General features: G+C 69.3%; 199 protein-coding genes and 2 pseudogenes. 92 read left to right on the forward strand and 109 right to left on the reverse strand.

All coding sequences use genetic code 11. From position 1 onward, the window contains the following. Positions 1-182: 182 nt before the first annotated feature. Positions 183-1,655 (reverse strand): Asp-tRNA(Asn)/Glu-tRNA(Gln) amidotransferase subunit GatA, encoded by a 1,473-nt coding sequence (gene gatA, locus AC07NX_RS08630; protein WP_494640896.1) that lies wholly within the window; start codon positions 1,653-1,655, stop codon positions 183-185. Next, positions 1,655-1,942 (reverse strand): Asp-tRNA(Asn)/Glu-tRNA(Gln) amidotransferase subunit GatC, encoded by a 288-nt coding sequence (gatC, locus tag AC07NX_RS08635; RefSeq protein WP_494640898.1) that lies wholly within the window; start codon positions 1,940-1,942, stop codon positions 1,655-1,657. The genes gatA and gatC overlap by 1 nt, the downstream gene beginning before the upstream one ends. Before the next feature lie 100 nt (positions 1,943-2,042). On the opposite strand from gatC, the gene ruvX reads away from it, so the two are divergent. Continuing rightward, positions 2,043-2,537, forward strand: coding sequence for a Holliday junction resolvase RuvX (gene ruvX, locus AC07NX_RS08640; RefSeq protein WP_494640900.1), 495 nt, complete (start codon positions 2,043-2,045; stop codon positions 2,535-2,537). Here the strand turns inward: ruvX and AC07NX_RS08645 are convergent. Continuing rightward, positions 2,534-2,722: a hypothetical protein gene (locus AC07NX_RS08645; RefSeq protein WP_494640902.1), complete on the reverse strand. Its 189-nt coding sequence runs from the start codon at positions 2,720-2,722 to the stop codon at positions 2,534-2,536. The genes ruvX and AC07NX_RS08645 overlap by 4 nt on opposite strands. Positions 2,723-2,888: 166 nt before the next feature. On the opposite strand from AC07NX_RS08645, the gene AC07NX_RS08650 reads away from it, so the two are divergent. From AC07NX_RS08650 to AC07NX_RS08695, 10 genes are all read left to right on the forward strand, one after another. Then, positions 2,889-3,890, forward strand: coding sequence for an aspartate carbamoyltransferase catalytic subunit (locus AC07NX_RS08650; RefSeq protein WP_494640904.1), 1,002 nt, complete (start codon positions 2,889-2,891; stop codon positions 3,888-3,890). After that, entirely contained in the window at positions 3,887-5,191 is a 1,305-nt protein-coding gene (pyrC, locus tag AC07NX_RS08655) for a dihydroorotase (RefSeq protein WP_494640906.1), read from the forward strand. Before AC07NX_RS08650 ends, pyrC begins: the two co-directional genes overlap by 4 nt. A 915-nt stretch (positions 5,192-6,106) precedes the next feature. Then, a complete protein-coding gene (locus tag AC07NX_RS08660) occupies positions 6,107-6,922 on the forward strand; it encodes an oxidoreductase (RefSeq protein ID WP_494640908.1) in 816 nt (271 codons plus the stop codon). After that, on the forward strand, positions 6,922-7,512 hold the full coding sequence (locus tag AC07NX_RS08665) for a TetR/AcrR family transcriptional regulator (RefSeq protein WP_494640910.1): 591 nt from the start codon (positions 6,922-6,924) through the stop codon (positions 7,510-7,512). The genes AC07NX_RS08660 and AC07NX_RS08665 overlap by 1 nt, the downstream gene beginning before the upstream one ends. Positions 7,513-7,714: 202 nt before the next feature. After that, positions 7,715-8,377, forward strand: coding sequence for a glycerol-3-phosphate 1-O-acyltransferase PlsY (plsY, locus tag AC07NX_RS08670; protein WP_494640912.1), 663 nt, complete (start codon positions 7,715-7,717; stop codon positions 8,375-8,377). Next, the gene (dprA, locus tag AC07NX_RS08675) at positions 8,374-9,477 is read left to right on the forward strand and encodes a DNA-processing protein DprA (RefSeq protein WP_494640914.1); all 1,104 of its coding nucleotides are present in this window, start codon (positions 8,374-8,376) and stop codon (positions 9,475-9,477) included. The genes plsY and dprA overlap by 4 nt, the downstream gene beginning before the upstream one ends. A gap of 37 nt (positions 9,478-9,514) precedes the next feature. Then, positions 9,515-9,799 (forward strand): BrnT family toxin, encoded by a 285-nt coding sequence (locus AC07NX_RS08680; protein WP_494640916.1) that lies wholly within the window; start codon positions 9,515-9,517, stop codon positions 9,797-9,799. A 40-nt stretch (positions 9,800-9,839) separates the two neighbouring features. Further along, positions 9,840-10,127: a helix-turn-helix domain-containing protein gene (locus AC07NX_RS08685; protein ID WP_494640918.1), complete on the forward strand. Its 288-nt coding sequence runs from the start codon at positions 9,840-9,842 to the stop codon at positions 10,125-10,127. Between the two features lie 171 nt (positions 10,128-10,298). After that, positions 10,299-12,977, forward strand: a complete 2,679-nt coding sequence (gene topA / locus AC07NX_RS08690; protein ID WP_494640920.1) for a type I DNA topoisomerase — start codon at positions 10,299-10,301, stop codon at positions 12,975-12,977. A gap of 31 nt (positions 12,978-13,008) precedes the next feature. Continuing rightward, positions 13,009-13,380: a hypothetical protein gene (locus tag AC07NX_RS08695; RefSeq protein ID WP_494640922.1), complete on the forward strand. Its 372-nt coding sequence runs from the start codon at positions 13,009-13,011 to the stop codon at positions 13,378-13,380. Here AC07NX_RS08695 and AC07NX_RS08700 read toward each other — a convergent pair. Continuing rightward, positions 13,377-14,189, reverse strand: coding sequence for an oxidoreductase (locus AC07NX_RS08700; protein ID WP_494640924.1), 813 nt, complete (start codon positions 14,187-14,189; stop codon positions 13,377-13,379). The two genes, AC07NX_RS08695 and AC07NX_RS08700, sit on opposite strands and share 4 nt — an antisense overlap. 83 nt (positions 14,190-14,272) lie before the next feature. Between AC07NX_RS08700 and AC07NX_RS08705 the strand changes: the two genes are divergently transcribed. Together AC07NX_RS08705 and rnr are read left to right on the forward strand one after the other, a co-directional pair. After that, the gene (locus AC07NX_RS08705) at positions 14,273-14,755 is read left to right on the forward strand and encodes a winged helix-turn-helix transcriptional regulator (protein WP_494640926.1); all 483 of its coding nucleotides are present in this window, start codon (positions 14,273-14,275) and stop codon (positions 14,753-14,755) included. 112 nt (positions 14,756-14,867) lie between these two features. Beyond that, the gene (rnr, locus tag AC07NX_RS08710) at positions 14,868-17,189 is read left to right on the forward strand and encodes a ribonuclease R (RefSeq protein ID WP_494640928.1); all 2,322 of its coding nucleotides are present in this window, start codon (positions 14,868-14,870) and stop codon (positions 17,187-17,189) included. A gap of 133 nt (positions 17,190-17,322) precedes the next feature. Here the strand turns inward: rnr and AC07NX_RS08715 are convergent, their stop codons facing one another. Together AC07NX_RS08715 and AC07NX_RS08720 are read right to left on the reverse strand one after the other, a co-directional pair. Further along, entirely contained in the window at positions 17,323-18,381 is a 1,059-nt protein-coding gene (locus AC07NX_RS08715) for an SGNH/GDSL hydrolase family protein (protein WP_494640930.1), read from the reverse strand. Positions 18,382-18,410: 29 nt separating this feature from the next. Beyond that, positions 18,411-19,706: an amidohydrolase gene (locus AC07NX_RS08720; RefSeq protein WP_494640932.1), complete on the reverse strand. Its 1,296-nt coding sequence runs from the start codon at positions 19,704-19,706 to the stop codon at positions 18,411-18,413. A 276-nt stretch (positions 19,707-19,982) separates the two neighbouring features. Between AC07NX_RS08720 and AC07NX_RS08725 the strand changes: the two genes are divergently transcribed. From AC07NX_RS08725 to AC07NX_RS08740, 4 genes are all read left to right on the forward strand, one after another. Beyond that, on the forward strand, positions 19,983-20,711 hold the full coding sequence (locus AC07NX_RS08725) for an NUDIX hydrolase (RefSeq protein WP_494640934.1): 729 nt from the start codon (positions 19,983-19,985) through the stop codon (positions 20,709-20,711). A 126-nt stretch (positions 20,712-20,837) separates the two neighbouring features. Then, entirely contained in the window at positions 20,838-21,284 is a 447-nt protein-coding gene (locus AC07NX_RS08730; RefSeq protein WP_494640936.1) for a DUF6265 family protein, read from the forward strand. An 81-nt stretch (positions 21,285-21,365) separates the two neighbouring features. Then, the gene (gene rpmG, locus AC07NX_RS08735; RefSeq protein ID WP_010920317.1) at positions 21,366-21,533 is read left to right on the forward strand and encodes a 50S ribosomal protein L33; all 168 of its coding nucleotides are present in this window, start codon (positions 21,366-21,368) and stop codon (positions 21,531-21,533) included. 103 nt (positions 21,534-21,636) lie between these two features. Then, complete coding sequence (locus AC07NX_RS08740) at positions 21,637-22,419, forward strand: glutaminyl-peptide cyclotransferase (protein WP_494640939.1); 783 nt, start codon at positions 21,637-21,639, stop codon at positions 22,417-22,419. Positions 22,420-22,580: 161 nt separating this feature from the next. Here the strand turns inward: AC07NX_RS08740 and AC07NX_RS08745 are convergent, their stop codons facing one another. Further along, positions 22,581-23,945, reverse strand: coding sequence for a PleD family two-component system response regulator (locus AC07NX_RS08745; protein ID WP_494640941.1), 1,365 nt, complete (start codon positions 23,943-23,945; stop codon positions 22,581-22,583). A gap of 4 nt (positions 23,946-23,949) precedes the next feature. Beyond that, a complete protein-coding gene (gene divK, locus AC07NX_RS08750; protein ID WP_029916211.1) occupies positions 23,950-24,318 on the reverse strand; it encodes a cell-cycle response regulator DivK in 369 nt (122 codons plus the stop codon). Positions 24,319-24,440: 122 nt separating this feature from the next. Between divK and AC07NX_RS08755 the strand changes: the two genes are divergently transcribed. Both AC07NX_RS08755 and AC07NX_RS08760 read left to right on the forward strand, forming a co-directional pair. Continuing rightward, positions 24,441-25,088 carry a hypothetical protein gene (locus tag AC07NX_RS08755; RefSeq protein ID WP_494640944.1) on the forward strand — a complete coding sequence of 216 codons (648 nt, stop codon included), beginning with the start codon at positions 24,441-24,443 and terminating at the stop codon, positions 25,086-25,088. Beyond that, the gene (locus AC07NX_RS08760; protein ID WP_494640946.1) at positions 25,085-26,341 is read left to right on the forward strand and encodes a DNA polymerase IV; all 1,257 of its coding nucleotides are present in this window, start codon (positions 25,085-25,087) and stop codon (positions 26,339-26,341) included. The genes AC07NX_RS08755 and AC07NX_RS08760 overlap by 4 nt, the downstream gene beginning before the upstream one ends. A 156-nt stretch (positions 26,342-26,497) precedes the next feature. Here the strand turns inward: AC07NX_RS08760 and rodA are convergent, their stop codons facing one another. From rodA to AC07NX_RS08790, 6 genes are all read right to left on the reverse strand, one after another. Further along, positions 26,498-27,655: a rod shape-determining protein RodA gene (gene rodA / locus AC07NX_RS08765; RefSeq protein ID WP_494640948.1), complete on the reverse strand. Its 1,158-nt coding sequence runs from the start codon at positions 27,653-27,655 to the stop codon at positions 26,498-26,500. After that, positions 27,652-29,700, reverse strand: a complete 2,049-nt coding sequence (gene mrdA, locus AC07NX_RS08770; protein WP_494640950.1) for a penicillin-binding protein 2 — start codon at positions 29,698-29,700, stop codon at positions 27,652-27,654. Before mrdA ends, rodA begins: the two co-directional genes overlap by 4 nt. Positions 29,701-29,704: 4 nt before the next feature. Then, positions 29,705-30,214, reverse strand: coding sequence for a hypothetical protein (locus tag AC07NX_RS08775; protein ID WP_494640952.1), 510 nt, complete (start codon positions 30,212-30,214; stop codon positions 29,705-29,707). Between the two features lies 1 nt (position 30,215). Beyond that, on the reverse strand, positions 30,216-31,376 hold the full coding sequence (gene mreC, locus AC07NX_RS08780) for a rod shape-determining protein MreC (RefSeq protein ID WP_494640954.1): 1,161 nt from the start codon (positions 31,374-31,376) through the stop codon (positions 30,216-30,218). 48 nt (positions 31,377-31,424) lie between these two features. Then, entirely contained in the window at positions 31,425-32,468 is a 1,044-nt protein-coding gene (locus tag AC07NX_RS08785) for a rod shape-determining protein (protein ID WP_056761599.1), read from the reverse strand. 370 nt (positions 32,469-32,838) lie between these two features. Continuing rightward, positions 32,839-33,717, reverse strand: coding sequence for a DMT family transporter (locus AC07NX_RS08790; protein ID WP_494640957.1), 879 nt, complete (start codon positions 33,715-33,717; stop codon positions 32,839-32,841). A gap of 126 nt (positions 33,718-33,843) precedes the next feature. Here AC07NX_RS08790 and AC07NX_RS08795 point away from each other — a divergent pair, with 126 nt between their 5' ends. Beyond that, entirely contained in the window at positions 33,844-34,317 is a 474-nt protein-coding gene (locus tag AC07NX_RS08795; RefSeq protein WP_494640959.1) for a hypothetical protein, read from the forward strand. A 3-nt stretch (positions 34,318-34,320) separates the two neighbouring features. Here the strand turns inward: AC07NX_RS08795 and AC07NX_RS08800 are convergent, their stop codons facing one another. Together AC07NX_RS08800 and AC07NX_RS08805 are read right to left on the reverse strand one after the other, a co-directional pair. Next, positions 34,321-35,895: a 2-isopropylmalate synthase gene (locus AC07NX_RS08800; RefSeq protein ID WP_494640961.1), complete on the reverse strand. Its 1,575-nt coding sequence runs from the start codon at positions 35,893-35,895 to the stop codon at positions 34,321-34,323. 343 nt (positions 35,896-36,238) lie between these two features. Continuing rightward, a complete protein-coding gene (locus tag AC07NX_RS08805) occupies positions 36,239-36,946 on the reverse strand; it encodes a TVP38/TMEM64 family protein (protein WP_494640963.1) in 708 nt (235 codons plus the stop codon). A 221-nt stretch (positions 36,947-37,167) separates the two neighbouring features. On the opposite strand from AC07NX_RS08805, the gene AC07NX_RS08810 reads away from it, so the two are divergent. The 3 genes from AC07NX_RS08810 to AC07NX_RS08820 all read left to right on the forward strand — a co-directional run bounded on the left by AC07NX_RS08810 (position 37,168) and on the right by AC07NX_RS08820 (position 39,274). After that, positions 37,168-37,833 (forward strand): AAA family ATPase, encoded by a 666-nt coding sequence (locus AC07NX_RS08810; protein ID WP_494640965.1) that lies wholly within the window; start codon positions 37,168-37,170, stop codon positions 37,831-37,833. A 168-nt stretch (positions 37,834-38,001) separates the two neighbouring features. Then, positions 38,002-38,673, forward strand: coding sequence for an AAA family ATPase (locus tag AC07NX_RS08815; RefSeq protein WP_494640967.1), 672 nt, complete (start codon positions 38,002-38,004; stop codon positions 38,671-38,673). Between the two features lie 61 nt (positions 38,674-38,734). Then, on the forward strand, positions 38,735-39,274 hold the full coding sequence (locus AC07NX_RS08820; protein ID WP_494640969.1) for an NADPH-dependent FMN reductase: 540 nt from the start codon (positions 38,735-38,737) through the stop codon (positions 39,272-39,274). Between the two features lie 6 nt (positions 39,275-39,280). Here AC07NX_RS08820 and AC07NX_RS08825 read toward each other — a convergent pair whose 3' ends face one another. Beyond that, positions 39,281-39,874: a hypothetical protein gene (locus tag AC07NX_RS08825; RefSeq protein WP_494640971.1), complete on the reverse strand. Its 594-nt coding sequence runs from the start codon at positions 39,872-39,874 to the stop codon at positions 39,281-39,283. Positions 39,875-40,134: 260 nt separating this feature from the next. Here AC07NX_RS08825 and AC07NX_RS08830 point away from each other — a divergent pair, with 260 nt between their 5' ends. The 5 genes from AC07NX_RS08830 (at position 40,135) to AC07NX_RS08850 (ending at position 43,778) form a co-directional block, all read left to right on the forward strand. Further along, a complete protein-coding gene (locus AC07NX_RS08830; protein ID WP_494640973.1) occupies positions 40,135-41,337 on the forward strand; it encodes a pyridoxal phosphate-dependent aminotransferase in 1,203 nt (400 codons plus the stop codon). Between the two features lie 117 nt (positions 41,338-41,454). Next, positions 41,455-41,604, forward strand: a complete 150-nt coding sequence (locus AC07NX_RS08835; protein ID WP_099052419.1) for a hypothetical protein — start codon at positions 41,455-41,457, stop codon at positions 41,602-41,604. A gap of 10 nt (positions 41,605-41,614) precedes the next feature. Next, a complete protein-coding gene (locus tag AC07NX_RS08840) occupies positions 41,615-41,875 on the forward strand; it encodes a hypothetical protein (RefSeq protein WP_035081522.1) in 261 nt (86 codons plus the stop codon). Between the two features lie 144 nt (positions 41,876-42,019). Then, positions 42,020-43,093: a sensor histidine kinase gene (locus AC07NX_RS08845; RefSeq protein WP_494640976.1), complete on the forward strand. Its 1,074-nt coding sequence runs from the start codon at positions 42,020-42,022 to the stop codon at positions 43,091-43,093. A 94-nt stretch (positions 43,094-43,187) separates the two neighbouring features. Further along, entirely contained in the window at positions 43,188-43,778 is a 591-nt protein-coding gene (locus tag AC07NX_RS08850; RefSeq protein ID WP_494640978.1) for a CAP domain-containing protein, read from the forward strand. Positions 43,779-43,781: 3 nt separating this feature from the next. On the opposite strand, the gene AC07NX_RS08855 is transcribed toward AC07NX_RS08850, so the two are convergent. After that, a complete protein-coding gene (locus AC07NX_RS08855) occupies positions 43,782-44,420 on the reverse strand; it encodes a glutathione S-transferase family protein (protein ID WP_494640980.1) in 639 nt (212 codons plus the stop codon). An 85-nt stretch (positions 44,421-44,505) separates the two neighbouring features. Further along, complete coding sequence (locus AC07NX_RS08860; RefSeq protein WP_494640982.1) at positions 44,506-44,742, reverse strand: DUF2171 domain-containing protein; 237 nt, start codon at positions 44,740-44,742, stop codon at positions 44,506-44,508. 170 nt (positions 44,743-44,912) lie between these two features. Between AC07NX_RS08860 and AC07NX_RS08865 the strand changes: the two genes are divergently transcribed. From AC07NX_RS08865 to AC07NX_RS08880, 4 genes are all read left to right on the forward strand, one after another. After that, the gene (locus AC07NX_RS08865) at positions 44,913-45,950 is read left to right on the forward strand and encodes a DUF6807 family protein (RefSeq protein WP_494640984.1); all 1,038 of its coding nucleotides are present in this window, start codon (positions 44,913-44,915) and stop codon (positions 45,948-45,950) included. Positions 45,951-45,953: 3 nt separating this feature from the next. Continuing rightward, the gene (locus AC07NX_RS08870; RefSeq protein WP_145684699.1) at positions 45,954-46,130 is read left to right on the forward strand and encodes a DUF4169 family protein; all 177 of its coding nucleotides are present in this window, start codon (positions 45,954-45,956) and stop codon (positions 46,128-46,130) included. A gap of 268 nt (positions 46,131-46,398) precedes the next feature. Further along, positions 46,399-49,590 carry a PAS domain S-box protein gene (locus tag AC07NX_RS08875; protein WP_494640986.1) on the forward strand — a complete coding sequence of 1,064 codons (3,192 nt, stop codon included), beginning with the start codon at positions 46,399-46,401 and terminating at the stop codon, positions 49,588-49,590. Then, entirely contained in the window at positions 49,580-49,999 is a 420-nt protein-coding gene (locus tag AC07NX_RS08880; RefSeq protein WP_494640989.1) for a response regulator, read from the forward strand. Before AC07NX_RS08875 ends, AC07NX_RS08880 begins: the two co-directional genes overlap by 11 nt. 156 nt (positions 50,000-50,155) lie before the next feature. Here AC07NX_RS08880 and AC07NX_RS08885 read toward each other — a convergent pair whose 3' ends face one another. Continuing rightward, entirely contained in the window at positions 50,156-50,329 is a 174-nt protein-coding gene (locus AC07NX_RS08885; RefSeq protein WP_494640991.1) for a hypothetical protein, read from the reverse strand. 92 nt (positions 50,330-50,421) lie between these two features. On the opposite strand from AC07NX_RS08885, the gene AC07NX_RS08890 reads away from it, so the two are divergent. Beyond that, a complete protein-coding gene (locus AC07NX_RS08890; protein WP_494640993.1) occupies positions 50,422-51,339 on the forward strand; it encodes a LysR substrate-binding domain-containing protein in 918 nt (305 codons plus the stop codon). Here the strand turns inward: AC07NX_RS08890 and modA are convergent, their stop codons facing one another. Then, positions 51,340-52,101 carry a molybdate ABC transporter substrate-binding protein gene (gene modA / locus AC07NX_RS08895; RefSeq protein ID WP_494640995.1) on the reverse strand — a complete coding sequence of 254 codons (762 nt, stop codon included), beginning with the start codon at positions 52,099-52,101 and terminating at the stop codon, positions 51,340-51,342. Between the two features lie 92 nt (positions 52,102-52,193). Further along, positions 52,194-52,907: a Coq4 family protein gene (locus AC07NX_RS08900; RefSeq protein ID WP_494640997.1), complete on the reverse strand. Its 714-nt coding sequence runs from the start codon at positions 52,905-52,907 to the stop codon at positions 52,194-52,196. Positions 52,908-53,086: 179 nt separating this feature from the next. Here AC07NX_RS08900 and AC07NX_RS08905 point away from each other — a divergent pair, with 179 nt between their 5' ends. After that, entirely contained in the window at positions 53,087-53,314 is a 228-nt protein-coding gene (locus AC07NX_RS08905; RefSeq protein ID WP_494640999.1) for a ribbon-helix-helix domain-containing protein, read from the forward strand. Here AC07NX_RS08905 and AC07NX_RS08910 read toward each other — a convergent pair. After that, the gene (locus AC07NX_RS08910) at positions 53,311-53,547 is read right to left on the reverse strand and encodes a hypothetical protein (protein ID WP_494641001.1); all 237 of its coding nucleotides are present in this window, start codon (positions 53,545-53,547) and stop codon (positions 53,311-53,313) included. The genes AC07NX_RS08905 and AC07NX_RS08910 overlap by 4 nt on opposite strands. Before the next feature lie 20 nt (positions 53,548-53,567). Beyond that, positions 53,568-53,771: a hypothetical protein gene (locus AC07NX_RS08915; protein ID WP_494641003.1), complete on the reverse strand. Its 204-nt coding sequence runs from the start codon at positions 53,769-53,771 to the stop codon at positions 53,568-53,570. Positions 53,772-53,895: 124 nt separating this feature from the next. On the opposite strand from AC07NX_RS08915, the gene AC07NX_RS08920 reads away from it, so the two are divergent. The 3 genes from AC07NX_RS08920 to AC07NX_RS08930 all read left to right on the forward strand — a co-directional run bounded on the left by AC07NX_RS08920 (position 53,896) and on the right by AC07NX_RS08930 (position 57,488). After that, complete coding sequence (locus tag AC07NX_RS08920) at positions 53,896-56,307, forward strand: ATP-dependent helicase (protein WP_494641005.1); 2,412 nt, start codon at positions 53,896-53,898, stop codon at positions 56,305-56,307. A gap of 59 nt (positions 56,308-56,366) precedes the next feature. Continuing rightward, entirely contained in the window at positions 56,367-57,116 is a 750-nt protein-coding gene (locus AC07NX_RS08925; protein WP_494641007.1) for a DNA polymerase III subunit epsilon, read from the forward strand. A 72-nt stretch (positions 57,117-57,188) separates the two neighbouring features. Beyond that, positions 57,189-57,488: a hypothetical protein gene (locus tag AC07NX_RS08930; RefSeq protein ID WP_494641009.1), complete on the forward strand. Its 300-nt coding sequence runs from the start codon at positions 57,189-57,191 to the stop codon at positions 57,486-57,488. Positions 57,489-57,567: 79 nt separating this feature from the next. On the opposite strand, the gene AC07NX_RS08935 is transcribed toward AC07NX_RS08930, so the two are convergent. The 4 genes from AC07NX_RS08935 to AC07NX_RS08950 form a co-directional block, all read right to left on the reverse strand. After that, positions 57,568-58,122 (reverse strand): sugar O-acetyltransferase, encoded by a 555-nt coding sequence (locus tag AC07NX_RS08935; protein ID WP_494641011.1) that lies wholly within the window; start codon positions 58,120-58,122, stop codon positions 57,568-57,570. 72 nt (positions 58,123-58,194) lie between these two features. Then, complete coding sequence (locus AC07NX_RS08940) at positions 58,195-58,461, reverse strand: helix-turn-helix domain-containing protein (RefSeq protein ID WP_494641013.1); 267 nt, start codon at positions 58,459-58,461, stop codon at positions 58,195-58,197. A 90-nt stretch (positions 58,462-58,551) separates the two neighbouring features. Then, positions 58,552-59,037, reverse strand: coding sequence for a hypothetical protein (locus AC07NX_RS08945; protein WP_494641015.1), 486 nt, complete (start codon positions 59,035-59,037; stop codon positions 58,552-58,554). Between the two features lie 71 nt (positions 59,038-59,108). Further along, positions 59,109-61,925: an ATP-dependent DNA helicase gene (locus AC07NX_RS08950; protein ID WP_494641017.1), complete on the reverse strand. Its 2,817-nt coding sequence runs from the start codon at positions 61,923-61,925 to the stop codon at positions 59,109-59,111. A gap of 104 nt (positions 61,926-62,029) precedes the next feature. Here AC07NX_RS08950 and AC07NX_RS08955 point away from each other — a divergent pair, with 104 nt between their 5' ends. Further along, positions 62,030-62,809, forward strand: a complete 780-nt coding sequence (locus tag AC07NX_RS08955) for an SIMPL domain-containing protein (protein WP_494641019.1) — start codon at positions 62,030-62,032, stop codon at positions 62,807-62,809. 1 nt (position 62,810) lies between these two features. Here the strand turns inward: AC07NX_RS08955 and AC07NX_RS08960 are convergent, their stop codons facing one another. After that, on the reverse strand, positions 62,811-63,740 hold the full coding sequence (locus AC07NX_RS08960) for a tetratricopeptide repeat protein (RefSeq protein WP_494641021.1): 930 nt from the start codon (positions 63,738-63,740) through the stop codon (positions 62,811-62,813). Positions 63,741-63,893: 153 nt separating this feature from the next. Here AC07NX_RS08960 and AC07NX_RS08965 point away from each other — a divergent pair, with 153 nt between their 5' ends. The 3 genes from AC07NX_RS08965 (at position 63,894) to AC07NX_RS08975 (ending at position 67,720) form a co-directional block, all read left to right on the forward strand. Continuing rightward, positions 63,894-66,461: a ligase-associated DNA damage response DEXH box helicase gene (locus AC07NX_RS08965; protein ID WP_494641023.1), complete on the forward strand. Its 2,568-nt coding sequence runs from the start codon at positions 63,894-63,896 to the stop codon at positions 66,459-66,461. 77 nt (positions 66,462-66,538) lie between these two features. After that, positions 66,539-67,192 (forward strand): ligase-associated DNA damage response endonuclease PdeM, encoded by a 654-nt coding sequence (gene pdeM / locus AC07NX_RS08970; protein ID WP_494641270.1) that lies wholly within the window; start codon positions 66,539-66,541, stop codon positions 67,190-67,192. Between the two features lie 60 nt (positions 67,193-67,252). Then, on the forward strand, positions 67,253-67,720 hold the full coding sequence (locus tag AC07NX_RS08975) for a hypothetical protein (RefSeq protein ID WP_494641025.1): 468 nt from the start codon (positions 67,253-67,255) through the stop codon (positions 67,718-67,720). A 7-nt stretch (positions 67,721-67,727) separates the two neighbouring features. On the opposite strand, the gene AC07NX_RS08980 is transcribed toward AC07NX_RS08975, so the two are convergent. Beyond that, positions 67,728-68,207 carry a DUF3429 domain-containing protein gene (locus AC07NX_RS08980; protein WP_051965190.1) on the reverse strand — a complete coding sequence of 160 codons (480 nt, stop codon included), beginning with the start codon at positions 68,205-68,207 and terminating at the stop codon, positions 67,728-67,730. 190 nt (positions 68,208-68,397) lie between these two features. Continuing rightward, positions 68,398-71,328, reverse strand: a complete 2,931-nt coding sequence (locus AC07NX_RS08985; RefSeq protein ID WP_494641028.1) for an SEL1-like repeat protein — start codon at positions 71,326-71,328, stop codon at positions 68,398-68,400. 297 nt (positions 71,329-71,625) lie between these two features. Here AC07NX_RS08985 and AC07NX_RS08990 point away from each other — a divergent pair, with 297 nt between their 5' ends. Then, positions 71,626-71,838, forward strand: coding sequence for a hypothetical protein (locus AC07NX_RS08990; RefSeq protein ID WP_494641030.1), 213 nt, complete (start codon positions 71,626-71,628; stop codon positions 71,836-71,838). Here AC07NX_RS08990 and AC07NX_RS08995 read toward each other — a convergent pair. Then, a complete protein-coding gene (locus AC07NX_RS08995) occupies positions 71,798-73,471 on the reverse strand; it encodes a phosphatidylglycerol lysyltransferase domain-containing protein (RefSeq protein ID WP_494641032.1) in 1,674 nt (557 codons plus the stop codon). The genes AC07NX_RS08990 and AC07NX_RS08995 overlap by 41 nt on opposite strands. 195 nt (positions 73,472-73,666) lie before the next feature. Here AC07NX_RS08995 and AC07NX_RS09000 point away from each other — a divergent pair, with 195 nt between their 5' ends. The 4 genes from AC07NX_RS09000 (at position 73,667) to AC07NX_RS09015 (ending at position 77,824) form a co-directional block, all read left to right on the forward strand. Continuing rightward, positions 73,667-74,872 carry an acyl-CoA dehydrogenase family protein gene (locus AC07NX_RS09000; RefSeq protein ID WP_494641034.1) on the forward strand — a complete coding sequence of 402 codons (1,206 nt, stop codon included), beginning with the start codon at positions 73,667-73,669 and terminating at the stop codon, positions 74,870-74,872. Between the two features lie 15 nt (positions 74,873-74,887). Next, positions 74,888-75,499, forward strand: a complete 612-nt coding sequence (locus AC07NX_RS09005; RefSeq protein ID WP_494641036.1) for a 2-hydroxychromene-2-carboxylate isomerase — start codon at positions 74,888-74,890, stop codon at positions 75,497-75,499. Between the two features lie 16 nt (positions 75,500-75,515). Next, positions 75,516-76,646: an acyl-CoA dehydrogenase family protein gene (locus tag AC07NX_RS09010; RefSeq protein ID WP_494641038.1), complete on the forward strand. Its 1,131-nt coding sequence runs from the start codon at positions 75,516-75,518 to the stop codon at positions 76,644-76,646. Between the two features lie 527 nt (positions 76,647-77,173). Further along, positions 77,174-77,824 (forward strand): Crp/Fnr family transcriptional regulator, encoded by a 651-nt coding sequence (locus tag AC07NX_RS09015; protein WP_494641040.1) that lies wholly within the window; start codon positions 77,174-77,176, stop codon positions 77,822-77,824. Positions 77,825-77,854: 30 nt separating this feature from the next. Here the strand turns inward: AC07NX_RS09015 and pyk are convergent, their stop codons facing one another. From pyk to fliL, 11 genes are all read right to left on the reverse strand, one after another. After that, a complete protein-coding gene (gene pyk / locus AC07NX_RS09020; RefSeq protein WP_494641042.1) occupies positions 77,855-79,288 on the reverse strand; it encodes a pyruvate kinase in 1,434 nt (477 codons plus the stop codon). Between the two features lie 255 nt (positions 79,289-79,543). Further along, positions 79,544-80,560 (reverse strand): LacI family DNA-binding transcriptional regulator, encoded by a 1,017-nt coding sequence (locus AC07NX_RS09025; protein WP_494641044.1) that lies wholly within the window; start codon positions 80,558-80,560, stop codon positions 79,544-79,546. Positions 80,561-80,691: 131 nt separating this feature from the next. Continuing rightward, positions 80,692-81,681: a glucokinase gene (gene glk, locus AC07NX_RS09030; RefSeq protein WP_494641046.1), complete on the reverse strand. Its 990-nt coding sequence runs from the start codon at positions 81,679-81,681 to the stop codon at positions 80,692-80,694. Between the two features lie 12 nt (positions 81,682-81,693). Further along, positions 81,694-83,505: a phosphogluconate dehydratase gene (edd, locus tag AC07NX_RS09035; RefSeq protein ID WP_494641048.1), complete on the reverse strand. Its 1,812-nt coding sequence runs from the start codon at positions 83,503-83,505 to the stop codon at positions 81,694-81,696. Positions 83,506-83,509: 4 nt separating this feature from the next. Continuing rightward, a complete protein-coding gene (pgl, locus tag AC07NX_RS09040; RefSeq protein ID WP_494641050.1) occupies positions 83,510-84,202 on the reverse strand; it encodes a 6-phosphogluconolactonase in 693 nt (230 codons plus the stop codon). A 10-nt stretch (positions 84,203-84,212) separates the two neighbouring features. Beyond that, the gene (zwf, locus tag AC07NX_RS09045) at positions 84,213-85,676 is read right to left on the reverse strand and encodes a glucose-6-phosphate dehydrogenase (RefSeq protein WP_494641053.1); all 1,464 of its coding nucleotides are present in this window, start codon (positions 85,674-85,676) and stop codon (positions 84,213-84,215) included. A 291-nt stretch (positions 85,677-85,967) separates the two neighbouring features. Continuing rightward, positions 85,968-88,841, reverse strand: a complete 2,874-nt coding sequence (locus AC07NX_RS09050) for a tetratricopeptide repeat protein (protein ID WP_494641055.1) — start codon at positions 88,839-88,841, stop codon at positions 85,968-85,970. A gap of 21 nt (positions 88,842-88,862) precedes the next feature. Beyond that, positions 88,863-89,651, reverse strand: a complete 789-nt coding sequence (locus tag AC07NX_RS09055; RefSeq protein WP_494641057.1) for a MotE family protein — start codon at positions 89,649-89,651, stop codon at positions 88,863-88,865. Then, positions 89,648-90,259 carry a DUF6468 domain-containing protein gene (locus AC07NX_RS09060; RefSeq protein ID WP_494641059.1) on the reverse strand — a complete coding sequence of 204 codons (612 nt, stop codon included), beginning with the start codon at positions 90,257-90,259 and terminating at the stop codon, positions 89,648-89,650. The genes AC07NX_RS09055 and AC07NX_RS09060 overlap by 4 nt, the downstream gene beginning before the upstream one ends. Beyond that, positions 90,256-91,392, reverse strand: a complete 1,137-nt coding sequence (fliM, locus tag AC07NX_RS09065) for a flagellar motor switch protein FliM (RefSeq protein WP_035081441.1) — start codon at positions 91,390-91,392, stop codon at positions 90,256-90,258. Before fliM ends, AC07NX_RS09060 begins: the two co-directional genes overlap by 4 nt. Positions 91,393-91,419: 27 nt before the next feature. After that, positions 91,420-92,034 carry a flagellar basal body-associated protein FliL gene (gene fliL, locus AC07NX_RS09070; protein ID WP_494641062.1) on the reverse strand — a complete coding sequence of 205 codons (615 nt, stop codon included), beginning with the start codon at positions 92,032-92,034 and terminating at the stop codon, positions 91,420-91,422. A 224-nt stretch (positions 92,035-92,258) separates the two neighbouring features. Between fliL and flgF the strand changes: the two genes are divergently transcribed. The 5 genes from flgF (at position 92,259) to AC07NX_RS09095 (ending at position 95,904) form a co-directional block, all read left to right on the forward strand. Continuing rightward, complete coding sequence (gene flgF / locus AC07NX_RS09075) at positions 92,259-92,996, forward strand: flagellar basal-body rod protein FlgF (protein WP_494641064.1); 738 nt, start codon at positions 92,259-92,261, stop codon at positions 92,994-92,996. Positions 92,997-93,008: 12 nt separating this feature from the next. Further along, positions 93,009-93,797 (forward strand): flagellar basal-body rod protein FlgG, encoded by a 789-nt coding sequence (gene flgG / locus AC07NX_RS09080; RefSeq protein ID WP_494641066.1) that lies wholly within the window; start codon positions 93,009-93,011, stop codon positions 93,795-93,797. Between the two features lie 4 nt (positions 93,798-93,801). Continuing rightward, entirely contained in the window at positions 93,802-94,545 is a 744-nt protein-coding gene (gene flgA, locus AC07NX_RS09085; protein ID WP_494641068.1) for a flagellar basal body P-ring formation chaperone FlgA, read from the forward strand. Between the two features lie 14 nt (positions 94,546-94,559). Beyond that, complete coding sequence (gene flgH / locus AC07NX_RS09090) at positions 94,560-95,276, forward strand: flagellar basal body L-ring protein FlgH (RefSeq protein ID WP_494641070.1); 717 nt, start codon at positions 94,560-94,562, stop codon at positions 95,274-95,276. A gap of 118 nt (positions 95,277-95,394) precedes the next feature. Then, positions 95,395-95,904 carry a hypothetical protein gene (locus AC07NX_RS09095; protein ID WP_494641072.1) on the forward strand — a complete coding sequence of 170 codons (510 nt, stop codon included), beginning with the start codon at positions 95,395-95,397 and terminating at the stop codon, positions 95,902-95,904. A 63-nt stretch (positions 95,905-95,967) separates the two neighbouring features. On the opposite strand, the gene manD is transcribed toward AC07NX_RS09095, so the two are convergent. Beyond that, positions 95,968-97,179 carry a D-mannonate dehydratase ManD gene (gene manD, locus AC07NX_RS09100; RefSeq protein ID WP_035093363.1) on the reverse strand — a complete coding sequence of 404 codons (1,212 nt, stop codon included), beginning with the start codon at positions 97,177-97,179 and terminating at the stop codon, positions 95,968-95,970. Between the two features lie 144 nt (positions 97,180-97,323). On the opposite strand from manD, the gene AC07NX_RS09105 reads away from it, so the two are divergent. The 3 genes from AC07NX_RS09105 to AC07NX_RS09115 all read left to right on the forward strand — a co-directional run bounded on the left by AC07NX_RS09105 (position 97,324) and on the right by AC07NX_RS09115 (position 100,110). After that, on the forward strand, positions 97,324-98,085 hold the full coding sequence (locus AC07NX_RS09105; protein WP_494641075.1) for a FadR/GntR family transcriptional regulator: 762 nt from the start codon (positions 97,324-97,326) through the stop codon (positions 98,083-98,085). A gap of 158 nt (positions 98,086-98,243) precedes the next feature. After that, positions 98,244-98,684 (forward strand): thioredoxin TrxC, encoded by a 441-nt coding sequence (trxC, locus tag AC07NX_RS09110; RefSeq protein WP_494641077.1) that lies wholly within the window; start codon positions 98,244-98,246, stop codon positions 98,682-98,684. Positions 98,685-98,760: 76 nt separating this feature from the next. Further along, positions 98,761-100,110, forward strand: a complete 1,350-nt coding sequence (locus tag AC07NX_RS09115; RefSeq protein WP_494641079.1) for a PQQ-dependent sugar dehydrogenase — start codon at positions 98,761-98,763, stop codon at positions 100,108-100,110. Here AC07NX_RS09115 and AC07NX_RS09120 read toward each other — a convergent pair. Next, entirely contained in the window at positions 100,107-101,468 is a 1,362-nt protein-coding gene (locus AC07NX_RS09120; RefSeq protein WP_494641081.1) for a dicarboxylate/amino acid:cation symporter, read from the reverse strand. The two genes, AC07NX_RS09115 and AC07NX_RS09120, sit on opposite strands and share 4 nt — an antisense overlap. Before the next feature lie 536 nt (positions 101,469-102,004). Between AC07NX_RS09120 and AC07NX_RS09125 the strand changes: the two genes are divergently transcribed. Beyond that, positions 102,005-102,262, forward strand: coding sequence for a GlsB/YeaQ/YmgE family stress response membrane protein (locus AC07NX_RS09125; RefSeq protein WP_035081411.1), 258 nt, complete (start codon positions 102,005-102,007; stop codon positions 102,260-102,262). A 67-nt stretch (positions 102,263-102,329) separates the two neighbouring features. Here AC07NX_RS09125 and AC07NX_RS09130 read toward each other — a convergent pair whose 3' ends face one another. From AC07NX_RS09130 to AC07NX_RS09155, 6 genes are all read right to left on the reverse strand, one after another. Then, complete coding sequence (locus tag AC07NX_RS09130) at positions 102,330-102,842, reverse strand: CinA family protein (protein ID WP_494641083.1); 513 nt, start codon at positions 102,840-102,842, stop codon at positions 102,330-102,332. 46 nt (positions 102,843-102,888) lie between these two features. Continuing rightward, a complete protein-coding gene (locus AC07NX_RS09135; protein WP_494641085.1) occupies positions 102,889-103,425 on the reverse strand; it encodes a hemerythrin domain-containing protein in 537 nt (178 codons plus the stop codon). A 218-nt stretch (positions 103,426-103,643) separates the two neighbouring features. Continuing rightward, complete coding sequence (locus AC07NX_RS09140; RefSeq protein WP_494641272.1) at positions 103,644-105,008, reverse strand: sugar MFS transporter; 1,365 nt, start codon at positions 105,006-105,008, stop codon at positions 103,644-103,646. Positions 105,009-105,336: 328 nt separating this feature from the next. Beyond that, the gene (locus AC07NX_RS09145) at positions 105,337-106,692 is read right to left on the reverse strand and encodes an FAD-dependent oxidoreductase (protein WP_494641087.1); all 1,356 of its coding nucleotides are present in this window, start codon (positions 106,690-106,692) and stop codon (positions 105,337-105,339) included. Positions 106,693-106,820: 128 nt separating this feature from the next. Next, entirely contained in the window at positions 106,821-109,001 is a 2,181-nt protein-coding gene (locus AC07NX_RS09150) for a xanthine dehydrogenase family protein molybdopterin-binding subunit (RefSeq protein WP_494641089.1), read from the reverse strand. A 2-nt stretch (positions 109,002-109,003) separates the two neighbouring features. Beyond that, positions 109,004-109,468, reverse strand: coding sequence for a (2Fe-2S)-binding protein (locus AC07NX_RS09155; RefSeq protein WP_494641091.1), 465 nt, complete (start codon positions 109,466-109,468; stop codon positions 109,004-109,006). Between the two features lie 197 nt (positions 109,469-109,665). On the opposite strand from AC07NX_RS09155, the gene AC07NX_RS09160 reads away from it, so the two are divergent. The 5 genes from AC07NX_RS09160 to AC07NX_RS09180 all read left to right on the forward strand — a co-directional run bounded on the left by AC07NX_RS09160 (position 109,666) and on the right by AC07NX_RS09180 (position 113,490). After that, a complete protein-coding gene (locus AC07NX_RS09160; protein ID WP_494641093.1) occupies positions 109,666-110,322 on the forward strand; it encodes a DUF47 domain-containing protein in 657 nt (218 codons plus the stop codon). Continuing rightward, positions 110,322-111,323, forward strand: coding sequence for an inorganic phosphate transporter (locus AC07NX_RS09165; protein WP_494641095.1), 1,002 nt, complete (start codon positions 110,322-110,324; stop codon positions 111,321-111,323). The genes AC07NX_RS09160 and AC07NX_RS09165 overlap by 1 nt, the downstream gene beginning before the upstream one ends. Next, positions 111,320-111,889, forward strand: coding sequence for an NUDIX hydrolase (locus AC07NX_RS09170; RefSeq protein ID WP_494641097.1), 570 nt, complete (start codon positions 111,320-111,322; stop codon positions 111,887-111,889). The genes AC07NX_RS09165 and AC07NX_RS09170 overlap by 4 nt, the downstream gene beginning before the upstream one ends. An 86-nt stretch (positions 111,890-111,975) precedes the next feature. After that, complete coding sequence (locus tag AC07NX_RS09175) at positions 111,976-112,704, forward strand: endonuclease III domain-containing protein (RefSeq protein ID WP_494641099.1); 729 nt, start codon at positions 111,976-111,978, stop codon at positions 112,702-112,704. Between the two features lie 48 nt (positions 112,705-112,752). Further along, positions 112,753-113,490, forward strand: coding sequence for a DUF72 domain-containing protein (locus AC07NX_RS09180; RefSeq protein WP_494641101.1), 738 nt, complete (start codon positions 112,753-112,755; stop codon positions 113,488-113,490). Here the strand turns inward: AC07NX_RS09180 and AC07NX_RS09185 are convergent. From AC07NX_RS09185 to AC07NX_RS09215, 7 genes are all read right to left on the reverse strand, one after another. Next, positions 113,465-114,439, reverse strand: coding sequence for a M15 family metallopeptidase (locus tag AC07NX_RS09185; RefSeq protein ID WP_494641103.1), 975 nt, complete (start codon positions 114,437-114,439; stop codon positions 113,465-113,467). The genes AC07NX_RS09180 and AC07NX_RS09185 overlap by 26 nt on opposite strands. 14 nt (positions 114,440-114,453) lie before the next feature. Beyond that, positions 114,454-114,975 carry a flavin reductase family protein gene (locus AC07NX_RS09190; protein WP_494641105.1) on the reverse strand — a complete coding sequence of 174 codons (522 nt, stop codon included), beginning with the start codon at positions 114,973-114,975 and terminating at the stop codon, positions 114,454-114,456. A 971-nt stretch (positions 114,976-115,946) separates the two neighbouring features. Next, complete coding sequence (locus AC07NX_RS09195; RefSeq protein WP_494641107.1) at positions 115,947-116,495, reverse strand: hypothetical protein; 549 nt, start codon at positions 116,493-116,495, stop codon at positions 115,947-115,949. Beyond that, the gene (locus tag AC07NX_RS09200; protein ID WP_494641109.1) at positions 116,489-117,118 is read right to left on the reverse strand and encodes an MPN domain-containing protein; all 630 of its coding nucleotides are present in this window, start codon (positions 117,116-117,118) and stop codon (positions 116,489-116,491) included. Before AC07NX_RS09200 ends, AC07NX_RS09195 begins: the two co-directional genes overlap by 7 nt. Positions 117,119-117,227: 109 nt before the next feature. Then, the gene (locus tag AC07NX_RS09205) at positions 117,228-118,388 is read right to left on the reverse strand and encodes a glutathionylspermidine synthase family protein (RefSeq protein WP_494641111.1); all 1,161 of its coding nucleotides are present in this window, start codon (positions 118,386-118,388) and stop codon (positions 117,228-117,230) included. A 196-nt stretch (positions 118,389-118,584) separates the two neighbouring features. Beyond that, positions 118,585-119,310 carry a PspA/IM30 family protein gene (locus AC07NX_RS09210; RefSeq protein WP_494641113.1) on the reverse strand — a complete coding sequence of 242 codons (726 nt, stop codon included), beginning with the start codon at positions 119,308-119,310 and terminating at the stop codon, positions 118,585-118,587. A 22-nt stretch (positions 119,311-119,332) separates the two neighbouring features. Further along, positions 119,333-119,761, reverse strand: a complete 429-nt coding sequence (locus AC07NX_RS09215) for a YjfI family protein (protein WP_494641115.1) — start codon at positions 119,759-119,761, stop codon at positions 119,333-119,335. 180 nt (positions 119,762-119,941) lie between these two features. Between AC07NX_RS09215 and AC07NX_RS09220 the strand changes: the two genes are divergently transcribed. From AC07NX_RS09220 to AC07NX_RS09245, 6 genes and pseudogenes are all read left to right on the forward strand, one after another. Next, the gene (locus AC07NX_RS09220; protein WP_494641117.1) at positions 119,942-120,583 is read left to right on the forward strand and encodes a YjfK family protein; all 642 of its coding nucleotides are present in this window, start codon (positions 119,942-119,944) and stop codon (positions 120,581-120,583) included. Positions 120,584-120,609: 26 nt separating this feature from the next. Then, positions 120,610-121,020, forward strand: coding sequence for a DUF350 domain-containing protein (locus AC07NX_RS09225; RefSeq protein WP_494641119.1), 411 nt, complete (start codon positions 120,610-120,612; stop codon positions 121,018-121,020). An 8-nt stretch (positions 121,021-121,028) separates the two neighbouring features. Beyond that, positions 121,029-121,664: a DUF1190 domain-containing protein gene (locus tag AC07NX_RS09230; protein WP_494641121.1), complete on the forward strand. Its 636-nt coding sequence runs from the start codon at positions 121,029-121,031 to the stop codon at positions 121,662-121,664. Positions 121,665-121,974: 310 nt separating this feature from the next. Then, positions 121,975-122,703: pseudogene (locus tag AC07NX_RS09235) on the forward strand (response regulator transcription factor); the annotation flags it as partial. Further along, positions 122,700-124,052, forward strand: a complete 1,353-nt coding sequence (locus AC07NX_RS09240) for a FecR family protein (protein ID WP_494641123.1) — start codon at positions 122,700-122,702, stop codon at positions 124,050-124,052. The pseudogene AC07NX_RS09235 and the gene AC07NX_RS09240, both read left to right, overlap by 4 nt. Before the next feature lie 3 nt (positions 124,053-124,055). Next, complete coding sequence (locus tag AC07NX_RS09245; RefSeq protein ID WP_494641125.1) at positions 124,056-126,380, forward strand: CHASE2 domain-containing protein; 2,325 nt, start codon at positions 124,056-124,058, stop codon at positions 126,378-126,380. A gap of 120 nt (positions 126,381-126,500) precedes the next feature. Here AC07NX_RS09245 and AC07NX_RS09250 read toward each other — a convergent pair whose 3' ends face one another. The 5 genes from AC07NX_RS09250 to AC07NX_RS09270 form a co-directional block, all read right to left on the reverse strand. After that, positions 126,501-127,271, reverse strand: coding sequence for a class I SAM-dependent methyltransferase (locus AC07NX_RS09250; protein WP_494641127.1), 771 nt, complete (start codon positions 127,269-127,271; stop codon positions 126,501-126,503). A 106-nt stretch (positions 127,272-127,377) separates the two neighbouring features. Further along, positions 127,378-127,881 (reverse strand): hypothetical protein, encoded by a 504-nt coding sequence (locus tag AC07NX_RS09255; RefSeq protein WP_494641129.1) that lies wholly within the window; start codon positions 127,879-127,881, stop codon positions 127,378-127,380. A gap of 113 nt (positions 127,882-127,994) precedes the next feature. Beyond that, positions 127,995-128,159 (reverse strand): hypothetical protein, encoded by a 165-nt coding sequence (locus AC07NX_RS09260; RefSeq protein WP_494641131.1) that lies wholly within the window; start codon positions 128,157-128,159, stop codon positions 127,995-127,997. Next, positions 128,156-128,473 (reverse strand): hypothetical protein, encoded by a 318-nt coding sequence (locus tag AC07NX_RS09265; RefSeq protein ID WP_494641133.1) that lies wholly within the window; start codon positions 128,471-128,473, stop codon positions 128,156-128,158. Before AC07NX_RS09265 ends, AC07NX_RS09260 begins: the two co-directional genes overlap by 4 nt. A 156-nt stretch (positions 128,474-128,629) precedes the next feature. Continuing rightward, entirely contained in the window at positions 128,630-130,123 is a 1,494-nt protein-coding gene (locus AC07NX_RS09270; protein WP_494641135.1) for an amino acid permease, read from the reverse strand. A 168-nt stretch (positions 130,124-130,291) separates the two neighbouring features. Between AC07NX_RS09270 and AC07NX_RS09275 the strand changes: the two genes are divergently transcribed. From AC07NX_RS09275 to AC07NX_RS09290, 4 genes are all read left to right on the forward strand, one after another. Next, complete coding sequence (locus AC07NX_RS09275; RefSeq protein ID WP_494641137.1) at positions 130,292-130,681, forward strand: VOC family protein; 390 nt, start codon at positions 130,292-130,294, stop codon at positions 130,679-130,681. 82 nt (positions 130,682-130,763) lie between these two features. After that, positions 130,764-131,339 carry a GbsR/MarR family transcriptional regulator gene (locus AC07NX_RS09280; RefSeq protein WP_494641139.1) on the forward strand — a complete coding sequence of 192 codons (576 nt, stop codon included), beginning with the start codon at positions 130,764-130,766 and terminating at the stop codon, positions 131,337-131,339. A gap of 66 nt (positions 131,340-131,405) precedes the next feature. After that, on the forward strand, positions 131,406-132,113 hold the full coding sequence (locus AC07NX_RS09285) for a DUF4166 domain-containing protein (RefSeq protein WP_494641141.1): 708 nt from the start codon (positions 131,406-131,408) through the stop codon (positions 132,111-132,113). Next, positions 132,110-133,630 carry a TIGR01777 family oxidoreductase gene (locus AC07NX_RS09290; RefSeq protein WP_494641143.1) on the forward strand — a complete coding sequence of 507 codons (1,521 nt, stop codon included), beginning with the start codon at positions 132,110-132,112 and terminating at the stop codon, positions 133,628-133,630. The genes AC07NX_RS09285 and AC07NX_RS09290 overlap by 4 nt, the downstream gene beginning before the upstream one ends. Here the strand turns inward: AC07NX_RS09290 and AC07NX_RS09295 are convergent. The 3 genes from AC07NX_RS09295 to recA form a co-directional block, all read right to left on the reverse strand. Continuing rightward, positions 133,558-136,881, reverse strand: a complete 3,324-nt coding sequence (locus AC07NX_RS09295; protein WP_494641145.1) for a DEAD/DEAH box helicase — start codon at positions 136,879-136,881, stop codon at positions 133,558-133,560. The two genes, AC07NX_RS09290 and AC07NX_RS09295, sit on opposite strands and share 73 nt — an antisense overlap. Positions 136,882-136,965: 84 nt before the next feature. After that, positions 136,966-139,614: an alanine--tRNA ligase gene (gene alaS / locus AC07NX_RS09300; protein ID WP_494641147.1), complete on the reverse strand. Its 2,649-nt coding sequence runs from the start codon at positions 139,612-139,614 to the stop codon at positions 136,966-136,968. A gap of 875 nt (positions 139,615-140,489) precedes the next feature. Then, positions 140,490-141,560 carry a recombinase RecA gene (gene recA, locus AC07NX_RS09305; protein ID WP_035073697.1) on the reverse strand — a complete coding sequence of 357 codons (1,071 nt, stop codon included), beginning with the start codon at positions 141,558-141,560 and terminating at the stop codon, positions 140,490-140,492. 273 nt (positions 141,561-141,833) lie between these two features. On the opposite strand from recA, the gene AC07NX_RS09310 reads away from it, so the two are divergent. Then, a complete protein-coding gene (locus AC07NX_RS09310) occupies positions 141,834-143,438 on the forward strand; it encodes an EAL domain-containing protein (protein ID WP_494641150.1) in 1,605 nt (534 codons plus the stop codon). 182 nt (positions 143,439-143,620) lie between these two features. Here AC07NX_RS09310 and AC07NX_RS09315 read toward each other — a convergent pair whose 3' ends face one another. Both AC07NX_RS09315 and AC07NX_RS09320 read right to left on the reverse strand, forming a co-directional pair. Further along, on the reverse strand, positions 143,621-145,450 hold the full coding sequence (locus tag AC07NX_RS09315; protein ID WP_494641152.1) for a DUF885 domain-containing protein: 1,830 nt from the start codon (positions 145,448-145,450) through the stop codon (positions 143,621-143,623). A 255-nt stretch (positions 145,451-145,705) separates the two neighbouring features. Next, entirely contained in the window at positions 145,706-146,083 is a 378-nt protein-coding gene (locus tag AC07NX_RS09320; RefSeq protein WP_494641154.1) for a YybH family protein, read from the reverse strand. A gap of 85 nt (positions 146,084-146,168) precedes the next feature. Here AC07NX_RS09320 and AC07NX_RS09325 point away from each other — a divergent pair, with 85 nt between their 5' ends. Continuing rightward, a complete protein-coding gene (locus AC07NX_RS09325; protein ID WP_494641156.1) occupies positions 146,169-146,699 on the forward strand; it encodes a GNAT family N-acetyltransferase in 531 nt (176 codons plus the stop codon). Between the two features lie 111 nt (positions 146,700-146,810). Here the strand turns inward: AC07NX_RS09325 and AC07NX_RS09330 are convergent, their stop codons facing one another. Then, on the reverse strand, positions 146,811-147,716 hold the full coding sequence (locus AC07NX_RS09330; protein WP_494641158.1) for a LysR substrate-binding domain-containing protein: 906 nt from the start codon (positions 147,714-147,716) through the stop codon (positions 146,811-146,813). A gap of 219 nt (positions 147,717-147,935) precedes the next feature. On the opposite strand from AC07NX_RS09330, the gene AC07NX_RS09335 reads away from it, so the two are divergent. Beyond that, positions 147,936-148,409, forward strand: a complete 474-nt coding sequence (locus tag AC07NX_RS09335; RefSeq protein WP_494641160.1) for a transcriptional repressor — start codon at positions 147,936-147,938, stop codon at positions 148,407-148,409. A gap of 9 nt (positions 148,410-148,418) precedes the next feature. On the opposite strand, the gene AC07NX_RS09340 is transcribed toward AC07NX_RS09335, so the two are convergent. Genes AC07NX_RS09340 through AC07NX_RS09355 form a run of 4 tightly spaced genes read right to left on the reverse strand, consistent with a single transcriptional unit; the run spans position 148,419 to position 151,958 of the window. Next, positions 148,419-149,060 carry an ABC-type transport auxiliary lipoprotein family protein gene (locus AC07NX_RS09340; protein WP_494641163.1) on the reverse strand — a complete coding sequence of 214 codons (642 nt, stop codon included), beginning with the start codon at positions 149,058-149,060 and terminating at the stop codon, positions 148,419-148,421. Then, positions 149,057-149,995, reverse strand: a complete 939-nt coding sequence (locus AC07NX_RS09345) for an MlaD family protein (protein WP_494641165.1) — start codon at positions 149,993-149,995, stop codon at positions 149,057-149,059. The genes AC07NX_RS09340 and AC07NX_RS09345 overlap by 4 nt, the downstream gene beginning before the upstream one ends. Then, positions 149,995-150,846 (reverse strand): ABC transporter ATP-binding protein, encoded by an 852-nt coding sequence (locus AC07NX_RS09350; protein WP_494641167.1) that lies wholly within the window; start codon positions 150,844-150,846, stop codon positions 149,995-149,997. Before AC07NX_RS09350 ends, AC07NX_RS09345 begins: the two co-directional genes overlap by 1 nt. After that, positions 150,843-151,958: an MlaE family ABC transporter permease gene (locus AC07NX_RS09355; RefSeq protein ID WP_035073667.1), complete on the reverse strand. Its 1,116-nt coding sequence runs from the start codon at positions 151,956-151,958 to the stop codon at positions 150,843-150,845. The genes AC07NX_RS09350 and AC07NX_RS09355 overlap by 4 nt, the downstream gene beginning before the upstream one ends. Before the next feature lie 225 nt (positions 151,959-152,183). On the opposite strand from AC07NX_RS09355, the gene AC07NX_RS09360 reads away from it, so the two are divergent. Both AC07NX_RS09360 and AC07NX_RS09365 read left to right on the forward strand, forming a co-directional pair. Then, positions 152,184-153,737, forward strand: a complete 1,554-nt coding sequence (locus AC07NX_RS09360) for a glucan biosynthesis protein G (RefSeq protein ID WP_494641169.1) — start codon at positions 152,184-152,186, stop codon at positions 153,735-153,737. A 136-nt stretch (positions 153,738-153,873) separates the two neighbouring features. After that, on the forward strand, positions 153,874-155,601 hold the full coding sequence (locus tag AC07NX_RS09365; protein WP_494641171.1) for a hypothetical protein: 1,728 nt from the start codon (positions 153,874-153,876) through the stop codon (positions 155,599-155,601). 113 nt (positions 155,602-155,714) lie between these two features. Here the strand turns inward: AC07NX_RS09365 and cckA are convergent, their stop codons facing one another. Further along, positions 155,715-157,817 carry a cell cycle histidine kinase CckA gene (gene cckA, locus AC07NX_RS09370; protein ID WP_494641173.1) on the reverse strand — a complete coding sequence of 701 codons (2,103 nt, stop codon included), beginning with the start codon at positions 157,815-157,817 and terminating at the stop codon, positions 155,715-155,717. Positions 157,818-158,003: 186 nt separating this feature from the next. Between cckA and AC07NX_RS09375 the strand changes: the two genes are divergently transcribed. Beyond that, complete coding sequence (locus AC07NX_RS09375) at positions 158,004-158,447, forward strand: DUF5063 domain-containing protein (protein ID WP_494641175.1); 444 nt, start codon at positions 158,004-158,006, stop codon at positions 158,445-158,447. A 5-nt stretch (positions 158,448-158,452) separates the two neighbouring features. Here the strand turns inward: AC07NX_RS09375 and flhB are convergent, their stop codons facing one another. The 10 genes from flhB to AC07NX_RS09425 all read right to left on the reverse strand — a co-directional run bounded on the left by flhB (position 158,453) and on the right by AC07NX_RS09425 (position 171,487). Further along, entirely contained in the window at positions 158,453-159,535 is a 1,083-nt protein-coding gene (gene flhB / locus AC07NX_RS09380) for a flagellar biosynthesis protein FlhB (protein WP_494641177.1), read from the reverse strand. 9 nt (positions 159,536-159,544) lie between these two features. Then, on the reverse strand, positions 159,545-160,300 hold the full coding sequence (gene fliR, locus AC07NX_RS09385) for a flagellar biosynthetic protein FliR (RefSeq protein ID WP_494641179.1): 756 nt from the start codon (positions 160,298-160,300) through the stop codon (positions 159,545-159,547). A gap of 12 nt (positions 160,301-160,312) precedes the next feature. Then, on the reverse strand, positions 160,313-160,576 hold the full coding sequence (gene fliQ / locus AC07NX_RS09390; protein WP_494641181.1) for a flagellar biosynthesis protein FliQ: 264 nt from the start codon (positions 160,574-160,576) through the stop codon (positions 160,313-160,315). A 291-nt stretch (positions 160,577-160,867) separates the two neighbouring features. Further along, complete coding sequence (locus AC07NX_RS09395) at positions 160,868-161,365, reverse strand: RidA family protein (protein ID WP_494641183.1); 498 nt, start codon at positions 161,363-161,365, stop codon at positions 160,868-160,870. Positions 161,366-161,434: 69 nt separating this feature from the next. Next, positions 161,435-161,839, reverse strand: coding sequence for a c-type cytochrome (locus AC07NX_RS09400; protein ID WP_494641185.1), 405 nt, complete (start codon positions 161,837-161,839; stop codon positions 161,435-161,437). Positions 161,840-161,880: 41 nt separating this feature from the next. After that, entirely contained in the window at positions 161,881-163,497 is a 1,617-nt protein-coding gene (locus tag AC07NX_RS09405; RefSeq protein WP_494641187.1) for a flavin monoamine oxidase family protein, read from the reverse strand. A gap of 298 nt (positions 163,498-163,795) precedes the next feature. Beyond that, positions 163,796-166,192, reverse strand: coding sequence for a TonB-dependent receptor plug domain-containing protein (locus tag AC07NX_RS09410; RefSeq protein ID WP_494641189.1), 2,397 nt, complete (start codon positions 166,190-166,192; stop codon positions 163,796-163,798). A 357-nt stretch (positions 166,193-166,549) separates the two neighbouring features. Further along, positions 166,550-169,129 carry a beta-N-acetylhexosaminidase gene (locus tag AC07NX_RS09415; protein ID WP_494641191.1) on the reverse strand — a complete coding sequence of 860 codons (2,580 nt, stop codon included), beginning with the start codon at positions 169,127-169,129 and terminating at the stop codon, positions 166,550-166,552. A 51-nt stretch (positions 169,130-169,180) separates the two neighbouring features. Continuing rightward, entirely contained in the window at positions 169,181-170,875 is a 1,695-nt protein-coding gene (gene phoY, locus AC07NX_RS09420; RefSeq protein ID WP_494641193.1) for an alkaline phosphatase PhoY, read from the reverse strand. A gap of 249 nt (positions 170,876-171,124) precedes the next feature. After that, entirely contained in the window at positions 171,125-171,487 is a 363-nt protein-coding gene (locus tag AC07NX_RS09425) for a VOC family protein (protein WP_494641195.1), read from the reverse strand. Positions 171,488-171,622: 135 nt separating this feature from the next. Between AC07NX_RS09425 and AC07NX_RS09430 the strand changes: the two genes are divergently transcribed. Next, entirely contained in the window at positions 171,623-172,096 is a 474-nt protein-coding gene (locus tag AC07NX_RS09430) for an Lrp/AsnC family transcriptional regulator (RefSeq protein WP_494641197.1), read from the forward strand. Between the two features lie 128 nt (positions 172,097-172,224). On the opposite strand, the gene AC07NX_RS09435 is transcribed toward AC07NX_RS09430, so the two are convergent. Together AC07NX_RS09435 and AC07NX_RS09440 are read right to left on the reverse strand one after the other, a co-directional pair. Further along, on the reverse strand, positions 172,225-173,790 hold the full coding sequence (locus tag AC07NX_RS09435; protein ID WP_494641199.1) for a glycine betaine ABC transporter substrate-binding protein: 1,566 nt from the start codon (positions 173,788-173,790) through the stop codon (positions 172,225-172,227). Continuing rightward, positions 173,783-174,547 (reverse strand): ATP-binding cassette domain-containing protein, encoded by a 765-nt coding sequence (locus tag AC07NX_RS09440; RefSeq protein WP_494641201.1) that lies wholly within the window; start codon positions 174,545-174,547, stop codon positions 173,783-173,785. Before AC07NX_RS09440 ends, AC07NX_RS09435 begins: the two co-directional genes overlap by 8 nt. 156 nt (positions 174,548-174,703) lie before the next feature. Here AC07NX_RS09440 and AC07NX_RS09445 point away from each other — a divergent pair, with 156 nt between their 5' ends. Continuing rightward, positions 174,704-174,961 (forward strand): hypothetical protein, encoded by a 258-nt coding sequence (locus AC07NX_RS09445; RefSeq protein WP_494641203.1) that lies wholly within the window; start codon positions 174,704-174,706, stop codon positions 174,959-174,961. A 1,017-nt stretch (positions 174,962-175,978) separates the two neighbouring features. Then, on the forward strand, positions 175,979-176,677 hold the full coding sequence (locus tag AC07NX_RS09450; protein ID WP_494641205.1) for a hypothetical protein: 699 nt from the start codon (positions 175,979-175,981) through the stop codon (positions 176,675-176,677). Positions 176,678-176,778: 101 nt separating this feature from the next. Here AC07NX_RS09450 and fliE read toward each other — a convergent pair whose 3' ends face one another. Genes fliE through flgB form a run of 3 tightly spaced genes read right to left on the reverse strand, consistent with a single transcriptional unit; the run spans position 176,779 to position 177,983 of the window. Beyond that, on the reverse strand, positions 176,779-177,087 hold the full coding sequence (fliE, locus tag AC07NX_RS09455) for a flagellar hook-basal body complex protein FliE (RefSeq protein WP_035073626.1): 309 nt from the start codon (positions 177,085-177,087) through the stop codon (positions 176,779-176,781). A 13-nt stretch (positions 177,088-177,100) separates the two neighbouring features. Then, complete coding sequence (gene flgC, locus AC07NX_RS09460; RefSeq protein WP_494641208.1) at positions 177,101-177,520, reverse strand: flagellar basal body rod protein FlgC; 420 nt, start codon at positions 177,518-177,520, stop codon at positions 177,101-177,103. 13 nt (positions 177,521-177,533) lie between these two features. After that, entirely contained in the window at positions 177,534-177,983 is a 450-nt protein-coding gene (gene flgB / locus AC07NX_RS09465; protein WP_494641274.1) for a flagellar basal body rod protein FlgB, read from the reverse strand. Between the two features lie 132 nt (positions 177,984-178,115). On the opposite strand from flgB, the gene AC07NX_RS09470 reads away from it, so the two are divergent. The 4 genes from AC07NX_RS09470 to galA all read left to right on the forward strand — a co-directional run bounded on the left by AC07NX_RS09470 (position 178,116) and on the right by galA (position 182,780). Continuing rightward, positions 178,116-178,430, forward strand: coding sequence for a hypothetical protein (locus AC07NX_RS09470; RefSeq protein WP_494641210.1), 315 nt, complete (start codon positions 178,116-178,118; stop codon positions 178,428-178,430). Next, a complete protein-coding gene (fliP, locus tag AC07NX_RS09475; RefSeq protein ID WP_494641212.1) occupies positions 178,430-179,230 on the forward strand; it encodes a flagellar type III secretion system pore protein FliP in 801 nt (266 codons plus the stop codon). Before AC07NX_RS09470 ends, fliP begins: the two co-directional genes overlap by 1 nt. A gap of 75 nt (positions 179,231-179,305) precedes the next feature. Further along, positions 179,306-180,217, forward strand: a complete 912-nt coding sequence (locus AC07NX_RS09480) for a ribokinase (RefSeq protein ID WP_494641214.1) — start codon at positions 179,306-179,308, stop codon at positions 180,215-180,217. A 118-nt stretch (positions 180,218-180,335) separates the two neighbouring features. Further along, positions 180,336-182,780, forward strand: coding sequence for a beta-galactosidase GalA (gene galA, locus AC07NX_RS09485; protein WP_494641216.1), 2,445 nt, complete (start codon positions 180,336-180,338; stop codon positions 182,778-182,780). Here the strand turns inward: galA and AC07NX_RS09490 are convergent. The 4 genes from AC07NX_RS09490 to mopJ form a co-directional block, all read right to left on the reverse strand. Then, positions 182,777-183,058, reverse strand: coding sequence for a DUF5985 family protein (locus AC07NX_RS09490; protein ID WP_494641218.1), 282 nt, complete (start codon positions 183,056-183,058; stop codon positions 182,777-182,779). The two genes, galA and AC07NX_RS09490, sit on opposite strands and share 4 nt — an antisense overlap. Further along, the gene (locus AC07NX_RS09495; protein WP_494641220.1) at positions 183,055-183,330 is read right to left on the reverse strand and encodes a DUF5985 family protein; all 276 of its coding nucleotides are present in this window, start codon (positions 183,328-183,330) and stop codon (positions 183,055-183,057) included. Before AC07NX_RS09495 ends, AC07NX_RS09490 begins: the two co-directional genes overlap by 4 nt. Positions 183,331-183,341: 11 nt before the next feature. Then, entirely contained in the window at positions 183,342-183,716 is a 375-nt protein-coding gene (locus AC07NX_RS09500) for a hypothetical protein (RefSeq protein ID WP_494641222.1), read from the reverse strand. A 112-nt stretch (positions 183,717-183,828) separates the two neighbouring features. Further along, a complete protein-coding gene (gene mopJ, locus AC07NX_RS09505) occupies positions 183,829-184,335 on the reverse strand; it encodes a motility/cell cycle regulatory protein MopJ (protein ID WP_156402299.1) in 507 nt (168 codons plus the stop codon). Between the two features lie 487 nt (positions 184,336-184,822). On the opposite strand from mopJ, the gene AC07NX_RS09510 reads away from it, so the two are divergent. Further along, positions 184,823-185,839 carry a 2-hydroxyacid dehydrogenase gene (locus AC07NX_RS09510; RefSeq protein ID WP_494641224.1) on the forward strand — a complete coding sequence of 339 codons (1,017 nt, stop codon included), beginning with the start codon at positions 184,823-184,825 and terminating at the stop codon, positions 185,837-185,839. On the opposite strand, the gene AC07NX_RS09515 is transcribed toward AC07NX_RS09510, so the two are convergent. From AC07NX_RS09515 to AC07NX_RS09555, 9 genes are all read right to left on the reverse strand, one after another. Beyond that, on the reverse strand, positions 185,836-186,258 hold the full coding sequence (locus AC07NX_RS09515) for a Ros/MucR family transcriptional regulator (protein WP_494641227.1): 423 nt from the start codon (positions 186,256-186,258) through the stop codon (positions 185,836-185,838). The two genes, AC07NX_RS09510 and AC07NX_RS09515, sit on opposite strands and share 4 nt — an antisense overlap. A 227-nt stretch (positions 186,259-186,485) precedes the next feature. Continuing rightward, positions 186,486-187,706, reverse strand: a complete 1,221-nt coding sequence (locus tag AC07NX_RS09520) for a DUF2336 domain-containing protein (protein ID WP_494641229.1) — start codon at positions 187,704-187,706, stop codon at positions 186,486-186,488. A 118-nt stretch (positions 187,707-187,824) separates the two neighbouring features. Next, positions 187,825-189,309, reverse strand: a complete 1,485-nt coding sequence (locus AC07NX_RS09525; protein ID WP_494641231.1) for a methyl-accepting chemotaxis protein — start codon at positions 189,307-189,309, stop codon at positions 187,825-187,827. 119 nt (positions 189,310-189,428) lie between these two features. Then, positions 189,429-190,070, reverse strand: a complete 642-nt coding sequence (locus AC07NX_RS09530; RefSeq protein ID WP_494641233.1) for a hypothetical protein — start codon at positions 190,068-190,070, stop codon at positions 189,429-189,431. 281 nt (positions 190,071-190,351) lie between these two features. Beyond that, positions 190,352-191,383, reverse strand: coding sequence for a hypothetical protein (locus AC07NX_RS09535; RefSeq protein ID WP_494641235.1), 1,032 nt, complete (start codon positions 191,381-191,383; stop codon positions 190,352-190,354). Next, the gene (locus AC07NX_RS09540) at positions 191,266-192,186 is read right to left on the reverse strand and encodes a glycosyltransferase family 2 protein (protein WP_494641237.1); all 921 of its coding nucleotides are present in this window, start codon (positions 192,184-192,186) and stop codon (positions 191,266-191,268) included. The genes AC07NX_RS09535 and AC07NX_RS09540 overlap by 118 nt, the downstream gene beginning before the upstream one ends. 25 nt (positions 192,187-192,211) lie before the next feature. Then, entirely contained in the window at positions 192,212-193,342 is a 1,131-nt protein-coding gene (locus AC07NX_RS09545) for a GNAT family N-acetyltransferase (RefSeq protein WP_494641277.1), read from the reverse strand. A gap of 89 nt (positions 193,343-193,431) precedes the next feature. Beyond that, positions 193,432-193,926 carry a GAF domain-containing protein gene (locus AC07NX_RS09550; RefSeq protein ID WP_494641239.1) on the reverse strand — a complete coding sequence of 165 codons (495 nt, stop codon included), beginning with the start codon at positions 193,924-193,926 and terminating at the stop codon, positions 193,432-193,434. Between the two features lie 60 nt (positions 193,927-193,986). Further along, complete coding sequence (locus AC07NX_RS09555) at positions 193,987-194,871, reverse strand: crotonase/enoyl-CoA hydratase family protein (RefSeq protein ID WP_494641241.1); 885 nt, start codon at positions 194,869-194,871, stop codon at positions 193,987-193,989. 152 nt (positions 194,872-195,023) lie between these two features. Between AC07NX_RS09555 and AC07NX_RS09560 the strand changes: the two genes are divergently transcribed. Beyond that, positions 195,024-195,512: a tetratricopeptide repeat protein gene (locus AC07NX_RS09560; protein ID WP_494641243.1), complete on the forward strand. Its 489-nt coding sequence runs from the start codon at positions 195,024-195,026 to the stop codon at positions 195,510-195,512. A 99-nt stretch (positions 195,513-195,611) separates the two neighbouring features. Then, complete coding sequence (locus AC07NX_RS09565; RefSeq protein ID WP_494641245.1) at positions 195,612-197,279, forward strand: GMC family oxidoreductase; 1,668 nt, start codon at positions 195,612-195,614, stop codon at positions 197,277-197,279. 5 nt (positions 197,280-197,284) lie between these two features. On the opposite strand, the gene AC07NX_RS09570 is transcribed toward AC07NX_RS09565, so the two are convergent. Beyond that, positions 197,285-197,674, reverse strand: coding sequence for a type II toxin-antitoxin system VapC family toxin (locus tag AC07NX_RS09570; RefSeq protein WP_494641247.1), 390 nt, complete (start codon positions 197,672-197,674; stop codon positions 197,285-197,287). After that, the gene (locus tag AC07NX_RS09575) at positions 197,668-197,973 is read right to left on the reverse strand and encodes a type II toxin-antitoxin system VapB family antitoxin (protein ID WP_494641249.1); all 306 of its coding nucleotides are present in this window, start codon (positions 197,971-197,973) and stop codon (positions 197,668-197,670) included. The genes AC07NX_RS09570 and AC07NX_RS09575 overlap by 7 nt, the downstream gene beginning before the upstream one ends. Before the next feature lie 65 nt (positions 197,974-198,038). Here AC07NX_RS09575 and AC07NX_RS09580 point away from each other — a divergent pair, with 65 nt between their 5' ends. Continuing rightward, positions 198,039-199,577 (forward strand): acyl-CoA synthetase, encoded by a 1,539-nt coding sequence (locus tag AC07NX_RS09580; RefSeq protein WP_494641251.1) that lies wholly within the window; start codon positions 198,039-198,041, stop codon positions 199,575-199,577. Here AC07NX_RS09580 and AC07NX_RS09585 read toward each other — a convergent pair. Beyond that, positions 199,574-200,089 carry a hypothetical protein gene (locus AC07NX_RS09585; protein WP_494641253.1) on the reverse strand — a complete coding sequence of 172 codons (516 nt, stop codon included), beginning with the start codon at positions 200,087-200,089 and terminating at the stop codon, positions 199,574-199,576. The genes AC07NX_RS09580 and AC07NX_RS09585 overlap by 4 nt on opposite strands. 82 nt (positions 200,090-200,171) lie before the next feature. Between AC07NX_RS09585 and AC07NX_RS09590 the strand changes: the two genes are divergently transcribed. Together AC07NX_RS09590 and AC07NX_RS09595 are read left to right on the forward strand one after the other, a co-directional pair. Further along, positions 200,172-201,491, forward strand: coding sequence for an Nramp family divalent metal transporter (locus tag AC07NX_RS09590; RefSeq protein WP_494641255.1), 1,320 nt, complete (start codon positions 200,172-200,174; stop codon positions 201,489-201,491). A 55-nt stretch (positions 201,492-201,546) separates the two neighbouring features. Beyond that, positions 201,547-201,993: a MaoC family dehydratase gene (locus AC07NX_RS09595; RefSeq protein WP_494641257.1), complete on the forward strand. Its 447-nt coding sequence runs from the start codon at positions 201,547-201,549 to the stop codon at positions 201,991-201,993. 101 nt (positions 201,994-202,094) lie between these two features. On the opposite strand, the pseudogene AC07NX_RS09600 reads toward AC07NX_RS09595, so the two are convergent. Next, a pseudogene (locus tag AC07NX_RS09600) lies at positions 202,095-202,276 on the reverse strand (CsbD family protein); the annotation flags it as partial. A 72-nt stretch (positions 202,277-202,348) separates the two neighbouring features. Further along, positions 202,349-203,203, reverse strand: coding sequence for a trypsin-like serine peptidase (locus AC07NX_RS09605; protein ID WP_494641259.1), 855 nt, complete (start codon positions 203,201-203,203; stop codon positions 202,349-202,351). A gap of 179 nt (positions 203,204-203,382) precedes the next feature. Here AC07NX_RS09605 and AC07NX_RS09610 point away from each other — a divergent pair, with 179 nt between their 5' ends. Beyond that, a complete protein-coding gene (locus AC07NX_RS09610) occupies positions 203,383-205,488 on the forward strand; it encodes a S9 family peptidase (RefSeq protein WP_494641261.1) in 2,106 nt (701 codons plus the stop codon). Beyond that, positions 205,485-206,036 (forward strand): GNAT family N-acetyltransferase, encoded by a 552-nt coding sequence (locus AC07NX_RS09615; protein ID WP_494641263.1) that lies wholly within the window; start codon positions 205,485-205,487, stop codon positions 206,034-206,036. Before AC07NX_RS09610 ends, AC07NX_RS09615 begins: the two co-directional genes overlap by 4 nt. A gap of 73 nt (positions 206,037-206,109) precedes the next feature. Here the strand turns inward: AC07NX_RS09615 and AC07NX_RS09620 are convergent, their stop codons facing one another. Together AC07NX_RS09620 and AC07NX_RS09625 are read right to left on the reverse strand one after the other, a co-directional pair. Next, on the reverse strand, positions 206,110-206,538 hold the full coding sequence (locus tag AC07NX_RS09620; RefSeq protein ID WP_012285398.1) for a Ros/MucR family transcriptional regulator: 429 nt from the start codon (positions 206,536-206,538) through the stop codon (positions 206,110-206,112). A gap of 651 nt (positions 206,539-207,189) precedes the next feature. Continuing rightward, complete coding sequence (locus AC07NX_RS09625; protein WP_494641266.1) at positions 207,190-208,620, reverse strand: helix-turn-helix domain-containing protein; 1,431 nt, start codon at positions 208,618-208,620, stop codon at positions 207,190-207,192. A gap of 138 nt (positions 208,621-208,758) precedes the next feature. Between AC07NX_RS09625 and AC07NX_RS09630 the strand changes: the two genes are divergently transcribed. After that, the coding region (locus tag AC07NX_RS09630; protein ID WP_494641268.1) for an acyl-CoA carboxylase subunit beta at positions 208,759-209,703 on the forward strand (945 nt) is incomplete at its 3' end.

A 209,703-nucleotide genomic window follows, 5' to 3' on the forward strand; every position in this document is an offset into this window, starting at 1 on the left:
GGCCCCGACGCCGGTGATCGCCGCGCCCGCCGCGCCGGCGCCCGCCCCCGCTCCGGCCCCGACGCCCGCCCCGGCCGCGGTCCCCGCCACGCCGGACACCCCGATGTAGTTTTCAGTGGCGTAGCGTAAAAAAGGGCGGCTCCTCGCGGGGCCGCCCTTTTCGTCGTCCTAGGGGCGGCGGATCACCACCACTTCGTCGCCTTGGCCTTGAAGCCGGCGGCCTTCTCGATCGCCCCGGCCACCGAGAACACCGTGCCCTCGTCCAGCGGCTTGCCGATGATCTGCAGGCCCAGCGGCAGGCCGTTGGCGTCCAGACCGGCGGGCAGGCTGAGGCCCGGCAGGCCCGCCAGGTTGGTGGTCACCGTGAACACGTCGTTCAGGTACATGGCGATCGGGTCGTTGCTGTTCTCGCCCAGGCCGAAGGCCGCCGACGGCGCGGTCGGGGTCAGGATGGCGTCGACCTTCTCCCAGGCGCTGTCGAAATCCTCGGCGATGCGGCGGCGCACCTTCAGGGCCTTGAGGTAGTAGGCGTCGTAATAGCCGGCCGACAGCACATAGGTGCCGATCAGGATGCGGCGCTTGACCTCGTCGCCGAAGCCCTGGGCGCGGGTGTTCTCGTAGACCTCGGTCAGGTTCGAACCCTCGGCCCGCAGGCCGTAGCGCATGCCGTCGTAGCGGGCCAGGTTCGACGAGGCCTCGGCCGGGGCCACGATGTAGTAGGCCGGCAAGGCGTACTTGGTGTGCGGCAGGCTGATCTCGACGATCTCGCAGCCGGCGTCCTTCAGCCAGGCGATGCCGTCGGCCCACAGCTTCTCGATCTCGGCCGGCATGCCGTCGACGCGATACTCCTTCGGCACGCCGATCCGCAGGCCCTTGACCGACTTGCCGACGAAGGCGGCGAAGTCGGGAACCGGCACGTCCAGGCTGGTGGAGTCCTTGGGATCGTGGCCGCTCATCGAGGTCAGCAGAATCGCCGCGTCCTCGACGGTCTTGGCGATCGGGCCGGCCTGGTCCAGCGAACTGGCGAAGGCCACCGTGCCCCAGCGCGAGCAGCGGCCGTAGGTCGGCTTGATGCCCACGGTGCCGGTGAACGACGCCGGCTGGCGGATCGAGCCGCCGGTGTCGGTGGCCGTGGCCCCCAGGCACAGGTCGGCGGCCACGGCCGCGGCGCTGCCTCCCGAACTGCCGCCCGGCGTCAGGGCCTGGTTCGAGCCGGCCTTGCGCCAGGGATTGACCACCGGGCCGTAGGCGCTGGTCTCGTTGGACGAGCCCATGGCGAACTCGTCCAGGTTCAGCTTGCCCAGCATCACCGCCCCGTCGCGCCACAGCTGGCTGGTGACGGTCGACTCGTAGGACGGGACGAACGGCTCGAGGATCTTCGAGGCGGCCGTGGTCGGCACGCCCTGCGTGCAGAACAGGTCCTTGATGCCCAGCGGGATCCCGTCCAGCGGACGGCCAGCGCCAAGAGCACGTCTTGCGTCCGAGGCGGCGGCCATCGACAGGGCCCGCTCGGGCGTCTCGACCAGGAAGGCGTTCAGGCCGCGCGCGGCCTCGACGGCCTCGATATGGGCCTGGGTCAGCTCGACCGAGGTGAAGTCCCCGGCCTCCAGCCCGTCCAGCGCGCCCTTCAGCGTGAGAGAGGTCAGCGCGCTCATTATTCGACCACCTTGGGGACCACGAAGAAGCCGCCCACCGACTTGGGGGCGTTGCTGGTGACGAGGTCGGCGTCGCCGCCCATGGTCACCACGTCGTCGCGCAGCGGCAGGCCGGCGTGCACCACGCTGGTCAGCGGCTCGACGCCGTCGGTGTCCACCTCGGCCAGCTGCTCGATCCACGTCATGATGCCGTTGAGCTCCTGGGCCAGGGCCTCGATGCGCTCTTCGGGTTCGGCGATGCGGGCGAGCCGCGCGACCTTCCGCACGGTGGCGGCGTCAATGGCCATGGGGGCCTCCTGAATTCCAAGCGCGTGGGTTAGCCGTGTGAGGGGCGCTTTGACAAGCGTTCCCTTGTCGGGAGGGCGCTTGGCCGTGATATGAGGACCCATGCCCGTCCTCGACATCGCCGACTTCGCCGCCGCCCTCCCCGACTACAGGCCGATCGTCGGCCTGGACCCCGGCGAGAAGACCATCGGCGTGGCCGTGTCCGACGTCACCCTGACCGTCGCCAGCCCCCTGGCCCTGATCAAGAAGGGCAAGTTCAGCGACGACGCCAAGACCCTGTTCCAGCTGATGGACAGCCGCAAGGCCGTGGGCATCGTCATCGGCCTGCCCATGAACATGGACGGCACCGAAGGCGTGCGCTGCCAGTCCAACCGGGCCCTGGGCCGCAACCTGCTGCGCCTGAACCCCGACCTGCCGATCACCTTCTGGGACGAGCGCCTGTCGACGGCGGCCGTGACCCGGGTGCTGATCGACGAGCACGACGTCAACCGCAAGCGCCGCGGCGAGGTGGTCGACAAGATGGCCGCCGGCTGGATCCTGCAGGGCGCGCTGGAGCGCATCCGGGGGATCAACGAGGCGGCGGGCAAGGGGTTTTAGGCCGGCTTCAGGATGATGCCCGCGACAAGGCTCCAGACTGCGTCGAAAACCTCGTTGAGTTTGTCTTTGGCGAACACAGCCAACGAAGCGATCACGATGCCTCGGAGCCATTTCCCCGCGCGCTTCAATTTGACCGACTCTGACGCCGAAATGAAATCGGCCAGATAGAAACGGTGCATCTGCATCGTCATTTCCTTCTTGGGATGGCGGACGTCGTCTCGACGCTCGCAGAAAAACAAGGGCCAGAACGACCTCTGCCTTTGGTAGGTATGTCGGCATCACCCACCCTATGGAAGCGAAAAGATCGCGCCGCCTTCCCTCCGAGTCCAAAGCCCCGTAATACGCGCACTCATGACGGCCAAGCCCCCGCCCCATGAGCCCGCCGCGCCGATCGAGACGATCCGCGCCCGCATCTTCTCGTTCCCTCGACGCCATTTCCTGTCGGCCGGCGACCTGAACGCCCTGCAGGCCACCGAGCTGCTGGACCTGGCCGACGCCTTCGTCGCCCTCAATCGCCAGACGACCAAGTCCCTCGACATCCTCAAGGGGCGGACGCTGATGAACCTGTTCTTCGAGAACAGCACCCGCACCCAGTCCAGCTTCGAGATCGCCGGCAAGCGCCTGGGCGCCGATGTGGTCAATATGAGCCCGCGCACCTCGTCGATCACCAAGGGCGAGACCCTGATCGACACCGCCGTGACCCTGAACGCCATGCGGCCCGACCTGCTGGTGGTGCGCCACGCCTCGTCCGGCGCCGCCAGCCTGCTGAGCCAGAAGGTCAGCGGCAGCGTGATCAACGCCGGCGACGGCCAGCACGAGCACCCCACCCAGGCGGTGCTGGACGCCCTGTCGATCCGCCGCGCCTTCGGCCGGGTCTCGGGCCTGACCGTGGCGATCTGCGGCGACGTGCTGCACAGCCGCGTGGCCCGCTCCAACGTCGCCCTGCTGCACACGCTGGGCGCCAGCGTCCGCCTGGTCGGCCCGCCCACCCTGATGCCGGCCCAGGCCGAGCGCTGGGGCGTCACCGTCCACCACGACATGAAGGCCGGCATCGCCGGGGCCGACGTGGTGATGATGCTGCGCCTGCAGCTGGAGCGGATGCAGGGCGCCTTCGTGCCCTCGACCCGCGAATACTTCCGCTTCTACGGCCTGGACCGCGACAAGCTGGCCAAGGCCGCGCCGAAGGCCAAGGTCATGCACCCCGGGCCGATGAACCGGGGCGTCGAGATCGATTCCGACGTCGCCGACGATCCCGAGATCAGCCTGATCCAGGACCAGGTCGAGATGGGCGTGGCGGCGCGGATGGCGGTGCTGGCCTCTCTGGCGCATCGGCTCGAGGAGCACGGCAAGTGACAAGCTCATCCCCGCCCCTCGCCCTGATCAACGCCCGGCTGGTCGATCCCGAGAGCGGCTATGACGGCCCCGGCGGCGTCATCGTCTCCGAGGGGGTGATCGCCGACGTCGCCAAGGGGCGCGAGTTCGGCAAGCTCGGCAAGGACGTCCGCGTCGTCGACTGCGGCGGGGCCATGCTGGCCCCCGGCCTGATCGACCTGCGGGTCAAGACCGGCGAGCCGGGGGCCGAGACCAAGGAGACCCTGGCCAGCGCCGCCAGGGCCGCCGCGGCCGGCGGGGTGACCAGCTTCGTCGTCCAGCCCGACACCGACCCGGCCGTCGACGACCCCAGCGTGGTCGACTTCATCCTGCGCCGCTCGCGCGACATCGACGCCGCCCGCATCCTCTGCGCCGGCGCGGCGACCAAGGGGCTGAAAGGCGAGCAGATGGCCGAGATCGGCCTGATGCGCGAAGCCGGCTGCGTCTACGTCACCGACGCCGACCGGCCGATCGTCGACAGCAAGGTGATGCAGCGCATCCTGACCTACGCCCGCGGCTTCGACACCCTGCTGGCCCACCGGCCGATGGACCCGTGGCTGGCCAAGGGCGGGGCGGCCACCGGCGGCGAGTTCGCCGGCCGCATGGGCCTGCCCTCGATCTCGCCGATGGCCGAGCGGATCATGCTGGAGCGCGACGTCGCCCTGCTGGAGGCCACGGGCGGCCGCCTGCTGGTCGACCAGGTCACCAGCGCCCAGGCCCTGGAGACCCTGGCCCGCGCCAAGGCCAGGGGCCTGCGGATCCACGCCAGCGCCTCGATCAACCACCTGTCGTTCAACGAGCTGGACATCGGCGACTATCGCAGCTTCGCCAAGGTCACCCCGCCCCTGCGCGGCGAAGACGATCGCCAGGCCCTGATCGAGGCCCTGGCCTCGGGCCTGATCGACATCGTCGTCTCGGCCCACGCCCCGGCCCCGGCCGAGGACAAGCGCCTGCCCTATGACGAGGCCGCCCCCGGCGCCGTGGGCCTGGAAACCCTGCTGCCGGCCCTGCTGAGCCTCTATCACGAGGAGCGCCTGCCGCTGGTCGACCTGATCCGCGCCGTCACCCTGGCCCCCGCCGCCCTGATCGGCCTGCAGTCGGGCCGCATCGCCCCCGGCGCCCCGGCCGACCTGGTGCTGTGCGACCTGGACGCCCCGCTGATCGTCGACGCGGCCAAGCTGCTGTCGAAGTCCAAGAACTCGCCGTTCGACGGCCGCCGGCTGCAGGGCCAGGTGCTGATGACGATCGTGGATGGACGGGTGGCGCATCGGGCAGAGGGGTAGGCTTTAGCCAGCCACCCCTTGTGGACACTCGGGACTTTGGCGCGCTGAACACCTGCCCCTCCGGCCCTTCGGGCCACCTCCCCCAGAGGGGGAGGATCTACGCCGCGATAGATGCTCCCCCTCGGGGGGAGCTGTCGGCGAAGCCGACCGAGGGGGTCTTTCACAGGCACGATCTCTCGATCTCACGCTTTTGGCTGTGAGCTGATGGAAAGGGTCGCGGAGCGCCGGACATCGTCCGGAGTGTTTTGACTATTACCGTTTCGACGAAGCCCAGATCGCTCCGCGCGGTCGTTATCCGCCAGCGTCCGGTAGGCAGCCCTGTTGAGGCTTAGCCGGACTCCGGACCCCGCCGTTTCCGACGGACTCCGGCGACGAGGGCGCGGATCTACGACACACGCGCTTGGTCCCCATCGACGCCGACGGCGGGCGGGCTTCCCAACGATGGAAGGCCCCGGACACGCTGGAGTAACCCCCTCCAGCCCAGTCCCGCTCGATCGCCCCCCGCCGCCGCATCGGTCGCTGGCCATGCGCCCTTTCCACGCGACGAGGTGGGACCAGGATAAGGGTGGTCCGAAGGGGTGAGGACAGATTGGGGTCGAGAAAGTTCAGGGCGTTGATTTTGCTGGGGTTCGTCGTGGATACGCCGGGGACGGATCCGTTTTCCCCTTACCTATGCGCAAAAGGCCTGTCATTCCCGGACAAGCGCGTAGTGCGAAGATCCGGGACCGGGGTGACTCGACGCTTGCAGCGGTCCCGGACCGGCGCTCGGGCTTCGCCAAGCTTGTCCAGGATGACAGGCGAAGCCGTGCGCCGCTCCGTAAAGTACGAACATAATTTATTCCACAGGAAGCCTTGCCCAGCGGTCGCTCGGCGCCATTATAGTATGATCATAATTCAAAACTTCAGGAGCCTGTGATGACAGCTACCCCGCAAGTCGCGCTCGTAACGGGCGCCTCCTCAGGCATCGGCAAGGCCACGGCGATCGCCTTGGCCGCCGCGGGCTTCCAGGTGATCGGAACCGGCCGCGACACCGCGCGGCTCACCGCGCCCGCCGGGGTGACCTATCTCGACCTCGACGTGACCAGCGATGACTCCGTCGCCTCGGCGGTCAGGCAGGTGATCGACCGGTTCGGGCGCATCGACGTCCTGATCAACAACGCCGGCGTCGGCACGACCGGCGCGGCCGAGGAGTTCTCGATCGCTCAGACGCGGGACATCTTCGACATCAATGTCTACGGGGTCATGCGGACGACCAAGGCGGTCCTGCCGCACATGCGCGCCCAAGGCCGCGGACGCATCATCAACGTCTCGTCCCTCAGCGGATTCGTCCCCAGTCCGTTCATGGCCCTCTACGTCTCGACCAAGCACGCGGTCGAAGGCTACTCGCAGTCGCTGGACCACGAGGTTCGCGACCAGGGCGTCCGGGTCCTGCTCGTCGAGCCTGGTCCGATCAACACGCCGTTCGCGGGCCACAGCGTGGTGGCCGACACCCCCCTGCCGCTCTACGCGGCGGGACGGCGCAACTATGACGAACTGCTGGAGCAGAACCTCCGCGGCGGCGACGACCCCGCCGTCGTGGCCAAGGTGATCGTCGCGGCGGCCATCGACCGGAACCCGAAACTACGGCGCACCGCCGGCGCGACCGCCCGGACCATCAAAGCCGTGCACCGCGTCGCCCCGGCTCGGGTCTTCGATGGCGTCATCCGCAAGTTCAACCGGATGCCGAGCTGATGGCGCGCTATACGAAGGAACACAAGCAGGAGACCAGGCGGCGGATCATCGCGACGGCCGGTCGGCGGCTCAAGCGGGATGGCATCGACGGCTCCGGAGTCGCGACGCTCATGAAGGACGCGGATCTCACCAACGGCGCCTTCTACGCCCACTTCGACTCCAAGGACAGCCTGGTCGCGGAGGCCGTCACCGACCAGCTGCACGCCCTGCACGCGAGCATCGTCGAGCTGACGGAGCCCGGCCCGGCCGGTCTCGAACAGATCATACGCTGGTACCTGTCGGCCCATCACCGCGACGACCTCGGGGACGGCTGCCCCAACGCCGCCCTGCTCGACGAGATCGGGCGCAGCGCGGACGCGATCAGGCAGGCGTACACCGACAGCGTACTGGTCGTCATCGACGGCCTGGCCGCCCGCATGGCGCCCGAAGATCCGCTCTCGGCCCGCGTGAAGGCGCTCAGCCTCCTGGGCCTCATGGCCGGGACGCTGCAACTGTCCCGCGCCCTGACCGACCGACGGCTCTCCGATGAGCTCCTCGAGCGGGGCCTCCGCAACGCCCTCGCCCTGGTGAGCGCCGAGCTGCGGGCCTGACTCTCATTTCCGCGACAAGGGGCTGGCGGGGTTCGAAGCGCCGGAATGGGGCGGCTGGACGAGCACCGCCCCCGCGAGTAACTCCGGGAAAACGGTGGAGCCCGCGCCGCAGGCTCCGCTATAAAAGTCGAAACCGGCGTTTTCGCCCTTGCCATGCGCCCGCCTCGCCGGGCAGCTTCACCACATCCATAGGTCGCAATCCGTGCAAGATCTCGCCCAAGCCGTCTACCTGTCCCTCGGCCTCACCCTGCTCGGCGGCTACCTGCTGGGCTCGATCCCCTTCGGCTTGATCGCCACGCGGCTGGGCGGGGCCGGCGACATCCGGCAGATCGGTTCGGGCAATATCGGCGCGACCAACGTGCTGCGTTCGGGCCGCAAGGACCTGGCCGCCATCACCCTGCTCGGCGACGCCGGCAAGGGCGTGGTCGCGGTGCTGCTGGCCCGCTGGCTGAGCCACGGCAACCCCTTCGTCATCGCCCTGGCCGGCGGCGCGGCCTTCACCGGCCACCTGTTCCCCGTCTGGCTGAAGTTCAAGGGCGGCAAGGGCGTGGCCACCTTCTACGGCGTGCTGCTGGCCGCCTGCTGGCCGGTCGGGCTTCTGGCCGCCGTCACCTGGCTGGCCGTGGCCGTCCTGTTCCGCATCAGCTCTCTGGCCGCCCTGGTCGCCGCCGCCTTCGCCGCCCCGTTCGCCCTGGCCACCGACCAGGACGCCGCCTTCCTGGGCCTGTCCCTGTTCATGGCCGTGCTGATCTTCATCCGCCACAAGGACAATATCGGCCGGCTGCTGAAGGGCCAGGAGCCCCGCATCGGCAAGAAGAAGACGGCCGAAGCGCCGCCTCCCCAAGACAAGACCGGCGCCGCGTGACCCCGCGCCACCTCTCGGATCAGGAGCGCCTGGCCTGGCTTCGCCTGGCGCGCACCGAGACGGTCGGCCCCGTCGCCTTCGATCATCTGCTGACCCGGTTCGGTTCCGCCGAGCGGGCCCTGGTCGCCCTGCCCGACCTGGCCCGCCGGGCCGGCCGCGCCTCGCCCCTGCGCCCGCCGCCCGAGGCCGAGGTCCTGCGGGAACTGGATTGCGGCCAGCGCCTGGGCGCACGGCTGATCTGCGCCTGCGAGCCGGACTTTCCCCCGCGCCTGGCCGCCCTGGATCCGCCGCCGCCGGTGCTGTGGGCCCTGGGTCATGCCGAACTGCTGTCCCAGCCCAGCCTGGCCATCGTCGGGGCGCGGATCGCCTCGGCCGGCGGCCAGCGCTTCGCCCGCCAGCTGGCCGCGGAACTGGGCCGGCACGGCTATGTGGTGGTGTCGGGCCTGGCGCGCGGCGTCGACGGCGCGGCCCACGAGGGCGCCCTGGCGACCGGCACGGTGGCGGTGCTGGGCGGCGGCGTCAGCGACATCTATCCGCCCGAGCACGCCGACCTGCACGCCCGCATCGCCGGCGAGGGCGGCTGCATCGTCAGCGAAAGCGCCCCCGACCGCCGGGCCCAGGCCAAGGACTTCCCCCGCCGCAACCGCATCATCTCGGGCCTGTCGCTGGGCGTGGTCGTGGTCGAGGCCGAGCTGAAGTCCGGCTCGCTGATCACCGCCCGTCTGGCCGCCGAGCAGGGCCGCGACGTGTTCGCCGTGCCCGGCTCGCCGCTGGACCCGCGCGCCAAGGGGCCCAACGACCTGATCCGCCAGGGCGCGATCCTGTGCGAGGGCGTCGAGGACGTGCTGAGGTCGCTGTCGGGCCAGGCCCACCTGCGCGAGCGCGAAAGGCCCTACGCGGCCGAGGACGAGGGCGCCGACATCGACCACGACGCCCTGCGCGAAGACATCGCCCGCCTGCTGTCGCCGACCCCGGTCTCGCGCGACGAACTGGTCCGCGCCACCCACGCCCCGACCTCGGCGGTGATGGCCGCGCTGGTCGAGCTGGCCCTGGCGGAGCGAGCCGAACTGCTGCCGGGCGGGATGGTGGCGGGGGCCTGATCACCTCACCTTGCCCCAGGTACTGGATATCCGTACTATGGACCTCACTTTCGACTGGGATATCGAGAAGGCGCGCACCAATCTCGCCAAGCATGGCGTGAGCTTCGAAGAGGCCTGTCTCGCGGTTCTGGATCCTCATCGCGTCGAGATCATCGACGATCGTTTCGACTATGACGAAGAGCGCCTGCACATCATTGGCTTGAGCTCGCAACGCCTATTGCTCGTGGTGACAGTCTCCCATGCCCAAGACCATCACAGGATCATCTCGGCCCGCACCGCCAGCCGGCGTGAAGAGAGTCACTATTTCGGGGGCGAACCCTAGATTTCCCGTCGGCGAGACCGACTGGGCGCGCCTGAGGGCGATGACCGAAGAAGAGATCGAGGCCAACGCTCTTTCCGATCCGGATAATCCGCCCCTGACGGCGGAGCAGTTGGCGCGAGCCAAGCGCGTCAACGCGGTCAAGGACATCCGGCGGCGGCTCGACATGACCCAGGCGCAGTTCGCCGAGGCCTTCCGCCTGCCCCTGTCCACGGTCCGCGACTGGGAGCAGGAACGCAGCTATCCCGACGCTCCCGCCAGAGCCCTGCTCACGGCCATCGCCCGCGATCCGCAGACGATGATGCGGCTGATCGGCGGCCAGGCGGCGTAGGGCCAAATATTCCTCTCTCTATAGAGAGAGCCCGGAGCCAAATCGTCCGTCCGCCAAGGCCGCCGTTGACAGACCCCTGGCGCCGCCCCCACTTTCCGGCCCTCGCCGCCTTAGCGCTCCCCTTGGGGTTCGCCTCGGGGACGAACCCAATTCCCAGGCACCAAGGTCCTAATGAACGTCGTCGTCGTCGAGAGCCCGGCCAAGGCCAAGACCATCAACAAGTATCTCGGGTCCGACTACAAGGTCCTGGCCTCGTACGGCCACATCCGCGACCTGCCGTCGAAGGACGGGTCGGTCGAACCGGACAACGACTTCGCCATGAGCTGGGAAGTCGACGGCAAGGCCGCCAAGCGGGTGTCCGACATCGTCGACGCCCTGAAGGGCGCCGACCGCCTGATCCTGGCCACCGACCCCGACCGCGAGGGGGAGGCCATCAGCTGGCACGTGCTGGAGGTGCTGCAGAAGAAGAAGGCGATCAAGGACAAGACCGTCCAGCGCGTCACCTTCAACGCCATCACCAAGTCGAGCGTGCTGGAGGCCATGGCCAATCCGCGCGACATCGACATGGAGCTGGTCGAGGCCTACCTCGCCCGCCGCGCCCTGGACTACCTGGTCGGCTTCACCCTGTCCCCGGTGCTGTGGCGCAAGCTCCCCGGTTCGCGCTCGGCCGGCCGGGTGCAGTCGGTCTGCCTGCGGCTGATCGTCGACCGCGAGCTGGAGATCGAGCGCTTCAAGACCCAGGAATACTGGACGGTCGAGGCCGACGTCACGGCCGGCGCCGAACCGTTCCTGGCCCGCCTAGTCAAGCATGAGAACAAGAAGCTCACCAAGTTCGACCTCAACAACGAGACCTCGGCCCTGGCGGCCCGGGCCGCGGTGCAGAAGGCCGTGTTCAAGGTCGCCGCGGTCGAGAAGAAGCCCGGCAAGCGCTCGCCCGCCCCGCCCTTCACCACCTCGACCCTGCAGCAGGAAGCCGCCCGCAAGCTGGGCTTCTCGGCCCAGCGCACCATGCAGGCCGCCCAGAAGCTGTACGAAGGCATCGACATCGGCGGCGAGACCGTCGGCCTGATCACCTACATGCGGACCGACGGCGTGTCGGTCGAGCCGGAAGGCATCGCCGAGGCGCGCAGCGTGATCGGCAACGTCTATGGCGAGACCTACGTCCCCGAGACGCCGCGCTACTACAAGGCCAAGGCCAAGAACGCCCAGGAGGCCCACGAGGCCATCCGTCCCACCAGCCTGAAGCGCAATCCGGGCTCCCTGCGCCTGGAGCCGGACCTTGGGCGCCTCTACGAGCTGATCTGGAAGCGGATGATCGCCTCGCAGATGGAGAGCGCCCGCATCGAGCGCACCACGGTCGACCTGGAGAGCGCCGACGGCCAGACCGGCCTGCGCGCCACGGGCCAGGTCGTCCTCTTCCCCGGCTACCTCGCCGTCTATGAGGAAGGCCGCGACGACGAGGGCGACGAGGACTCCGCCCGTCTGCCGATGATCGAGGAGGGCGCGGCCGCCAAGGTGCTGGACGCCCGCGCCGACCAGCACTTCACCGAGCCGCCGCCGCGCTATTCGGAAGCTAGCCTGGTCAAGAAGATGGAAGAGCTGGGCATCGGCCGCCCCTCGACCTACGCCTCGGTCCTGACCGTGCTGCGCGACCGCGCCTATGTCCGCATGGAGAAGCAGCGCTTCATCCCCGAGGACAAGGGTCGGCTGGTCACCGCCTTCCTGGAGCAGTTCTTCCGCCGCTACGTGGAGTACGACTTCACCGCCGCCCTGGAAGAGCAGCTGGACCTGGTGTCGGACGGCAAGCTGGACTGGAAGCAGTTCCTGCGCGACTTCTGGAAGGACTTCGCCGCGGCGGTCGGCGAGATCGCCGAGCTGCGCACCACCAATGTGCTCGACGCCCTCAACGAGGCCCTGGGCCCGCACATCTTCCCGGACAAGGGCGACGGCTCCAACCCGCGCACCTGCCCGACCTGCGGCACGGGACAGCTTTCCCTCAAGACCGGCAAGTTCGGGGCCTTCATCGGCTGCAGCAACTATCCCGAATGCCGCTATACGCGCCAGCTGGCCACCAGCGAGGGCGACGGCGAGGCCGAGGCCGCCGACAAGGAGCTGGGGATCAATCCGGCGACCGGCCGGGCGGTGTGGCTGAAGAACGGGCGCTTTGGCCCCTATGTCGAGGAACTGGCGGCGGCCGACAGCGGCGACAAGCCCAAGCGCTCCAGCCTGCCCAAGGGCTGGACGGCGGCGGCGGTCGACCTGGAGAAGGCCCTGCGCCTGCTGTCCCTGCCCCGCGAGGTCGGCGCCCACCCGGACGACGGCAAGACGATCACCGCCGGCCTGGGGCGCTTTGGGCCGTTCGTGCTGCACGACGGCACCTACGCCAACCTGGAGAACCCCGAAGACGTCTTCGACATCGGCCTGAACCGCGCCGTGGCCCTGCTGGCCGACAAGCGGGCCGGCGGCGGGCGTCCGCAACGCGGCCAGGCGGCCGCCCTGGCTGAACTCGGCAACCATCCCGAGGACGGCAAGCCGATCCGCGTGCTGTCGGGGCGCTTCGGCCCCTACATCAAGCACGGCGACACCAACGCCAATGTCCCCAAGGGCGCCGATCCGGCCGCCCTGACCCTGGACGAGGCCGTGGCCCTGATCGCCGAGCGGGTCGCCAAAGGCGGCGGCGGCAAGAAGCCGGCGAAGAAGGCCGCCACCAAGAAGGCGCCCGCCAAGGCGAAGGCCGCCGCGGCGACGGATGGAGCCGTCCCCGCGAAGAAGGCGCCGGCCAAGAAACCGGCGGCCAAGAAGGCCCCAGCCAAGAAACCCGCCGCGACAAAGGCCAAAGCCGAGGCGTGACGCGCCTCGGCGGTGAGATTAAGCTGGCCCCATGACGTCGCTCGAACGCCCCCTGCCCTTGCCTGTCGTGGTCGTGATCCTGTCGGCCATCAGCGTCGGCGGCTTCGCGTTCGGCCTCAAGAACGCCCTGCTGAAGACCGACCGCGAGGCGGCCTCGACGGCGCCCCTGGCCGAGGTCTCGGGCGTGCCGGTGCGCGAGGCCACGCCGACCGTCGCCGAGGTCGCGCCGCCGCCGCCGGTCGAGGCCCCCAAGCCCAAGCCGGTCGAGGTGGTCGAGGACGCCCCCGTGGTCGCCGCGCCGGTCGTCGAGACCCCGCCCGCCGCGCCGCCCCCGGTCGAGAAGAAGCCGGAAGCCCCGCCCCCCGTCCAGACCCCGCCGCAGCGGATCGAGGACCTCTATTAGGTCGAAAACCCGTAGTGTTTGCGGACGGCGTTGTCGAACGCGGCGGACGGGATAAAGCGCCGCAGGGCGCCCAGCTGGTTGGATTGCTTGCCCGCCGGGTAGCGCAGCTTGGGCTTCGCGGCGCCAGCCGCCCGCACCACCGCGTCCGCCACGACCTGCGGCGGGTCGCCCGCCTCCACCCACTGGCGCATCAGCGCCTCGCTGCGCGCGCGCGCCGTGTCGTAGACCGCGATCGGCTGATCGGCCCGGGTCAGGTTTTCCTCGAACGCCGTGCGGGTGACCCCGGGCTGCACCAGCACGACGCGGACGCCGAACTCGCGCACTTCGTGGTCCAGCGATTCCGAATAGCCTTCGATCGCATGCTTGGTCGACGCGTAGAAGGCGTTGAACGGCGACGGGATCACGCCCAGCAACGAACTCATGTTGACGATCCGGCCGCTCTTCTGGCGGCGCATGATCGGCAGGACGGCGTTGACGACCCGGGCCACGCCGAACACGTTCACGTCGAACAGACGCTGGGCCTGGGCGATCGACGATTCTTCGGCCCCGCCGAGCAGGCCGACGCCGGCGTTGTTGACCACCAGGTCGATGCGCCCGGTCTGGCCGATGATCGTCTCGACCGCCTGGTCCACCGAGGCCTGGCTGGTCACGTCGCACACCAGCATCGTCACGCCCGCGCTGTCAGGGAGGGGCTTTCGGCTGGTCCCGAACACCCGATAGCCGGCCTTGGCCAGCGACTGGGCCACCACCAGGCCGATCCCCGAAGACGCGCCCGTAACGAGCGCGACGCTGCTGTCTTTCCTAGCCATGTCTCACCTTCACGTCGGACTGGATCGCCGACGGGAAGCGAGATACTATCATTTCAGTAGTTAGTCACTATCGAAATGATACCATGTCGAATAATAGCGTTGCACGGCATTGCCCCATCGTCCGCGGCGTCAGCAGCGTGGGCGACACCTGGACCATGCTGATCCTGCGCGAGGCGCATGTCGGGGTCACGCGCTTCGACCAGTTCCGGAAAAATCTCGGCATCGCGCCCACGATGCTGACCAAGCGACTGGCCGCCCTGACCGCCGGCGGCCTGCTGGAAAAACGCCTCTATTCCGAACGCCCCCCGCGGGAGGAATATGTCCTGACGCCGGCCGGCCAGGATTTCCTGCCGGTCCTGCTGCTGTTCGGGGCCTGGGCCCAACGCAACTGCGACGGCCAGTTCGCGCGCTTCATCGACGAGACGACGGGGCGGGAGATCGACCCCGTCGGCGTCGACGCGGTGTCCGGCGCCAGGCTGGGCAGCCGGCCGATCAAGGTCAGCGTCGAGCGCCTGGACGGCGCGTCCAGCCGCCCACCATCGGCGGCCGTCCCGATGGACCGCTGACGCCGAAACGCCCTGCTCTCCCTGTCGTCGGACGCTCTTTCGGCCGAAGTTGACGCCGCGCCGGACGCTTTCCCTTGGCCAATCGCCCCCGGACCGCGTTAGACCGGAGACCATGGCCAAACCTCGCTCGCCCAAGTCGTCCAAGTTCCCCGCCGCATCAAAGGCGGCCAAGCCGCCCGCCGGCCTGCCGGATCGCGAGACCCTGCTGGCCTTCCTGCGCGACGCCGGCGAGAGCGGCAAGGCCGACATCGCCCGCCACTTCGGCCTGAAGGGCGCCGACCGCCGGGCCCTGCGCGAGATGCTGCGGGCCCTGGAGGCCGACGGCAGCCTGGGCAAGCGCGGCAGACGGGGCTTCGCGGAAGCCGGGGCGCTGCCCCCCGTGGGGGTCGTCGACGTCGTCGAACGCGACGCCGACGGCGACCTCTATGTGCGCCTGACCAAGGACTCCGAGGATACGCCCCAGGTGCGCCTGGCCCCCGGCAAGGGCGAGGCGGCCGGCGGGGCGCCGGGGATGGGCGACCGGCTGCTGGTGCGCTTCGACCGGCTGGAGAGCGGCGAGACCGAGGCCCGGCTGATCAAGCGCCTGGGCCAGAGCGCCCACAAGCTGCTGGGCGTGGTCCGCAAGCACCGGCGCGAGACCCGCGTCGAGCCGGTCGACCGCAAGTCCAAGGAAAGCCTGCTGATCGACAACCAGGCCGCCGAGGGCCTGAAGGAGGGCGACCTGGTCCTGGCCCAGGTCAGCGGGGCCGGCGCCCGCTACGGACCCAAGTTCGGCAAGATCCTGGAGGTCCTGGGCAGCGAGGACGATCCGCGCGCCGCCTCGCTGATCGCCATCCACAGCCACGGCATCCCGACCGGCTTCTCGGAAGAGGCCGAGGCCGAGGCGGGCGCGGCCCAGCCGCCGACCCTGGAGGGCCGCGACGACCTGCGCGACCTGCCGTTCGTGACCATCGACCCGGTGGACGCCCGCGACCACGACGACGCCGTCTACGCCCATCCGGATCCGGACGCCGGCAATGTCGGCGGCTGGGTCGTCTGGGTGGCCATTGCCGACGTCGCCGCCTATGTCCGCCCCGGCTCGGCCCTGGACCGCGACGCCCGCGAGAAGGGCAACAGCGTCTACTTCCCCGACCGGGTGGAGCCGATGCTGCCCGAGACCCTGTCCAACGGCCTGTGCTCGCTGCGCGAAGGCGAGAACCGCGCCACCCTGGCGGTGCGGATGGTGTTCGACGCCACGGGCCGCAAGAAGAGCCACAAGTTCGTGCGCGGCCTGATGCGCAGCGCCGCCAAGCTGTCCTACGAGCAGGCCCAGGCCGCCATCGACGGCGTCGCCCCGCCCGACGGCCAGGACGCCGACAAGGCCGGGCCGCTGCTGGACCCGATCCTGCGCCCCCTGTGGGCAGCGTTCCGCCTGATGGGCAAGGGCCGGGAGGCGCGCTCGCCCCTGGCCATCGAGAGCGACGAGCGCCGCATCGTCATCCGCGAGGGCGAGATCCAGTCGATCACCCGCCGCGCCAGCCTCGAGGCCCACAAGCTGATCGAGGAGATGATGATCCAGGCCAACGTCTCGGCGGCCGAGACCCTGGAGGCCAAGCGCCTGCCGCTGATCTACCGGGTGCACGACACGCCCAGCCAGGAAAAGGTCATGAGCCTGGTCGAGTTCCTGCAGACCCTGGAGGTCAAGTGGTCGAAGGGCGAGGCCCCGACCACGGCGCGCTTCAACAAGCTGCTGGACGACACCCGCGAGAGCCCGCACGCGGCGATCATCAACGAGGTGGTCCTGCGCACCCAGATGCAGGCCCACTATTCCAGCGACAACCTGGGCCACTTCGGCCTGAACCTGGCCCGCTACGCCCACTTCACCAGCCCGATCCGCCGCTATGCCGACCTGATCGTCCACCGGGCCCTGATCCGCGCCCTGAACCTGGGGACCGACGGCCTGACCGACCAGGACATCGCCCAGATCAAGGACACCGCCGAGGTCATCACCCACGCCGAGCGCCGGGCGATGGCCGCCGAGCGCGACGCCACCGACCGCTACATCGCCGCCTTCCTGGCCGACCGGGTGGGCGCGACCTTCACCGGCCGGATCACCGGCGTCACCCGCTTTGGCCTGTTCGTGAAGCTGGACGAGACGGGGGCCGACGGCCTGGTTCCGGTCTCGACCCTGGGCGAGGAATATTTCGTCCACGACGACCGCATGCACGCCCTGGTCGGCGAGCGCACCGGCAAGCGCTTCCCGCTGGGCCTGGCGGTCGAGGTCAAGCTGCGCGAGGCGACGCCCGTGACCGGCGGCCTGCTGTTCGAGATGCTAACCGACGCCCTGCCGGCCGATCCGAAGGCCCCGCGCCCGAGGCTTGGCGTGCGGGCGCGGACGCCCGTCAAACCGCGCGGCGGCCTGCCCAAGGGCGTGCGGCGCGGGAAGCGGCGGTAGACGCGCCCCTTCTCGTTGTCATCCCGGAAGCCTCGCAGAGGCTGTCCGGGACCCAGGGGACTGGGTAAAGGCCTTGCGGTTCACCTGGGTCCCGGACAAGCGCGCCGCGCTTTCCGGGATGACAACCAGTTTCCTACCGCGCCGAGAACGCCGGCAAAACCCGCGCCGCCGCTTCCAGCCGATCCGCCATCATCTTCTGGTCGGCGATCGACGGGTGCCAGTCGCAGGCGCCCAGGTCCATGCCGGTGATCCGCACCGGCGTCGCCAGGCCGGGCGTCTCGGCGTCGACCGTCTTGGCCACCTCCTCGACATCGGCCGCGAAGCTGTCGCCGGCGATCAGCAGGAAACGCGCCTGGGGCTGGCGGCGGGCCAGGTCGCGGATGAAGCCGGCATAGGCCTGGCGATAGTCGGCGTGCAGGGCGGCCTCGTCGGCCCAGGGCTCGCCCGGGGCGACGGGCGTGGAGAAGTCGTTGGTGCCCAGGCCGATGACGATCAGCTCGGGCCGCCAGGGCTCCGCCGGATCGACCGTGGGCGTGGCCTGGCCGGGGATCAGCCGCGGATAGAGCGCCGGCAGGGGCTGGCCCGGCGAGGCCCCCCCGTAGTTGCGCACCACGCCCCGCCCGGAGAAGGCGACGATCCGGTAGTCGGCGTCCAGCCGGCGCGACAGGATCGGGCCGAACGTCAGGCTGGTGTCGGTCAGGTCGTGGATCTCGGCCTGGGTGCAGTCGCGCTTGGTCGAGCGCACGCCGTAGCCCACCGTGTGGGAGTCGCCGATGAACTCGATCCGGTGCGGACGGCTCGTCGGCGGCAGGGCCTGGCCGCCCCCGCCGACGAAGAAACCCAGGAAGCGCGCCGAACCGGACTGGCTTTCGGTCAGCTTGTCCAGCCGCACGACGTGCTCGCCGGGCCCCAGGTCCTTGAAGGCCAGGCGAACCGCGCCCGGCTTGGCCAGTTCGGCGCGGACCTGGCCGTCGAGGCTGATCGCCAGGTGCTCCGCCCCCGGATCGACCGCCACCTCGACGGACGGACCGGTGAACCGCCCCTCGAAATAGACCCCCGGCCAGCCGAACGCCGCCGCGCCGTTCGGCAGCGGCGCGACCCGGCCGCCGACATTGGGCGTCAGAGCGGTCTGGGCCACGGCCGGGCTCGACAGCGCCAGGGCCGCGACGGCGGCCAGAAACAACGATCGCAAGCAGGTCTCCTTTGGGCGCGCGGGGCGCGCTACTTCTTGGCCAGATAATCCAGCGCCAGCAAGACCTCGGCCTTCACGCCGGTTTCGAACACCGCCTCGTCGACGTCGAAATAGGGCGAGTGGTTGGCCGGGGCCGTGGCGGCTGGCACGCTGGCCGGACGGCCGCCCAGCTGGACGAACACCGCCGGGACCTTCTCGCCATAGCGGGAGAAGTCCTCGGCGCCGGTGACCAGCGCCGCCTGGTCGTCGACCTTGCCGGGCGAGGCCTGCTCCAGCACCGGCCTGGCCCAGGCCGACAGGGCCGGGTCGTTGCGGGTGACCGGATAGGGCTGGGTGAACACCGCCTGGGCCTTGGCCCCATAGCGGTCGCCGATGGCCGCCACCGTCTTCTGGACCTTGTCGATGACGTCGGCGCGGCGCTCGGCGTTGAAGGTGCGCAGGGTGCCGGTCATGGTCAGGTCTTCGGGGATGATGTTGTTGCGCACCCCCATGTTGATGGTCGCCACGGTCAGGACGGTGGGCGAGGCGCCGACATCGACCTGGCGGGCCGACAGCTGGTTGAAGGCCTGGACGATGTCGGCCGCGACGCTGGCCATGTCGACCCCGGCCCAGGGCCGCGCCCCGTGGGTCTGCTTGCCCTTGACGGTGATCGTCAGCCGGTCGGAGCCCGCATAGAAGCCGCCGGCCCGGTAGTTCAGGGCGTGGGCGTCGCCGGGGCCGATGTGCAGGCCGAAGATGGCGTCGACCTTGGGGTGGTCCAGGGCCCCGTCGCGGATCATCAGGCCCGCCCCGCCCTCCTCGCCGGCCTGGGACCCCTCCTCGGCCGGCTGGAAGATCACCACGACCGTGCCGGGGATCTGGGCCTTCAGGCCGGCCAGCACGGTGGCCGCGCCCAAGAGCATCGCCACGTGGGTGTCGTGGCCGCAGGCGTGCATGACCGGCAGGGTCCGGCCTTCCCACTGGGCCGTGGCCTTGGAGGCGAACGGCAGGCCGGTCTTCTCCTCGACCGGCAGGGCGTCCATGTCGGCGCGCAGGGCCACCACCTTGCCGGGCTTGCCGCCTTTCAGCACGCCTACCACGCCGGTGCGGCCGACGCCCTCGCGCACCTCGAAGCCCAGGGCGCGCAGTTCCTTGGCGACCAGGGCGGCGGTGCGGACCTCCTGGTTGCCCAGTTCGGGATGCTCGTGAATGTCGCGCCGCCAGGCGACGACCTTGGGCTGGACGGCCTTGGCGGCGGCGGCGACCTGGGCGGTGGTGGGCGCGGCGAAGGCCGGCGTGGCCAGCAGCGCGGCGGCCAGAGCCAGCCCGGAAACCCTTGCGAACATGCCGTCCCTCGATTCCTGAAATCCCCGCGGCGAGCTTGGGCGGGGCGCGGGAAGGGGTCAAGGCGCGGACGCGGGCCTGTCCTGCTCAACGGTTGTCATCCCGAAAGCGCGCAGCGCTTGTTGGGGATCCAGGGGAACCGCACCGCCTTCGCCCAGTCCCCTGGATCCCGGACAGCCTCTGCGAGGCTTCCGGGATGACAACGGATTGAGAGAGCGGGGAAACAACCCGCCCTACGGATGGCTGGCGTCGCCGCGAGTCGGGTCTAAGCTCATGAAATGGACGAGCCCATCGACGCCCAGTTCGACACCCGCAACGACGGCGAGGTCCGCGACCCGACCGCCGGCGTGCTGAAGCCGCGCCACGCCGCCACCCTGATCGTGGTCCGCGACGACGGTTCCCGGCCCCGCATCCTGATGGGTCGCCGCAACCGGGGCCTGGCCTTCATGGCCGACAAGTGGGTGTTTCCCGGCGGCCGGGTCGACCGAGGCGACTACGCCGCCCCCTCGGCCAGCGAGCTGTCGCCCGAAACCACCGCGCGCCTGGCCCTCGAACCGCGTCATCCCAGCCCCGCCCGCCTGGCCCGCGCCCTGGCCCTGGCGGCGGTGCGCGAGACCTTCGAGGAGACCGGCCTGCTGCTGGCCCAGGCGGCTCCGGCGCGGCCGGGCGCCGGGGCCTGGCGGCCGTTCCTGGCCCAGGGCGCCCTGCCCGACCTGGCGCCGCTGGCCTTCGTGGCCCGGGCCATCACCCCGCCCTACCGCACCCGCCGCTTCGACGCCCGGTTCTTCATGGCCCCCGCCAGCGCCCTCTTGAGCCTGGAGCGCCAGCCCGACTGCGGCGAGCTGGACGAGATCGGCTGGTTCGACTTCGACCAGGCCCGCGCGCTGGACCTGCCCAACATCACCCGCTTCGTCGTCTCCGAGGCAGCCCAGCGCCTGGCCGACCCTGGACGACCGGCCCCGTTCATGCGCTTCCTGCGCGGGGCGCGGCGGTTGAGCTACCTGTGAGGCCCGTGGGCCCGCCCTCGTCCTTCGACAAGATCAGGATGAGGGCTATTGTAGCGCCGCGCCAACAGTCGAAATCCTCATCCTGAGCCTGTCGAAGGACGCGGATTTCGCCCCACGAGGTCACCCATGCTCCCCCTGATCCTCGCCGCCGCCCTGGCCGGTCCGCCCGCCACCATCGACCAGGTGGCCTGGCTGAAGGGCTGCTGGGTCCAGGCCAAGCCCAAGAGCGTGGTCGAGGAACTGTGGATGGCGCCGGGCGGCGGCGTGATGCTGGGCCTGGGCCGCACGGTGCGCGACGGCAAGCTGCGCGAGTACGAGTTCGTCCGCATCGTCGAGGCCGACGGCTCGCTGGCCTATGTCGCCGAGCCCTCGGGCCAGGCCAAGGCGACCTTCCCGCTGAAGAGCCTGACGGCCGGCGAAGCGGTGTTCGAGGATCCCACCCACGACTTTCCCCAACGGGTGATCTATCGCCGGGTGGGACCCGACGCCATGACCGGCCGGATCGAGGGCCAGATCGGCGGACAAACCAAGGCCATCGATTTCCCCTACAAACGATGCGCGACCGGCAATTGACTTTGCGCCGCCGGTGAGTATGTTCCGCGCCTCTTATTTCGACCGCGTAGGGACCTGCGCGACCATCGCAGGGATTCGACCATGGCCAAACCGGCTTCCATCAAGATCCGCCTGAACTCGACCGCGGACACCGGCTTCTTCTACGTGACCAAGAAGAACGCCCGCACCAAGACCGAAAAGATGGTGCTGAAGAAGTACGATCCGGTCATCCGCAAGCACGTCGAATTCCGCGAAGGCAAGATCAAGTAGGTCTGCCGACCCTTCGTGATGCGACAAGACGCCCGGCCGCGAGGTCGGGCGTTTTTCTTTGGGCCGTCTTGTTTTCGCCGCCGAGCAAAGGCCTAGCTGGGCCATGCGTCGACTCCCGCTTCCCTGCCTCTGGCTGACCGTCATCCTGCTGCTGGGCGCGGGTTCGCCGCTGGCTCGCGTCCACGCCGCCACGCCGGTCTATGGCTATGAGGTGGTCCGCGCCTACCCTCACGATCCCAACGCCTTCACCGAGGGCCTCTTCCTGCGCGACGGCTTCCTGTACGAGAGCACGGGGCTGGAGGGCGCCTCGTCGATCCGCAAGACCGTGCTGGAGACCGGCGGCGTCGAGAACGAGCGCTCGATCTCCAGCCAGTACTTCGGCGAGGGGATCATCGACTGGAAGGACCGGCTGATCCAGCTGACCTGGAAGAACCAGATCGGCTTCGTCTACGGAATCGACGACTTCGAGACCAAGGGTGAGTTCCGCTATCCCGGCGAGGGCTGGGCCCTGACCCGCGACGACAGGCGGATCATTATGAGCGACGGCACCTCGCGCCTGCGGTTCCTGGATCCGGAAACCCTGAAGGAGACCGGCGGGATCACCGTCACCGACGAGGGCCGGCCGGTGGACCAGTTGAACGAGCTGGAATGGGTCAAGGGCGAGATCTACGCCAACATCTGGCAGACCGACCGCATCGCCCGCATCGACCCGGCCACGGGCAAGGTGAAGGGCTGGATCGACCTGACGGGCCTGCTGCCCGTCGAGGACCGGGCGCGGGCCGACGTGCTGAACGGCATCGCCTACGACGCCAAGGCCGACCGGCTGATCGTCACCGGCAAGCTGTGGCCGCGGCTTTATGAGATCCGGGTGGTTGCAAGGCGCTAGGCGCCGGCGCCCCGGTTGTTGTCATCCCGGAAGGCGCGCAGCGCTTGTCCGGGACCCAGAGGGATCGCACCGCTTCTGCCCAGTCACCTGGGTCCCGGACAGCCCCTGCGGGGCTTCCGGGATGACAACGAATGGCTTGAAGAACTTGGGGAGAGCAGCGCCTAGGCCGCCTTGCCCACCACCGCGTTGCGGCCCGACTTCTTGGCCTCGTACACCGCCTCGTCGGCGCGCTTGAGCAGGGTCTCGGGGGTGTCCTCCGCCCCGCTGGTGGCCGAGACGCCGATCGAGATGGTCACGGTCAGCAGCTCGCTGCCATGGGCGACGCGGAACGGCGAGCCCGAGACGTGCATGCGGATCCGCTCGGCGATGCGCAGGGCGTCGGCCATCTGGGTATCGGGCATGATCACCGTGAACTCCTCGCCGCCATAGCGGCAAGGCAGGTCGATGGCGCGGACATTGGAGGCCAGGCGCAGGGCGAACTCGCGCAGCACCTCGTCGCCGACGTCGTGTCCGAAGCCGTCGTTGATCTTCTTGAAGTGGTCGATGTCGATCAGCAGGGCCGCGACCGGGTCGCCGCCCAGCCCCGCACGCTTGACCAGCGAGTCGAGCTGCCCGGCCATGTAGCGGCGGTTGTGCAGGCCGGTGAGCTGGTCGGTGACCGCCAGTTCCAGGCTGTGGTCGAGGTTCTGGCGCAGGTAATCTGTATAGCGCTTGCGCTGGATCTGGGTCTTGACCCGGGCGGCCAGCTCCTGCGGATCGATCGGCCGGGGCAGGATGTCGTTGATGCCGATCTCCAGCGCCTTGACGATGCGCGGGCGCTCGTCGGGATCGACCATGGCCAGGACCGGCAAATGGCGGGTGCGCTCGTCCGAGCGCAGGCTGGCGGCGAAGCGCAGGCCGTCGAAGCCCTTGGCGGCGGCGTTGATGATGACGAGATCGACCGGACCGCCGGCGCTGATCTGGGCCTTCACCGGATCGGATTCGATGACCGGGCGATGCTCGACCGCCAGCTCGGCGGCCACGCGCTGGGCCTGGCGCTCGTTGTCGTCGACGATCAGTACCCGACCGCCCAGGCCGTCCAGGCGCGAGGCGGCGCCGGCGATCACGCCCATGCGCCGGCCCGAGGCCTCGCGCTGGCGCAGTTCGTCGATCACCAGCTTGAACCGGGTCAGGCTACGCACGCGGGCGAACAGCATGACGTCGTCGATCGGCTTGGTCAGGAAGTCCGAGGCGCCGGCCTCCAGACCCTGGATGCGGTCGGCGCGGCCGTCCAGGGCCGTGACCAGCACGACGGGAATGTGGCGGGTGGCGGGGTCTTCCTTGAGCTTCCTGCAGACCGTGAAGCCGTCCATGCCGGGCATCATCACGTCCAGCAGGATGACGTCGGGCAGTTCGTCCGCCGCCAGGGCCAGGGCGGTGGGACCGTCATAGGCGACGGAGACCTGGTAATATTCGGCCGACAGCTTGGCCTCGAGCAGGCGGACATTGGCCTCGATATCGTCGACGACCAGGATGCGCGCGCTCACGGGCCTACCTCTCCAGCAACCGGCGAATGGTGTCCAGGAAGTGCGACACCGAGATGGGCTTTGAGATATAGGCTTCGCAGCCGCCTTCGCGAATCCGCTCCTCGTCGCCCTTCATGGCAAATGCCGTAACGGCGACGACGGGGATATGTGACAGATCGTCGTCCTCCTTCAGCCACTTGGTGACTTCGAGGCCGGAGATCTCGGGCAGCTGGATGTCCATCAGGATCAGGTCCGGACGGTGCTCGCGGGCGATCGACAACGCCTGCAGGCCCTCGCGGGTCTGCAGGGTCTCATAGCCCTGGGCTTCGAGCAGGTCATGAAAGAGTTTCATGTTCAGCTCGTTATCCTCGACGATGAGGACCTTCTTCGTCATCCTGACCCCGACCATTCCGGTCCGTGGCGATGCATGAGGGATTCGCGTCGCTTCTGTATTCCAGATCGCACGAATATCCTTAAGCCCGCGCTAATCGCGTTTACCTCGGCCGACCGCAGATCATGGAACTCCGTTTTTCCGACCTTCAGGCCTGCACCGTGCGCCCTGATACGCCATTGGTCATCGTCGATGTCGACGAAGTCCTCGCGCGCTTCATGCATGGCTTCGGAACGTTCATCGCGCGCCACGGATTCGAGCTGCGGGTCGACCGCTTCGCCTTGTTCCAGAACATCTATCGACCCGGCGAGACCGAGCACCTGGACCTGATCGCGGGCCGGGCCCTGTTCGACGACTTCTTCCGGGACGGGGCCGACGACCTCCTGCCGACCGAGGGCGCGGCCGACGCCCTGGCCGACCTGTCGACCCGGGCCGACGTGGTGATCCTGACCAACGCCCCCGAGCACGGCCGCCAGTCCCGCGCCCGCTGGCTGAAGACCCATGGCTTCGACTATCCGCTGGTGATCAACAGCGGCCCCAAGGGGCCGTCGGCGGCGCACCTGTCCGAGCGCACGGCCTCGCCGTCGGTGTTCATCGACGACCTGCTGCCGCAGCTTGATTCGGTGGCCGAGAGCGCGCCGTGGGTGAACCGCTTCCAGATGGTGGCCGACGAGCGCCTGCGCCCCCTCGCCCCGTCCGATCCCGAGCGGCACGCCCGGTTCGACCTGTGGCCGGACCTGAAGACGGCCATCGAGCGCAAGCTGTTCCCATGAAGGCCCTCTGCCGCGATTGCCTGGCGACGGGCGAGGCCAAGGTCTCACGTTGCCCGGCCTGCGGGTCGCCGCGCGTGGTCTTCCACGAGGAGCTGGGCCGGCTCAGCATGGCCCATATGGACTGCGACGCCTTCTACGCCTCGGTCGAGAAGCGGGACGATCCCAGCCTGCGCGACAAGCCGGTGATCGTCGGCGGCGGCAAGCGCGGCGTGGTGACGACCGCCTGCTACATCGCCCGCATGAGCGGCCCGCGCTCGGCCATGCCGATGTACAAGGCGCTGAAGCTGTGCCCCGACGCCGTGGTCATCAAGCCCAACTTCGCCAAGTACAAGCACGAGAGCCGGCGGATCATGGCCAAGCTGGAGGCCCTGACGCCCCTGGTGCAGCCCCTGTCCCTGGACGAGGCCTGGATCGACCTGTCGGGCACCGAGCGCCTGCACGGCGCCCCGCCGGCGGTGATGCTGGCCCGGGTGCAGAAGGAGATCGAGGCCGAGGTCCGGATCACCGTCTCGATCGGCCTGGCCCCCAACAAGTTCCTGGCCAAGATCGCCTCGGAGCTGGACAAGCCGCGCGGCTTCTCGGTGATCGGGGCGGTCGGGATCGCCGAGTTCCTGGCCCCCCGCCCCGTGTCGATCCTGCCCGGCGTCGGCCCCGCCACCGTCGCCGCCCTGGCCTCGGAAGGCCTGCGCACGGTCGGCGACATCGCCGGCGCCGACCTCAAGTGGCTGGTCAAGGTGCTGGGCTCGGGCGGCCTGCGGCTGCACCACCTGGCCCATGGGCGCGACACCCGCGTCGTTGATCCCGACCAGGAGCGCAAGACGATCAGCGCCGAGACCACGTTCAACGACGACCTCTACAAGGCCGAGGACCTCGAGGACGAGCTGTGGCCGCTGTGCGAGAAGGTCGCCCGCCAGGCCCGGGCCGGCGGGGTGGCGGGCCGGGTGGCGACCCTGAAGCTGCGCACCCCCGACTTCAAGATCCATACCCGGCGCCGCACCCTGGCGGTGCCGACCCAGACCGCCCGCACCCTGTTCCAGGTGGCGCGCGAGCTGCTGGCGGCCGAGCCCCGGGGCCTGCACTACCGCCTGATCGGCGCGGGCCTGACCGACTTCGTTCCCGCCGAGGGCGCGGCCGACGACTTTTTCGCCGGCGACGAGCGCAAGGCCCTGAAGAGCGAGACGGTGATCGACGGGCTGCGGGGGAAGTTCGGAGCCGGAGCGGTGGTGACCGGGCGGGCCCTGAAGGGGAAGTAGGGAACGCCCTTCCCTCCCCCTTGCGGGGAGGGTGGCGGCAAAGCCGACGGGTGGGGTTCGGTGCAGGGCGTCCCCTCGTTCAGATCATTGCAGCGGCTCCCCCACCCGACCCCTTCGGGGCCACCCTCCCCGCAAGGGGGAGGGAAAGAGACCGCTCTACATCAGCGACCCCTTGCCGCTGGTCACTTCCGTATAACGGTGCACCCGCACGGCCTGGACCAGGCCGAAACCGATCATGACGGTCAGCATGACGGTGCCGCCGTACGACAGCATCGGCATCGGCACGCCCACGACCGGGGCCATGCCCATGACCATCGCGCCGTTGATCAGCACGTAGAGGGCGAAGGTCGCCGTCACCCCGGCGGCCGACAGGCGTCCGAAGTGGCTGTGGCTGATCGAGGCGATGCGCAGGGCCATGAAGATCGCCACGCCGTACAGGAACAGCACGCTGAAGCAGCCGATGAAGCCGAACTCCTCGGCCAGGGTGGCGAAGATGAAGTCGGTCTGCTTCTCGGGCAGGAAGTTCAGCTGGCTCTGCGAGCCCAGGCCGAAGCCCTTGCCCATCAGCCCGCCCGAGCCCAGGGCGATCTTCGACTGCATGATATGGTAGCCGTTGCCCGACGGGTCGCTCTCGGGGTCCATGAAGGTCAGGATCCGGTTGCGCTGGTAGTCGTGCAGCACGAAGAAGATGAACGGCGGCAGGGCGGCCAGGCCGGTCAGGATCCCGGCGATGATCAGCCGCAGCGACAGGCCGGCCAGCACCATCACCGCCAGGCCCGGCAAGGCGATCAGCACCGCGGTGCCCAGGTCCGGCTGGTGGGCGACCAGCAGGGTCGGCGCGCCGATCAGGGCCAGGGGGACCAGCAGCTTCCAGGACAGCCTGGCGCTGTCGGCCGACAGGCCATGATAGTAGCGGGCCAGGGCCAGGACGACGCCGATCTTCATGATTTCGGACGGCTGAAAGCGCAGCGGCCCGATGGCCAGCCAGCGCTGGGCGCCCAGCGACACGTCGCCGACCGCCTCCACCGCCACCAGCAGCAGCAGGGCTACGCCGTAGATCGGATAGGCCATGGTGAACCAGACGCGCAGGTCCACCATCGCCAGGATGATCATCATCACGAAATAGATGCCGAAGCGCAGCAGGTGCTTGTCGGCCCACGGCTCCCACGAGGCGCCGGCGATGGAGAACAGCATCAGCGCCCCGGTGCCGGCGATCAGGCACAGGACCAGGCACAGGGTCCAGTCGATCTCCATGAACTTGATGATCGGCCGGTCGCGTTCGCCGGGCCGGCTGAGGCCGCCGCTGAGGGTCATCGGGGGGCTCCGGGGGCGGCGGGCGCGGAAACGGTTGGGGTCGAGGGAGTCGCCGGCGGCGCGCCCACGGTCGGATCATCGGGGGCGGCGCCCTCGACCGAACCGTCGGGGGCGGCCTCGACCGGTTCCTCGGGCAGGGGCATGGGCCGTTCGATACGAGCCCGGACCTCGGGGTCCTTGAGCAAGGCCACGCGCATCACCTCGCGGGCCCGCGGGGCGCCGGCGGTGGCGCCGCCCAGGCCGCCGTGCTCGATGATGACGGCCACGGCGTAGCGCGGGTCGTCATAGGGCGCGAAGGCCACGAACAGGTTGTGGTCCTTCAGGCGCCAGGCGACACTGTCGCTCTTGCGGCTGGCGACCTTGTCGTAGCTGCGCACCTGGGCCGTGCCGGTCTTGCCGGCCATCTTGACGTCTCCCAGGCCCAGCTGGCTCTGGCGGTAGGCGGTACCGCGCACGTCGTTGGCCACCGCCTCCATGCCGCCGCGCACATAGGCCAGGTGCTCCATCGAGAACGGCAGGTCGGGCACCGCCGCGCCGCTGGGCTGCTCGACGCCGCCCACCGACTTGATCAGGCGCGGATTGAGCGCCTTCTTGCCGTTGGCCAGGCGCGAGGTCATCACCGCCAGCTGCAGGGCGTTGACGCTGAGCGCCCCCTGCCCGATGCCGTAGCTGGGCGTTTCGCCGGGAAACCAGATCTGGTTGGCCGGATTCTTCTTGAAGGCCCGCTTCTTCCACTCGCGGTCCGGCACCAGGCCCTTCTTCTGGCCCGGAATGCCGATGTCGAACGTGCTGCCGAAACCCATGGCGCGGGCGGCGCTGGCGATCGCGTCAGGACCGATCTTCAGCGAGGTCTGGTAGAAGTAGATGTCGCACGAGTTCTTGATCGCCTCGTGCAGGTTCTGCGAGCCGTGGCCGCGTTTTTCCCAGCACCGCCAGGTCCGGCCGCCGTAGTACCAGCTGCCGCCGCAGTTCACGCGGACCTCGGGGTCGATCCCCGCGGTCAGGGCGGCCAGGCCCACCGTCGGCTTGAAGGTCGAGCCCGGCGGGAAGGTGCCGTTCAGCACCTTGTCCAGCAGCGGCTTGCGCTCGTACTCGGCCAGGGCCTTGTACTCCGGCCCGGACAGGCCCTTGACGAAGCGGTTGGCGTCGAAGCTGGGGGCCGAGACCATGGCCAGCAGGTCGCCGTTGCGGATGTCCATCACCACGATGGCGCCGCTCTCGTCGCCCATCACCTCCAGGGCCCGGTTCTGGATGTCAGCGTCCAGGGTCAGGCGCACTTCCTTGCCCGGGGTCGCCGGGATGTCGCCCTCGGGATCCAGGCGCACGACCCGGCCCTGGGCGTCGACCTCGGCCTTGGTGGCGCCGGGGCGGCCGCGCAGATCCCGGTCGAGGGACTTCTCGATGCCGGCCTTGCCGATCCGGAAGCCCGGGTGGTGCAGCAGGTCCTGGTCCTGGGTCGGGTCGTCCTTGGCCTTCTCCAGATCGCGGTCCGAGACCTTGGCCACGTAGCCGATCACGTGGGCGAAGGCTCCGCCGAACGGATAGACCCGCACCTCGCCCATGTCGGCGGTCACGCCGGGCAGTTCCGGGGCGCGGATGTTGACGCGGGAGAACTCCTCCCAGGTCATGTCCTCCATCACCGCCACCGGGGCCTTCTTGGGGGCGCGGGCGATCTCCTTGACCAGGCGGGCGCGGCGCGCGGCGTCGATCGGCACCAGCTGGGCCAGGTCGTCGAGGGTGGCCTCGACGTCGAAGTCCTTGGAATCCTTGCTCACCATCAGCCGGAAGTTCGGCCGGTTCGAAGCCAGGGACACGCCGTTGCGATCCAGGATCAGGCCGCGCGGCGGCGGGGTCAGGCGGTAGTTGAACTGGTTGCCGGCCGAGAGCTTCTGGTAGCGCTGGGCCTCGACCAGCTGCAGCTGGGCCAGGCGTCCGCCCAGGGCCAGCAGGCCGCCGCCGGCCAGGCCGCCCATCAGGAACGCGCGGCGGTGGAACACCCCCTGCCGCTCGTTCACCTCGAAGAACATGATGGACGGTTCGCTCATGGCGTCACCGGAACCGAACGTCCGCGTCCTCGAACCGGTCGATCAGCCGGTGGGCGAACGGGAACAACAGGGTCGTCACCAGGAACTGCCAGAATACGGCCAGCAGGCTGGGCATGGCCAGGCTGTCCAGCATGCTGAACAGGAAGCCGCTGGCCATGGCCACGGCGGTGACCCCGCCGAACCAAGCCCACATCATCGGCCGGCTCTGGCCGGTCATCATGCTGCGGCCGGCCAGGGCGGTGGCGTAGGCGACCAGCAGCGACAGGCCCCACAGGCCCGTCGGCCCGCCCCAGAACACGTCCAGGAACAGGCCCAGCGCCAGCAGGGCGAACGGCGCCAGGATCGAAGGCCGGATCAGCGCCCAGGCGAAGGCCGGGACCATGGCGAACACCGGCTCGGGCAGCTGCAGGCCGTAGATGCGGATCGGCGCGGCGAAGACGATGGTCGCCAGCACGCACAGCAGGGCGGGCACGCCCAGCCAGAGACCAGGGTGCAGAGGCCGCGCGCCGCCCACCCTAGATCTCCCCGCCGGCGGGCTGGGCCGCCGCCGGCCTCGACGTCGTCGGCTTGGGCGCCGCTGGTTTGGCGGCCGCGGGCCTGGGCGCCGACGCGGTGGCCGCGGGCGGCGTCGTGGCGGCCGGCTTGGGCGACGCCACGCCCGGGTTCGTTGTCGTCGTCGGGGTGGTCGGCGTCGCGCCGGAACCTGTCGGCGTCGCTCCGGCCTGGGCGGCGGGCTTGGGCGCGGTGGCGGCCGGGCCCAGGATCGAGACGTCGGGATCCTCGGTGGTGACCGGCGGCAGGCTGCGGGTCAGCAGGGCCTTCTGGTCGGCCAGCTGGGCGAAGTCCTTGAACAGTAGGATGCGGACATAGTCGATGGCCGCGTCGTCGGCGAACAGCACGACCCGCCAGCGGCCGTCCAGGCCCTTGACGGCCGCGCCCACGGGCAGGCCGCGCGGCACCACGCCGCCGTCGCCGGAGGTGACGACCCGGTCGCCTTCCTTGATCGGATCGACGCCGCGCAGATATTCCAGCTTCGGATTGGGGCCGCCGTCGCCCGTCAGGATGGCGCGGGCGTTGGTGCGATCGATCATCACCGGTGTGCGCGACGCGATGTCGGTCAGCAGCAGCACGCGGCTGGCCCCGCGGGCGACGCCGACCACGCGACCGACCAGGCCGCGCTCGTTCATCACCGGATTGCCGACCACCACGCCCTTCTCCGAACCGGCGTCGGCCAGGCGGGTGTTGGCGAACGGGCCGCGGGTGTCGGCGACCACGCGGGCGCCGGCCATCGGGATCGGCGGATCGGTGCGCAGGCCCAGCAGCGAGCGATAGCTCTGGTTCTTGTCCACCTCGGCCAGGTACATGTCGCGATAGCCGCGCATCTCCTTCAGCTCGGCCTTCAGGCGACGGTTCTCCGACGCCGTGAAGAAGTAGCTGCTGACGAAATCGACGCCCAGGCCGGTCCAGCGCCCCGGCGCCGCGATCACGCCGCTGACCGGCTTGGACACCGTGTCGACCGTCTGGCGGGTGACGCCGTAGGCCTGTTGCTGGAGGGTCTCGCGCCGATCGGCCAGCAGGAACGCGACCGCGATCACGATCGCGACGATCAACGCCACGGCCGCGGTCCAGGTAAGCGGCACTTTCAGGTCGCCGAGCGGACCTTCGCGAAAGGGCACGAACTGGTTCTCCCGACGCCCCCCGCGGCGTCCGACTAAGTTTGACGCCTAGGCGAGAGTCGATTCAAGAACGCCCTTCATCCACTTGGGATGCTCGAGCACCTTGCCGCAGCCCAGGGCCACGCACGACAGCGGATCGTCGGCCACGGTGACCGGCAGGCCGGTGTGGTCGCGGATCTCGGCGTCCAGGCCGCGCAGCAGGGCGCCGCCGCCGGTCAGCATGATGCCCTTGTCGGCGATGTCGCTGGCCAGTTCCGGCGGGGTGGCTTCCAGGGCCACCTTCACGGCCTCGACGATCTGCCCGACCGGTTCGGCCAGGGCGTCGGCGGCCTGCTTCTCGCTGATGCGGACTTCGCGCGGCACGCCCTGCATCAGGTCGCGGCCCTTGACGTCGATCGACAGGCCTTCGCCGTCGGCCGGGGCGCGGGCGGTGCCGATTTCCTTCTTGATGCGCTCGGCGGTCGTCTCGCCGATCAGCAGGTTATGGTGGCGACGCATGTAGCTGATGATCGCCTCGTCCATCTTGTCGCCGCCGACGCGGACGCTGCGCGAATAGACGATGCCCGACAGCGACAGCACGGCCACCTCGGTGGTGCCGCCGCCGATGTCGACGACCATCGAGCCGGTCGGCTCATGGATCGGCAGGCCGGCGCCGATCGCGGCGGCCATCGGCTCGTCGATCAGGCCGACGCGGCGGGCGCCGGCGTTCAGGCAGCTGTCGTTGATGGCGCGGCGCTCCACGGCGGTGGCGCCCGACGGCACGCAGACGATCACCTTCGGGTTCACGAAGCCCTTGCGGTTGTGAACCTTGCGGATGAAGTACTTGATCATCTCCTCGGCCACTTCGAAGTCGGCGATGACCCCGTCGCGCATCGGGCGGATGGCTTCCATATGGCCCGGCGTGCGGCCCAGCATCTGCTTGGCCTCGATCCCCACCGCGTGGACGATCTTGCGGCCGCCCACATTGCGCAACGCGACCACCGACGGCTCGTTCAGCACGATGCCCTTGCCCTTCTGGTAGATCAGGGTGTTGGCGGTGCCCAGGTCGATGGCGATGTCGTTGGAGATGACGCCGAAGAGGGAAGAAAACATTGAAAGCCCTGACTGAGGGATAGGGGGGCGAGGCGGCTGGGTCGTTGAAAGGAGAAGGTGACGGGTAGGCGAAACGGAGCCGTTTGCGTCGATGAACCGACGAAGGCGAAGGGGAAAGATGGCTCCTACTTCAATTCCAAACGAGGACAACATGATTCCCGCGAAATGCGGGTTTTGTCCCTTTGACGAGCGCCTGCCGCACGACGGAAGCGCTGGCCCCTGCCGCGCCGTCGTCTGACTGCCACAAAGCTGCCGACGAAGCCCGTTTGCCCTGCGAAAGCGTTGAATTCAAGGTCTATTGCAGACCCTGGCTCACCTGATTTCGCAGAACGGCGGCGCGGGGGGTTTCATCCCAGAAACATGGCGTTTTCTAGCCGAGCGCCGCCATGGCCACCCCGACCGCCGCGATCAGGCCGAAGATCATCTGCGACGGGGTCAGGCGTTCGGCGAACAGGCGGCGTCCGGCGATGGCGGCCATCGGCATCTCGACGACGCCCACCGCCCGCACCGGTCCCACTGGACTCATCGCCATGGCGGTGAACCAAAGGCCCGAGGCCGCCGCGCCGCAGAAGCCCGCCCCCAGCGACCGCCGCCAGGCCTTGGCCACCTCGACCAGGGCGTCGGGATTACGGATCGCCAGGAAGCCGCCCAGGGCCACGGCCTGGATGGCCTGGACCACCATCACCGTCACCAGGGCAGAGACCGCGGGGTGAGCGGGGTCGAACACCAGCGAGGCCTGGCGGAAGCAGTTGGCGCTCAAGGCGAAGGCCGCGCCCGAGCCCAGGCCCGCCAGCACCGCCCCGCGCTGCATCGGCGGCCCGTCGCGCGGCCAGGTCAGGGCCGCCAGGCCCAGCGTGGCGACCAGTCCGCCAATCCAGGTCGTCACCGAAACCGTGTCGCCGAACAGCAGCGCCCCCCAGACCAGGGCGAACGGCAGGCCGCTTTGCTGCAGGGCGGTGCCCAGGGCGAAGGACGAGCGGTGCATGGCGGTCAGCAGGGCGGCGGTGGCGGCGATCTGCAGCGCCGCCCCGGCCCCGCAGGCCAGCCAGAACCCAGGCGTCACGTGGGCGCTGGCCTCCGGGGTCGCCGTCCACGCGACGGCGGCGAACAAGGTGGCGAACGGCAGGCCGAACAGGAACCGCACCAGGGTCGCCCCCCACGGCCCCGCCCCGCCCATCACCGAGCGCTGGGCGGCGTTGCGCGCCACCTGGAAGGCGGCGGCGGCGATGGTGATGGGAATCCAGATCATCACTGTTCCTTACGCCGCCCTTACACAGGCGGCGATTTTCCGAATGGAGGCCTTAGGCCGCTTGGGCGCACACCCTGTTCGTTCGCCCGTCCGGTGACGGGATCCGACCAGCACGAGGTTTCGACCATGTCGTCCCATCCGTTCCGTCAGGCCGCGCAGTTCCTGCTTGGCGTTCCGACCGACGGGATCCAACGCACCCTCGGGCGCATGCTCGCCCTGGCCCAGGCCACCCCGCTGTGTTTCGTGGCGGTGACCGGGCCCGAGGCGGGCGAGGCGATGAGCGTGCTGTGGCGACGCGGCTACGACCGGGTGGAAGCCGCCCGCCGGGCCACCTGCCGCGCGGCCGACGAGCAGAGCGACGTGCTGCTGGTCGTCGGCTGCTCGACCGTGGCCGACGCCCGGGCCGCGGCGGCCTCGACGTTGAACATGCTCCGCCCGGGCGGGGCGATGGTCATCGACGCCGGCGCGTTCCTGGACCAGGAGCCGCGCCGGGCGCTGTGCGAGGATCTGCGGGCGCTGGGCCTGGAGGTCGAACCCCAGGCGCACCTGTCGGCCGAGCTGCTGGCGACGCGGCCGTTCACCAGGCGGGCGGCGGCCTAGCCGCTAGAACCCACTGGCGATCGCCGCTTCGGGCCGGCCCTTTTCCTTGCGCGCCATGAGGTTGTTCAGGGCGTTCACATAGGCCTTGGCCGAGGCGGTCAGGGTGTCGGTGTCGGCGGCCTGGCCCGTGGCGATGCGGCCGTCCTCCTCGAGGCGGACCGAGACCTGGGCCTGGGCGTCGGTGCCCTCGGTCACCGCATGCACCTGGAACAGGCGCAGGGCGGCGTTGTGCGGCACGATCTGTTGGATGGCGTTGAAGACGGCGTCCACCGGACCATCGCCCGAGGCCTCCGAGGTCTTCACCTCGCCGTCGACTTCCAGGGTCAGCTCGGCCGACTGGCCGTCGGTGCCGGCCACCACGCGCAGGCGCTGGACGCGGATGCGTTCCGAGCCGCGCGCCAGGGCGTCGTCGACCAGGGCGATGATGTCGTCGTCATAGACGTGCTTCTTGCGGTCGGCCAGGTCCTTGAAGCGACCGAAGGCCTCCTTCAGGGCGTTCTGGCCCAGCTCGTAGCCCAGGTCCTTCAGCTTGGCGCGGAAGGCGTGGCTGCCCGAGTGCTTGCCCATGACCAGGCTGGACGGCGCCTGGCCGACCGATTCCGGGGTCATGATCTCGTAGGTCTCGCGGTTCTTCAGCATCCCGTCCTGGTGGATGCCGCTTTCATGCGCGAAGGCGTTCTTGCCGACGATGGCCTTGTTGTACTGCACCGGGAAACCGGTGATGGCCGAGACGTAGCGGCTGGCGCGGGTGATGTGGGTGGTGTCGATCCTGGTCTCGTAGGGCAGCTTGTCGCCGCGCACCTTCAGGGCCATAACGACCTCTTCCAGCGCCGCGTTGCCGGCCCGCTCGCCCAGGCCGTTGATCGCGCATTCGATCTGGCGCGCCCCGCCCTGCACGCCAGCCAGGCTGTTGGCCACGGCCAGGCCCAGGTCGTTATGGCAGTGGGTCGAGAAGATCACCTTGTCGGCGCCCTCGACGTTCTGGGTCATCCAGCTGAACAGGTCGGCGTATTCGGACGGATAGGTGTAGCCCACCGTGTCGGGCAGGTTGATGGTCGTGGCGCCGGCCTTGATGGCCGTCTCGATGGCGCGGCGCAGGAACTGGCGGTCGCTGCGGGTGGCGTCCTCGGCCGACCACTCGACGTCGTCGCGCAGGTTGCGGGCGTGGCCGACCGAGCGGGCGATCACGTCGATGACGGCGTCCGGCTCCATCTGCAGCTTGTGCTTCATGTGCAGGTCGCTGGTGGCGATGACCACGTGGATGCGGCCGCGCTGCGTGCCCTTCAGGGCCTCCGCGCAACGATCGATGTCGACCTGGTGGGCGCGGCACAGGCCGGCGATGGTGCTGTTCTTGACGATCTTGGCGATCTCGCGGACCGCCTCGAAGTCGCCGTTCGAAGCGATCGGGAAGCCGGCCTCGATGACGTCGACCCCCATCTCCTCGAGGATCTTGGCCAGTTCCAGCTTTTCGTCGTGCGACATCGACGCGCCGGGCGACTGCTCGCCGTCGCGCATGGTGGTGTCGAAAATGACGACGTTGTCGCGCTTCTCAAAAGCGGCGGGCGATACGGAGCTCATGGGATCTACTCGTCGGAAGGTGTCTGCGTGGGGCCAGTTCTGACCTCGGGGCGGCGGGTTCAGTCATCCCCTGCGCGCCCGGCCACGACGAAGCGCGGCCCCTAGAGCGCCCAGGGGTTGGTAAGCCGAAGCGAAAGCAGTTGGCGCGCGACGTTCATGAGTTGCTTTCTACACAGCGGGCCAAAAGCCAGCAAGCATTTTGCGTCGATCGCGCAATTAGCCGCACGACGAGCAACTTTCGACCAAAAACACTTCTTGGTTGAGAGCAGGCGTGCGCGGAATCAGGAGATCGGCGCGTCAAAAGGCCCGCAAGGCCTTCCCAAGCGAGGCGAACCGCCCTCGCCTAGTCCGCCGTCTCGCGCTTCTTGAGCCAGGCGCGGGCGACCAGGCCGGCGGCGATCCAGACCGCCACGGCCACCACCAGCATGACGATGTGCCGCTGGCCGCCGCCCTTCAACGCCTGGACGATGGAATTGCCGGCGAAGGCGGTCAGGGCGATCTTCGGGATGATGCCGATGGCGGTGCCGGCCGCGAAGTCGAACACCTTCATCGGCGTGACGCCGGCCGCCATGTTGACCACGATGAACGGCGCGGAGGGCACCAGCCGGACGATCAGGCTGGCCAGGAAACCGTTCCTGCCGATCATCCTCATGAACTTGGCCACGCCGTCGCCGGCCAGGTCCTGCAGCAGCCGCCCGCCGAAGGTCCGTCCCAGCCAGAAGCCGACCAGGGACGAGACCAGGGTGCCGATCCAGCTGTAGGCGAAGCCGGTCCAGGGCCCGAAGGCGACCACCGCCGCGGCGATCAGCACGAACTGCGGCACGCCGATGAAAGCCAGGACCGCGAAGGCGCTGACCGCGACCGGCAGGGCCCAGGGCCCGTGGGCGGCGCTCAGCCACTGCTCGACCGTCACCTCGCCGTTCAGGCCCAGAAGCTGGGCCCCGAACAGAAAGACCACGCCCACCCCGCCGAACAGCACGAACGACACCGCGACCGTTCGCCAGGCCTTGGCGTCCATGTTGGTGAAGAAGTCGATCAGGCGACGAAGCATCCGCCTGCCTCGCCCATGCCCCCGGCGCGGTCAAGCGCGGTCTCGTCCTCCCATCGTCCAGCGGTCGCTCATTTTGTGGTCAAGCTTCCCTTCGCCTGGAGGCGAACCATGGTTAAGATTCCCCAAACACGACATTTGAGTTGCGAACCCGTCGTAACGGGCGGCTAAGTTATCCACAGGCCTTCGGTCGCGGACCGGGGGTGTTAGGGAGAGCGTCGGACGTGAAGACCCTGGCTTTGATTTCCCGCAAAGGCGGGGCCGGCAAGACGACTCTGGCCGTCAATCTGAGCCTCACCGCCCATCTGGCGGGCTGGAAGACGCTGCTGGCCGACATCGATCCGCAGCGCTCGGCTTCCGACGCCCTGCGGGCCCGCGGCCAGCCCGGCCCCAGCCTGGCCGAGATCAACGCGGGCAAGCTGTTCCAGGCCCGCTCGCAAGCCGTGCACGACGCCTATGACGTCATGCTGATCGACACGCCCGCCGCGCCGGACGCCGACGTCGCCGTGGCGGTCAATTCCGCCGACCTGTGCGTGCTGGTCTGCCGCCCCACCTTCCTGGACATCGCCTCGGTGGCGCGTTCGGCCGAAATGGTCCGTCGGCTGGGCAAGGCGGGGCTGATCGTGCTGAACCAGGCGCCGTCCAAGCGCGGCGGCTTCGAGCCCGCCAGCGTGCAGCAGGCGGTCGAGGCGCTGCGTTTCTGCGGCCTGCCGATCGCACCGGTCGGCCTGCGCTCGCGGACCATCTACCAGCAGGCGATCGCCCGGGGCCTGTCGGTCGGCGAATGGGACGCCCAGGCCCCGGCCGCCCGGGAGGTCGACCGCCTGTGGAGCCATGTGGCCGGCCTGCTTGCCCTGGACGGCCGCGGGCGCGACGCCCGCGCCGGCTGACCCGGAATTTTCCCAGGCGGCGCAACGGTTTCCGTGAATTTGGCTTCGGCGTCAAATCGTCCGGCAAGTTGAAGTTCTGTTCATACCTTGACCATAACAGTTAACCCACCTTGGGGGACCTTGCGGCTGCGGGAACCGGCCGCCGGGTCTGGGCGAAGAGTGCACGTCGTGAAGACAATTACCGTGCTTTCTCGGAAAGGCGGGTCGGGCAAGACGACCCTGGCCGTGAACCTGGCGCTGACGGCCTTCCTGCAGGGCCGCAAGGTGGTGCTGGCCGACATCGATCCGCAGCGGTCGGCCTCGGACGCCCTGAGGGCCCGCCGCGAGCCCGGCCCCGCCCTCGCCGACATCACCGCCGGCAAGTTGTTCATGACCAAGTCCAACGCGATGCGGGACGGCGTCGACTACCTGTTCATCGACACCCCGGCCATGCCCGAGGCCGACGTCGCCCAGGCGGTCAACATCGCCGATCTCTGCCTGGTGGCGGGCCGGCCGTCGTTCCTGGACCTGGCCCCGATCGCCCGCACGGCAGAAGCCGTCCGCCGCCTGGGCAAGGGCGGCATGGTGGTGCTGAACCAGGCCCACACCAGCCGGTCGGACGTCGCGCCCGTCGCCTTCCCGGAAATCCTGGACGCCCTGCGGTTCTGCGGCCTGCCGCTGGCCCCGCACGGGCTGCGCGCACGTGAGGCCTTCCAGACGGCCATGGCGCATGGGCTCTGCGTGGCCGAGCTCGAGCCGGGCGGTCCGGCCGCCCGCGACCTGGCGCGCCTGTGGGCCCATGTCGAAGCCGGGCTGGACGGTCTGGGCGAAAAGCCGATGAGGACCGCCCTCACCGCCTGATCCGGCTTTCCCCCGGCGCCGACGCCGACTAGGTTCCCCCGCTCCAGCGGCGGAGCCTTTCATGAAACTTCTCGGCGTCTCCGGCAGCCTGCGGGCCGCCTCGTTCAACACCGCCCTGCTGCGCGCCGCCCAGGACTGCGCGCCCGAGGGCGTGACGATCGAGATCTTCGGCCTGCACGACCTGCCGCTGTTCAACCAGGACATCGAGGACCAGGGCGACCCTGCGCCCGTCACCGCCTGGAAGGACGCCGTCCGCGGCGCCGACGCCCTGCTGCTGGCCTGCCCCGAATACAATGGCGGGGTCACCGGCGTGCTGAAGAACGCCATCGACTGGGCCTCGCGCGGCAGCCCCTCGGTCCTGCAGGGCAAGACCGCCTGCATCCTCGGCGCCTCGCCGGGCGTCACCGGCACGGTCCGCGCCCAGGACGCCCTGCGCCAGTCGCTGCGCAAGGTCTCGGCCGAATACTGGCCGCTGAGCGAGATGCTGGTCGGCCAGGCCCACACCAAGATCCAGAACGGCCAGGTGATCGACGACAAGACCCTGGCCTATCTGGGCAAGCACCTGGAGGCGTTCGTCCAGCACATGCGCGGGATGGGCTGAGCCGTTCTACTTGGCCATCGACGGATCGTAGTTGGGACCGAAATCCAGCACGAACAGCGGCCCCAGCACCACGGTCTGCTTGGCGCTGCCCAGGTGCACGCCGACACCCGCCGCGCCCTTCTCGGCGTCCATGCTGGCCCGCCCGCTGACGGTATAGAGCTTCCACTCGCCGCTCGTCACCGCGACGCTGCCCCCGACGATGCCGCCCCACGGCGCGGCCGTCTGCTGGACGCCCACGGAGCTGAGGTTCGCCGTGGCCGGCCCGCCATCGACCGGCTCGGCCTTGGCCCAGAAGGCGATGGTGATGACGTCGCCCTTGGTGATCTTGCCGTCCACCCCCTGGCCGGCGCTGTTTTCCCACGGCTTGTCGGGCGACGGCGTGGTGACCTGGATGCGGACGCCCGCCCCGCCGACCACCGCCTTGTCCTTGACCGGCGCGTTGGTCTGGCCTGGTCCGTAGACGCTCCAGGCCGTGGACGGCTTGTTGATCGCATACTTCATGATGCCCTGCGCAGCGGGCTCGGCGGCCTTGGCCGTCACCGGCGCGACGATGGGCAGGCTCAGCGCGGCCACGGCGGCCAGGATGGCGATCTTGGTCATGTTTCCCCCTCGTAGAGACGTCGTTGCGTCGGCCAGCCGCCGTCGGCGGCCGGTATGGTCGTTCCCTCCCGGGGCCGTCCGTCGTGCGGGCCGGCCTCTCGTCTCGATGGTGATAGCGGTACCGCGCGTCCCGCATCGACGCAAGAACCCCGCGCGACGCGGTCTTTGTTGCGTTGCACCTCGGCAAGCACGGGCGTAAGACCGCCGCAATCCTGAAACCGGTCTTTCGAGTCCACGTCCTCCCAGGGGAGTCCTGAACCATGTCGCTCGAGTCCGCCGCCCTGCGGCGCATCGCCCCGTCCGCCACCATCGCGATCAGCGCCAAGGCGCGCGCCCTGAAAGCGGCTGGCCGGGACGTGATCGCCCTCTCCGCCGGCGAACCGGACTTCGACACCCCCGACAACATCAAGGACGCCGCCATCGCCGCCATCAAGGCCGGCAAGACCAAGTACACCGATCCGGACGGCATGCCCGAGCTGAAGGCCGCCATCTGCGCCAAGTTCAAGCGCGAGAACGGCCTGGACTACAAGCCGGCCCAGATCCACGTCGCCCCGGGCGGCAAGCCGGTGATCTACAACGCCCTGGTCGCCACCCTGAATCCCGGCGACGAAGTCATCATCCCCGCCCCGTACTGGGTGTCGTATCCCGACATGACCCTGCTGGCCGGCGGCACGCCGGTGTCGGTCGAGACCACCGCGCAGAGCGGCTTCAAGATCACGCCGGAAGCCCTGGAAGCGGCGATCACGCCGAAGACCAAGTGGCTGATCATCAACAGCCCGTCCAACCCGTCGGGCGGCGCCTACACCCGCGCCGAGCTGCGGGCCATCGCCGACGTCCTGCTGCGCCATCCGCAGGTCTGGGTGCTGACCGACGACATGTACGAGCACCTGGTGTTCGACGACTTCGAGTTCACCACCATCGCCCAGGTCGAGCCCAAGCTCTACGACCGCACCCTGACGATGAACGGCGTATCCAAGGGGTATTCGATGACCGGCTGGCGCATCGGCTACGCCGGCGGGCCCGAAGCGCTGATCAAGGCCATGGGCAAGATGATCAGCCAGACGACCTCGAACCCGTGCTCGATCTCGCAATGGGCGGCGCTGGAGGCCCTGAACGGCCCGCAGGACTTCATCAAGCCGAACGCCAAGCTGTTCCAGGAGCGGCGCGACCTGGTCGTGTCGATGCTGAACCAGGCGACCGGCCTGCACTGCCCGACGCCGGAAGGCGCGTTCTACGTCTATCCTTCCTGCGCCGGCCTGATCGGCAAGACCGCGCCGTCGGGCAAGGTCATCGCGACCGACGAGGATTTCGCCGGCGAGCTGCTGGAGGCCGAGGGCGTGGCCGTGGTCCACGGCGCGGCGTTCGGCCTGTCGCCGTTCTTCCGCATCAGCTACGCCACGGCCAACGACGTGCTGGAGGACGCCTGCGCGCGCATCCAGCGTTTCTGCGCCAGCGTAAAATAGCCATTCTTCGCGGCTGCGGCCGTCATTCTCGCCCTTTTGGCGAGGATGACGGCTGTAAGTCGACCCCGAACCGCGCTAGGGCTCCTTTTCGCCGCGTCCCGCGGCCAGGAGATCGTCATGGCGCGCACCCCGAACTATTCCTTCGAACGCCAGGAACGCGAGCGCCTGAAGGCCCAGAAGGCCGCGCAGAAGGCCGCTGAAAAGGCCGCCGCCAAGCAGGCGGCCGAAGACGCCGCGCCACCCAAGCCCCCAACCGACGATCAATGAAAGACGGCGCATGCCCAGCTCGACGAGCTTCAACCACGAAACCGTGTCTTTGGACGGCGAGCACTTTTCCGATTGCGAGTTCCGCGACTGCCGCCTGACCTTCGCCGGCGGCGAAGCCCCGGTGTTCGAAAATTGCAAGGTCGTCGACTGCGACTGGAAGTTCGAGGGCGCCGCCGAGCAGACCCTGGCCCATCTGAAGGCCGTCTGGAACGCCGGTGGGAAAGCCCCGGTCCAGGCGCTGATCAAGGAAATCACGGGCGGCGGCCGCTAAAGTCCGCCGGGTTCGCGCGAGCCGGGACGCTGGCGGAGGCAAGTCGCGCGATTCCCATTTCGCGTGGCTTGCTCTAGAGTAGAGCTATCGGCGCCCATCCGTCGCCGTCCGCGATCTTGCGTCTAGGATCGGATTCCATTCGTCATGCCGCGTCCGATCCCCGGGATTGAAGACGCACAGACGCTGGCCCAGGCGATCGTGGACACCATCCACGAGCCGCTTCTGGTGCTCGATTCCGCGTTTTCCGTGCTGGCCGCCAGCCGGTCGTTCTACGAGACCTTCAAGGTCGATCCGGAGCACACCGTGGACTGCCCGCTCTTCGCCCTGGGCGACGGCCAGTGGGACATCCCCGCCCTGCGCGAGCTGCTGGAGACCATCATCCCCGAGCGCGTGACCATGAACGGCTTCGAGGTCAATCACGACTTCCCCGGCCTGGGCCGGCGGGTCATGCTGCTGAACGCCCGCAAGGTGATCTACGAGACCAGCGCCAACTCGACGATCCTGCTGGCCTTCACCGACATCACGGCGCGACGGGCGATCGAGCGCGAGAAAGAAAGCCTGCTGGCCCGCACGCGCGACCTGCTGAACCAGAAGGAGGTGCTGCTGCAGGAGATGCAGCACCGGGTCGCCAACAGCCTGCAGATCATCGCCAGCATCCTGATGCTCAAGGCCCGGGCCGTCACGTCCGACGAAATCCGTTTCCACCTGAAGGACGCCCATCAGCGGGTGATCTCGGTGGCCGAGGTGCAATCGCACCTGCACGCCTCGGGCGGCGTCGACCTGATCGAGGTCGGCCCCTATCTGACCAAGCTGTGCGCCAGCCTGGCGGCCTCGATGGTCGGCGACAGCCAGCCGATCACCCTGAAGGTGGTCGCCGACCATGCCACCATCGGTTCGGACAAGGCCGTCAGCATCGGCCTGATCGTCACCGAACTCCTGATCAACGCCGTCAAGTACGCGTTTCCGGTCTTCAAGGACGACGCCCGCGTCACGGTGACCTTCGCCAGCGATGATGAGGCGTGGACGCTGACGGTCGGCGACAACGGCGTCGGCAAGGCCGCCAAACCGCTCCAGGACAGGCCCGGCGGCCTGGGGACGGTGATCGTCGACGCCCTGGTCAAGCAGTTGGATGGCCACATGACGGTGGCCTCCGTCGGCGGCATGACGGTGATGATCCGGCACCCGCACGTCGCGACCCTGCCTCCCGTGGCGGCCTAGGACGCAGCGGCTTCGGCCGCGACATTCCGCGCGACTGCACGTTTCTCCGGAGCGTGCTAGGTCAGGCTCGGGGCGTCTGATTCTGGGAGCGCGCATGCGCATTTCCGGCCGCATGGCCTTGGCTCCGGCGTTCGCCGGCCTGCTGTTCCTCGCCCTGGCGCCCGCCGCCCGATCCGCGTCCTCGGCCGCCCGTCTCGACGACGCCGTCCTGGACGAGGTCAACTTCGCCCGCGCCCGTCCCGCCGAATACGCCGACGAACTGCGCCGTGAGCTGAACAGGAGCGATGATCCCGCCGCCGTCGAGGAGGCGATCGACTTCCTGGAGCGCCAGGCCTCTCTGCCGCCCCTGGAGCCGGATCGGCGCATCGCCGCCGCGGCCCGCCAGCATGCCCAGGCCCAGGGCCCGCGCGGCGATGTCGGCCACGGCCCGGCCGGCTCCCTGGGCAAGAGGCTGCGCGGCCAGGGCGTCTGGGCCGGCCTCTCGGCCGAGAACATCTCCTATGGGTTCGAGGATCCGCGCGACGTCGTCCGCCAACTGATCATCGACAGCGGCGTTCCCGGCCGGGGCCACCGCCGCAACATCTTCGCCGCCAGCTACCAGTTGGCCGGCGTGGCCTGCGGCCCGCACCGCGCCTATGGCTACATGTGCGTGATCGACTTCGCCGGAGCCCTGCCGCCGCGCTGAAGCCTAGCCGTCGATCCAGTCGGTCAACCCCTCGCGCGCATGGACCTCGCGCAGCGACGGCATGGCCCGCATCCTCGCCAGGTAGCGGGCGATGTTGGGCCACGCGGTGGCCTGCTTGGGCAGGTTCCTCGACCAGCGCATCAGCATGGTCGCCAGGAAGTCCACCGCCGACAGCCGCTCGCCCAGCATGCAGGGGCCCTGGGCCGCCAGCTGGGCGTCGACGCGGTCCCAGACGGCCTCGATCCGCGCCTGGGCCGCCGCCTGGGCGGCTTCGGCGCTGGTCTCGCCGGCCGGCTCGTGCGGATAGTACCAGGCGCGGAAGCCGGGCAGCAGGGCGTTGGCCAGATAGACCATCCACTGGAAATAGGCGGCGCGCTCGGGCGTCCCGGCCGCCGGCGCCAGGCCCTTGTCGGGGTGGCGCTCGGCCAGCAGCATCAGGATCGCCGTGCTCTCCAGCACCGGCGCGCCGTCGACGATCAGGGTGGGCACCACCCCGCTGGGATTGAGCTTCAGATAGTCGGGGGTCTTGTGGGCGCCGGTCGTGATGTCGGTCAGGACCAGCTCGAACGGGACGCCGATCTCGATCAGCATCCAGTGAACCGCCAGGCTGGCCGTGCTGGGGCTGTAGTGGAGCTGGTACATGCGCGATCCCTCACCTTTTGGCGGGCGAGGGATCGGTCAGCACGGCGAAGCTGTCAACCGGCGCGACGGGCCGCCGCGGCGAGGTTCAGTGCTTCTCGCGCCAGCGCGCCTTGGCGTCGTCCTGGGTCAGGTTCAGGTGCACGCCGTCGTCGTCGACATGGTCGACCCAGGTGATCGGGATCAGGTGGTGCTTGAGGCCGCCACCCAGGTCCAGCTTGGCCAGTTCGATCTCGCCGCCGACCACGTGATCCACCCGGCCGACATGACCGCCGTCCGAGCCGACCACTTCCAGGTGCTCGCGGATTTGCGAAGCGTCGATCATGGTGTTCCTCCTGTTGATGGACGTTCAGGAAGGCAACGGACAAGGTCGCGGCGCAGTTTCCAGGAGCCTTGCGGCCGGCGCGCGTTCGCTTTACGTTCTAGCCAAGGTTGCGATTTTGCCGGCGTCGGGATTCTGGCTAACACTCGGCGACCGCCGGAGGGAAAACACCGATGATCTCGCTTGCCGCCGCCCTGATCGTGCTGACCGGCGCCCAAACCTCGACGGGCGTGGCCTCGACGGGAGCGGCCTCGACCGGACCGACCGGAACGCAGGCGGAAACCGCGGCCGTCGCCCAGCCGGCCGCCGAGGCCTCGGCGGCGACGTCCGCCGCGCCTCCACCCCCCGTGCCCCTGCCCCGGGTCGATGCGGTGTTCGCCGAAGACGGCGTCACGATCACCGACGGCGGCAAGAGCGTCCTGTTCTATCGCACCGCTCCGGCCGATGCGCGCGAGGCCGGCCGCCTGAACTACGTCCACCCGATCTGGGCGCCCGACGGCGCGGTGCTGACCGAGGATCGCCCCGCCGACCACCTGCACCAGCGCGGGGCGTTCTGGAGCTGGCACCAGGTGCTGGTCGACGGCAAGGCGGTCGCCGACGGCTGGTTCATGAAGGGCCTGACCTTCCATGTCCGCGAGAAGCGCTTCAAGGGCGACAGCGCCGGCGGCGGGACCCTGGTGGTCAACGCCGACTGGATCGTCAATTCCGCGCCCGCGGTGAACCCCGAGGTGAACTATGTGGCGCGCGAGACCACCAAGGTCCGCGTCTATCCCCTGAAGGCCGGCGCGCGGCGCATCGACTTCGACACGGTGATCACCGCGCGGTCGGACACCCTGGCCCTGGGCGGCAGCGACGACGAGAAGGGTTATGGCGGCTTCTCGGTGCGGCTGGTCAAGCCCGACCGCCTGACCTTCGGCTCCGGCGGCAAGATCGTGACCCCGGCCGTCGGCCCCGTCGAGGCCGGCAAGGCCATGGGCTTCGCCTGGCTCCCCGGCGGCGGCTCGCCGGCCTGGACCGTCGGCCTGGCCTGCAAGGCCAACGGCGCGCCGATCACCCGCTGGATCCTGCGCCGGGGACTGTCGATGCAGAACTGCGTCTTTCCCGGACGGGCGCCATTCGTGCTGAAGAAGGGCCAGACCCTGCGCCTGCAGTCAACGCTGATCCTGCGGCCGGCGACGCCGCCTCCCGCTGGACCGAAGAAGAAGGGCTAGGCGATGGCCGAGATCCTCAACCTGAACCAGGCCCGCAAGGCCAAGGCCAAGACGGACGCCAAGGCCAAGGCCGCCGAGAACCGCGCCAGGTTCGGCCGCACCAAGGCCGACAAGGCCCTGGACGCGGCGCGGGCCGACAGGCTGCAACGCGACCTGGACGGCGCCAAGCGCGAGGACTGAGGGCGGGAGCGCCTATCGGCGTTGGCGCGCCGAGCCCCCCTTCGAAGCGTCGCCCTCCCCGCCTCCCGGCTTCAGCCGACGGTGAAGCGCCCCGGCGCATCAACGCGCGACGCCTCCGCCGTGTGGCGAGAAACGGCGCGATCTCGTCGGCGGTCCTGAACCCTGACGGGAGTTTCGCGAACCCTGCGCCAATCCGCCACACAAGGCGTTAGCCTTTCCGCGGCGTCTCGCTCTGTAGGATCGCGGGAACGATGGGACGGAGAGCAAGATGAGCGATCGCGAGACGCTCAGGCTGGAGGCCCTGAGGTCATTCGGCGTGCTGGATACGCAGGCGGATCCGGCGATCGACCGGTTGGCCGGCCTTGCCGGAAACCTGTTCGACGCCCCGATCGCCGTGGTTTCCCTGGTCGACGAGCAACGCCTGTGGTTCAAGGCCAGGGTGGGCGTCGAAGCCACCGAAGCCCCGCGCGACAAGGCGTTCTGCGGCTACGCCATAGATCTGGGCCCCGAGTCCGTCATGGTGGTCGAAGACGCCTCGACCGACCCGCGCTTCGTCGACAATCCGCTGGTCACGGGGCCGCCCGACCTGCGCTTCTACGCGGGCGCCACCCTGACGACGAAGGACGGCCATAACCTGGGGACGCTGTGCGTCCTCGACCACAAGCCGCGCCCGCGGCCCGACGACGCGGCGCTGGACCGGCTGAGACTGCTGGCGCGGATCGTGGTCGATGAATTCGAACTGGCCAAGGCGCATCGGGAGACCCGTGAAAAGCAGCGCCTGCTCGAGATCGCCGAGACCATGGCGGGCGTCGGCCACTGGCGCCTGGACCTCTCCACCAAGACCATCGTCTGGTCGGACGCCGTGTACGACATCTACGGGGTCGATCGGGAGACCTTCGACCCCAACATCGACGACGCCGTCGCCTTCTACCACCCCGATGATCGCGAACGGGTCCGGCGTCACCTGGCCTTGGCGGCGCGGAGACAGACAGGCTTCGACCTCCAGCTCCGGCTCATTCGCCCGGACGGCGTCCTGCGGCACGTGGTCAGTCGAGGCGTGTGCGAACGGGACGATCGGGGACGGCCGACGGCCATTTTCGGTCTGTTCCAGGACGTGACCAAGACGGTCAAGACGATCGAAACCCTTCGTCGCAGCGAACAACGCTACCGCCTCGTGACCGAACGGGCGGGTGACGTCATCACCCTTTACGACTTCTCGGGACGGGGCAAGTTCATCTCGCCGGCCGTCCAGCGGCTGCTTGGCTACACCGTGGCCGAGACCGTCGGGCTGACCGTTCCCAGCGTCCTGCACCCGGAGGATCGGGATGCGGTCATGGCGGTCTTCGGCGAGATGTCGCGAGGCCTGGACCACAAGACGATCCAGCACCGGTCGCGTCACAAGCTCGGTTACTACACCTGGGTCGAATCCAATCTTCAGCTCGTCCGGGACGAGGACGGCGCGCCCCAGGAGATCGTCAGCGTTTCTCGCGACATCTCCGACCGCAAGGCCCTGGAGCTGGAGCTGATCGCGGCGCGCGACGACGCCCGCGAACAGGCCCAGCGCGCGCTGCTCGCTGAAGACATCGGCGGTCTGGGCTATTGGCGATACGACCTGCGCACGCGCCATCTCGACGTCTCGCGCAAGATGTTCGAGATCTACGGCCTCGCCTGGGTCGAGCAGCCGGAGATCGACCTCTTCAACGACTGTCTCCATCCCGGCGACCGGGCCTGGACGCTGGCGCGGATCGCCGAGCGCCTGCGCACGGGCGAGGACGACCACAACGTGCCCACCCGCATCGTCCGCCCCGACGGCGAGGAGCGTTGCGTCTCGGGCAGCTCGATCACCGTCAAGGGCGCCGACGGCTTTCCCGCGTTCATGATGGGCACGGTGCGCGACATCACAGACGACCGCAGGGCCCAGGCCGCGCTCGCCGAGAGCGAGGCGCGCTATCGCCTGCTGGCCGACAACGCCAGCGACATGATCGCCACCTTCAATCCCGCCGGGGAGATCTGCTTCATCTCGCCGGCCTGTCGCACCATCCTGGGTCGCGAGCCGGAAGAGCTGGTCGGCCGCCGCGTCGTGGACCTGACCCACCCCGACGACCGGGAGCACATGATCAACTACTACGCGGCCCTGATCCGCCGAGGCCCTTCGGCGGTTTCGGAACCCTACGAGTTCCGCGCCCAACACAAGGATGGCCGGTGGATCTGGCTGGAAGGCCAGCCGAAGCTGTCTTTCGACGAGACCGGCGCTCTGGTCGCCGTCCAGGACGTCGCCCGCGAGATCACCGCGCGCAAGGCGATGGAGGCGGCGCTGGTGGAGGCTCGCGCGGAAGCCGAAGCCGCCGCCGCGGTCAAGTCCGAGTTCCTGTCGAACATGAGCCACGAGTTGCGCACCCCGCTGACGGCCGTGCTCGGCTTCTCGCGCCTGATTGAGGACCAGCCCGAGCTGTCGCCCGCCACCCGACGGTTCGTCGATCGGGTCGCCAACGCCGGTCAGGCCCTGATGTCGACCGTCAACGACATCCTCGACTTCTCCAAGCTCGAAGCCGGCCAGGTCGAGATCCGCGGCGCCGTCTGCGACCCGCGCCGCCTGGTCGAGGACGCGCTGGACCTCTTCGCCTGCCAGGCCCAGGAAAAGGGGATCGCGCTCGACATCGTCGGCGCCGAGGCCCTGCCCCCCGCCCTGTTCATCGCGCCCGATCGGGTGCGCCAGGTGCTGCTCAACCTGATCGGCAACGCCGTCAAGTTCACCGACCACGGCGGGATCACGGTCGAGGCCTCGTGGCGCCAGGGCCCGAGAAGGCTTCTGATCTCGGTCCGCGACACCGGCGGCGGCGTTCCAGCCGATCGGCTGGACCAGCTCTTCAAGCGCTTCTCGCAGATCGACGGCTCCTCGACACGACGACACGGCGGCACGGGCCTGGGCCTGGCGATCTGCAAGGGGCTGGTCGAGGCCATGGGCGGCGAAATCGGAGTCGAGAGCGCCCTTGGCCAGGGCAGCCGCTTCTGGTTCGAACTGCCCGCCAGCGAGGTCGCGCCGGCGGCCATGGCGAGCGCCACGACCCCGGCGGCCGATATTCCCATCGCCTGCCGCGTGCTCGTCGTCGACGACAATCCGGTCAACCGGGACCTGGTCCAGGCCGTGCTCGGCGCCCTCGGCGCCGAAACGACCGAAGTCGCCGACGGGGAAGCCGCGGTGGCCCGGGCGGGGGCCGAACCATTCGACGTCATCCTGATGGATCTGCGGATGCCGGGCATGGGCGGCGTGGCCGCGGCGCGCGCCATTCGCCAGGGCCGCCTCAACGGCAATGTCCCGATCATCGCCTTCTCCGCCGACGCGACGGAGGCGCCACCTGGCGTGTTCGACGGTGTCGTCGCCAAGCCGCTCGAGACCGAGGTCCTGATCCGCGAGATCAATCGCGCGCTCCAGTTCGACACGGTCGACGATGCCGCCTGAACCCAGACCCCGACGCATCTTCATCGCCGAGGATGACCGCAATCTCCTGGAACTGCTCACCACGAGGCTGGGCCTGGCGGGCTACGACACCGTATACGGCCGCGACGGCTGGGAGACGCTCGACGGCGTCCACAGCACGCGCCCCGCGGTCATCCTGCTGGACGTGAACATGCCGCGCCTCGACGGTTTCGGCGTGCTTCGCCACCTGAGGAAAAGCCCGCGGGTCGCGCATATTCCGGTCATGATGCTGACAGCCCGCAATGCGCCGGACGACATCAAGGAAGCCCTGGCCCTGGGCGCCAGCGACTATCTCGCCAAGCCCTTCACCGACGCCCAGCTTCTGGCCCGCCTGGCGCGGCTGCTGAGGCCAAGGCCTCCTATGGTCGCGAACGAGAGCGTCCTGATCTGACGTCGCGTGGCGAGTTCGCGGGCTAGGGTCCGCCCTCAACTGCGTGTCGGTGATACCCAAGCGAAATCAGCGCTCTAATCCGTTGTCATCCCGGAAAGCGCGTAGCGCTTGTCCGGGATGACAACTGAAAATCAACGATCCAATTGAGTCCGGACCCTAGCGGGGCGCGAGATGGCGCCTGGGCTTCGCCTCGGCCTCCCGCACCGCCCTGGCCGCCTGTTCGTGCGCCAAGCGGGCCAGCCGGGCCTTGCGCGCGGCGATCCATTCCTGGACCATCAGCACCCAGCCGAACGTGGTCTCCTTATGGGTCTTGATCGCTTCGTCCATCATGATCACCCTTCCTGGCGTTCCATGATTGGAAAATCGACTTTCAAGCCCGGGATGACAAACGCGGCTTCCTTGCGTAAGCATAAGCCCTACTTATGCCAGACATCCTCGCCAGCCTGCCGCTCAGCGCCATCCGGATCTTCGAGGCCGCCGCGCGCCTGAAGAGCTTCACCCGCGCCGCCGACGAGCTGGGCGTCAGCCAGGCCGCGGTCAGCTGGCAGGTGAAGGCCTTGGAGCAACGCCTGGACCAACCACTGTTCACCCGCCTGCCCCGCGAGGTGACCCTGACCCCGGCGGGCGAACGCCTGTCGCGGGCGGCGACCGAGGCGATGAGCGTCCTGCGCACGGCGGTGTCGGACCTGGTCGACACCGAGGAGGGCGTGCTGTCGATCACCACGGTGCAGAGCATCGGCGGTCATTGGCTGGCCCCGCGCCTGGGCGGCTTCCAGATCGCCCATCCCCGCATCGCCGTGCGGCTGGACGCCTCCAGCCGGGTGGTCGACCTGCAGCGCGAGCCGTTCGACCTGGCCCTGCGCGCCGGAGGCGGCGATTGGCCGGGGATGGAAGCGCATCTCCTGATCCCCTCCGTCCAGACGGTGCTGTGCACGCCGACCGTCCTGGCGCGATCCGGCGGCCTGACCAGCCCGGCCGACCTGTTGCGGGCGCCGCGGATCGGTTCTCCGGACTTCTGGGTGCGCTGGTTCGAGGCGGCGGGCGTCGACGCCAGCGACGATCGCGCCCCGCCCCGCCTGTCCGCCGACGCCCAGGCGCTGGAAGTGGCCACCGCCCTGGCCGACCAGGGCTTTGCCCTGGGCTCGCCGATCTTCTTCGCCCAGGAGATCGCCCAGGGACGGCTGGTCGCCCCGTTCGACATCACCGCCCATTACGGCGGCGGCTACTGGCTGGCCTATCCGGCCGAACGCCGCCGCGTGCGCAAGATCGCCGTCTTTCGCGACTGGATCCTGGATCAGGCGGCGGCCGACCCGCTGATCGCGCGCTATCGCCGAAGCTAGCTAGCGAACCTCGTAGCCGTAGCGCTTGATGATGGCGATGGCGGCCGGAGACTTCAGGAAGGTCAGGAACGCCCGGGCGGCGGGATTCTTCTCGCCTGTCCGGAGCAGCACGGCCTGCTGCTGGATCGGCGCGTGGTCCGCCGCCGGAACCAGCCAGCGCGCCCCGCCCGGCTGGTCGATCACCTGCGACAGCGCGACGAAACCCAGCTCGGCGTTTCCGGTGGCTACGTACTGATAGGCCTGGGTGATCGACGCGCCCCTGACGATCCTGGGCGCCAAGGCGTCGTAGACCTTCAGCTTGCGCATCGTCTCGACCGCCGCCTCGCCATAGGGCGCGGCCGTCGGATCGGCGATGGCCAGCTTGGCGAACCGGTCCGACTTCAGCACCGAGCCCTTGTCGTCGACCAGACCCGGCGTCCGGGAATAGAGCACCAGCCGGCCGACGGCGTAGGTGAACCGCGTGCCCGAGACGCCTAGCCCCTCCTGCTCGGCCTTCAGCGGTCGTTCCGCGTCGGCCGACAGGAATACCTCATAGGGCGCCCCATGGGCCATCTGGGTATAGAACTGGCCCGAGGAACCGAAGCTCAGGGTCGCGGTGTGGCCGGTCCTGGCCTTGAAGGCGGCGGCGATCGCCTTGGCCGGCTCGGTGAAGTTGGCGGCGACCGCCACCTGGGTGTCGGCGGCGAGGACCGGCGTCGCGGCGAGGGCGAAGATAGCCCCGAACAGGGCCAGGCCGACCAGCTTGAAGCGGCGGGTGATCATGCGGAACTCTCGAAAAGCCGACGCCGGTAGCGTTATGTAGTTGAACTACCGAACGCTGGAGAAAGGTCAAGCCGGGAGGACTTTCGGGGCGGCTAGGAACGGTCGCGGTATCGCGGCGGGATGGCCCGGTAGACGGTGTTTGGCGCGATCTTCAGCGTCCGGCGCGCCTCGTCCAGCGGCAGGGCGAACAACGCCGGATAGTCGACCGCCGGCAGCCAGGCCGCCGCCCGGCCGTTGCGCCAGGCTTCGCGCACGGCCTTGCCGTAGGGCAGGCCCGGCGCGGCCTTCTGGAGATGACGCGCGCCGGCCAGGGCGATGACCGCGAAGCCCAGGCTGCGGGTCTGGGCGTGGGAGAAGGCCACCACGCAAACCTCGCCCAGGGCGTCGGTGCCGTAGCCCGTCAGGACGTGCCAGACGTCGTGCACGTCGCGCATGCGCCGCGCGTACCACGCCAGGGGATGGGCGGCGTCGACGTCGGCCTCGGGAACCTTGCGGCTTTCCTCGGCCAGCCCCTCGGCGGACAGGCCGCGCGGGGCGATGAAGTCGCGATAGGCGGCGCCGACCGTGCCCGGGCCGAACTGCCCCAGCCACGCCGGATCCGACAGCCGCTCGGCGAACTCGTCCCGCTCGTAGGCGATGCGGCCGCCGTCGGGCGTGCTCAGCAGCCGGCGATAGCCGTTCGGGATCGCCTTGCCCGACAAGGCCCGCATGATCTCGAACACCTGGGCGGTGTCCTCCTTGTCGGCGAGCAGGCGCCGGACGGCCCGGAACGCCCGCAAAGGCTGCAGTTGGAACGTGTCGCGCATCCGCCTCATCGGTTCGCGAGGCTTTGGCCCACCGAGCACTTGCGTGGCTGCGATCATGGGGCATGCTCCTGCTGGACCCACTAAAGATGACATGGCGTCATTTTTATTCAAGAGGGTTCAGCGACCCCGATCCGGGAACCTTGGCGGACCGCCAAATGGGCAAAATGGGGACTGGCGAGATGGGCAGTTTGAAGAAGCGTTCGATCAACCTGGCCGGTCACGCGACCTCCCTGGCCCTGGAGCCCGAGTTCTGGGTGGTGCTGCAGGCGGCGGCCGGCGCCGACAAGATCAGTATCGCCGGCCTGATCCAGCGGATCGACGCCGGACGCGGCGAGCGCCCCCTGGCCTCGGCCTGCCGGGTGTTCGCCCTGCGGCGCGCCCAGGCGGGCGAGGCCGGCACGGTCTAGCCCTGCTCGACGCCCGGGCCGGGCTTGGGCAGCGGCAGGGGCGCGGGATTGGGCGACCGCTGCGGCAGCGCCGGCCTTTCCGGCAACCGCATCGACAGGTCGGCCGATCGCACGGCCAGCACGCCGGAACGCCAGCCGCCGACCACCAGGGCGGCGATCAGCAGCAGCACGCCCAGCAAGGTCAGGCCGGCCACGCCCAGGTGCTGCGGCCGAATATCGTGGTGACGCGCCATGGCGTCCTCCCTCGTTGGCCCTAGTTGGTGGGCTTGGGCGCTTCCGGAACCTTGGGCGCCTCGACGTTCGGGGCGGAGACGTTGATGTCGACCGTCTTCTTCTGCGTCATGCCGCCGGTGAAGACGAAGTAGGCGATCACCGCCACCACGACCACCAGCGCGCCTATGATGAACGCCATGCCCGTCCCGCCGCCGCCACCGCTCGTATGGGTTTCTTCAGCCACGTCCGTCTCCTGTGATGTCCGTCCCCCAAAACAAACGGGGCGTGAACATCGAAGTTCCGGCGAGGAAGGGCGACGGATCGGCGCAAGGGCTTAAGCCGGGCGATCTTTGTGCTACATATGTTCCATGTCCCAAGGCTTCGACTCGTCCCCCTCTTTCGACGGCTTCCCCGGCGATCTCCCCGTCCCCCGCATCTCCGACCTGGCCCGTGCGCGCGGGCCGGACGGCGCCCGCGAGGCGCCGAACTACCTGGAAGGGCTGAACCCCGAACAGCGGGCCGCCGTGGAAGCCACGGAGGGCCCCGTGCTGGTGCTGGCCGGCGCGGGCACGGGCAAGACCCGCGTGCTGACCACCCGCCTGGCCCACATCCTGGCGACGGGCCGAGCCCGGCCGTGGGAGCTGCTGGTCGTCACCTTCACCAACAAGGCCGCCCGCGAGATGCGCGAGCGGATCACCCACATCATTGGCGACCAGGCCGAGGGCCTGCGCTGGCTGGGCACCTTCCATTCGGTGGCCGCCCAGATCCTGCGCCGTCACGCCGAACTGGTCGGGCTGAAATCCAGCTACACGATCATCGACACCGATGACCAGGAACGGCTGCTCAAGCAACTGATCGAGGCCGCCGACATCGACGCCAAGCGCTGGACGCCCCGCGCCCTGGCCGGCCTGATCGACACCTGGAAGAACCGCGGCTGGACGCCCGACCGGGTGCCGCAAAGCGAGGCCGGCGAGTTCGCCAACGGCCGGGGGATCACCCTCTACCGCCAGTACCAGGAGCGGCTGCGCATCCTCAACGCCTGCGATTTCGGCGACCTTCTCCTGCACAACATCACGATCTTCACCAGCCATCCGGACGTGCTGGCCGACTTCCAGCGCCGTTTCCAGTACGTGATGGTCGACGAGTACCAGGACACCAACGTCGCCCAGTACCTGTGGCTGCGGCTGCTGGCCCAGGGCCGCCAGAACGTCTGCTGCGTGGGCGACGACGACCAGTCGATCTATGGCTGGCGGGGCGCGGAGGTCGACAACATCCTGCGTTTCGAGCGCGACTTCCCCGGCGCCAAGGTCATCAAGCTGGAGCGCAACTACCGCTCCACCGAGCACATCCTGGCCGCCGCCTCGGGCCTGATCGACGCCAACAAGAGCCGGCTGGGCAAGACCCTGTGGACCGAGGCGTCCGGCGGCGAGAAGGTCAAGGTCAGCGGCGTCTGGGACGGCGAGGCCGAGAGCCGGATGGTCGCCGACGAGATCGAGAAAGCCAAGCGCGCCGGCCGCAAGTACAGCCACATGGCCATCCTCGTGCGCGCCTCGTTCCAGATGCGGGCCTTCGAAGAGCGGTTCGTGATGCTGCAGATCCCCTACAAGGTGGTGGGCGGTCCGCGGTTCTTCGAACGGGCCGAGATCCGCGACGCCCACGCCTATCTGCGGCTGATCCAGTCGCCCGACGACGACCTGGCCTTCGAGCGCATCGTCAACACTCCCAAGCGCGGCATCGGCGACACCTCGGTGCAGAAGCTGCTGCAGATCGCCCGCGCCGAGGGGATCTCCACGGTCGACGCGGCCCGGGTGATCATCGGCGGCGACGACCTGCCGGCCCGCACCCGCACGGCGCTGAGCAACTTCCTGCGCGACCTGGACCGCTGGCGGGCCCTGGCCGCCAACACCCCGCACCAGCGGGTGATGGAGGCGGTGCTTGAGGAGAGCGGCTATACCGACGCCCTGCGCCTGGACAAGGGCCCGACCAGCCAGACGCGGCTGGAGAACCTGAAGGAACTGGTCCAGTCGATGGGCGCCTTCGACACCCTCGAAGGCTATCTGGAGCACGTGTCGCTGGTCATGGACCTGGACAAGGGCGCCGGCGACGACGCGGTCTGGATCATGACCCTGCACTCGGCCAAGGGCCTGGAGTTCCCGCTGGTCTTCCTGCCCGGCTGGGAGGAAGGCGTGTTCCCCAGCCAGCGCAGCATGGACGACAAGGGCGAGAAGGGCCTCGAGGAAGAGCGCCGCCTGGCCTATGTCGGCATCACCCGGGCCCGCGAGGAGGCCCGGATCAGCTTCGTGGCCAACCGCCAGGTCTATGGCCGCTGGACCAGCCAGCTGCCGTCGCGGTTCGTCGACGAACTGCCGCTGGCCCACGTCGATGCGGCGTCCGAGACCGGCTATTACGGCGGCGGTCCAGGCATGCAGCAGACGGTGTCGTCGCGCTGGGACGATCCGGGGACCAGCACCTTCACGGCCGGCAGCTACGACAGCCCAGGCTGGAAGCGGGCCCAGGAACGGACGGCGGGCTTCAGCGAGCGCGGCGCCACCTGGCGCTCCGGGGGGTCCGCCGCGCGCTCGGCCCCGATCGAGGGCGAAGGCCGGCTGGTGGCGGTCTCGGCCGGCTCGGCGGCCAGCGCCTATACGCGCGGCGACCGGGTGTTCCACGTCAAGTTCGGCTACGGCAAGGTCACGGGCGTGGAGGGCAACAAGCTATCGGTGTCGTTCGACAAGGCCGGCGACAAGAAGGTGATCGACAGCTTCGTGGAGAAGGCCTGAGGCGGGCGGCTGGACCCCGCCCCTCCCCTTGCCCCGCGACAGGGCCCATATTTCGGTGCATGGCTGCTCCCCGCGTCCGCGTGATCGATCTGGAGACCGCTGGAAACGGTCCGCATGACGTCTGCGAGATCGGCTGGCAGGACGTCACGCAGGGCCCGGACGGCCGCTGGCGCGTCGACGAGGACCGTGGATCCCGGCTGGTCAATCCCGGCCGCCCGATCACGCCGGAAACGATGGCGGTTCACCACATCATCGACGACGACGTCGCCGGCGCGCCGTTCTGGAAGGCGGTCGCGGGCGACGTGCTGAGGCCCGACGGCGGCGTCCAGGCCCTGGCCGCCCACCGGGCCGCCTTCGAACAGCGCTACTGCACGCCGAGGTTCACCGGCGGCGCGCCCTGGATCTGCACGTGGAAGTGCGCCCTGCGGCTGTGGCCGCACCTGACCAGTTTCTCCAACCAGATGCTGCGCTATCAGCGCAGGCCCGAGGGCCTGGTCCGCGAGCTGGGCCTGCCGGCCCACCGCGCCCTGCCGGACGCCTACGTCACCGCCCACCATCTGCGCGACATGCTCGACGAAGCCTCGTTGGAGCAGCTTCTGGCCTGGAGCCACGAGCCGGGCCTCCTGCCGCGCGTGCCGGCCGGCCCGGAACGCGGCAAGCCCTGGGATCGCCTCGGCCTCGAAACGCTGCGGGTGTTCGCCCAGGACCGGGACCCGAACCTCCGCTTCAGCGCCGAGACCGAACTGCGCCGTCGGGGCGAGGCCGCCGAGCCGCCGACGGTCGAGCCCGCGCAGCGGACTTTGCTCTGAGCGCAATCGCGATCAAACAGCCGCTCGAAGTCCGCGCTATCCCCGCCGCATGCTTCGTCGCGAGACCTGCTCATGACCCCCGTCGAGAAGGCCATCTGGTTCATCGAAAGCCATTTCGCCCAGCCCCTGGACCTGGACCTGGACGAAATCGTCGACGCCGGCGGGGTCTCGCGTTTCCACATGTCCCGCGCCTTCGGGGTCGCCACCAATCGCCCAGTGATCGGCTACCTGCGCGCGCGGCGACTGACGGAGGCTGCCGGAGTCGGCCTACGGGCCGGCCGACGCCCCGTTCTCGGGCGCTATGGCCCCGAGTTCGATCCCCGGACCGGCGAAGGCGGGTTGGAGGCGTGGATCCCGGTAAAGAGGAAATAGCGGCCGTTCAAGAACAGCAAACCGTTGTCATCCCGGAAGCCTCGCAGAGGCTGTCCGGGATGACAACGGTGAGAGTTTCCTAACCCCGAACCCGCGCCGGGTTGCCGACCGCCGTCGCGCCCCTGGGCACGTCGCGCGTGACCACGCTGCCCGCCCCGATGATGGCGTCGTCGCCGATCGTCACGCCCGGCAGGATGATCGATCCGCCGCCGATCCAGACGTTCTCGCCGATGCTGACCGGGCGGGCGTATTCGATGCCCGTCCGGCGCTCGACCGGGTCGCGCGGATGCTCGGCGGTATAGATCTGGACGTGCGGCCCGATCGTCGTGGCCGCGCCGATGGTCACCTTCGTGACGTCCAGGATCACGCAATTGAAGTTCAGGAACGCGCCCTCGCCGATCGCGATGTTGTAGCCGTAGTCGCAATGGAAGGGCGGCCGGATGCTGACGCGGTCGCCAACCTCGGCCAGCCGTTCGCGCAGCAGGGCGTGGCGTTCCGACGGCGGCAGGTCCAGGGCGTTGTAGCGGCCCATCCAGGCCACCGCCGCCTCATGGTCGGCCATGATCTCGGGATCGACGGGACTATAGAGGTCGCCGGCCAGCATGCGCTGTTTGTGGGTGCGGTCGTCGATCACGAGGCCAAAGCTCCTTGCTGCCCCCTCCATGCCAGACACGAGACGTGGGGACAAATGGAGGCGCCTTGGCCGCTAGAACCGCTCCAGCGCCTCGCGCACCGTGTCCGGCGCGTGGTCGATGACCCGCAGATAGGCCGTCAGGACCGCGTCCGATCGGGCCTGGCCCAGCTCCAGGGCCGCCAACTGGGCCAGCGGGATGCCGAAGGCCCGGGCGAACTCGCCCTGCGACAGCCCGCTGCGCCACCGCACGCCCTGCACCAGGGCCCGGGCCGATCGGGCATGGCCGGGGTCGGCTTGATCGTCGACGGCCATGTCGGTGGTGATCTGGGATCTGGTCATGCAACGCTCCTCGCACTTCCCCCGCGCCACGGTGTGTAGGCGCGTTCCGTTGCAGGAATTCGACCCCTTTGCGTCGGCGAGGCGACTCTATCAGGGCTTTTTGGGCGTGATCACCCTCGGCTGGCCGGCCATGGCCCGGGCCTTGGCGTCGACGGCCTCCACCCCCCTCAGCGGGTCGCCGGCCGCCTCCAGCATGCTGTTGAACACCTTCAGGTCCTTGGTGCTGATCTTCTGGATGTCCTTGTCCTTGGCCCATTCCAGGCCGATCAGCTGGCCCAGGCGGCAGGCCTTGGGCAGCAGCGCCGGCTGCTCGGCGGGACCGCCCTTGGCCAGCAGCTTGCCGACGATGTCATTCCAGTTGGGCGAGCCTGGGAAGCAGAAGGACAGGTGATCGCAGGTCCCGGTCCAGAATCGCTTGTACCAGCGCTGGTGCTCGTCGGTGTCGAAGCGGATGGAGTCGGTCGGCTTGACCACCGCCCGGCAATCGGCGCGCACGAACTCGCCGGCCCGAGCGGCCGGCGCGATCCCCAACAACGCCACGGCCGCCAGGACCGCCCAACCTCTACGCAACGCCAATGCCAACTTCCCCGAAATACGACCGGACACGTCCTTTTCGGACGCTCTACCCAAACTTGGTATCGCGCTGATTAAGAACGATCTTCCGACAAAAATGCGGCGGTCGCCTCGATCGCTTCCACCAGGCCCACCCGTTCGATGGTCACGCCCTCCGGCAGGCTGGAGAACAGGCGGGTCGGCGCGGCGGCGTCCAGCATCACGAACACCCCCCGGTCGTCGGCCCGGCGGATCAGGCGGCCGAAGGCCTGGCTGATGCGGGCGCGGGCGGTCGAGTCGTCATAGCCCTTGCCGCCAAAGCGCGCGCGCCGGGCCTTGTGCAGCACGTCGGGTCGGGGCCACGGCACGCGGTCGAAGACCAGCAGGCGCAGGGACCGGCCCGGCACGTCGATGCCGTCGCGGATCGCGTCGGTGCCCAGCAGACAGGCGTCCTCCTCGGCTCGGAAGATATCGACCAGGGCGCCGGCCTCCAGCGGGTCGACGTGCTGGGCGTAGAGGGCCAGGCCCTGGTCGGCCAGGGGCGCGGCGATCCGCTCGTGCACGGCCTTCAGCCGGCGGATGGCGGTGAACAGGCCCAGCCCGCCGCCACCGGCCGCCAGGAACAGCTCGCGCATCGCCGCCGACACCTGGCGCGGATCGTCCTTGCCGACGTCGGTGACCACGAAGGCCCGGGCGTTGTTGGCGTAGTCGAACGGCGAGACCAGGCGCAGCACCTTGGGCGACTGCGGCAGCCGCGCGGCGCCGGTGCGCATTTCGGCCAGGGCGAACGGGTCCTCAAGCGCCGGGTCGGTCAGGGTGGCGCTGGTCACCAGCACGCCGTGGGCGGGGCTGAGGACGGCGGCGCGCAGCGGTTCCGTCGGGTCCACCCAGTGGCGGCGGCAGGCGGCGTCGACGACGCGGCCGTACAGGAACGTGGCCTCGAACCAGTCGACGAACTCGGGATCGTCCTCGGCGTCCTCGTCGATGGCCTTGAGGATCGAGCGCCAGGCCGGCAGGGTCATGCGGGCCCGGCGGTCCAGTCCGCGCAGCGCGCCCTCGATCCGCGCCCGCTCGGAGGTGGGCAGGGTGTCGGCCTCCTCGTCCAGCACGTCTTCCAGGTGGCGGGCCAGGGCCAGCAGCGGGGCCTCGATGGCCGCCAGGGCCTTGGCCGCCTCGCCGGCCCGCTCGCGCACCAGGTCGATGGCCGGGCGGGCGGCGCATTGCAGGCCCTGCTCGGCCGCACCGGGCCGGTCGGTGACCCGGGCCCGAAGCTGCTCGATCACCGAGACCAGATAGGTCTCGATCGGACCGATCGGATTGACCTGGCCGTCAGGCGGCGCGATGCGGCCCGACCAGCCTTCACCGGGCAGGGCAGCGGCGGCCTGCAGGACCGCGTTCAGGGCGCCGCGGGCGCCTTCGCGCTCGCCGATGATGTCCAGCAGGCGCGCTTCCAGCCCCCTGCCCCGCCGGCCGCGTCCCTCGGGCCCGCGCAGCCAGCGCCGCAGCTCGGCCGCCTCGGCCCCGGACAGAGCGGCCGAGAAGGCGCTGTCGGCGGCGTCGAACAGGTGGTGGCCCTCGTCGAAGACGATGCGCTTGAGCGAGGTGGTCTCGTTGTCGCCCTTCAGGCCCCGGGCGGCCCGGGCCCCGTCGAACGCCGCCTGGCTCAGCACCAAGGCATGGTTGGCGATGACGATGTCGGCGCGCTTGGAGGCCCGCACGGCCTTTTCGATGAAGCAGACGCGATAGTGCTGGCAGCCGGCATGGATGCACTCGCCGCGACGGTCGACCAGATTGGCCGGGCCGGCCTGGACCGAGGGCGGGATGGCGAACAGGGTCGGCAGCCAGGCCGGAAAGTCGCCGCCGGTCATGTCGCCGTCGCGGCTGACACGCGCCCAGCGGGCGGCCAGGGCCAGGCCGATCAGGTCGCCGTTGCCCAGCTGGGCGGTGTTGACCTGCTCCTGGAAGTTCAGCAGGCAGATGTAGTTCTCGCGCCCCTTGCGGACCACCGCCTTGCGGGCCCGCACCAGCGGGTCGGGATAGATCGAATGGCTCTCGCGCTCGATCTGCCGCTGTAGGGCGCGGGTGTAGGTGCTGATCCACACCGCCGGTCCGTTGGCCTCGGCCCAGAGCGAGGCCGGCGCCAGATAGCCCAGGGTCTTGCCGACGCCGGTGCCGGCTTCGGCCAGCATCATCTGCGGCTCGCCCTCGCGTTCGCGGGGAGCAAAGGCGTAGGCGGCCTCGCGAGCGAAGGTGTCCTGGGCCTCGCGCACCTCGTCCAGGCCCGAGCGGTGCAGCAGTTCGCGCAGGCGTTCGCTGGCGCGTTCGGGATCCACGGGACGGGAACCGGACTCGCCGGGCGGGGCCTGGTCCTCCCATTCGGTCGCCCGGGCCCAGACGTCGAGGCCGGAGCTGCGGAACTGGTTGCCGACCGGGGCCGAGCGCAGGGCGCCGACCACCGCGGGCCCCCAGGCCCAGCCCGCGCGGGCCAGGGTCTCGGCGACCGCCAGGGCCTCCTCGCGCGACGGCCTCGGCGTCAGGGCCAGCTCGTGCAGCAGGGCCGCGGCGGCGTCGCGCAGGGTCTGGGCCTGGGCGGCCGCGCCTCTGGGCTCGGTCAGGCCCAGGGCGGTGGCCAGCCCCACGGCCGACGGGGCGCAGAAGGTGGCCGGGCGGGTGAAGGCGTACAGTTCCAGCACGTCGAACACGCCGCGCCCGCGCGCCGGCGCCTGCAGATTCAGCCGCTTGGCGGTCATGGAGGCATGGGCGACCAGGACGGGGCCGTATTCGAACAGGTCGCGGGCGTCGGGGGTCCGCAGCACGCGGCCTTCGCCCGAGCCATCGGCGACGCCGGCGCGCGGGCCGGGCAGAACCACCAGGGCGGGGGCGAGATCGAGGGCGGGAATCTGTGCGGTCACCCATCCGTTCTAGCGGACGGGGGCCGGAAACGGAACGAGAACATATTCAGGCTTGGCCTAATCCCGCCAGCCTGCCATTTTCACAACCTAAAATGGAGAGATTCATGCGTCCCGTCCTGCTCGCCTGCCTTTTCTCGGCTGCCTCGTCGCTTGCTCTGGCCCAGACCCCTGAATCCCCGACGCCCGCGCCGATGGTCATGGTGATCGGCAACGGCCGGGCGGAGGCGCCTGTCGATTTCGCCTGGCTGAACTTCAACCTGCGCGGCGAGGGCGCCACGTCCCCGGAAGCCATCACCGCCCTGACGACCAGCCGAGGCAAGCTGGAGGCCAGCCTGAAGGCCCTGCCCGGCAAGCCGACCCTCGATGTGCGCGGCGGAACGCTCTCCATACGAGAGGTCCGCCCGAAGGCTTGCGTGGTCAACTACGCCGCGCCCAGTCTCAGCACCGGCGAATGCGCGGTGATCGGCAGTGTCGCCACGGTCGGCTTGCAGGTGAAGGTGACGCCAGCCAAGCAGGTCGGCGACGTCGCCTCGCTGGCGGCCCAGCTCGGCGCGGCGGACGTCAGCCTCAACAGCGGCGGTCTCGCCGACGATCAAGCGCTCGAGGACGAGGCGATGCGCGAGGCCATCGCCGACGCTCAGCGCCAAGCGCGGCTGATCGCCGAGTCTTCAGGGCGGCGTCTTGGCCCGATCCTGCGGATCCAGGATTCCCAAGCCAACGCGATCAACAGCTTCCCCGCGCCGCCTCCTCCGCCTCCCCCGCAATACGAGGCACGCGAAGAGACGGCGTTCTCGGCCGCCAAGCTCGTAGCGCCCCTGGCCATGACGCCCCCGCCGATCGTGCGCAACGCGCGGGTCACCGTGACCTACAGCCTCTTGCCGTAGCTCAGGCGGTCGGCGTTTCCGAAGAACCGCTCTCCAGGCGTTCGGCGGCGTCCTCGGCGGCCGCCGCCACCTCTTCGTCATCGCTCTCGGCGGCCATGCGATACAGCTGCACCGCCTTGGCGCGGCTGGCCTTCACCCCTTCGCCGTCCTCGTACATCTGGCCCAGCTGGTAGTAGGCTGTCAGGTTGCCGGCGGTGGCGGACAGGGCGTAGAGGCGCAGGGCCTTGTCCAGATCGACCTCGACGCCCTCGCCGTTGTGGTAGGCGGCCGCGACATTGGCCAGGGCCACCGCCGAACCCCGCTGGGCCGCGTCCACGTAGAGCTGCAGCGCCCGCCCCTCGTCGGCCGGCATGCCGTAGCCTTGCAGGGCGTAGGTGCCCAGGTCGTTGATGGCGTCCACCGAGCCGGCGGCGGCGGCCTTGCGCATCCAGGCCACGGCCCGGGCTTCGTCGGCCGGCACGCCGCGCCCCAGCTGGTAGGCCAGGGCCAGCTTGTACATCCCGCCCTCGTCGCCGCCCGCGGCGGCGCGCCAGTACCAGCCCAGGGCCTGGGCCAGATCGTCGGCACGGGTCTCATAGACCAGGCCGGCGTTGTAGGCGCCCAGGGCGTCGCCCTTGGCGGCGGCGGCCTTGTACAGCGACAGCGCCTTGGCTTCGTCCTGGTTCAGGTCCTGGCCTTCGAAATAGAGATTGCCCAGGGCGATCATGCAGCCGGTGTCGCCGGCCTTGACCCCGGCGTTGAGCCAGCGCACCGCGGCCTCGACGTCGCGCTGGTCGCCCTTGGCGTTCAGATAGCTGTCGGCCAGCAGGTCGTAGGCGGCGACATCGCCGGCCTGGGCGCGGCGCAGCAGCTGGGCCCGGGCGGGCTCCGATGGCGCGGCGGACGCGGCCAGGGAGGGCCCGGCGAGCGCCAGCATCGTCGCCAAGGCCAAGCCTGCAAGGCTGTTCCGAGCCGTCCGTCCCATGTGAGTCACGCCCTCGCGATCCTGTCCTTCGGGTAGACCCGCCTACCATCCTTGTCAAAAGGCCGGACTTAGGCAGGTTGACGCATGGAAACGGAACGGGAACATGCTATAGGCCGGTCAATGGCCGAGGCGACCGCCCTACCTCCCCGCTTTCAACAGTGGTTCGCCTCGCGCGGCTGGGCGCCGCGGCCGCACCAGCTGGCCATGATCGAGAAGGGCCGCCAGGACCGCGACGCCCTGCTGATCGCCCCGACCGGCGGCGGCAAGACCCTGGCCGGCTTCCTGCCCAGCCTGATCGACCTGGCCGAACGCCCGCCACGCAACACACCGGCTGGGGTGCACACCCTCTACATCTCGCCACTCAAGGCCCTGGCGGTCGACATCGAGCGCAACCTGGCCACGCCGATCCGCGAGATGGGCTTGAATATCGTGGCCGAGAGCCGCACCGGCGACACCGGCGAGGCCCGCAAGCAGCGCCAGCGCCTGCGGCCGCCCGACATCCTGCTGACCACGCCCGAACAACTGGCCCTGTTCTGCGCCTGGGAGGGAGCGCGGACCTATTTCGCCGACCTGTCGTGCGTGATCATCGACGAGGCCCACGCCATCTGGCCGTCCAAGCGCGGCGACCTTCTGTCGCTGGGCCTGGCGCGGCTGCAGCTGTTCGCGCCCAGGATGCGGCGGGTGGGGCTGTCGGCGACGGTGGACGATCCGGATCTGGTGCGGCGCTGGCTGGGCTTCAACACCCCTCCCCCCGTGGGGGAGGTGTCGATCAAAGATCGACGAAGGGGGGAGTTGGCCGGGTCAGCAGACTCCCCCCACCGGCGCTCCGCGCCGCCTCCCCCACAGGGGGAGGTCCTACCCGCTCACGCCGTCGACCTCGTCCTCGGTTCCGGCGGCGCCCAGCCGATCGTCGAAGTCCTGGTGTCCGGCGGGCGCGTGCCCTGGGCCGGCCATACGGCCGAGCACGCCATGGCCGAGATCTACGAGATCATCAAAGGCGCCAAGACCGCCCTGGTGTTCGTCAACACCCGCTTCCAGGCGGAGTTCGCCTTCCAGGAGCTGTGGAAGCTGAACGACGACGGGCTGGCCATCGCCCTGCACCATGGCAGCCTGGCGGCCGAGCAGCGGCGCAAGGTCGAGGCGGCCATGGCGCGCGGCGAGATCCGGGCCGTGGTCTGCACCTCGACCCTGGACATGGGCATCGACTGGGGCGACGTCGACCTGGTGATCCAGCTGGCCGCCCCGAAGGGCGCCTCGCGGATGGTCCAGCGGATCGGCCGCGCCAACCACCGCCTGGACGAGCCGTCGCGCGCCATCCTGGCCCCGGCCAACCGCTTCGAATACCTGGAGTGCCGCGCCGCCGCCGACGCCATCCTGGGCGGCCACCTGGACGGCGAGCCGGCCCGGATCGGCACGCTGGACACCCTGGCCCAGCACATCATGGGCTGCGCGTGCTCCGAGCCCTTCGCCCTGACCGACCTCTATGACGAGGTCCGCACCGCGGGCCCCTATGCCGACCTGTCGTGGGAGGACTTCGAAAGCGTCGTCGATTTCGTCTCGACCGGCGGCTACGCCCTGCGCACCTACGACAGGTTCCGCCGCATCGTCCCGGGCCAGGACGGGCTCTGGCGGGCGCGCAACGCCCAGGCGGTGCTGGCCCACCGGATGAACGTCGGGGCCATCGTCTCGCCGGCCATGATCAATGTGCGCATCGGCGGCGGCAAGCGCCCGATGGGCGGCAGGAAGGTCGGCGAGGCCGAGGAAGGCTTCTTCGAGCAGATGAAGCCCGGCGACACCTTCGTGTTCGCCGGCCAGGTCTGGCGGTTCAACAGCCTGGTCGGGGCCGACGCCTTCGTCACCCCCGCGCCGGACAAGGACCCGATGATGCCCAGCTGGGGCGGATCGAAGTTCCCGCTGTCGACCTATCTGGCCGGCCGCGTGCGGGCGATGATGCACGACGAGGCCGAATGGCCCGCCCTGCCCCCCGACGTCCAGGAATGGCTGGGCTACCAGAAGGTGCGTTCGATCATTCCCGAACGCGACGAGATGCTGCTGGAGACCTTTCCGCACGGCAAGCGCTTCCACCTGGTCTGCTATCCGTTCGAAGGCCGGCTGGCCCACACCACCCTGGCCATGCTGCTGACCCGGCGGCTGGACCGGCTGGGCATCGGCCCGCTGGGCTTCGTGGCCAACGACTACGCGGTCAACATCTGGGCGCTGAAGCCGATGGACGCTCTGGACCTGGACGACCTGTTCGCCCAGGACATGCTGGGCGACGACCTGGAGGCCTGGCTGGCCGAGAGCTTCCTGATGAAGCGCGCCTTCAAGGCCTGCGCCCTGATCTCCGGCCTGATCGAGCGCCGCCATCCGGGCCAGGAGAAGTCCGGCCGGCAGGTGACCTTCTCGACCGACCTGATCTATGACGTGCTGCGCCGCCACCAGCCCGACCACCTGCTGCTGCGCTGCGCCCGCGCCGACGCCGCGACCGGCTCGCTGGACGTGGCGCGGCTGGGCGAGATGCTGGCGCGGGTCCAGGGCCGCATCCGCCATGCGGCGCTCGACCGCGTGTCGCCCATCGCCGTGCCCATTATGCTGGAGATCGGCCGCGAGCGGGCGCCGGGCGACGCGGCCGGCGAAATGATCCTGGCCGAGGCCGAGGAAGACCTGATCGCCGAGGCGATGGCTTGAATGAGAGTATATGCGGCGTGACCAGCCTGGCGTTCCAGATCGGCGATTGCGGCGGCCTGCGGCTGGAGATCGCGGGAATGCGCGCCGTGCTGCGCCATTCGGGGGCCCTATGGCTGGAAGCCGAGCGCACGATGGTCGTGGCCGACCTGCACTTCGAAAAGGGCAGCAGCTACGCCGCCCGCTTCGGCCAGATGCTGCCGCCCTACGACACCCGCGAAACCCTCGACCGGCTGGAGCGCGAGTTGGCCGCGCTATCGCCCGCGACCCTGGTCTTCCTGGGCGACAGTTTCCATGACGGAGCCGGTGAGGATCGGTTGCCGGGCGACGACCGGGCCCGCATCGCCGCCCTGGCCGTGGGTCGCCAACTGGTCTGGGCCGTGGGCAACCACGACGAGGACGGCCCCCGCGCCCTGCCCGGAGACGTGGTCGACGAGGCGGCGATCGCCGGCCTGACCTTTCGGCACGAACCCCTGCCCGGCGCCCAGCCCGGCGAGGTGGCCGGCCACCTGCATCCGGCCGCCAGGGTGACCAGCGGCCGGGCCACGATCCGCCGGCGCTGTTTCGTCACTGACGGGGCGCGCCTGGTGCTGCCGGCCTTCGGCGCGTTCACCGGCGGGCTGAACATCCTGGACCAGGCCTTCGCGCCCCTGTTCGGCGGGCCGGCCCTGGCCGCCGCCCTGGGCCCCCGACGGGTGCACGCCATCGGCTGGAAGTCCCTGCGGCCGGACTGAAACGGATCACCCTTCTTCGCCGGGCGTTCTGATCCCCGGGACGCTGGAAGGAGAACCGTCATGCGACCGATCCTGATCGGCATCGGCGCCGTTCTAGCCTTGTCGGTATCGCCGCTGGCCGCCGTGGCCGGCGAAGCCCCGGTCAAGACCGTGGCCAAGCTCGACGCCAAGGACCCAAAATACGACACCGAGGCCTGCAAGGTCCTCCGCGCCAAGGCGATCGACTATGAGGAGCCCGGCCTGGTCAAGAAGGCGCTCAAGATGGGCGGCAACGCGGTCGTGCCCTTCGCCGGCACGGTGGCCTCCGCCGCCCTGGGCATGAAGCAGGGCAGCAAGGAAGACAAGCTGAGCAGACAGGTCGCCGCGGCCTGCGTCTCCGATCCCCTCAACGAGGAAACGCCGCTGATCAACGCGCCGAAGGCCGGGACCGACGCGGCGGTGCTGGCGGTCGAGGCGCCGGCGGCCGATGTCGCCGCGGCCACGTCGCCGAACGCGGCGGCGACCGAAACGGTGGCCACCACCCAATAGTCGCCGTCTAGAGGTGGAGCGCCTGCTCCAGGGCGAAGGCCAGGGAGATGGCCGCGCCCGAGGTCAGCAGGGTGCGCAGGCGCGGGCGCCAGGCTGGCCCCTCATGATTGGTCACGTCCCACAGCCATTGCAGGATGAAGACCAGCAGAAAGCCGGACAGCTGCCAGGCCGGCTCGAACTTCAGGCCGCCCAGCAGCAGGCCGAAGCCTGCCAGGGGAAACAGCAGGGACAGGCCCAAGGTTATCCAACGCGGGCTGGCCCGCTCGATCTCAAGGCCGCAGCGTATGCCGCCCAGATACGACATCATGGCGGTCGAATAGGCCAGAAGGCTGATCAACGCCACCTGGCGCATGTCGATCGGGCCGTAGCAGAACAGCGCCGAGCAGACGACGAACGGGACCAGGGTCGCCAGGCCGCAGACCCATACGGCCAGGGGTACCGGCACGCGATCCTGCGGATGGTCGGCCGCTGCTGCTTCGAACGCCATGCCTACTCCTTCGGGCGCGAGTTCCGACGCACGCCCTTCCCCCCGGAAGGGACCGACTATTACCGAGGTCTGCCCATAGGTCCACGGACGATATTTGGCCACAAGACACATCCTTTGGACGAGCACCCTGGGATGCTCGTCCAAAAAGGTCTCGGAAATCCAGCTTCAGCGGCGAAGAGGCCGTCCTGGATCAGCGCGCCCAGGTCGACAGGCGGCTGAGAGTCTCGCCGTCCAAGGCGCCGGAGGCCTGGAGGTTCTGATCGCGCTGGTAGGCGGCGATGGCCATCTGCAGGGCCGGCGAGGTGACGCCGTCCTGCGGACCTTGGTAGTAGCCCAGCTTGGACAGGGCGCGCTGGGCCGTGGCTAGGCCGGCGCTGGGAGCAGCCGCCGAAGCAACGGCCGGCGCGGGCGCGGCGGCCTGCGAGCGGAAGCCGCTGGCCGAACGCTCGGCGATCCGCTGCCCCTCGGCGGTCAGCTGCACGCGCAGGGCCATGGCGCGGGCGCGCGAGGCGGTGTCGCCCGACCGCGCGGCGATCAGGTACCACTTGTAGGCCTCGGTCGGGTTCTGGCTGACGCCCCAACCGCCTTCGTAGAGCTGGGCCAGGTTGAACTGGCTGTCGACCAGGCCCAGGTCCGACGCCTTGCGGAACCAGCTGGCGGCCTTGGTCGAGTTCCGTTCGCCGCCCTCGCCCTTGTAGTAGTAGAGGGCCAGGTTGTGCATGGCGCGGGCTTCGCCGGCGGTGGCGGCGCGCTCGGTCCAGCGGCGGGCCTCGACCAGGTCCTTCTTCACCCCGCCCTCGCCGACCTCGTACATCTTGGCCAGGTAGAACTGGGCGCGCGGCAGGCCCAGGTTGGCGGCCTTGCGCAGGCTTTCCAGACCCGTGCGGTCCTTGGCCTCGATGCGACGCACGCCGTCATCGTAGAGGGCCTGGGCGTTTTCGCCGGGGGCCGCCGCGGCGGCGGGCGCGACTTCCGTGGAGGCCGCCTCGACAGGAACCTGCGACGTGAGGGCGACGGCGGCGCGGGCGCCGGCCGGGCTGGTGTCGACCTCGGCGGCGCGGATCTCGCCGGTGGTCTTGTTCGACGTGCCCTCGGCCACGCGCTCGGGCAACGGGCCCGAGCCTTGGGCCAGGCTCATGATGGTGCCGGCCGAGGCCACGCCGAGGCAAGCGGCGGTGGCCGAGACCATCAGGGCGGTCTTCATCGCGCCCTTCTTGGCCTTCTTCTCGGAGCCCTTGGCGCCGAAACCGGCGAACAGCGAGGTTCCGGGCTTCTTGACCTTCGCCTTGTCCTTGCCCCTGGCGTCGCCGGCGGCGGCGGCCTGGCGAGCAGCGGCCCGGGCCTGCTCGATCACTTCGCGGGTCGACAGAGGGCGCGAGGGCGCGGCCGGCTCTTCCGGGGCGGCGAAGTCGGAGGCCGCGAAGTCAGGGGCCGAGAAGTCGCCGTCGCGGTCGGCGGCCGGCTCGAACGCCGTTTCAGGCTCCAGGGCCGAGGCGAAGCCGTCGGCGGCCTCGAAATCCTCGTCGCCGAACTCCAGCGCCGGCGGCTCGCTGGCCGGGAAGGCCGGCGCCTCGAACACCGGGGCCTCGAAGACGGCGGGCGCGGCCGTGCGGGCGGGCGTCGAGGCCGGCGACGGCGCGTGGGGCGGGATGAAGGCCGTGGGCTGGTGGAAGACGTCCTCAGGAACGGCTTCACCATCGAACGAGAAGCGCTCGCCGTCATCGAACGGCGACGGGGCCGGACGCGTGGGCGGCGGAGCCGCGGCGACAGCGGCCTGCTCGGCCGCGCGGCGCTGGGCCTCGGCCAGCCTGGTGTCGATCTTTTCGCGCGCTTCCTCCAGCAGGCGCGCGGTGCGCTCCTCGCTCTGGCGGATGCGGTCGACCAGTTCCTGCGAAGTGCGCTCGTGGCGCTGGTTCAGGCGGTCGGTGACGCGGGTGACCTGGTCGCCGACATCGTCGATGGCCAGGGCGTTGCGGCGCTCGGCGTTGCTGATCCGCTCGGCCAGCTTCTCGGTGATCCGGGCGATCTCCGTGCCGAGCTTCTCCAGGGCCTGGGCCTGGACGCTGTCGGCGCGATTCAGCTTCTGGTCGATGCTGGCGGCGACCTGCTCGATGGCGGCGGTGTTGCGGGCTTCCGAGGTCTGGACGCGGCGGTTCAGGGCGTCGGCCATGCCGACCACTTCACGACCCATGCGCTCGATGGCCTGGGCCGAGCGCTGTTCGGCGGCCTGCACGTGGGCGGTCATCTCGCCCAGCTTGCGTTCCATCCGATCGAAGCGGCCGTCGGCGGATTCGCGCAGCTTGGCGGCCATCTCCATGCGGGCGGCCTCCATGCGCTGGGTCAGGCTGCCGGTCAGGTCGTCGAGGCGCTTCTGCACGCCTTCGCCGGGGTTGCTGCTCTCGACCGTCCGCAGGCGGCCGTCCAGGGCGCTGAACGAGGTGTTGAGGGCCTGCAGGGCTTCCGAGGTGCGAGCCTCGGCGGCCTCAAGGCGCTGTCCGAGACGGGCCACGACTTCTTCGACCAGCGCCGAGGGATCGCCGACGCCGGCTTGGCCAGCCTGGGCGTCCAGGCGCTGTTCCAGATGGGCGATGGTCTCGCGGGTGCGGGCCTCGCCTTCATAGAGGTGGCCGGCGACCTTGCCCAGCGCCCCTTCCAGGGCGCGCAGGGCCTCGGCCGAACGCGGGCCGGCGGCTTCGACCTCGATGCGGCGCAGCCGTTCGGCGGCGCGGGTCTGTTCGGTCTTGATCTCGTCGGCCACGCCCTCGAAGCGAGCGGCCACGGCGACCTGTTCGCGCTCGGCGGCGACTAGGCGCTGCAAGGCGCCGCGCACGGACTCGTCGATGCCGGAAATGGCCTGGGCCGAACGCTTCTCGGCCGCCTCGATGCGATCCGTCAGCCGGTCCAGGGCGACAGCCACGCGGCCGACCTCGTCGGCGGGATGCTCGCGGGCCTCGATGCGCGAGGGCGCGCCGCCGCGGGCGGTCTCATAGTAGGAAGGATTGGCGCGATCGTTGTTGACCGCCAGGGAGGGACGGCTGGGTTCGCCGAACGCTTCGAGCGATGCGGCGTCGAAGCCCTCGCCCTCGATGATCATGCGATTGAGCCATTCGCCCAACGTCATGCCGGAGCGACGCGCGAGGTCCTTGGCGACCTCCCGTGCCTTGGGGTCTATCCCCTTAACGCTCCATGGCGCCGCGGCCGTCATCCGAATCGTTCCCTCTGCACCTGGGAACCAACGCTAGTCACCGATTCCTAGCGTGTAAACGCGACCCATACCGCTACATATAGCAATGGTCTAGATTAACTGTGGATGGTTAACAGGCGCACCTTCCTAACGTGTGTACCTAAGATTCGGCTCCTTGTGGTTAATGAACGTTAACCATTTGCACGGCCGATTGTCGCAGGCCATGAGAGGCGCATGGACCTGCCCACGACCCTCGCCGTCGCCCTCGCCGCCCTGTTGTTCACCGTCTTCTGCGGTTGGCGCGGGGCGCGTCCGATCAATGTTTTAAAGGGTCCGCGGCTGATGCCGTGGCGCCCCCTGATGGTGGCCGGCGCCGTCGTGGCCCTGCTGATGGCGGCCCATGTCCTCAATCTGCTGGGGATGAAGACGGGCGACCCGCGCTACTAGGTCGCGGCCTTTTGGTCAGTCCGGAAACCCCACCTGACGACAGCAGGCCGATATCGGCGAGCAGAAAAGGGATCGCCCACTTGTGAGGCGCGGCAATGTAGCGCGGCTGCCAGACCGGATCATACTTGTCCTTGTACCGGCGAACGCCCTGGAAATTGTAGATTTCCTCGCCGCGCTCGTAGAGCAGGCGGCCCACGCGCGACATGATCGGGGCCAGCGGACGATCCTCCAGGCCGGCCAGGGGCGCGACGCCGAACTCGAACGCCTGGTAGCCCTGCTCCTTGCCCCAGCCCAGCAGCTCGACGAACAGGTAGTCCATGACGTTCTTGGGCGCGTCGTCGGAGTAGCGCATCAGGTCCATCGAGAACGAAACCTTGTTGGCCGTCGTCCACAGGGTGGCGAAGGCGACGATCCGGTCCTCGACCCGCACCAGGGCGACCGGGAATTCGGCCACGTAGCGCTCGTCGAACCCGCCCATCGAGAAGCTCTTCTCGCCGCCGGCATGGTGGGCCAGCCAGGCGTCGGAGATCGCCTTCAGCTGCGGCATGACCGTGTGGACCTGGTCGGCCGGCAAGACCTCGAAGGCCGCGCCGCCCTCCCCCGCCTTGCGCCAGTTGCGGCGCAGGACCTCGCGGCGGCGGCCGGCCAGGGAGAAGGCCTCCAGCGGCACCGCGGCGCTCTCGCCGGTCTTCTGGATGGCCAGGCCCAGATCGACGCTGTCGGGCAGGTCGGCGGGACCCAGGGCGTAGAAGCCCGCGCGGGCGGCATGGGCGTCGGCCAGTTCGCGGAACCGCCAGAACAGCTCCATGCGTTCGTCGTCCCGTCCGACCGGCGGCCCCATGGCGATCCACGAGCGACCGCGCACGCCGAACATCAGGAAACTCTCGCCCGACGCCGAGAACAGGAAGCGCTTGTCGCCCAGCAGGGCCAGGTTCGACGGTGGCTCGGCGTTCTCGGCCTTGGCCAGGATGGCGCGCACGCGGTCGAAATCGGGATCGGTGTCGTCGACCACCGGCGGGGTGGCCGGCGTCGCGACCAGCCGCCACACGCCGATCGCCATCAGCACGATGGCGGCGGCGGCCGAGGAGCGGATGGCCCGGGCCACTTCCCCGTCGCCGATCGTCTTCATCACCGACTGGTCGGCGTATTCGGTGTGGGCGAAGGTCCACCAGCCGCACAGCGCCACGCCGATCAGGGCCGCCGCGGCCGACAGCAACCAGCCGGGCGTGATCTCCATCCGCGACAGGGCCGCCTTGCGCGGAAAGGCCTCATGGAACGGCAGCATGGCCAGCATGATGGCCGTCAGGATGACGGTCTCTTCCCAGTTCAGCCCCTTGAAGAGCGCCAGGATCGCCCCGCCGGCCAGGGTGAACAGCGCCGCCCACCAGGCCGCGTCCAGGCGCGAGCGCAGGCCGAAGGCCAGCAGGATCAGCACCAGGCCCAGGATCGAGGAGACGAAGTGGCTGACCTCGATCAGCGGCCCGGGAGCCACGGCCACCCAGATCGCGAACCGGGTCGGCTCGGACGGCGTCGCGCCTGAGGCCAGCAGCAGAATCCCGGCGCAGGCCGCCAGGATGGCCGACAGCGTCGGCGCGATGGCGAGGAAGGCAGGCCTCAGTTGCGGCGCGGACATCAAGACCCCTGATCGGCGAATCCCGGCGGGACACGTCATCGCCGCCCTCTATAGCGCGGCTTGCCCGCAGCGGGCGCCCGTCGCGTGACGAACGACCGTTTGAATCAGCTTGCCCCCGCCGCTTCATGGCGTAGTCTGCCGCCGACGACGCGGGCAAGCGTCGCGGAAGATGCGAACGCGTTAGGGAGAACGGCCATGGCGGATTTCGGCGGCGGCGACCTGGAGGCTTTCCGGACCGAGACGCGGGCCTGGCTCGAGGCCAACTACCCCCCGTCGCTGAGCGCGCCGATGGGCGAGGACGACGCGCCCTGGGGCGGCAAGCGGTTCGAATGGAAGAACCCTGACGCCAAGCTGTGGCTGGACCGCATGGCCGAGCGCGGCTGGACCGCGCCGATGTGGCCCAAGGCCTATGGCGGCGGCGGCCTGTCCAAGGCGGAGAACAAGGTGTTGGAGCAGGAGCTGCGCCGCCTCAAGGCCCGGCCCGCCCTGATGAGCTTCGGCGTCTGGATGCTGGGCCCCGTGCTGCTGGAATACGCCACCGAAGAGCAGAAGCAGCGCTTCCTTCCCGAGATCGTGCGTGGCGAGACCCGCTGGTGCCAGGGCTACAGCGAGCCGGGCGCGGGCTCGGACCTGGCCGCGTTGCAGACCAAATGCGAGGACAAGGGCGACCACTGGCTGATCAACGGCCAGAAGGTGTGGACCAGCTACGCCGACCAGGCCGACTGGATCTTCTGCCTGGTGCGCACCGACACCACCAAGAAGCACGAGGGCATCTCGTTCGTGCTGTTCGACATGGCCTCGCCCGGCGTCGAGGCCCGGCCGATCAAGCTGATCAGCGGCTCCTCGCCGTTCTGCGAGACCTTCTTCGACAATGTGAAGGTCCCCAAGGACCAGCTGGTCGGCAAGGTCAACGGCGGCTGGGAGATCGCCAAGCGCCTGCTGCAGTACGAACGCCAGAACATCTCGGCCTCGGGCTTCGGCGGCGGCGGCGGGCTGGACCTGGTCGAGGCGGCCAAGAAGGAGGTCGGCGTCGACGCTTCCGGCAAGCTGGCCGACGGCGACCTGCGGGCCCGCATCGCCCACCACCGCATGGACGCCCACGCCTTCATGCTGACCGTCCGCCGCGCGGAAGCCGAGTCCAAGCAGGGCTCGGGGCCCAGCGCGGCCGTCTCGATCATCAAGTACGCCGCCGCCAAGATGAACCAGGAGCGCACCGAGCTGCTGGTCGAGGCCCTGGGCCTGCAGGGCCTGGGTTGGGAGGGCGAAGGCTTCACCCCGGACGAACTGGCCGCGCCCCGCGCCATGCTCCGCGCCAAGGGCAATTCGATCGAGGGCGGCACCAGCGAGGTCAACCTCAACGTCGTCGCCAAGCGCGTGCTAGGCTTGCTGGATCATCAGTAACGACGGCGCGAGACCATGATCGAATTCTGGTACGAGTTCGGCTCCACCTACAGCTATCCCGCCGCCATGCGCGTCGAACGGCTGGCCCAGCAGGCGGGCGTGGCCGTGGAATGGCGGCCGTTCCTGCTGGGGCCGCTGCTGCACGACCAGCAGGGCCTGACCGACAGCCCGTTCAACGCCTTTCCGGTCAAGGGCGACTACATGTGGCGCGACCTGCAGCGGGTCTGCGACCGGGAAGGCCTGCCGCTGGTCCATCCCAGCCAGTTCCCGCGCAACGGGCTGCTCGCCGCCCGCATCGCGATCGTCGGTCTGGAAGACGGCTGGACACCGGCCTTCAGTCGCGCGGTCTACCAGGCCAATTTCGTCGACGACCAGGACATCTCGAAGGCCGAGGTCCTGGCCCCGCTGATCGCCTCGGTCGGCGCGGGTCCGGATCAGGTCCTGGCCGCCGCCGCGACCGATCCCGTCAAGGCCCGCCTGAAGGACCATGTCCGCCAGGCCCGGGAGCGCGGCCTGTTCGGCGCCCCCTCCTTCGTCACCGCCGACGGCGAGCTGTTCTGGGGCAACGACCGTCTCGAACAGGCCCTCGCCTGGGCCGTCCGCCATCAAGACCCCGAAACCGCTTAACTGGAGCCAGCCTGACATGGCCGTCCTGACCGAAGAACAGACCATGCTGCGCGACGCCGCCAAAGGCTGGACGCAGGACAGCGCCCCGGTCGGCGCCCTGCGCAGGCTGCGCGAAGGCTCGAAGCAGAGCTTCGATCCGGCGACCTGGAGCGAGATGGGCGCCATGGGCTGGGCCGGGGTGATCGTGCCGGAGGAGCACGACGGCTCGGCCTTCGGCTATCTGGGCCTTGGGCTGATCCTGGAGGAGACCGGACGCAATCTGGTGGCCTCGCCCCTGCTGTCCACCGCCCTGGTCGCGGCCTCGGCCCTGGTCCTTGGCGGATCGGACGCCCAGAAGGCCGAATGGCTGCCGAAGATCGCGGCCGGCGAGGCCGTGGCGACCCTGGCCGTCGACGAAGGCTCGCACCACGCGCCGCTGAACACGGCCCTGTCGGCGGCGACATCCGGCGGCGGCTTCGTCCTCAACGGGACCAAGACCTTCGTGATCGACGGCGACTCCGCCGACCTGCTGGTCGTCGCCGCCCGCACCTCGGGCGCGGTCGGCGACAGCGACGGAATCACCCTGTTCCTGGTCCCGGGCGATGCGCCGGGCGTGACACGCACTCACCTGGCCCTGATCGACAGTCGTGGCGCGGCTCGGATCACCTTCGACGGCGTGCAGGTCGCCGCCGACGCGGTGCTGGGCGAGGTCGGCCAGGGCTGGGCGATCCTGGAACCGGTGCTGGATCGCGCCTATGCGGGCCTCGCCGCGGAGATGCTGGGCGCCGCGACCGCCGCCTTCGAGATCACCCTGGACTATATCAAGACCCGCACCCAGTTCGGCCAGGTCATCGGCACGTTCCAGGCCCTGCAACACCGCTCCGCCAAGCTGTTCACGGATCTCGAGACCACCCGTTCCTGCGTCGAGGCCGCCCTGGAGGCCGCCGACGCCGGCGGGGATACGCGCCTATTGGCCTCCCTGGCCAAGGCCAAGGCCAGCGAGGTGCTGCACCTGGCCTCCAACGAGATGGTCCAGATGCACGGCGGCATCGGCATGACCGACGCCCATGACGCCGGCCTCTACATGAAACGCGCCCGCGTGGCCGAGGCCCTGTTCGGTTCCGCCTCGTTCCATCGGGATCGATACGCACGACTGTCGGGGTTCTGAAGGTCGCCAGCCTTCCCCTCGGAAGTAGCCAAGGTCAATCTGACCGACAGTCCGCCCCACCTGGGCGACAAGGCCCGCGTCGAGCTGGGCTAGCGCTGACGGCCGTCGGCGGGCGCGACCTCAAACCTGGTCAAGCGGCGGCAGGTTGCCGCTCAGCGAAGACGGCCCGTCGAAGGCCGCGGCATCCACCGGACGCCTGTCCACCGGGTCCAGATGATTCCATCTGAACTCGGCGAACGCCAGGATAGCGAAACGACCGCACTTCAGTTGACCTGACGACACTGTACTCAGAGGAGCATGAGGTAGAGAACGGCCGCGGCTATTCCGACAATGTCGGGTATGCGACAGACTTACTTTGGGAGACTTTTTGCAGCGGCCCATTTGTGTCGACTACGCGACAGCACCGCCTCGACTTCCAATCTATAGCTTCAAATCCTTACCGCATACCGATGATCGATTCGCTCGACGGGGCCGCCGCAACCTTGAAAAATCGTCTGCTTGCCGCCTTGCCGACGGAAGATCGCGGCTTGATCGCGCCCCACCTCGTCCAGCATGAGCTGGAGAAGGGTCGTCACCTGTACGATCCCGGCGATCCGATCGAAGCCATCTATTTCCCGCACGACTGCGTCATCTCCCTGATGACCCTGATGGAAAATGGAGCGGCGATCGAGTCCGCGCCGGTCGGGCGCGAAGGCGCCCTGGGCCTGATGGCCGCGGTGGCGCCCCGCCAGTCGCTGGTGCGGGCCATCGTCCAGGCGCCGGGCCAGGCCTCGCGGATCAGCGCCTCGGCCCTGCATGACGCCTGGAGGCGCAGCCCCGCCCTGCGCGACCTTGTCGACCGCCACAACGAGGCGCTGTTCGGCCACGCGATCCAATCGGTGGCCTGCAACGCCCTGCACGGCGTCGAAGCCCGCTTCTGTCGCTGGCTGCTGTCATGCCGTGATCGCATCGACAGCGACACCATCAACCTGACCCAGGAATTTCTCGCCGACATGCTGGGCGTCCAGCGCACCACGGTCACGGCGGTGGCGGGTTCGCTGCAGGCCAAGGGCCTGATCCGCTATCGCCGCGGCGTGGTCGACATCCTCGACCGGGCCGGCCTGGAGGCCATTACCTGCGAGTGCTACGCCGCCGTGCGGCGCGGCTATGAGCGCCTGCTGCCGCTTCCGTTCGGCTGAAGCGCCTCCAGGTCCGGCGGACGATCGTCCCTATCTGCGCTTGCGCGTCGGGAACGGCGCGTGGGCCAGGCGCAGCAGGTTTGCCGCGCCTGGGGCGCCAAACGGGGTGCCGGCGACGATCAGCACGCGCTCGCCCGGGCCGACCAGGTTCAGCTCGACCGCCTTGGCGACGGCGTCCGAGGTGACCACCTCCAGGCTGTCGGGCTGGCCGCTGACGCGGGCCTCCACGCCCCAGACCAAGCACATGCGGCGGACCGCCTCGACGCGGGGCGACAGGGCCAGCACCGGCTGCAGCGGCCGTTCGCGCGACAGGCGGCGGGCGGTGGCCCCGGTGGTGGTGAAGGCCACCAGGCACTTGGTCGAGCCGGCCTTGGCGGCCTGGGCCGCGGCGACCACCAGGACGTCGGCGTCCTCGTCGTTGTGCGGCTGTTCGGCCTGCATCAGCTCGGGCCAGCGCGGATCGCGCTCCACCCGTTCGATGATGCGGCTCATCATCGTCACGGCCTCTTCCGGATAGTCGCCGGCCGCGCTCTCGGCCGACAGCATGACCGCGTCCGCGCCCTCGTAGACGGCGTTGGCCACGTCCGAGGCCTCGGCCCGGGTCGGGGTCGGCGAGCTGGTCATCGACTCCAGCATCTGGGTGGCGACGATCACCGGGATGCCGCGCTCGCGGGCGGCGCGCAGGATGACCTTCTGGGCCACCGGCACCTCTTCAGGCGCCATCTCGACGCCCAGGTCGCCACGCGCCACCATCACCCCGTCGCAGAGGTCGAGGATCGGGCCCAGCACTTCCAGGGCCTGGGGCTTTTCGATCTTGGCCAGGACGGCGGCGCGGCCCTCGACGATGCGGCGCAACTCGGCCATGTCTTCCGGCGCCTGCACGAACGACAGGGCGATCCAGTCGACGCCCAGACGCAGGGCGAAGGCCAGGTCCTCGCGATCCTTCGGCGTCAGGGGCGACATCGGGATCACGACGTCGGGCACGGCCACGCCCTTGCGCTCCGACAGCTTGCCGCCGTTGACCACGGTGGTGTTGGCATAGCCGGGGCCCGCGTCGGTCACCGTCATCCGCAGCTTGCCGTCGTCCAGCAGCAGGGTCGCGCCGGGACGCATGGCCACCAGGATCTCGGGATGCGGCAGGTGCACCCGCGTCGCGTCGCCCGGCGTGGGGTCGCTGTCGAACCGGAACGCCTGGCCGGCCTTCAGCATCACCGGCCCCTCGGCGAACTTGCCCACGCGAAGCTTCGGCCCTTGCAGGTCGGCCAGGATGCCCAGCGGCCGCCCGACCACCGCCTCCGCCGCGCGGATGGCTTCGTACGAGGCGGCGTGGTTGTCGTGGCTGCCATGGCTGAAGTTCAGGCGGAAGACGTCGGCTCCGGCCTTGGCCAGGGTGATGATCATCTCCGGCGAGCTGCTGGCCGGGCCGATGGTGGCGACAATGCGGGAGCGGCGCGCGCGGATCATGAACCTGCTCCTGAGAGGCTAGAAAATGCTGCAATGCGGCAAGAAATACCGCACAGCGGAAAGGATTTGCTTTTGGCGAACGTCATTTTCGGATTTCACGCCTGACAACGTTGTCTAGCGGTCCAAGCCTGGATTCGCCATTGCTGACTTAGCGTCAACTCCAAAGCCTTTCCACCTCCATAAGAAATATGCAGGGAGAAGGCCTGGAAATCTGAACGCGCGAACCGGGGTCCGGGTCGCGCGACGGAGCCGGGCCTAGCCGACCGGCCCGGTGGATTCACGGACCACCAACTCGAAATCCAGCAGGCGCGAAGGCGGCGGCTCGCCCTCCGTCCGGGTCGCGCCGGTCAGCAGCAGGTCGGCCGCGGCCGCGGCCATGGCCTGGATCGGCTGGCGCACGGTGGTCAGCTGCGGCCAGACGACCTTGGCGCCGGGCGTGTCGTCGAAGCCGGCCACCGACAGGGTCTGGGGCACTTCCAGACGCAGCCGATTGGCGACCGCCATCACCCCCAGGGCCATGTCGTCGTTGGAGGCGAAGATCGCCGTGGGGCGGTCGGGGCGGTCCAGCAGCCGCTCGGCCGCCTCGAAGCCCGAGCGGAACGAAAACAGGCCCTGCTCGACATGATCCGCGCGCACGGCGCGGCCGTGCTCCTTCATCGCCGCCACATAGCCCTCGTAGCGCAGGTGCGAAGCGCCGTGTTCGGGGTGGCCCTTGATGAAGCCGATGTCGGTGTGGCCCAGGGCGATCAGGTGGGCGGTCATCTCATAGGCGGCGCGCACGTCGTCCATCCGCACGTGGGCCGAGCGATCCAGATCCTGGTCGGGCGAGAGCCGCACATAGGGCACGCCCTCGGCTTCCAGCACATCCAGCACCGCCACGTTGTCGCAGACCGGCGGCGTCAGGATCACGCCGTCCATGCGCAGGGTGTGCAGCATCGGCTCCACCTGGGCGGCCACGTCGCCCGCGGAATCGAGCGGCTCGACGATCAGGTGGTAACCTTCCTCCCGGCAGCGGGCGATCGCCCCCAACTGCACGTCGGTGACGTAGGCGGGGCTGGGATTGTCGAAGAACACGCCGATCAGATAGGCCTTCGAGCCCGCCAGGCTGCGGGCCGATATGTTGGGTCGGTAGTTCAGGGCGGCGACGGCTTCCTGCACCCGGGCGCGGGTGTCGGTCTTCACGTTCGGCTCGCGGTTCAGCACCCGCGAAACGGTCTTGATCGATACGCCCGACAGGCGGGCGACCTCGTGGATCGTAACCTTGGAACTCAAGACCAGCCTCGCGAAGCGTCGGAAAGCGACAAGCGACGCAATAAAGGCATGACAACCTTGTCAAGGCGAGCCCACTTCCGGTGGAAATCTCGCCTCGCCTGATCGGAAACGGCGCCCCCGGGCGAAAAGCCCTACGAGATGGCGGCCTTGCCGTCCGGCGTCATGGCGACGGCGGCGCCGATCAGGGCGGTGTGGGGGTTCATCACCACGTGGGTCGGGATCGCCCTGGTGTAGTCGCTGAGCCGACCCTTCGATTCGAATCGCTCGCGGAACTCGCCCTTCTCCAGCAGGTCGACGATCCGCGGCGCGATGCCGCCGGCGATGAAGACCCCGCCCCGGGCGCCCAGCGCCAGGGCCAAGTCGCCGGCCGCGGCCCCCAGGATCGCGCAGAACCGGTCGATCGTGACCTTGCAGCACGCATCACCGGCCACGCCGTGCTCGGTGATCTCCTTGGCGGTCAGTTCATCGACCTTGCGGCCCTCGATCTGGCCCAGCAGGACGTGCAGGTCCTCCATGCCGGGCCCCGACAGGATGCGCTCGATCGAGCAGCGGCCGAACCGCTTGTTCAGCGCACGGAGGATCTCGATCTCGACGTCGTCGAACGGGGCGAAGGCGATGTGCCCACCCTCGGTGGTCAGGGGCGTCTCGACGCCATGCCGGCGCACCATGCCCGCCGCGCCGAAGCCGGTGCCGGGGCCGATGATCGCCAGATCGCCCTCCCCCGAGGTCTGCAAGGGACCGATCTGGCGCAGGTCCTTGGGGGCCAGGCGCGGGGCGGCCAGGGCCTGGGCGGTGAAGTCGTTGATCAGCCTGGCCGTACGGAAGCCGCCGGCCCGGCGCAGGCTGTCCTCCGACAGCTTCCAGTCGCTGTTGGTGAACTGCACCGCGCCGTGCTCGATCGGACCGGCGACGGCGACCACCGCCTGGTCCGGATGACGGACGCCCATCTTGTCCAGATAGGCTTCGACGGCGTCCTCGGCCTGGTCGTAGTCCTCGCCCTTGTACGAGGTCGGCTCGATCAGCCTGGGATCGGCGCCGTCGAAATCGACCAGGGCGAACCGCGCATTGGTTCCGCCGATATCGCCGACCAGGCCAAGCCCGATGGAGTTCAAGCCGCTCATATCCGTCACTTCCTAAGCAAACAGCACCGACGCGCCGTGGTCGGACGCGCCGACTCCCGAGCGCAGCAGACCGAAGAGTTCCCGTCCAAAGCCCGGCTTGGACGCCGGGACTTGCGCCGGCGTGCGGGCGCGCAGGGTCGCCTCGTCCACCAGGATTTGCAGCTCGCCGGTGTGGGCGTTGAGCGAGATGACGTCGCCGTCCTGGACATAGGCCAGGGCACCGCCCTTGGCGGCTTCCGGCGTGATGTGGATCGCGGCCGGGGTCTTGCCCGAGGCGCCGGACATCCGGCCGTCGGTGACCAGGGCCACCTTGAAGCCACGGTCCAGCAGCACCGAGATCGACGGCGACAGGTTGTGCAGTTCGGGCATGCCGTTGGCCGACGGCCCCTGGAAGCGGACCACGACGACGACGTCGCGGTCCAACTCGCCGCGCTTGAAGGCGGCGATGAAGTCTTCCTGCTCCTGGAACACGGCCGCCGGGGCGGTGATCACCTGGTGCTCGGGCTTCACCGCCGAGACCTTGATCACCCCGCGACCCAGGTTGCCGGTCAGCAGGCGCAGGCCGCCTTCCGGGCTGAAAGGGTCAGAGGCCGGGCGCAGGATGTTGAGATCCAGCGATTCCTCGGCGCCCTCGCGCCAGGCCAGTTCGCCGTCGATCAGCACCGGCTCCTGGGTGTAGCGCGACAGGCCGGGGCCGGCCACGGTCAGGACGTCCTCGTGGGCCAGACCCGCCTTCAGCAGTTCCTTGACCACGAAATGGATGCCGCCAGCGGCGTGGAACTGGTTCACGTCGGCCGACCCGTTCGGATAGACCTTGGCCAGCAGGGGCGTGGCCTTGGAGATGTCGTCCAGGTCTTCCAGGGTCAGGATGATCCCGGCCGCATGGGCCATGGCCACCAGGTGCAGGGCCAGGTTGGTCGAACCGCCGGTGGCCATCAGGCCGACGACGCCGTTGACCACGGCCTTCTCGTCTATCACTCGGCCAACCGGGATCCAGTCGTTGCCCTTGTGGGTGATGGCGGCCACCCGCTTGGCGGCCTCCTTGACCAGGGCCGTGCGCAGCGGGGTGTGCGGATGGACGAAGGCCGAGCCCGGCAGGTGCAGGCCCATCAGCTCCATCAGCATCTGGTTGGTGTTGGCCGTGCCGTAGAAGGTGCAGGTGCCCGGGCCGTGATAGCTGGCGCTCTCGGCGGCCAGCAGTTCCTCGCGACCGACCTTGCCCTCGGCGTAGAGGGCGCGGATGCGGGCCTTCTCCGAATTGGGCAGGCCGGAGGTCATCGGCCCCGCCGGCACGAACATCGCCGGCAGGTGGCTGAAGGTCAGGGCGCCGATCAGCAGGCCCGGCACGATCTTGTCGCAGACGCCCAGGTACAGCGCGCCGTCGAAAGCGTCGTGGGTCAGGGCGATGCCCGTGGCCATGGCGATCACGTCGCGCGAGAACAGCGACAGCTCCATGCCCGGGCGACCCTGGGTGACCCCGTCGCACATGGCCGGCACGCCGCCGGCGAACTGGGCGGTGGCCCCGACCTCGCGCGCCGCGTCCTTGATCAGCGCCGGGTATTCCTCCAGCGGCTGGTGGGCCGACAGCATGTCGTTATAGGCCGAGACGATGCCCAGGTTGGGGGCGTTGACGTCCAGGGCGCGGACCTTGTCCACGGCCGGCGAGGCGGCGAAGGCGTGGGCCCAGTTGGCGCAGCTCAGCTTGGCCCGGCCCGGCTGGGCGGCCGCGGCGGCGTCCAGATTGGCCAGGTAGGTGGCGCGGCTGTCGCGGCTGCGTTCGATGATCCGCGCGGTGACGGCGGCGATCACGGGGTTCAAGGCCATGGGACTACTCCGCCCAGAGAATACGGACCGGGGCGCGGTCCTGGTTCAGAATCGCGGCGATCGGCAAGCTTTGATCGACCGGACCTTCGAGCAACGTCTTCTTGGCGCCGCCGGTGATCAGCAGGACGATCAGCGACGACTGGATCAACGCCTGGAAGGTCAAGCTGATCCGGGGCAGGTCCGGCGCCGGCCGGCCAGGCGGCACGGCGATCACGGCGCGCTCGGACCTGGGGTCCAGGCCTTCCGCCAGTTTCGGGTTGCCGGGGAACAGCGAGGCGAAGTGGCCGTCGGGGCCGACGCCCAGCAGGGTCACGCCGAACGGCAGCGCGCCGGCGACGCCGGCCTCGGCCTTGGCCGGGACCTCGTCCTGGGACACGCCGTCGAAATAGAGCGGCGCGAAGTCCGCCTTGGCCGCCTCCCCCGTCAGCAGATGCCGGCGAACCAGGCCTTCGTTGCTGCTGGGGTCGGACGGCGGCACGAAGCGCTCGTCGGTCAGGGTGACCACGACCTTGTCCCAGGGGACGGTCATCGTCGACAGGCGGTCATAGACCGGCGCCGGGGTCGAGCCGCCGGTGGCGGCGAACCCGGCCTGGCCGCGCTTGGCCACGGCGTCGGCCAGGGCCGAGGCCACGACCGAGGCGGCGGCGTCGTACAGCGCTTCGCGCGTGGCGAACGCCTCGATCTTGGGGAGGGTCATGGTCGCCACGCTATTCGTTCCACCCCCGGCCCTGGGGCGAGATCAGCGCCGTGGCGCTGTGCGGCCCCCAGGTGCCGGCGGCGTAGGGCGCGGGCTCGATCTTGGCCTCGGCCCAGGCGGCCGAGACGCCGTCCACGAACTTCCAGGCCTGCTCGACCTCGTCGCGGCGCACGAACAGGGTGCGGTCGCCGCGGAACACGTCCAGCAGCAGCTTCTCATAGGCGATGCGACGGCGGCTGCCGGCCGCGCTCATGGCCAGCGACAGCGGCAGGGACTGCAGGCGCATGCCCTCCTCCGACAGGCCCGGGCGCTTGGTCATCACGGTCAGCGAGATGTCCTCGTCCGGCTGCAGGTCGATCACCAGGCGGTTGGCCTTGGTCTCGGCCTGGGCGGCGGCGCCGAAGATGTTGTGCGGCACGGGCTTGAACTGCACGACGATCTGGGTGCGGCGGTCGGGCAGGTTCTTGCCGGTGCGCAGGAAGAACGGCACGCCGGCCCAGCGCCAGTTGTCGATATCGACCTTCATGGCCACGAAGGTCTCGGTCTTGGAGGCCTTGCCAACCTCTTCCAGATAGCCTTCCCGCGCCGTACCCTCGACCACGCCGGCCACGTACTGGCCGCGCACGGTGTCGTGGGCGACATTGGCCTTGGTGAACGGGCGCAGGGACCGCAGGACCTTGACTTTCTCGTCGCGGACCGCGTCCGGGTCGAAGCCCGACGGGGCCTCCATGGCCACCAGGCACAGCAACTGCAGCAGATGGTTCTGCAGCATGTCGCGCAGCGCGCCGTACTCGTCGTAATAGGGCCAGCGCTCGCCGACCTTCTCGGTCTCGGCGATGGTGATCTGCACATGGTCGATGTGCTTGTTGTCCCACAGGGGCTCGAACAGCACGTTGCCGAAGCGCAGGGCGGTCAGGTTCTGGACCGTCTCCTTGCCCAGATAGTGGTCGATGCGGAAGATCTGGCTTTCGTCGACCACCGCGCCGACCGCGCCGTTGATCACGCACGAGCTGGCGAAATCCTTGCCGATCGGCTTTTCCAGCACCAGGCGCGTCTTCGGGCCGGTCAGGCCGGCCGACTGCAGGGCGGTGCAGACCGAGCCGTACAGGCTGGGCGACAGGGCGAAATAGACGACGAGGTCGCCGTGCGCGCCGACCTTGTCGGCCAGGGCCTTGGCGCCCTCTTCCTTGGTGATGTCGACCGACAGGTAGTCCAGGCGGGCGGCCAGGCGATTCCATGCCGATTCCTCGACGGTGGCCCGCTTGCCCAATTGCTCGCGCACCAGCTTGCGATAGCTGTCGGGCGTATGATCGTGACGGGCCAGACCGATGATCCGCAGGTCGTGCGGCAGGAGGCGGTCGACCTCGAGAAAGTACAGCGAAGGCAACAACATGCGCAGCGCGAGATCGCCCGCGCCACCCAGCAGAACCAGCACTTCGCGACCGGTCTGGTCGACGTTTGTTTCTTTGGCCAAAGCTTCCACCCTATGACAACGTTGTCATGCCACGCCCTCTCGAGCAATGCAAGCGGGCCCATGACGTCAGGGGCCGATGTCCCGTGTCGACGTCCCGACAGGACCGCGTGCGCGGCGTCTAACTAAGGGGTTTGCGTCGGCGCCGCCAGCAGACCAATCGCTTTTCGCGCGCGAAGGTTCACCGCCTGGGCAGGCAAAAACGCGACCGCCCCGCAAATGGCGACCGTGCGGGCAAGGTTGGAAGAAAAATTCGACCCGGCGAGGCGAGTCGCGCCGACCGGCCGAAACGGCCTAGCCGCCCGCCTGGGCGCGGAAGCGGTCCTTCATCTTGGCCACCCAGCCGTTGAAGGCCTCGTTGTCGGCGGTGACCTTGCTGAAGTCGGTGCTGGACAGGCTGCCCGGATCGGCGCCGGCCAGGGCCACGCGCAGGCCGTCCGGATTGCGCGCGCCCTCGACGAACCCGCCATAGCGCTGGCGCAGGCGGCCCAGCGAAGCGTCGTCGTCGGCCAGGCTGAAGGCCACGGCCGAGCGCAGCAGCTTGGACTCGTCGGCCGGGTTGAGGATCCCCGGCGTCTTCCAGCGATCGGCCAGGGACCGTTCGTACAGCGCCCCGGCCTGAGGCCAGGCGTGCTGCTTCCAGGCGATCTCGGCGCGGACATCCTCGGCGTCGCGCCCCTTGTCGCTCTCGATCACTTCCAGGGCGGCGTCATGGCGGCCCAGCCCCATCAGGGCGCGGGCCGTGGCCAGGCGGCGCTCGATGTTCAGGGCCGGCGGCAGGATCGTGGTGCGGGTGGCGTTGATGGTGTCCAGCGCGCTCTCGGGCTTGCGGTCCATCAGGTAGATCCAGGCCAGGTCGGTGGCCACCTGGGCCTTGGGCACGCCGTTCAGGCGATTGTCGACCTGGTACTTCAGCAGCTTGGCCGCCTCGTCCAGCAGGTCGACGTCGACCAGGCGACGCACCAGGTTGCGGACCATCTGGTCGCCGTCGGCGCCGATCGGGGTCAGGTCCTGGAAGTCGTAGAACAGGCCCACCGCCTGGATCGGCTGCATCCCATCAGCCAGGCCGTCGAGGAACAGGCTGCGGAAGGCGGTGTTGAGGTCGTTGCGCAGGGCGACGGCCTGGGGCAGGTCGGACTGCACGTTGCTGGCCGAGTGCAGCACCTCCAGCGCTTCGCGATAGCGGCCCTGCTTGATCTGCAGCTGGCCCAGCGCCCGGATGGTGTCCAGCTCGACCCCGTCGCCGCGCCAGCGGAAGCGCAAGGCGTCCAGCCCCTTGGTGGCGATGTCGGCGCTGATCTGGTTCTTGGCCAGGCGCAGCTGGATGGCGCGCAGGGTTGCCGGCGCGGCCAGGCGGTCGATGCCGCACTTCGAGATCGCCTGGAACACCGGCAGGGCGCGGACGTCGTTCTTGGCCTCGAAGGCCTTGGCCAGGGTCAGGCGCAGCTCCAGCTGGTCCTCGACCGGGATGTTGGGCAGCTTCAGGGCCTGGTTGACCAGGCGAATGGCGGTGTCAGGCGCGCCAACGCCGACCGACGCCTCGGCCTGGGCCCCCAGGAAGCGGGCCTGCCAAAGGGCCGGGAACATGTTGAGCGCCCGGGCGCCCTCGGCGAACCGCTGGTTGGCGTCGACCCATTGGCCGGTCTTGCTGGCGACATAGCCGCGCCACATCGCGGCCGAGGAGTCGTCGGACAGGACCGGCGAGGCGAAGTCGGTCTCGGCCTCGGCGTAGCGGCGCGCCAGCACCTTGGCCACGCCGCGCAGGCCGCGGAACTCGCCATCGCCCATCAGGGTCTGGTGGGCGCGACCGGCGGCGTTGAGCACGCCGATCGCCTCGAACGACAGGTTGGACCCCACCAGGAAACGGGCCAGGGCCATGCGGGCCGCCGTGTCGTCGCCCTTGCCGTCGGCGCCGCCGGCCGCGGGGATCGCTCCAAGCAGGGCGTCGTAGCGGGCCATGAAGCCGCCCGAGCCGGTCTTGGCCCAGCGCTCGGGATCGATCAGGGCCGGCATGGCCAGGGCCTGGGGCGCGCCGGCCCCGGCGTCGGCCTGGGCCTGGCCGCTGGACGACGAGGACAGCTGCAGGCCCTTGGGCCGGCCGATGCGGACGATGTCGCCGTCGACCGCGACCAGCAGGTCGCCGGAATAGGTTTCGACCGCCAGGCCGTTGGCCGACTGCAGCAGGGCCATCTCGACATAGTCGCGGCGCGACGGCAGTCCCTTGGACGGCGCCAGGGCCGTGGCGACGGCGATGCGGTCGCCCACCGCCGGGTCGGTGACCCAGGCGATCCTGGTCGCGCCGGCCACGTTGGCGGTCAGGGTGGCGGGGCTGGCGGTGTCGTCGCGGGCCACGCGGATCAGGTCCGGGGAGTCCTGGGTCCCCGCGCCCAAGGCGATCGTCCAGTTCGAGCCGACGCCGTCGGCGTAGAACGGCGCGCCCTGCGGCGTGCTGATGCGCAGCGCGGCATAGTCGGCGCCCTTGAAGGCCTGGATGCTGCGATATTGCGGCGTGCTGACGGGCAGCTTGCCGATGTCCAGCCGGGCCGGGGCATCGAACACTACCCAGACGGCCTCGCCCCGCCGGAACACAGCGGCGCCGGCCGGATTGGCCCAGTCGAAGCTGAGCTGGACCTGGCCGGCGACCTTGGAGAACCTGACCGGCACGACGCCATTGGCCGGCATCGGGTTGGGTCGCCGCGCCGCCACGGCGGCGGCCGGCGTCGGGGCCGCAGCCGCCTCGACGCGCGCGAACAGGTTGATGAAGTCGTCGCCGTCGGCGTTGCCGGCCCGGAAGTCGGCGTCGTCGCTCAGGGCGACCACGATCTCGACCACGCCGCCCACATGACGCGCCTGGGCGCCCTTGACCCAGCGCGGCGGGCCGACATTGAGGGGCGAGAGATTGGGATTGGCGTCGTGGGGAAAGCGCAGGACCACGGCCGTCCCCTCGCGACGGGCCTGCATGCCGCGCGAGCCGGGGAATTCCAGGCGCGTGAAGTCCGGAGCCTGGGCGACGCGGACCTGCAGGCCGCGCGAAACGGCCGAGGCGGCCTTGCGGGTTCCGGGCCGGGCGGCGTGAGTCTGCGCGGCGGAGACCGACATCGACGGGGCCGCGACCCCAAAGATGCAGATCGCCGCGACGGTCGATCTCAGAGTCGCCCCCAGCTTCATGCCCCCGCTTTCGCTCCCGTCCTAGCCGGCCTTCTTGCCGCCGCCCTTGCCGGCCACCGGACCCGCGCCGGCCAGCGGCGCGGCCGCCTCCGCCTGGGCGGAAGGATCGGCGGCAGGCTTGTCGGCGGCGGCCAGGGCGGCCCGCTGCTTGGCGATGGCCTCGGACGACAGGCGGTTGGCCAGGCGCTCGGTCAGGATCTTGGCGTCGCCGGGCGACATGTTGGCCAGGATCATCGAGAGCGTGCGCTCCTTCATCTTGGCGGCGATGGGCAGGCGGACGGAGTCGTCCAGCACGCTCATGCGGGCGGCGGCGTCCTTGGGCTTCATGGCAGAATAGACCGTGACCATGCGCATGGCCTCGGCTTCCTTCTGGGCGTCGGCCTGGCCCAGCAGGCCCTGGATTTCGCCCTTCATGCCGTTCAGCGCCTTCATCTTGGCGTCGAGCTTGGATTCGGCGGCGGCCAGCAGCTGCAGCTGGACGTCAATGTCCTGCTCACGCTGGTCCAGTTGGCCGCGGCGCTGGCCCAGGCTCTGCAGCACGCGCAACTCGGCCGGCGACAGACCGGCTTCCTTGGCGAGCTCGCTGGACGACGGCGCGCAGACCAGCGGCGGCGCCTTGGCGGCGGCGTCCTTGCCGGCGTCGGCGGCCGAGGCGGCCTTTTCGGCGTCAGGCTTGGCCACGCCCTCGGCGAAGGCCTTCGCGCCGCTCAGCAGGTCCGGAACCGACTTGGCGCCGGCCAGGGCGTTGACGGCGAGCACGCCGACCACGGTGACCCCGATGATCGGCAGGATGCGCGGAACGTTTTTCATCGGCGGCCTCTAAAGGTCGAACCGGGGCGCGGCGGATCTTCCGGCCCCTCGAACAGGTCATCATCTATCCGCGCCCGTGAACGCGGGGTTTCCTTTGGCGCCGAAGGCCGCGCGGCGGAAGGCGGCGGGGCGTCGCGGGGGATGCGGGCCTCGCGGTCCAGCAGCTTCTCGAAGTCTTCGGCCCGCAGGCGGCGCGGGGTTTCCGGCGGAAGCTCCGGCTCGGGTGCGCGCATCGGACGCGGGGCGGCGCGGGGTTCGGCCGCGCGCGGCTCCACGGCGGGACGCGCGCCTGGCTCCCTCGAAGAAGACATCGGCGGCGGGGTCACGATCGGCCGGTTCAGCCGCTCGTCCAGCTGGGTGGCCAGCGCCTGGGCCTTGGAAATGCGGTCGGCCAGGGTGTCGGCGGCCTCGTCCGTCGCGGCGCGCAGGTCGGCCAGGCCCTGCTCGGCGCGCATGGCGGCGCGGTCGAGATCGGCCACCGCCTTGGCGAAGCCCTCGTGGCTGTCGCGCAGGGCCTTCAGCCGGCGCTCGAGGCGCACGCCGAAGGCCAGGGCGATCAGCAGCAGGATCGCCAGCAGACCGTTGAGGGCGATCGCCGTCATGCTCATTTCAGCTTCTGAACCGCCTTCTTGGCCGCCAGGCTCAGGGGGGCGTCGGCCCGCACGGCGATCGAGTGGTTGCGGCGGCCCATGCGCCCACGGGTCAGGGGGATGGAGCCGGCGCGCAGCTCGACCGGGCTGTCGGGCGTGGCGTTCAGCATCAGGGTGTCGCCCACCTGCAGGTTCAGCACCTTGCTGAGCGGCAGTTGCTGCTCGTCGAGCACGGCGCGCACCTCCATCTGGGTGGTCCAGAGTTCGGTTGCCAAGTGGCCTTCCCAGATGTTGTCGCGGCCGAACTTCTCGCCCATGAACTGCTGCAGCAGCATCTTGCGGATGGGTTCGAGGGTCGCATAGGGCAGCAGAAGCTCGATTCTGCCGCCGCGGTCTTCCATGTCGATCCGAAGCTTCACCAGGATGGCGGCGTTGGCCGGCCGGGCGATGGCGGCGAAGCGCGGGTTGGTCTCCAGGCGATCCAGGCTGAACGACACCGGATGCAGGGGCTCGAACGCCGCCTTGGCGTCGTGCAGCACCACCTCGACCATCCGCTGGACCAGCACCCGCTCGATGGTGGTGTAGGGACGCCCCTCGATGCGCATGGCCGCCGTGCCGCGACGGCCGCCCAGCAGCACGTCGACGATCGAATAGATCAGGTTGGAGTCGACCGTCAGCAGGCCGTAATTGTCCAGCTCCTCGGCCCGGAACACCGCCAGGATGGCCGGCAGCGGGATCGAGTTCAGATAGTCGCCGAAGCGGATCGAGCTGATGTTGTCGAGGCTGACCTCGACGTTGTCGGAGGTAAAATTGCGCAGGGAGGTCGTCATCAACCGCACCAGGCGGTCAAAGACGATTTCCAGCATCGGCAGGCGCTCGTACGAGACCAGGGCCGAGTTGATGATCGCGCGGATGCCGGTGCGGTCGTCGTTGCCGTCGCCGGACATGTCGAAGCCCAGCAGGCTGTCGATCTCGTCCTGGTTCAGGATGCGCTCGGCGCCCATGCCGTCGCCGCCGCCGTCGTCCCAGCCGCCCATGCCGCCGCTGAAGTCGCCAAACTCGTTGGCGCCGGCCTCGCCGCCGAACTCGTTCGGCGGGTTCTCGGAGGCCCACTGGGCCATCGCGGCCTGATCGTCGATTTCTTCCGCCATGTCGGTTCGCCTCAGCCAGCCCGGGGGCTAGTTGATCAGCATCTCCTCGATCAGCACCGCGTTCACCTTGGAGGGCGCGGCGACCAGATTAACGCGACGCAGCAGCTCGGCGCGCAGCTGATAGCTGCCCTGGCTGCCATTGAGGTCTTCCGGACGCAGTTCGCGCAGGAAGGTCTGGAACATGTCCTGCAGACGCGGGAGGTTCGGCGTCAGGTGCTCGGCCGTCTCCTCGTCGGGCAGTTCGAAGGTCAGCTTCAGCTTCAGGAAGGTCGACTTGCCGTCGGCGGCCTGCATGTTCACGACGATGTCCGGCAGGGTGTAGAACACCACGCCGTCGGGGCCTTCCTTGATCACCGGCGCGCCGGCCGCGGGCGCGCCGCCTTCGCCGCCGCCGCCATGGCCGCCCTTCTCTTCCTTCTTCTTCTCTTTCTTCTTCGGCTTTTCGTGGCCCGCTTCGCCGTGGGCTTCGGGCTTGGGCTTCAAGAGCAGGAACGTGGTCACGCCGCCGCCGACCAGCACCACGGCCGCCGCGGCCGCGATGATGATCATCATCGGCGGCTTCTTCTTAGCCGGAGCTTCGCCCTCGGCGGCGCCCTCTTCGCCTTCCGGGGCGGGAGCGTCCTTGGGGGGTTTGTTGGCCACGCGCGCGGTTCCTTGGAATCTATGGATCTACTCATGCGTGGAGCATGGTTAACGATGTCTTTTGAAGGCCATTTCGCCGCAGGCTGAATCTGCCCGGCAAACTCCGCATCGGGAGCCGCATTAACCTTTCTCTTCTTTGAAATTACTGACTTTTTCGAGTTGGCACGAGGGTTGCTTGCGAACTTGCGGCGCATTTGTCGCGCCAGCCGTTTCGGTAACCGGTCATGGACAACGCACTGTATGTGGGACTTTCGCGGCAGATGACCCTGCGCCGCGAACTCGACATCGTGGCCAACAACATCGCCAACGCGAACACGACCGGCTTCAAGGTCGAGGAGCTGATGGTCCGCACGGAACCCGCGAAGCCCGCCAGGACGGCCGGCGGCGCGAACCCCGTGAAGTTCGTGCTCGACGACGGCGTGGCCCGTGACTTCGGCCAGGGCGCCCTGACCCAGACCGGCGGCGACTTCGACCTGGCCCTGGAGGGCCAGGGCTTCTTCAAGGTCTCCACCGTCGGCGGCGAGCGCTACACCCGCGACGGCCGCTTCACGATGAACCCTGACGGCAAGCTGGTCACCCAGAACGGCCAGCCCGTGCTGGACGAGGGCGGCGGCGAGATCCTGCTGGACCCGCTGAAGGGCCCGGTCACCATCGCCCGCGACGGCACGGTCAGCCAGGGCGCCGAGCGCGCCGGCAAGATCGCCGTGGTGCGCCCCACCGACCTGGCGAGCTTCCGCAAGGACGGCGACAACCTCTATCGCAACACCACCAACGACACCCCTCAGGCCGCCCCGGACGCCGCGATCCACCAGGGCATGCTGGAAGCCTCCAACGTCCAGTCGATCACCCAGATCACCAAGCTGATCGAGGTCAGCCGCGCCTATGAGAGCGTGGCCAAGATGATGGACCAAACCTCGGAGCTGTCCCGGAGCGCCGTCGAGCGCCTGGGCAAGCCGCAGTAAGGATAGACAACGATGCAAGCGCTTCGCACCGCCGCGACCGGCATGTCGGCCCAACAGCTGAACGTCGAGGTCATCTCCAACAACATCGCCAACATGAACACCGTGGGCTTCAAGCGCCAACGGGCCGAGTTCCAGGACCTGATCTACCAGACGATCGAGCGGGCCGGCTCGCAGTCGTCGGGCGATGGCAATGTCGTGCCGACCGGCGTGCAGATCGGCGGCGGCGTGAAGGCCGGCTCGGTCTACCGCATCCACGAGCAGGGCACCCCGACCATGACGAACAACGAGTTCGACGTGGCCATCCAGGGCAAGGGCTTCCTGCAGATCCTGCTGCCCTCGGGCGAGACCGCCTACACCCGCGCCGGCAACTTCTCGACCAACGACCAGGGCCAGATCGTCACCGAGGACGGCTACACCGTCCAGCCGGGCATCACGATCCCGCAGAACGCCGTCTCGACCACCATCGGCAAGACCGGCCTGGTGCAGGTCAAGCTGGATGGCGATCCGACCCCGCAGACGGTCGGCCAGATCGAACTGGCCAACTTCATGAACGAAGGCGGCCTGGAAGCCATCGGCGACAACATGTTCATGGAAACCGCGGCCTCGGGCGCGGCCAACATCGCCGCCCCCGGCCAGCCCGGCTTCGGCACCCTGCTGCAGAACTACACCGAGGCCAGTAACGTCGACTCGGTCAGCGAAATCACCGCCCTGATCGTCGCCCAGCGCGCCTACGAGATGAACTCCAAGGTCATCACCACGGCCGACCAGATGCTCCAAGCCACGTCGAACCTGAGGTCGTAAGCCGATGAAAGCGTTCGTTCCCGCCCTCGCCGCCCTGCTGATCGCCACCCCGGCCCTGGCCGGCCAGGCCGTCTCCCTGCGATCCGACACCACCGACGCCGACGGCCGGATCACCCTGGGCGAGCTGTTCGACGGGGCCGGCGCGGCCTCGGACGTCGTCGCCGCCACCCGCGTGGGTTCCTCGGCCGTGCTGGACGCCGGCGCGGTGCAGATCGCCGCCCGCCGGGCGGGCCTGGACTGGTCCAACGCCACCGGCGTGCGCCGGATCATCGTTCGCCAGGGCTCAGACAACGGTCTTGCCGGCGCCTCGCGCGGCAATGTGGAAGTTCTTGCCTACGCCCGCAGCCTGGCGACCGGCGAAATGGTCCAGCCCGAGGATCTGGTCTGGATCAGGGCCGCGGCCGGCCCCTCCGACGCCCCGCGCGACGCCGACGACCTGATCGGCATGACGGTCAAACGCCCGCTGCGCCAGGGCGCGGCCGCCAGCCTGCGTGACGTCTCGACCCCGCAGGTGATCAAGGCGGGCGATATTGTCGCAGTCACCTACGAGGACGACGGCGTGGCGCTGACCTTGCAAGGCAAGGCCATGGCGGCGGGGGCGGTCGGCGAAAGCCTGATGGTCCAGAACACCGCCAGCAAGAAGATCATCGAGACCGTGGTCACCGGACCCGGCTCGACCGCCGTCGGCCCGCAGGCGCTGCGCCTGAAGGCCAACCGTAACAACACGCTGCGCTACGCCGCTCGCTGAGAAGGTCACACCCGATGCGCCCCGCCCTCGCCGCCCTCCTGTTGCTCGCCCCGCTCGCCGCCTGCTCCACCGTCAAGGAAGCGGTGAAGGGTCCGGAACTGGCGCCCGTCGGCTATCCGGCCCAGTTGGCGCCGATGACCCAGCAATATGCCGCCATGCCCCAGCCCGCCTCGGCCAACTCGCTGTGGCGCACCGGCGCGCGCACCTTCTTCAACGACCAGCGCGCCAGCAAGGTCGGCGACATCCTGACCGTCAACATCGACATCGACGACAGCGCCACCACCAAGAACCAGACCGCGACCTCGCGCGCCTCCAACAGCTCGCTGGGCGTGCCGAACTTCCTGGGCCTGGAATCGAGCCTGGGCAAGGTCCTGCCGGGCGGCTTCGACCCGTCCAACATGATCAACACCAAGTCGGGCACGTCCAACGCCGGGGCCGGTTCGGTGAACCGCTCGGAAAAGATCAGCCTGACCATCGCCGCCGTCGTCTCGGGCGTGATGCCCAACGGCAACCTGGTGATCCAGGGCACCCAGGAAGTGCGCACCAACGCCGAGGTGCGCCAGCTGACCGTGGCCGGCATCGTGCGGCCGGAAGACATCTCCTCGGCCAACACCATCAAGCACACCCAGATCGCCGAGGCCCGCATCAGCTACGGCGGCCGCGGCGACATCAGCCGCGTCCAGAAGACCCCGGGCGGCCAGGCCCTGGTCGAGAAGTTCTCGCCGTTCTAGGGACTTGGCTCCAGGACGATCGAGGCGCGCGCCTTGATCGGGCGGGCGCCCGGGGCCAGATTACCTGGCGTCACAGCGTTCGCCCGGACTCGTCGGGCCTGATCCAGGAGCCGACCCCATGAGCAAGACCGCTCGCGCCCTGCCCGCCCTGGTCGGCGCCGCCCTGCTGGCCGTCGCCCTGCCCGTCGTCGCCAACGCCCAGCCGTTCAGCGGTCCGATGGGCGTGACCGGGCGCTGGGCGATCGACCTGCCACGCTCGAAGTTCAACTCGACCCTGACCGGCCCGCCGCCGCTGAGCGGCGAGCTTGATGTCACGATCGACGACGGCAAGGCCCTGGCCTGGACCCTGGTCGAGGTGGACGAGGCCGGCGTCGCCGCCCTGCAGTTCGCCCACGCCATGCTCGACGGTCCGCCGACCCAGGCCGTGGTCAATCTGAACCTGGTGAAAATCAGCGTCCAGCGCGTCGGCCAGAGCGCGGTGACCGTCACCACCCACGGCGAACAGGGCTCGCGCCATCAGTCGATGAAGGTCACCCGCACCGACCCCGACACCCTGCTGGTCGAGCAGGACATCGATGGCCGGCCCGGCCCACCGGACCAGACCCTGATCCTGACTAGGGTAAAGTAGTCTCTTCCTCCGCCCCTTTGCCGGGGCCTCCGCGCCGCCGCGAGACGGCGCGGAGGAAACAGGTCACCAGTTGAACATGGTCCCGTCCTCCAGCCGGTTCACCGGCAGGTAGGCGCGCTTGTAGGGATATTGCTCGGCCAGGGCCTCGTCGATATCGACGCCCAAGCCCGGCTTGTCGCCCGGATGCAGCATGCCATCGTTGAAGGTGTAGGCGTGTGGGAAGACCGCGTCGGTCTCGGGCGTATGGCGCATGTATTCCTGCAGGCCGAAGTTCGGGATCGACATGTCGAAATGCAGGGCCGCGGCCATGGTCACCGGCGACAGGTCGGTCGCGCCGTGGCAGCCGGTCTTGACGTGGTGCAGGTCGGCGAAGGCGGCGATCTTCTTCAGGTTGGTGATGCCGCCGGCGTGCAGCACCGTGGCCCGCAGATAGTCGATCAGCTGTTCCTGGATCAGGATGTTGGCGTCCCAGACGTGGCTGAAGATCTCGCCCACGGCCAGTGGCGTGGTGGTGTGCTGGCGCATCAGGCGGAAGCCGGCCTGGTTCTCGGCGGGCACCGCGTCCTCCAGCCAGAACAGGCGGTACGGCTCCAGGTCCTTGCCCAGGCGCGCCGCTTCGATCGGCGTCAGGCGGTGGTGGACGTCATGCAGCAGGTGGACGTCCCAGCCCAGAACCTCGCGAGCCTTTTCGAACAGCTTGGGCGCGTGATTGAGATACTTGGCCGTCGACCAGACGTTCTCGGTGGGCAGGTCGGCGTCGGCCGGCTCATAGAACATCTTGTCGCCCGACACCCCGTAGGTGCTGGCCAGGCCCGGCACGCCGGTCTGCAGGCGAATGGCCTTGTAGCCCAGTCCCTTGTACTTCACCGCCTCGGCGATCGTGTCCTCGATGGTCTCGCCGTTGGCGTGGCCGTAGACGGTGACGCCCTCGCGGCAGGCGCCGCCCAGCAGCTGATAGACCGGCAGGCCGGCGACCTTGCCCTTGATGTCCCACAGCGCCATGTCGACCGCGGCCAGGGCGGTCATGGCGACATTGCCGCCGCGCCAGTACGAGCCGCGATAGAAGAACTGCCAGATGTCCTCGATCCGATGAGCGTCGCGGCCGATCAGGCAGGGAATCATGTGGTCGCGCAGATAGCTGACCACCGCCAGTTCACGCCCGTTCAGCGTGGCGTCGCCGACGCCGGTGACCCCGTCCGAGGTGGTGATCTTCAGGGTGATGAAGTTGCGGCCAGGGCAGGTGACGATCACCTTGGCGTCGACAATCTTGAGCATGGAGTGTTGGTCTACCTTATCGCTTAAGTGGCCTGACCAATCCATAAGCCAGATATTGCGAATGCGCTAGAGCGCCGTGGCGTCTTTCGCCGCCATGCTCTAGGCTGTCGGTGGCCCGGCGATGCGCGCGGGCGGGAAAGTCGCATGACCACGTCGACCGCAGAAACTCGCAAGCTCTACCAGCAAGTCGCCAATACGATCGCCGAATCGATCCGCGAGGGCGCCTTCCAGCCCGGGCATCGCCTGCCCTCCGAACGTGACCTGGCCGAAGAATACAGGGTCAGCCGCCCCACGGTGCGCGAGGCGATGATCGCGCTGGAGATTCGCGGCCTGGTCGAGGCTCGCCATGGCTCGGGCGTCTATGTCACCGAAGCCGCGCCCGCCGAGGCTCCCGCGCCCGAGCTGGACATCGGCGCCTTCGAGTTGACCGAGGCCCGCCGCCTGATCGAGGGCGAATCCTGCGCCCTGGCCGCCACCACCATCACCGACCAGGAACTGGTCGACCTGGAGAAGATCCTCGACGACATGGTCGAGGAGAACGAGCACGACGTGCGCGGCGACCTGGCCGACCGCCGGTTCCACGTCACCATCGCCCGGGCCACGCGCAACAGCGCCCTGGTCACCGTGGTCGAGAACCTGTGGGACCTGCGCTACAAGTCGCCGCTGTGCCGGGCGATGCTGGAGCGAGCCCGCCAGGTGGGGGTGCGGCCGCTAATCGACGACCACCAGGAAATCCTCAGCGCCCTGAAGGCTCGCGACCCGAAGATCGCCCGCAACGCCATGCGCGAACACCTCGGTCGGGTGATCGACAACCTGCTGACCGCCACCGAGATCGACGCGATGCAGCAGGCCCGCAGCGAGGTCGCCGCCCGCCGCAGCGAACTGGCGCGCCGCTCCCTGATCTGACCGGTTCGAGGCTTGTGGGCGGGCAATTGGCCTGACCACAACGCTCGCGAGATAGGGCTTGGCTGGGTCCTTCAATCGGGAAAGCGCCCAGATCCCGGCCGCCTTGGAGGCCCGGGCGCGATAGAACCGAACGCCCGCCGCTTCGTTGAGACACCGCCATGGCCGAGACCGTCAACATCGTCTGCCCCCACTGCGACGCCACCAATCGTCTGCCGGCCGAGCGCGACGCCAAGGCGGCCAAGTGCGGCCGCTGCGCCAAGCTGCTGTTCACGGGCCAACCGGTGGACCTGACCACGCCCCGCTTCCGCAAGCATGTGGCCAACAGCCAGATCCCGATCGTCGCCGACTTCTGGGCGGCCTGGTGCGGCCCCTGCAAGGCCATCGCCCCGGTCTTCGTCCGCTCGGCCGCCGCGTTGGAGCCTCGCGCCCGCTTCGTGAAGGTCGATGTCGACGCCGAGCCCGCCCTGGCCGAGGCCTATGGGGTGCGCGGCATCCCGGCCCTTTTCCTGTTCAAGGACGGCAAGGTCGCCGCGAACCAGGCCGGCCTGCCCGATCCCGGCTTCTTCCACCGCTGGCTGGACGAGCACGCGCCGGCCTGAGAACGACTTGGCCAAGCCGGAGCCCGCCATCCCGTCCCGCGTTGAGTCCTGAGCAACGAAGGGAGGGAGACCGGCCATGCCCAAAGCCCATCATGCCTTGCTGCTCGCGGGTTCCGCCGCCTCGCTGCTGGCGGCCTGCGGCGGCGGCACGGCCCTGCCGCCCGAACAGGGCTACGGTCCCAACCCCGTCCTGCCCGCCGCCAAGAAGCAGATGATCCCGGTGATGAAGATCGCCCCGGCGGTCGGATGGGCCGACGGCCAGACGCCAGACGCCGCGGCCGGCTTCGTCGCCACCGCCCTGGTCCGCGGGCTGGACCATCCTCGCTGGCTCTATGTGCTGCCCAATGGCGACGTGCTGATCGCCGAAACCAACGCCCCGCCCAAGCCCGAGGACGGCAAGGGCCTCCGGGGCTGGTTCCAGAAGATCATCATGAAGCGGGCCGGCGCGACCCCGCCCTCGGCCAACCGCATCACCCTGGTGCGCGACGCCGACAATGACGGAACGCTGGAAGCGCGCACGACCTTCCTGTCGAATCTGCATTCGCCGTTCGGCATGGCCCTGGTCGGCGACACCTTCTATGTCGCCGACAGCGACGCCCTGCTGGCCTTCCCCTACCAGACCGGCCAGACCCGGATCACCGCCGCCCCGCGCAAGGTCGCCGACCTGCCCGCCGGGCCGATCAACCACCACTGGACCAAGAACGTCATCGCCAGCCCGGATGGCGCCAAACTGTACGTGACCGTCGGCTCCAACAGCAATGTCGGCGAGAACGGCATGGCCGCCGAGGAACGCCGGGCGGCGATCCTGGAGATTGATCCGGCCACCGGCGCCAGCCGCGTCTTCGCCTCGGGCCTGCGCAATCCCAACGGCATGGGCTGGCAACCGCAAAGCGGCGCCCTGTGGACCAGCGTCAACGAACGCGACGAGATCGGCAACGACCTGGTCCCCGACTACATGACCTCGGTCAAGGACGGCGGCTTCTACGGCTGGCCCTACAGCTATTACGGCCGGACGGTGGACACGCGCGTGAAACCCCAGCGGCCCGACCTGGTGGCCAAGGCGATCAAGCCGGACTACGCCCTGGGCGCCCATACCGCCTCGCTGGGCCTGACCTTCTACGACGCCGACGCCTTTCCGCCGCGCTACAAGGGCGGCGCCTTCATCGGCCAGCACGGCTCGTGGAACCGCAAGCCGGTCAGCGGCTATCGCGTGGTCTTCGTGCCGTTCTCGAACGGCAAACCGTCCGGCCCCGCCGAGCCCTTCCTGACCGGCTTCCTCGACGCCAAGGGCCAGGCTCTGGGACGGCCCGTCGGCGTGGCCATCGACAAGTTCGGCGCGCTGCTGGTGGCCGACGATGTCGGCAACGCCGTATGGCGGGTCGCGGCCAACAGGCCGCCGCCCGCGCCGGCCAAGCCCGCCTCCTAGGCCGGCACGGCCTCGTCGGTCCCCACTTCACGCGGCGGGGCGTTGTAGATCGCCTCGTCCAGGATCCCCTCGCGCTTGGCGACGATGGTCGGCACCAGGGCCTGACCGGCGACATTGACCGCCGTCCGCCCCATGTCGAGGATCGGGTCGATGGCCAGCAGCAAGCCGACGCCTTCCAGCGGCAGGCCCAGGGTCGACAGGGTCAGGGTTAGCATGACCACCGCCCCGGTCAGGCCGGCCGTCGCGGCGGAGCCCAGCACCGAGACGAAGACGATCAGGCCATAGTCGGTCAGCTGCAGCGGCAGGTGGTAAAACTGGGCGATGAAGATCGCCGCCACGGCGGGATAGATCGCCGCGCAGCCGTCCATCTTGGTGGTCGCGCCCAGGGGCACGGCGAAGGCGGCGTAGGCGCGCGGCACGCCCAGGCGGGTCTCGGTCAGGGCCTCGGTCACCGGCAGGGTCCCGATCGACGAGCGCGACACGAAGCCCAGCTGGATGGCCGGCCAGGCGCCGGCGAAGAACCGCAGCGGATTCAGCCCGTTCAGCGCCAGGATCGTCGGATAGACCACCAGCAGCACCAGGGCCAGGCCCAGATAGATCGCGCCTGCGAAGGCGCCCAACTGGCCCAGGGTCGCCCAGCCGTACTGGGCCACGGCGTTGCCCAGCAGGCCGATGGTGCCGATCGGCGTCAGGCGGATCACCCACCACAGCACCTTGCGCACGACCGCCAGGGCCGAGGCGTTGAAGGCCAGGAAGCCCTCGCCGGCCGGCCCGACCTTGATCGCCGCGATCCCGGCCACCAGGGCCAGGACCAGGATCTGCAGCACGTTGAACGAGGCCGTCGTGGTGGCCGCGCCGTCGACGATCTTGGTCGAAGCCTGCAGGCCCAGGATGTTGGAGGGAACCAGGCCCGTCAGGAAGTCGAGCCACGAGCCGGTGGTGCGCGGGGCGTGGGCGGTCGCCAGATCGACCACGGCGTGGTCGCCGGGCCGCAGGACCAGGCCCAGGACGATGCCGATGGCCACGGCGATCAGGGCCGTGATCGCGAACCACAGCAGGGTGCGCCAGACCAGCCGCGCGGCGTTCTGCAGCTCGCGCAGGTTGGCGATGCTGGCGACGATGGCCGTGAACACCAGGGGCGGCACCAGCACCCGCAGCAGCTGGACGAAGATCGCGCCCACCTGGTGCAGGGCTTCGGCCAGGCCGTAGCCGGGCTGACCTTCAGCCGGTCCCAGCGACCGGGCCAGCAACCCCAGCCCCAGGCCGACGATCATCGCCGCCAGCACCTGCACGCCGAAGCCGCCGATGAAGCGTCCGGCTTTCGCCCTGGAGGGCGAGGGCGGAGAAGTCTGGACCATCTGATGCTCCCGAAGGCCCGATCCTCGGGCTCTGCAGCCTAACGTCACAAGGCCCGCCAGGATCATACCGCGCGGGCCGTCTTGCCCCGGTTTTGGCGCCGCCGGGTGGAAACGCCCAACCAGAATTCATCGACACCGGCTCAATGCATCTGGATCGACCGGATCGCGCAAGACGGCGCCCGGCGTCGGCATGTCACATGGTCAACGCCCGGCCCCCTCCCTAGAAAAGGGTCGGTCGCAGCTTCCAGTATCCCGGGGATCTCCATGAGCCTGTCCTTTGCTATCGGCGCCATCATCGGCTCCGGCGCCTTCATCCTCCTGGGCCGCGCGCCGGCCCAGAAGCTGGTCGAGGCCGTCCAGGCCCGCATCGGCAAGCCACGCTGAACGCGGTCGCAAGCAACGCCTGAACGGGCCGAAAGTTTTCGCGACGTTTCCGCATCCGAACACGCAAGCGTGTCGGAACGAAAGTCTTGGCGAACGCCTTTATTTGGCATCGGCGCGCGGTTCGCACGCCCTTTGATGCCAAGGAGGCGTTCATGTCTATTCTTGCGTGGATCGTGCTCGGCCTCGTGGCCGGGTTTATCGCCAGCAAGCTCGTCAGCCGCAGCGGCGGCAGCCTGGTGGTGGACCTGGTGCTCGGGATCGTCGGCGCCGTGGTGGGTGGGTTCCTGTTCAACCAGTTCGGCTCCGCCGGCGTAACAGGCCTGAACCTCTACAGCCTGCTGGTCGCCGTCATCGGCGCGGTCGTCGTCCTGGCGATCTACCACGCCTTCACCGGCCGCCGAGCGCTCTAGCCTCAAGCGTCCGAGATCGGAAAAGCGCCTTCGGCCCGGCCGGAGGCGCTTTTTTCATGGCCGCGGGTCAGAGCGTCACGGCCTGCTGCAGCATCTTCAGCGCCACGCGCAGGCATTCAATCCGCAGCGGTCCGCGACCGATGTCCCCGAACTGGGCCTGGCGATGATGGGTGTAGCCGCCGCGACGCGCGCAGGCGAAGTGAACCAGTCCGCCGGGCCGTTGCGGATCACCGACCTCCTCGGCCCAGCCGGTGATCGACACCGCCACGTCCGCGTTCGAACGCCTGATCGCCCCTTCGGCCATCGCGATCGCCGTCGGCTGCGAAACCGCGCCGCCGTGCGGCAGGAACGACGGCGGCACGCCCAGAAGCGCGATCTTGGCGTCATCGGTATAGACCACGAAACCCCGGTCGAAGGCGTGCGAGCATCCCGGCACGTCGGTCAGCAGCGACGCCAGCAGACCGCCGGTGCAGCTCTCCGCCGTCGCCAGGGTTAGCTCGCGCGCGCAGGCGGCCTCCAGGACCGCCTGCGTCAGTTCGTCGATGTCCGGCGGCAGGATCGGATCAAGCGCCTCGGCCATGAGCACTCCGAAGGTGGGGGAAGGCCTGGCGACCCTCCCCGTGACATCAGTTCGCCTGTTTTCCACCCAGCTCGGCCATCAGCTCTTCCTTGCGGACCTTCAGGCGCTCGCCCATGGCCTGGAGATCCTCATCGCCCTTCTTGGCCTGGGCGAAGATCCCGCCGGGCTGCTCCTCCTCCTTGACGTGGTGCTTGATGTACTCGCCCAGCACCTTGACCTTGGCGTCGTAGAATTCGTCGCTGGGCTGCATCGCCTCGATCTCGGCGATCAGCTTCTTGGCCCCGTCGTGCTCGACATAGGCCTCGTCCAGCAGGTCGTCCTCGACCTCGCCGCGTTCCTCCGGATAGAAGATCTCCTCCTCGATCCGGGTGTGGACCTTGAGAGCCAGCGCGATCTTGTTGAAGAGCGCCAGCTTCTCGGCCTCTTCCTCCAGTTGCTCGTATTCGTCGAACCAGCCTTCGACCTCGCGGTGGTCCTTCTTCAGAAGGGTGATGGCCAGCGGGTCGCGACGACCGGTGCGGCGCGTGCGACGAGGCTTGGCGGACTTGGCCTTGGTCGATGAGCTCTTGGCGGTGGTCGCCATGGTGTCTCTCCCTGAATGCTTGGTCGCCGAAGTCGGCGGATCACAAACACTTCGATCCGGGCGGCGTTCCCGTTGCGGCGCCTTTCCATGCAAGTAATGCGCGTTAGGTCGACTGTCCGACGCTAGTAGTTACAAATAATTCTCATTCTTACAGTCGTGGCATGAAAAAGCCCGGGCGCGAAACGCCCGGGCTCCTTCGATCTTGGTCTGGCCCCGGCCTAGTGCGCCGCGACCACCTCCTCCTGAATCTCGTGAACCTTGGCGCCGCGCGCCGCGAACGAGAACCACAGGACGTACAGGTAGCAGACCAGCGGCGCGACGAAGGCCAGTGACTTCGATCCGGTCATCTCCTCGATCTTGGCGAAGATCAGCGGCAGGAAGGCGCCGCCCACGATGGCCATGCACAGCAGGCCCGAAGTCGCCGAGGTCGGCGCCGAGGACCGTTGCAGGGTCAGGGTGAAGATCGTCGGGAACATGATCGAGTTGAACAGGCCGATCAGCAAGGCCGCGAAGGCCGGGATCAGGCCGCTGGTCATCGGGGCCTGGGCAAGGATCAGGTTCAACGTGCCGGCGTGCGCGGTGGGGGTCATGTCCTTGGTGAGGATCACCACCACGCAGAGCGCGATGGCCCCCAGGGCGACGAGCATCAGCAGTACGTAGTCCTTGATCGACTTCAGCAGGGCCGAGCCGGCGAAACGGCCGATCATCGCGAACACCATGTAGAAGGTGGTCAGCTTGCCAGCCTGCTCGGCCGGGATGTTCAGGACGTGGCTCTGCTCGATGAACAGCAGCAGGTTCAGCGAGATCGCGACCTCCGCGCCGACATAGAGGAAGATGCCGATCGCGCCGAGATTGGCCCACTTCGACGCCAAGGCCGAGAACGGGCTGACCAGGTGACCGGTCTTGGGCGCGGCTTCGGTGATCTTGTGACGGACCATGAAGATCGCGGCGATGAACAGCGCCAGGCCGACGCCGATCGCCAGGTAGACGTTGGAGACGAAGCCCAGGGCCTGCTCGCGCAGGGCCGGCGTAATCTCGATACCAGGCTTGAAGATATCGCCCTTGAGCAGGAAATTGGCGCCGAACCACAGACCGCAGGCCGCGCCCAGCGAGTTGAAGGCCTGGGACAGGTTCAGGCGGAAGGACGCGCCTTCCGGCTTGCCCATCGAGGCGATCAGCGGATTGGCGGCCACTTGCAGCAGCGTGACGCCCGAGGCCATCACGAACAATCCGACCAGGAAGACGCCAAAGACGTGCAGCTTGGCCGCCGCGATGGCGACGAAGCAGCCGGCGACGATGCCGCTCAGGCCCACGATCACCGATCTGGCGTAGCCGAACTTCGACAGGAAGGCCGCCGACGGCATCGACATGACGCCATAGGCGATGAAGAAGGCGAAGCCGGTCAGGTTCGCCTCGACCGGGCTCAGGGTGAAGACCGTCTTCATCGTCTTCAGCAGAGGGTCGAGCAGATTGGTGACCAGCGCCCAGATGAAGAAGAGCGCCGTCACATAGACGACGGCCAGGACCAGACTGCTCCCCGCCTTGGGCCCGGGCCCCGAAATCGGCGTCTGCGACGCCCCCATACCAGCCATGTTTATTTCACTCCCTGTCCGACGTTGCGGGACGCGTCATCCACCTCAACAGTGACAACGTTGTCAAGCGTTGAGGCCGACCACGCGCCGCGAAGATCCCGTCAGGGAACCGATTTTCCCGATTCGACGGTCAAATCGAAAACTCCGACAAATCCCCGCCGTTGGGAAGAGCGTGATGTCGATGATCGCCATTCTTGCGCCCGTCGAGCCGGGTGATCACCATCGCTTGTGGTGGTTCGAACGATCGATGCACGCGTCGGCTGTGCGGGCGCGTTCCGGAACCGGCGCGCTGTTGCCCGTCTGGAGCCAGCGGTTGCTCTCAGGCGGCCCGGCGGCCCGCCGCCGGCGAGGTCGGGACATCCCACACGTCGTGAGCGACTTCGCCCGCCAGGATGTTCTCGGCGGTCAGCAGGCCGCTGAGCGTGGCCTGGTCGCGTCCGCCCTCCCGGTGCAGGCCGTTGCGGCCGGCCAGGTGCAGGCTGGGAAACTGCATCTTCAGGTCCAGGCGGATCATCGCCCGGTGCTCGGCGCACTCCTCGTCCTCGATCGGCAACACCTTGCGCTGGCGCACGACGCGGGCGTCACTGACGGCGGTCGGGTCCATCAGCCCCATCACCGCGGCCTCGCGCCAGGCCAGGGCCACGAGGTCGGCGTCGCTGGCCGTCCACAGGCCGTCGCCCTCGAAGCAGAAATAGTCCAGGCCCAGACAGCTGGCCGCCTCGCCCTCCGGCGCCATGGCCGGCGACCACGCACGGTAGTTCTGCACCCGGCCGACCTGCAGGTCGGTGTCGTGGACGTCGATCGCGGCCTCGCGCAGCGGGTTGCGCGTGCGCCCCACCAGGGCGACCGTGATCTGGTCGCGATACATCAGCTCGCCAGCGTGGAACAGGCTGATCGGCGCCGGGCGCAGCATGGCCATCAGCTCGCGCAACGGCGCGGTCGAGACCACGTGGTCGGCGGTGCGTACCTCGTGCGCGCCGTCCTCGCGCAGGATCGTCACGGTCCACAGCCTGGCGACCGGGTCGAACTTCAGGGTCTCGACGCGCCGACCCAGGGCGACTTCACCGCCGCAAGCGGCGATCCCGTCGGCGCAGGCCCGCCACATCGCGCCGGCGCCCTGGCGCGGATAGCGCAGGAGGGCAGCCGGCCTGGCGGGTCCGGCGCGGCCGGCCGGCATCTGGTCGCGGATCAGGCCCGACACCTTTTCGGCGAAGGGCAGGAACAGCATCGACGACAGCCGGGCGCCGAAGCGGTTGCGGATCTCGTCGCCGAAGGTCCTGGGCGTCTTGATCGGCCGGATCTTGGCCACGCCGAACGACGCCAGGCAAGCCGCCGCGCCGCGCAGCCCCAGGAGGGCCAGGGCCTCCAGGGTCTTCAGCGGATAGGCGTAGGATCGCTCGCGGTGATAGATCCGCGCCGTCCGGGGTTGCTCGACGAAGCCGTCCGGCAGCAGTTCGGCCCACAGCGCCAGCACGTCGGGGGAGGACGAGGCGTAGGCCCCGCCGTTCAGGTCGATCTTGAAGCCGTGATGGTCGATCGTGCGGCTGGAGCCGCCGACCTCACGGGGATCCATTTCCAGGACGGCGACGTCGCGCCCCGCCTTGGCCAGGACATAGGCGGCGGTCAGGCCGGCCGGCCCGGCCCCGATCACCAAGGTTTCGACGTGCTGCCCCATGACGCGCTAGTCCTCGTTCGAGGACCATCCTGGCCGGAGAAGGTTAAGGACCATCCCGCCCGACAGGGCGAAACGAGCTCGAACTTGACCATGGGACGCTATGCCGCGCCCCGGGAAAGCGCGGGAACCTAGGCCAGCTGATCACCGATCGGCAGGGTTCGGATGCGCTTGCCGGTCGCGGCGAAGATGGCGTTGACCAAAGCGGCCGGAGCCGGTGGCAGGGCCGGCTCGCCCAGGCCGGTCGGCGGATTGTCGCTGGTCACGAAATGCACCTCCACGTCCGGCGCGTCGGCCAGGCGCAGCATCGGGAAGTCGCCGAAATTGCTCTGGGCCACCGCGCCGTTCTCGATGGTGATCGCCTGGCCCAGCGTGCTGCCGATTCCGTCGAGGACCGAGCCCTGCACCTGCTGCTCGGCGCCGTTCGGATTGACGATCTGGCGGCCGACATCGACCGCCGCCCATGCCTTGCGGACCGTCAGGCTTCCGTCGGTCACGGCCACTTCCACCACCACCGCCACATAGCCTCGGTGGCTGTAGTGGCAGGCCACGCCGAGACCGACGCCCTTGGGGGTCTCGCGGCCCCAGCCGGACGCCTCGGCGGCCCGGTCGAGCACGGCGCGCATGCGGCCGGTATGGAAGCTGTCGCCCTTGCCCGGCTCGCCGATCAGCCGCGGCGCGCCCAGCAGTTTGCGACGGAACTCCACCGGGTCGGCGCCCGCCGCATGAGCCACCTCGTCGGTGAAGCCCTGCAGCACGAAGCCATAGGCGTTGTTGCCAGGGGCCCGCAGCCAGCCGGTCGGAACACCCAGCGGCATCACCGAGACGTCCAGGGCGTAGTTCTCGACCGCGCCGAACGGAAACTGCGTACCGGCCATGTTGGCGGCGCGGGCGAACTTCTGGCCCTCGCCAAAGGTCACGAAGTGGTTGCGCCAGGCGGTCAGCCCGCCCTGGGCGTCCAGCCCCGCCGTCAGCCGATGGAAGCCGGCGGGGCGATAGAAGTCGTGCTGGATGTCGTCCTCGCGAGTCCACAGCAGCTTGACCGGCGCGCCGACCATCTTGGAGATCCAGGCCGCCTCGACCATGAAGTCGTTCATCAGCCGCCGGCCGAAGCCGCCGCCGCTGCGGGTGAAGTGGATGGTGATGTCCTCGGGCCGGATCCCCAGGGTCTTGGCCACCAGCTCGCGGCCGTCCTCGGGGTTCTGGGCTGGGGCCCAGATCTCGACCTTGCCGTCCTTGAAGCTGGCCGTGCAGTTCTGCGGCTCCAGCGTGGCGTGGGCGTTGAACGGATAGCTGTAGTCGGCCCGGACCACCTTGGCCGCGCCCTTGAGGGCGGCGTCGACGTCGCCGACCGTCTTGAGATTGCGGTGCGGCGGCTGGCCATGCAGCTCGGCGGCCTTGGCGATGAAGCCGGCGCTGCTCTGGGCGCTGGTCGGATGGTCGGCCCAGGTCACTTCCAGCGCGTTGCGGCCCTTGCGCGCCGCCCACCAGCTGTCGGCCACCACCACCACGCCGCCCAGCAGGCCTTCCAGCTCGGTTCCGCCGTCGACCACGAAGGCGTGGCGCACGCCCTTGACCGCCCTGGCCGGCGCCAGGTCGACCTTGGCCACCTTGGCGGCGAACACCGGGGCCTTCAGGAAGGTGGCGTACAGCATGCCCGGCACGCGCACGTCGATCCCGAACAGCGGCTTGCCCACGACTATGGCGGCCGTATCGGACTGGGGATGCGGCTTGCCGATGATGCGATAGGCTTTGGGATCCTTCAGGGCCAGGGTCTTGGGATCGGGCGCGGCCAAGCCGGCCGCGGCCTGGGCCAGCTCGCCGTAGGACAGGCGGCGCTGGCCGGCCTTGTCGACCACGAAGCCGGGCTCGGTCGCCAGGCCGGCGGCCGGGACGCCCCAGCGCTGGGCGGCGGCCTGGATCAGCAGGGCGCGGCCCACCGCCCCGACCTGGCGCATGGGCTCCCAGTCGTCCGGGGTGGAGGTGCTGCCGCCGGCCGACTGCTCGCCGAACACCTTGGCGTCGACCGGGGCCTGCTCGATGCGCACGGCCGACCAGTCGACGTCCAGCTCCTCGGCGATCAGCATCGGCATCGAGGTCTTGATCCCCTGCCCGATCTCCGGCCGCTTGGCGGCGATGGTCACCACGCCGTCGGGCGCGATGCGGACGAAGGCGCTGAACGGGTTGGCGGTCGCTTCGCCCTGCGCCCGGACCAGGCCCGGCAGGCTGAACGACAGCAGCAGGCCGCCGCCGGCCGCCGCGCCGGTCTTGAGGAACAGGCGGCGGGCGGGGTTCTCCAGGGTCGCGGTCATGCTCACGCCTCCACCTGGCCGGACGCCGCCTTGATGGCCTTACGAATGCGGATGTAGGTGGCGCAGCGGCAGAGGTTGCCGTTCATCGCCGCGTCGATCTCGTCGTCGGTCGGCTTGGGCGCGGCCGCTAGCAGGGCCGTGGCCGACATGATTTGGCCGGCCTGGCAGTAGCCGCACTGCGGCACGTCGATCGTCTTCCACGCTTCCTGCACCTTGGCCCCGACGGGACTGGCCCCGACGCCCTCGATGGTGGTCACCGCCTTGGCGCCCACCCGGGCCAGAGACGTGACGCACGAGCGCATGGCCACGCCGTCGATGTGCACCGTGCAGGCGCCGCACTGGGCCACGCCGCAGCCGTACTTGGTCCCGACCAGGCCCAGCTCGTCGCGCAGCACCCACAGCAGGGGCGTGTCCGGCTCGGCCTCCACCGTGCGAACCTGGCCGTTCACCTTGAGACTGATCGACATGCGGCTACTCCCGGACTGACGCGGGCGCACAGTGCCAAAGGGTTGGAACGCCGACCAGAGGGCGCGACTGTCATAAAACCGTCATTGAGAGCTTGAACGCGGCCGGCTTCCGTGGTTCCGCTCCGCCGCGTCGGGCGTTGTTCAGTACCAGGATCGTCCGACGGATCTCCACGCTTCGAACAGAGGATGAAGCGACCATGCTGGGCTTGTTCCGGGCCGTCATGCCCAAGGAAGACCGCTTCTTCGAGCTGTTCGCGCAGCACGCCGCCACCCTGGTGGCAGGGGCCAAGGCGTTGCAGGACCTGATGGAGGGCGGCGACGGCGTCGAAGCCGCCAGCGCCCGCGTCTACCAGCACGAGGAAGAGGCCGACGAGATCACCCGGCAGGTGATGGGCGCGGTCCGCCGCAGCTTCATCACCCCGTTCGACCGCAGCGACATCCAGGACCTGACGACCTCGCTGGACGACGCCATCGACCAGATGCGCAAGACCGCCAAGGTCGTCAGCCTGTTCGAGGTCAAAACCTTCGAACCGCAGATGCGCGAGATGGCCCGGATCATCGTCGAAGCCGCCGAATTGACCGTCCAGGCCGTGGCGCTGCTGCCCGACATGCGCAAGAACGCCCAACGCCTGACCGAGCTAGCCGTCCGCGTCACCCAGATCGAGGAACAGGCCGACCAGATGTACGACCAGGGCCGCAAGGCGCTGTTCCTGGCGCATCGCGAGATTGGTCCCTCTGGCGACCCGATGGCCTTCATCGTCGGGGTCGACATCTACAGCCACCTGGAAAAGGTGGTCGATCGCTTCGAGGACGTCGCCAACCGCATCAGCGGCATCGTGGTCGAGCAGGTCTAGTGGACCCGACCTTCCTGATCCTGGTCGTGCTGATCGTCGTCGCCTTGGGCTTTGACTTCCTCAACGGCCTGCACGACGCGGCCAACTCGATCGCCACCATCGTCTCGACTCGCGTGCTGTCGGCGAAGTGGGCGGTGCTGTGGGCGGCGTTCTTCAACTTCATCGCCTTCGCGGTGTTCGGCACCAGCGTCGCCAAGATGGTCGGGGCCGGCATCGTCGATCCGCACATCATCAGCGACCGGCTGATCTTCGGAGCCCTGATGGGCGCGATCAGCTGGAACCTGATCACCTGGTGGGCCGGCATTCCCTCCTCCAGCTCGCACGCCCTGATCGGCGGGCTGGTCGGCGCCTCGATCGCCAAGGTCGGCGGCCTGGGCGCGGTGCAGTGGGCGGGGCTGGGCAAGACCGCCGCGGCGATCGTGGTCTCCCCGACCCTGGGCTTCCTGCTGGCCCTGCTGCTGGTGCTGGTCGTCTCCTGGACCTTCCTGAAGAGTTCGCCCTTCTTCGCCGACCGGATCTTCCGCAAGGCGCAGTTCGTCTCGGCCGCCCTCTATTCCCTCGGCCATGGCGGCAACGACGCCCAGAAGACCATGGGCATCATCGCCGCCCTGCTGTTCGCCCACGGCATGAGCAACCAGCCGGGCCACATCCCGTTCTGGGTGGTGATCTCGTGCCAGACCGCCATGGCGCTCGGCACCCTGTTCGGCGGCTGGCGGATCGTCCACACGATGGGTAGCAAGATCACCCGCCTGACGCCGATGCAGGGCTTCTGCGCGGAAACCGGCGGCGCCATTACGTTGTTCTTCTTCACGCACCTGGGCGTTCCTGTCTCGACGACTCACACGATCACGGGCGCTATTGTCGGCGTCGGCGCTTCGCGTCGGGTTTCGGCCGTCCGCTGGGGCGTGGCCAAGAGCATCGTGACCGCCTGGATCGTCACCTTGCCCGCGGCCGGCCTCGTCGCCGCGGCGTTCTATTATCTCGGGTTCTGGATGAAGTGAGCGACACGGCGGGCGGCAAGCAGACGGTACGAAAGTCCGGGACACGGCGTCGTCAGGTCGCCGCGCTGCCCTGGCGCGCCGACGCGGTCGCGGGCCTGCAGGTCCTGCTGGTCTCATCACGCGAGACCCGCCGCTGGGTGATCCCCAAGGGCTGGCCGATGAAAGGCAAGACCGATCCGCAGGCCGCCGCCCAGGAAGCCTATGAGGAAGCGGGGCTGGACGGCCGCATCGCGGAAAAGGCGATCGGCGACTATCCCTATCTGAAACGCCTCAAGAGTGGCGCGGCCCGCCCTGTCACGGTCGACGTCTATCCGATGGAAGTCACCGGCGAGCACGCGACCTGGCCGGAGAAGGGCCAGCGGACACTGCGATGGATGTCGCCGGTCGAAGCCGCCCTGGCCGTGCAGGAGCCGGAGCTGCGCGACCTGATCGCCCGGTTCGCCCAGGTCGAGCTACCGGCGGAGGAGCGGCCCGCCCCGGTTCCGGCCCCGACGCCGGTGCGCGTGGCCCTGACGCGGCTGCGCCGGCGGATCACCGTGCTCTGGGGCCGTCGGCGCCATTCCTGAGCGCGCCCTGAGGACAAGCTGGGGATAACTCGACAAGTCGCTTCGCGTTCACTATGTTCTCGTTACGTTCCCGAACGAGAATCGCCATGCAGCTGTCCCTCGACCTTTCGACCTCGCCGCTCGAAGCCTTGCGCGACGGGCTGCTCGAGACCTTCGGGCCGCAGCGGCCGACCAAGCGGCTGGATCCCGTGTCACAGCTGGTCAAGTCGTCGATCAGCGGCCGGACCAAGGACGCGACCTCGTGGGCCGTCTATCACCGCCTGAAGGAACGCTTCGCCACCTGGGAAGAACTGGCGGAGACGCCCGACGCCGAGGTCCAGGCGCTGATCAAGGACGTCACCTTTCCCGAGGAGAAGGCCCGTCACCTGCCCCACGCCCTGCGGCTGATCCAGGTGCGCAGCGGCTGGACGCTGTCGCTGGACCACCTGGCCGAGCTGGAACTGGACAGCGCCCGGTGGTGGCTGCAGGGCCTGCCCGGCGTGGGGGTCAAGGTCGCCGCCTCGGTGCTGAACTTCAGTCCACTGAACATGCGGGCCCTGGTGGTCGACACCCACGTCCACCGCGTCGCCGCCCGCCACGGCCTGATCCCCGCCAGCTATGACACCGCCCATGCCTATCGCGCCTTGATGGACCTGGTCCCCGACAGCTGGACGGCCGAGGACCTGTACGAGCTGCACTGGCTGATGAAGGGCCTGGGCCAGCTGCTGTGTTCGCATCATGCCCCACGCTGCGGGGCGTGTCCGCTGAAGGCCACGTGCTCGCGGACGGGGGTGGAGCGCAGCGCCGACATCCTGGCCTGGCGGCCACGCGCCTGAAGCCTGCGGGAGCGGTGAACCGCTTCCGTCCCCGCACGCTCCCTCCGCATGGCTCACGACATTCGCATCGGCACGGCCGGCTGGAGCTTTCCGCGAACGCTCGACGTCTTTCCGGCCGAGGGCTCCGGCCTGGAGCGCTACGCCGCCGTGTTCAACGGCGTCGAGATCAACTCGTCCTTCTACCGACCTCACCAGCGCAAGACCTACGCGCGCTGGGCGGCCTCGACGCCGGCCAGGTTCCGGTTCGCGGTGAAGGTTCCCCGCACCATCACCCACGAGCGCCGGCTGGTCGACTGCGGCGCGCTGACCGCGCGGTTCCTCGACGAGTGCGGCGGCCTGGGCGAGAAGCCCGGGCCGCTGCTGATCCAGTTGCCGCCCAGCCTGGTGTTCGACGCCGGGACCGCCGAACGCTTCCTCGCCGCCTGGCGCAAGGCGACGGCCGCCGCGACCGTGCTGGAACCGCGCCATCCGACCTGGTTCGCGGCGCCGGCCGAAGCCGTGTTGCGAGCCTTCGAGATCGCCCGCGTCGCCGCCGATCCCGCCGTGGTCCCCGCCGCGGCCGAGCCGGGCGGCTGGCCCGGCCTGGTCTATCGCCGCCTGCACGGCTCGCCCGCCATGTACGCGACCTCGTATGACGACGGCCGGTTGGAACCCTTGGCCGAGCGGACCGCCGGCGAGGCCGCAACCGTCGAAAGCTGGTGCGTGTTCGACAACACCCAGTTCGGCGCGGCGACGACCGACGCCCTGAAGCTGATGGCCCTCACCGCGCCTTCGCCAGTTCGCTGAAGGTCCGCGTCCCGATGCCGTAGTGACGCCAGTCCTTGTAGTCGAAGTGCCACCATTCCTCGGGATAGATCTCGAAGCCCTGGGCGACCATGGCCTCGCGCAGCAGCGACCGCATGGCCCGCTGCCTGGTCGTGCCGCCGATGAAGTCGGCGTAGGAGCGGCCCGACATCTCGTCGTAGCGGCTGGGCATCTGGACCGGCTTGCCGGTCTTCAGGTCGTAGAGCGTCAGGTCGACGGCGCAGCCGCGGTTGTGGCGCGAGCCCTGGGCGGGATCGGCCACGAACATGTGGTCCTCGGGCGGGGTCGCTTCCCAGAACATCCAGGTCACGAACCAGGGCCGGTAGGCGTCGTGGATCAAGAGGCCGTAGCCCTTGGCCTTCAGCGCCTGGGCGGCGCGGGCCAGGGCCAGGGCGGCGGGGCGCTGCATGTAGGCGGCGGCGCGCTCGTACAGCGGCAGGCCCATGAAGTTGTCGGACCCGGCGTAGCGGATGTCGAAGCGGATGGTCGGGTCCAGGGTCGACAGGTCGACTAGGTCGGCCGGCCGGTGCTCCGCCGTCTCGACCGGCGGCTGGGCGGCCAGGGCCCGGGCGCGAAGGGCGGCGGGGTCGGCGCGGACCGCCGCGCGTATGCCGGCCTCGACCTCGGCCCCGAAGTCGTGGCGCGGCAGGCGGGTCCCGTCCAGGCGCACGGCGGCCGGCTCCAGCACCAGTTCGCCGCCGCCCTCGACGCCGTAGCGGCTGCGCCCCAGCGGCGTCAGCCGGGCGTCCCGGCGACCCTGGCCGTCGACCCGCAGAACGCCGGCCCGCTCGAACACGGTCAGCGGCGCCGCCCGCTGGCCGTACTGGCCGACGGCGGCCATTTCGGCGGCGTCCAGGGGCTGGGCGAAGGTTCCGGGGCTCAGGGCAAGTCCGATCAGCAAGGGGGCGACCAGGGCGAAGGCTCGAACCATAACCCGCACGGCCCCTAGGCTTCCACGTGCACGCGGCGGAACCGGCCCTGCAGATAGACCAGCGGCTCGTGGTCCGGATCGTAGCGCAGCTTGACCACCCGCCCGACATAGACCCGGTGGTCGCCGGCGTCGAAGACCTGGTGGGTCAAGCATTCGAAATTGGCCATGCAGTCGGGCAGGATCGGCACGCCGGTGCCCCAGGTCTCGGTGTCGATGCCGGCGAACCGGTCACCGTCCTTCTGCACGAACTGGCGGGCCATGGCCTGCTGGTCGGCGTGCAGCACATTGACCGTGAACCGCCCGGCCGCGTCCAGGATCGGCAGGCTGCGCGACGTCAGGTCGACGCAGACCAGGGCCAGGGGCGGATCCAGCGACACCGAGGTGAAGGAATTGGCGGTCAGCCCGACGCGGCGACCGTCCTCGCAGACCGTCGTGATCACCGTCACCCCCGTCGTGAAGCATCCGAAGGCGTGGCGCAGCGCCCGGGCGTCGTGCGCGCCGCCCTCGCCCAGTTCGATCGTGACCGGCTGACTCATGGAGTCAACCTGTGAGGCAAAGCGCGATTGCGGGCAAGGGTTTGGGCGTTCCGCTCCGGCCCTCCGGGAGCGAGGGGATGGCTTGCGGCGCGCGCCGCGCGGCCCCCTCCGGCCCTTCGCCCCCCCAGAGCCAGAGGGGGAGGATCTACGCGGTTCAGATGCTCCCCCTCTGGGGGAGCTGTCGGCGAAGCCGACTGGGGGGTCTTTCGCGGGCACGGCTTCTCATTCTCACGCTTCTAGCTGTGAGTGGATGGAAAGGGTCGCGGAGCGCCGGACATCGTCCGGAGTGTTTGAGTAGTAACCGTTTCGACGAAGCCACCGCTCCGCGCGGTCGTTATCCGCCAGCGTCCGGTAGGCAGCCCTGTTGAGGCTTAGCCGGACCCGGTCTCGATCCCTTTCGGGAGAAACCGGACGACGGGGGCGCGGGCCGCCGGGCAATCACGCGCTTGGTCCCCATCGACGCCGACGGCGGGCGGGGCCTGCAACGCCAGGCTCCCCGGACACGCTGGAGTAACCCCCTCCAGCCCAGTCCCGCTCGATCGCCCCCCGCCGCCGCATCGGTCGCTGGCCATGCGCCCTTTCCACGCGACGAGGTGAGGTCAGGATAAGGGTGGTTTCGGCGCCGAGGACCGGTGACGCTCGCTTTTTCGCAGGACGTTGGAAGAGTTGGAGTTTTTCTCGGAGCCGACGGGGATCCACGCGGCCCAATCCCCCTACAGCCGTCATTCCCGCCCTTGTGGCGGGAACCCCTGGCTCAACCGACGGTGAGACGCCTTGGCGCGCCAGCGCGCCACACCGCTGCACCTGCGACGGACAAAGGGGTTCCCGCCACAAGGGCGGGAATGACGGTTCTAAAGGAGCGAAAGGCCTTTGCCGCTTCCGCCATCCGCCGACGGCGAGGCCGCGCCTCGGAATTTTGATGGCGAGCCTGCTCTGGCGTCTGCCCCATCCGGAACGGATGCGGCGCTTGGCTATTTCGAGGTCTTCTCCGTCCAGCACCTGGACAACCTCTCCTCGGTCGCTTGGCCCCACCGCTCTAGATCGCCCGAATTGGAAGACCATTCGACGGTGATCACCGAGCCGTCGGGCTGCGCGCCGCCGGAACTCCAGACAGTCTGGATCACGCCGTCGGCCATGTACAAATGCGGCGGGGTGTAGGGCGACATGCCCAGAACCTCCAGGCGCTGAGGAGCCAAACGCTCCAGGAGCGCCAGGCTGGTCACCAGTTCGGGGCACGTTGCCGCGTCCGTCCAGCTTGGGACGGCCATGTCGTTGGCGACCCTCCTGGCGACCCAACGGCCGCGTGGCGACTGAGGCCCTTGGACATAGATGGAGACCACGCTCCACGATCCCGTCAGGCTATCGGATCGGGTAAACCCCGCCGTCGGCCCCGCGCCGTCAAGTCTCTCGCTCCGGGCGTTGGCGGCCTGCTGCTCGAATTCGGTCCCGGCGGCCGCGGCCGAGCCGCAGGCCAGGACCGCACTCATCGCGAGTCCGGAGCAGGCCGATAGCTTCAACATGGCTCGCCCGCAGGATTGACTTCGGGTCCCATCACCGCCTCCGTTCGGTTGCGCTGATCATAAACAAAGATGCGCCAAGTGGGCGTCGGCCCGCCAGGAGGATAGGTCGCGCCAATCACATACATCAATAATTTGCTGCCATCTCCGCCCGCTGCGGTGATATCGAGGGCCATCTTGTCATAGACCGAAGTCCAGTCGGCTGCGGACGGCAATAACGTTCCACCAGGATGGTTATGGATGATTCCAACTACATCTTTCATGCTGATGCCGGCAAAGTCGTAAGGTGCGGAACCTGTCCCTATAGGCCCAAACCCAATGGTGCCGACTACGACGCCCGTCCCAGATTTATAGAGAACTGCTGTTTGCTCTCTATGCCCCAACTGCTCACCGCGGCTTTGGGCCGCCAGCTCAAATCGCCGTTTCGCCTCGGCCGCAGCCGCATCCGTGTCCCACTCCCGTCGCCTATCTCCTTCTTCACAAGGATTGTGGAGAACGGGCTGTTGACCTTGCTTGGGCGGGCTGACGGGCTGCGACGCGGGGTGATAAGGAAATGCGGCTGTGGTGCTTGTACGTCGTTGGCCCACAACGGTGATTGGCTCAACTTCTGTCGTATCGTCCGGCATACGTCCTTCCCTCTGAAAAACGACAGAAGAAACGCTACCTAAAGATGTTCGCAACGCAAGATGGAATACCTCTTTGCGGGACGGCGGAAGCCGATCGACCGCTAACCCCCTACCCCTCGATCACGTGCGGCACGAACCGCGCCAGGTTCTTGGTCACCACGCTGTCGTCCTCGCGGACGCCGACGCCGGCCGGTTCGTTGCCGACCATCCAGGCGCCGACCACCGGGCGCTTGCCGTCGAAGTCCGGCGGCGGGTGGTAGGCCTGGACGATCGCCCCTTCCTGGCCATAGCCCTGGTCGAGCACCGGCTCGTCGGCGCCGCCGACCACCTCGACATTGGCCCCCTCGCGCGAGAACAGCGGCTTGCGCACGAACCGCCCGCCCAGGGCCGAGGCCGCCGGATCGCCCTCGAAATAGGCCTCCAGCAGGTTGGGATGGCCGCGATGGCGCTCCCACAGCAGCGGCAGGATGCCCTTGTTGGACAGGATCGCCTTCCACGGCGGCTCGATCCAGCGCACCTGGGCGGTGTTCAGGTGGGCGGCGTAGGGTTCGCGCAGCATGAACTCCCAGGGATAGAGCTTGAACGCCGCCTGCAGGACGAAGCCCTCCAGGTCGACGAACTGGCCCTCCTCGTTCAGGCCGATGTTGTCCATGGCCACGAACTTGGGCTCAAGGCCGGCCTGCACGGCCAGGTCCTCCAGGAAGCGCACGGTCTGGCGGTCCTCGACCGCGTCCTCGTCGCTGGCGAAGTGCACGAAGCCGCCGGTCGGGAACAGGACCTTGAACCGGTCGCGCAGGGCCTCGAACAGGCTGTTGAACTGGTCGGCGTTGGCGGGAAAGGTCCCGTTGGCGATCAGTTCCTCCAGCCACAGCCACTGGAAGGTGGCGGCCTCGAACACGCTGGTCGGGGTGTCGGCGTTGTATTCGTAGAGCTTGGGCTTGGACTTGCCGTCATAGCCGAAGTCGAAGCGGCCGTAGAGCGACGGCGACTTGGCGCGCCAGGAGGCGGCCACGAAGTCGCGATGCTCGGGCGGGATCGCCAGCCGCTCCATCAGCTCCTGGCTGCCGGCGACCTCGTCGACCAGGTCCAGGCACAGGTCGTGGAGCTCGGCCGCGGCCGGCTCCAGGTCCTGTTCCACCTGCGCCAGGGAGAAGGCGTAGGCGACGCCCTCGTCCCAATAGGCCTGGCCTTCGGTGTGGTGGTAGACGAACCCGACCGCCTCGGCCTTGGCCTGCCAGTCGGGACGCGGGGTCAGCTTCAGGCGGCGCATTGGGCTTCAATCCAGTTCAGGGCTGTGGTCGACACCGCTATGCGCCTTACGTCAGCGCCCTTATTGGGTTGTCATCCCGGAAGCCTCGAAGAGGCTGTCCGGGACCCTGGGACTGGGCGGAAGCGGTGCGGTTCACCTGGGTCCCGGACAGCGCTACGCGCTTCCGGGATGACAACCATTGGGGTGGGCGACGAACCTAGGCCTCGCCGTTCGGCTTCTGCTCGATCTGCAGCGTCGGCTGGGCCGGGGCCAGGCGGGCCAGGACGTCGTCGGCGCTGGACTGGCCGGGCAGGATGCCCGCCAGGCGCAGCTTCTCGTCGAGGTCGGCGCCGGTGCGGCGGTCTTCCAGTTCGCCGGCGGCCTTGATCTTCTCGCCGCGGATCGCCTGGCGTTCCTTGATGCGGGCCAAGCTGTCGGCGGCCGAGCCGAGCGAGGCGCCCGCGCCGGCTCCGCGCGCCGAGACGGCGGCCTGGGCCTTCTGGACGCTCTCGTTGACCTTCACCACCTCGACCTCGCGGCGCAGGGTCTCGATGCGGCGGTCGGTGGCGGTGACGGCCTGGTGCAACTGCTCCTCGGCGGCGCGCATGTCGCCGATCTGCGGCTCCTTCAGGGCGATGTCCTGCTCGAGGTCGGCGATGCGCTGGGCCACCTGGCGGGCCAGGTCCATGTCGCCCTTGGCGACGGCGGCGCGGGCCGAGGCCTCGTACTTGGTGACCTGGTCGCGGAAGCCGGCGACTTCCTTTTCCAGGATGCGGCGGCGGGCCACCAGGGTGGCCATGTCGTCGCGGGCCTTGCCCTGGGCGGCGTCGGCGTCGCGGATCTCCTGGTCGAGGATGCGCAGGGCGTTGGCGTCGACGACGGCCGCGGTGGCCTCGTGCGCGCCGGCGCGACCCAGGGTGAACAGCTTGCTCCAGATGGACATGTAGGGTCTCCGAGTCGCGGGCTTAGGCGGCGGGGGTGAAGGACGAGCGCAGGTCGGACGCGGCCTCGATGGCGTTTTCGGCCAGGACCCGCAGCTCGATCAGGATGTCGTCCAGCGACGAGCTGGGGGCCAGCTCGCCGAACAGTTCGTAATAGTCGCGGCCGTTGACGGCGCTGATGCCGAAGTTCGACAGCGGCACCAGCTTCTGGGCCTTGAGCAGGAATTCGTTGAAGGCGTGGCGGTCGGGCTGTTCGTCGACCGGCCACAGCAGCACCGAGGCGGCGATCTGCTGGTCGCTGACGCTGACGAAGATCTCCAGGTCACCGTGATCGTGCATGGTCACCAGCAGGATCGGATCGGCGCCCTCGACCACGCGGGCCGTCATGGCCTCGCTGAAGCCGTCGGAAAGCGCCGTCTTCAGCGAGCGAACAGTCCAGGCGGGGGTCGTCATCGAGCGGTGTCTCCTTCGGCGAAGCCAGTCTTGCGGCCGTTCATACTAGATGGGCGAGCGAACGCCAGTCGTCGAGAGCGCAACCTTACGTGCGTGGATGACAAGTTGGTAATCCCCTTCCCTCTTTTGTGGGCGGGAATGACGTCGTACATGTGACGCGAGTGTCGCAGCGGGTCGTTCATGTTCAGCAAGCTCTTCGGCCGTAAGGACGCCACGCCCGCTTCGGCCCTGCCGGCGATTCGCAACGTCACCCTGGGCCGCACGGTCTGGCTGGACACCCTGGCCTGGCGCCGCCTGGGCGACGACCTGCGCTTCCCGCTGGACCGCGACACGCTGGAAATCACCGCCCAGGGCCTGGTCGACCTCAAGGACGGCGGCTTCGTGCACCGGTTCTACACCGACGACGACGTGATGTTCCAAGCCGTGTCCGACGACCGCGAGGGCCAGAGGGTCAACGACATCACCGTGTTCGTGCCCTGGGACAGCGCCTACCCAGGCGGCCGCGCCGATCGCGACGCCTGGGGCCGGCGCCTGCGGGCCCGCACCTTCACCGGCCCGGGCCTGCCCGAATACCAGCGCCTGTGGTTCGGCGACGAGGCCGAGAGCCAGGAGCCGGTCACCTTCTGGGAGGACGTCCACGACGACCGCGACGGCGTCCCCGATCGGCGAATCTACCAGACCTGCATGCTGTTCGGCCGCGACCTGCCGGGCGAGGGCCGCGAGCTGCTGCTGGCCATCGAGCAGGAAAACGAGGACCGCACCGAGGTGTCGTTCGAGATCATGATCGGCGTCCCGCTGGGCGTCGGGGAGTTCAAGGCCTAGGGCTGACCTTTCAAGGGGGAATACAAATGGACCTGCACGGATTTGGCGCCAGCGCCCTGGCCTTCGTGGTGGCTTTCGTCGCCGCCGGCCTGTTCACGGTGATTTTCAAGATCGTCTACCAGTGGGTGACCCCCTACAACGAGGGTCGGCTGATCCGCGAGGGCAACGTTGCCGCGGCCCTGGCCCTGGGCGGGGCGCTGGTCGGCTATGTGCTGCCCCTGGCCTCGGCCCTGAGCAACACCGTCACCCTGGTCGAGTTCTGCGCCTGGGCGGCCCTGGCCGGCGTGCTGCAGATCGCCGCCTTCACCCTGGTGCGCATGGTGGTGATGAAGGACGTCGCCGCCCGGATCGAGAAGGGCGAGATCGCCGCTGGCGTCTACCTCCTGAGCATCTCCCTGGCGGTCGGCGTGCTGAACGCCGCCTGCATGACGGCCTGAGGCGCGCCATGACCGTTCAAGCTCCCCTTTCCAAGCCCCCCCGCCGCCGCCTGCGCTCCAGCGGCCTGGTCCTGACCGGCCTGATGGCCGGCACGGCGATCTCGGTCAGCGCCTGCGACGATCCCGGCACGGCCACCCAGTGGGGCGACCCGCCGGCCGCCTCGCGCGAGGTCGACGCCAAGACCTACGCGTCGCTCGACGACTGCAAGAAGTCCGGCGACATGACGGCCGAGCAATGCGACACCGCCTACGCCCAGGCCCAGAAGGACAGCGCCGCCAACGCCCCCAAGTTCGCCGACCAGCAAAGCTGCGAGGAACGCTACGGCGTGTCCCAGTGCGTGCCGCGCAACGACAACAACGGCGGCAGCTTCTTCACGCCGCTGCTGACCGGGTTCATCGTCGGTCAGGCGCTGAACAACATGGGCGGCGGCTATTTCGGCGCGCCGATGTACCGCGACCGCGAGGGGACCTATTACGGCGGCTCGGGCTATCCGCTGTCGCGCGACTATGTCACCGGCCGCACCCGCGTGCGCACCGATACCTTCAACGCCCCGGAGATGCGCGCCCCGGCCCGGGTCCAGAGCCGCAGCTCGGTGATCTCGCGCGGCGGCTTCGGCGGCGGCGGGCGTTCGTTCGGGGGGTAGGCCGAAACGCCGCCCGTCGCGGCGAACGCCGGACTGGGCGGAATGAACGGCTGGGGCGGACCTCGCGCCCCCTCGAACTCGACTGTAAACCATTGTAAATTCGGGCATACAATCGGAGCGGACGCAGCATGGGCGCGTTACGCTGCCCAGCGCGGATGGCCGCATTGATCCATTCCCCCCGGACAGCGTCCCGCCGCCGCGGGCCCCGCTCCCCACCCCGCGGGGCGCGCGAGTTACCCGAAGTGTTTGTTTTTACGCATTTTCTTCACGCGAACCGGCGCCCACTTCGCTCGAAAATGCTCTTGCTGCAAGTGAGCCCATGAAAGTCGCCCTGCTTGACGACGACGACAGCCACAACACGCTGGTCGCCGCCCTTCTGGGGCCGGCCGGCTATGACTGCACCAGCTTCACCCGTCCCGAGCGCCTGCTGGCCGAACTGCGCCGCCAGACCTTCGACCTCCTGATCCTCGACTGGAACATGCCCGAGCTCAGCGGCATCGAGACCCTGCGCCGGGTCGGCGAGCTGCTGAGCCCGTCGCCGCCGGTGCTGCTGCTGACCAGTCGCTCGGTCGAGGCCGACCTGGTCGAGGGCCTGAACGCCGGGGCCGACGACTACATCGTCAAGCCGCTGCAGCCGCCGGTGCTGCTGGCCCGCGTCAACGCCCTGGCCCGTCGCGCCTATCGCCCGACCGCCGCGCCCCAGGTCGAGCAGCACGGTCCCTACCGCCTGGACCCCGGCGCCCAGACCGTCGCCTGGGGCGACAATGTCGAGACCCTGACGCCCAAGGAATTCCAGCTGGCGGCCCTGCTGTTCAACAACCTGGCCCGGCCGCTGTCGCGCGAATACCTGCTGCGCCGGGTCTGGGGCCAGCGGCCGGACCTGGAGACCCGCACCCTGGACGCCCACGTCTCGCGCCTGAGATCAAAGCTTCACCTGCGCCCCGCGAACGGCTTTAGACTGACGACGGTCTATGGGTTCGGCTACCGGCTGGAAGTCTGCGAGCCCGAGGCCGACACCGCGTCCGGAGCCGCTGAATGATTCTTCGACCGTCGCTGTTCGCCCTGGCCTCCGTCCTGGCCCTGGCGTCCGGCCCCGCCCTGTGCGCGCCGCGGGGCCCGGCGAAGCCCGCCGCCGTTCCGGCCGACCCGCCGGTCCGCTACGTGGTCCGGCGCGGCGACACCCTGTTCGACCTGGGCCGGGCCTACCTGCGCAGGACCACCGACTACCGCCATGTGCAGCGCGCCAACCAGATCAGCCGGCCGCGCGTCCTGCCGGTGGGCAAGACCCTGACCATCGACGCCGACCTGCTCAAGACCGTCCCGATCGACGCCCGGCTCAGCGCCTTCAGCGGCAGGGTCGAGATCGAGACCGACGGCCGGCGGACCCCCGCCCAGACGGGCATGGCGCTCAAGGAAGGCCAGCGCGTGATCACCGGTCCCGGCGCCTTCGCGACGTTCGAGATGGAGGACGCCTCGCGCGTCACCCTGCCCTCGAACACCGCCATGCGCGTGGTGCGGCTGCGCAGCGTCGTGCTGACCAACGCCCCGCAGCGGGTGTTCAAGCTGGACGAGGGACGCAGCGCGATCCAGGCGACGCCCAATCCCAACCCCAACGCCCGCTTCGAGGTGCGCACCCCCGTGTCGATCTCGGCCGTGCGCGGCACGGAGTTCCGGGTGGCGGCGGCGGACGGGCGGGCCCGCACCGAGGTCCTGAAGGGCGCGGTCGGCGTGGGTCCAGGCGAAGCGCCCCCAGTCGGGCCGCCGGTCCCGGCCGGCTTCGGCGTCATCTCCGACAGCGCCGGGGTCAGCGCCCCGGTCGCCCTGCTGCCCGCCCCCACGCTGAACGAAGCCGATCAGAACCAGACCGATCGCACCGTGCGCTTCGCCGTGCGTCCCCAGGCCGGCGCCGCCGGCTACCGGCTGCTGCTGTCGCGTGACGCCGGCTTCGTCGACCTGTTCGCCGAGGCGACCCAGGCCGAAACCGTCGCCGACTTCGGACCGCTGGAAAACGGCGCCTATTTCGTCCGGGTCACCGCCCTGGATCCGGCCGGCCTGGAGGGCGCGCCCGCCGACTACAGCTTCGACCGCGATCTCGACGTGCTGGAGCCCGGTGCCCCGCCCGTCGCCGAGGTTCGCGGCAAGCATCGCAACTTCCTGTTCCGCTGGAACGCGGCGGGCGACGGCGTGCGCAGCTTCCGCTTCCAGCTGTTCGCGGGGACCGAGCCGGGCGCGCCGATCATCGACCAGCCGGGCCTGGTCGAGCCGCAGCTGACCCTGACCGACCTGCCGCCGGGCCTCTACAGCTGGCGGGTCAGCGCCACGCGGGTGAAGAACGGCGTGGTCAGCGAGAAGGTCGCGCCGCTGCAGTCGCTGAAGATCGGAAGCTAGGCCTTGGCCGCCTTTCCCAGCCTGTCCGTCCCCCGGCTCGCGCCCCTCCGGCGGCTGAGGCCCGGGCCGCCGCGATCCCCGCGCCGGCGCCTGCTGCGCTGGCTGGCCGTCGCCGCCCTTACCGGCCTGGCCCTGGCCGGCCTGGCCGCCAGTCCCCTGACCACGCGGCTGGACAACATCCTCTACGACCGGCTGGTGCGCGCTTCGGAACGTCCCGTCGACACCTCGATCCTGATCGTCGGCGTTGATGAGCGCAGCCTGCGCGAGCTGGGGGCCTGGCCCTGGAATCGCGCCCGCCACGCCCAGATGATCGATCGGCTCAGCCAGGCCGGCGCCAAGGCGATCGTCTACGACGTGCTGTTCGGCCAACCGTCGCAGGATCCGGCCGCCGACCAGGCCCTAGCCGCCGCCGTCGCCCGCTCGGGCAAGGTGTACTTGCCGCAGTTCCTGGAGCCTTCGACACAGGAGGGCGCGCCGCCGACCCTGGTCGGGCCGATGCCGGGGATCGCCCAGGGCGCGGCGGCGGTCGGCCTGGTCCATGTGCGGTTCGACCCCGACGGCCTGGTGCGCCGCATGGCGCCATTCGAAGCCAACGGCCCCGACCTCACGCCGGACCTGATGACCGTGGTCCACCGCGCCACCAAGCCGTTCGACGCCCCCGACGCCACGCGCGGCGACGACCCGACCCTGCTGATCCCATTCGCCGGGCCGCCGGACCGCTATCGCCAGGTCGCCTTCTCCAGCGTGCTGGCCGGCGAGGTCCCACGCGAGATGATCGCGGGCCGGACGGTGTTCGTCGGCCTGACCGCGCCCGGCCTCGGCCCCGCCTTTCCGACCCCGGTCACCCCCGACGCCGCCAGCATGACCGGGGTGCAGCTGCAGGCCAGCGTGCTGGACGGCCTGCGCGGCGGGATGATGATCAAGCCGGCCGGCCTGGCCGCCCGCCTGGTCTTCGCCCTCAGCCTGCTGTGGCTGCTGCTGGCCGGGCTGCTGGTGCTGCCGCCGCGCACCAGCCTGCTGCTGCTGGCCGTGCTGCTGGCCGCGGCCGTCGGGACCAGCGCCGCCCTGTTCTCCCGCGGCCACCTGTGGCTGTCGCCCGTGGCGGCGATCATCGGCATGGGCCTGGTCTCGCTGGTATGGGGCTGGGGCCGGCTGGGACGGGTCAACGACCTGCTGGGCCACGAGCTGGATCGCTTGCGTTCGGTGGATCCGGCCGGCGCCGCCCACGCCGACGCCGAGTTCGAAAGCGACGTCGTCACCCGCCAGGCCCTCAGCCTCGGGGCGGCCATCACTCGGATCGACGACCTGCGGCGGTTCTCGGCCGACGCCCTGTTCAGCCTGCCCGACGCCACCCTGGTGGCCGACGCCGAGCGGCGGGTTATCGCCGCCAACGCCGCCGCCCAGGCGCTGCTGGCCGATCGCCCGTGGGTGCTGGAAGGCGGCGGCCTGGCCGACGCCCTCAACGCCCTGGAGCCCCTGGGCCGGACCTTCCCGGCCAGTTGGCCGGCCGAGGGCGACAGCGGCCATCCCATCGACCTGCACCTGGCCGACGGCCGCGCCTTCCAGATCCAGACCGTGTTCCGGCGCGACGAGGCGGGGGAAGGCGCGGGCTGGATCGTGCGCCTGGCCGACATCACGCCCCTGACCGCCGCCATGCGCCAGCGCGAGCAGGCGCTGCAGCTGTTGACCCACGACATGCGCTCGCCGCAGACCTCGATCCTGGCCCTGCTGGCCACCACGCCCGGCCTGCCGCCCGAGACGTCGGAACGCCTGGCCGCCTATGCCCGCCGCACCCTGGCCCTGGCCGACGGCTTCGTGCAGCTGGCCCGGGCCGAGGTCACCCAGACGGCGATGGAGCCGGTCGACCTGTGCGACGTGGCGGTCGAAGCGATCGACGAGCTGTGGCCGCAGTGCCGCCAGCGCCATATCCAGATCCGCCAGGAAGGCTGCGAGACGTCGATGATGGCCCTGGGCGATCGCGGGGTCCTGGCCCGCGCCCTGGTCAACCTGATCGGCAACGCGGTGAAGTACGGCCCGGACGGTTCGACGATCGTGGTGCGCGCGGCCACGGTGCTGGACGGCGGCCGCACCTATATCGACCTGTCGGTCGCCGACCAGGGGCCGGGCCTGACGGTCGAGGAGGCCGCCCTGGCCTTCCGGCCGTTCCAGCGCTTCGACCGGCCGGGCGCCGAGGCCGCGGGCGGCGCGGGCCTGGGCCTGGCCTTCGTCCAGGCCGCCGCCACGCGGCACGGCGGCGGGGTCAGTTGCCGGAGCACGCCCGGCGGGGGGGCGACCTTCACGCTGCGGCTGCCGGAAATGGGATCCTGATCGGCTGATCCCGGCGAACGCGGGGATCGACAGCCGAAGAACCCGGGGGACACGCCCTCGCGCGTCGCGCTCTTTTGCACGGCGCGGCTGGCCGCGAGCGCGTGTCCCCTCTCCCCTCCCCTATGGCTTGACGAACTTGAGGACGAACTGGTCGGTCTTGCCCCGGATGGCGGGGTCGAAGACGCTGGCGGTGCGCGGATCGGCGGGGTCGCGCAGCAGCGGGCTCTCGGCGGCCAGCTTGAAGCCGGCGGCCTCGACCTCGGACTTCACGGCCGCGATGTCGATGCGGTGCAAGGTGTCGGGCGCGGCCAGCCCCGAACCGTCGGCGGCGTAGTGATCGACGACCAGGAAGACCCCGCCCGGCTTCAGCGACTTGAACACCTCGGCATTGACCTTGGCGGCGGTGTCGGTCGGGAACGGCTTGAGGTGCAGGTCGTGGTAGTTCTGGACGGTGATCACGGCGTCGAGGCCGTCGGGCAGGTCCAGCCCGATCAGGCTTCCGTCCAGCGGCGTGACGTTCTTGTAGGCCGCCGCCACGGTCTTCAGATCCTCGCCGTACTTGGCTTGGAACTTGATGAACTCGGCGGGTTGGTAGGCGTAGACCGTCCCCGTCGATCCGACGGCCGCCGACAGGATGCGGGTGAAGTAGCCGCCGCCGACGATGAAATCGACCACCTTGCCGCCCGGCTTGACGCCGGCCAGGGCCAGAAGCTCGGCCGGATGGCGGGCCGCGTCGCGGGCGGTGTCGGCCGCCGGGCGGGCGGGATCGGCCAGGGCGGCCGTCAGGTTGGCGGGGACCTGGGCGAGGCCGGGCGCGGCCGACAGGCCGAGCACGCAGGCGACCGCCCAGACGGCGAGCTTCGGGGCGGAAATCGTCGATCGCGACGTCATGGGCTTCCTCACCTTCGTTTCCCCTCGATAGCGCGTCGCGCCGTCCGGGTGAACATCGGTATTCGAGATCACGACGCGTTTCGGGGGAGAAGCTGGGGACAGCCGGCTAAGTCTTGGCCGGCTTCAGGGCCTCGACCAGCCGGTCGGCCAGCTCGACGGGATCGTCGCTGGACGTCCGGACCGTCGCCCAGGCCGCGACCTTGCCGCTCGACAGGTCCAGCACCGCCAGGGCCGCCGTGCGGACCGGGCCGCGCCGGGACCAGGGGCGCAGCCTGGTCGGCGCGCTGCGCCAGGGCCCGACCCCGACCTCCGGGCCGGCGTTGGGGGAAATCCCGACCCCGGCCGGCGAGGTCCCGACCGTCACCTGCAGTCTATAGCGGGGCTGAAGGGCGCCCAGCTGGACGGCGCCGGCTTCGCCGATCCGGTCGGCCAGCCGGGCCTGGATCGCCTGGACCAGGGCCTGGTCCGCGCCGGACGATGCGGCCGATCCGACTTCCGTCGCGACGGCCTGTCCTTGCAGGATCGACAGGTCGCCCTCGTGCGCCACTTGGGGCGGCGTGGCGCAGGCGCTTAGCAGGCCCGCGACCAGGGTCGTCAACAATATACGCACGGCGAATCCCCGACGGTCCTCGGCGCGCACCCTAGAGTAAGCCGCGCGGCGTGAAAATCGCGGGACTGGCTCGCGTTTCCTGTTCTCGCATCGCCTTAGCGGAAAGCCGGGCTCTAGCTTCGGACCAGGTGCCCAACCAGCCACGACAGGGCCCAGGCGATCACGCCCCACAGCATCAGGCTCAGCAGGGACGCGACCAGCAGCAGGCGGGGACGCCGGCGCGCGGGATCCAGGCCGAGCCGGTCGGCCAGGGCCCACAATGTGGGCTCGATCTTCAATGGGCCTCGGCGTTCGCCCGGCCGCGCAGCATGCCGTAGGCCTGGTCGGTCAGGGCCCAGCGACGGCTGTGCGGTCCGTATGGCAGGTGCAGCAGGTTGGCGGCCCGCGGATCGCTGGCGCCCCGGCAATAGGCGGCGAAGGCCTCGTCCAGCTCGCGCAGCATCGCCTCCGAGGGCCGATACACCCCCCGGCGCTTGGCGATATAGGCCACGACCAGGTCGCGATGGGCCGCGCCGCCCAGGTCCAGCAGCGCCTCGGCGATCTCGCCGACCAGCGGGTTGAGGATCGCGACCCCGCCCGCGGCCCGCTCCAAGCCCCGCCTTCCGGCCTCCGACCACCCCATCGATCCGCCCTCGACTGCTGTGGGACGGAGTTAAAGGCCATGGAGCAGACCTCGACCAGAGGGCGAACCTTGGTTTTTACAATACGTTACATTGACCATCCGCCCCCGGAAGGGCCGGCTGGCTTGTCAGTGCGTCTCATAGGCCGCCTTGCCGCCGCCGATCGCGAAGGCCTCTTCCGGCGACAGCACCAGCTTCTTGCGGCCGACCAGGGCGAAATAGACGATGCCGACCGCGAACCAGATCGCCACCCCAATCACCCCGGTCCGATAGATCGGATCCTTCAGCTGATAGAAGATCGTCACCAGCGAGATGACCACGGTCAAACCCGCCCCGGGCAGGCCGAACCGGCTCTTGTAGGGCCGCTCCAGGTCGGGGAACTTCCGGCGCAGCAGGATGAAGGACAGGCCCTGGGCGACATAGGACAGCATGGCCCCGAACACCGCCATGTTCAGCAGGGTCCCGCCGATCACCGCCGCGCCCTTCTCGGCCCCGAGGATGAACCAGACCGCCAGCATCACCACGAGGCCGGCGGCCGAGCCGGTGATCAGCGCCACGTCCGGGGTCTTGCGCACCCCGTGGGTCACCGACAGGGCGCGCGGGAAGTAGCCGGCCCGCGACAGCGAATAGATCTGGCGGCCATAGGCGAAGATGATGGCGTGGAAGCTGGCGATCAGGCCGGCCACCGCGATCGCCGCCAGCACCTTGGCCAGGCCGCCGCCATAGATCGTGCGGAAGCCCTCCAGGATCGGCTCGCCGGACTTGGCCAGGGCGAAGGTCCCCGGCGAGATGGCGCTGTTGAGCCACAGCACCAGCAGGGCCGAGACGATCAGGGTGGCCATGCCCAGGATGATCCCCTTGGGCAGGTCGCGCTGCGGGGTATGGCTCTCCTCGGCCGCCAGCGGCAGCTGCTCGATGGCCAGGAACAGCCAGACCGCGAACGGCAGCTGGGCCAGGGCCCCGCCGATCCCGGCCGGCAGGAACGGCCCATGGCCGTCCTTCAGCTCGGTCCCGCCCGGCCCCACGTTCATGGCGTACTTGAAGAAGTCGGCGTGCGGCAGGGCGCTGACCCAGAACACCGCCAGGCAGGCCAGGGCCAGCAGGGTGATGAACACCGTGAACCGGAACGACATCGCCACCCCGCCGGCGTTCAGCCCGACGAAGACAACATAGGCGCCGATCCAGTAGAGCGGCTGCGCCCAGGCCGGCGTCTCGAAGATGCCGCCCAGGTACGAGCCGATGAAGAAGCAGACGACCGCCGCGGTCAGCACGTATTCGACGTTCTCGCACAGGCCGGTGATGAAGCCGCCCCACGGCCCCATGGCGGCCCGGGCGAAGCTGTAGGCCCCGCCGGTGTGCGGCTGGGCCGCGGCCATTTCGGCGATCGAGAAGGTCAGGCCCAGGTACATGACGGTGATGATCAGGGTGGCGGTCAGCATGCCGCCCCAGCCGCCCACGCCCATCCCCAGGTTCCAGCCCGAGAACTGGCCCGAGATCACCGCCCCGACGCCCAGCGCCCACAGCGAGAACACGCCCGCGTAGCGCTTGAGGCCCCGCTTGTCGAAATAGGCGGCGTCGACCTTTTCGTAGCTGACGCCGCCCCCGGCGGTTTCCTCGCTCATGACCATCCCCTTTTCCGCTACAGTCCCGGGCCAAGCTTGCGCACGTCCGCCGTCGACGACGAGCCTTCGTGATCACGAATTTGGTCTTTGATCGACCGGCGTTCACTATTTTGGCGCCGTCGGGCGCGGCCGAGGCCGCCGGAGACCGCGTCTGCCAAGGGAAACGGCATGATCGTCCTGGACCGCCTCGACCACCTGGTGCTGACCGTCGCCGATCTGGACCGGACCATCGTGTTCTATCGCGACGTCCTGGGCATGCGGCTCGAGACGTTCGGCGAGGGCCGCAAGGCGCTGGTGTTCGGCGACCAGAAGATCAACCTGCACCAGGCCGGACACGAGTTCGAGCCCAAGGCCCTGAGGCCGACGCGCGGTTCGGCGGACCTGTGCTTCCTCGCCGCGACGCCGCTGGAGCAGGTGGCCGCCCATCTCGAGACGATGGGGGTGGCGATCGAGGAAGGCCCCGTGCGGCGCACCGGCGCGACCGGCCCGATCCTGTCGATCTACCTGCGCGATCCGGACGGCAATCTGGTGGAAGTCGCCAATCCGGTCACGGGCTGACCTCGAGCCCGGTCGCCTTGCCCTCGATGTCGACGCCAGCGGTCCGGTTGACGACGGTTCTATCGGCTCCTATATTTCTGTCATGACAGAAATTGCAGACAGCACGAAGCGCCTCCCCGCCGCGGTCGAGCAGTTCGTGCTGCGCTGGGGCGACATGGGCGGGCAATGGGGCGTCAATCGCTCCGTCGCCCAGATCCACGCCCTGCTCTACCTGGCCGACCGGCCGATGACCGCTGAGGACATCGCCGAGAGCCTGGGCATGGCGCGCTCCAACGTCTCCAACAGCATCCGTGAACTGATCGGCTGGAAACTGATCCGCCGCGCGCCGCAGCTGGGCGACCGGCGCGACCACTATGAGGCCGAGGCGGACCTCTGGCAGATGCTGACGCGCATCGCCCAGGGCCGCAAGGAGCGCGAGATCGACCCGATGGTCGAGGCGCTGGGTCCCGTCCTGGCCGCGGCCGAACACGATCCCGCCCTGAGCGCGGTCGCCCGCAAGCGGCTGAAGGAAATGCACGGCTTCGTCACCACGATCGACAGCTGGTACGGCCAGATGCTGACGGTGCCGCCCAGCACCCTGATGTCGTTGATCAAGATGGGCTCGAAGGTGGTCGGCCTGCTCGGCGTCGGACGCGGCAAGGCGGACAAGACGACTTAAAAAATTTCGCCGTCCATTTCTCTTTAGACAGAAATAACAGGCAAGACGGGAACAGGGAATTTGGCCATGTTGGAGATCGCAAGACCCCGCCCCGCGGCCCGCCGGGACCTTCCGGAGCCCGCGCCCGCCGACCTGCGCGACCTGCGCTTCCGCGCCTTGCTGGGCGAGGCCGGCTGGGCCCGCCTTCCTCAGGCCGTGCGCGACCGGTTCAGCAAGCGCCTGCGTCCCGGCATGGCCGTGACCTATGTCGGCGAGATCACCGAAAGCCGGCGCAACTGGGCCGGCCAGGTCCTGGCCCAGCTGTGCCGCCTGATCGGCGCGCCCCTGCCCCTCCACGACGACCTGGGCGTGGCCGCCGTCGTGACCGTCACCGAGGACGGCCCGGCCGGCGGCCAGTTCTGGACCCGGATGTACAACCGGGCCCACGGCTTCCCGCAGGTGATCCACAGCAGCAAGCGCTTCGCCGGCCCCACGGGCCTGGAGGAGTATCTGGGCTGCGGCTTCGGCATCGCCCTGGCGGTCAGCGCCGACGAGACCGCCCTGCACTTCCACAGCCGCGGCTACTTCCTGGCGCTGGGCCCCGCGCGGCTGGGCCTGCGCCTGGGGCTGCCGGCCTGGCTGGCGCCGGGCGCCCTGACCATCAGCCACGTCGACCAGGGCGACGGCGGCTTCGCCTTCGTCCTGGACCTGCGCCATCCGCGGCTCGGCCAGATGCTCCGCCAGGTGGGGATGTTCCGCGAGCGGCCGGCCGCCCTTCGGGAGACGGATCGATGACCGACCTGATCTGGACCCTGGTGTTCCTCCAAGTGGCGATGGGCGGGTTCGACACGCTCTATCACCACGAGCTGACCGAGCGCCTGGCCTGGCGGCCGTCCCAGGCCCGGGAGCTGCGGCTGCACGGGGCGCGCAACCTGGCCTATGCGGCGATGTTCCTGCTCCTCGGCTGGAGCCGCCCGCAAGGCGCGCTGGCCGTCGCCCTGATCGGGCTGATGCTGGGCGAGCTGGTCCTGACCCTGTGGGACTTCGTCGAAGAAGACCGCACGCGCAGGCTGCCGGCCAGCGAGCGGGTCGTACACACCCTGCTGACCCTGAACTACGGGATCGTCCTGGCCCTGGTCCTGCCGGTGCTGGCTCGCTGGTCGGAAGCGCCCACCGCGCTGGCCCCGACCGACTACGGCGCCTGGAGCTGGCTCTGCGCCCTGGCCGCCGCGGCGGTCTCGGTCTTCGGCCTGCGCGACCTGGCCGCCGCGAGGCGCGCCCGGCGGATCATGGCGAGCGATCCGGTTCCGCTGGTCGCGGCGCTGGCGCCGGGACTATCGATCCTGGTCACCGGGGCCACGGGCCTGATCGGCCGGCGCCTGGTCGCGGCCCTGGTCGGGGCCGGCCACGAGGTCACCGCCCTGACCCGCGACCGCGCCACGGCCGCCGGCCTGCCCGCCCCGATCCGCATCGTCACGGACCTGGACCAGATCGCCGGCGACGCCCGTATCGACGCGATCGTCAACCTGGCCGGCGAACCGATCTCCGAAGGCCTGTGGACGCCCGCCAAGCGCCGGCGGATCATCGGCTCGCGCCTGGCGGTGACCCGGGCCGTGGTCGCCTTGATCGCGCGGCTGGACCGCCGGCCCGCCGTCCTGGTCAGCGGGTCCGCGATCGGCTGGTACGGCCTGCGCGGCGACGAAGTGCTGGACGAGGCCGCCGACGGCCACGACTGCTTCTCGCGCACGATCTGCCGGCGCTGGGAGCGCGCGGCGATGACCGCCCAGGACCTGGGCGTGCGGGTGGCGCGCCTGCGGATCGGCATCGTCCTGGCGCTCGACGGCGGGGCCCTGTCGCGCATGCTGACCCCGTTCGAGTTCGGCCTGGGCGGGCCGTTCGGGACCGGACGCCACTGGATGAGCTGGATCCACCTGGACGACCTGGTGCGCCTGATCGCCCACGCGATCGCCACGCCGGGCCTGGAAGGGCCCGTCAACGGCACGGCGCCGGAGCCGATCCGCAACGCCGCCTTCGCCCGCGCGCTCGGCCGCGCCCTGCGCCGCCCCGCCCTGCTGCGCGCCCCGGCCGCGCCCCTGCGGCTGGCTCTGGGCGCCTTCGCCGACGAGTTGCTGCTGAACGGCCAGCGGGTCACGCCCGCGGCGGCCCTGGCCAGCGGCTTCCGGTTCGTGCACCCGACCCTGGACGGCGCCTTGGCGGCGATCGTCGGGGCGCGTGGCCGTCAGTCGAGCCGTGACGCCAGAACGCTGAACACCCCCGCCGTCCGCCAGCGTTCCCTGGAGCCCACGACGTAGAGCGCCTCCTTGGCCCGGGTCACCGCGACATTGAGCAGATTCGGCTGACCGCCCGCCCAGCCGCGCGCCCCGGCCTGCTGCGGCAAAGGCGCGCCCAGGACGAAGATCACCGCTTCGGCTTCCCGGCCCTGGACGGTGTGAACCGTGCCCACTCGCTCGCGCACCCAGGCGACGGCGTCGGCGACCGCCGGACCCAGCACGCCTGTCTCCACGATACGACGTCGCAAGCCGTCAGCCACCGCCACGAACGGCGTGACGACGTAGAGATCAAGCTCGACCCGAGCGGCGACCAGTCGGGCCAGCAAGGTGATCACCGCCTCGCCCTCTTCAGGCGACCACTTGTCCTGGGCCGAGCCCAGCACGTCGATCCATCTCGACGGGCCCAGCACCTGGGCGATCGGCGAGGCGGCCGACGCCTTGGCCTGGACCATCATCCCCTCATAGGCCACCTGATTGGCGACGGCGAACATCGGATCGGCGCAGCGGCGATGGACCAGCAGGGGCACGCCGACGGTGCGGCTGCCCATCTTGCCCACGAACTCCGCCCGGTGGGGCGTGGCGCTGTCGGCCAGGGTCTGGGCCGACGCGCCGGGCGCGTTGAACGGGTCGGGATCCGCCCCGAACCGGCGATGGATCGCGGCGGTCAGACTTTCAGGCAAGGTGACCACCGGCGGAATCTGCACGGGATCGCCGACGATCACGGCGCGCCGCGCCCGTGTGAGGGCCCCAACCGCCGCCTGCGGCAAGGCCTGGCCAGCCTCGTCGATCAGCAGCCAACCCAGCGAGCCAGGCGGCAGGTCGCCCAGCATGCGATCCACCGAGGCGAACGTCGTCGACAGGGCCGGCACGACCAGGAAAAGCGACGACCACAGGTCGGGGATCAGTTGATCCTTCTCGGAATCGCCCAGGCTCGCGCCGCCCAGGACGTTCATCATCGCCCCGAGATTGTGGCGCAAGGGCCCGGCGGCCGCGTCGATGAAGGCCTTGTGCAACGCCATGGCGGCGACGAACACATCGTCGCGCGCCCGTTGCACGGCGGCGTCCAGCCAAGGCGCGGTCTTCTGCCGCACGGCGTGGTCGCGCGCGAAGAACGCCTCGTCGACGAAGAGATCGGCCAGGTCTCGCCGACGTCGCTCGGCCGCTTCGGTCGCCCGTTCCAAGCGCTGGCGCGCGGGCTCCAGATCCGTCGTCGGGGCAAGCCGCGTCAAGGTTCGCGCCAAGGCCCCAGCCAGACCCGCCTCCAGGACGGGGCGAGCCGCCACAAGATCAACCTCCACGGCGGCTCGCGCCGAACGCGCGGCGGCGCGCCAGACCCGATAGGCGCGGGTCTGGAAAAGCCGCGACCAAAAGCCGGGACGCCGCGACGCCAAGCCGGCCCATGCCGTCAAGGACCCGCGCAACGCCGGAAGGCGCGCGGCCGCGATCCTGGCGAACTCCAGTTCGTCCAGCGCGGTCTTGCTGATCTTCAAGGCTTCGGCGAACGCCCGTCGCGCCTGCCCCCAGCGCACCAGCGCCTCGTCGTGATCGCGAGGCGGCTTTTCCTCGGCCACGATGCGCGGGGCCCGCTCCGGCCCCTTGTCGTCGGCCTCGATCACCTGCGGCCTCCCGGCGGCGGCGGCCAGGTAGGTCGATAGACCAACCTCCTTGTCCCACCAGAAGGTCTGGCCGAACCGATAGCGGTTGCCAGCGTTTCCCAGCACGGCCGCCCCCAGCCCCCAGGTCGGTCGCTGCAACAGGCTGTCGGACAGGCTCTTGAAGTAGCGCAGACCGGGCTCGTCCTCGGCGACCGCGCCCAGGCCCGGCAGCTCGGCGCTGACGTTCTCGACCGCGCCATTGTTGGAGGAGGCCACCAGCATCTCGAAGCCCTTTAGGCGATCGTCCAACTGGTGGAGATGCAGCCAGCCATTGCCGGCCTTCAGGCGCTTGCCCGTGGCGTGGAAAGCCGTCGCCGGATCAGCAAAGGCCATCATCGCCTGGGCGCGCTCGGTCACCAGGGCGGCCAGCAGATCGCGCAGCAAGGTGGTCTTCCCCGTGCCAGGCGGTCCGTTGACCGCCAGGACGCCGCCGGCCTCGCCTTCGGCCAGGGCCAGATTGACCGCCGCCTGCTGCAGCAACACCAGGGGATGGCGTCCCCGTCCGGGCCAGCGGGCAGGTGAATATCGGGCCGGCCCCACCGCGGCGGCCAAGGCGGCGCGGTCGGTGAACAGGTCCGGACGCCGCGGCGGCTGGACCACGCCCAGATAGCGCCGCAAAACGCCCGGCGCCTGGTCGCGATCGAACAATCGCCGAGCCCGCGCCAGGTCATTGAGATAGAAACTATTGAGCAGCAGAGGTTCAGGCGGCTCCGAACTCCTGAAACCGACGAAGCTGCGGATCGCAAAACGCGGCGGCTTGACCAGATTGGCCGGCAGGCCGAGCTTTCCGACCAGCCAACCATAGGCCGCGTCGATCATCGCGTGGGTCAGCGGCCGCGCCAGTCCATCCTCGTCCGCCACTCGGATCCGCTCGACCAGGCCCTTGTTGAGTTCGGCCTCGACGTCCGACCAGCCGGCCAGGCGGTCCAGGCCTCCCGCCAGCGCCACCGGCACGCCCCAACCGAAACTGGCGACCAGCGCCGGATTGTCGTCGATCGGGCGGCCATCCTTGTCGAGGATCAGCACCGCCAGGATCGCTTCGCCGCTCACCTTGGGCCGTTCGGCTCGGCCGTCAGCATAGACCGCCAGCAGGTGTTTGACCGTCTCGGGCAGATCGATCGAGCCCAGGACCACCTGATGGTAAAGCCGCGTCCCGGGCTTGGCCTTGGCGCCGCGCTCCCAGGGCAGAGCGCCGTCGAGCTTGACGACGGCCCCCTTGTCGCCGCCGGCCAGCTGTTCGGGCCGTCGGAACCCCGGCGGCGACAGCACTTCCAACGCCGTCCAGGCCGACAAAACACCGTCAGGCGTGTTGGTCACCGGCGGATAGGGCTTCGGCTCGGATCTGGGCGCGGCTGGTTCTGGCGCGACGGCGGCGACTGGCGACGCCCCCGCCGCCGGCTCGGCGGTTTGGGTCGAGGCGGCATGGCGCGCGGCGGGCCGTTCGGCCGAGACCTCGCCAAGCCTGGCGGCGACCTTGGCCGCGAGCGCTCGGCCGCGCGGGGTAAGGCGATGGACGAGCTCCGCCTCCAGGATTTCCAGAAGCGCCACGTCGCCCGGCCGCGCCTCATACTCACGCTCCAACTCGGCGATTGGTGAGTTGAAGAACGGGCGTTCCATCGGCGCGACCCTAAAGCTGACGCTCGACGCTTAGAGGAGGAGCGGGCGCGACGAGGCGCGCCGAATGTCGAACCCCGGCCTGACCTAGCCCGCCAGCGCGGCCTTGACCGCGTCCAGGCCGTCCTGGGCCTTGGTCGCGTCGGGAGCGCCGCCCTGAGCGAAGTCGGCCTTGCCGCCGGCGCCCTGGCCGCCCATGGCGATCACCGCCGCCTTGGCCAGGTCCGCGGCGCTGAACTTGCCGACAAGGTCGGCGGTCACGGCGATGGTGACGGCGGCTTTGCCGTCGGTGGTCCCGACCAGGGCCACGACGCCGCTGGACAGCTGCTTCTTAAACTCTTCGGCCACGCCGCGCAGCTCCTTGCCGCCGACACCGTCCAGGACGCGGGCGATCAGGGCCGTGCCGTTGATCTCTTCGGGGCCGGCGGCCGCGCCGCCCGAGCCGCCGCCCAGGGCCAGCTGCTTCTTGGCCTCGGCCAGCTGCTTTTCCAGGGCCTTGCGCTCGGCGACCAGGGCGTCGACGCGGGCCAGGACCTCGGCGACCGGGGTCTTGAACTGGTCGGCCAGGGCCTTGGCCACGCCGGCCTGGTCCAGCAGGAAGCGGCGGGCCGCCTCGCCGGTCAGGGCCTCGATGCGGCGCACGCCGGCGGCCACGCCCTGTTCGGAGACGATCTTGAACAGGGCGATGTCGCCGGTGCGGGCCACGTGGGTGCCGCCGCACAGCTCGACCGAATAGGCCTTGCCGGCCTCGGTCAGGGACTCGCCCAGGGTCAGCACCCGGACGCTGTCGCCATATTTCTCGCCGAACAGCGCCACGGCGCCGGCCTCGATGGCCTCCTGCGGGGCCATTTCCTTAGTCTGGGCCGGGACGTTCTGGCGGATCACCGCATTGACCTCGGCCTCGATGCGCTCGATCTCGTCGGCGCTCAGCGGGCCGCCGTGGCTGAAGTCGAAGCGCATGCGGTCGCCGTCGACCATCTGGCCCTTCTGGGCGACGTGCGGGCCCAGCACATGGTGCAGGGCGGCGTGCACCAGGTGGGCGGCCGAGTGGTTGGCGCGGGTGGTGGTGCGCTTGGCCGCGTCCACCGAGGCCACGACCTGGTCGCCGACCTTCAGCGGCCCGGCCAGCTCGACGCGATGGACGTGCAGGTCGCCGGCCTGCTTCTGGGTGTCGGTCACGCGGCTTTCGAGGCCGCCGGCCTCGATCACGCCGGTGTCGCCGGCCTGGCCGCCGCTCTCGGCGTAGAAGCTGGTGCGGTCCAGCAGGACGTCGACGGTCTGGCCCTTTTCGGCGGACTCGACCGGGGCGCCGTCCAGCACGATGGCCTTGACGGTCCCGGTGGTCTCGGTGGTGTCGTAGCCGACGAAGTCGGTCGGGCCGCTCCGTTCCTTGATCGCGAACCAGGCGGCGGCCGCGCCCTGCTGGCCCGAACCGGTCCAATTGGCGCGGGCCATCTGGCGCTGGCGGTCCATGGCCACGTCGAAGCCGTCGGTGTCGACGGTCAGGCCCTTGGCGCGCACGGCGTCCTGGGTCAGGTCCAGCGGGAAGCCGTAGGTGTCGTAGAGCTTGAAGGCGGTCTCGCCGTCCAGCACCTCGCCGACCGCCAGATTGGCGGTGGCCTCGTCGAGCAGTCCCATGCCGCGGCCCAGGGTGACGCGGAAGCGCTCCTCCTCCTGGCGCAGGGTCTCGACGATCGAGGCCTCGGCCCGGCGCAGCTCGGGATAGGCCTGGCCCATCTCGGCGACCAGGGTCGGGGCCAGGCGGTGCATCAGGGGCTCGCTGGCGCCCAGCAGATAGGCGTGGCGCATGGCCCGGCGCATGATCCGGCGCAGGACGTAGCCGCGGCCTTCGTTCGAGGGGGTGACGCCGTCGGCCAGCAGGAACGAGGACGAGCGCAGATGGTCGGCGATCACGCGGTGCGACGGGGCCTGGTCGCCTTGCGCCTTGACGCCGGTCAGCTCGACGCTGGCGGCGATCAGCGCCTTGAACAGGTCGATGTCGTAGTTGTCGTGCACGCCCTGCAGGACGGCGGCGACCCGCTCCAGGCCCATGCCGGTGTCGATCGACGGCTTGGGCAGCGAGACGCGCTCGCCGCCAGCCAGCTGCTCGAACTGCATGAACACCAGGTTCCAGATCTCGATGAAGCGGTCGCCGTCCTCGTCGGGGCTGCCGGGCGGGCCGCCGGGGATGCCCTCGCCGTGGTCGAAGAAGATCTCCGAGCAGGGGCCGCAGGGGCCGGTGTCGCCCATCGACCAGAAATTATCGCTGGTCGGGATGCGGATGATGCGGTCGTCGCCCAGGCCGGCGATCTTCTTCCACAGATCCGCCGCCTCGTCGTCGGTGTGGTAGACGGTGACCAGCAGCTTGTCCTTGGGCAGGGCGAAGTCGCGGGTCAGCAGGGTCCAGGCGTGGTGGATCGCCTGCTCCTTGAAGTAGTCGCCGAACGAGAAGTTGCCCAGCATCTCGAAGAAGGTGTGGTGGCGGGCGGTGTAGCCGACATTGTCCAGGTCGTTGTGCTTGCCGCCGGCCCGGACGCACTTCTGGGACGAGGTCGCGCGCGGATGCGGCGGGGTCTCGGCGCCCGTGAACACGTTCTTGAACGGCACCATGCCGGCGTTGACGAACAGCAGGGTCGGATCGTTCTGCGGCACCAGCGGCGCCGACGGCGTGATGGCGTGATCGGCCGCGCCGAAATAGTTCAGGAAGGTGCTGCGGATCTCGTTCAGGCTGGGCATCGGCGTCTCGGGCGTTCGTACTGAATCCGGTGGACCCGGAAGTTGGCGCTGCATAGCGCGGTTTCAAGCGATGTGGAAATCGCGTTGGTGGTCGAGACCTTGGATGGCCGCCCCATGTTCCTCCAAGGCTCTCCCCCGTGGGGAGGCGCCGGCGAAGCCGACGGTGGGGGGAACGGTCGGAAGATCGCCGGGTCGTGGATCTTCGATCCTACAACTCCCCCCACCGATCGCTGTGCGATCGCCTCCCCCACGGAGGGAGGGGTATCGCATATGCCTCAAAACGATTGTCATCCCGGACGAGCGCGCAGCGCGAAGATCCGGGACCGGGGCGTGAACTCAGAGCTTGCGGCGGTCCCGGATCGGCGCTCGGCTCTGCCGAGCTTGTCCGGGATGACAGATTTTTTCAGAGCAAATCCATATGCGATCGCCTCCCCCACGGGGGGAGGGCCTGGAGCGGCCTACTCAGCGCCCCCCTCCGTCACTCCGGACTGGCGTCCGGAGCGCCACCTCCCCCTGAGGGCAGGGGTATCGCATATGGAAATTCCGGCCCAAATCAGGGTTCGGACCGGCTTTGGCGCCACCTGGATCGACCCAAGGAAAGCTTCGGATCGCGCGCGAATACTGACTTTCGAGTCGGCTCCACTGCGCACCGAGATGGCCGTTTTTCCATATGCGATACCCCTGCCCCTGAGGGGGAGGAATAGGGGCGGAGAAACGAAATCGGACGCCTGGCATGGGGTCCAGGCGTCCGGGGATCGCGACCGGCCGGGCGGTGAAGCGCGGCGGGCTATGAGGCGGGGTCGCCCGCCGCGGGCGGCGGCCGCGAAACCTTCGGCCGGTCCAGGCGCCCGAAGACGGCCCGGACCGGGGAAGTCCTATTCGTCGGCGTCGTCGTCGGGACCGCCGACCAGCAGTTCTTCCTCGATCTTCCGGGAAGACTGACGCACGGCCGCCTCGATCTCGGCGGCCAGATCCTTGTTGGCCTTGAGGAACTCGCGGACATTGTCGCGGCCCTGGCCGATGCGCTGGCTGTTGTACGAGAACCACGAGCCGGCCTTGTCGATGATCCCGGCCTTGACGCCCAGATCGATGATCTCGCCCAGCTTGGAGATGCCCTCGCCGTACATGATGTCGAACTCGACCTCGCGGAACGGCGGGGCCACCTTGTTCTTGACCACCTTGACCCGGACGTTGTTGCCGACGATCTCGTCGCGGTTCTTGATCGAACCCGTGCGGCGGATGTCCAGGCGGACCGAGGCGTAGAACTTCAGGGCGTTGCCGCCGGTGGTGGTTTCCGGGCTGCCGTACATCACCCCGATCTTGTGGCGGATCTGGTTGATGAAGATGACGATGGTGTTGGCCTTGTTGATCGAGGCGGTCAGCTTGCGCAGCGCCTGGCTCATCAGCCGCGCCTGCAGGCCCGGCAGGCTGTCGCCCATCTCGCCCTCGATCTCGGCCTTGGGGGTCAGGGCCGCCACGGAGTCGACGACCACGATGTCGACCGCGCCCGAGCGCACCAGGGTGTCGGTGATCTCCAGGGCCTGCTCGCCGTTGTCGGGTTGCGAGACCAGCAGGTTGTCGAGATTGACGCCCAGCTTGAAGGCGTAGCCCGGATCCAGGGCGTGCTCGGCGTCGACGAAGGCCGCGGTGCCGCCGGCCTTCTGGCATTCGGCCACCACGTGCAGGGCCAGGGTCGTCTTGCCCGAGCTTTCCGGCCCGTAGATCTCGATCACCCGCCCCTTGGGCAGGCCGCCGATGCCGAGCGCGATGTCCAGGCCGAGCGAGCCGGTGGAGATCGACTCCATCTCGACCTTGCCCTTCTCGCCCAGCTTCATCACCGAGCCCTTGCCGAACGCCCGGTCGATCTGGGCCAGAGCCGCCTCGAGGGCGCGTTGCTTGTCGCCGTCTTCCTTGCCCACGAGTTTCAAAGCCGCCTGATTGCTCATTGGAGAGATCCGCCCTTATTTCATGATTCCGACAGTCGGATCGGAGGTTCGCGACCGCCGCGCCCACCCGCCTGTGGAATGATTAATGCGTACATGCTTTGTTCCATGTTCGCAAGATGTTCTTACTCTAAGGGGCCGATACGTCAAAATCGGTCGTGTTTCCATAACCGATGCGACAATTCCCCGCGCCCGGAAGCTGGGCCGCGGACCCGGCCGAAACCGGTCCTTAACGACGGCCGGCCATTCTGCCGCTCTTCCGGGGGGACTGCCGTCTTGTCGATCGATCCGCGCCGCCTACTGGGCCTGGCCTTCGCCAGCGCCGACCTTCTCCTGGAGGTCGAGGACGGCCGGGTGACCCTGGCGCTCGGCGCGGCGCAACGGATCATGGGCCAGGACGAGCGGACGCTGACGGGCCTAGCCTGGCGCGACCTGTTCGCCACCGCCGACCGACCGCTGCTCGACGCCGTCGCCCACGTGATCGACGACGGCCAGAGGCGCGGCCCGGTCACGGTGCGCCTGGCCGGCGAACCGCCACGCCACGTGAACCTGACCCTGCGCGCCCTGCCCGACAACCGCGGCCGGATTTCGGTCTCGGTCACGCCGGCCAACGCCCCCTCGGGCCAGGTGGACGAGGAAGGCCTGCGCAGCCGCGAAAGCTTCGAGGACATCGCCCGCGGCCTGTTCGAGGCGGCGCGCGTCACCGGCCTGGAGCTGGAGTTGGCCATGGTCGACTTCTCGGACCTGGACTCCCTGCGCCAGCAGATGTCCCAGCCCGAGGCCCACGCCCTGGACCTGAAGCTGGCCGGCGCCGTGCGGGCCGAATCCCACGCCGGCGGCCTGGCCACCCGCCTGTCGCCCGACCGCTTCGCCCTGGTCCGCGCCAAGGCCGACCACGCCGACGACATGGCCCAGCGCCTGACCCGCGCGACCGCCGTCCGGGCCAGCGCCCACGTGGTGCCGATCGACGGCGGCGTGGCCCCGTCCCGCGGCCTGAAGGCGCTGCGCTACGCCCTCGACGACTTCCTGCGCGAAGGGCTGAAGGACACCCCGCCGCTGAGCCTGTCCGAGGCGATGAACCGGTCGGTCAAGCGCACCCTGTCGCGGGCCGGCGCCCTGGGGGTGGCGGTCAGCCAGCGCCGCTTCACCCTGGCCTACCAGCCGGTGGTCGACCTGAAGACCGGAACAGCCCATCACCACGAGGCCCTGGTGCGCTTCGAGGACGGCGGCAGCCCGTTCCAGCTGATCCGCATGGCCGAGGAGTTCGACCTGATCGCGGAACTGGACCATGCGATCGCCGAGATGGCGGTCAAGCGCCTGGCCGCCGACCGTTCGGGCGCGGTCAAGCTGGCGATCAACGTCTCGGGCCGCACCATCGTCAACGAGGACTTCGTCGACCATATCGGCCGCCTGCTGGCCAAGGCCGACGCCGCCAAGGGCCGGCTGATCTTCGAGATCACCGAGACCAGCGCCATAGATGACCTGCCCCGCGCCAACCAGCATATCCAGGCCCTGCGATCCCTGGGCTCGCTGGTCTGCCTGGACGACTTCGGGGCCGGGGCCTCGTCGTTCGCCTACCTGCAGGAGCTGAGCCTGGACATCGTCAAGATCGACGGCCGCTACGTCCGCGAGCTGGCCGGCAACGGCCGCGAGGGGGCCATGGTGCGCCGCCTGGTCGAGCTGTGCCGCGACCTGAAGATCCGCACCGTGGCCGAGATGGTCGAGACCGCCGATATCGAGGACATGGTCCGCAAGGCCGGCGTCGACTTCGCCCAGGGCTGGCTGTTCGGCAAGCCGGCCGACCAGCCCCAGCCGGCGCTGAAGACCAGTCCGGTGACGCCGGCCGCGCGCCGGGCGGGAGTGTCGGAGGGGTGGGGATAGCTCCCTGTCCTTCTCCCCTTGCGGGAGAAGGTGTCAGCCGTAGGCTGACGGATGAGGGGTCTCCCAAACGACAACCGCCGCGACAGGCCTTTCGGCCGATCGCGGCGGCTCTGGTCTTCAACCCCTCACCCGACCCCGCTTCGCGGGGCCACCCTCTCCCGCAAGGGGAGAGGGAAGCGGTCCTACTTCCCGGCCTTGGTCTTGGCGATGTAGTCGTCGATCACCCGGTCCAGCACGGTCAGCGGGGTCATGCCCGCCAGCAGGCCGGCGTCGTGGAACTGGCGGATGTCGAATTTCTTGCCCAGGGCCTTCCGGGCCCGTTCGCGGGCCCGCAGCCAGGTGATCTTGCCGATCATGTAGCTGCAGGCCTGGCCCGGCCAGACGACGTAGCGTTCGATCTCGGTGATCGTGCCGCTTTCCTCGTCGCCCATGGTTTCGGCCATGTACTTGACGGCCTGCTCGCGGGTCCACTTCTTGTAGTGCATGCCGCTGTCGACCACGAGGCGGACGGCGCGGAACAGGGCGTCGTGCAGCATGCCGATGTGGCCGCGCGGGTCGTTCTTGTAGATGCCCATCTCGACGGCCAGCTCTTCGGAATAGAGCGCCCAGCCCTCGGCGTAGCCCGAATTGCCGATCGTCTTGCGCAGCAGCGGCAGGCCCTGCGCCTCGTTCGACAGCGACAGCTGCAGGTGGTGACCGGGGACGCCCTCGTGCACCGTCAGGGTGGTCAGGGTGTACTTGGCCTGCTCCTTGGTGTCGCGCAGGTTGATCCAGTAGATCCCCGGGCGCTTGCCGTCCAGCGAGGGCGAATTGTAGTAGCCGCCCGGCGCGCCGGCCTCGATGGCCTTGGGCACGCGGCGGATCTCCAGCGAAGCCTTGGGCAGGGCGCCGAAATAGGCCGGCAGCTGCTTCTGGATCCAGGCCGCCTTGACGTTCAGGTCGCGGATCAGCTGCTCCTTGGCCGGATCGGTGTTGTCGTAGATGTCCTTGCCCAGCTCGGCCATCCGCTCGCCGACCGTGCCCTTGGTCATGCCGATGCTCTTGAACAACTTGTCGGCCTGGACCGAGATCGACTTCACCAGGTCCAGGCCCAGCTGGTGGATCTCGTCGGGGGTCAGGGTCGAGGTCGTGTAGTTCTTCAGCGACACGGCGTAGTAGTCGCCGCCGTTCTTCAGGCGCCAGACGCCGGCGTCGTGGGTGGCCTTGGGGCGGACGCTTTCCAGCAGGGCGATCTGGCGCTTCAGGGCGGGCAGCACCGAGTTCTCGTAGATCTTGCTCGCCTCGCCGGCCCAGTCGCCGGGGATGTTCTTGTCCTTGGTCCGGCGGGCCACCGACAGCACCAGCGGCGCCTCGGCGGTGGGCGTGCCGGCGAAGGCCTTCATCTGAACCAGGGCCTTGTCGATGACGAAGTCCGGCGGGATCACGCCGTCGGCGTAGTCGCGCTGGGCGATCGCCGACTCCTGGTCCATCAGCCGGGCGAAGGCCTCCATGCGCGACAGGTAGGCGTCGGCGTCGGCCTTGGTCTCGATCGAGTGCTGGGTGTCGAGGAAGTCGGGATAGGACTGGTACGAGCCCGTCAACTGGCTGAGCACGTAGGGCGCGCCCGAACCGCCGCCGGCGTAGGTGAACTTCTCGTTGCCCTCGTCCTGCACCGCCAGGGTGAACTCGACGGTGTCGTAGTTGACCACGTCCATGCCGGTCAGCTGCTTGCGGTCGATGGCGCGCAGGTCGGCCAGCTGCTGCCGGGTCTGGGCGATCCCCGCGGCGATGGCGGCGAACGAGCGGTCGGCCAGCTGCGACTTGGTCCAGGCCAGCTCGCCGACGTCCAGGCCCAGGCCGGTGGCCGTCTCGGGCGACTGGCGCAACTGCTTGGCCATGATGGCGTCGAACAGGGCGTTGAGCTTGGCGCCCTCGCCCGAGGCCGGCGCGGCTTGAGCCAAGGCCAGGCCCGGGGTCGCGGCGGCCAGGCCGACGGCGACGGTGGACAGCAGCATCTGACGGCGATTTTGCAAGGTGGGATCCCCTTCCCTCGATCTTTGGACGCAAAGGGGTAGAGGGCCTTGCCCGCCTGGGCAACGGCGCCGGCATTAATTTCCCGTCATCTTGTCCGTCTTGGCACGCTTCATCCCATTAAGGCTGTCATCCCGGACAAGCGCGCAGCGCGCCGATCCGGGACCGACGCCTGAGCTCGGCGCTTCCGGCGGTCCCGGATCTGCGGCCCTTCCGGCCTTGTCCGGGATGACAGGAAGGGCTGGTGAAAACAGCGCTTAGCTCAGCGTCACGAACAGCTCGTTCTCGATCACCCACTGGCCGGTGACCTTGCGCCAGGTCGCCAGGTAGGTCCCGCGGGTGTCGGCCGCGCCGCGCGTCGTCCCGACCCAGGTCCCGTGCTCGGCGGCCCGCTCGCCGGCGGCGTCCAGGTCGATGCGCTCGGTCGAACGGACATAGGCGACGAAGGCCGGGTCGGCGAACTGGCTGGCGAAGGCCTCCAGCACGTCTCGCGCCCCAAGGATCAGCGAACCGTCGCCGACAATCACCTTGACGTCCGGCGCGAAGAACGGCGCCAGGCGGCGGGCGTCCTTGCCGGCGATCAGCCGGTTGGTCAGTTTGCGGCGGGCGGCGATGGCGTCTTGCGGCGCGGTCATGCGGTTGTTCCGGGTCTGGCGGGAAGCCCTGGCGAAAGGGTGGGGCCGGTATAGGCTGCGTCGCGCAGACTCGCACAGGACCTCGATGATTCCGCTCACGCCCCCGCCCACCTTGGCTACCGCCCGCCTGACCCTGAGCCCGCCCCAGGCGTCCGACTTCGAGGACAGCGCCGCCATGTGGAGCGATCCGATGGTCACCCGCCACATCGGCGGCCGCACCTCGACGCCGGAGGAGAGCTGGCAGCGCCTGCTGCGGGCCCGGGGGTTGTGGGCGGTGCTGGGCTACGGCTACTGGGCGGCGCGCGAGACGGCGACCGGGCGCTATGTCGGCGAGATCGGGTTCGCCGACTTCCATCGCGGCCTCCAGCCCTCGATCGACGGGATCCCCGAAATGGGCTGGGTCCTGGCCAGCTGGGCCCACGGCAAGGGCTTCGCCAGCGAAGCGATCGTCGGCGCCCTGTCCTGGGCCCGCGACCAATGGGGCGACGCGCCGGTGGTCTGCATGATCGACCCAGACAACACCCCTTCCCTGAAGCTGGCCTACAGAATGGGATTCCTGGAGATCGCGCGGACCACCTACAAGGACGCGCCGACCATGCTGCTGCAGCGGGGCTAGGCGCGCGCTCCGATCGAGGCGCCGGATCGAGGCGGGAACTGGTCCACGCGCAGCGCCTGATCATCATCCCCGGGCCGCAAGACCGGAGGCGGCAACGCCGAAGGCGCGCGCCTAGACCGTCCCCGCCGCCGCCCCTTCGGCGAAGCCGCGCAGACGATCGGCGATGACCTCGCCCACCGCCTCCACCGCCGCGCGGCGAGGAAAATGGGCGCGCCAGGCGATGCGGACGGTCCGTCCGGCCCGGGTCGACAGCGGGCGCAGCACGATGCCGGCGTCCTGCGCCGCACCGGCCGCCAGTCCGGGGATGAGGGTGGTGCCATAGCCCGCCGCCACCATGTTCAGCAGGGTCGGCAGGCTGGAGGCCCGCAGGGGACCGCCCAGCGCCGCGTCGCCGCCGCAGGCCTCCATCGTCTGGTCGCGCAGGCAGTGGCCGTCGGCCAGCACCAGGATGTCGCGCGCCAGCTCCGTCTCGACGATCACCGGACGCCCGGCCAGCGGGTGCTCGGGCGGCAGGGCGGCCAGGAACGGCTCGTCGAACAGCGGCAGGCTCACCAGGTCGGGGCCGTTCTCCTCGGTCGCCAACAGGGCAGCGTCCAGCTCGTGGGCGCGCAGCCGCTCCAGCAGGGCCGTGGTCTGGTCTTCCCAGGGCTCCAGCTCCAGCGTGGGCAGCGCCTCGCGCAGCGGCGCGAAGACCAGGGGCAGCAGATAGGGCGCCAGGGTCGGGATGATGCCCAGCCGGAAGCGCCCCGACAGCGGGTCGCGCAGGTTCCGCGCCGTGGCGAGGATGGCCTCGGCCTCGGTCACCGCGGCCCGGGCGTGGCCGATCAGCTGCAGGCAGGCGGCGGTCGGGGCGGCGGTCTTGCTGCTGCGCTCGAACAGCGTCACGCCCATCAGGTCCTCGAGCTTGCGGATCTGCACCGAGAGGGTGGGCTGGCTGACGCCGCAGGCCTTGGCGGCGCGTCCGAAATGTTCATGTTCGGCCACGGCCAGCAGATAGCGGAGGTCGCGAAGGTTCATAGGTCAAGCCTATCGCGCTCATTGAGATTTGGCGCTTCTTTTTATCGCGACGATAAACGAAAGATAAGCCCGGCCAGGATGAGGAGGCGTCCGTCGACGCCCTCCCGGAACGGCCTTCTGGACGCGACGGCGACCCGGCGCGGCCAGTCTTCGAGGCCTGGGCGAGATCGCGGCGACGCATGATCGCGGTCATCCATGGCCTCTCGGGAGGACGCTGGAATGCCCCATACGGTGGAAGCCGTATTGCGCGAGGAGCTGCGCCGAGCCGGCCTGCCCGGCCACGGCGCTTTGCCGCGCCTGCTGGCCCTGTTGCGGGCCTCGCCGGAGGTTCACCTGACCGTGGCGGAGGTGGCCGACATGGTCGCCCAGGCGGGCGTCGCGGTGACCCTGGCCGAGCTGGGCCGCCAGCTGGAAAGTCTCGCCGACCACGGACTGATCGGCCGGCTGCCCACCACGACCACGGAGCTGGTGTTCGACACCGTGCCCGAGCCGCATTCGCATCTGGTCTACGAGGAAACGGCCCAGGTCGTGGACCTGCACGTCTCGCCCGACACCCTGCTGGCCATGGTCCGCGACGCCCTGGCCAGGCGGCCGGACAGCGTCGAGATCCTGGTCCGCTTCCGCCGCGGCCCGGCGGCGGAGCCGACGATCAGGATCATGGCCGAGCCGGGCCGGGAGGGGCCGGAGGAATAACCGCGGCGCCTAGGTCGCCGGGAGCTTCGCGCCCGCCTCGCCGACCCAGTCGACAATCTCCGACAGCGCCTGGCCGACGGCCTGGTCATAGGCCGGGACGATGGCCGACAGGCGGTTGTCGGCGGCCTTGACCCGGGCGACGAACACCTTGTCGCCCAGCAGGGCGCGGTCGTTGCTGCGGGTCATGACGGCGCGGATCTCGACCAGCACCTCCGGCGGGGCCTTGGGGCCGTCGACATAGTCGGTCTCGAACGAGCGGACCTCCAGGCGCAGGGCCATGGCGGCCTTGAGCGCCTCGCCGCGGGTGACCAGCCGGGCCCGGCTGCCGTCCGCCTCGAAGGCCCGGGCCACGGCCTCGTCGAACAGCACGATGGCGGGCGAGACCCAGCGGGCGTCCGAGATGTAGGCGGCCTCGCCGTTGGTCACCGACAGCAGCCGGTCGCTCATGGCCGCCCGGGTGAAGACGGTCGGGGTCTTGTAGACCCCGAAGCCCTTCTCGGTCACCGGCCGCGAACTTTCGACCGCGGCGTGGCCGAAGCGGTAGAGGCCGGCCGGCTTGGTCTTCGGGAACAGGCTGATGCAGCCGGTCAGGGCGACGGCGGCGACGGCCACCGTCAGCGACCGCAGGGTGGTGCGCAGGGTGCGGCTCACGGCTTGACCTCCAGTTCCTTGGCCGGCGCCTTGGCGACCAGGACGCGTGGGTTCTGTTCGACTTCGCTGACCAGCCGGTCCAGGGACTCGGCGGCCGACTGCAGGGTGACGACGGCCGACGACAGTTGCGGCAGGCCGGTGGTGGCGAAGTCGCTGGTCGGGCCTTCCAGCTTGCCGACCATGCCGCGCACGTCCTTGGCGGTGGCCTTCAGCTCGTCGGCGGCGTCGCCCAGGTTCTTCAGGGTGCGCTTGGCGTCGCCGTTGGCCAGGCCGTTGACCGAGTCCGACAGCTCGCCGATCCGGGTCGAGGTGAGCTCGATGCTCTGCAGGGCCTTCTGGGCGTCGGCGATGATCGCCTTGCGCTCGCGCAGCTCGGCGGTGACCGACTGGAGGTCGCTGAGCGAGGCGCTGAAGGTCTTGACGTTGTCGTCGGACAGCACGCGGTTGACGCGGTCCAGCGCCTCGATGGTGCGGGTCAGCACCGTGCCGCCGCCTTCCAGCAGGTCGGACAGGGCGCTGCGCTGGCTGCGGATCACCGGCACCTTGCCGCTCTCGACCGTGCTCTTCAGCAAAGGCTTGGACGGCGCGCCGGCGGTGATCTGCACGTAGTTGACGCCGGTGATGCCCTGGGGCTCCAGGGTGGCGAAGCTGTCGGTCTTGATCGGCACGTCCGAGGTGACGCGCACCCGGGCGATGACGCGGTTGGGGTCGCTCTTGTCCAGGGCGATCTTGGTGACCTCGCCGACCTTGATGCCGTTGAAGTGCACCTCGCCGCCGTCCGACAGGCCGCGCACGGGGCCGACGAACAGCACGTCGTACAGGTCGTACTCCTGGTTGAAGCTCAGCTTGGCCAGCCAGACGGCGAAGACCAGCAGCCCCATGAACAGGATCAGCGTGGCCGCGCCCACCACGGCGTAGTTGGCGTTTCTTTCCATCAGCTCGTCCTTGGTGTCGACTTGGCCGGCCCCGCCTGGCCGGCGGCCGCGCGCCCGCGCGGTCCCATGAAATATTCCTGGATCCAGGGGTGCTCGTTCTTCTCGAGTTCCTCGACGGAGCCGGTGGCGACCACCTTCTTGTCGGCGATCACGGCGATGCGGTCGGTGATCTCGTAGAGGGTGTCCAGGTCGTGGGTGATCATGAACACCGTCAGGTCCAGGCTGTCGGACAGGTCCTTGATCAGGGTGTCGAAGGCCGCGGCGCTGATCGGGTCCAGACCCGCGGTGGGCTCGTCCAGGAACAGCAGCTCGGGGTCCATGGCCAGGGCCCGGGCCAGGCCGGCGCGCTTGCGCATGCCGCCCGACAGCTCGGCGGGCTTGAGGTTGCCGGCCCGGGCGGGCAGGCCGACCAGGGCGATCTTCAGGTCGGCCAGGTGCTCGATCTCGCCCTTGGGCAAGCGGGTGTGCTCGTGCAGCGGCGCGGCCACGTTCTCGCGCACGGTCAGGTTCGAGAACAGCGCCCCCTGCTGGAACAGCACCCCCCAGCGGCGCTCGATGACGTTCCAGCGGCGGCGGGAGGCGTCCGCCATGTCCTGGCCGAACAGCTTGACCGAGCCGCCGTCGGGGATCTTCAGGCCGATGATGGTGTTGAGCAGGACCGACTTGCCGGCGCCCGAGCCGCCGACCACGCCCAGCACCTCGCCGCGCTCCGCGGTCAGGTCCAGGCCGTCGTGGATGACGTTCTCGCCGAACCGCGAGACCAGGCCCGTGACTCGGATCGGCGGGGCCCCGGCGGTCGACGGACCTTCGGCCTCGGCCGCCTGGGGCGGGAGCGCCTTGGCGGGGCTCACAGGTTCAGCTCCATGTAGATCAGGGCGAAGACCGCATCGATGGCGATGATCGCGAAGATGGCGTGGACCACGGCGGCGGTGACGCGACGGCCCAGGGACTCCACGTCGTTGCCGACCTCCATGCCCTGGCGGCAGCCGATGGCGGCGATGACCATGGCCATGACCGGGGCCTTCGACAGGCCGATCCAGAAATGCTGCACGCCGACCGCGTCCTGCATCCGCTGCAGGAAGAAGGTCGGCGACAGGTCCAGCGCCGCCCAGGTGACCAGCATGCCTCCGGCCAGGCCCGCCAGGGTGGCCACGAAGGTCAGCAGCGGGATGGTCAGCAGCAGGGCGGCGAAGCGCGGCAGGACCAGGGCCTCGTAGGGGTCGACCCCCATCACCTGCATCGCGTCGATCTCCTGGTTCATCTTCATCGAGCCCAGCTCGGCGGCGAAGCTGGAGGCCGAGCGGCCGGCCAGCAGGATGGCGGTGATCAGGATGTTGAACTCGCGCAGCACCGAGATGCCGATCAGCTCGACGGCGAACACCTGCGCCCCGAACTGGGTCAGGAGATTGGCGCCCAGCAGGGCCACGACCGCGCCGATGAAGAAGGTGGTGACGGCGACGATCGGGATGGCGTCCAGGCCCGCGCGCTCGGCCAGGGACACCACTGGCGCCCAGCGGATGCGGCTGGGCTTGGCGAGGCAGCGGCCGATGGCGACCAGCAGGTGGCCGAGGAAGGCCAGGGTGCTGTAGAGGTCGTCGCCCAGGCCGTAGACGCCCCGGCCGATGCGCTCCAGCAGGGCCAGGAAACCCTTCCGCGGCGGCGCGGCCTCGGGCTCGACCTGGATGGCGTCGTCGACCAGCTGCAGCAGGCGCAGGGTGCGCGGTCCCGCCTTGATCTTGCCCGTGCTGATCCGGCCGTCGGCGGCGCGGATGATGGCGTAGGCCCCGGCCGTGTCGCAGCGGGTGATGTCGCGCAGGTCCAGCTCGACCGCGTGGGAGCCTTCCATGGCCTGGACCAGCCGTTCCCCGGCGTCGACCATGCCGCGCGCGGTCCAGTCCCCCGAGAGCACGGCGGTCTTGTGACCGGCGGTCTCCTTGAGGGTGAAATCAGCCGGAGCGCCCATGAAGTCTCGTCGGTCCCTGCAATCCGCCGTCGAAGCTTACCAAGCCGCTCGACCAAGCCCAAACGTGCCAAGGCCAGGCTTGTTGCGACGCTTACTGCGTTAGGAATAGGCGGGTGCGCCGCCTCGCGCCAGCAACCATCTCGAGATCGAGGCGAATGCGCGGACCTTTGTCGCTAAAGGTGCGTTGTATGGCCGGCAACGGGGGCGTTGCTTTAAAAGGCCCGAATGTTCTCCAGCCTGCTCAACCGCCGCGCCGCGCTCGGCCGGCTTTCGTTGTCGGCCGTCCTGGCCATGGCGCCGCGCCTGGCCGCCGCCCAGATCCCCGCGGTTCAGGCGCCCGTCGTCGACGATTCCACCAGCCAGCCGTTCTCGATCGACGGGCTGCGCGACAAGGCCCAGACCCTGGCCGCCGCGCCCTACGCCAAGCCGCCCTCGCCGCCCACCATCACGGGCCTGTCGTACGACGACTATTTCCGCATCCGCTTCCGCTCGGAAGCCGATCTCTGGAAGGACCGCCAGCCGGCGTTCCGGGCCGAGTTCTTCCCGCCGGCCTGGCTGTATCCGCGCCCGTTGCCGATCCACGAGGTGGTCGTCGGCGTGGCGCGGCCGATCGCGTTCGACCCGGCGATGTTCGAGATCCCGGGCGAGCACGCCGACGTCGCCAAGGACTGGCGCGGCTTTTCCGGCTTCCGCCTGCTGTGGCCGCTGAACGAGGCCGGCAAGCTGGACGAGATCGCCGTGTTCCAGGGCGCCAGCTATTTCCGCAGCCTGGGCCGCGGCCAGCGCTACGGCCTGTCGGCGCGCGGCCTGGCCATCGGGGCCGGCGAGCCGAACGAGGAGTTCCCCGACTTCGTCGCCTTCTGGCTGGAGCGGCCCGACAGCGCCCAGGCGGTCGGCGGCGACGCCGTGGTCGTCCACGCCCTGATGGACAGCCCCAGCTGCGCGGGCGTCTACAGCTTCACGATCCGACCGGGCGAGAACGTCACCTTCGACGTCGCCGCCAGCGTCTTTCCACGCGCCGCCATGACCAAGGTCGGCGTGGCCGCCATGAGCAGCATGTTCCTGTTCAACGTCGCCGACCCGTCCCCGGTCCAGGACTACCGCACCGCCGTGCACGACAGCGACGGCCTGGCGATCTGGACGGGAAAGGGCGAGCACGTCTGGCGGCCGCTGGAGAACCCCAGGGCCCACCGCCTCAGCAACTTTCCGGACGAGAACCCCAAGGGTTTCGGCCTGGTGCAGCGGGCGCGGGCCCTGGAGGATTTCGGCGACCTGCAGGCCCGCTACGACCTGCGGCCCAGCCTGTGGATCGAGCCCCTGGACGCCTGGGGCGAGGGCGCGGTGCACCTGGCCGAACTGGCCACCACCAAGGAGACCGACGACAACATCGCCGTCTTCTGGCGGCCCAAGGCGCCCTGGGCGGCCGGGTCGCGGGTCGACCTGCGCTATCGCCTGCACTGGGGCCAGGAGCGGTTCGCCAGCCCCGACGCCCGGGTGTTCCGCACCCGCACCGGGGCCGACGCCCAGGCCGGGCTGCGCCTGTTCACCGTCGACCTGCAGGGCGGGGCCCTGGCCGAGGGGCTGGACGGGGTGACGATGGACCTCCGGGCCGAAGGCGGCGAGATCGTCTGGCGCGACCTGTCGCCCTACCCCGACGACGCGGCGGCCCGCGTGGCGTTCGGCGTTCGCTCCAAGGCGGCCGATGTCGACCTGTCGCTGCGCCTGACGCGGGGCGACCAGGTGGTCTCGGAAACCTGGCGGTACCTCTGGACGGCGTAGGGGCCGCCCGGATCAAGGCGGCCGGCGACGCCGACGACATCACGCCTTAAGCGCGTGATGTCGAATTATTCTCCTATTGCGAGCATGCAATCTCCGCCGTAACGTGCGCCTGCATTCTGATCATGGAGGGCGGGTCATGCGGGCGTCGATCATCGGCAAGGTCGGAGCCGCCGCCGCGCTGCTCATCGGCCTGGGCGCGGCCTGGCAGGGCGGCGCCTTCACCCAGAGCGTCACGGGCATCTTCCCCATGGGGCACGAGTGGCTGACCCGAATGGCGGCGATCGAGGTGCTCGGCGTTTCGCCGGTCACGCCCCCGGACGCGCCAGACCCCAACGACCCGCGGATCGGCTGGCGCCCGGGCAAGGGCCTAGCCTGGAACACCACCCTGACCACGCCCGGCGCGCAGGACGAGGCCAAGCGCATCAAGAGCCAGCCCTCCGGCGACACCCGATACGCGCCCCGCTACAAGCCCGTGCTGGACGCCATCATCGGCGAGCGCTGGGTCGACCTGGGCGGCTACAGCGTCGCCCAGTCGAAGAAATGCTGGGACGCCGTGGCCCAGGAACCGGCGGACATCCAGTACGACCACTTCATGCGCCGCTACGACGACGCCGGCCCCCAAGGCGGGGTGAACGCCGCCAGGCGCTCGCAGGAGCGCTTCGTCGCCTATTTCGTCGCCGCCGCCACCGCCCCCAAGACGACGATCTCGGTCTATGACGGCGGGGTCACCTCATCGTCGGTCTCGGTCGACAAGAACTACTTCCTGTTCGGGCGCGCCGCGCACCTGTTCGAGGACTCGTTCAGCTCCGAGCACACCGTCCGCATGCCCGACGACAACTTCGTCAAGGTCCGGCAGGTGAAGAGCTATCTGTGCGCGCTGGGATCCGAGCAGCACAGCCACGCGATCTCGGCGATCCTGGACTATTCCAGCGGCGACGTGATCTGGAAGAGCACGATCGACGGCCGGCTGAACCCGAGCTGGAGCGCCTACAAGGCCAGCAACATGAAGCCGGTGGCCCTGGTGGCGGCCGAGGCGACCAAGGACCTGTGGGCGGCGTTCATCCGCACCATGGGCCTGCCGCCAGGTCAGCGCGAGGCGGCCGCCCGGGCCGAGGCCAACACCCTGGTCCAGCATTGGCTGAGCTTCGACGAGAAGAAGATGCTGGCCTGGTACGACGATCCGGCCCACCGCGACGCCACCTATGTCCTGGCCGCGGGGCAAACGGGCAAGGGCAAGACCCAGGCCCAGTGCATGGCCGACCTGGACGTCGGCACGACCGACCAGCAGACCCGCGTCCGCGAACTGGAGGCCACCCAGCGCCAGTGCCTCTACAACGCCATCCCGTGGTCGGGCTATTCGGACCAGTTCGATCCCCAGCTGCACATCTGGTATTCCTGGCGCTGGCGCAACGGGCCCCTGTCGCCCATGAGCAACCCGCCGGCGAACTGGAAGATTCCCAGCCAGGCCGCCGACACCGGAACGCGGGTTCGCATCAAGAGCCTGGCCAACCAGAAATACATGGTCGCCCCCGACGGGATCGTCCCGGACTCCCTGATCTACAATCGCGCCGGGACGCCGCTCGACTTCGTGGCGGTCGGGCCGCAGAACCGGGCGATGTTCCGCTCGGCCGTCGATCCGCTGCTGTTCCTGGACTACCGGGCCGCCACGGGCGCGGTGAAGCTGTACGCGCCGGGCACGGCCGAGCCGGCCAGCTACGACCTCAAGCCCGCCGGCCAGGGGCGGTCGATCCGCAACACCTATTGGAACCAGTATATCTGGCTGTCCGGCGACGAGCCCTATCTGACCCGCAAGGGCGATCCCAAGAACCTGAACGCGCAGTGGAGCCTCGAAGGGCTGCCGTAGACGGCGCCCCGCCGATCCGCCGCGTGCGTGTCGGGGATGGGCGTGGTTGTCGGACGTGCAGTGCGTCCTTCGAGGCGCGCACCTCAGGATGAGGAATTCAGAACAGAGCGCCCCTAAGCCGCCTGCAGCTGCTGCTTCACCCGTTCGGCCAGGGTCTTGATGTCGATCGGCTTGGGCAGGAAGGTCACGCCGGTCTCGCCTTCCAGCAGGTCGCTGAACTCGGCCTCGGCATAGCCGCTGATGAACATCACCGGCGCGTTGCCCAGATAGCCGCGCGCCTTCTTCAGCAGGGTCGGGCCGTCGATGCCGGGCATGATCACGTCGCTGATCAGCAGGTCGATCGTGCCGGCGTGCTCCTCGGCGATGATCAAGGCCTCCTCGCCGTCGCTGGCCTCCAGCACCTCGTAGCCGCGGGCGCGGAGCAGGCGGGCGGCTACGCCGCGCACGGCGTCCTCGTCCTCGACGAACAGGATGCGGCCCGCGCCGGAGAGGTCGCGCGGCGGGCGCGGCTTGGCCGGTTCGGCGACCGCCAGGGCGGCGGCCGCTGCGGCCTGCTGGGCCGGCGTGGCCTCGTAGACCGGCAGGAAGATGCGGAAGGCCGCGCCCTCGCCCGGACGGCTGTGGACGTGGATCCAGCCGTCGCTCTGCTTGACGATGCCGTAGACCGTGGCCAGGCCCAGGCCCGTGCCCTCGCCCACCGGCTTGGTGGTGAAGAACGGGTCGAAGATCTTGCCCATCACCTCGGGCGGGATGCCGGGGCCGTCGTCGCTGACCTCGATGAACGCCTGGTCGCCCTCGGCGCCGGGGAAGCCCAGGCTCTGGGCCTCGTCCTGGGTCAGGCGAGCCGTGCGGATCCGCACCACGCCGCCGCCCTTGGCCGCCCGCACCGCGTCGCGGGCGTTGACGGCCAGGTTCATCACGGCGGTCTCGAGCTGGCTCTTGTCGGCCCGCACCTGCGGCAGGTCGCGGCCGTAGTCGGTGACCAGCTTGACGTCCTCGCGCAGCAGGCGGCGCAGCAGGACCTCGAACTCGCTGATCAGCTCGCCCAGCTCCAGCACCTCGCGCTGCACGGTCTGCTTGCGGCTGAAGGCCAGCAGCTTGCGGACCAGGTCGGCGGCGCGCACGCCGGTCTGGCGGATCTCGTTGAGGCCCTCGTACGAGGGGTCCCCCACCGGGTGGCGGTGCAGCAGTTCGTCCAGGCGCAGCTGGATGGCGGTCAGCAGGTTGTTGAAGTCGTGGGCCACGCCGCCGGCCAGCTGGCCGATGGCCTGCATCTTCTGGGCCTGGGCCAGCTGCAGCTCCATCTGCTTCTGCTCGGATACGTCGATCAGATAGGCCACCAACCGCCCGTCGGCGCGGTAGAGATAGAGATGGGCGATCCGGGCCGGGTCGCGGGCCAGGCGCACCTCGAACGGGCCGCTCTTGCCCTCGGCCAGGCGGGTTTCGGCCTCGGTGCGCGACGGCGGGTCGATCAGGGCGCCGAACAGCGTGCCGGACGGCACGGCGCCGGTCATGGCGGCCAGGGCCGGATTGGCCTCCAGAATGCGGGAATTGAACGGGTCCAGCCCCTCCAGCAGGGCCGCGCCGAACGGCGAGGCGCCGGAGAAGGCGTCCAGGGTGCGTGGGGCCGGGGCGGACTGGGCGACCACCGAAGGCGGGGCGGCGGTCGGAACGAAGACCTCCTTCTCGACCACGGCCGGCAGGCGGACCAGCAGGCGGCCGCCGCGCAGGCGGGCGGCCTCGGCGCGACGCTCCTGTCCCGCGATGACCAGCGTACCCTCGGACCGCTGGCCGTCGCGGGCCTTGACCAGGGCGGCGAACAGGCGGGCCCCGGCCGCGCCCCTGGGCAGGCGGCGGGCGTCGCCCACGGCCTGGATCCAGGCGGTGTTGGCGGCCAGCAGGCGGCCGTCGGCGGCCGTGACGGCGGCCGGTTCGGACAGGGCCTCGACGAAGGCCTCGGCCCCCTCGGACTCGGGATCGCCGACCGCGGTCGAGGCGCGGATGGCCACCAGGCCCAGGATCGCCACGCCGGCGACGCCGCCCAGCAGCAGCAGGCCCGCCAGGGTGGCCGGGCCGGCCCGAAGGGCGGGGGCGGCGGCGAACACCGCGGCCAGGACCAGGAATATGGCCGCGCCCCAGATCAGCAGGTCCGGGCGACGCTTTGCGGCGCCGGCGGAATCCGTCGCGCCAAAGTCTTTCATGGGCGTCTCGGTCATGGGGGACCGAAATCCTTCTTCAGCCTTGCTGGGCGTCCAGGCCCATCGATTCGCGGGTAGGATACCCTTTAACCACCCTCGGAGCGCGATCCGTCATCGATTCCCGATTCCGTGACGGAAATGTGGTGCGCGCTCCTCTAATCCAGGCGATTGGCGTTCGAGTTGGGTCGCCCTAGGATCAAAGCAATGACCCCTGATCCAACAATGGTCGCCGTCCGGACCTTCTTGAACCTTGTGACCCACGATGACCCGCCGTCCCTTGGCGAGTTGTCCAAAGCCTTGGACAGGCTGGCTGTAGCCTATCACGACGCGCCCGAGGGCGAAGCGGCGGGTACGCACGACAAGCCCCCTGAGGCCGACTACACTCAAATCTATCGGACCCTGGCCGAGCGTTTCCCTGATCTTGGTCTCTATGGCTCTGCGGACCCGTTCTCGCTTGAAGGCGACTTCGTCGTCGGTGACGCTATCGACGACCTAGCGGATATCGTCATCGACCTGCGCGAGGTTGCTTGGCGCTTCGATGTCGTGGGCACGCAAGATGCCTATTGGTACCTGAACCTGATGTATTTCCACTGGGGAAGGCATCAGCGGGAGCTAGCGCGCTATCTCCACGCCATGCGATTCTCCTGAGGCGCTCAGTCCGCCCAGGCGCGCTTCTTGGCCTGCTTGTTGCTCATCACGAAGCCGATGACCTTGGCCACGGCCTCGAAATGCTCGGCCGGGATCTGCTCGTCGATATCCATGGCGGCGTAGAGAGCGCGGGCCAGGGGCGGGTCCTCCAGCACGTAGACGCCGGCCTCCTCGGCCACGGCGCGGATCTTCAGGGCCAGGTCGTCGACGCCCTTGGCCACGCAGATCGGCGCGGCGGTCTCGCCCTGCTCGTACTTCAGCGCCACGGCGTAGTGGGTCGGGTTCATGACGACGACCGTCGCCTTGGGCACGGCCGCCATCATCCGCTGGCGCGAGCGCTGCATGCGCAGCTGCTTCTGCTTGCCCTTGATATGCGGGTCGCCCTCGGACTGCTTCATCTCGTCCTTGACGTCCTGGAGGCTCATCCGCATGCGCTTGTTGAAGCGCAGCCGCTGCCAGAACCAGTCGAAGCCGGCGGTGGCGATCAGGAAGATCAGCACCATCCAGAACAGCTTCATGCACAGCTTCATGGATAACGGGATGATCGCCGCCACGTCCATGCCGACCAGGGTGGTGATCTGGGCCGCGTCGGGCTTGACCACGAACCAGGCGATGATCCCGGTGACCACGAACTTCAGGGCCGACTTGGCGAACTGCACGAAGCCGTCGGGACCGAAGACCCGCTGGAAGCCCTTGATCAGGTCCAGCTTCTTGAGGTCCGGCTTGATCTTGTCGGCCGACAGGATGAAGCCGGACTGGGCCACGTTGGCGGCCGCGCCCAGCAGGCCCGAGACCACCATCACCAGGATCACCGCCGGCAGGGCGGCCATGACCGCGGTCTTGGCGATGGCGCGGATGCCGCCCTCGACGTCCATGGTCCCGGCATGGGCCAGGAACGGGGTCAGGGAGTTGACCATGTCGCGGGTCAGCCAGCCGCCGGCGATGACCACGACGCCGAACGCCCCGGACAGCGAGGCCAGCTGCGAGATGTCGGCGGATTTCGGGACGTCGCCCTTGGCGCGCGCGTCCGACAGCTTCTTGGCTGTTGGTTCTTCTGTCTTTGACGCATCGTCCTGCTCGTCGGCCATGGCGTCCCCCTAGTTGAACACCGCCAGCAGGTCCCGATAGCGATCGGTCCACACCATGGCGATGCCGCCGAGCGAGAGGCCCAGCAGGGAGAGGCCCAGGATGACGCTGAGCGGCGAGGTGACGAAGAAGATCTGGAACGACGGCATCACCCGGCCGACCAGGCCGGTCGCCAGGTTGAAGACGATCGAGAACACCAGGACCGGGGCCGCCAGCTGCAGGCCCAGCTTGAACGAGTCCGCCACCGTGCGGACAGCCAGTTCGGCGGCGTCGCCCACCGGCACGGGACGGCTGAACGGGAACAGGTCGTACGACTTGACCATCGCGCCGATGAACAGGTGGTGCAGGTCGGTGACCATGATCAACACCAGGCCCAGCATCGACAGGAAGGTGGCCACGGCCGTGCTGCTGGGGGCGCCGGCCGGGTTGGCGGTCTGGGCGAAGGACAGGGTGGTCTGGATCGAGATGATCTCGCCGGCCGTGGTCAGCGAGCTGACGAACAGCTTCAGCACCGCCCCGATCATCAGCCCGACCAGAACCTCGTGCAGCACCGCGCCGCTCATGGCGCCGACGCTGCTGGGCACGGTGACGATCGATTTTGAGACCAGGGGAGCCAGCAGCAGGGCCATCAGCACGGCGAACGACAGGCGGATGCGCGGCGGCACAACCGTTTCGCCGACGCCGGGCATCAGCATGACCATCGCGCCGATCCGGGCGAAGACCAGGCCGCCGGCATAGACCTGCAGGACGGTGGCGAAGCTGTCCAAGCCCCCTGCTCCCTACATTCCGGCGATCTTGGCGGCGATCTGCTTCATGAAGCCGGACATCAGCGCGCCCATCAGCGGCAGGAACAGCAGCAGCGCCACGAAGATGGCCACGATCTTGGGCGCATAGACCAGGGTGGCCTCCTGGATCTGGGTCAGGGCCTGGAACAGGCCGATGGCCACGCCGACCACCAGGCCGACGATCAGGATCGGCGCGCAGAGCTGCAGGGTCAGCCAGATCGCGTCGCGGCCGACATCCAGGACTTCGGCTCCGCTCATCGGATGGCCTCTACAGATACGCGCGCACGCGAGGGGGCTGACGGTGACTCGCACCATCGTCCGTCATGGTTAACAGCCCGTTAGGCAGGATTAACAGAGGGCAACTTCACGCGTGGCGAAAGGTCTCGCCCTGATCCTTCTCCCCTTGCGGGAGAAGGTGGCCTCCGGAGGAGGTCGGATGAGGGGTCGCACAGACCGATCTGCGCCCCGCCCATCGGCGACCGCTTATCGACCCCTCATCCGTCGGCTTCGCCGACACCTTCTCCCGCAAGGGGAGAAGGTGTCGGAATGCTACTTCGGCTTCCGCGCCGCCTGGACCTCGATCTCGACCAGCATGCCGCCGGCGACCAGTCCCGAGACCTGGCTGGTGATGCGCGAGGGCTTGTTGGGCTGTTCGGCGGTGCCGAAGAAGGTCTTGTAGGCTTCCATCATGCCCATGAAGTCCATCTTGCCGCCCTTGGCCGGGTCGCCGACCAGCAGGACGCGCATCATCACCACGTCGCCCATGGTCGCGCCCTGGCTCTTGAGGGCCTCCTCGATGCGCTTGAGCACGCCCATCGTCTGGGTCTTGGTGTCGCCGAAGGTGGCGGTCAGGGCCGTGTCGCCCTTGGGGTCGAGCGACGGCGGGGTCATGCCGCTGACATAGATGGTGTCGTAGCCGGCGGGCACGGTGACCACGCTGGCGATCGGCGAGGTCGGCGCGCCGCCCCGGACGATGTCCTGGGCGTTGGCCGCGCCGGCGGCGAGGCCGGCCGTGGCCAGAACGGCGGCGAGGATCAGGCGCTTCATGGTCGTCTCCTTGGAGTGTTCGTTTGCGAGGTTTCGAGCGAAATTCAGGGACAGCGGGCGGGCCCGCGACTAGTGGGCCTGCAGGCTGGCGGGCTTCTTGGCGGTCTTGAGCTTGGCGCGGGCGGCGGCGACGTCGGAGGCGCTGACCGGCTTGCCCTTGTTGCCCCACGAGGTGCGGACATAGGTCAGCACCGAGGCCAGCTCGAGATCGCTGAGGTCGTCCTTGAACGCCGGCATGCCCGCCCTTCCGGCCAGGACCGTGGCCATCATCGGGGCGGGGTCGCCCTGCACGAACGGATCGCCGGCCAGGGCCGGGAAGGCGCCCTTGACGCCCTTGCCGGTGGTCTGGTGGCAGGCCGAGCAGTTGTCGTTGAACAGGGCCGAAGGCGTGGCCGCGTGGGCGGCGACCGAGACCGCGCCCGCGGCCAGCAGGCCCCCGGCGAGGCGGACAAGGAAGGTGATCGAACGACTCATGAAAACTCCCCAGAGAACCTTGGAACAGCCATAGCGCGACTTCACGCCTGGAGCACGCGGGCGTGCAGCTTGCCGATCTGCTGCCAGGCCGACTCGATGGCTCCGGCCTGCCAGCCGCCGAGATAGGTCAGGTGCTCGCCGGCCAGGTAGACGCGGCCGTCGGGCTCGCACAGGACGGGATAGGCGTCCCTGCGCCCCTCCTCGCCCCATTCGGCCCAGCCGCCCAGATTGAACTCGGCCAGGTGCCAGCAGAACGAGAAGGCGTTCTCGAAGTTCTCGGCGTATTCGGGAAACACCTTCTGGCCGGCGGCCACGGCGAAGGCCGCGCGATCGGCCGGGCTCTTGGCGCTGATCTTGGCCGCCTCGCCGCCGAACGCGTAGAAGCCCAGCAGCACGCCCTTCTGGCCCTGCCAGCCGGTGGACGGCAGGGTGATGGTGTTGATCCCGGGCATGTCGTTGTAGATGTGACCGCCGTAGATGTGGTGGTTCTCCTCCCAGAACCGGGTCTTCATCTGCAGGCCGATCTTGTTGACCGGCGCATAGGCCACGCCGGACATCGCCGCCTTGAACGGCTTGGAGAAGTCGGCGTCGATGTTCTTGAGCACGCTGAGCGGGATGGTGCAGACGCAGTAGTCGGCGGTGATGGTGTCCTGCTCGCCGAACTTGTCGGTATAGGTGACGACCACCCCCTTGGGGCCCTGCTTGATCTTGTCGACCACGCAGGAATAGCGGATCAGCGTCCCGACGTGCCTTTCGAAGCCCTTGGCGATCTGGTCCATGCCGCCGACCGGCTGCAGCATGGTGCGCTGTTGCTCATAGCCGGCCACCGAGCTCAGCACCCGCCAGGCCTTGGAGTGCAGCACGTCGCTGAGGCTATAGGGCGTGGAAGGCTTGCCGGGGCCGGGATTCACGCCGGCGCCGGGGTGGACCTCGAAGCCGCGCCCTTCCGTGCCCGTATAGGCCAGGTCGGTCGGCGACAGCCGCCCTTCATTGATCATGTAGGCCACGAACAGGTCGCGGTCCGCCGGCGTCAGGGGCGCGTCGAGCTGGCCCTTGGAGGCGGCCTTGGCGATCATCTCGGCGGCGTAGCCGCGGGCGTCGGCGGCGATCTGGCCCTTGCGGATCGGCTTGCCGGCCAGCGGCCCGTCGCCCTTCTCGAAATAGACATAGGCCGCGTCGTTGTCGTTGACGAAGCTCTCCAGCGGCACCCCGAACAGCTTGGTGTAGTGCAGGGTCGAGCGGTGGTGGTAGGGGATGCGCCACGGGCCGTGGTTGATGTAGAGCCCCTCGTCGAACTCGCAGGTCTGGCTGTTGCCGACCAGGTCGGTGTGCTGGAAGCCCTTGCGGGCCGTCTGGCAGCGGCCGCCAGCGAAGGACCTGGCCTCGATGATCTGCACCTGGTAGCCGGCCTTGGTCAGTTCATAGGCGGCGGTCATGCCGGCCAGGCCCGCGCCCAGCACCACGACCTTGGTTCCCTTGGCGTCGCCCTCCAGCTTGGGTGGCGCGGCCTGGGCCGAGGCGAATCCGAAACCCAGGGCGTCCATGCCGGCCATGGCCAGGGACACCCCGCCAAAGGCCGCCAGACTCTCGAAAAAACGCCGCCGCGTCAGTACGCCGCCGGCCCCGCCCAACGGCGCGGCCGTCGATTGATCACCCATACCCATCCCCGATTTCGTTGTCGCGAAAGGCGCCTGCGAACCAGACGATCGCTTTGGCTATGTCAGACCAAGCCTGTTCAACAACAATGCGAAAAACTCGTCCGTCTTATGAGAAAACGCACTGGCGCCGCCCCCTTGGGCGCCCGCTGCGCGGCCTGTGCGGAGAGCGGGCGACCTGAAATTTCACGCCGGGAATCAAGATTTCGCCGCCGGAAAATCCGCCGAGAGACGTCGTTGACGAAAACGCAGAAAAGCCGGGCGCGAGCCCGGCTTTTCCTTGGTCTGGGGTTGCGGCGGATCAGAAGCTGTAGCTGATCTTGCCGTAGTAGTAGCCGCCGTTGATGCCGAACGGCGAGAAGCTCGGATACTTGGTGACGTAGCCGTTGCTGTTGGCCCGGAAGAAGTCGTCCTTCAGGCCGCCGTTCACGCGGTCGGGGTACTTGTTGAGCAGGTTGTTGGCCCCGATGCTGAGCTTGACCGAGTCGAGGGCCTGGTAGCTGACGTCGAGATCGACCAGCACCGCCGCCTTGATCTGGGTCTGGTAGTAGGTCGCGCCGGTGCGGCTGGCCCACTGCGAGGACGGTCCGTACAGCGACTGCTTCAGGTTCACGGTCCACTTGTCCTTGGACCAGAGCTCGCCGAACACGACGCGGTACTTCGGCGCGGTGTCCTCGAGGTTGGAGAGCGCGGTCCTGTCGAACAGCGACACGCCAGCCGCCAGTTGCGAGGGCGGCGGAGCGATCCGGGTGACCTCGGTCTTGGTGTAGTTGGCGGTCAGCGACCAGTCCACACGGCCCCAGGCATCGAAGTCGCTGCTGTAGGTGGCCACGAAATCGGCGCCCTTGGTGCGGGTGTCCAGGCCGTTGGTGAAGATGTTGATGCCGGTCTGGGTGACGGTCGAATCCAGTACGTTGCCATTGGCGATGATCGCCGCCAGCACCGCGGGCGAGTTGATCGCGCCGCCCGAGCCGAACAGCGAACCCGAACCGACGATCCGGTCCTTGATCTTGATCTCGTAGAGGTCGAGCGTCATCGTCAGCTTCGGAACCAGGTGGGTCACGAAACCGACGCTGTAGTTGTCGGACTTCTCCGGCCTCAGGCCATTGACCCCCACCAGCTTGGCGGCCGCCGAGTTGGGCGGAAGCTGCACGAAGGCCGAGGTCGGCGACACGTTGGTGGCCGAATAGAACTCCTCGGCCAGGGTCGGGGCGCGGAAGCCGGTGCTGGCCGTGGCCCGCACGGCGAAGGCCGGCGAGAAGTCGTAGCGGCCGGTCAGCTTGGCGACGGTGGTGTCGCCGAAATCGCTGAACTTTTCGTAGCGCACCGCGCCGTCCAGCTGCAGGGCCTCGATCGGCTTGACGGCCAGGTTCACATAGACGGCCTTGTTGTCGCGATCGTGCTTGCCCGCGTCGGTCAGCGAGAAGCCCGGATAGGACTGCGAGCCTTCCTTGTAGCGCGACGCCTCGTCACCCGCCTTGATCTCGTAGGTTTCCTCCCGGTACTCGGCGCCGGCCGCGAAGGTCAGCGGCCCGGCCAGGCCGACGTCGAAGTCGTGGGTCACGTCCAGGGTCGTCGACCATTGCGAGCCGATGAAGTCGCCCGCGTGGAAGTTGCTCGGCGAGAAGCCCTTGGTCGTGGCGGTCGAGCTGTCGATGTACAGCGAGCGGTTCAGCGAGTTGAGGACGTTGACCGATTCGTCGTCCTTGCCGTAGGTCGAGCTCAGGTCGAAGTTCCAGCCCGCCAGCACGCCACTGGCCCCGCCGGTGACGGCGTAGTCGTGCTCGGTGATCGACTCCTTGGGGCTGAAGCCCAGCGGACGCGCCACGGTGCCGTCCTTGCCGACGACCAGGCTGGGCACCCGGTAGTTCTCGTAGGCCTGGCTCTTCTTGTAGCCGTAGGTGCCGAAGCTGTAGAGTTCGATGTCGGGCGTCACCTCGTAGCCGAAGTTGTAGGCCAGGGTGCTCAGGCGATACTGCGCGTCGCCGGCGATCCGGTTCATGTACGGATAGTCGCTGGCCGTGGCGATCTGCGGATAGTTCGAGAGCCTCGAACTCGAGGTGGTGTTGTAGGGCGTGTTCAGCGTGCGCGGGTCGGAATCGCCGCGGAAGCTGAAGCCGTGGTATTTCGTCTCGCCGGTGATGTTCAGGTACGACTTGTCGTTCGGGGCGAAGCCGACATTGGCGGTGAAGTCGCCGGTGTCGCCGCCGCCGTCGAAATACTTGCCGCCCGACAGGACGATCTCGCCTCCGGTGGTCGCCTTCTTCTGGATGATGTTGATGACGCCGGCGATGGCGTCGGTGCCATACTGGGCCGCAGCGCCTTCCAGCAGCACTTCGACGTGGTCGACCGAGGCCAGCGGGATGAAGTTCAGGTCGGCCGCGGCGCCGCCCTGGAACGGCCCGCCCAGGACCGCAAGGTTCGCCGTGCCGTGCCGGCGCTTGCCGTTGACCAGCACCAGGGCGTGGTTGGGGCTCAGGCCGCGCAGCTTGGCCGACAGGGTGAGGTTGGCGGTGTCGCCGCCGAAGGCCTGGGCGTTGAACGACGGCACGTTCTGGGCCAGGGCCTGGATCATGTCCGGCTGGCCGGTCTTCTTGAGGATGTCGCCGCCCAGGACGGTGATCGGCGCGGGGCTGTCGACGGCCTTCATGCCGGTGGTGCGGGTGCCCGTGACGATGACGGCCTCGAGTTCGGCCACGTCCGGCGAAGGCTCGGGCGCGTCAGCCGCGTAAGCATTTACACCACAGGATAGAGCTACACTAACGGTGGAAACCCCTGCAAACAGGATGTTTCGCGAACGATTATTCATTTATACCCCCTCGTGCGCTATCTAAGCGCGATTGTTTTTCTCCTCTGTGGCGTTTCCCGGTAGGCGTGTTCTTATCGTTGAACGCGAATACAGACTCAACTCACGGCGATGGCCGCGATTCAAACAGTTCGTCGAACCTGAAATTTCCGCAAGCACCGCGACCGTCACGGGATCGTAACGAGCGTTCTGAAGGGCCCAGGCGCCCCTTTGCACGGCGCCCGCCATGATTTTTGTGCAATGCGGTGATCAGGATTGCGGCGCCTGGGGGACGGAAACCGTCCGTCCGGCCCGTCTTCCGTCGGCCGAACGGGCCCGCACCTCGACCTTGCCGGCGACCGCCGCATCCGGCGCGTAGGGCCGCCAGGCGCCGCCATCGACGCGGTACTCGATCGGCAGGCCGGGGAACTCGACATTGGCCCGCAGCCGGCCGTTCTCGACCACCGCCCCGACCGTCGGGATGCGATAGGCCACGCCCGCCGCGTCCAGCCGGGCCAGCTCGCGCCCGCCCAGCAGGTTGGCGAAGGCCGCCCAGTCGGCGTCGCGCCGCGCCCGCATCTGGGCCGTAAAGGCCCCCGTCGTCGGGTCGTAGGCCTTGCCGGGCGTGTAGGGCGTCTCCCAGTTCGCGCCGTGCCAGGCCCGCTCGGCCAGGGCCAGCATCCGCGGGTACAGCATGTAGTCGACCTGGGCGTCCGAGCGAATCGTCTCGCTCCACAACTGGCCCTGCAGGCCGTTGAAGCGCACGCCCGGCTCCAGCGGATGGTCGTCCTTCGAGGCCTGGGCCTTGCCGTTCAGGTCGGTCCACAGCTCGGCGTGGGCCGGCAGGTTCTCGGGCATGAAGTCGAACACCTTGCGGGTGTCGGTGGCGCGCGAGGGCCAGTCGTAGCCGCGCTCCTTGGGGTCGGCGGCCTGGGGGCTGTCGAAATAGAGCACCTCGGGCGTGGAGATCACCACCTCCCAACCCTGGTTAGCCTGGGTGTGGGCGCTGACGGGTCCCTCGCCGGCCAGGGCGCCCCAGTTGTTGGAATGGACCTTGGCCGGCATGCGGCCGGGCTTGGCGTGGCTCATGCCGTCGCTCCAGCCGGCCACCACCACGCCCCGCGTCGCCAGCAGGGCCGAGACCTTCTCGATGAAGTGGCCGCCCAGGTCGGCCGGCTTGACCCCGGTCCGGGCCTCGTAGGCCGCGCAGGCCGGCGAGGCGCTCCAGGCGCCAGGGGTCTCGTCGGCGCCGATGTGGTAGCGGGTCAGCGGCTGGCCGGCGGCGGCGTGCAGGACGGCCATCTCGTCGACCACCTTGCCGAGGAAGGCGTAGGCGCTGTCCAGGCACACATTGATGGTGTTGTCGTCGTAGTGCTGGATGCTGCTGTAGACCGAGGCGTTGGCGGCCTCGCTCAGCAGGTAGCGGCCCGCCTCGGCTTCCGGCTTGCCCTCGGCGCTCAGGCGGGCCGCCCTCGCCTCCATCGCCTTGATCGCCGCCCGCGAATGGCCCGGCATGTCGAACGACGGGATCACCTGGATGTGGCGGGCCTGGGCCGCGCGGACGATCTCGATATAGTCGGCGCGGGAATAGAAGCCGTTGACCGGCGTCGACGGGTCCGGCCCCGAGCCCAGCTGCGGCAGCAGGCAGGTCCGCTCGGCCAGGTCGTGGCAGCGGCGCGAACCGATCGTGGTCAGTTCCGGCAGGCCGGCGATCTCGACCCGCCAGCCCTCGTCGTCGGCCAGGTGCAGGTGCAGGCGGTTCAGCTTGTAGGCCGCCATCTGGTCGAGGATGGCCAGGATCTCGGCCTTGGAATGGAAGTTGCGGGCCACGTCGACGTGCAGGCCGCGGAAGTCGAAGCGCGGGGCGTCGTCGATGGCCAGCAGCGGAACCGTGCGACGGACGTCGACCAGCTGAGCCAGCGACGCCAGGCCGTTGGCCGCGCCCTCGAGATCGGAGGCGACGATCGCGATCCCGCCCGCCTTGATCGCCAACTGGTAGCCGCCGGCCGCCAGTTTCTGGGCGGGCGCCAGCCGGATCCGCAGCGGGACCCCGCCGGCCGCCTCGCCCGCCCCGGCCTTGGCCAGATGCGCCAGGCCCGCGGCCAGGGCGGCGCGTGGAACGCCGCTGGTCGAGACCTTCAGGCCGCGCGACAGGTCCAGGTCGCCGCCCCCGGGATCCAGCCGGGTCCTCAGGGGCGTGGGCAGGACGGCGGCGCGCGGGACCGGCTGGGCCTGGATCCCGGCGGCGGCGTTGACGGCGTAGACCCTGGGGGCGGTGGCCCAGACCGTCGCGTCGGCCGCCGAACCGCCCGCCAGCCGGGCCTCATCGGTAAAGGGCGCGACGAACGGCAGGCGCTCCAGCCCAGTCTCGGGATCGACCGTCGGCCGGGTGCTGGCGATGGTCCGCGCCGCGACGCCGTCGGCCGCCACATAGTAGTTGGGCATCGGATAGAGCTCGGACAGCTGGTGGCCTTCGAGCTTCAGGGGGATGCGGATCGGGCGGTCGGCCGCGAAGCCAGCGAAGGCCGCCGTCGGCGCCAGGCGGTAGAGGTCGCCGTTGATGTGGCTCAGGGCGAAGGCGTCGTTGTCGGCGCTCAGGATCGGGGTGACGCTGCTGAAGTACAGCGACCAACCGGCGGCCGGGGCCTGCGGCGCCGCCAGGCTCAGTTCGGCCAGGTGGCAGGACAGGGCCGGCGCGCAGGCGGCGGGGCCGGGGCGATTGTCGAGCACCTGGTAGCGCACGTCGAGCGTGGCGGCGAGACGGTCGAGCTGGGCCTGGGTCGGCTGGGCGCGGGCGGCGGTGGCCGCCAGGAGCGCCAGGGCGGTGGACGCGATCAGCCGTCGTGACATGCAGCCTCCCAGGATTGGCCGGAGCCTAACCCTGTCCCAGCGGGAGGGGGTTTAGCAAGAAGGCCCTGCCCCCAGCGGCAGGCAGCGCCCGTCCACGTCCGCCGGGATGGGCACGCCGGTCACCGCCGCGATCGTCGGGGCGATGTCGACGGTCTCGATCGGCAGCACGCGTTCACGCGCCGGCCCGCCCTTCCACCAGAACAGGATCGGCACCCGGCGGTCGTAGTTCCAGGGACTGCCATGGCTGGCCACGTAGGTCGCGCCGGCCGAGGCCGGGGTCAGGTAGGGCTGGAAGGCCACCAGGATGTCGCCGACCCGGCCGGGATAGGCGCTGCGGCGCATGCGCTCGGCGACGCTGATCTCGTCCGGCGGCGTGCCCTTCGGCGGCGGGGCGGCGGTGACCAGGGCGTTGGCGTCGTAGGCCGCGAACACTTCCGGCCGCTTGGCCAGGATGGCCAGGGCCGCGGCGGTGACCCGGGCGTGGTCGCCGGCGGTCGGCGCCTTGCCGTCGGCCCCGACCACGTACAGCGACTCGATCCCCCCGGCCTGGACCAGGGGATCGTAGGCCAGCTGCAGCTGGCCGCGCACGGCGGCGTTGAGGTCCTTCAGCCACTGGCCGGGCGGCACGCGGCCGGCGTCGTAGCCCTGCTGGGCTAGGCGCTCGGGGAAGTCCGAGCCGCCATGGTCGGCGGCCAGAACGACCAGCACCTGACCCTTGACCTTGTCCAAGCTGTCGAGGAACACGCCCAGCCGGTCGTCCAGCCGCATCAGGTGGTCGCACATCTCCGGGCCCTTCGTGCCGAAGCGGTGGCCGATGAAGTCGGTGGCCGACAGGCTGATGGCCAGGACGTCGGTCGCCTGGCCGTCGCCCAGCTTGAACTGGTCGCGCAGCATCTGGGCCGCGTCCAGGGTCACACGGTCGCTATAGGGACTGACCGACAGGTCGTCGGTGGCCGCCGCGGCGTCCTTCGGCGCGGGTCGCGGCAGGGCCGAGCGCCAGGCGCGGCCGCCGGTGACGTAGTCGCCCTCCAGCGCCGCGCAGCGCCTGTCGCCATAGGTCCAGGTGAACGGGTGCGCCTTCTGGTCGGCGACGAGCCTGGCGTTGAACGCGGCTACCGGCGCCAGCCGGGCCTTGGCGTCCTGGCCGGGCTCGACCCAGGTGGTCATGCCGAAGCGCGTCTCCAGCCAGAACACGCCGTCGCCATGGTGGCCGGCCATGTTGATCGCCCCGCGGTCCTTGCCCGACACCGCATAGACCCGGCTCGCGGGCGAGACCGCCTTCAGCCAGTCGCCATAGGTGGCGGCCATCAGCAGCTTGGGGCTGACCAGCCGGCCGCCCCCCGAAGGGTCATTGGCCAGGGTCACCGACGGGTCGGCCAGGCAATAGGTCTTCTGGCCGGTCGCGAGGTCGTAGAAGTCGTTGGCGACGATGCCCGTCTTGTTCGGGGACTTGCCGGTCAGCAGGGTGGAATGGCCGGGGCAGGTCTCGGTCATGCCGTGCGACTGGTAGCCGCTGGGATAGACCGTCCCCTGCCGCGCCAGCCGGCCCAGGCCGCCGTGGAAGTCGGCGCGATACTGCTCGAACAGGTTGGCGCCGAACTGGTCGATCGAGATCACGACGACCAGCTTGGGCCTGGGCGCCTCGATCGGCGCGGCGAGGGCCGGCGCGGCGAAGGCGGGCGCGAGCGGGGCGGCGAGGACGGCGGTCAGGGCCGCCAGGGCGACGGTCTTGGGCAAGCTGGACATGGTCGCCAACAACCATCGTCACAAAACCGTCGCAAGCCGGATTTGATCGAAAGCGCGTGTTTCACCCCGTTTGGCCGAGGTCTGTCCAAGCACGTCGCCCAACAGCGGTTGTCATCCCGGCCGGAGCGCAGCGCAGGGCCGGGATCCAGGGGACTGGGCGAGCGCGGCGCCGCCGCCCCTGGGCCCGGACAGCCTCTGCGAGGCTTCCGGGATGACAACATTGATGGGTCCCAAACGAGATCGGAACGCCTAAACCGGGACGTGGCTGACGAACTCGATCAGCCGGCCGTCCGGATCGTGGGCGAAGCCGGCATAGTAATGCGGGTGGATCTGCGGCAGCACGGCCGGGGGGCGCTCCTGGAGGCCGCCGTACTGGCCGGACCGGAGGTAGGCGCGGTCGACGGCGGCGCGGTCGGCGGCCAGGAAGGCGTAGTGCACGTCGATCGACGGCTCGCCCTCGACGATCCAGAAGTCGAGGCGGCCGCCGTTCGAGCCGAAGCCCTTCTTGGGGCCGTCCACGACCAGGCGGTAGCCGGTGGGCTCCAGGACCTGGCGGTAGAAGGCCGCGCAGTCGTCCAGGCGGCGGGTGCGGATTTCCAGGTGATCGAGCAAGGGAGCGACCTTTCGGAGGATTGAAACGACGCCGTGACGTGTAGCCGCGCCAGTGCGATGTTTGACGGCGAAGACCGGCGCGAAAACGCGGAAATTCGGCGTTCGGGCGCGTGGATCTGGCGTAGGCTTGCGCCCATGAAACTCGACCGCTTCGATCGCCAGCTGCTGAATCTCGTCCAGGAGGACGCGGGCCGCACGTCCGAGGACCTCGCCCAGCGGGTGGCCCTGTCGCCCTCGGCCGTGCAGCGCCGCCTGCGCAAGCTGAAGGAGGCCGGGGTCATCGTCCGCCACACCGCCATTCTCGAGCCGCGCAAGGTGGGGCGGCCCACCTTCTTCATCGTCTCGCTGGAGATCGAGCGCGACCGGCCCGAGCTGCTGACCCAGTTGCGGACCTGGCTGGCGGCGGAGGAACACGTGCAGCAGGCCTTCTACGTGACCGGCGAGGCCGACTTCATCCTGGTGGTCACCGCCCCGGACACCGAGACCTACGACGCCCTGATGGCCCGACTGGCGACCGAGAACCCGAACGTGCGCAAGTTCACGACGAACGTGGCGCTGGGGGTGGTCAAGCGCGGCCTGGCGATCCCGGTGCCGCTGGACGAGGATTAGGGACCAGGCCGCTCAGGCCCTCCCCCCGTGGGGAGGTGTCGGCGCAGCCGACGGAGGGGGGAGTTGGCTGAGGTGGGTCTGCTCCCCCCGCCGGCGCCTTCGCGCCGCCTCCCCCATGGGGTCAGGGACTATTTCTTGAGCCCCGCTTCCAGCGCCTTCGCCGCCTCGGCGGGCGACGCCTTCCCCGTGTCGCGGTCCACCGAGAAGTTCGCCTTCCGCATCGCCTCCACCGTGATCGCGCCGTCCAGGCCCGCCAGGGCGTCGCGCAGCTTGCGGTCGTCGGCCCGGTCCGGCGCGACCAGCAGCACCGCGTCGTAGGGCGGCAAGGCGCCCTTGGGGTCGCCCAGCACCACCAGGTCGTCGGCGGCGATGCGGCCGTCGCTGGAGAAGGCCGAGATCACGTCGGCCTCGCCCGAGCCCAGGGCGCGGTACATGAAGGTGGGCTGGAACTGGCGCCTGGCCTTGAAGCGCAGGCCGTAGGCGGCCTCGACACCGGCCCATTCCGGGCGCGAGAAGAACTCCAGGTCGCCGCCCATCGTCAGTTGCGGGGCCTTGGCGGCCAGGTCGGCCAGGGTCCGGACGCCCAGGGCCTGGGCCCGGTCGCGGCGCATGGCCAGGGCGTAGGCGTTCTCGAAGCCCAGCGGGGCCAGCAGCACCACGCCGTCGCGACGCTTCAGCTCGGTCCGCAGCCCGTCCAGCACCGCGGCCCGGCCGGGATTGTCCTTTCGGCCCAGGACGTTGGCCCACAGGGTGCCGGAATAGTCTACATAGGCGTCGATCTCGCCGGCCGCCAGGGCGCGGTAGGCGACCGCCGAGCCCAGATTGATCTTGCGGGTGACCTGCGCCCCCCGCCCTTCCAGCCGGTCGGCCATCAGCTCGGCCAGGATGTACTGCTCGGAAAAGTTCTTGGCCCCGATCACATAGCGGGCCGGACGCGGCGCCAGGTCCGCCGCCAGGGGGGCGACGGCGACCGCCAGCCCGACGGCCAGGCCCGCCAGGCCCGCGCCCCACAGCCGCCGGTCGCGCCGCTCGGTTCCCCGCTCGACCAGGCCCAGCAGCTGATCGACGACCAGGGCCAGCACGGCCGAGGCGACGCAGCCGACCAGCACCATGTCCCAGGCCTCGGTCTGCAGGCCGGAGAAGATGTAGTCGCCCAGCGAGCTCTGGCCGACCGGGGTCGACAGGGTCGCCGCGCCGATGGTCCACACCGCCGCCGTGCGCACCCCGGCCATGATCACTGGCGCGGCCAGGGGCAGCTCCACCCGCCACAGCCGTTGGCGGTCGGTCATGCCGACGCCGCGCGCCGCCTCGACCACCGCCGGATCCACGCCCGTCAGGCCGGTCACCGTGTTGCGCAGGATCGGCAGCATCGAGTAGAGCGTCAGGGCCAGCAGCGACGGCAGGAAGCCCAAGGCCGAGAAGCCATGGCCGAACGCCCCCTTGGCCAGGTTCGAGAGCCCCAGCAGCAGCGGATAGAACAGGGCCAGCAGGGCCAGGCTGGGAATGGTCTGGACCAGGCCCGCCAAGGCCAGGGACGGCCAGCGCAGGCGCGGGCTGCGGGCCGCCAGCACGCCCAGCGGCAGGGCGATCGCCAGGCCCAGGGCCAGGGCCGCCGCCGACAGGGCCACGTGCCAGGCCAGGCGTCCTGACAGCAAAGAAAGATCAGGCAGCAGCGACAGCAGGCCGCTATTCACCGGCCACCTCCCGCATCCGCGCGGCCTGGCGGCGGGGCGCCTGCATCAGGGCCTCGACCGCCGGGTCGGGGTGGCCGGCCAGCAAGGCGCGCGGCGTGTCGTCGGCGATCACTTCGCCCTGGCTCATCACCACGATGCGGTCGGCCAGCAGCACGGCCTCGGCGATGTCGTGGGTGACCATCACCGTGGTCAGGGACAGCTGGTCGTGCAGGCGGCGCACGTCGTCGGCCAGGGCCGTGCGGGTCACCGAGTCCAGCGCCCCGAACGGTTCGTCCATCAGCAGGATCGACGGCCTGGCCGCCAGGGCCCGGGCCACGCCGACCCGCTGGCGCTGGCCGCCGGACAGGGCGGCGGGACGGCGCGCGGCGACCGCCGGGGGAAGCGCGACCAGGTCCAGCAGCTCGGCGGTCCGCGCGGCGATCGCAGCGGCGTCCCAGCCCAGCAGGGTCGGGACGATGCCGATGTTCTCGGCCACGGTCAGGTGCGGGAACAGGCCCACCTCCTGGAAGACGTAGCCGATCCGCCGGCGCAGGGTCGGGCCGTCGAGGTCGCCGGTGGCCGCGCCGTCGATCCGCACCTGCCCGCCGTCGGGCGCGACCAGGCCGTTGATGGTCTTGAGCAGGGTGGTCTTGCCCGCGCCCGACCCGCCGACCAGGGCCACGAACTGGCCCCGCCCGATGACCAGGCTGGCGGGCCGCAGGACCGTCGCGCCGTCATAGGCCTTGCACACCCGGTCCAGGACGATGGCGTCGGTCATGCGGCTCCCAGGCAGGCGAACACGGGACGCCCGGGACGTGCTGTCGCAGGGGCGTCCTGTCACAGTCAGCCAGAACGCGTGGCGTGGGAAGCCTAATGCGACAGCTGATTCCCGGCGCGGTTCGCCGCGACGGGAAGCGGCTCCAGGAGACCGACCATGACCCTCGACACGCTCGCCCTCGACCGCCGCTTCGAAGCCCGCGTCACGCCCGCCCAGAAGCGCGCCCGCGCCGCGAACGCCCGCCTGCGCGACGCCGTCGTGCTGATGGTGCTGCTGAACGTCATCGTCTGGGGCGGCATGATCGCCACCGCGCGCGGCCTGATCGACGTGCATCAGCTGGTGGACCAGGCCTGGGCCCTGGGCGCCCGCTGGATCGCGGCGATCCCCCATGTGAGCATCACGATCTCGCGCTGAGGCGTCTCCTCGGACACGGCGTCGCCCCCTCACGCGGAAACCCGCTGAGCTGGTGGGAAGGGTGCGAAGCGCCCGGGCCTCGCCCGGAAGAGCTTTGATGTTGTTACCGTTTCGACGAAGTCTGAGCGCTTCGCGCGGAGCCGTTATCCGGAAGCCTTCGGGTCGCGGATTCTTAACCCGCTCCGATGGAGGCCCCCGACGGGCAGGGTGCTGGCTCACCCTGGACCGCCCGGGCGATTTCAGCCCGGGCCTGTTGCGCTCACCCGCCACCACGGCGCCGAGGTTTCGGCCCCTTGCATCGGAGCGCCGGCCTCGAACCGACCGCGGCGTCCATCCAAGGACCGCCGGCGAGCGCTTCCCGCTCGTCCACCCCCGAAGGCCGCATCGGTCGCCGTACGTGCGCCCTCCCCATGCCCTCAGGTGAGATCAGGATAAGGGCGGTTTGGAAGGCGGGGACAAGTTTGGTCGAAATAATCTAGCGCGTTGAAATCGCTTCGATCTGTTTGCTATCCGCAGAGGATAGGCGCTCTCGCCCCCTCTTCCAGAGGAAGAGAAAGGGTTCAAGAAAGCGCCCTCTCCGAAACGCCCCTGACGCCATCGCCCGCGGCGAGGCCGCGCCTTGAAACCTTGATGGCGAGCCTGCTCTGGCGTCTGGCCGTGTCAAGGACCGCCTCCGGCGGCCGCGCCGCGGCGACGCTCCGCGTCGTCCTTGACGCGGCCAGACGCCAGAGCTCCGATCCACCAAGGCTTTAAGGCGTGGCCGCATCCGGGGCGGATGCGGGCTTGCGTCGAACGGACGCTTCAGATGATCGAGAAGGGCGGGAAGCGGGAATCGCTCGCAAGGTCCTCACGCCGCCCAGCGAAGTCGCATATGCCTCTAACGTTGGCGTTGCCGTTAAATCGAGCAAGGCCTAGCTTTTGGTTATGGAACCCCAACAGAGCGTCCTCGTATCTCCGAGCAGGTTTTGGCGCACGCGTAGCTTTGGCCACGAGCCACCGCTCCCCAGGCCCTTCAACGTGAGGCTTGATCCAGCGATCACCCACACATGGTCGGGCGTAATCGACGAACCCGGCCACGAGTTCGACGGCAAATCCGTCTATCTTTCGCAGCGACAAAAGGAATGGACGGGAGAGATCAACGTCGAGGTTTCTCCCACGGCCCAGCAGAGCTATTTCTCAGGATGCGGTTACCTAAATTCCCGGCCGTCCAGCCCTCCTCTTGAGGGTGAGGCGCTCAGACCCAACTCTGTAGAACAGCGAGCGCCTCATGAGAGACTGATCGCCCTCTGGGCAAGGCCGGAGCATGCCTACGGCCGAGTTGTCACACATGGAGCGACTGAGGTCGCTTCGCTGGCGGCGCACTATGGTGTTCGTCTACCCGATGACTTCCGCGGCTACCTCATTCACGCCTGTTCCACCCTCGATGACGGCGGAGATATGGATGGTTTCGGGAACGCGTGGTGGGGGCTCGAACGCATTCGGTCCTTGATCGAGGAGTGCGGCGACTCCGAAGCGGAGCCAAGCTTGGCGGTCGCACCCATGCAAGCGCTGCTTTTTGCCGACACACTCGTATGGTGCACCGCCTGGGGCGTTTGCTGTGGAGAAGGGCCGGATTTCGGCCGCGTGTTTTTGGTGTCTGCTCCTAGCCGGTTCGTAGCCGATAGCTTCACGGAGTTCGTCACTCGTTACCTGGAGGACGATACGGCCCTGTATTGATACTTGGCAGACAGCGGCTCAAAGGTCCGACTTGGGTCGCAAGCCGAAGCTATCGCCTGGCCCAACAGCCGACATTCGCCTTGTCGCTAACGACGCCGCCCCTAGATCGGCATCCGCATGATTTCCTGATACGCCGAGATCACCTGGTCGCGGACGGCCATCACGGTGTCGAGGCTGGCCTCGGCCGAGGAGATGGCGGTGACGACGTCGATCAGTTCGGCCTTGCCGGCCGCCTGCTGGGCCATCTTGGTTTCGGCCGCGCGGGTCTGGTGCAGGGTGTCGGTCATGGCCGACTTCAGCAGGGCGCCGAAGTCCATGGCCTTCTTGGATTCGCCGGTCCCGCCCAGCGAGGGCGCGGCCATCGAGCCCTGGGCGGCGTAGGCCTTGGCGGCCGCGAGCGCGGTGATCATCGCCTAGGCTCCCTTACTTGCGCAGGATGTCGAGCGTGCGCGCTTCCATGGCGCGCGACGTCTCGATGACGTTCATGTTGGCTTCGTAGGCGCGCTGCGCCTCCTTCATGTCCAGCGCCTCGACCAGGGTGTCGACATTGGGCAGCTTGACGTAGCCCTTGGCGTCGGCGGCCGGGTTGCCGGGGTCGTACTCGGTGCGGAAGTCGCTGCGGTCGGGATCGACCGAGGCCATGGCCACACCCTCGCCGCCCGCCACCTGGGTGGGCTTGAACACCGGCACCTGGCGGCGATAGGGGTCGCCGCCGGCCGTGCGGGCCGTCGAATTGGCGTTGGCGATGTTCTCGGCGATCACCCGCATGCGGCCCTGCTGGGCCTTGAGGGCGCTGGCGGCGATGGCCATGGTCGCCATGGACTGGGAGCGGATCTCGGTCATCTAGTCGTCTCCCCTAGCCGCCCGGCCGACGCGTGGACGTCTTCAGCATGGCCATGGACTTCTGGTAGAAGCTGACCGCCGCGTCGTAGTTCATCCGCGCGTCGGTCATCTTGAGCATCTGGTCCTCGAGCGTCACCGAATTGCCGTCGAGGGTGGTCTCGCTGTCCGGGCCTTCCGGCGCGCGCCACGGGCTGGCCAGCCTGGCCGGCGCCATGTGGACGGCGCTGGTGGCCATCATCTGCACGCCGTTGGTCGCCGTCGGCGACACCGGTCCGCCGCGATAGGGCTGGCCGGCGGCCTGCTGGTCCAGGGTCGCCTTGAAGCTGTAGGCCTTCAGGTCGCGCGGCTGGTAGTCCGGCGTGTCGCCGTTGGCGACGTTCTGCGCGATGACCTTCTGCCGCTGGGACAGATAGCCCATGCGGCTCTTCAGCATCGCGAAAAGGGGAATGTCGTCGGGACCCATGCCGTTCATGGTGAAGAAACAGGGTTAATCGGCCATTAAGGACCCTGCGGCACATCAGGGGTGCGGCTCCGCGCCGCGCCCTGCGCTATCCTGTTCCCGACTCGCTTCCCGTCACTCCTTCCGCCAGGCGTCATGGACATCTTCCTACTGATCCGCGCCGTCGCCGCCCTGGCCATCACCCTGGGCCTGATCGGGCTGGCCGCGGTGGCGCTGCGCAAGTTCGGGCCGGACGCCCTGTCGCGGATCACCGCCCTGCGCAAGGACCGCCGGATGCAGGTGGTCGAGACCCTGGTTCTGGATCCCACCCGGCGCCTGGTGCTGTTCACCCTGGACGGCGAAGAGCGCCTGCTGATGCTGGGCGAGGGCCAACTCCTGGACTGGGGGCCCCAAAAGGCCAGGCCCTCGCCTCCGCCCAAGCCCAAGCCCTCCTCGGAGACCGTGGTCTGATGCGCGGCCTGCTCAAGCTGATCACCGGCGCCGACCCCAGGGACCTTCGCCAGGCCGCGGTCATCTCGGTGCTGGCTGGACTGATCACCGTGCTCGGCCCCGCGGTGGCGACGGCCCAGTCGGCGATCAATGTCGACCTGGGCACCGGCGCGGGCCTTTCCGAGCGGGTGGTCCAGATGGTGGGCCTGCTGACCGTGCTCAGCCTGGCCCCGTCGATCGTGATCATGACCACCTCGTTCGTGCGGATCGTGGTGGTGCTGGGCCTTCTGCGCACCGCCATCGGCGTCCAGCAGAGCCCGCCCAACCCGGTGATCATCAGCCTGGCGCTGTTCCTGACCGCCATCGTCATGGGCCCGACCTTCGAGCAGTCCTACGACGCCGGGGTCAAGCCGCTGCTGGACAAGCAGATGGAGATGCCCGAGGCCTTCGACGCCGCCGCCCAGCCGGTCAAGGTGTTCATGCTGCGCCAGGTCGACCAGGACGACCTGGCGCTGTTCATCCGCCTGTCGAAGATCGAAAAGCCCAAGACCGCCGTCGAGACGCCGCTGAAGGTGGTGACGCCGGCCTTCATGATCTCGGAACTGAAGCGCGCGTTCGAGATCGGCTTCCTGCTGTTCATCCCGTTCCTGGTCATCGACCTGGTGGTGGCCAGTGTGCTGATGAGCATGGGCATGATGATGCTGCCGCCGGCGACGGTCAGCCTGCCGTTCAAGCTGATCTTTTTCGTGCTGGTGGACGGCTGGCGGCTCGTCGCCGGCAGTCTGGTCGAAAGCTTCCAGCGCGGGTCCGGGGGCGGCTAGCGGGCCGTCGAGCAAAATGGAAACCGGTTCGCGTGAAGACAGCGCGCGGACCGAGGAATCTAGAGAAGAAGAACAATGGGTGTTTTCGTACTGGGGTCGATCAATCTGGACGCCGTGGCGCGGGTCGATGACCTGCCGCGGCCGGGCGAGACCGTGGCCGGCATCTCGCTGGAGCTGTTCCCCGGCGGCAAGGGCGCCAACCAGGCCGTCGCCGCCGCTCGCTTCGGCGCCCCCACCCGCCTGATGGGCGCGGTGGGCAGGGAAGACAGCGGCCCCAGCCTGAAGGCCAAGCTGGCCGGCTATGGCGTGCAGGTCTCCGACGTCGCCGAACTGCCCTCGATCCCGACCGGCCAGGCCCATGTCTGGGTCTCGTCCAGCGGCGAGAACATGATCGTCGTCACCAGCGGCGCGAACGCCACCCTTTCCCCCCAGCAGGTGGCCGCCACGCCGCTGGAGGGCCAGCGCGTGCTGCTGTGCCAACTGGAGACCCCCGCCCCGGCCATCGAGGCCCTGTTCCGGGTCGGCGTCGCCAAGGGCGCCTTGCGGATCCTGAACGCAGCGCCCGCCCTGCCCCAGGGCGCGGCGCTGTTTCCGCTGACCGACATCCTGATCCTGAACCAGACCGAACTGGCCACCTATGCCCGCCTGGACCATGAGCCCTCGCGCCTGGAGGAGGTCTCCCGCGTCGCCCGCAAGCTGATGAGCCGCCCCGACCAGACGGTGATCGTCACCCTCGGCTCGGCCGGCGTGGCCACCGTGCGGCGCGACGAAGCCTTCCTGGTCGAGGGCCGCAAGGTCAAGGCGGTCGACACCACCGGAGCCGGCGACTGCTTCTGCGGCGTCCTGGCGGCCGGCCTCTCCGCCGGCATGGACCTGCGCGAGGCCGTCGAGCACGCCAACGCCGCCGCCGCCCTCTCGGTCCAGAAGGCCGGCGCCGCGCCGTCCATGCCCAGCCGGCGCGAGGTGGAGCAGGTCCTGGAGGGGTGAACCCTCGCCCCCGCGCGGAGGCCCACTCGCCATCGCCCAAGGCTGGCCATCGAAACGCCTGGCTTTGGCCGAGAATTGTTCTGCAAATGGAACGGACAAGCCAGGCCAGGAGTGGACCATGCGCCGTCGTGACCTTCTGAAGCTGGGGGCCGTCGCCGCCGTCAGTGGCTCTTCGGCGGCCGCCGCGCGTCAGGCCAAGGATCCCGGCGCGACCGCTCCGCCGCCCGCGCCGAGCCCGCTCTCCGAAAAGAGCGCGCGCGAGACGATCCTGCTCGACGCCGACTGGCGTTTTCACCTCGGCGACATTCCCTTCCCCAAGGTGCGTGGCGACAGCCCGACCTATGACAGCACCAAGGCCGGCGCGGCGGGCGGCGCGGCGGCGATCAAGTACGACGACAGCGCCTGGCGCGCGCTGGACCTGCCGCATGACTTCGTGGTCGAGGGCCCCTTCGATCCCGACGAGAACCCCGCCCAGGGCTACAGGCCCAAGGGCCAGGCCTGGTACCGCAAGACCTTCACCCTGCCCGCCTCCGACCGGGGCAAGCAGCTGGAACTGCGGTTCGACGGCGTGGCGGTCAACGCCACCGTCTGGGTCAACGGCGACGTCGTGGCCCACAGCCACAGCGCCTATAGCGCCATCACCGTCGACCTGACCGCCAACGCCCACTATGGCGACACCCCCAACGTCGTCGCCGTGCGCGTCGACGCCGACCCGATCGAGGGCTGGTGGTACGAGGGCGGCGGGATCTACCGCCACGTCTGGCTGGTCAAGCGTCCGCCCGTTCACCTGGTGGCCGACGGCGTCTACGCCCATCCGCGGCGGCGCGAGGACGGACGCTGGGTGGTGCCGGTCGAGGCCAGCGTGGGCAACGTCGCCGAAGCGGCGAAACAGGCGACGGTGGACGTCGTCCTGCTCGATCCCGAGGGCCGCCCCGCGGGACAGGCGCGCGTTTCCGGAACCGTGAACCCGCTGGAGACCGCCGTCCTGCGCACCGAGATCCTCGTGGACGCCCCGCGCCTGTGGTCGGTCGACACGCCCGCGCTCTACAAGGTGCGCACCCGTGTCCTGGCCGACGGCCAGGACGCCGACGAGCTGGTGACCCCGGCGGGCTTCCGCACCCAGCGCTTCGACCCGGCCCAGGGTTTCTTCCTCAACGACAAGCCCCTGAAGATCCAGGGCGTGTGCATCCACCAGGACCATGCCGGCCTGGGCGTCGCCCTGCCCGACTCGATCATCGAATTTCGCCTGCGCCGCCTGAAGGCGCTGGGCTGCAACGCGATCCGCAGCTCGCACAACGCCCCCACCCCGGCCCTGCTGGACGCCGCCGACCGGCTGGGCTTCCTGGTGATGGACGAGAACCGGGTGTTCAACGTCAGCCCCGACTACACCCGGATGCTGTCCTGGCTGGTGCGCCGCGACCGCAACCACCCCAGCGTGATCCTGTGGTCGGTGTTCAACGAAGAGCCGCTGCAAGGGACCGAAGCCGGCTACCAGATGGTTCGCCGCATGGCCAAGATCGTCAAGGACCTGGACGACACCCGGCCGGTCACCGCGGCGATCAACAACGGGATGTTCAACCCGGTCAACGTCACCCAGGCCGTCGACGTGGTCGGCTTCAACTACCAGATCAAGGAGTACGACCGCTTCCACGCGGCCCATCCCAACCTGCCCCTGACCAGTTCGGAGGACACCTCGGCGGTCATGACGCGCGGCGAGTGGACCACCGACATGAAGCGCAACCTCCTGGCCGCCTATGACGACGAGTTCCGGCCCTGGGGCGCCACCCACCGGGCGGCCTGGAAAGCCATCGCCGAGCGGCCCTACCTGGCGGGCGCCTTCGTCTGGACCGGGTTCGACTATCGCGGCGAGCCCCAGCCGTTCACCTGGCCGACGGCGAGCTCGTCCTTCGGGATCATGGACCTCTGCGGCTTCGAGAAGACCGCCTTCTACATCCACCAGTCGCAGTGGGTGCGCGACCGGCCGGTGCTGCACCTGGTCCCGCACTGGAACTGGGCGGGCCGCGAGGGCCAGCCGGTCAAGGTGATGGCCTTCACCAACTGCGACACGGTCGCCCTGCGCCTGAACGGCAAGCTGGTCTCCGAGCAGAAGAACGACCTCCATGAGGGCCTGACCTGGCAGGTCCCCTACGCGCCCGGCCGCCTGGAGGCCGTGGGCATGACCGGCGGCAAGGTGGTGGCCCGCGCCGTGGTCGAGACCACCGGCGCGCCCGTGGCCCTGCGCCTGACGCCCGACCGTTCGACCCTGGCCGGCGACGGGCGCGACGCCACGCCGATCCGGGTCGAGGCCGTCGACGCCAAGGGACGCCCCGTGCCGACCGCCCAGACCCCGGTCCAGTTCGCCGTCGAGGGCGGCCGGATCATCGGCCTGGGCAATGGCGACGCCAACAGCCACGAGCCGGAAAAGGGCGACCGCCGCAGCCTCTACAACGGCCTGGCCCAGGTCATCGTGCAGACGACCGGCGCGGCGGGACCGCTCGTGGTCACCGCGCGGGCGGAGGGCCTGAAGCCGGCCACGGCGCGCCTCGCGGTGCGGCCGGCCTAGGCGCCGCGCCGCAGGTTCTTGCCCAGCACCGCCACGATGATCAGCACGAAGGCGGCCAGGCGGAACAGGTAGATGCCGCCGCGCTCCTCGTGCGGCGTGCCCAGCAAAACTGGAAGCGCGTTGCCCACCGCCAGCAGGCCGAAGGCGGCCGCGAAGGCCAGGAACAGCCGATCGCCCGTGCGCCGCCAGAACTTCAGGAAGAACAGGCCGGCGATCAGGAATCCCATGGCCAGAGTCCCGGCGATCAGCCCCTCGACCGGCGTGATGGGGATGCTCATTCATCGACCTCCCAGATGAAGCCGTACAGCAGCGTGGCGATGGCCAGGCCGGCGCTGGCCTGGCGGTAGGGCAGCAGGTTCACCTGGGTGGTGAAGATCACCAGGTCGGCCACCAGCAGGAGGTTGTTCAGGGCCAGGAAGCCGAAGCTGATCGCGGTCCACAGCAGCAGGCGCGAGCGGCTGGCGCGCCAGGCCCGGGCCAGCAGGCCCGCGCAGGTCATGCTGGCCAGCATGCAGAGGACATAGACCACCGTCGGCGCTAGACCGGTCATGGGGGGCCCGTTCATTGGTCTTTCCCCTTGAACTTGAAGGCGTCGGCCAGGGACTGCAGGCGCTCGGCCGGCGCCGAGATCCAGCGGATCACGGTGACGGGCTTGGCGCGGTAGGCGGCGTCCAGGTCGTCGCAGACCTTGGCCAGGACCGCGGCGGCGGGCTGGTAGCGAAAGCCGCCGCGCGCGTCGGCCACGACGAGGCCGGCGCTTTCGAAGGTGGTCAGGTTGTCGGTCACCAGGCCGTGGCTGGCCCTCAGGTCGCTCACCAACTCCTCGACGGTCCAGCAACGCCCGGGATCGTGCTTGAGCCGCAGCAGCAGCTCCAGCGCCCAGACCGACCGCACGTGCTCGCGGATGAACTGAAAGACGTCGCGATCGACGGTCACCCGGCCCCTTCTCCGCCCCTGCGTGGAATCCAGGAGGCGGACAATAGGCGGCGAGGCCGGCGGGGCAAGCTGGGCCATGGAAATCGCGGTGGCGCCCGCCCGCCAGGCGCGGTCAGGCGGCGCGGATGCCGCTGTGCTGGTCGGCGGCCTGGGCCCCGACCACGGCGTCGTAGCCGAGGATCATGTCGACGTCCCGGCCGTTGCTGGCCAGGGGCAGGCGCAGCCACAGGATCGACATGTGCGGCGAGCCCTTCCAGGCCAGGCTATGCACGCCCACGCCCGGGCGGCGCTCGGTGACCACCTTGTCCAGCTCGCGGCGCCAGTATTCGACCGCGGCGCTGTTGTAGACGTCCTCCAGCGTGCGGCCGGTGATCTCGCGGCCATAGACCGAATAGAGACCCGTGCCGGCCAGCCGCAGGCGGTAGTCGATCGCGCCTTCGGCGCCGCGCTTGACGTCGATCAGGCTGACGGTCGGCAGCATGCGCTTGATGCCCGAAGGGTGCAGGTCGACGCGCGACGGGAGGCTAGCCCCCCGACGGAGGGACGCCCAATAGGCGAACATCTCCTGGTGAGCGCGGGCCGCCGTGGCCGATGCGCTCAGCTGCGCGTTCATCTTCAGATTCCTTAACAAGCCGTTGGAATCACGACGATTCACTATGTCTTAAGGACCGAATCGCCGCCAGCGAAAATCACGGCCTACAGCTAAGTTTGTTGAGATGAGTCAATCCGCAAGCGACACGCCCGGCCTAGAAATGGGGATGCCGAAAGGTGGCCATGAACGGCGCAAGCGATTGTTTGAGTTAAGGTTAATGAACGCTCAGACTCACAATTTTCAGCGCCGTCCAGGCGATCCGCGACCCCGGTTTCAGACGCTCCACCTGTCCCGTTTTCGAGCGTGCCGAGGCCCAGAAGCCACAACCTTGAAGAGATAATCGGCCTGAACGCGCGAGGGCCGCGTGCTAGGGTCGCGGGAAGACCTCAGGAAATCGGGAGTCCGCGATGCCGAAACCCGTACTGACCGCCCAGGCGCGCCTGGCTCGAACACCGCGCCGAACCGCGCCCGACGGCGACGTCGCGCCCCTCACGGTCGCCGGTTGAGCGCGGCCATGCGCGTGGCGGTGTTCTCGACCAAGGCCTACGACCGCCGCTTCCTGGACGCGGCCAATCAGGACCTGGGCCATCGGATCGACTATTTCGAGGCCCGGCTCGACGCCAGCACCGCCGCCCTGGCCGAGGACTATCCCGCCGTCTGCGTGTTCGTGAACGACCGCGTCGACGCGACGGTCCTGGAGATCCTGGCCAAGGGCGGGACCCGCCTGGTGGCCCTGCGCTGCGCCGGGTACAATAATGTCGACCTGGAGGCGGCCGAGCGCCTGGACATCGCCGTCGTGCGGGTTCCCGCCTATTCGCCCGAGGCCGTGGCCGAATTCACCATCGGCCTGATCCTGGCCCTGGACCGCAACATCCCCCGCGCCTGGAACCGGGTCCGCGAGAACAACTTCGCCCTGGACGGCCTGATCGGCCGCAACCTGTGCGGCCGGAAGGCTGGGGTGGTCGGCACGGGCCGCATCGGCGCGCTGGTCGCCCGCGCCCTGCGGCTGGGCTTCGGCTGCCAGGTCCTGGCCAGCGACCTGGTCGAGGATCCCGAACTGGTCGCGATCGGCGTGGACTACGTTCCCGTCGACGACCTGCTGAAAGAGGTCGACCTGATCACCCTGCACTGTCCGCTGACGCCGAAGACGCGCCACCTGATCGACAGGAACCGACTGGCGGCCGCGCGGCCGGGCGTGATGGTCGTCAACACCAGCCGCGGGGCCTTGATCGATACGGCGGCGCTGATCGAGGGCCTGAAGTCGCGGCAGGTCGGCGGCGTCGCCCTGGACGTCTACGAACAGGAGGCCGACCTGTTCTTCGAGGACCTCTCCAACGAGATCATCCAGGACGACGTGTTCCAGCGCCTGCTGACGTTCCCCAACGTCCTGATCACCGGGCACCAGGCCTTCCTGACCGAGGAGGCGCTGTCGGCGATCGCCGAGACCACCCTGGCCAGCCTGACCGAGGCCGAGGCCGGCGCGCCCCTGACCCGCCAGGTCACCGCCCGGCAGGTCAGGGGGCAGGCTTAGCTGCCGCGTCCGCGCCGCGCCGGCTTGCGGCCGCCCTGCCCCAGGCCCATCTGCTTGGCCAGTTCCGACCGCGCCTGGGCGTAGTTCGGCGCCACCATCGGATAGTCCTTCGGCAGGTCCCAGCGGGCGCGATACTGTTCGGGGCTCATGTCGTACTTGGTGCGCAGGTGCCGCTTCAGCGACTTGAACTTCCGGCCGTCCTCCAGGCAGATCAGATAGTCTGGCGTGATCGACCGGCGGACCGACACGGCCGGTTCCCGGCTGGTCTCGCCGGGGTCGGCCTGGGCGCCGACATTCGAAAGCGCCTGATGCACGCTGCGGATCAGGGCCGGCACGTCGGCCGCCGCGATGGTGTTGCCCCCGACATAAGCGGCGACGAGGCTCGCCGTGACTTCAATAAGGTCGGACTTCTGGTCCATTGTCTTGTCGCTCCCCCGACTCGTACTGGCCCGATAGGAACCAATTCAGTTTTGGATAGCATATTATTACATACTCGCAACATAGACGTGCGAGTATCTACCATTCAAGGCAAGGGGTTAACTGGCCGGATCGCGCCGAAATACAGCCTTCAGTTGATAGAAATCTCAATCTCGGGCCAGGCTCAATCGGATAATAGTCGCTGAACACATTCAACGACTAGGGTCGATCAGCGTGTGAAATCTCGGGAAAGCGCCAGCATCGCGGCGCGCTGCGGCACCGAATACTCGTCCACGGCGGCCTCGTCGCCCTCGCGGATGGCCTTCAGCAGGGCCGGCGTCATGGCCGAGGACAGCGACCAGTTCCAGTAGCGCAGCATGGTCTGGGCGCGATCGACGGCGATGGTGTCGAAGGCGGTCAGCACGCGCTCCAGGCCGGGCGTCGGCGCGCCGGACGCGTCGGTCTCGGGCCGTCGAAGGCTACGCCACAAGGCCCGCACGGCCCCGCGCGGCAAGCCGGTGGCCTTGCACAGGATGGCCAGCGGCTCACCGCCCGGATCGGTGAAGATCTTGGCCCCGGTCATCGGCTTCAGGCCCGACAGGTACGAGATCTCCTCGGCCGTCTCGCGGGTCATGCCGTTCTGGGCCGCGGCGATCGCGTCCTCCAGGCTGTCGTAGGGGCTCTTGGCGATGGCTGCGCGATTTCGCTGACGTCGTTCGATGAACTGCAGCGCCTTGCGCGACAGCGGGTCCTGCCAGCCCTCGGCCGAGGCCAGGGGAAAGACGTCGCCGACCGCGTCCTGCAAGATCTCGCGCGACACGGCGAAGCGCTGCAGGATCGTGCGTCGCGCCTCGGCGTCCGACCACCAGAACATCACATAGGCGTGGCTGGGCCGCAGCTCGGCGCGCTTGAGCAGAAGCGGGATCAGCTGCGGATTGTCGCGCGACGAGGCGACGATGTTCTCCAGCCCCTGGTGGCTGAAGCGCACCAGCTCGTTCTTCAGCAGCGCCTCGACGACCGCCGTCTCGTCCATGTCGACCAGGGCGTCGGCCACCACCTCGCTGACGCCGCGGCGCAGGGCGATCAGGCGGCGATGGTCCTGGGTGCTGTTGTAGAGGCAGCTGATCAGGTCGGCGTCGCTGAGGTTGGGCGAATGCTCCAGCAGGGCCCTGGCGACCGGCAGTTCGTCGCGCAGCAGCAGGCGCACCAGCACCCCGGGCATCTCGGTCAGGTTGGCCAGGCGCCGGGCCACCTTCTCGCGCTCGCCCACCACGGCGTCGCGCAGCATCTCGACCAGCAGGTCGGCGGTCATGGCGCGCTCGAAGGCGTTGATGCGGCTGGCCGGCAGGCAGACCACGTCGGCCAGTCGCTTGAGCAGGGCGGCCCGCGAGCGCGGCTTGGCGGCGGGTTCGGGCCGTGAATCCGCGAAGGGCGCGGTGAAATCGTTCATGGTCGTCCTGACGAAAACCCGTCGTGCTCCAACCTAGACCCCAACCCCCTAACGTCGGATGAGCGGCCCGGGACAGGACTGTGCGCCGCTTCGCCCGGCTTCGCCACAGGGCGGGCGGTCAGCGCCATTCGCCGGGACGCGAGCGGGGCTCGATCTTCAGCGCATTGGTGCCCTGCACGTAACGCTCGCGGAAGGCGTCGCGGCGCGGCGCGACCGGAATCTCGCGGCGCTGGTCCTGGCGCGGACGGTAGTCATGGATCTGGGCCCCGACCTGGAAGCCGCCCAGCAGGCGCTCCAGTTCCTCGGCCTCGGCGGCCAGGGCGCCGGTGGCCGTGGCGGACTGCTCGACCATGGCCCCGTTCTGGTGGATCACCTGGCCCATCTGGTTGACCGCGGCGTTGACCTCGGCCAGCCCTCCGGCCTGCTCCTTGGACGAGGCGGCGATCTCGCCGACGAGATCGTTGATCTCGATCACCTGGCCCAGGATCTGGTCCAGGGTCTGGCCGGTCTCGCCGACCAGCTTGACGCCCTTGTCGACCTGCTCGCTGGAGGCGCGGATCAACCCCTTGATCTCCTTGGCGGCGTCGGCCGAGCGCTGGGCCAGGGCCCGGACTTCCTGGGCGACGACCGCGAAGCCTCGGCCGGCGTCGCCGGCCCGGGCGGCCTCGACCCCGGCGTTCAGGGCCAGCAGGTTGGTCTGGAAAGCGATCTCGTCGATGACGCCGATGATCTGGGTGATCGACTGGGACGACTTCTCGATGCCGCCCATGGCCTCGACGGCCTCTCGGACGACCTGGCCGCTCTTTTCGGCGTTGGACTTGGCGCTCTGGGTCACGCCCCGCGCCTTTTCGGCGTTGTCGGAGCTCTTCTTCACGGTGGCGGTGATCTGGTCGAGGGCGGCGGCGGTCCGCTCCAGGCCGGCCGACTGGCGCTCGGTGCGCTGGGCCAGATCGTCGGCGGCCGCCGAGATCTCGCCGCAGCCGGCGCGGATGCTGCGCGCCGCGCCCAGGACGCCGGCCAGGGTCTGCTGCAGGCTGTCGACGGCGGCGTTGAAGTCGCTGGGGACCTTGCGGGCCTCGACCGGGAAGGCGTCCTCGCGCAGGCGCGAGATCAGGTCGCCCTCGGCCAGCTTCTCGACGCCCTGGCCCAGGGCGTTGACGGCGGTCAGCTGGGCGCGGGCGTAGGTTTCGACCTCCTGCAGGTGGCGTCGCTGCTCGGCGTCGGCGGCGGCGCGCTCGGCGTCCTCGGTGGCGCGGGCGGCCTGGTCGCCGGCCAGCCTGCGCTGGACGCCGTCCAAGCCCTTGGCCAGCGCCTGGACCTGCCGGTCGTCGGTGGCGGGCGAAGCCAGGGGTCGGTCGTACTGGCCCGCCCCCAGGGCGTCGACCGAGCGGCTGAGGCCCTCCAGGGCCCGGCGCGTGGCGTCGTTCCAGGCCAAGAGCCCGATGATCAGGGTGGCGACCAGGGTGGCCATGCCGGCCATGCTGTACGGCGAGACCAGCCCCGGCCCGCCGAACGCCGCCCAGCCCAGCTGGCCCAGGCCCGCCAACAGGCCGAGGACGACGATCAGCCTCCAGCCGAAAGGCAGCCGATTGAACCCGCTCATCTACGAATCTCCGCGGCCCAGCCAGGCCGTCTGCGAGAAATGGCGACTGAGTCCTAACGCCTCATTAACCATACCGGCGCCGCGACATTTTGGCGGGGCTTCGCCGCTGGACCCTCGGGTCAGAAGGCGCCGCCGGGCGGTATCGTGATGATCATGTGGGCATGGGGGACATTGACGGCCGGGCAGGCCACCCATTCGACCACGACGATCAGCTCGTTGGCCGTCGTGTTGGTGAAATTGCCGATGTAGGTCCCGTTGGTGATCGTCCCGGCGACGCCGGCCGCCTGGCGGAAGAAGCGGATGAGAAGCGCCTCGACGTTGAGGGCCTGCCCGTCGACCGTCACCGTCACGTTGGCGGCGGCGTAGTTGGGGGCCATGCACAGGCCGCCGACCACAGCGGCGGGCAGAGCGGGCGCCGCTCCGAGCGCGCTTCGGATGATCCGGAAACCCAGGAACAGCGGAGCCGCGGCGGCGCCGAACGGAAGCGTGTGGAGCTGGGGAACCCCGCCGCCGCCCAGGGGCGGAACCGCCGTATGGGTGGCGGTCACCTGTCCCCAGAAGGCGCCGATCTGGTTCAGGTTCGCGGGACTGAGGCCAAGTTCGTTGACGCCCAGCATCCGCTTGTTGAATCGGGTCTGGAGATTGCCAGCCTTGCCGATATAGCGGTTGTTGGTCGCGAGATTGAAGATGACGTAGAGGCCCGGGCCAGCCGGCATCCCGGGCGGGAGCGCCCCCGCCACCCCAGGGGCCGGCGAGGCCATGGTGCTCAGCCCCCCCCGCGCCGTTCAGCGTTATCCTTATACAACCCACCGATCCCTCCCGGCGCGGATTAACACCCTAGAGTTGTGACAGAACCTCGCATCGCTGACAACATGGCCGGCGGGGATCCGGCCCGCGCGGCGAGCCCTCCGTTCCGTCCGGGCGAGGCGTCGATTTCCCAGGCCCCCTACCGGCTGGTTCCCACCCGGCTCGCCCGCTGCAGCAGCAGCCGATCCCAGTCCGCGCCCTCGGTCGCCCAGCCGTCGGCGTCCAGCGTGCGGAACTAGACCCGCTCGACCAGAACGCCCGGCCGCTGGGCGTCCAGCCCGAAGGTCACCGGCAGGTGGCGCACGTGCGGGGTCTGCAGGTTCAGGGCCTTGGCGCCGCGCGCCACGGCCAGCTTGCCCAGGGCCGTGGGCCCGAAGCCGCTCTGCACGCGCGGCTTGGCGCCCAGCCGCCGGCGCAGCACCCCGTTGGCGTAGATGACATTGGCCCGCATCAGGGCCGGCGGGGTCATGAATTCGATCGAGATCGAGACGTTCAGCATCGGGCCGTTCTCGATCCGGTGCGGGGCGTTCTGCCGCCAGGTGACCATGGCCCCGGGGGTGAGGTCGTAGGCCTGGGCGCCGGCGTCCCAGGCCGGGTCGAAGGCGAACTGCTCGGCCGTCTCCTTGAGCACGATCCTCTCCAGCGCCAGCTCGCCGACATAGGGATCGGCGACCGGATAGACCCAGACCTTCTTCTGGCCGCGGATCTGCCACAGCGACACCAGCGGCACGTCCAGATGGTAGAACACCTGGGCGTTGGCGCTGCTGATCAGCATGCCCAGGTCGCGCTTGAAGGTCTTCAGGCCGGGGACCCGGGCCTCCTTCTCGGCGAAGATCTCGTCGCAGAGGGCGGCGTAGTCCGGCACGAAGTCGTTGGTCTTGCGCAGGTTCAGCCAGATGCGGCCGGCCTGGGCGGCCTCCAGCAGCTGGTCGCCGCTCAGGTTGCCCGCCGCCCCCTTGCGCCAGGTGGTCCAGGCCTTGGGATCCTCGCCCATGGTGAAGACGCCCAGCTGGTCGCGCGGATACTGGTCCAGCAGGCGCGCCAGGCCCTCGTCGTCGAACATCGGCCGCTGGTGCAGGCCATGCTGGAAGACCAGGTTCTCGCGGCCGAAAGCCTTGGCCTTGTCGTCGGTCCAGTCGCTGATGATGCTCACGACGCGGTCCTTCCGTAGAATTGGATCTTGAACGGTCCCCACCACAGGGTCTTGCCCAGGCCGCGGGCGGCGCGGTCCAGCCAGTCGGCCCGGTCGCCGGCCCGGACCAGCCACTTGAAGCCGGCCACCAGGCCGAACAGCGTGCTCTGGACCACGCCCACGGCCATCCAGCGGACGACCCCCAGGTGGTCGGGCGGGCTGGCGGCGGCGCAGTGGGCCGAGGGGCCCTGGCCGTAGGCGAAGGCGCGGCGGATCGTGTAGCCCAGACTCAGACGATCGGGCACGGGGTCTTCCCAGACCCAGGCCGCCGGCTCCCAGGCGAACCGCGCGCCGCCGGCCCGCATGTGGCCGAACAGCATGTCGTCCTCGCCCCCGATGAGGTTGCGCTCGACGGCGAACGGCGCGGCCGGGTCGGGCAGGGCGGCGCGGCGCAGCAGGCTGTCGCCGCAGCCGTAATAGTGGTCGATGACCCCGGCCTGCGCCGGCCCTTCGCGCGAGAAGAAGCGCTCCAGATAGTCGCGATGCCGGGTCACGCTGGCCGGGGCGCGGGCCCGGACCGGTCCGAACACCACGTCGGCCTCGTAGCGAGCCTGGGCGGCCAGCAGCGCGGCCAGCCAGCCGGTCGGGGCCTCCTCGTCGTCGTCCAGGAAGGCGATCAGCTCGCCGCTGGCCCTGGCCATGCCGGCGTTGCGCGCGTGGGCCACCCCCGGGCGCGGCTCGTGGACGTAATGGACCGGAAACGGCGCCTGGCCGGTCAGTTCGGCGACGGTCGCCTGGGCCGACGGCGCCTGGTCGTTGTCGACGACCACCAGCTCCAGGGCGGCGAAGTCGACGCCGACCTGGGCGAACACCGAACGCGCCGCGACGGCCAGGCCGCCGAGACGCCGTTGGGTGGGGATCATGACCGTGACGCGCATGGGAACTCCAGGCTTTGGCCGAGCTTTACCCGCCTCGCCTTTGCGCTTGGTTAGCGAAGGCGTCGACCAGGCCGCGCATCCGCCCGCCCATGGTCAGCTCGACGCTGGCGATGGCCTCCATGCGGCGGGTCAGCCGCCCGACCGGGCCCGCGCCCCGCGAACCGGCCAGGGCCATGACCCCGTCCAGCGAGTGGGCGACGCGGCCGGCCATGGTCGCGGCCGTCGCCGTGCCTTCGCCGATCTGGACCTGGCTGAGCGCGTAGGCCCCCTTGTAGTGGTCGTGCCCGGGACCGAGGTCGTAGTGGCGCAGGCCCAGGCCCGGCATGGCGGCGATGGCGCGCATGAAGAAGATCTGGCCCGGCGACCACTCGCCATGGGCCGGGTTGGTCGAGGCGATCCACGGGTGGTAGACGCCGTCCAGCCGCACGCCGAAGTGGCCGGCCACCAACTGGCCGCCGGCGTAGAGATTGATCATCAGGCCCTGGAACGGGCCTGTCCGTTTCTGGAACAGGTCCAGCATCAGGCCACGGGTCCAGTCGGGGCGCAGGAAGTCATGGACGCCGGTGCGTTCCAGCTGTTCCCGCTTCCAGGCGATCAACTGGTCGAAGGCCTCGCGGGAATGGTCGGGGCCGACCAGGGTGACCGCGCCCACCTGGCGGTCCAGCTTGTTGTCCAGCCGACGCCAGTTCTTGATCTTCTTGGGGCTGGCGGCGCGGACGGCCTCCAGATAGGCCTCGGCGTCGGTCCCGGCCAGGTCGATCACATGGGCGGCCCTGGTCTCGTTCCGGCCGAACACGCCGTGGGGATCGATCAGGCCGGTGTAGCGATAGGCGGTCAGGTCGGCGGCGCGCAGCACCTCGGCGCCGGCCAGTCCGGCGTCCGGACGCGAGACCAGGCCGTGATAGTCCGACAACGGCGAGCCGATCGGCCGGGCCATGGAGCCAGGACGGCGGTGATGCGGCAGGAAGCCCAGGGTCTGGCCCCGGCGGCGGATCACGGCCACCCGGGCGTCGTCGCGCACGGCCCCGACGGCCTGGGCGAAGTCCGGACCCAGCAGCGGGCTGTGGAAAGCCGGCTGGGCCGCCGCCAGGTCGCGCCAGGTCCGCAGATCGGCCTCGTCCAGGGCCAGCGGGTGGAGGGTCTCGATATCCAACATCGCCATATGTCCTAATCCGATCCGGTTAGGGAAAGATGTGGATCAGGATTGCAACCACCGGGCCACTTTGTATCGGCCCGGCGCCCTTCTCAGGCGAATGTGGTCTTCAGGATCTTCTCGAGGCCCTGCTGGTCGACGGCGTCGAAGGCGGCGGGCTGGTCGGAATCGACGTCGAACACCGCCAGCAGCGTCCCGGAAGCGTCAAACACCGGCACGACGATCTCGCTGCGCGAGCGGCTGTCGCAGGCGATGTGTCCCGGAAAGGCATGGACGTCCTCGACCAGCTGGGTCTGGCCGGTGGCCGCCGCGGTCCCGCAAACGCCGCGCCCGAAGGCGATGCGCAGGCAGCCCAGCGTGCCCTGGTAGGGCCCGACCACCAGCTCACGCTCCTTGGCCGGATCGACCACGTAGAAGCCGGTCCAGAAATAGTGGTCGAAGCTGCTGGCCAGCATCGAGGCCACCGTCGCCATGCGGGCGGTCAGGTTGGCCTCGCCGTCCAGCACCGAGGCGATCTCCTCGGCCACCTCGGCGTAGCGGGCGGACTTGTCGCCCGTCAGGGTCTTGTCGTTGAAAGCTTCAGCCATGGGCGGGATATAGCGCGTTTGTCGAGGGATGCGAGGGGTCTCCCCTTCCCTCGGCCGCCCCTACCGGAACGGATGCTCGCCCCACTCCGGCCAGATGTCCGGGAGGTCCGCCGAGACCTTGTCCGGATAGGCGGGAGCGCGCTTTTCCAGGAACGCCCCGACGCCCTCCTTGGCGTCGCCGGCCGCGCCGCGCGACTGGATGGCCCGGCTGTCGGCCTTGTGGGCCTCCATCGGATGGTCGGCGCCGGCCATGCGCCAGAGCAGCTGGCGGCTCAGCGCCACCGAGACCGGGGCGGTGTTGTCGGCGATCTCACGCGCCAGGGCGCGGGCGGCGGGCAGCAGGTCGTCGGGCGCGTGCAGCGAGCGGACCAGACCACGGTCCAGGGCTTCCTGGGCGCCGAACACCCGGCCGGTGAAGCACCATTCCAGCGCGGTCTGCATCCCCACCAGCCGCGGCAGGAACCAGGACGAGCAGGCCTCGGGCGTGATGCCCCGGCGGGCGAAGACGAAGCCGAACTTGGCGTCGGTCGAGGCCAGGCGGATGTCCATCGGCAGCTGCATGGTCACCCCGACCCCGACGGCCGGACCGTTGACCGCGGCGATGATCGGCTTGAGGCTGTCGTACATCCGCAGCACCACCCGGCCGCCGCCGTCGCGATAGATGTCGCCGACCTTGCCCTCTTCCCGCTCCAGCGCCTGGGGGCTGGTGCGGTCGAAGGTGGCCCCGCCGCCGGATAGATCCGCCCCCGCGCAGAACGCCCGGCCGGCGCCGGTGACGATCACCACCCGCACCGCGTCGTCGGCGTCGGTGAGGTCGAAGACGTCGATCAGCTCCTTCATCATCCTGGCGGTGAAGGCGTTCAGCTTGTCCGGACGGTTCAGGGTGATGGTCGCGATCCCCTCCTCGACGGCGTAGAGCAGGGTCTCGAAGGTCGGGGGTGCCATGGTGTCTCCTTTGGCGCTAGAGGCTCTTGGCGACCTCAAACGCACGTATGAAATCGGGCCTGGAACGTCGAGGCAAGCAGAATGCGGTCGATTGCTAAAACGTCGCCTATTCGCCATTCATCATTGGCCAAACCGAAGTCGAGCTGACAGCCATGATCCCAAGCATCCTGCTGATAGCAGTCCTATCGTCGGTCGCTCCGGCCAGTGCGTCCGTTCAGTCCGACCAACGTCCCACAGCGGTTTCAGTCGACGAGGCGATGACCAAAGTGGACCGTTTGATCGACGAAAGCCGCCCCCTCTTCAGGGTGCAGCGCTATAGCGAGGCGGTAGAGCTTTGCGAGAAAGCCCTCGCCATCTCTGAACGCGATCTTGGCGAAGGCCCTTATACGGCGATGATCCTGACCAATCTCGGTCTGAACTATGCCTCCATCGGCCAATACGGCCAAGCTGAGAAAGCTTATCTGCGTGCTCTAGCCATTGAGGAACGCGTATACGGTCTCGACGCCACAGGTAGCGCGACGCTGCTGAGGAATATCGGCCTGCTCTACCGCAATACCGACCGCAGTTCCCAAGCCGAACCCTTCCTTGCCCGGGCCGACGCCATCGAGGCTCGAACAAAGACCTCACTGCCCGCCCACTAGGTTGACGCGGGGTTAGGCTTGCAGTCGGCCTCGTTCTCGCGCCTTCATTGGTGAACACCGATCACGCGGAGACACGCGCGCGGTGAGAGGGAGGATCCGATGACGTCGATCATCGAGGCCGACTACATCGTGGTGGGCGCCGGCTCGGCCGGCTGCGTGCTGGCGGCGCGGCTGTCGGAAGACGGCCGCCACAAGGTTCTGCTGCTGGAGGCCGGCGGCGACGACCGGCCGACCCGGAACCCGTCCCAGTTCCTGTCGAACCTGATGATCCACATCCCGGTCGGCTACGCCCAGACCCTGAAGGACCCCAAGGTCAACTGGCTGTACGCCACCGAGCCCGATCCGGGGACCGGCGGGCGCTCGCACGTCTGGCCGCGCGGCAAGGTGCTGGGCGGCTCTTCCTCGATCAACGGCCTGCTCTATATCCGCGGCCAGCAGGCCGACTATGACGGCTGGCGGCAGCTGGGCTGCGAGGGCTGGGCCTGGGACGACGTCTATCCCTATTTCCGCAAGGCCCAGCACCAGGAGCGCGGCGGCTGCGGCGACTGGCACGCCACCGGCGGCCCGCTGAACGTCTCCGACGTCACCGAGACCAACCCGATCTCCGACGCTGTCGTCGAGGCCTGCGTCGAGGCCGGCATCCCGCGCAACGCCGACCTCAACGGCGAGCGCCAGGAAGGCGTGGCCTACTACCAGCTGACCGTGAAGAACGGCCAGCGCTGCTCGGCGGCGGTGGCCTACCTGCATCCGGCCATGGGCCGCCCGAACCTGCGGGTCGAGACCCAAGCCCTGGCCCGCAGGGTCCTGTTCGCGGGAAAGCGCGCGGTTGGGGTCGAGTTCAGCCAGAACGGCGTGGTCCGCACCGCCAAGGCGCGGGCCGAGGTGATCCTGGCCGGCGGGGCGATCAACTCGCCGCAGCTGCTGCAGCTGTCCGGCGTCGGCCCGGGCCAGTTGCTGGCCGAGCACGGGATCGTCGTGATCCACGACCTGCCCGGCGTCGGCGAGAACCTGCAGGACCACTATGTCACCGGCGCGCGGTTCCGCCTGAAGGCCGGGACGGTGTCGGTCAACGAGCAGAGCAAGGGCGGACGGCTTGCGGCCGAGGCGCTGAAGTACCTGTTCGCGCGCAAGGGCCTGCTGACCCTGTCGGCCGCGCATATCGCCGCGTTCTGCAAGTCGCGGCCGGATCTCTCCAGCCCCGACATCCAGTTCCACATCCTGCCCGCGACCATGGACCTGGAGAAGCTGTTCAACGAACAGAAGATGGAGCTGGAAGACGCGCCGGGCCTGACCATCGCCCCGTGCCAGCTGCGGCCCGAGAGCCGGGGCCACATCCGGATCAAGTCGGCCGACCCGACTGTCCATCCGGCCATCTTCGCCAACTACCTGTCCGATCCCCTGGACCAGGAGGTCACGGTCGCCGGCCTGCGCTGGGCCCGCAGGATCGCCGCCCAGCCGGCCATCGCCCCGCTGATCGACCACGAGATGAACCCCGGCGCGGAGGCGGCGACCGACGCCGCCCTGCTGGACTACGCCCGCGCCACCGGCTCGACGATCTACCACCCGGTCGGGACCTGCCAGATGGGCGGCGGCCCGATGGCGGTGGTCGACAGCCAGCTGCGGGTGCGGGGGCTGACCGGCCTGCGGGTGGTCGACGCCTCGGTCATGCCGCGCCTGGTCTCGGGCAACACCAACGCCCCGACCATCATGATCGCCGAAAAGGCCTGCGACCTGATCCGCCAGGCCGCCAACGCCACGGTGGCCTGATGGCCTCAGGCGCGCGCGTCGATCAGGTCGGTGTGGGAGAAGTCGTCGCCGACGAACAGCAGCGGCGCGCCACGCGTCTTGGCCAGGGCGTAGGTGAAGGTGTCGCCGAAATTCAGCTGAGCCGGATGGCCGGAACCCTTGCCGTAGGCGATGCGGGCGCGGACGGCCGCCTTGCCCTGGATCTCATCGACGGGCGCCAGCGAGACGCCGAGCGCCTCGAGAAGAAGGTCCAGCGCCTCCGGCTGAATCTCCCGCGCCCAGAGCACCGTCGCCGCCTCGACGTAGCTGGCCATCGACATTTCCCGGATCGTCGCCGCGCCGATCCTGTCGACCAGGGCGGGCGCGCCGGCCTCGCCCGCGAGGATGGCGACAATCGCCGACGTATCGATCACCATCGCCGCTCGGCCTTCGCCAACCGTTCCTTCGCCGCCAATTCGAAATCCAGGTCATCGCCGCCGGCGTCCAGCCACTCTTCGGGCGTGACCGGCCGGAAGTCGACGCCGCCCCGCAGCTTGGCCGCCAGCGCCATGATCCGCTCGACGAACGCCTCCGGCGCCTCGGCTCGCGCCGCCTTCTCGCGATCCAGCCGCTCCCGCAAGGCGACGGTCACCGCTTGCGTCATGGTCTCGCCGGTCAGCCTGGCGAGGTCGCGCGCAAGCCGATCGGCCTCCGGGGTCTTGATGCTGAGCGCCATGGCCCGCTCCATTTCTAGACAGCCATTCTAGACGCGATTTCCGACAAAGTCATCGAGGGGACCGAATGCATCCGTTCCATCACGCGCAAAGCCAGCCCGACAAGCCCGCCTACATCATGGCCGGCTCCGGCGAGACGGTGACCTATCGCGAGCTCGACGCCCGCTCGAACCAGGGGGCGCACCTGTTCCGGTCCTGGGGCCTGCGCGCCGGCGACGTGATCGCCCTGCTGATGGACAACACCCCCCGCTTCTTCGAGATCGCCTGGGCCGCCCAGCGCGCGGGGCTCTACTACACCTGCGTCTCGACCAAGCTGACGGCGGCCGAGGTCGAGTACATCGTCAAGGACTGCGAGGCCCGGGCGCTGATCGTCAGCCCGGCGCTGGACGCGGTGAGCCAGGCGCTGGCCCCGCTGATCCCCGGCGTACGGCTGTGCCGGACAGGCGGCGGCATGGCGCCGTTCGAGGACTTCGAAGCGGCTCGCGCCGCCATGCCCGCGACGCCGATCGCCGACGAGACGGCGGGCTCGGACATGCTCTATTCGTCCGGCACGACCGGGCGGCCCAAGGGCGTGAAGCCCGCGCTGGGCGGCGGGCCGATCGACGCGCCCAACGCCCTGCAGATGATCGCCCAGGGGCTGTTCGGGTTCAGCGGCGACAGCGTCTACCTGTCGCCCGCCCCGCTCTACCACGCCGCCCCGCTGCGCTGGTGCATGACCGTCCACAAGCTGGGCGGCACGGTGGTCGTGATGGAGAAGTTCGACCCCGAGGCGGCCCTGGCCCTGATCGAGCGCCACAGGGCCGACTGCGGCCAGTTCGTGCCGACCCACTTCGTGCGGATGCTGAAACTGCCGCCGGAGGTCCGCGCCCGGTACGACGTCTCGTCCATGAGGTCGGCGGTCCACGCCGCCGCCCCCTGCCCCGTGCCGGTCAAGGAACAGATGATCGCCTGGTGGGGACCGGTGATCCTCGAATACTACGCCGGCACCGAGGGCAACGGCTTCTGCTGGATCAACGCCGACAACTGGCTGACCCACAAGGGCAGCGTCGGCCAGGCGGTGCTGGGCGAGCTGCGGATCTGCGACGAGGCGGGCGAGCCCGTGCCGGTCCGCACCGAGGGGGCGGTCTACTTCGCCAACGGCCCGGCCGTGAACTATCACAATGCTCCGGAGAAGACGGCCGAGAGCTACAACCAGCATGGCTGGACCACCCTGGGCGACGTGGGCTGGGTCGACGAGGAGGGCTACCTCTACCTGACCGACCGCAAGAGCTTCATGATCATCTCCGGCGGGGTGAACATCTATCCGCAGGAGATCGAGAACCTCCTGATCACCCACCCCAAGGTGGCCGACGCCGCCGTGGTCGGCGCGCCGCACGAGGAGATGGGCGAGCAGGTGGTGGCCGTGATCCAGCCCCTGGACGCCTCGGCCGACCAGGACGCCTTGGCCGAGGAACTGATGGCCTTCGCCCGCGCCAACCTCAGCCACGTCAAGGCGCCAAGGCGCATCGACTTCATGGCCGAACTGCCGAGGCATCCGACCGGAAAGCTCTACAAACGGCTGATCCGGGACGCGTACTGGGGTAAGGGCGAAGGCGGGATCGTCTAGCCGGAGACCCGCTCCCAGCTAATGAAATTCGGCTCCCGAACGACCTCGGATCGCGCCATCACCCGCACGCTCGGTCCTTCGACCGCCGCCACGTCGAGGCTGTGGTTGAGGGTGTCCAGCGTCCAGTGGGTGATGGGACCGGGATGGGCGTCCGTCGCGCTCGTCGCCCTTCCCACGTAGTCGAGGAACGCGGACCGGTCCCGCGTGTAGAGGCTGTCGCCTGATCTTGCTTCGCCGTCCTCGAGCCGTGCGTGGCTCTCGTCGCGAACGGCGTAGGCCACATAGCTTTCCCAGATCAGTTCGGACGCCCGCGACGTGGAGCCGAACGCCATGCGTCGCGCCGGCCCGACCTCGGTCTCCACCACCTCGCCTCGATCGCGCGCCTCCAGAACAACGACACGCAGAACATTGTCGAAGGGCTCGCCGATTTCCGTCAGATAGAGGTCGGTCCGTCCTGTCGGGAATACCATAGTCGCCTCTCTTCGTTGCCGGGCCGCTTCAATCACGCCCAAGCCCTGGCTCGCGAGGGCGAGCCCCCGCGGCTTTTGTCATAGCGGACTATACGTCGCGCGAATCCAAACTAACGCTTCCGCCATGTTCTCACTCCCCAAGACCGCCACCGCGCCCTTCTGTCCCGCCGAGGTGCGCGGCGCCGTGGCCGTGCCCGCCGGCCTCTCGCCCTGGAAGCGGGCCCTGCGCTTCGCCGGCCCCGGCCTGCTGGTCAGCGTCGGCTACATGGATCCCGGCAACTGGGCCACCGACATCGAGGCCGGGTCGCGCTACGGGACCGCCCTGCTGTTCGTGGTGGTGCTGTCGAGCCTGGCGGCCATCGTGCTGCAGACCCTCAGCCTGCGCCTGGGCCTGGTCACCGGCCGCGACCTGGCCCAGATGTCGCGCGACCGCTACGGCCCGCGCACGGTCAGGGTCCAGTGGCTGCTGGCCGAGATCGCCATCATCGCCTGCGACATCGCCGAGGTGCTGGGCAGCGCCCTGGCCTTCAAGCTGCTCCTGGGCGTTCCCTTGTGGGCTGGAGTCCTGCTGACCGCGCTGGACACGGTCATCGTGCTGGGCCTGAAGGGCAAGGGCTTCCGGCAGCTGGAGGCGATCATCCTGGGCCTGGTCGGCACGATCGGGATCTGCTTCCTGGTGCAGCTGATCCTGGTCAGGCCCGACGCCGGGGCGGTGGCGCGGGGTTTGGTCCCGTCGCTGGACGCCTTGAGGCAGGGCAACGCCCTCTACCTGGCCATCGGCATCGTCGGGGCGACGATCATGCCGCATAACCTGTATCTGCACTCGTCGATCGTCCAGACGCGGGTGGTTCCCGCCGACGAACCCGGCAAGCGGGCGGCCCTGCGGCTGGCGACCCTGGACACCGTGGCCTCGCTGGCCGTGGCCCTGTTCATCAACGCCGCCATCCTGATCCTGGCGGCCTCGGCCTTCCACCGGACGGGCAATACCGAGGTGGCCGGCATCGAGGAGGCGCACCGCCTGCTGGCCCCGCTGACCGGCGCGGCCGTGGCCGGCCTGTTGTTCGCGATCGCGCTGTTCGCCTCGGGGCAGAGCTCGACCTTCACCGGCACCATCGCCGGCCAGGTGATCCTGGAGGGCTTCCTGAACCTGTCGATCCCCTGCTGGCAGCGGCGGCTGATCACTCGGGGCCTGGCCATCGTCCCGGCCCTGGTCGGGGTGCTGACGATGGGCGAGCATTCGGTCGGCAAGCTGCTGGTCCTGACCCAGGTGGTGCTAAGCGCGCAGCTGCCGTTCGCCATCTTCCCGCTGCTGCGCTTCACCGACGACAAGGCGCTGATGGGGGTGTTCGCCAACGGCCTGGCCACCAAGGCCGTGGCCTGGACCCTGTTCGGGGTGATCTCGTCGGCCAACGCCTGGCTGGTGTTCCAGACCTTCACGGGTTGACCGCGAGCCCGGCGGCTGGTCTCTATCCAAACAAATGTTTGGGAGCAGGAACGCCATGAAGGAAGTCGCCTACGCTGACGTCGCCAGCCTGGTTGGCCAGGAGATCGGGGTCTCCGACTGGGTCGAGATCAACCAGGAGCGGGTCAACCAGTTCGCTGAAGCCACCGGCGACCACCAGTGGATCCACGTCGACGTCGAGCGCGCCACCCGCGAGATCGGCGGCCCGATCGCCCACGGCTTTCTCACGCTGTCGCTGATCCCGATGCTGGGCGAAGGCATCCTGCACGTCACCGGCGTGACCCGCGGCATCAACTACGGCTGCGACAAGGTGCGGTTCACCGGCATGGTCCGAGTCGGCAAGAGGGTGCGCATGCGCCAGAAGCTGCTCAGCGTCGAGCCCAGGTCCGGCGGCCTGCAGATGAAGAACGAGTGCACCATCGAGATCGAGGGCGAGGAGCGCCCCGCCTGCGTGGCCGAGACGATCGCGATCCTCTACGGCTAGGCAGCGGGTTCGCCCTCGTCCTTCGACAAGGGGTTCGCGCTCAAAAGAAAACGGCCGCGGATCGCTCCGCGGCCGTTTTCTCGTCTAGCGCCGGACCAGCCTAGTGCTTGATCGCGTCGCCGATCTTGTCCTGGACTTGGCCGACCTTGTTCTGCAGGTCGCCCTTGGCCTTCTGGGCCTTGCCTTCGGCTTCCAGGCGTTCGTTGTCGGTGGCCTTGCCGGCCGCTTCCTTGACCGCGCCGACGCCCTTGTCGACAGCGCCTTCGACTCGATTGGTGCTCATGGCTCGCTCCTGCTGGTTTTGAACTCCCCCTAGAAACGGGAGGCTCGGAGCGAAGTTCCTGTGTCGACTATCCTACCGTGCGACCGCCAGGGCCGTGGCCGACACCGCCGCGGCGGACTGGGTCGCCGCCTGGGTGGAGGGTTGGACCGGCTTGGCGGGCTTGGCCTGGATCAGGGGCGGTCCCGCCAGCTTGTCCAGCATGGCCACGGTCTCGCGGATATATTTGGCGTGGGTGACGATGCCGATCTCCAGGCGCTCGCCCGACAGCTCGACCTGCTGGGTCAGCATGCCGGCCACGAACTGCACCTCCTGGCTTTCCGTCGAGCCCGGCCGGCGCCGCGCGCCCTGGGCCATGAACACCGGCCCGCCCGAATTGCCGGGGAACACCGAGAAGTCCATCAGGAAGGTCGGGAACACGCTGGCCGGGGCCAGCGGGTACGAGGCCACGCGTCCGGACCGCAGGATCGGGAAGCCGGCCGGGTTGGCCGACAGGCCGCGCGGGAAACCCAGGGCCATCATCTCGTCGCCCGGGCCCAGGCTGTACTTGTTGAAGGTGTCGTCCTGGGCCAGCCAAGCCAGCGGGATCGCCGCCTTGGCGAATTCCGGCGGGGCCTCGACCTCGATGGCGGCGACGTCGCGGGTGGGATGCTTGACCCACAGCGGATGGTCGCCGTCGCGGATCTTCAGGGTGTGGGGATCATAGCGCCAGACGCCGTCGGCGCTCTGGATGCGATAGCCGATCTTGGCCGAGGCCGACGGCATCTTGTCGAACACGTGGGCGGCGGTGACCAGGATGGTGCGCGGCCGGCCGTCGGGCGTGGGATTCTCGATCAGGAAACCAGTGCCGACCGTTCGTGATCCGTCGCCGAGCGGCTGTTCAAGCTGCACGGTAGCCTGGATCAGATCGACCGACAGGTCCCAAGCCATCTAAGCCCTCAAGCCCCGATTCACCCTACGCGAGGGCCAGTTTGACCAGCGTCGCCAGGGCGCACAAGTTGGCGTTCTGACGCATCGCGAGGGAAAATCTGACCATGAACCGGCGCAAAATGATGACGAGCGCGGCGGCGCTCATTACGTCGGTGTCGGTCCTCCAGCCCGAGAGCGCAATGTCCGAGTCTTCGAAGCCTGTTCCGCCCGTCGCCCGCAAGGTTCCCAAGCGCACTGAACAGCTGGGCCGGGTCCGCGTCGACGACTACGCCTGGATGAAGGACGACAACTGGCAGAAGGTCCTGCGCGACCCGACCCTGATCAAGCCCGAGGTCAAGGAACACCTGACCGCCGAGAACGCCTATGTGAAGGCCCTGCTCGCCCCGACCGAAGGCCTGCAGGCGGCGATGTTCGAGGAGATGAAGGGCCGCATCAAGGAGGACGACGCCAGCGTCCCCGCCCCCGACGGCCCGTTCGAATACTATTCGCGCTTCAACATTGGCGGCCAGCACCCGATCTTCTGCCGCCGGCCGCGCGGCAAGACGGACGGCGAGGAGATCCTGCTGGACTGCGACGCCCTGGCCAAGGGCAAGGCCTACAGCCAGGTCAGCGCCGCCGACCACAGCCCCGACCACAGGCTGTTCGCCTATGCCGAGGACGCGCAGGGCTCGGAAGTCCACCACATCTATGTGAAGGACCTGGCGACCGGCGAGATCCTGAAGGAACCCGTCGAGAGCAGCACCGGCGACTTCGCCTGGTCGCCCGACAGCCAGTGGCTGTTCTGGACCCACCGCGACGACAACGGCCGCTCGGACAAGATCTATCGCCGCCCTGCGCGCGGCGGGCTGAAGGACGACGTGCTGGTCTATGACGAGCCCGACGATGGCTTCTTCGTCAGCGTGGGCACGACGGGCTCGGACGCCTTCATCACCATCACCGCCGGCGACCACGAGACCTCCGAGACCCTGCTGATCCCCGCCTCCGACCCGACCGCCGCGCCGAAGGTGGTCGAGCCGCGCACCGTGGGCCTGCGCTATTCGGTCGAGCACTGGGACGACCGGTTCGTCATCCTGACCAACGCCGACGACGCCATCGACTTCAAGCTGGTCGAGGCCCCGGTCGCCACGCCCGGCCGCGCCCACTGGAAGGACTTCGTCCCGCACAAGCCCGGCCATTTCATCACGGGCCTGGCCGCCTACAAGGACCACCTGGTCCGGGTCGAGCGGGTCAACGCCAACACCCGCATCGTCATCACCGACCGCGCCAGCAAGGCCGAGAAGCCGATCGTCATCGACGAGGAGGCCTATGTCCTGAGCCTGGAGGGCGGCTACGAGTTCGACACCCCGGTGATGCGCTATGTCTACCAGTCGCCGACCACGCCCCGGCAGTGGTTCGACTACGACATGGCGACGGGGGCCAAGACCCTGCGCAAGACGCAGGAAATCCCCTCCGGCCACGATCCGGCCGCCTATGTCACGCGGCGGCTCTACGCCAAGGCTCCGGACGGCGCCGAGGTGCCGATCACCGTGTTGATGAAGAAGGGCGTGGCCCTGGACGGCCAGGCGCCGCTGCTGCTGTACGGCTATGGCAGCTACGGCATGTCGATGGACCCGTCGTTCTCGATCCGCAACCTCAGCCTGGTGGATCGCGGCTGGATCTGGGCCACCGCCCACGTCCGCGGCGGTTCGGAAAAGGGCTACGGCTGGTTCCTGGACGGGCGGAAGTTCAAGAAGAAGAACACCTTCACCGACTTCATCGCCTGCGCCGAGCACCTGCACGCGGCCGGCTACGGCGCCAAGGGCCGCACCGTGGCCTATGGCGGCTCGGCCGGCGGCATGCTGATGGGGGCGATCACCAACCTGCGGCCTGACCTGTGGGCCGGGATCATCGGGGCGGTGCCGTTCGTCGACGTGCTCAACACCATGAGCGACACCTCCCTGCCCCTGACCCCGCCGGAGTGGCCCGAATGGGGCAATCCGCTGGAGGACCCGGAGGCCTACGACTACATCGCCAGCTATTCGCCCTATGACAATGTCGCGGCCAGAGCCTATCCGGCCGTGCTGGCCACCGGCGGCCTCTCGGACCCCCGCGTCACCTACTGGGAGCCGGAGAAATGGACGGCCAGGCTGCGCGAGCACACCACCAGCGGCGCCCCGATTCTGCTCAAGATCAACATGGAGGCCGGCCACGGCGGCGCCTCGGGCCGGTTCGACTTCCTCAAGGAGATCGCCCTGGACTACGCCTTCGCCGTGTGGGCGGTCGACAAGGGATGGACCAAGGCATGAGCGTCACTATCCGTCCGTCCACCGACGCCGACCTGCCGGCCATCACCGCGATCTACGGCTGGAACGTCCTCAACGGCCTGGGCACCTTCGAGGAGGTTCCGCCGGACGAGGCCGAGATGGGCCGCCGCCGCGCGGCTTTCCTGGCCAAGGGCCTGCCCTATCTGGTCGCCGAACAGGACGGCGTGGTGCTGGGCTATGCCTATGCCGGCCCGTTCCGCCTGCGGGCGGCCTATCGCTACACGGTCGAGGACAGCGTCTATGTCGGCCCCGAGGCGGTCGGCAAGGGCGTGGGCAAGGCCCTGCTGTCGGCCCTGATCGAGGCCTGCAAAGCCCTGGGCCTGCGCCAGATGTGCGCGGTGATCGGCGACAGCGGCAACGCCGCCTCGATCGGCCTGCACGCCGCCCTGGGCTTCGAACAGAGGGGCGTGTTCCCCGACATGGGCTACAAGTTCGGCCGCTGGGTCGACTTGGTGTGGATGCAGCGCCCGCTGAACGGCGGCGGTTCGCGCGCGCCGGACGCGCCGGGCCTGGAACTGCGCGGCGTCTGACCCGCCAGACAAACAAAAACCCCCGCCGTCGCCGGCGGGGGTCTTGCTCGATATCAACCCTTTTGGGGTCGGATCAGCCCTTGCGGCCGCGCGGGGCCTTGGCCTTGCGGCCGCCCTGGCCCAGGCCCAGGGCCTTGGCCATGGCCGAGCGGGCTTCGCTATAGGCCGGGGCGGTGGTGGGATAGTCGTTCGGCAGACCCCACTTTGCCTTGTATTCGGCGACGGTCATGCCATGCGTCGTAAGGTGACGCTTCAGGGTCTTGTAGGGTTTGCCGTCTTCGAAGCTGATCAGGGCGTCCGGCGTAATGCTGCGACGGATCTGAGCCGGCGTAGCTTTCGTAACGGTCTCAACCGGAGCCGCTTCCGGAGAGCCAATACCGGCCAAAGCATCGTGAGTCGCCCGGATCAGGGCCGGCAGATCGGAGACCGACGTGCTGTTATTGGCCACGTAATTGGCGACGATCTCGGCGGTGAGCTCGATCAGGGTAGCTTTGTCTTCCACGAGTGTCTCTCCGGTGGTTCTTTGACTTGGAAATACACCTGCCCTGCCGAAATACAAGTACTCAATCTGGGTAATCGTGCTTGCCGAGCCCTTAAGGTAAGCGAATCTTGAGAACAGAAACGAAAAATCCGCTTTGATTCTAAACCATGGGAAGCGGTCGGCAGCTGGCTTTTCCGTCCCGAACAAGCGCTGTCAGGCCGACGTTGCTGGGACAAAAGTTTCAACGCCGCAATGATTCGAGCCCCGGCAGATGAGGCAAAGATCAGCCGCTTTTCGAAGCCGAAGCTTGTCGAAGCTGCGCCTTGCCCTTGAAAACACAAAGACTTGCCAGCGCCGGGCCGACTTGAGGCGGGGCGGATCATGACAGACGCCGCCTTGGCCTTTGAAGCCAAGGCCAGCCTTCCGGCGTCGGAAGAACTTCAAACCCGAGCGTACGCGTGTGGCGCGACAGGCGGTCGCCTCCGACGAGAGGGCGGGACGTGAGACGCCTGGGCTAATTTCTGTGGAAAACTGCGACAGAACGTCGGTTTCCGTGGAACCGCCCGCTGGAGAATCGCTTGGGCGGAGTCGAGCTGGAAAGACTCCGGGAAGAAGACGCGGCCGCGCTTCGCGAAAACGCATTGAGCCGGAAGCCCACCGCCGACGGGCCGCCTATCGTCGCCGTTCGTCGCCCTGCCCCAGCTCGAACGGCGCCAGGCGTCGCTCGTTCTCGAACACCTCGAAGGCCCGGTCGACCGGCGGGAAGGCCCGCTGCGCGCAGTCGTCGCGCTCGCAGATCCGGCAGCTGACACCGATCGGCACGGACGGCCCGCCCAGGTCCAGGCCCTGGGCATAGACCAGACTGTCGGCGTACTGCGCCTCGCAGCCCAGCCCCAGCGCATAGCGGCGGTCCGGCCTCAGGTAGTCGCCGGACGACTTGACCACCCCCCGGGCGATGCTGACATAGCGCGCCCCGTCCGGCATCTGGGCCAGTTGCACCAGCCAATGGTCGGGCCGGGCGAAGGCGTCGTGCACGTTCCATAGCGGACAAGTCCCGCCGAACCGCGCGAACTGCAGGCGGGTGGCGCTGTGGCGCTTGGTGATGTTGCCGGCCTGGTCGACCCGCACGAAATAGAACGGCACGCCCCTCGCGCCTGGCCGTTGCAGGGTGCTGAGGCGGTGGAACACCTGCTCCAGGCTGGCCTGGAACATCAGGCTCAGCTGTTCGGTGTCGTGCCGGATCCCCCGGGCGGCTTCGCGGAACCGCTCATAGGGCAGCAGCAGCGCCCCGGCCGCATAGTTCAGTAGGGCCGTGCGACAGACCTTGGCCGCCCCCTCGCTGCGGAATCCCGCCGCGGCCAGCTCGGCCTCGACCGCGTCGGACAGGACCAGGGCGACGATCTGGTAGGCCATCTGGAAGCACCGGGTGGCGGCGGCCTGGGCCGCGCCCAGGGTCAGCAGGCCGGCGACGGGGTCGAACCGCCGCAGGAGCTCGGGCTCGGGCGAACGCACCACCCGGACGCCCAGCCCGTCGCGCAGCCGGCGCTCCAGCACCGTCTCGGCCGCTTCGCGCCCGTCCAGGCCCAGCTCGGCGGCCAGGGCCTCGGACGCCATGTCCAGGCTGTGGATGTAGTTGTTCTTGTAGTGGAAGAAGTCGCGCACCTCCTCGTAGGGCAGCAGGGCGCTGGCCGCGCCGCGCTCGTCCAGCGACACGGCCTCCTCGGTCGTCTTCAGCCGCTCGTCCAGCCGGCGATAGGCGTGGTGCAGGGCGAGATAGGCCTTGGCGAGGTTGGGGGTGTTGGCCACCGCCGATTTCAGCTCGTGCAGGCTGGGCGGGTCGCCGTCCTGGATCGGATCGGCCGTGGCCTCGCGCAGGTCGGCGATCATCCGTTGGTCGTCGGCGGCGTCCAGCGAGGCGGCGTCGACCTCGAACACCCGCATCACGTCGATCAGGACCCGGGCCGTCACCGGCCGCTGGTTGGCCTCGATCTGCGACAGGTAGCTGGCCGAGACCCCCAGCCGCGCGGCGCACGGCTCCAGCTTCCAGCCCTTGGCGAGGCGCAGGAGGCGGACCTTGGGACCGATGAACAGCTTGTCGCGCACAGCTTTACAACTTTGCAGCTTCACAAATTTTAGCATCGCAGCATCGCGCGCCGGCTCGATTTTCCCCAAGTTTTCCTTGCTGACAAGCACAATAAGCTGACTTTGAACTTATCACTCCTTTTGCAAGAGCGTTTCCGCGTGCAGCACATACTCGAGGAACTGGATCGCCGTCGCGAGCAGGCGCGGGCCGGGGGCGGGGAGGCTCGGGTGGCGGCCCAGCACGCCAAGGGCAAGCTGACGGCGCGCGAGCGGATCGACCTGCTGCTGGACGAGGGCTCGTTCGAGGAGTTCGACATGTTCGTCGAGCACCGCGGGACCGAGTTCGGCATGGCCGAGCAGAAGGTCCCCGGCGATGGGGTGGTCACCGGCTGGGGCACGATCAACGGCAAGGTCGTCTACGTGTTCTCCAAGGACTTCACGGTGTTCGGCGGCAGCCTGTCGGGGGCCCACGCGGCCAAGATCGTCAAGGTCCAGCGCCAGGCGATGAAGGTCGGAGCCCCGATCATCGGCCTGTTCGACGCGGGCGGGGCGCGCATCCAGGAGGGGGTCGACAGCCTGGCCGGCTACGCCGACATCTTCCTGGAGAACGTCATGGCCAGCGGGGTGATCCCGCAGATCAGCGTGATCATGGGCCCGTGCGCCGGCGGCGACGTCTATTCGCCGGCGATGACCGACTTCATCTTCATGGTCAAGGACACCAGCTACATGTTCGTGACCGGGCCGGACGTGGTCAGGACGGTGACCAACGAGGTGGTCACCGCCGAGGAGCTGGGCGGGGCGCGGGTGCACGCGGCCAAGTCCGGGGTGGCCGAGGGGGCGTTCGAGAACGACCTGGAGGCCCTGACCCAGGTGCGCCGCCTGGTCGACTTTTTGCCCTCGTCCAACCGCCAGCCCGCCCCCGAGCGCCAGAGCTTCGATGAGCCCTATCGCGAGGAGCCCAGCCTCGACAGCCTGATCCCCTCCGATCCGGGCAAGCCCTACGACATCAAGGAGCTGATCCTGAAGATCGTCGACGAGGCCGACTTCTTCGAGATCTCCAGCGAGTGGGCCCGGAACATCGTCTGCGGCTTCGCCCGCATGGAC

The sequence above is a fragment of the Caulobacter sp. GW821-FHT09A05 genome (assembly GCF_059418465.1).

Bases quoted from the DNA above. Each gene is read 5' to 3' on its own strand.
- gatA (WP_494640896.1), bottom strand. From the start codon at position 1,655: ATGAGCGCGCTGACCTCTCTCACGCTGAAGGGCGCGCTGGACGGGCTG.
- gatC (WP_494640898.1), bottom strand. From the start codon at position 1,942: ATGGCCATTGACGCCGCCACCGTGCGGAAGGTCGCGCGGCTCGCCCGC.
- ruvX (WP_494640900.1), top strand. From the start codon at position 2,043: ATGCCCGTCCTCGACATCGCCGACTTCGCCGCCGCCCTCCCCGACTAC.
- AC07NX_RS08645 (WP_494640902.1), bottom strand. From the start codon at position 2,722: ATGCAGATGCACCGTTTCTATCTGGCCGATTTCATTTCGGCGTCAGAG.
- AC07NX_RS08650 (WP_494640904.1), top strand. From the start codon at position 2,889: ATGACGGCCAAGCCCCCGCCCCATGAGCCCGCCGCGCCGATCGAGACG.
- AC07NX_RS08660 (WP_494640908.1), top strand. From the start codon at position 6,107: ATGACAGCTACCCCGCAAGTCGCGCTCGTAACGGGCGCCTCCTCAGGC.
- AC07NX_RS08665 (WP_494640910.1), top strand. From the start codon at position 6,922: ATGGCGCGCTATACGAAGGAACACAAGCAGGAGACCAGGCGGCGGATC.
- AC07NX_RS08680 (WP_494640916.1), top strand. From the start codon at position 9,515: ATGGACCTCACTTTCGACTGGGATATCGAGAAGGCGCGCACCAATCTC.
- AC07NX_RS08685 (WP_494640918.1), top strand. From the start codon at position 9,840: ATGACCGAAGAAGAGATCGAGGCCAACGCTCTTTCCGATCCGGATAAT.
- topA (WP_494640920.1), top strand. From the start codon at position 10,299: ATGAACGTCGTCGTCGTCGAGAGCCCGGCCAAGGCCAAGACCATCAAC.
- AC07NX_RS08695 (WP_494640922.1), top strand. From the start codon at position 13,009: ATGACGTCGCTCGAACGCCCCCTGCCCTTGCCTGTCGTGGTCGTGATC.
- AC07NX_RS08700 (WP_494640924.1), bottom strand. From the start codon at position 14,189: ATGGCTAGGAAAGACAGCAGCGTCGCGCTCGTTACGGGCGCGTCTTCG.
- AC07NX_RS08705 (WP_494640926.1), top strand. From the start codon at position 14,273: ATGTCGAATAATAGCGTTGCACGGCATTGCCCCATCGTCCGCGGCGTC.
- rnr (WP_494640928.1), top strand. From the start codon at position 14,868: ATGGCCAAACCTCGCTCGCCCAAGTCGTCCAAGTTCCCCGCCGCATCA.
- AC07NX_RS08720 (WP_494640932.1), bottom strand. From the start codon at position 19,706: ATGTTCGCAAGGGTTTCCGGGCTGGCTCTGGCCGCCGCGCTGCTGGCC.
- AC07NX_RS08725 (WP_494640934.1), top strand. From the start codon at position 19,983: ATGGACGAGCCCATCGACGCCCAGTTCGACACCCGCAACGACGGCGAG.
- AC07NX_RS08730 (WP_494640936.1), top strand. From the start codon at position 20,838: ATGCTCCCCCTGATCCTCGCCGCCGCCCTGGCCGGTCCGCCCGCCACC.
- rpmG (WP_010920317.1), top strand. From the start codon at position 21,366: ATGGCCAAACCGGCTTCCATCAAGATCCGCCTGAACTCGACCGCGGAC.
- AC07NX_RS08740 (WP_494640939.1), top strand. From the start codon at position 21,637: ATGCGTCGACTCCCGCTTCCCTGCCTCTGGCTGACCGTCATCCTGCTG.
- divK (WP_029916211.1), bottom strand. From the start codon at position 24,318: ATGACGAAGAAGGTCCTCATCGTCGAGGATAACGAGCTGAACATGAAA.
- AC07NX_RS08755 (WP_494640944.1), top strand. From the start codon at position 24,441: ATGGAACTCCGTTTTTCCGACCTTCAGGCCTGCACCGTGCGCCCTGAT.
- AC07NX_RS08760 (WP_494640946.1), top strand. From the start codon at position 25,085: ATGAAGGCCCTCTGCCGCGATTGCCTGGCGACGGGCGAGGCCAAGGTC.
- rodA (WP_494640948.1), bottom strand. From the start codon at position 27,655: ATGACCCTCAGCGGCGGCCTCAGCCGGCCCGGCGAACGCGACCGGCCG.
- mrdA (WP_494640950.1), bottom strand. From the start codon at position 29,700: ATGAGCGAACCGTCCATCATGTTCTTCGAGGTGAACGAGCGGCAGGGG.
- AC07NX_RS08785 (WP_056761599.1), bottom strand. From the start codon at position 32,468: ATGTTTTCTTCCCTCTTCGGCGTCATCTCCAACGACATCGCCATCGAC.
- AC07NX_RS08790 (WP_494640957.1), bottom strand. From the start codon at position 33,717: ATGATCTGGATTCCCATCACCATCGCCGCCGCCGCCTTCCAGGTGGCG.
- AC07NX_RS08795 (WP_494640959.1), top strand. From the start codon at position 33,844: ATGTCGTCCCATCCGTTCCGTCAGGCCGCGCAGTTCCTGCTTGGCGTT.
- AC07NX_RS08800 (WP_494640961.1), bottom strand. From the start codon at position 35,895: ATGAGCTCCGTATCGCCCGCCGCTTTTGAGAAGCGCGACAACGTCGTC.
- AC07NX_RS08805 (WP_494640963.1), bottom strand. From the start codon at position 36,946: ATGCTTCGTCGCCTGATCGACTTCTTCACCAACATGGACGCCAAGGCC.
- AC07NX_RS08820 (WP_494640969.1), top strand. From the start codon at position 38,735: ATGAAACTTCTCGGCGTCTCCGGCAGCCTGCGGGCCGCCTCGTTCAAC.
- AC07NX_RS08825 (WP_494640971.1), bottom strand. From the start codon at position 39,874: ATGACCAAGATCGCCATCCTGGCCGCCGTGGCCGCGCTGAGCCTGCCC.
- AC07NX_RS08830 (WP_494640973.1), top strand. From the start codon at position 40,135: ATGTCGCTCGAGTCCGCCGCCCTGCGGCGCATCGCCCCGTCCGCCACC.
- AC07NX_RS08835 (WP_099052419.1), top strand. From the start codon at position 41,455: ATGGCGCGCACCCCGAACTATTCCTTCGAACGCCAGGAACGCGAGCGC.
- AC07NX_RS08840 (WP_035081522.1), top strand. From the start codon at position 41,615: ATGCCCAGCTCGACGAGCTTCAACCACGAAACCGTGTCTTTGGACGGC.
- AC07NX_RS08845 (WP_494640976.1), top strand. From the start codon at position 42,020: ATGCCGCGTCCGATCCCCGGGATTGAAGACGCACAGACGCTGGCCCAG.
- AC07NX_RS08850 (WP_494640978.1), top strand. From the start codon at position 43,188: ATGCGCATTTCCGGCCGCATGGCCTTGGCTCCGGCGTTCGCCGGCCTG.
- AC07NX_RS08855 (WP_494640980.1), bottom strand. From the start codon at position 44,420: ATGTACCAGCTCCACTACAGCCCCAGCACGGCCAGCCTGGCGGTTCAC.
- AC07NX_RS08860 (WP_494640982.1), bottom strand. From the start codon at position 44,742: ATGATCGACGCTTCGCAAATCCGCGAGCACCTGGAAGTGGTCGGCTCG.
- AC07NX_RS08865 (WP_494640984.1), top strand. From the start codon at position 44,913: ATGATCTCGCTTGCCGCCGCCCTGATCGTGCTGACCGGCGCCCAAACC.
- AC07NX_RS08870 (WP_145684699.1), top strand. From the start codon at position 45,954: ATGGCCGAGATCCTCAACCTGAACCAGGCCCGCAAGGCCAAGGCCAAG.
- AC07NX_RS08875 (WP_494640986.1), top strand. From the start codon at position 46,399: ATGAGCGATCGCGAGACGCTCAGGCTGGAGGCCCTGAGGTCATTCGGC.
- AC07NX_RS08880 (WP_494640989.1), top strand. From the start codon at position 49,580: ATGCCGCCTGAACCCAGACCCCGACGCATCTTCATCGCCGAGGATGAC.
- AC07NX_RS08885 (WP_494640991.1), bottom strand. From the start codon at position 50,329: ATGATGGACGAAGCGATCAAGACCCATAAGGAGACCACGTTCGGCTGG.
- AC07NX_RS08890 (WP_494640993.1), top strand. From the start codon at position 50,422: ATGCCAGACATCCTCGCCAGCCTGCCGCTCAGCGCCATCCGGATCTTC.
- modA (WP_494640995.1), bottom strand. From the start codon at position 52,101: ATGATCACCCGCCGCTTCAAGCTGGTCGGCCTGGCCCTGTTCGGGGCT.
- AC07NX_RS08900 (WP_494640997.1), bottom strand. From the start codon at position 52,907: ATGCGCGACACGTTCCAACTGCAGCCTTTGCGGGCGTTCCGGGCCGTC.
- AC07NX_RS08905 (WP_494640999.1), top strand. From the start codon at position 53,087: ATGGGCAGTTTGAAGAAGCGTTCGATCAACCTGGCCGGTCACGCGACC.
- AC07NX_RS08910 (WP_494641001.1), bottom strand. From the start codon at position 53,547: ATGGCGCGTCACCACGATATTCGGCCGCAGCACCTGGGCGTGGCCGGC.
- AC07NX_RS08920 (WP_494641005.1), top strand. From the start codon at position 53,896: ATGTCCCAAGGCTTCGACTCGTCCCCCTCTTTCGACGGCTTCCCCGGC.
- AC07NX_RS08925 (WP_494641007.1), top strand. From the start codon at position 56,367: ATGGCTGCTCCCCGCGTCCGCGTGATCGATCTGGAGACCGCTGGAAAC.
- AC07NX_RS08930 (WP_494641009.1), top strand. From the start codon at position 57,189: ATGACCCCCGTCGAGAAGGCCATCTGGTTCATCGAAAGCCATTTCGCC.
- AC07NX_RS08940 (WP_494641013.1), bottom strand. From the start codon at position 58,461: ATGACCAGATCCCAGATCACCACCGACATGGCCGTCGACGATCAAGCC.
- AC07NX_RS08955 (WP_494641019.1), top strand. From the start codon at position 62,030: ATGCGTCCCGTCCTGCTCGCCTGCCTTTTCTCGGCTGCCTCGTCGCTT.
- AC07NX_RS08965 (WP_494641023.1), top strand. From the start codon at position 63,894: ATGGCCGAGGCGACCGCCCTACCTCCCCGCTTTCAACAGTGGTTCGCC.
- pdeM (WP_494641270.1), top strand. From the start codon at position 66,539: ATGCGCGCCGTGCTGCGCCATTCGGGGGCCCTATGGCTGGAAGCCGAG.
- AC07NX_RS08975 (WP_494641025.1), top strand. From the start codon at position 67,253: ATGCGACCGATCCTGATCGGCATCGGCGCCGTTCTAGCCTTGTCGGTA.
- AC07NX_RS08980 (WP_051965190.1), bottom strand. From the start codon at position 68,207: ATGGCGTTCGAAGCAGCAGCGGCCGACCATCCGCAGGATCGCGTGCCG.
- AC07NX_RS08985 (WP_494641028.1), bottom strand. From the start codon at position 71,328: ATGACGTTGGGCGAATGGCTCAATCGCATGATCATCGAGGGCGAGGGC.
- AC07NX_RS08990 (WP_494641030.1), top strand. From the start codon at position 71,626: ATGGACCTGCCCACGACCCTCGCCGTCGCCCTCGCCGCCCTGTTGTTC.
- AC07NX_RS08995 (WP_494641032.1), bottom strand. From the start codon at position 73,471: ATGTCCGCGCCGCAACTGAGGCCTGCCTTCCTCGCCATCGCGCCGACG.
- AC07NX_RS09000 (WP_494641034.1), top strand. From the start codon at position 73,667: ATGGCGGATTTCGGCGGCGGCGACCTGGAGGCTTTCCGGACCGAGACG.
- AC07NX_RS09005 (WP_494641036.1), top strand. From the start codon at position 74,888: ATGATCGAATTCTGGTACGAGTTCGGCTCCACCTACAGCTATCCCGCC.
- AC07NX_RS09010 (WP_494641038.1), top strand. From the start codon at position 75,516: ATGGCCGTCCTGACCGAAGAACAGACCATGCTGCGCGACGCCGCCAAA.
- pyk (WP_494641042.1), bottom strand. From the start codon at position 79,288: ATGATCCGCGCGCGCCGCTCCCGCATTGTCGCCACCATCGGCCCGGCC.
- glk (WP_494641046.1), bottom strand. From the start codon at position 81,681: ATGAGCGGCTTGAACTCCATCGGGCTTGGCCTGGTCGGCGATATCGGC.
- edd (WP_494641048.1), bottom strand. From the start codon at position 83,505: ATGGCCTTGAACCCCGTGATCGCCGCCGTCACCGCGCGGATCATCGAA.
- pgl (WP_494641050.1), bottom strand. From the start codon at position 84,202: ATGACCCTCCCCAAGATCGAGGCGTTCGCCACGCGCGAAGCGCTGTAC.
- AC07NX_RS09050 (WP_494641055.1), bottom strand. From the start codon at position 88,841: ATGAAGCTGGGGGCGACTCTGAGATCGACCGTCGCGGCGATCTGCATC.
- AC07NX_RS09055 (WP_494641057.1), bottom strand. From the start codon at position 89,651: ATGAAAAACGTTCCGCGCATCCTGCCGATCATCGGGGTCACCGTGGTC.
- AC07NX_RS09060 (WP_494641059.1), bottom strand. From the start codon at position 90,259: ATGAGCATGACGGCGATCGCCCTCAACGGTCTGCTGGCGATCCTGCTG.
- fliM (WP_035081441.1), bottom strand. From the start codon at position 91,392: ATGGCGGAAGAAATCGACGATCAGGCCGCGATGGCCCAGTGGGCCTCC.
- flgF (WP_494641064.1), top strand. From the start codon at position 92,259: ATGGACAACGCACTGTATGTGGGACTTTCGCGGCAGATGACCCTGCGC.
- flgG (WP_494641066.1), top strand. From the start codon at position 93,009: ATGCAAGCGCTTCGCACCGCCGCGACCGGCATGTCGGCCCAACAGCTG.
- flgA (WP_494641068.1), top strand. From the start codon at position 93,802: ATGAAAGCGTTCGTTCCCGCCCTCGCCGCCCTGCTGATCGCCACCCCG.
- flgH (WP_494641070.1), top strand. From the start codon at position 94,560: ATGCGCCCCGCCCTCGCCGCCCTCCTGTTGCTCGCCCCGCTCGCCGCC.
- AC07NX_RS09095 (WP_494641072.1), top strand. From the start codon at position 95,395: ATGAGCAAGACCGCTCGCGCCCTGCCCGCCCTGGTCGGCGCCGCCCTG.
- manD (WP_035093363.1), bottom strand. From the start codon at position 97,179: ATGCTCAAGATTGTCGACGCCAAGGTGATCGTCACCTGCCCTGGCCGC.
- AC07NX_RS09105 (WP_494641075.1), top strand. From the start codon at position 97,324: ATGACCACGTCGACCGCAGAAACTCGCAAGCTCTACCAGCAAGTCGCC.
- trxC (WP_494641077.1), top strand. From the start codon at position 98,244: ATGGCCGAGACCGTCAACATCGTCTGCCCCCACTGCGACGCCACCAAT.
- AC07NX_RS09115 (WP_494641079.1), top strand. From the start codon at position 98,761: ATGCCCAAAGCCCATCATGCCTTGCTGCTCGCGGGTTCCGCCGCCTCG.
- AC07NX_RS09120 (WP_494641081.1), bottom strand. From the start codon at position 101,468: ATGGTCCAGACTTCTCCGCCCTCGCCCTCCAGGGCGAAAGCCGGACGC.
- AC07NX_RS09125 (WP_035081411.1), top strand. From the start codon at position 102,005: ATGTCTATTCTTGCGTGGATCGTGCTCGGCCTCGTGGCCGGGTTTATC.
- AC07NX_RS09130 (WP_494641083.1), bottom strand. From the start codon at position 102,842: ATGGCCGAGGCGCTTGATCCGATCCTGCCGCCGGACATCGACGAACTG.
- AC07NX_RS09135 (WP_494641085.1), bottom strand. From the start codon at position 103,425: ATGGCGACCACCGCCAAGAGCTCATCGACCAAGGCCAAGTCCGCCAAG.
- AC07NX_RS09140 (WP_494641272.1), bottom strand. From the start codon at position 105,008: ATGGGGGCGTCGCAGACGCCGATTTCGGGGCCCGGGCCCAAGGCGGGG.
- AC07NX_RS09145 (WP_494641087.1), bottom strand. From the start codon at position 106,692: ATGGGGCAGCACGTCGAAACCTTGGTGATCGGGGCCGGGCCGGCCGGC.
- AC07NX_RS09150 (WP_494641089.1), bottom strand. From the start codon at position 109,001: ATGACCGCGACCCTGGAGAACCCCGCCCGCCGCCTGTTCCTCAAGACC.
- AC07NX_RS09155 (WP_494641091.1), bottom strand. From the start codon at position 109,468: ATGTCGATCAGTCTCAAGGTGAACGGCCAGGTTCGCACGGTGGAGGCC.
- AC07NX_RS09160 (WP_494641093.1), top strand. From the start codon at position 109,666: ATGCTGGGCTTGTTCCGGGCCGTCATGCCCAAGGAAGACCGCTTCTTC.
- AC07NX_RS09175 (WP_494641099.1), top strand. From the start codon at position 111,976: ATGCAGCTGTCCCTCGACCTTTCGACCTCGCCGCTCGAAGCCTTGCGC.
- AC07NX_RS09180 (WP_494641101.1), top strand. From the start codon at position 112,753: ATGGCTCACGACATTCGCATCGGCACGGCCGGCTGGAGCTTTCCGCGA.
- AC07NX_RS09185 (WP_494641103.1), bottom strand. From the start codon at position 114,439: ATGGTTCGAGCCTTCGCCCTGGTCGCCCCCTTGCTGATCGGACTTGCC.
- AC07NX_RS09190 (WP_494641105.1), bottom strand. From the start codon at position 114,975: ATGAGTCAGCCGGTCACGATCGAACTGGGCGAGGGCGGCGCGCACGAC.
- AC07NX_RS09195 (WP_494641107.1), bottom strand. From the start codon at position 116,495: ATGTTGAAGCTATCGGCCTGCTCCGGACTCGCGATGAGTGCGGTCCTG.
- AC07NX_RS09200 (WP_494641109.1), bottom strand. From the start codon at position 117,118: ATGCCGGACGATACGACAGAAGTTGAGCCAATCACCGTTGTGGGCCAA.
- AC07NX_RS09205 (WP_494641111.1), bottom strand. From the start codon at position 118,388: ATGCGCCGCCTGAAGCTGACCCCGCGTCCCGACTGGCAGGCCAAGGCC.
- AC07NX_RS09210 (WP_494641113.1), bottom strand. From the start codon at position 119,310: ATGTCCATCTGGAGCAAGCTGTTCACCCTGGGTCGCGCCGGCGCGCAC.
- AC07NX_RS09215 (WP_494641115.1), bottom strand. From the start codon at position 119,761: ATGACGACCCCCGCCTGGACTGTTCGCTCGCTGAAGACGGCGCTTTCC.
- AC07NX_RS09220 (WP_494641117.1), top strand. From the start codon at position 119,942: ATGTTCAGCAAGCTCTTCGGCCGTAAGGACGCCACGCCCGCTTCGGCC.
- AC07NX_RS09225 (WP_494641119.1), top strand. From the start codon at position 120,610: ATGGACCTGCACGGATTTGGCGCCAGCGCCCTGGCCTTCGTGGTGGCT.
- AC07NX_RS09230 (WP_494641121.1), top strand. From the start codon at position 121,029: ATGACCGTTCAAGCTCCCCTTTCCAAGCCCCCCCGCCGCCGCCTGCGC.
- AC07NX_RS09240 (WP_494641123.1), top strand. From the start codon at position 122,700: ATGATTCTTCGACCGTCGCTGTTCGCCCTGGCCTCCGTCCTGGCCCTG.
- AC07NX_RS09250 (WP_494641127.1), bottom strand. From the start codon at position 127,271: ATGACGTCGCGATCGACGATTTCCGCCCCGAAGCTCGCCGTCTGGGCG.
- AC07NX_RS09270 (WP_494641135.1), bottom strand. From the start codon at position 130,123: ATGAGCGAGGAAACCGCCGGGGGCGGCGTCAGCTACGAAAAGGTCGAC.
- AC07NX_RS09275 (WP_494641137.1), top strand. From the start codon at position 130,292: ATGATCGTCCTGGACCGCCTCGACCACCTGGTGCTGACCGTCGCCGAT.
- AC07NX_RS09280 (WP_494641139.1), top strand. From the start codon at position 130,764: ATGACAGAAATTGCAGACAGCACGAAGCGCCTCCCCGCCGCGGTCGAG.
- AC07NX_RS09285 (WP_494641141.1), top strand. From the start codon at position 131,406: ATGTTGGAGATCGCAAGACCCCGCCCCGCGGCCCGCCGGGACCTTCCG.
- AC07NX_RS09290 (WP_494641143.1), top strand. From the start codon at position 132,110: ATGACCGACCTGATCTGGACCCTGGTGTTCCTCCAAGTGGCGATGGGC.
- AC07NX_RS09295 (WP_494641145.1), bottom strand. From the start codon at position 136,881: ATGGAACGCCCGTTCTTCAACTCACCAATCGCCGAGTTGGAGCGTGAG.
- alaS (WP_494641147.1), bottom strand. From the start codon at position 139,614: ATGCCCAGCCTGAACGAGATCCGCAGCACCTTCCTGAACTATTTCGGC.
- recA (WP_035073697.1), bottom strand. From the start codon at position 141,560: ATGAGCAATCAGGCGGCTTTGAAACTCGTGGGCAAGGAAGACGGCGAC.
- AC07NX_RS09320 (WP_494641154.1), bottom strand. From the start codon at position 146,083: ATGACCGCGCCGCAAGACGCCATCGCCGCCCGCCGCAAACTGACCAAC.
- AC07NX_RS09325 (WP_494641156.1), top strand. From the start codon at position 146,169: ATGATTCCGCTCACGCCCCCGCCCACCTTGGCTACCGCCCGCCTGACC.
- AC07NX_RS09330 (WP_494641158.1), bottom strand. From the start codon at position 147,716: ATGAACCTTCGCGACCTCCGCTATCTGCTGGCCGTGGCCGAACATGAA.
- AC07NX_RS09335 (WP_494641160.1), top strand. From the start codon at position 147,936: ATGCCCCATACGGTGGAAGCCGTATTGCGCGAGGAGCTGCGCCGAGCC.
- AC07NX_RS09345 (WP_494641165.1), bottom strand. From the start codon at position 149,995: ATGGAAAGAAACGCCAACTACGCCGTGGTGGGCGCGGCCACGCTGATC.
- AC07NX_RS09355 (WP_035073667.1), bottom strand. From the start codon at position 151,958: ATGGGCGCTCCGGCTGATTTCACCCTCAAGGAGACCGCCGGTCACAAG.
- AC07NX_RS09360 (WP_494641169.1), top strand. From the start codon at position 152,184: ATGTTCTCCAGCCTGCTCAACCGCCGCGCCGCGCTCGGCCGGCTTTCG.
- AC07NX_RS09365 (WP_494641171.1), top strand. From the start codon at position 153,874: ATGCGGGCGTCGATCATCGGCAAGGTCGGAGCCGCCGCCGCGCTGCTC.
- cckA (WP_494641173.1), bottom strand. From the start codon at position 157,817: ATGACCGAGACGCCCATGAAAGACTTTGGCGCGACGGATTCCGCCGGC.
- AC07NX_RS09375 (WP_494641175.1), top strand. From the start codon at position 158,004: ATGACCCCTGATCCAACAATGGTCGCCGTCCGGACCTTCTTGAACCTT.
- flhB (WP_494641177.1), bottom strand. From the start codon at position 159,535: ATGGCCGACGAGCAGGACGATGCGTCAAAGACAGAAGAACCAACAGCC.
- fliQ (WP_494641181.1), bottom strand. From the start codon at position 160,576: ATGAGCGGAGCCGAAGTCCTGGATGTCGGCCGCGACGCGATCTGGCTG.
- AC07NX_RS09395 (WP_494641183.1), bottom strand. From the start codon at position 161,365: ATGAAGCGCCTGATCCTCGCCGCCGTTCTGGCCACGGCCGGCCTCGCC.
- AC07NX_RS09400 (WP_494641185.1), bottom strand. From the start codon at position 161,839: ATGAGTCGTTCGATCACCTTCCTTGTCCGCCTCGCCGGGGGCCTGCTG.
- AC07NX_RS09405 (WP_494641187.1), bottom strand. From the start codon at position 163,497: ATGGGTGATCAATCGACGGCCGCGCCGTTGGGCGGGGCCGGCGGCGTA.
- AC07NX_RS09415 (WP_494641191.1), bottom strand. From the start codon at position 169,129: ATGTCACGACGGCTGATCGCGTCCACCGCCCTGGCGCTCCTGGCGGCC.
- phoY (WP_494641193.1), bottom strand. From the start codon at position 170,875: ATGTCCAGCTTGCCCAAGACCGTCGCCCTGGCGGCCCTGACCGCCGTC.
- AC07NX_RS09430 (WP_494641197.1), top strand. From the start codon at position 171,623: ATGAAACTCGACCGCTTCGATCGCCAGCTGCTGAATCTCGTCCAGGAG.
- AC07NX_RS09440 (WP_494641201.1), bottom strand. From the start codon at position 174,547: ATGACCGACGCCATCGTCCTGGACCGGGTGTGCAAGGCCTATGACGGC.
- AC07NX_RS09445 (WP_494641203.1), top strand. From the start codon at position 174,704: ATGACCCTCGACACGCTCGCCCTCGACCGCCGCTTCGAAGCCCGCGTC.
- fliE (WP_035073626.1), bottom strand. From the start codon at position 177,087: ATGATCACCGCGCTCGCGGCCGCCAAGGCCTACGCCGCCCAGGGCTCG.
- flgC (WP_494641208.1), bottom strand. From the start codon at position 177,520: ATGACCGAGATCCGCTCCCAGTCCATGGCGACCATGGCCATCGCCGCC.
- flgB (WP_494641274.1), bottom strand. From the start codon at position 177,983: ATGGGTCCCGACGACATTCCCCTTTTCGCGATGCTGAAGAGCCGCATG.
- AC07NX_RS09470 (WP_494641210.1), top strand. From the start codon at position 178,116: ATGGACATCTTCCTACTGATCCGCGCCGTCGCCGCCCTGGCCATCACC.
- fliP (WP_494641212.1), top strand. From the start codon at position 178,430: ATGCGCGGCCTGCTCAAGCTGATCACCGGCGCCGACCCCAGGGACCTT.
- AC07NX_RS09480 (WP_494641214.1), top strand. From the start codon at position 179,306: ATGGGTGTTTTCGTACTGGGGTCGATCAATCTGGACGCCGTGGCGCGG.
- galA (WP_494641216.1), top strand. From the start codon at position 180,336: ATGCGCCGTCGTGACCTTCTGAAGCTGGGGGCCGTCGCCGCCGTCAGT.
- AC07NX_RS09490 (WP_494641218.1), bottom strand. From the start codon at position 183,058: ATGAGCATCCCCATCACGCCGGTCGAGGGGCTGATCGCCGGGACTCTG.
- AC07NX_RS09495 (WP_494641220.1), bottom strand. From the start codon at position 183,330: ATGACCGGTCTAGCGCCGACGGTGGTCTATGTCCTCTGCATGCTGGCC.
- AC07NX_RS09510 (WP_494641224.1), top strand. From the start codon at position 184,823: ATGCGCGTGGCGGTGTTCTCGACCAAGGCCTACGACCGCCGCTTCCTG.
- AC07NX_RS09515 (WP_494641227.1), bottom strand. From the start codon at position 186,258: ATGGACCAGAAGTCCGACCTTATTGAAGTCACGGCGAGCCTCGTCGCC.
- AC07NX_RS09520 (WP_494641229.1), bottom strand. From the start codon at position 187,706: ATGAACGATTTCACCGCGCCCTTCGCGGATTCACGGCCCGAACCCGCC.
- AC07NX_RS09525 (WP_494641231.1), bottom strand. From the start codon at position 189,309: ATGAGCGGGTTCAATCGGCTGCCTTTCGGCTGGAGGCTGATCGTCGTC.
- AC07NX_RS09530 (WP_494641233.1), bottom strand. From the start codon at position 190,070: ATGGCCTCGCCGGCCCCTGGGGTGGCGGGGGCGCTCCCGCCCGGGATG.
- AC07NX_RS09540 (WP_494641237.1), bottom strand. From the start codon at position 192,186: ATGCGCGTCACGGTCATGATCCCCACCCAACGGCGTCTCGGCGGCCTG.
- AC07NX_RS09545 (WP_494641277.1), bottom strand. From the start codon at position 193,342: ATGTTGGATATCGAGACCCTCCACCCGCTGGCCCTGGACGAGGCCGAT.
- AC07NX_RS09550 (WP_494641239.1), bottom strand. From the start codon at position 193,926: ATGGCTGAAGCTTTCAACGACAAGACCCTGACGGGCGACAAGTCCGCC.
- AC07NX_RS09555 (WP_494641241.1), bottom strand. From the start codon at position 194,871: ATGGCACCCCCGACCTTCGAGACCCTGCTCTACGCCGTCGAGGAGGGG.
- AC07NX_RS09560 (WP_494641243.1), top strand. From the start codon at position 195,024: ATGATCCCAAGCATCCTGCTGATAGCAGTCCTATCGTCGGTCGCTCCG.
- AC07NX_RS09565 (WP_494641245.1), top strand. From the start codon at position 195,612: ATGACGTCGATCATCGAGGCCGACTACATCGTGGTGGGCGCCGGCTCG.
- AC07NX_RS09570 (WP_494641247.1), bottom strand. From the start codon at position 197,674: ATGGTGATCGATACGTCGGCGATTGTCGCCATCCTCGCGGGCGAGGCC.
- AC07NX_RS09575 (WP_494641249.1), bottom strand. From the start codon at position 197,973: ATGGCGCTCAGCATCAAGACCCCGGAGGCCGATCGGCTTGCGCGCGAC.
- AC07NX_RS09580 (WP_494641251.1), top strand. From the start codon at position 198,039: ATGCATCCGTTCCATCACGCGCAAAGCCAGCCCGACAAGCCCGCCTAC.
- AC07NX_RS09590 (WP_494641255.1), top strand. From the start codon at position 200,172: ATGTTCTCACTCCCCAAGACCGCCACCGCGCCCTTCTGTCCCGCCGAG.
- AC07NX_RS09595 (WP_494641257.1), top strand. From the start codon at position 201,547: ATGAAGGAAGTCGCCTACGCTGACGTCGCCAGCCTGGTTGGCCAGGAG.
- AC07NX_RS09605 (WP_494641259.1), bottom strand. From the start codon at position 203,203: ATGGCTTGGGACCTGTCGGTCGATCTGATCCAGGCTACCGTGCAGCTT.
- AC07NX_RS09610 (WP_494641261.1), top strand. From the start codon at position 203,383: ATGTCCGAGTCTTCGAAGCCTGTTCCGCCCGTCGCCCGCAAGGTTCCC.
- AC07NX_RS09615 (WP_494641263.1), top strand. From the start codon at position 205,485: ATGAGCGTCACTATCCGTCCGTCCACCGACGCCGACCTGCCGGCCATC.